This window comes from Nocardioides ganghwensis (assembly GCF_014779655.1).
Classification (GTDB): domain Bacteria; phylum Actinomycetota; class Actinomycetes; order Propionibacteriales; family Nocardioidaceae; genus Nocardioides; species Nocardioides ganghwensis.
Map to the genome: position 1 here is coordinate 55,786 of NZ_JACXYX010000007.1, position 183,417 is coordinate 239,202.

183 protein-coding genes, 2 tRNA genes and 1 pseudogene (1 of these 186 only partly in view) are annotated in these 183,417 nt (G+C 72.0%); 76 read left to right on the top strand and 110 right to left on the bottom strand.

Annotation, left to right across the window (positions count from 1 at the left end; genetic code table 11):
- The 4 genes from IEZ24_RS10010 to lepA all read right to left on the bottom strand — a co-directional run.
- On the bottom strand, positions 1-143 hold the 5' end (the start) of the coding sequence (locus IEZ24_RS10010; RefSeq protein WP_129453516.1) for an alpha/beta hydrolase fold domain-containing protein. The gene continues 712 nt to the left of window position 1, outside the view; only the first 143 of its 855 coding nucleotides appear in the window; the start codon lies at positions 141-143; its stop codon lies off the left edge, out of view.
- 58 nt (positions 144-201) lie between these two features.
- Positions 202-663 (bottom strand): hypothetical protein, encoded by a 462-nt coding sequence (locus IEZ24_RS10015; protein WP_129453517.1) that lies wholly within the window; start codon positions 661-663, stop codon positions 202-204.
- Between the two features lie 61 nt (positions 664-724).
- On the bottom strand, positions 725-1,228 hold the full coding sequence (locus IEZ24_RS10020) for a HutD/Ves family protein (RefSeq protein WP_129453518.1): 504 nt from the start codon (positions 1,226-1,228) through the stop codon (positions 725-727).
- Positions 1,225-3,099, bottom strand: a complete 1,875-nt coding sequence (lepA, locus tag IEZ24_RS10025) for a translation elongation factor 4 (RefSeq protein WP_129453519.1) — start codon at positions 3,097-3,099, stop codon at positions 1,225-1,227. The genes IEZ24_RS10020 and lepA overlap by 4 nt, the downstream gene beginning before the upstream one ends.
- A 92-nt stretch (positions 3,100-3,191) precedes the next feature.
- Between lepA and IEZ24_RS10030 the strand changes: the two genes are divergently transcribed.
- Positions 3,192-4,097: a DMT family transporter gene (locus tag IEZ24_RS10030; protein ID WP_129453520.1), complete on the top strand. Its 906-nt coding sequence runs from the start codon at positions 3,192-3,194 to the stop codon at positions 4,095-4,097.
- Here the strand turns inward: IEZ24_RS10030 and IEZ24_RS10035 are convergent, their stop codons facing one another.
- Positions 4,098-4,628 (bottom strand): GNAT family N-acetyltransferase, encoded by a 531-nt coding sequence (locus IEZ24_RS10035; RefSeq protein ID WP_129453521.1) that lies wholly within the window; start codon positions 4,626-4,628, stop codon positions 4,098-4,100.
- 140 nt (positions 4,629-4,768) lie between these two features.
- Here IEZ24_RS10035 and IEZ24_RS10040 point away from each other — a divergent pair, with 140 nt between their 5' ends.
- The 3 genes from IEZ24_RS10040 to rpsT all read left to right on the top strand — a co-directional run bounded on the left by IEZ24_RS10040 (position 4,769) and on the right by rpsT (position 7,101).
- Positions 4,769-5,728: a phosphotransferase family protein gene (locus tag IEZ24_RS10040; RefSeq protein WP_129453522.1), complete on the top strand. Its 960-nt coding sequence runs from the start codon at positions 4,769-4,771 to the stop codon at positions 5,726-5,728.
- Positions 5,725-6,678 carry an aminoglycoside phosphotransferase family protein gene (locus IEZ24_RS10045; protein ID WP_129453523.1) on the top strand — a complete coding sequence of 318 codons (954 nt, stop codon included), beginning with the start codon at positions 5,725-5,727 and terminating at the stop codon, positions 6,676-6,678. The genes IEZ24_RS10040 and IEZ24_RS10045 overlap by 4 nt, the downstream gene beginning before the upstream one ends.
- Before the next feature lie 162 nt (positions 6,679-6,840).
- On the top strand, positions 6,841-7,101 hold the full coding sequence (gene rpsT, locus IEZ24_RS10050; protein WP_129453524.1) for a 30S ribosomal protein S20: 261 nt from the start codon (positions 6,841-6,843) through the stop codon (positions 7,099-7,101).
- Between the two features lie 215 nt (positions 7,102-7,316).
- Here the strand turns inward: rpsT and holA are convergent, their stop codons facing one another.
- The 4 genes from holA to IEZ24_RS10070 all read right to left on the bottom strand — a co-directional run bounded on the left by holA (position 7,317) and on the right by IEZ24_RS10070 (position 12,388).
- Positions 7,317-8,303, bottom strand: a complete 987-nt coding sequence (gene holA, locus IEZ24_RS10055) for a DNA polymerase III subunit delta (RefSeq protein WP_129453525.1) — start codon at positions 8,301-8,303, stop codon at positions 7,317-7,319.
- A gap of 12 nt (positions 8,304-8,315) precedes the next feature.
- Positions 8,316-10,121, bottom strand: coding sequence for a ComEC/Rec2 family competence protein (locus tag IEZ24_RS10060; RefSeq protein ID WP_397190692.1), 1,806 nt, complete (start codon positions 10,119-10,121; stop codon positions 8,316-8,318).
- Between the two features lie 471 nt (positions 10,122-10,592).
- Positions 10,593-11,438: a ComEA family DNA-binding protein gene (locus IEZ24_RS10065; RefSeq protein ID WP_129453527.1), complete on the bottom strand. Its 846-nt coding sequence runs from the start codon at positions 11,436-11,438 to the stop codon at positions 10,593-10,595.
- A 92-nt stretch (positions 11,439-11,530) separates the two neighbouring features.
- Positions 11,531-12,388 carry a DegV family protein gene (locus tag IEZ24_RS10070; RefSeq protein WP_129453528.1) on the bottom strand — a complete coding sequence of 286 codons (858 nt, stop codon included), beginning with the start codon at positions 12,386-12,388 and terminating at the stop codon, positions 11,531-11,533.
- Between the two features lie 96 nt (positions 12,389-12,484).
- On the opposite strand from IEZ24_RS10070, the gene IEZ24_RS10075 reads away from it, so the two are divergent.
- Positions 12,485-13,354, top strand: coding sequence for a helix-turn-helix domain-containing protein (locus IEZ24_RS10075; RefSeq protein WP_129453529.1), 870 nt, complete (start codon positions 12,485-12,487; stop codon positions 13,352-13,354).
- Positions 13,355-13,440: 86 nt separating this feature from the next.
- Positions 13,441-15,018: a S8 family peptidase gene (locus tag IEZ24_RS10080; protein WP_129453530.1), complete on the top strand. Its 1,578-nt coding sequence runs from the start codon at positions 13,441-13,443 to the stop codon at positions 15,016-15,018.
- A 97-nt stretch (positions 15,019-15,115) separates the two neighbouring features.
- On the opposite strand, the gene leuS is transcribed toward IEZ24_RS10080, so the two are convergent.
- Positions 15,116-17,611, bottom strand: a complete 2,496-nt coding sequence (leuS, locus tag IEZ24_RS10085; protein WP_129453531.1) for a leucine--tRNA ligase — start codon at positions 17,609-17,611, stop codon at positions 15,116-15,118.
- Positions 17,612-17,799: 188 nt separating this feature from the next.
- Between leuS and IEZ24_RS10090 the strand changes: the two genes are divergently transcribed.
- Complete coding sequence (locus IEZ24_RS10090; RefSeq protein ID WP_129453532.1) at positions 17,800-18,603, top strand: nucleotidyltransferase family protein; 804 nt, start codon at positions 17,800-17,802, stop codon at positions 18,601-18,603.
- 3 nt (positions 18,604-18,606) lie between these two features.
- Here the strand turns inward: IEZ24_RS10090 and IEZ24_RS10095 are convergent, their stop codons facing one another.
- On the bottom strand, positions 18,607-19,095 hold the full coding sequence (locus tag IEZ24_RS10095; RefSeq protein ID WP_129453533.1) for a DUF4870 domain-containing protein: 489 nt from the start codon (positions 19,093-19,095) through the stop codon (positions 18,607-18,609).
- Positions 19,096-19,290: 195 nt separating this feature from the next.
- Here IEZ24_RS10095 and IEZ24_RS10100 point away from each other — a divergent pair, with 195 nt between their 5' ends.
- The 4 genes from IEZ24_RS10100 to IEZ24_RS10115 are packed head-to-tail and all read left to right on the top strand — an operon-like array spanning position 19,291 to position 22,159.
- Positions 19,291-19,860, top strand: a complete 570-nt coding sequence (locus tag IEZ24_RS10100; protein WP_129453534.1) for an ArsR/SmtB family transcription factor — start codon at positions 19,291-19,293, stop codon at positions 19,858-19,860.
- Positions 19,857-21,107 (top strand): MFS transporter, encoded by a 1,251-nt coding sequence (locus IEZ24_RS10105; RefSeq protein WP_129453535.1) that lies wholly within the window; start codon positions 19,857-19,859, stop codon positions 21,105-21,107. Before IEZ24_RS10100 ends, IEZ24_RS10105 begins: the two co-directional genes overlap by 4 nt.
- Positions 21,108-21,116: 9 nt before the next feature.
- Positions 21,117-21,878, top strand: coding sequence for an SDR family NAD(P)-dependent oxidoreductase (locus IEZ24_RS10110; RefSeq protein WP_129453536.1), 762 nt, complete (start codon positions 21,117-21,119; stop codon positions 21,876-21,878).
- Positions 21,878-22,159, top strand: coding sequence for an ankyrin repeat domain-containing protein (locus IEZ24_RS10115; RefSeq protein ID WP_129453537.1), 282 nt, complete (start codon positions 21,878-21,880; stop codon positions 22,157-22,159). Before IEZ24_RS10110 ends, IEZ24_RS10115 begins: the two co-directional genes overlap by 1 nt.
- Here IEZ24_RS10115 and IEZ24_RS10120 read toward each other — a convergent pair.
- From IEZ24_RS10120 to IEZ24_RS10180, 14 genes and pseudogenes are all read right to left on the bottom strand, one after another.
- Positions 22,152-22,541 (bottom strand): hypothetical protein, encoded by a 390-nt coding sequence (locus IEZ24_RS10120; RefSeq protein ID WP_129453538.1) that lies wholly within the window; start codon positions 22,539-22,541, stop codon positions 22,152-22,154. The two genes, IEZ24_RS10115 and IEZ24_RS10120, sit on opposite strands and share 8 nt — an antisense overlap.
- 49 nt (positions 22,542-22,590) lie before the next feature.
- Positions 22,591-22,662 (bottom strand): annotated as a pseudogene (locus IEZ24_RS22535) (hypothetical protein); the annotation flags it as partial.
- 62 nt (positions 22,663-22,724) lie between these two features.
- Positions 22,725-23,975: an ornithine--oxo-acid transaminase gene (rocD, locus tag IEZ24_RS10125; protein ID WP_129453539.1), complete on the bottom strand. Its 1,251-nt coding sequence runs from the start codon at positions 23,973-23,975 to the stop codon at positions 22,725-22,727.
- 91 nt (positions 23,976-24,066) lie between these two features.
- Positions 24,067-24,142: transfer RNA gene (locus tag IEZ24_RS10130), tRNA-Ala, on the bottom strand.
- Between the two features lie 64 nt (positions 24,143-24,206).
- Positions 24,207-24,689 (bottom strand): DUF4112 domain-containing protein, encoded by a 483-nt coding sequence (locus IEZ24_RS10135; RefSeq protein WP_207206692.1) that lies wholly within the window; start codon positions 24,687-24,689, stop codon positions 24,207-24,209.
- Positions 24,686-25,315, bottom strand: a complete 630-nt coding sequence (locus IEZ24_RS10140) for a histidine phosphatase family protein (protein WP_165355964.1) — start codon at positions 25,313-25,315, stop codon at positions 24,686-24,688. Before IEZ24_RS10140 ends, IEZ24_RS10135 begins: the two co-directional genes overlap by 4 nt.
- Positions 25,312-25,671: a ribosome silencing factor gene (rsfS, locus tag IEZ24_RS10145; RefSeq protein WP_129453541.1), complete on the bottom strand. Its 360-nt coding sequence runs from the start codon at positions 25,669-25,671 to the stop codon at positions 25,312-25,314. Before rsfS ends, IEZ24_RS10140 begins: the two co-directional genes overlap by 4 nt.
- Positions 25,668-26,312, bottom strand: coding sequence for a nicotinate-nucleotide adenylyltransferase (gene nadD / locus IEZ24_RS10150; protein ID WP_275938071.1), 645 nt, complete (start codon positions 26,310-26,312; stop codon positions 25,668-25,670). The genes rsfS and nadD overlap by 4 nt, the downstream gene beginning before the upstream one ends.
- A 4-nt stretch (positions 26,313-26,316) precedes the next feature.
- Entirely contained in the window at positions 26,317-26,463 is a 147-nt protein-coding gene (locus tag IEZ24_RS10155) for a hypothetical protein (RefSeq protein ID WP_165355965.1), read from the bottom strand.
- An 18-nt stretch (positions 26,464-26,481) separates the two neighbouring features.
- Entirely contained in the window at positions 26,482-27,732 is a 1,251-nt protein-coding gene (locus IEZ24_RS10160; protein ID WP_129453543.1) for a glutamate-5-semialdehyde dehydrogenase, read from the bottom strand.
- A gap of 127 nt (positions 27,733-27,859) precedes the next feature.
- A complete protein-coding gene (locus tag IEZ24_RS10165; protein WP_129453544.1) occupies positions 27,860-28,825 on the bottom strand; it encodes an electron transfer flavoprotein subunit alpha/FixB family protein in 966 nt (321 codons plus the stop codon).
- A gap of 13 nt (positions 28,826-28,838) precedes the next feature.
- Complete coding sequence (locus tag IEZ24_RS10170) at positions 28,839-29,621, bottom strand: electron transfer flavoprotein subunit beta/FixA family protein (RefSeq protein WP_242498377.1); 783 nt, start codon at positions 29,619-29,621, stop codon at positions 28,839-28,841.
- A 157-nt stretch (positions 29,622-29,778) separates the two neighbouring features.
- Entirely contained in the window at positions 29,779-30,081 is a 303-nt protein-coding gene (locus IEZ24_RS10175; RefSeq protein ID WP_242498378.1) for a hypothetical protein, read from the bottom strand.
- Positions 30,082-30,156: 75 nt separating this feature from the next.
- Positions 30,157-30,933 carry an enoyl-CoA hydratase/isomerase family protein gene (locus IEZ24_RS10180; RefSeq protein WP_129453547.1) on the bottom strand — a complete coding sequence of 259 codons (777 nt, stop codon included), beginning with the start codon at positions 30,931-30,933 and terminating at the stop codon, positions 30,157-30,159.
- A 79-nt stretch (positions 30,934-31,012) separates the two neighbouring features.
- Here IEZ24_RS10180 and glgX point away from each other — a divergent pair, with 79 nt between their 5' ends.
- Positions 31,013-33,190, top strand: coding sequence for a glycogen debranching protein GlgX (gene glgX, locus IEZ24_RS10185; RefSeq protein ID WP_242498379.1), 2,178 nt, complete (start codon positions 31,013-31,015; stop codon positions 33,188-33,190).
- An 8-nt stretch (positions 33,191-33,198) separates the two neighbouring features.
- Here the strand turns inward: glgX and IEZ24_RS10190 are convergent, their stop codons facing one another.
- Positions 33,199-33,576 carry a VOC family protein gene (locus IEZ24_RS10190; RefSeq protein ID WP_129453549.1) on the bottom strand — a complete coding sequence of 126 codons (378 nt, stop codon included), beginning with the start codon at positions 33,574-33,576 and terminating at the stop codon, positions 33,199-33,201.
- A 100-nt stretch (positions 33,577-33,676) separates the two neighbouring features.
- Between IEZ24_RS10190 and IEZ24_RS10195 the strand changes: the two genes are divergently transcribed.
- Together IEZ24_RS10195 and IEZ24_RS10200 are read left to right on the top strand one after the other, a co-directional pair.
- Entirely contained in the window at positions 33,677-34,042 is a 366-nt protein-coding gene (locus IEZ24_RS10195; RefSeq protein WP_129453550.1) for a hypothetical protein, read from the top strand.
- A 24-nt stretch (positions 34,043-34,066) separates the two neighbouring features.
- Positions 34,067-34,222 (top strand): hypothetical protein, encoded by a 156-nt coding sequence (locus tag IEZ24_RS10200; RefSeq protein WP_165355966.1) that lies wholly within the window; start codon positions 34,067-34,069, stop codon positions 34,220-34,222.
- Between the two features lie 117 nt (positions 34,223-34,339).
- Here the strand turns inward: IEZ24_RS10200 and glgP are convergent, their stop codons facing one another.
- Positions 34,340-36,922 (bottom strand): alpha-glucan family phosphorylase, encoded by a 2,583-nt coding sequence (gene glgP / locus IEZ24_RS10205; RefSeq protein WP_129453551.1) that lies wholly within the window; start codon positions 36,920-36,922, stop codon positions 34,340-34,342.
- A gap of 192 nt (positions 36,923-37,114) precedes the next feature.
- On the opposite strand from glgP, the gene IEZ24_RS10210 reads away from it, so the two are divergent.
- The 4 genes from IEZ24_RS10210 to glgB are packed head-to-tail and all read left to right on the top strand — an operon-like array spanning position 37,115 to position 44,134.
- Positions 37,115-39,094 (top strand): alpha-1,4-glucan--maltose-1-phosphate maltosyltransferase, encoded by a 1,980-nt coding sequence (locus IEZ24_RS10210; protein ID WP_129453552.1) that lies wholly within the window; start codon positions 37,115-37,117, stop codon positions 39,092-39,094.
- A gap of 23 nt (positions 39,095-39,117) precedes the next feature.
- Entirely contained in the window at positions 39,118-40,854 is a 1,737-nt protein-coding gene (treS, locus tag IEZ24_RS10215; protein WP_129453679.1) for a maltose alpha-D-glucosyltransferase, read from the top strand.
- Positions 40,851-42,257 (top strand): maltokinase N-terminal cap-like domain-containing protein, encoded by a 1,407-nt coding sequence (locus IEZ24_RS10220; RefSeq protein WP_129453553.1) that lies wholly within the window; start codon positions 40,851-40,853, stop codon positions 42,255-42,257. Before treS ends, IEZ24_RS10220 begins: the two co-directional genes overlap by 4 nt.
- Entirely contained in the window at positions 42,254-44,134 is a 1,881-nt protein-coding gene (gene glgB, locus IEZ24_RS10225) for a 1,4-alpha-glucan branching protein GlgB (RefSeq protein WP_224745145.1), read from the top strand. The genes IEZ24_RS10220 and glgB overlap by 4 nt, the downstream gene beginning before the upstream one ends.
- 61 nt (positions 44,135-44,195) lie before the next feature.
- Here glgB and IEZ24_RS10230 read toward each other — a convergent pair whose 3' ends face one another.
- The gene (locus tag IEZ24_RS10230; RefSeq protein ID WP_129453555.1) at positions 44,196-44,975 is read right to left on the bottom strand and encodes a cupredoxin domain-containing protein; all 780 of its coding nucleotides are present in this window, start codon (positions 44,973-44,975) and stop codon (positions 44,196-44,198) included.
- A 199-nt stretch (positions 44,976-45,174) separates the two neighbouring features.
- On the opposite strand from IEZ24_RS10230, the gene IEZ24_RS10235 reads away from it, so the two are divergent.
- The 3 genes from IEZ24_RS10235 to ppdK are packed head-to-tail and all read left to right on the top strand — an operon-like array spanning position 45,175 to position 50,772.
- Positions 45,175-47,013 (top strand): multicopper oxidase domain-containing protein, encoded by a 1,839-nt coding sequence (locus tag IEZ24_RS10235; RefSeq protein WP_129453556.1) that lies wholly within the window; start codon positions 45,175-45,177, stop codon positions 47,011-47,013.
- Between the two features lie 43 nt (positions 47,014-47,056).
- Positions 47,057-48,079: an NUDIX hydrolase gene (locus IEZ24_RS10240; RefSeq protein ID WP_129453557.1), complete on the top strand. Its 1,023-nt coding sequence runs from the start codon at positions 47,057-47,059 to the stop codon at positions 48,077-48,079.
- 14 nt (positions 48,080-48,093) lie between these two features.
- Positions 48,094-50,772, top strand: a complete 2,679-nt coding sequence (ppdK, locus tag IEZ24_RS10245) for a pyruvate, phosphate dikinase (RefSeq protein ID WP_129453558.1) — start codon at positions 48,094-48,096, stop codon at positions 50,770-50,772.
- Here the strand turns inward: ppdK and IEZ24_RS10250 are convergent, their stop codons facing one another.
- A complete protein-coding gene (locus IEZ24_RS10250) occupies positions 50,773-51,711 on the bottom strand; it encodes a co-chaperone YbbN (RefSeq protein ID WP_129453559.1) in 939 nt (312 codons plus the stop codon).
- A gap of 58 nt (positions 51,712-51,769) precedes the next feature.
- Here IEZ24_RS10250 and IEZ24_RS10255 point away from each other — a divergent pair, with 58 nt between their 5' ends.
- From IEZ24_RS10255 to IEZ24_RS10265, 3 genes are all read left to right on the top strand, one after another.
- Entirely contained in the window at positions 51,770-52,315 is a 546-nt protein-coding gene (locus IEZ24_RS10255) for a GtrA family protein (protein WP_129453560.1), read from the top strand.
- 135 nt (positions 52,316-52,450) lie between these two features.
- Complete coding sequence (locus IEZ24_RS10260) at positions 52,451-53,185, top strand: SDR family oxidoreductase (RefSeq protein ID WP_129453561.1); 735 nt, start codon at positions 52,451-52,453, stop codon at positions 53,183-53,185.
- Positions 53,186-53,343: 158 nt separating this feature from the next.
- A complete protein-coding gene (locus IEZ24_RS10265; protein ID WP_129453562.1) occupies positions 53,344-53,835 on the top strand; it encodes a hypothetical protein in 492 nt (163 codons plus the stop codon).
- On the opposite strand, the gene meaB is transcribed toward IEZ24_RS10265, so the two are convergent.
- Together meaB and IEZ24_RS10275 are read right to left on the bottom strand one after the other, a co-directional pair.
- Entirely contained in the window at positions 53,818-54,822 is a 1,005-nt protein-coding gene (gene meaB / locus IEZ24_RS10270) for a methylmalonyl Co-A mutase-associated GTPase MeaB (RefSeq protein WP_242498380.1), read from the bottom strand. The two genes, IEZ24_RS10265 and meaB, sit on opposite strands and share 18 nt — an antisense overlap.
- A 7-nt stretch (positions 54,823-54,829) precedes the next feature.
- Positions 54,830-56,014 carry an acetyl-CoA C-acetyltransferase gene (locus IEZ24_RS10275; RefSeq protein WP_129453563.1) on the bottom strand — a complete coding sequence of 395 codons (1,185 nt, stop codon included), beginning with the start codon at positions 56,012-56,014 and terminating at the stop codon, positions 54,830-54,832.
- Positions 56,015-56,164: 150 nt separating this feature from the next.
- On the opposite strand from IEZ24_RS10275, the gene mce reads away from it, so the two are divergent.
- The gene (gene mce / locus IEZ24_RS10280) at positions 56,165-56,620 is read left to right on the top strand and encodes a methylmalonyl-CoA epimerase (protein WP_129453564.1); all 456 of its coding nucleotides are present in this window, start codon (positions 56,165-56,167) and stop codon (positions 56,618-56,620) included.
- A gap of 19 nt (positions 56,621-56,639) precedes the next feature.
- On the opposite strand, the gene IEZ24_RS10285 is transcribed toward mce, so the two are convergent.
- From IEZ24_RS10285 to IEZ24_RS10305, 5 genes are read right to left on the bottom strand one after another with little or no spacing between them, the layout of a single operon-like run.
- Positions 56,640-57,449: a putative hydro-lyase gene (locus IEZ24_RS10285; protein WP_129453565.1), complete on the bottom strand. Its 810-nt coding sequence runs from the start codon at positions 57,447-57,449 to the stop codon at positions 56,640-56,642.
- On the bottom strand, positions 57,446-58,309 hold the full coding sequence (locus tag IEZ24_RS10290) for a 5-oxoprolinase subunit C family protein (RefSeq protein ID WP_129453566.1): 864 nt from the start codon (positions 58,307-58,309) through the stop codon (positions 57,446-57,448). The genes IEZ24_RS10285 and IEZ24_RS10290 overlap by 4 nt, the downstream gene beginning before the upstream one ends.
- Positions 58,306-58,938, bottom strand: coding sequence for a 5-oxoprolinase subunit B family protein (locus IEZ24_RS10295; RefSeq protein WP_129453567.1), 633 nt, complete (start codon positions 58,936-58,938; stop codon positions 58,306-58,308). Before IEZ24_RS10295 ends, IEZ24_RS10290 begins: the two co-directional genes overlap by 4 nt.
- Positions 58,935-59,699, bottom strand: a complete 765-nt coding sequence (locus IEZ24_RS10300; protein WP_129453568.1) for a LamB/YcsF family protein — start codon at positions 59,697-59,699, stop codon at positions 58,935-58,937. Before IEZ24_RS10300 ends, IEZ24_RS10295 begins: the two co-directional genes overlap by 4 nt.
- A complete protein-coding gene (locus IEZ24_RS10305; RefSeq protein WP_129453569.1) occupies positions 59,696-60,952 on the bottom strand; it encodes an NRAMP family divalent metal transporter in 1,257 nt (418 codons plus the stop codon). The genes IEZ24_RS10300 and IEZ24_RS10305 overlap by 4 nt, the downstream gene beginning before the upstream one ends.
- A 71-nt stretch (positions 60,953-61,023) precedes the next feature.
- On the opposite strand from IEZ24_RS10305, the gene IEZ24_RS10310 reads away from it, so the two are divergent.
- From IEZ24_RS10310 to IEZ24_RS10325, 4 genes are all read left to right on the top strand, one after another.
- A complete protein-coding gene (locus tag IEZ24_RS10310; RefSeq protein ID WP_165355967.1) occupies positions 61,024-61,764 on the top strand; it encodes a GntR family transcriptional regulator in 741 nt (246 codons plus the stop codon).
- Between the two features lie 170 nt (positions 61,765-61,934).
- Positions 61,935-63,275: a crotonyl-CoA carboxylase/reductase gene (ccrA, locus tag IEZ24_RS10315; protein WP_129453570.1), complete on the top strand. Its 1,341-nt coding sequence runs from the start codon at positions 61,935-61,937 to the stop codon at positions 63,273-63,275.
- Between the two features lie 149 nt (positions 63,276-63,424).
- Complete coding sequence (locus IEZ24_RS10320) at positions 63,425-64,738, top strand: coiled-coil domain-containing protein (RefSeq protein WP_129453571.1); 1,314 nt, start codon at positions 63,425-63,427, stop codon at positions 64,736-64,738.
- A 251-nt stretch (positions 64,739-64,989) separates the two neighbouring features.
- On the top strand, positions 64,990-66,078 hold the full coding sequence (locus IEZ24_RS10325; RefSeq protein ID WP_165355968.1) for an AI-2E family transporter: 1,089 nt from the start codon (positions 64,990-64,992) through the stop codon (positions 66,076-66,078).
- Here IEZ24_RS10325 and IEZ24_RS10330 read toward each other — a convergent pair.
- A complete protein-coding gene (locus tag IEZ24_RS10330; RefSeq protein WP_242498381.1) occupies positions 66,056-67,057 on the bottom strand; it encodes an EamA family transporter in 1,002 nt (333 codons plus the stop codon). The two genes, IEZ24_RS10325 and IEZ24_RS10330, sit on opposite strands and share 23 nt — an antisense overlap.
- Before the next feature lie 38 nt (positions 67,058-67,095).
- Between IEZ24_RS10330 and IEZ24_RS10335 the strand changes: the two genes are divergently transcribed.
- Positions 67,096-67,632: a CGNR zinc finger domain-containing protein gene (locus IEZ24_RS10335; RefSeq protein ID WP_129453573.1), complete on the top strand. Its 537-nt coding sequence runs from the start codon at positions 67,096-67,098 to the stop codon at positions 67,630-67,632.
- Between the two features lie 53 nt (positions 67,633-67,685).
- Here IEZ24_RS10335 and IEZ24_RS10340 read toward each other — a convergent pair whose 3' ends face one another.
- Both IEZ24_RS10340 and IEZ24_RS10345 read right to left on the bottom strand, forming a co-directional pair.
- Positions 67,686-68,453, bottom strand: a complete 768-nt coding sequence (locus IEZ24_RS10340; RefSeq protein ID WP_129453574.1) for an alpha/beta fold hydrolase — start codon at positions 68,451-68,453, stop codon at positions 67,686-67,688.
- 53 nt (positions 68,454-68,506) lie between these two features.
- Entirely contained in the window at positions 68,507-69,268 is a 762-nt protein-coding gene (locus IEZ24_RS10345; protein WP_129453575.1) for a hypothetical protein, read from the bottom strand.
- A 247-nt stretch (positions 69,269-69,515) separates the two neighbouring features.
- On the opposite strand from IEZ24_RS10345, the gene IEZ24_RS10350 reads away from it, so the two are divergent.
- Entirely contained in the window at positions 69,516-71,957 is a 2,442-nt protein-coding gene (locus IEZ24_RS10350; protein ID WP_129453576.1) for a LuxR C-terminal-related transcriptional regulator, read from the top strand.
- Positions 71,958-72,129: 172 nt separating this feature from the next.
- Positions 72,130-72,591, top strand: coding sequence for a VOC family protein (locus IEZ24_RS10355; RefSeq protein ID WP_129453577.1), 462 nt, complete (start codon positions 72,130-72,132; stop codon positions 72,589-72,591).
- Between the two features lie 230 nt (positions 72,592-72,821).
- Here the strand turns inward: IEZ24_RS10355 and IEZ24_RS10360 are convergent, their stop codons facing one another.
- Together IEZ24_RS10360 and IEZ24_RS21680 are read right to left on the bottom strand one after the other, a co-directional pair.
- Complete coding sequence (locus IEZ24_RS10360; protein ID WP_129453578.1) at positions 72,822-74,615, bottom strand: 3-hydroxyacyl-CoA dehydrogenase family protein; 1,794 nt, start codon at positions 74,613-74,615, stop codon at positions 72,822-72,824.
- A gap of 46 nt (positions 74,616-74,661) precedes the next feature.
- Positions 74,662-75,636, bottom strand: coding sequence for an MOSC domain-containing protein (locus IEZ24_RS21680; protein ID WP_207206693.1), 975 nt, complete (start codon positions 75,634-75,636; stop codon positions 74,662-74,664).
- Here IEZ24_RS21680 and nucS point away from each other — a divergent pair.
- Positions 75,625-76,347: an endonuclease NucS gene (nucS, locus tag IEZ24_RS10370; RefSeq protein WP_439116355.1), complete on the top strand. Its 723-nt coding sequence runs from the start codon at positions 75,625-75,627 to the stop codon at positions 76,345-76,347. The genes IEZ24_RS21680 and nucS overlap by 12 nt on opposite strands.
- A 46-nt stretch (positions 76,348-76,393) precedes the next feature.
- A complete protein-coding gene (locus tag IEZ24_RS10375; RefSeq protein WP_207206694.1) occupies positions 76,394-76,852 on the top strand; it encodes a DUF952 domain-containing protein in 459 nt (152 codons plus the stop codon).
- Between the two features lie 14 nt (positions 76,853-76,866).
- Here IEZ24_RS10375 and IEZ24_RS10380 read toward each other — a convergent pair whose 3' ends face one another.
- From IEZ24_RS10380 to IEZ24_RS10400, 5 genes are all read right to left on the bottom strand, one after another.
- On the bottom strand, positions 76,867-77,112 hold the full coding sequence (locus tag IEZ24_RS10380; RefSeq protein WP_129453580.1) for a hypothetical protein: 246 nt from the start codon (positions 77,110-77,112) through the stop codon (positions 76,867-76,869).
- A 43-nt stretch (positions 77,113-77,155) separates the two neighbouring features.
- Complete coding sequence (locus tag IEZ24_RS10385) at positions 77,156-77,767, bottom strand: histidine phosphatase family protein (protein ID WP_165355969.1); 612 nt, start codon at positions 77,765-77,767, stop codon at positions 77,156-77,158.
- Complete coding sequence (locus IEZ24_RS10390) at positions 77,760-78,677, bottom strand: FAD-dependent oxidoreductase (RefSeq protein ID WP_129453582.1); 918 nt, start codon at positions 78,675-78,677, stop codon at positions 77,760-77,762. Before IEZ24_RS10390 ends, IEZ24_RS10385 begins: the two co-directional genes overlap by 8 nt.
- Positions 78,678-78,767: 90 nt before the next feature.
- The gene (locus IEZ24_RS10395; RefSeq protein ID WP_129453583.1) at positions 78,768-80,780 is read right to left on the bottom strand and encodes a protein meaA; all 2,013 of its coding nucleotides are present in this window, start codon (positions 80,778-80,780) and stop codon (positions 78,768-78,770) included.
- 61 nt (positions 80,781-80,841) lie between these two features.
- Positions 80,842-81,150 carry an STAS domain-containing protein gene (locus IEZ24_RS10400; protein WP_129453685.1) on the bottom strand — a complete coding sequence of 103 codons (309 nt, stop codon included), beginning with the start codon at positions 81,148-81,150 and terminating at the stop codon, positions 80,842-80,844.
- 154 nt (positions 81,151-81,304) lie between these two features.
- Here IEZ24_RS10400 and IEZ24_RS10405 point away from each other — a divergent pair, with 154 nt between their 5' ends.
- Together IEZ24_RS10405 and IEZ24_RS10410 are read left to right on the top strand one after the other, a co-directional pair.
- A complete protein-coding gene (locus tag IEZ24_RS10405; RefSeq protein WP_129453584.1) occupies positions 81,305-81,877 on the top strand; it encodes a cob(I)yrinic acid a,c-diamide adenosyltransferase in 573 nt (190 codons plus the stop codon).
- Between the two features lie 79 nt (positions 81,878-81,956).
- On the top strand, positions 81,957-85,142 hold the full coding sequence (locus IEZ24_RS10410) for a DEAD/DEAH box helicase (protein WP_129453585.1): 3,186 nt from the start codon (positions 81,957-81,959) through the stop codon (positions 85,140-85,142).
- A 16-nt stretch (positions 85,143-85,158) separates the two neighbouring features.
- Here the strand turns inward: IEZ24_RS10410 and IEZ24_RS10415 are convergent, their stop codons facing one another.
- Positions 85,159-86,331, bottom strand: a complete 1,173-nt coding sequence (locus IEZ24_RS10415) for an MFS transporter (RefSeq protein ID WP_129453586.1) — start codon at positions 86,329-86,331, stop codon at positions 85,159-85,161.
- A gap of 70 nt (positions 86,332-86,401) precedes the next feature.
- Here IEZ24_RS10415 and IEZ24_RS10420 point away from each other — a divergent pair, with 70 nt between their 5' ends.
- Entirely contained in the window at positions 86,402-87,370 is a 969-nt protein-coding gene (locus IEZ24_RS10420) for a LacI family DNA-binding transcriptional regulator (protein ID WP_207206695.1), read from the top strand.
- Between the two features lie 21 nt (positions 87,371-87,391).
- Here the strand turns inward: IEZ24_RS10420 and IEZ24_RS10425 are convergent, their stop codons facing one another.
- The 22 genes from IEZ24_RS10425 to argS form a co-directional block, all read right to left on the bottom strand.
- Positions 87,392-87,835 (bottom strand): DUF2550 domain-containing protein, encoded by a 444-nt coding sequence (locus IEZ24_RS10425; protein ID WP_129453588.1) that lies wholly within the window; start codon positions 87,833-87,835, stop codon positions 87,392-87,394.
- A gap of 77 nt (positions 87,836-87,912) precedes the next feature.
- Entirely contained in the window at positions 87,913-88,320 is a 408-nt protein-coding gene (locus tag IEZ24_RS10430; protein WP_129453589.1) for a F0F1 ATP synthase subunit epsilon, read from the bottom strand.
- A complete protein-coding gene (gene atpD / locus IEZ24_RS10435) occupies positions 88,320-89,777 on the bottom strand; it encodes a F0F1 ATP synthase subunit beta (RefSeq protein WP_129453590.1) in 1,458 nt (485 codons plus the stop codon). The genes IEZ24_RS10430 and atpD overlap by 1 nt, the downstream gene beginning before the upstream one ends.
- A gap of 2 nt (positions 89,778-89,779) precedes the next feature.
- Positions 89,780-90,706 carry a F0F1 ATP synthase subunit gamma gene (locus IEZ24_RS10440; protein WP_129453591.1) on the bottom strand — a complete coding sequence of 309 codons (927 nt, stop codon included), beginning with the start codon at positions 90,704-90,706 and terminating at the stop codon, positions 89,780-89,782.
- 4 nt (positions 90,707-90,710) lie between these two features.
- Complete coding sequence (gene atpA / locus IEZ24_RS10445) at positions 90,711-92,354, bottom strand: F0F1 ATP synthase subunit alpha (protein ID WP_129453592.1); 1,644 nt, start codon at positions 92,352-92,354, stop codon at positions 90,711-90,713.
- 56 nt (positions 92,355-92,410) lie between these two features.
- Positions 92,411-93,205, bottom strand: coding sequence for a F0F1 ATP synthase subunit delta (locus IEZ24_RS10450; RefSeq protein ID WP_224745146.1), 795 nt, complete (start codon positions 93,203-93,205; stop codon positions 92,411-92,413).
- Complete coding sequence (locus IEZ24_RS10455; protein ID WP_129453594.1) at positions 93,205-93,771, bottom strand: F0F1 ATP synthase subunit B; 567 nt, start codon at positions 93,769-93,771, stop codon at positions 93,205-93,207. The genes IEZ24_RS10450 and IEZ24_RS10455 overlap by 1 nt, the downstream gene beginning before the upstream one ends.
- Before the next feature lie 41 nt (positions 93,772-93,812).
- Positions 93,813-94,022, bottom strand: coding sequence for an ATP synthase F0 subunit C (atpE, locus tag IEZ24_RS10460; RefSeq protein ID WP_030482691.1), 210 nt, complete (start codon positions 94,020-94,022; stop codon positions 93,813-93,815).
- 69 nt (positions 94,023-94,091) lie between these two features.
- Positions 94,092-94,880, bottom strand: a complete 789-nt coding sequence (gene atpB, locus IEZ24_RS10465) for a F0F1 ATP synthase subunit A (RefSeq protein ID WP_242498383.1) — start codon at positions 94,878-94,880, stop codon at positions 94,092-94,094.
- Positions 94,877-95,155, bottom strand: a complete 279-nt coding sequence (locus IEZ24_RS10470; protein WP_129453687.1) for an AtpZ/AtpI family protein — start codon at positions 95,153-95,155, stop codon at positions 94,877-94,879. The genes atpB and IEZ24_RS10470 overlap by 4 nt, the downstream gene beginning before the upstream one ends.
- Before the next feature lie 29 nt (positions 95,156-95,184).
- Entirely contained in the window at positions 95,185-95,643 is a 459-nt protein-coding gene (locus tag IEZ24_RS10475) for a hypothetical protein (protein WP_129453595.1), read from the bottom strand.
- 111 nt (positions 95,644-95,754) lie between these two features.
- The gene (locus IEZ24_RS10480; RefSeq protein WP_129453596.1) at positions 95,755-96,993 is read right to left on the bottom strand and encodes an MraY family glycosyltransferase; all 1,239 of its coding nucleotides are present in this window, start codon (positions 96,991-96,993) and stop codon (positions 95,755-95,757) included.
- A 6-nt stretch (positions 96,994-96,999) separates the two neighbouring features.
- Positions 97,000-97,665, bottom strand: a complete 666-nt coding sequence (locus IEZ24_RS10485) for an L-threonylcarbamoyladenylate synthase (RefSeq protein ID WP_129453597.1) — start codon at positions 97,663-97,665, stop codon at positions 97,000-97,002.
- The gene (gene prmC / locus IEZ24_RS10490) at positions 97,662-98,501 is read right to left on the bottom strand and encodes a peptide chain release factor N(5)-glutamine methyltransferase (protein ID WP_129453598.1); all 840 of its coding nucleotides are present in this window, start codon (positions 98,499-98,501) and stop codon (positions 97,662-97,664) included. Before prmC ends, IEZ24_RS10485 begins: the two co-directional genes overlap by 4 nt.
- 1 nt (position 98,502) lies before the next feature.
- The gene (gene prfA / locus IEZ24_RS10495) at positions 98,503-99,576 is read right to left on the bottom strand and encodes a peptide chain release factor 1 (protein WP_129453599.1); all 1,074 of its coding nucleotides are present in this window, start codon (positions 99,574-99,576) and stop codon (positions 98,503-98,505) included.
- Positions 99,577-99,701: 125 nt separating this feature from the next.
- Entirely contained in the window at positions 99,702-99,926 is a 225-nt protein-coding gene (gene rpmE / locus IEZ24_RS10500) for a 50S ribosomal protein L31 (RefSeq protein WP_129453600.1), read from the bottom strand.
- A gap of 154 nt (positions 99,927-100,080) precedes the next feature.
- The gene (gene rho / locus IEZ24_RS10505) at positions 100,081-101,940 is read right to left on the bottom strand and encodes a transcription termination factor Rho (RefSeq protein ID WP_165355970.1); all 1,860 of its coding nucleotides are present in this window, start codon (positions 101,938-101,940) and stop codon (positions 100,081-100,083) included.
- 222 nt (positions 101,941-102,162) lie between these two features.
- On the bottom strand, positions 102,163-103,059 hold the full coding sequence (gene thrB, locus IEZ24_RS10510) for a homoserine kinase (protein ID WP_129453602.1): 897 nt from the start codon (positions 103,057-103,059) through the stop codon (positions 102,163-102,165).
- A gap of 2 nt (positions 103,060-103,061) precedes the next feature.
- Positions 103,062-104,138 (bottom strand): threonine synthase, encoded by a 1,077-nt coding sequence (gene thrC, locus IEZ24_RS10515; protein WP_129453603.1) that lies wholly within the window; start codon positions 104,136-104,138, stop codon positions 103,062-103,064.
- Positions 104,135-105,439 carry a homoserine dehydrogenase gene (locus IEZ24_RS10520; protein ID WP_129453604.1) on the bottom strand — a complete coding sequence of 435 codons (1,305 nt, stop codon included), beginning with the start codon at positions 105,437-105,439 and terminating at the stop codon, positions 104,135-104,137. Before IEZ24_RS10520 ends, thrC begins: the two co-directional genes overlap by 4 nt.
- On the bottom strand, positions 105,439-106,857 hold the full coding sequence (gene lysA / locus IEZ24_RS10525; protein ID WP_129453605.1) for a diaminopimelate decarboxylase: 1,419 nt from the start codon (positions 106,855-106,857) through the stop codon (positions 105,439-105,441). The genes IEZ24_RS10520 and lysA overlap by 1 nt, the downstream gene beginning before the upstream one ends.
- Positions 106,858-106,863: 6 nt before the next feature.
- Positions 106,864-108,519: an arginine--tRNA ligase gene (gene argS / locus IEZ24_RS10530; RefSeq protein WP_129453606.1), complete on the bottom strand. Its 1,656-nt coding sequence runs from the start codon at positions 108,517-108,519 to the stop codon at positions 106,864-106,866.
- Between the two features lie 105 nt (positions 108,520-108,624).
- Here argS and IEZ24_RS10535 point away from each other — a divergent pair, with 105 nt between their 5' ends.
- The 3 genes from IEZ24_RS10535 to IEZ24_RS10545 all read left to right on the top strand — a co-directional run bounded on the left by IEZ24_RS10535 (position 108,625) and on the right by IEZ24_RS10545 (position 110,912).
- Positions 108,625-109,122 (top strand): thioesterase family protein, encoded by a 498-nt coding sequence (locus IEZ24_RS10535; RefSeq protein ID WP_129453607.1) that lies wholly within the window; start codon positions 108,625-108,627, stop codon positions 109,120-109,122.
- A gap of 66 nt (positions 109,123-109,188) precedes the next feature.
- Positions 109,189-109,261: transfer RNA gene (locus tag IEZ24_RS10540), tRNA-Arg, on the top strand.
- 223 nt (positions 109,262-109,484) lie between these two features.
- A complete protein-coding gene (locus IEZ24_RS10545; protein ID WP_129453608.1) occupies positions 109,485-110,912 on the top strand; it encodes a choice-of-anchor P family protein in 1,428 nt (475 codons plus the stop codon).
- Positions 110,913-110,969: 57 nt separating this feature from the next.
- Here IEZ24_RS10545 and IEZ24_RS10550 read toward each other — a convergent pair whose 3' ends face one another.
- Both IEZ24_RS10550 and IEZ24_RS10555 read right to left on the bottom strand, forming a co-directional pair.
- Positions 110,970-111,899: an LCP family protein gene (locus IEZ24_RS10550; RefSeq protein ID WP_129453609.1), complete on the bottom strand. Its 930-nt coding sequence runs from the start codon at positions 111,897-111,899 to the stop codon at positions 110,970-110,972.
- The gene (locus IEZ24_RS10555; protein WP_129453610.1) at positions 111,899-112,513 is read right to left on the bottom strand and encodes a hypothetical protein; all 615 of its coding nucleotides are present in this window, start codon (positions 112,511-112,513) and stop codon (positions 111,899-111,901) included. Before IEZ24_RS10555 ends, IEZ24_RS10550 begins: the two co-directional genes overlap by 1 nt.
- Positions 112,514-112,729: 216 nt before the next feature.
- On the opposite strand from IEZ24_RS10555, the gene IEZ24_RS10560 reads away from it, so the two are divergent.
- Both IEZ24_RS10560 and IEZ24_RS10565 read left to right on the top strand, forming a co-directional pair.
- Complete coding sequence (locus IEZ24_RS10560; protein WP_129453611.1) at positions 112,730-116,572, top strand: multifunctional oxoglutarate decarboxylase/oxoglutarate dehydrogenase thiamine pyrophosphate-binding subunit/dihydrolipoyllysine-residue succinyltransferase subunit; 3,843 nt, start codon at positions 112,730-112,732, stop codon at positions 116,570-116,572.
- Between the two features lie 15 nt (positions 116,573-116,587).
- On the top strand, positions 116,588-116,764 hold the full coding sequence (locus IEZ24_RS10565) for a DUF6104 family protein (RefSeq protein ID WP_129453612.1): 177 nt from the start codon (positions 116,588-116,590) through the stop codon (positions 116,762-116,764).
- A gap of 33 nt (positions 116,765-116,797) precedes the next feature.
- Here the strand turns inward: IEZ24_RS10565 and IEZ24_RS10570 are convergent, their stop codons facing one another.
- The gene (locus IEZ24_RS10570) at positions 116,798-117,889 is read right to left on the bottom strand and encodes a fatty acid desaturase family protein (protein WP_129453613.1); all 1,092 of its coding nucleotides are present in this window, start codon (positions 117,887-117,889) and stop codon (positions 116,798-116,800) included.
- Positions 117,890-117,903: 14 nt separating this feature from the next.
- Positions 117,904-118,992, bottom strand: a complete 1,089-nt coding sequence (locus tag IEZ24_RS10575; protein WP_129453614.1) for a flavin reductase family protein — start codon at positions 118,990-118,992, stop codon at positions 117,904-117,906.
- Between the two features lie 158 nt (positions 118,993-119,150).
- Here IEZ24_RS10575 and IEZ24_RS10580 point away from each other — a divergent pair, with 158 nt between their 5' ends.
- Together IEZ24_RS10580 and IEZ24_RS10585 are read left to right on the top strand one after the other, a co-directional pair.
- Positions 119,151-119,855, top strand: coding sequence for a TetR family transcriptional regulator (locus IEZ24_RS10580; protein WP_129453615.1), 705 nt, complete (start codon positions 119,151-119,153; stop codon positions 119,853-119,855).
- Positions 119,856-119,868: 13 nt separating this feature from the next.
- Positions 119,869-120,411, top strand: a complete 543-nt coding sequence (locus IEZ24_RS10585) for a nitroreductase family deazaflavin-dependent oxidoreductase (RefSeq protein WP_129453616.1) — start codon at positions 119,869-119,871, stop codon at positions 120,409-120,411.
- 27 nt (positions 120,412-120,438) lie between these two features.
- Here the strand turns inward: IEZ24_RS10585 and IEZ24_RS10590 are convergent, their stop codons facing one another.
- Together IEZ24_RS10590 and IEZ24_RS10595 are read right to left on the bottom strand one after the other, a co-directional pair.
- Complete coding sequence (locus IEZ24_RS10590) at positions 120,439-121,143, bottom strand: SDR family oxidoreductase (protein ID WP_129453617.1); 705 nt, start codon at positions 121,141-121,143, stop codon at positions 120,439-120,441.
- On the bottom strand, positions 121,140-122,108 hold the full coding sequence (locus tag IEZ24_RS10595) for a zinc-binding dehydrogenase (protein WP_129453618.1): 969 nt from the start codon (positions 122,106-122,108) through the stop codon (positions 121,140-121,142). The genes IEZ24_RS10590 and IEZ24_RS10595 overlap by 4 nt, the downstream gene beginning before the upstream one ends.
- 69 nt (positions 122,109-122,177) lie before the next feature.
- Between IEZ24_RS10595 and IEZ24_RS10600 the strand changes: the two genes are divergently transcribed.
- On the top strand, positions 122,178-123,419 hold the full coding sequence (locus IEZ24_RS10600; protein WP_165355971.1) for a GNAT family N-acetyltransferase: 1,242 nt from the start codon (positions 122,178-122,180) through the stop codon (positions 123,417-123,419).
- 53 nt (positions 123,420-123,472) lie between these two features.
- On the opposite strand, the gene IEZ24_RS10605 is transcribed toward IEZ24_RS10600, so the two are convergent.
- Genes IEZ24_RS10605 through IEZ24_RS10615 form a run of 3 tightly spaced genes read right to left on the bottom strand, consistent with a single transcriptional unit; the run spans position 123,473 to position 126,653 of the window.
- Positions 123,473-125,080 (bottom strand): alpha-amylase family glycosyl hydrolase, encoded by a 1,608-nt coding sequence (locus tag IEZ24_RS10605; protein ID WP_129453620.1) that lies wholly within the window; start codon positions 125,078-125,080, stop codon positions 123,473-123,475.
- Complete coding sequence (locus tag IEZ24_RS10610) at positions 125,080-126,252, bottom strand: NAD(P)-dependent malic enzyme (RefSeq protein WP_129453621.1); 1,173 nt, start codon at positions 126,250-126,252, stop codon at positions 125,080-125,082. The genes IEZ24_RS10605 and IEZ24_RS10610 overlap by 1 nt, the downstream gene beginning before the upstream one ends.
- A 20-nt stretch (positions 126,253-126,272) precedes the next feature.
- The gene (locus IEZ24_RS10615) at positions 126,273-126,653 is read right to left on the bottom strand and encodes a S24/S26 family peptidase (RefSeq protein ID WP_275938072.1); all 381 of its coding nucleotides are present in this window, start codon (positions 126,651-126,653) and stop codon (positions 126,273-126,275) included.
- A 50-nt stretch (positions 126,654-126,703) separates the two neighbouring features.
- Between IEZ24_RS10615 and sodN the strand changes: the two genes are divergently transcribed.
- The 4 genes from sodN (at position 126,704) to IEZ24_RS10635 (ending at position 129,302) form a co-directional block, all read left to right on the top strand.
- The gene (sodN, locus tag IEZ24_RS10620) at positions 126,704-127,105 is read left to right on the top strand and encodes a superoxide dismutase, Ni (protein ID WP_056601510.1); all 402 of its coding nucleotides are present in this window, start codon (positions 126,704-126,706) and stop codon (positions 127,103-127,105) included.
- 115 nt (positions 127,106-127,220) lie between these two features.
- Complete coding sequence (locus IEZ24_RS10625) at positions 127,221-127,856, top strand: GNAT family N-acetyltransferase (protein WP_129453623.1); 636 nt, start codon at positions 127,221-127,223, stop codon at positions 127,854-127,856.
- A gap of 179 nt (positions 127,857-128,035) precedes the next feature.
- Positions 128,036-128,452 (top strand): ATP-binding protein, encoded by a 417-nt coding sequence (locus IEZ24_RS10630; RefSeq protein ID WP_129453624.1) that lies wholly within the window; start codon positions 128,036-128,038, stop codon positions 128,450-128,452.
- A 1-nt stretch (position 128,453) separates the two neighbouring features.
- The gene (locus IEZ24_RS10635; protein ID WP_129453625.1) at positions 128,454-129,302 is read left to right on the top strand and encodes a SigB/SigF/SigG family RNA polymerase sigma factor; all 849 of its coding nucleotides are present in this window, start codon (positions 128,454-128,456) and stop codon (positions 129,300-129,302) included.
- Positions 129,303-129,312: 10 nt separating this feature from the next.
- Here the strand turns inward: IEZ24_RS10635 and IEZ24_RS10640 are convergent, their stop codons facing one another.
- Complete coding sequence (locus IEZ24_RS10640) at positions 129,313-129,669, bottom strand: hypothetical protein (RefSeq protein WP_129453626.1); 357 nt, start codon at positions 129,667-129,669, stop codon at positions 129,313-129,315.
- Between the two features lie 237 nt (positions 129,670-129,906).
- Here IEZ24_RS10640 and IEZ24_RS10645 point away from each other — a divergent pair, with 237 nt between their 5' ends.
- Positions 129,907-130,158: a WhiB family transcriptional regulator gene (locus IEZ24_RS10645; RefSeq protein ID WP_056601527.1), complete on the top strand. Its 252-nt coding sequence runs from the start codon at positions 129,907-129,909 to the stop codon at positions 130,156-130,158.
- 28 nt (positions 130,159-130,186) lie between these two features.
- Here IEZ24_RS10645 and IEZ24_RS10650 read toward each other — a convergent pair whose 3' ends face one another.
- Positions 130,187-131,656, bottom strand: coding sequence for a sensor histidine kinase (locus tag IEZ24_RS10650; protein WP_129453627.1), 1,470 nt, complete (start codon positions 131,654-131,656; stop codon positions 130,187-130,189).
- A gap of 68 nt (positions 131,657-131,724) precedes the next feature.
- On the opposite strand from IEZ24_RS10650, the gene IEZ24_RS10655 reads away from it, so the two are divergent.
- The 3 genes from IEZ24_RS10655 to IEZ24_RS10665 are packed head-to-tail and all read left to right on the top strand — an operon-like array spanning position 131,725 to position 134,766.
- Positions 131,725-132,579 (top strand): DUF2785 domain-containing protein, encoded by an 855-nt coding sequence (locus tag IEZ24_RS10655; protein WP_129453628.1) that lies wholly within the window; start codon positions 131,725-131,727, stop codon positions 132,577-132,579.
- A gap of 9 nt (positions 132,580-132,588) precedes the next feature.
- Entirely contained in the window at positions 132,589-134,268 is a 1,680-nt protein-coding gene (locus tag IEZ24_RS10660) for an acetolactate synthase (protein WP_129453629.1), read from the top strand.
- A 9-nt stretch (positions 134,269-134,277) separates the two neighbouring features.
- Positions 134,278-134,766: a GNAT family N-acetyltransferase gene (locus tag IEZ24_RS10665; protein WP_207206696.1), complete on the top strand. Its 489-nt coding sequence runs from the start codon at positions 134,278-134,280 to the stop codon at positions 134,764-134,766.
- Positions 134,767-134,775: 9 nt separating this feature from the next.
- On the opposite strand, the gene IEZ24_RS10670 is transcribed toward IEZ24_RS10665, so the two are convergent.
- Positions 134,776-136,194 (bottom strand): hypothetical protein, encoded by a 1,419-nt coding sequence (locus IEZ24_RS10670; protein WP_129453630.1) that lies wholly within the window; start codon positions 136,192-136,194, stop codon positions 134,776-134,778.
- Positions 136,191-136,706 carry a SigE family RNA polymerase sigma factor gene (locus IEZ24_RS10675; protein ID WP_207206697.1) on the bottom strand — a complete coding sequence of 172 codons (516 nt, stop codon included), beginning with the start codon at positions 136,704-136,706 and terminating at the stop codon, positions 136,191-136,193. Before IEZ24_RS10675 ends, IEZ24_RS10670 begins: the two co-directional genes overlap by 4 nt.
- Positions 136,707-136,806: 100 nt before the next feature.
- Here IEZ24_RS10675 and IEZ24_RS10680 point away from each other — a divergent pair, with 100 nt between their 5' ends.
- Positions 136,807-137,181 carry a thioesterase family protein gene (locus tag IEZ24_RS10680; RefSeq protein WP_129453632.1) on the top strand — a complete coding sequence of 125 codons (375 nt, stop codon included), beginning with the start codon at positions 136,807-136,809 and terminating at the stop codon, positions 137,179-137,181.
- Between the two features lie 160 nt (positions 137,182-137,341).
- On the opposite strand, the gene IEZ24_RS10685 is transcribed toward IEZ24_RS10680, so the two are convergent.
- From IEZ24_RS10685 to IEZ24_RS10715, 8 genes are all read right to left on the bottom strand, one after another.
- Complete coding sequence (locus IEZ24_RS10685) at positions 137,342-138,664, bottom strand: hypothetical protein (protein ID WP_129453633.1); 1,323 nt, start codon at positions 138,662-138,664, stop codon at positions 137,342-137,344.
- A gap of 216 nt (positions 138,665-138,880) precedes the next feature.
- Entirely contained in the window at positions 138,881-140,353 is a 1,473-nt protein-coding gene (locus IEZ24_RS10690) for an HNH endonuclease signature motif containing protein (protein ID WP_191192845.1), read from the bottom strand.
- A 268-nt stretch (positions 140,354-140,621) separates the two neighbouring features.
- Entirely contained in the window at positions 140,622-140,696 is a 75-nt protein-coding gene (locus IEZ24_RS22540) for a 50S ribosomal protein bL37 (RefSeq protein WP_369759046.1), read from the bottom strand.
- Between the two features lie 77 nt (positions 140,697-140,773).
- Complete coding sequence (rsrA, locus tag IEZ24_RS10695) at positions 140,774-141,046, bottom strand: mycothiol system anti-sigma-R factor (RefSeq protein ID WP_129453635.1); 273 nt, start codon at positions 141,044-141,046, stop codon at positions 140,774-140,776.
- A complete protein-coding gene (locus IEZ24_RS10700; RefSeq protein ID WP_397190695.1) occupies positions 141,043-141,675 on the bottom strand; it encodes a sigma-70 family RNA polymerase sigma factor in 633 nt (210 codons plus the stop codon). Before IEZ24_RS10700 ends, rsrA begins: the two co-directional genes overlap by 4 nt.
- 87 nt (positions 141,676-141,762) lie before the next feature.
- Positions 141,763-142,425, bottom strand: a complete 663-nt coding sequence (locus tag IEZ24_RS10705; RefSeq protein ID WP_129453637.1) for an alpha/beta hydrolase family protein — start codon at positions 142,423-142,425, stop codon at positions 141,763-141,765.
- Positions 142,422-143,177 carry an SOS response-associated peptidase gene (locus IEZ24_RS10710; protein WP_129453638.1) on the bottom strand — a complete coding sequence of 252 codons (756 nt, stop codon included), beginning with the start codon at positions 143,175-143,177 and terminating at the stop codon, positions 142,422-142,424. Before IEZ24_RS10710 ends, IEZ24_RS10705 begins: the two co-directional genes overlap by 4 nt.
- Before the next feature lie 36 nt (positions 143,178-143,213).
- Complete coding sequence (locus IEZ24_RS10715) at positions 143,214-143,963, bottom strand: hypothetical protein (RefSeq protein ID WP_129453639.1); 750 nt, start codon at positions 143,961-143,963, stop codon at positions 143,214-143,216.
- Positions 143,964-144,143: 180 nt separating this feature from the next.
- On the opposite strand from IEZ24_RS10715, the gene IEZ24_RS10720 reads away from it, so the two are divergent.
- The 4 genes from IEZ24_RS10720 to rsgA all read left to right on the top strand — a co-directional run bounded on the left by IEZ24_RS10720 (position 144,144) and on the right by rsgA (position 148,730).
- Positions 144,144-145,820 (top strand): sigma-70 family RNA polymerase sigma factor, encoded by a 1,677-nt coding sequence (locus IEZ24_RS10720; RefSeq protein ID WP_129453640.1) that lies wholly within the window; start codon positions 144,144-144,146, stop codon positions 145,818-145,820.
- A gap of 76 nt (positions 145,821-145,896) precedes the next feature.
- Positions 145,897-146,427 (top strand): DoxX family membrane protein, encoded by a 531-nt coding sequence (locus IEZ24_RS10725; protein ID WP_129453641.1) that lies wholly within the window; start codon positions 145,897-145,899, stop codon positions 146,425-146,427.
- An 18-nt stretch (positions 146,428-146,445) separates the two neighbouring features.
- The gene (aroA, locus tag IEZ24_RS10730; protein WP_129453642.1) at positions 146,446-147,726 is read left to right on the top strand and encodes a 3-phosphoshikimate 1-carboxyvinyltransferase; all 1,281 of its coding nucleotides are present in this window, start codon (positions 146,446-146,448) and stop codon (positions 147,724-147,726) included.
- On the top strand, positions 147,723-148,730 hold the full coding sequence (gene rsgA, locus IEZ24_RS10735) for a ribosome small subunit-dependent GTPase A (RefSeq protein WP_129453643.1): 1,008 nt from the start codon (positions 147,723-147,725) through the stop codon (positions 148,728-148,730). Before aroA ends, rsgA begins: the two co-directional genes overlap by 4 nt.
- 3 nt (positions 148,731-148,733) lie before the next feature.
- Here rsgA and IEZ24_RS10740 read toward each other — a convergent pair whose 3' ends face one another.
- Complete coding sequence (locus tag IEZ24_RS10740) at positions 148,734-149,195, bottom strand: DUF2231 domain-containing protein (protein WP_129453644.1); 462 nt, start codon at positions 149,193-149,195, stop codon at positions 148,734-148,736.
- Positions 149,196-149,236: 41 nt separating this feature from the next.
- On the opposite strand from IEZ24_RS10740, the gene IEZ24_RS10745 reads away from it, so the two are divergent.
- Complete coding sequence (locus IEZ24_RS10745; RefSeq protein WP_129453645.1) at positions 149,237-150,127, top strand: inositol monophosphatase family protein; 891 nt, start codon at positions 149,237-149,239, stop codon at positions 150,125-150,127.
- Positions 150,128-150,134: 7 nt separating this feature from the next.
- Here IEZ24_RS10745 and IEZ24_RS10750 read toward each other — a convergent pair whose 3' ends face one another.
- Positions 150,135-150,605 carry a hypothetical protein gene (locus tag IEZ24_RS10750; RefSeq protein WP_129453646.1) on the bottom strand — a complete coding sequence of 157 codons (471 nt, stop codon included), beginning with the start codon at positions 150,603-150,605 and terminating at the stop codon, positions 150,135-150,137.
- Between the two features lie 105 nt (positions 150,606-150,710).
- On the opposite strand from IEZ24_RS10750, the gene IEZ24_RS10755 reads away from it, so the two are divergent.
- On the top strand, positions 150,711-151,142 hold the full coding sequence (locus IEZ24_RS10755) for a CBS domain-containing protein (protein ID WP_129453647.1): 432 nt from the start codon (positions 150,711-150,713) through the stop codon (positions 151,140-151,142).
- Positions 151,143-151,194: 52 nt separating this feature from the next.
- Complete coding sequence (locus tag IEZ24_RS10760) at positions 151,195-151,536, top strand: FKBP-type peptidyl-prolyl cis-trans isomerase (RefSeq protein ID WP_129453689.1); 342 nt, start codon at positions 151,195-151,197, stop codon at positions 151,534-151,536.
- Positions 151,537-151,575: 39 nt separating this feature from the next.
- Here the strand turns inward: IEZ24_RS10760 and IEZ24_RS10765 are convergent, their stop codons facing one another.
- Entirely contained in the window at positions 151,576-152,268 is a 693-nt protein-coding gene (locus IEZ24_RS10765) for a response regulator (RefSeq protein ID WP_242498384.1), read from the bottom strand.
- The gene (locus IEZ24_RS10770) at positions 152,265-153,440 is read right to left on the bottom strand and encodes a sensor histidine kinase (protein WP_129453649.1); all 1,176 of its coding nucleotides are present in this window, start codon (positions 153,438-153,440) and stop codon (positions 152,265-152,267) included. The genes IEZ24_RS10765 and IEZ24_RS10770 overlap by 4 nt, the downstream gene beginning before the upstream one ends.
- A gap of 141 nt (positions 153,441-153,581) precedes the next feature.
- Here IEZ24_RS10770 and IEZ24_RS10775 point away from each other — a divergent pair, with 141 nt between their 5' ends.
- A complete protein-coding gene (locus tag IEZ24_RS10775) occupies positions 153,582-154,478 on the top strand; it encodes an ABC transporter ATP-binding protein (RefSeq protein ID WP_129453650.1) in 897 nt (298 codons plus the stop codon).
- Positions 154,475-155,296, top strand: coding sequence for an ABC transporter permease (locus IEZ24_RS10780; protein ID WP_191192846.1), 822 nt, complete (start codon positions 154,475-154,477; stop codon positions 155,294-155,296). Before IEZ24_RS10775 ends, IEZ24_RS10780 begins: the two co-directional genes overlap by 4 nt.
- 83 nt (positions 155,297-155,379) lie before the next feature.
- On the opposite strand, the gene IEZ24_RS10785 is transcribed toward IEZ24_RS10780, so the two are convergent.
- A complete protein-coding gene (locus IEZ24_RS10785) occupies positions 155,380-155,634 on the bottom strand; it encodes an RNA-binding S4 domain-containing protein (RefSeq protein WP_397190678.1) in 255 nt (84 codons plus the stop codon).
- Positions 155,635-155,653: 19 nt separating this feature from the next.
- Between IEZ24_RS10785 and IEZ24_RS10790 the strand changes: the two genes are divergently transcribed.
- Positions 155,654-156,856 (top strand): phospholipase D-like domain-containing protein, encoded by a 1,203-nt coding sequence (locus tag IEZ24_RS10790; protein ID WP_129453651.1) that lies wholly within the window; start codon positions 155,654-155,656, stop codon positions 156,854-156,856.
- Between the two features lie 25 nt (positions 156,857-156,881).
- Here the strand turns inward: IEZ24_RS10790 and IEZ24_RS10795 are convergent, their stop codons facing one another.
- Positions 156,882-158,180 (bottom strand): DUF445 domain-containing protein, encoded by a 1,299-nt coding sequence (locus IEZ24_RS10795; RefSeq protein ID WP_224745149.1) that lies wholly within the window; start codon positions 158,178-158,180, stop codon positions 156,882-156,884.
- A gap of 53 nt (positions 158,181-158,233) precedes the next feature.
- Between IEZ24_RS10795 and IEZ24_RS10800 the strand changes: the two genes are divergently transcribed.
- Both IEZ24_RS10800 and IEZ24_RS10805 read left to right on the top strand, forming a co-directional pair.
- On the top strand, positions 158,234-158,629 hold the full coding sequence (locus IEZ24_RS10800) for an adenylyltransferase/cytidyltransferase family protein (RefSeq protein ID WP_129453653.1): 396 nt from the start codon (positions 158,234-158,236) through the stop codon (positions 158,627-158,629).
- A 92-nt stretch (positions 158,630-158,721) separates the two neighbouring features.
- Entirely contained in the window at positions 158,722-160,311 is a 1,590-nt protein-coding gene (locus IEZ24_RS10805; protein ID WP_129453654.1) for an MXAN_6640 family putative metalloprotease, read from the top strand.
- Positions 160,312-160,353: 42 nt separating this feature from the next.
- On the opposite strand, the gene IEZ24_RS10810 is transcribed toward IEZ24_RS10805, so the two are convergent.
- Positions 160,354-160,977 carry a TetR/AcrR family transcriptional regulator gene (locus IEZ24_RS10810; RefSeq protein WP_207206698.1) on the bottom strand — a complete coding sequence of 208 codons (624 nt, stop codon included), beginning with the start codon at positions 160,975-160,977 and terminating at the stop codon, positions 160,354-160,356.
- Positions 160,978-161,017: 40 nt separating this feature from the next.
- Between IEZ24_RS10810 and IEZ24_RS10815 the strand changes: the two genes are divergently transcribed.
- From IEZ24_RS10815 to IEZ24_RS10835, 5 genes are read left to right on the top strand one after another with little or no spacing between them, the layout of a single operon-like run.
- Positions 161,018-162,271, top strand: coding sequence for an acyl-CoA dehydrogenase family protein (locus IEZ24_RS10815; RefSeq protein WP_129453655.1), 1,254 nt, complete (start codon positions 161,018-161,020; stop codon positions 162,269-162,271).
- Complete coding sequence (locus IEZ24_RS10820; RefSeq protein WP_129453656.1) at positions 162,268-163,107, top strand: SDR family NAD(P)-dependent oxidoreductase; 840 nt, start codon at positions 162,268-162,270, stop codon at positions 163,105-163,107. The genes IEZ24_RS10815 and IEZ24_RS10820 overlap by 4 nt, the downstream gene beginning before the upstream one ends.
- A complete protein-coding gene (locus IEZ24_RS10825) occupies positions 163,104-164,186 on the top strand; it encodes a phosphotransferase family protein (protein WP_129453657.1) in 1,083 nt (360 codons plus the stop codon). The genes IEZ24_RS10820 and IEZ24_RS10825 overlap by 4 nt, the downstream gene beginning before the upstream one ends.
- Entirely contained in the window at positions 164,183-164,851 is a 669-nt protein-coding gene (locus IEZ24_RS10830; protein ID WP_129453658.1) for a histidine phosphatase family protein, read from the top strand. The genes IEZ24_RS10825 and IEZ24_RS10830 overlap by 4 nt, the downstream gene beginning before the upstream one ends.
- A gap of 8 nt (positions 164,852-164,859) precedes the next feature.
- Positions 164,860-165,603, top strand: a complete 744-nt coding sequence (locus IEZ24_RS10835) for an SDR family oxidoreductase (protein ID WP_129453659.1) — start codon at positions 164,860-164,862, stop codon at positions 165,601-165,603.
- A gap of 10 nt (positions 165,604-165,613) precedes the next feature.
- Here the strand turns inward: IEZ24_RS10835 and IEZ24_RS10840 are convergent, their stop codons facing one another.
- A complete protein-coding gene (locus IEZ24_RS10840; protein ID WP_318151918.1) occupies positions 165,614-167,305 on the bottom strand; it encodes a long-chain-fatty-acid--CoA ligase in 1,692 nt (563 codons plus the stop codon).
- A gap of 168 nt (positions 167,306-167,473) precedes the next feature.
- Here IEZ24_RS10840 and IEZ24_RS10845 point away from each other — a divergent pair, with 168 nt between their 5' ends.
- Positions 167,474-167,944: a CBS domain-containing protein gene (locus IEZ24_RS10845; RefSeq protein WP_165355972.1), complete on the top strand. Its 471-nt coding sequence runs from the start codon at positions 167,474-167,476 to the stop codon at positions 167,942-167,944.
- 94 nt (positions 167,945-168,038) lie between these two features.
- Here the strand turns inward: IEZ24_RS10845 and IEZ24_RS10850 are convergent, their stop codons facing one another.
- Positions 168,039-168,530 (bottom strand): hypothetical protein, encoded by a 492-nt coding sequence (locus IEZ24_RS10850; RefSeq protein ID WP_129453662.1) that lies wholly within the window; start codon positions 168,528-168,530, stop codon positions 168,039-168,041.
- Between the two features lie 298 nt (positions 168,531-168,828).
- Entirely contained in the window at positions 168,829-169,773 is a 945-nt protein-coding gene (locus tag IEZ24_RS10855) for a hypothetical protein (RefSeq protein ID WP_129453663.1), read from the bottom strand.
- 86 nt (positions 169,774-169,859) lie between these two features.
- On the opposite strand from IEZ24_RS10855, the gene IEZ24_RS10860 reads away from it, so the two are divergent.
- From IEZ24_RS10860 to IEZ24_RS10870, 3 genes are all read left to right on the top strand, one after another.
- A complete protein-coding gene (locus IEZ24_RS10860; RefSeq protein ID WP_129453664.1) occupies positions 169,860-170,690 on the top strand; it encodes an alpha/beta fold hydrolase in 831 nt (276 codons plus the stop codon).
- A gap of 98 nt (positions 170,691-170,788) precedes the next feature.
- The gene (locus IEZ24_RS10865; protein ID WP_224745151.1) at positions 170,789-172,333 is read left to right on the top strand and encodes a CocE/NonD family hydrolase; all 1,545 of its coding nucleotides are present in this window, start codon (positions 170,789-170,791) and stop codon (positions 172,331-172,333) included.
- Positions 172,334-172,903: 570 nt separating this feature from the next.
- Positions 172,904-173,356: a DUF6326 family protein gene (locus tag IEZ24_RS10870; RefSeq protein ID WP_242498386.1), complete on the top strand. Its 453-nt coding sequence runs from the start codon at positions 172,904-172,906 to the stop codon at positions 173,354-173,356.
- Positions 173,357-173,382: 26 nt separating this feature from the next.
- Here IEZ24_RS10870 and IEZ24_RS10875 read toward each other — a convergent pair whose 3' ends face one another.
- Positions 173,383-173,850, bottom strand: coding sequence for a hemerythrin domain-containing protein (locus tag IEZ24_RS10875; protein WP_129453666.1), 468 nt, complete (start codon positions 173,848-173,850; stop codon positions 173,383-173,385).
- Positions 173,851-173,979: 129 nt separating this feature from the next.
- Entirely contained in the window at positions 173,980-174,534 is a 555-nt protein-coding gene (locus tag IEZ24_RS10880) for a GrpB family protein (RefSeq protein ID WP_129453667.1), read from the bottom strand.
- A gap of 161 nt (positions 174,535-174,695) precedes the next feature.
- Between IEZ24_RS10880 and IEZ24_RS10885 the strand changes: the two genes are divergently transcribed.
- A complete protein-coding gene (locus IEZ24_RS10885; protein ID WP_129453668.1) occupies positions 174,696-175,184 on the top strand; it encodes a DUF6326 family protein in 489 nt (162 codons plus the stop codon).
- Between the two features lie 16 nt (positions 175,185-175,200).
- On the opposite strand, the gene IEZ24_RS10890 is transcribed toward IEZ24_RS10885, so the two are convergent.
- The 8 genes from IEZ24_RS10890 to IEZ24_RS10925 form a co-directional block, all read right to left on the bottom strand.
- Positions 175,201-176,085: a homocysteine S-methyltransferase family protein gene (locus tag IEZ24_RS10890; RefSeq protein WP_207206699.1), complete on the bottom strand. Its 885-nt coding sequence runs from the start codon at positions 176,083-176,085 to the stop codon at positions 175,201-175,203.
- Positions 176,082-176,375 (bottom strand): virulence factor, encoded by a 294-nt coding sequence (locus IEZ24_RS10895; RefSeq protein ID WP_129453669.1) that lies wholly within the window; start codon positions 176,373-176,375, stop codon positions 176,082-176,084. The genes IEZ24_RS10890 and IEZ24_RS10895 overlap by 4 nt, the downstream gene beginning before the upstream one ends.
- Positions 176,376-176,481: 106 nt before the next feature.
- A complete protein-coding gene (locus IEZ24_RS10900; RefSeq protein ID WP_129453670.1) occupies positions 176,482-178,122 on the bottom strand; it encodes a CHAP domain-containing protein in 1,641 nt (546 codons plus the stop codon).
- 284 nt (positions 178,123-178,406) lie between these two features.
- The gene (locus IEZ24_RS10905) at positions 178,407-179,501 is read right to left on the bottom strand and encodes a hypothetical protein (RefSeq protein ID WP_129453671.1); all 1,095 of its coding nucleotides are present in this window, start codon (positions 179,499-179,501) and stop codon (positions 178,407-178,409) included.
- Between the two features lie 266 nt (positions 179,502-179,767).
- Positions 179,768-181,213: a sulfatase family protein gene (locus IEZ24_RS10910; protein ID WP_129453672.1), complete on the bottom strand. Its 1,446-nt coding sequence runs from the start codon at positions 181,211-181,213 to the stop codon at positions 179,768-179,770.
- A 306-nt stretch (positions 181,214-181,519) separates the two neighbouring features.
- Positions 181,520-181,798, bottom strand: a complete 279-nt coding sequence (locus IEZ24_RS10915) for a hypothetical protein (protein ID WP_129453673.1) — start codon at positions 181,796-181,798, stop codon at positions 181,520-181,522.
- 432 nt (positions 181,799-182,230) lie between these two features.
- The gene (locus tag IEZ24_RS10920) at positions 182,231-182,770 is read right to left on the bottom strand and encodes a GNAT family N-acetyltransferase (protein WP_129453674.1); all 540 of its coding nucleotides are present in this window, start codon (positions 182,768-182,770) and stop codon (positions 182,231-182,233) included.
- A gap of 335 nt (positions 182,771-183,105) precedes the next feature.
- Positions 183,106-183,273: a hypothetical protein gene (locus IEZ24_RS10925; RefSeq protein ID WP_207206700.1), complete on the bottom strand. Its 168-nt coding sequence runs from the start codon at positions 183,271-183,273 to the stop codon at positions 183,106-183,108.
- Between the last annotated feature and the right edge of the window lie 144 nt (positions 183,274-183,417).

Here is a 183,417-nt window from a genome sequence, read left to right on the forward strand (position 1 = left end):
ACCCGTCCGTGCCGCGTCAGCACACGCGTACGGGTCGGCCGCGGCAGCTCGTTGCCGGCGAAGCGCAGGCCCTCGCCGTAGGAGACCGTGAGGCGCGCGCCGGCGCGGACCAGCTCGACGCGGATCCGGTCGGCGAGGAGCATGGAGGTCGTTCGCGGCGGCGGGCGGGCACGGATTGGTCCGCGCGGCCGGCAGACGGCCTCAGGGGGCGCCGTCGGCCGGCGCGAGCCGTAGCACGACCTCGGGCGCCCGGCCGACCGCGGGGCTGCACCCACCCGGGTCGAGCCGGGGCTCACCGTGGGCGTCGACCAGCGCGGTGCTCGCGGCAGGTCCGGTGACCCTGATCTGCCACCGACCGCCTGTTCCCGCGAGTCCGCAGGGCAGGTCGCAGACCAGACGACCACCGTCGAGGGAGAGGCCGTCGGACCGCGGCGAGGAGGCCAGGAGGCGTCGATCCACCGGCCGGCCGTCGAAGCGGACGCGGGACAGCTCGACGACGCGCACCGGCTCGCCGTCGGCCCCGGTCGCCGAGTCGAGGACGATCGACGGACCCACCTCCCGGACGACGTGCGGACCGGCCTCGCACTGCGGGTCACCGGCACACCCGACGAGGAGCGAGCCGACGACGAGCACCGTCGCTGCGCACGCCAGGCGGTCCGTCATGGCAGGTGTGACGACCAGCGTCGGGCTGCGGTTCCACCCGCCGGACGGACCGACGGACCGGTCAGCCGACCTGCTGCAGGGTGACGACAGCGACGGTGCACCGACCGGCGACCTCGCCCGGTCCGGCGACCAGCGTGCCCGTCCCGAGGTCGCCACCCCCCTTCACGACGTACGCCGCCTGGTCCGCCGCGAGCGGCAGGGTGGACGAACGGCCGAGCTCCAGCACCGTGACGTACGCCGCGACGCCGGGGTCGGCGATCGCGTTGAGCGCGCGCACCGGCCCCTCGGGCACGGAGGCGACGACCTCGGCGTCGCCCGGGAAGGCGAACGGCCGCTGCGGCTCCACGACGTGGGTCTCGCCGTCGACGTCGAGCGAGAGGACCGGGCCCTCGACCACGGTGAGCACCCGGTGCTGTCCCCCGAACACCGAGAACGGACCGTCTGAGACGATCTCGGCCAGGCTGATCCGCCACGAGCGGTCAGCCGCGCGGAGCAGCTCGCGGGTCGTGCCGCCGCCGTTGGGCCACGGTTGCGGGGCGACGTCCTCGGCCCGGACGACGGTCACTTCTTGCCGGACTTCTCCGTCGGCTGCGTGGTCGACAGCGCGGCGACGAAGGCCTCGGGCGGCACCTCGACCGACCCGATGTTCTTCATCCGCTTCTTGCCGGCCTTCTGCTTCTCCAGCAGCTTGCGCTTGCGGCTGATGTCGCCGCCGTAGCACTTGGCGAGCACGTCCTTGCGGATCGCGCGGATGGTCTCGCGGGCGATCACCCGGGCGCCGATGGCGGCCTGGATCGGTACCTCGAACTGCTGGCGCGGGATCAGGTCCTTGAGCTTGCCGGCCATCATCACGCCGTAGGAGTAGGCCGCCTCGCGGTGCACGATCGCGCTGAACGCGTCGACCGGCTCGCCCTGCAGCAGGATGTCGACCTTGACCAGGTCGGCGGCCTGCTCGCCGGAGCGCTCGTAGTCGAGCGAGGCGTAGCCCTTGGTGCGCGACTTCAGCTGGTCGAAGAAGTCGAAGACGATCTCGCCCATCGGCAGGGTGTAGCGCATCTCGACGCGATCCTCGGAGAGGTAGTCCATCCCCTGCAGGTTGCCGCGCTTGAGCTGGCACAGCTCCATGATCGTGCCGATGTAGTCGGACGGCGCCAGGATCGTCGCCTTGACGACGGGCTCGCGGACCTCGGCGACCTTGCCGTCGGGGTACTCGCTCGGATTGGTGACCTCGTGCTCGGTGCCGTCGTCCATCACGACCTGGTAGACCACGTTGGGCGCGGTCGAGATCAGGTCGAGGTTGAACTCGCGCTCGAGACGGTCGCGGGTGATCTCCATGTGGAGCAGGCCGAGGAAGCCGCACCTGAAGCCGAACCCGAGGGCGCCCGAGGTCTCGGGCTCGTAGGTCAGCGCCGCGTCGTTGAGCTGGAGCTTCTCCAGGGCGTCGCGCAGCGTCGGGTAGTCGTCGCCGTCGATCGGGTAGAGACCGGCGTAGACCATCGGGTTGGGGTGCTTGTAGCCGCCGAGCGACTCGGTCGCGCCGTGGTGCTGGGAGGTGACCGTGTCGCCCACCCGGGACTGGCGCACGTCCTTCACACCGGTGATCAGGTAGCCGACCTCGCCGACGCCGATCTCGCCGGCCTTCACGGGCTCCGGGCTGATCACGCCGACCTCGAGCATCTCGTGCACCGCGTTGGTCGACATCATCCTGATCCGGTCGCGGTGGCTGAGCTTGCCGTCGACGACCCGGACGTAGGTGACCACGCCGCGGTAGGTGTCGTAGACCGAGTCGAAGATCAGTGCGCGCGCCGGGGCGTCCGCGTCGCCCACTGGCGGCGGGGTCTGCTTCACGATCTCGTTGAGGAGCGCCTCGACGCCGACGCCGGTCTTGGCGCTGGTCAGCAGCACCTCCTCGGGCTCGCAACCGACCAGGCCGGCGAGCTCGGCGGCGTACTTCTCCACGTTGGCGCTGGGCAGGTCGATCTTGTTGAGCACGGGGATGATGTGGAGGTCGGCGCCCATCGCGAGGTAGAGGTTGGCGAGCGTCTGGGCCTCGATGCCCTGGGCGGCGTCGACCAGCAGGACCGCCGCCTCGCACGCCTCGAGGCTGCGCGAGACCTCGTAGGTGAAGTCGACGTGCCCGGGGGTGTCGATCATGTTGAGGACGTAGCTTCCCGGCTCGGCGTCCTCGGCGTTGCCGGCGGGGACGGTCCAGGGCATCCGGACGGCCTGCGACTTGATCGTGATGCCACGCTCGCGCTCGATGTCCATCCGGTCGAGGTACTGCGCACGCGACGCGCGCTCGTCGACGACCCCGGTGAGCTGCAGCATGCGGTCGGCCAGCGTCGACTTGCCGTGGTCGATGTGCGCGATGATGCAGAAGTTGCGGATGATCGACGGGTCGGTCGAGCCAGGCTGCGGCGCGTTCTTGAGGCTCACGGACTGCTTTCGGGAGTACGACGGCGGGGTCGGGTCATTCTTCCACGCGGTGCGTGGCGTGCCGAACCGACGACGATCGTTAGCGTGACCGGGTGACCCGGCCCCCGCGAGCAGCGCACCTGCCCCTCGTCCCCGCGGTGGCCTTCGTCCTGGTGTGGTCCTCGGGCTACATCTCCGGGCCCGCCGCCGTGCAGGCGGCGGCGCCCTTCACCGTGCTCGGCTGGCGCTTCGCGCTCGCAGCCGTGCTGGCCGTCGCGCTCTCGCTGGCGCTGCGCCGTCCCACCCGCATGGACCGGGCCACGGTGACCCGCGTCGCCGCGGTCGGCCTGATGATGAACGCGGTCCAGTTCGGCCTGATGTACGTCGCCTTCGACCTCGGGCTCGGCGCCACGCTGGCCTCGCTCTTCCACGCGCTGAGCCCGGTGCTGACCGCACTGCTGGCGGCCGCGATCCTCGGCGAGCGCGTCTCGTTGCTCCAGGTCGGCGGCTTCGTGGTGGGCGTCCTCGGCGTGCTCCTGGTGCTGGGGGGCGACCTGGGCCGCGCCGGGGGTCCGGCCGCCGTGCTGATCGGCTGCCTGAGCATGCTCACCCTCAGCCTCGGCACCCTGGGCCAGCGGTGGATCGGGGCCCAGCCGGACCTGCTCTGGTCGGCGGCAGTGCAGTTCGCCGTCTCGGCTCCCCCGCTGCTCGTCCTGGGGTGGACCACCGAGGGCGCCTGGCCGGTCACGGACGGCCGCCAGGCGCTGGTCGCCGTGCTCTTCCTCGCGATCGTCAACTCGATCGTCGGGCTCGTGCTGCTGTCCCTGCTGGTGCTGCGCGGGGGCTCTGGCGCCGCGGCCAGCCTGTTCTTCCTCAGCCCACCCGTGACGGCGGTCCTCGCCTGGGTGGTGCTCGACGAGACGCTGTCGGTGCTGCAGCTGGTCGGGCTGCTGGTGGCGGTCGTCGGCGTCGGCGCCGCGACGCGGACCCGGACGGCCGCGATCCCGCCCGCGGGATGACTACCGCCCCGTCGGCACCCAGTAGCGCCGCTTGTCCCTGCGGACGTCCTCCAGCACCCCGCCTGCGGTCTCGATGACCCGGATCGAGCCGACGTTGTCGTCGTCGCAGGTGACCAGGGCGGGGTCGATGCCCAGCGTGCGCGCCCACGGCAGCGCCTGGCGCAGCATCGCGGTGGCGTGGCCCTCGCGCCGGCGGGTGGGGCGTACGTCGTAGCCGATGTGCCCGCCGACGTCGAGCAGGAAGTCGTTGAGCCGGTGCCGGATCGCGAGCCGGCCGAGGTAGTCCTCACCGTCGACCCACCACAGGGTCGTGCACGGCACGTGCCGCTCGGGTCGCGGAGTCTCCTCGAGCGCGTCTGCCCTCACGGCCTCGACGAACACCTCGAACGCCGCCGGCTCCCGCCATCCCGGGGCGTTGTGCTCGATCCACGCGGCGGTCTGGCTGTGCTCGGCGCCCTCGGCGACGAACTCGTCCATCGCTTCCAGGAACGACGCGTGGACGGACGTGGTCGGCAGGACGAGCTCGGGCATGGCGCCAGTCTCTCCGGCCCACCTCGCAGGCTTCCACCCGATATCTGAGGACGTCGTGGACGATGCGGCCGTCCTCACCGTCCACGACGTCCTCAGGTATCGGGTCGAGCCCCGCCACGTCGGTGGTGAAGGATGCCGCCATGTCGCGCTCCCCCCTGGCCCCCTATCCCGCCCCGCACGGGAAGACCGCTCGGCGGCTGGAGTGGGCCTTCCTCCCGCCGAACCTGCGGGCGTACATCGAGCGCAAGTGCGGATCCCCCGTCGTCTCCGCCATCTCGCAGACGGGCGGGTTCACGCCCGGCTTCGCGTCGGTGCTGGTCTGCGAGGACGGCTCGCGCCACTTCGTGAAGGCGGCCTCGGTCAAGGCGCAGCGGACCTTCGCCGACTCCTACCGCGAGGAGGCCCGCAAGCTGGCGGCGCTGCCCGCCGCGGTCCCGGCGCCGAGGCTGCTGTGGCACCTCGACGACGACTGGGTGGTGCTGGGCATCGAGTACGTCGCGGCCCGCGCGCCCCACCGACCGTGGGTGCGCGAGGACCTCGACGCCCTCCTCGACTCGCTGGAGGACGTGGCCGACGCCGTGACGCCGCCGCCCGCCGGTCTCGCGCTCGATGCCGCCGCCGACGACTTCGCTCCCCTCCTCGAGGGGTGGGCCGAGCTGCGCGAGCGGCGTACGGACCTCGGCCCCGCGTACCTCGCGGAGGCCGAGGCGCTGGCCCGGCGCTTCGCCGAGGTCGTCGGCGGCGACACCCTCGTCCACACCGACATCCGCTCCGACAACGTGATCATCGACCCGGCCGGCCGTGCCCTGGTCTGCGACTGGAACTGGCCGGTGCGCGGCGCGGCGTGGTTCGACTCGTTCGCGGCGCTGATCGGACCGCGCGGTGAGGGCGCCGACGTCGACGCGGTGATCGGCGAGCGACGGCTGCTGCGCGACGTCGACCCGGAGGCGTACGACATCAACCTCGCGCTCTACGTCGGCTACTTCCTCACCCAGTGCGAGCTGCCGGTGCCGCCGACGTCGCCCCACATCCGCGACCACCAGCGGTGGCAGGGCGAGGTGTGCTGGGACTGGCTGGCGGAGCGCCGGGGCTGGTCGTGACGACGCCCCGCGCCGTCGGCGTACGCCTCACCTACGACGCGATCCCCGCTGCGGTCCGGGACTGGGTGGACGCCGAGCTCGGGTCACCCGTCGTCGCGACGGCCGAGCAGGTCGGGGGCATGTCGCCGGGGTGCGCGACCCGCCTGTCGTGCGCCGACGGGACGCGGGCCTTCGTCAAGGCGGTCGGCGCGGGACTCAACCCGGACACGCCCGGGTTGTTCCGCCGGGAGGTCGCGGTGCTCTCCCACCTCGGCGAGCACCCGCTGTGGGCGCGGCTGCTGGCGTCGTACGACGACGGCGAGTGGGTCGCACTGCTGATCGAGGACGTCGAGGGCCGTCACCCCGACTTCGCCGACCCCGCCGAGCTCGACGCGGTCCTCCACGGGGTCGACCGGCTCTCGGAGGTCCTGCAGGAGCGTGACCTGCCGGCCTCCGTGCCGCTGGTGGAGCTGTCCCAGCGCTTCCGGCTCTGGTCCGACACCCTCTCCGCGTTGCCGCAGGCGCCACGCGAGGCACCCGTGCCCGCGTGGGTGCACGCCCGAGCCCCGCACTGGGCCGCGGTGCTGCGGGACCTGGCCGAGCAGCCGGGGTCGCACGTCGCCCACTGGGACATCCGCGTCGACAACCTGCTGCGGCGACCAAGCGGTGAGCTGGTCTTCCTCGACTGGGGAATGGCCGCTCGTGGTCCGGCGTGGGCGGACCCGCTCCTCGCCCGCCTCGAACGCGTCGAGGACCCGTGGTTCGACGCCTCGATCCCCCTCTCGCCGGCCCTGTCGGAGGCCGGCGACGAGGTCGTCACCGCGTTCCTGGCGGGGTTCGGCACCCACCTCGCCGTACGCTCGGTGGTGGCCGTCGACGTCAACCTGCCGACGCTCAACGATTTCCGTCTGCGGGAGTCGCGCCGCATCCTGGAGGCAGTCGCCCGCCGCACCGGTCGACCTCGCGCCTGAGCGATTTGGGCGCGCACGAGCCGTGGCGGTAGTGTTCCTCCTTGCGTGTCCGGCACCCGACCCTCCCCGTGCCGATCTTGGGAGGGGTTGCCAGGCAGCCGACAAGCACAGACTTTCCCATTCCGGTCAAGCCCTTCCGGTCGAGCACTCAAGGATCCACACGTGGCGAACATCAAGTCCCAGATCAAGCGCAACAAGCAGAACGAGAAGGCGCGTCAGCGCAACCAGGCCGTCAAGTCGCGCCTGAAGACTGCTGTCCGCAAGTTCCGCGAGCTGTCCGACGCCGGCGACAAGGACGCCGCCGTGGCTGCCGGTCGCGACGCCATGAAGGCGCTCGACAAGGCCGCGTCGAAGGGCGTCATCCACGCCAACCAGGCCGCGAACCGCAAGTCGTCGATCGCCAAGAAGGCCGCGTCGCTCTGACCCGGACCCTCCCGCTGGACACCCGCCCCTGGTGGCGGGTGTTTCGCATTTCGGGGGGGCAGCGACCCGCCGCCGGCCGTCATGGCGCGGGGCTGTCCCGACGACCACGGCCCATGACGTACGGGCGCGGCGGCATGGCGCGCGGTTGCCCGGACGACCACCGCCCATGACGTACGCCGAGGAGGCGGGACGCGGGCGGGAAGCCCGCTCCCAGGTCAGCGGCTCTCGCGCAGTCCCGCCACCGTGAGCACGAGCCGCTCGAGCGTGTAGGACGCGTCGTGCGCCTGACCCTTGATGTCGGCGTCGGCGACCGCCACTGCCCGGACCGCGGCGGCGATGCCCTCGGGGTTCCACGAGCGGGACTGGTCGCGGACCGTGCGCACCTTCCACGGAGGCACGCCGAGGTCACGGGCGAGGTCGGCGTCGCGGGCTCCCCGCGGGGCGCCGAGGTAGCGCGCGAGGCTGCGGGCGGACGCCGCCATGGCCGAGGTGACGAGGACCGGGGACGTGCCGGAGTCGAGCGCCCAGCGCAGCTCCTCCAGCGCGACCGCGCGTCGGCCGGCGAACGCGGCGTCGGCGACGGTGAAGGACTTCGCCTCCGCGCGGCCGCCGAAGTAGCGCTGGACCTTGTCGACGGTGAGGTGCTCGCCGTGGAAGTCGTTGGTGAGCTGGTCGGCGGCGGCGGCCAGCGACCGGAGGTCGGTGCCGACCGCCTGGACGAGGAACGCGGCCGCGTCTGAGTCGATCCGGGCACCGTGCGAGGCCACCTCGGAGGACACGAAGGCCGGCATCTCGTTGGCCCTGACCTCCTCGGACTTGACCTCGGTCACCGGTCCGAGCTTGCGCAGCTTGGTGAGGACGCCGCTGCCCTTCTGCCCGCCGGAGTGCACCAGGACGAGGGCGACGTCGTCGGCCGGCGCCGCACAGTAGGCCAGCAGCCCGTCGACCGACTCGTCGGGCAGGTCCTCCAGCCCGCGCACGACCACGCACCGGATCGAGGAGAACAGCGACGGCGCCGACATCTCCCCGAGCGACGCGAGGGTGAGGTCGGACGCGGGCGACTCGGCCATCTCCGCCTCGGCGTCGTGGGCGCGCACGGCGTCGCGGACCGAGGCGACCGTGCGGGCGGAGAGGTATTCCTCCTTGCCCGTCACGAGGACGACGTGGCCGAGGACCTGCGCGGCGGAGGGGGTGCGTGCCATGGTGCGCCAACCCTATCCGCCGGTGGCGACACCGACCTCGCCGTCGGCGACCACCACGACGACGTCGCCGGCGAGGTCGGTGCGCCACACCTGCGCACCCGTGGCCGACAGTGCTGCCAGCAGGTCCGGTGCAGGGTGCCCGTAGTCGTTGCCCTCCCCCACCGACACCAGCGCGAGCCGGGCGCCGAGCGACGTCAGCCAGTCGACGTCCTGGTGCCGGCTGCCGTGGTGAGGCACCTTGAGCACGTCCACGCGGAGCCCACCGAGGTCACGCGCCAGCGCGGACTGGGCCGACGGCTCCACGTCGCCGGTCAGCAGGATCCGTACGCCGGCGACCTCGGCGAGCAGCACGACGCTGGCGTTGTTGGGTGCGCTCTCCCCCGCGTCGCCGGGCGCAGCGCCCGGGCGCGGCCACACCGACTGCAGCGTCACCTCGCCCACCCGCCGCGTGAGCCCGTACGCCGCGGGCTCGGGAGCGCTGCCCGCCGCCGCCTCGACGTCCCGCACGCCACCGACCGGCTCGAGCAGCGCCGTCGCCTCGACGGAGCCGACCTCGCGCCCGTCGAGGACCCCCGCGAGACCACCCACGTGGTCGGCGTGGAAGTGCGTCAGGACCACCAGGGGGACGCGCGTGACCTCGAGCCGGTCGAGGCAGGCCTCCATGGCCGCGGGGTCGGGGCCCGCGTCGACCACGACGGCGGAGCCGGGTCCGGCGCGCAGGACGAGCCCGTCACCCTGGCCGACGTCGCACATCGCCAGCACCCACCCCTCGGGCGGCCAGCCCGGCGTGGGCGGCCGGGCCGCCATCACCACCACGAGCAGGCCGGTGCAGGCCAGTGTCGAGCCCGGTCGGGCCAGCAGTCGCGGGGCGAGCGGCACCGACAGCAGGCACAGGACGGTGAGGGCGGCCAGCGGCAGCGGACCGGTGCCCCAGCCGATCGCCGCGGTCGGCACCGCCGCTCCCCAGCGGGCCACGGCGATGATCCATCCTGCGGACCACGCGGCGGGCGCGGCCACCACCACGCCGAGCGGCATCCACAGCAGCCCGAGGAGACCACCCGCGAGGCCGAGCACGGTGGCGGGCGCGACGGCGGGTGCGGCGAGGAGGTTGGCGCCGACGGCCACGAGGCTGACCTGCCCGGACAGCGCCGCCACCACGGGCGTGCAGGCCACCTGCGCCGCGAGCGGCACCGACACCGCCTCGGCCACCCAGCGCGGCGTCCACCGCATCAGGGCGTCGCGCCACACCGGGGCGAGGAGCAGGATGCCCGCGGTCGCCAGCGCCGACAGCGCGAACCCGGCCGTCACCGCCAGCTGGGGTCGAAGGAGGAGCAGGCCGAGGACCGCCACGCCGAGAGCTCGTACGCCTCGCGAGCGCCCGTTGCGCCCCATCCCGACGAGGGCCACCGCCCCCATCGCGGCGGCGCGCACGACGCTGGGCTCGGCTCGTGCGGTGAGCACGAACCCGACGATGCCGACCACGCCGAGCGCGTAGAGCCACGGGCCGCGCACGCCGGCCCACCGACCGAGGACCAGCAGGAAGCCGACCACCAGCGTGAGGTTGGTGCCGCTCACCGCCAGCAGGTGGGTCAACCCCGTGGTCCGGAAGTCCTCGGCGAGGTCGGGGTCCAGGCCGCCGTCGTCCCCGACCACCAGGGCGGGAACGAGCTCGCGGGCATCCGCGTCGCGACCGGAGACCGCCTCCCTCACCGCCCGGCGCACGGCCGCCGCGGCGTCCCACCAGACGTCGGGCCCGGACACCACCCTCGGCGCACCCGTGGGCCGGACCAGCGCAGCCACGTCGTCGTCGCCCGGCACCAGCCGGGCGGTCGTCTCGAGCCTGGTGCCCAACGGTTGGCGCGGCCAGTCCGCATCGGCCATCACGACGACCGGCGCGTCGAGGCGCCACGTCGTCCCCCGCCCCGCGAGGCGGGTCACGTCGGCCCGGAGGACCTGGAGCTCGCCGTACTGGCCGGGCACGACGCGCACGTCGGACGTCACCTCCAGGTGCACGGTGGCCACCGCGCGCTGCTGGGCCAGCGCGGTGAGCGGCGACGTGGCGACCAGCGCCTGGTGCAGGGCGGCGACCCCGGCCACGGCCACGAGTGCCGCCAGCGGTGCCAGCCACGCGGCCGTCCACCACCGGCGCAGCACGCCGGCGCCGACGAGCACCACCACGGCGCAGGTGCCGCACAGGGCGGCCCGGCCGGGAAGGAGGAGCACCAGCAGGGCGCCCACCCAGGCTCCCACGCCCAGGGCGATCGCGCGCAGGTCCGGCACGGGTCGCCGTCAGAGCGTGACGTGCGGCGCCAGGTCGGCGAGGGTGGCCTCCCCGATGCCGTCGACCTCCAGCAGCTCGTCGACCGAGGTGAAGCCCCCGTTGGCGTCGCGCCAGCCGAGGATCGCCTCCGCCGTCACCGGACCGACCCCCGGCAGGGTGTCGAGGGCCGCCAGGTCCGCGGTGTTGAGGTTGACCAGGGCCTCACCACCGGGGACCGACGTGCCGAGGGAGCCCGCCACCCCCGCCGCTGCCTCGACGCCGACCAGGATCTGCTCGCCGTCCACGACCGGCCGGGCGAGGTTGAGCGAGGTCAGGTCCACCCCGCGACGGGCCCCTCCCGCCGCCTCGAGGGCGTCGACGACGCGCGAGCCGGCTGGCAGCACGGCGATGCCCGGACGACGCACCTTGCCGGCGACGTCGACGACCAGCTCCTCGGTCGGCGGGGCAGCCTCCGACGCCCCGACGGGCGCGGTGCCGGCGGCGTCGACCGGGGCGAGCGGAGCGGGAGAGGCGGCCGCGTCCGCCGACGGCGCGACGGGCACCACCTCGGCCTGGTCGCGCACGGCCCACCAGGCCGCCAGGCCGACGGCGACAGCAGCCACGCAGCACACCACCGCGAGGTGCGCCGGACCGAGCTGGAGCCCGCCGATCCGGAGCCGACGGGACGCGTGCCGGCCCGGGACGGGCAGCACCACCGGAGCGGGCGGGTCGTCGGGACGCTCGCGGACCCGGGTGTGCGTGGGGTCGGGCGCCTCGTCGGACTCACCGCGGACGGCGGCGAGCTCGGCGCTCAGGGTCGCCAGCCGCCGCGACACCGCCTCGGCGTGCTCGGAGGACGACTGGGATCGGCGCATGGCTCCACGCTAGGAACGCCACCCGGCCCTCCGACAGGGGCGAGCGGCAATCTGTGGACAGGGCCGCGCAGGTCGCGCCCGGTCAGGGTGGATCAGTCCCGAGGTGCGACGCAGACCGCCACCATGCCGGGGCCGACGTGCGCGCCGAGCACGGCGCCGAGCTCCCCGCACATCACCTCGCGACCCTCCAGCCCCTCGGCCAGCCGATCGGTGAGCGTCGCCGCGAGCTCCTCGGCCCGGCCGGCGTTGGCGAGGTGGGAGACGCACACGTCGACCGGCCGGTCCCCTGCCGCCTCGACGGCGAGCTCGGCCAGCCGCGCCAGCGCCCGGGAGGCCGTACGGACGCGCTCGCGCGGCACGACCTTGCCGCCGGCGATCTCGAGCAGCGGCTTGACCGACAGCGCGCTGCCGAAGATCGCGGCTGCCGCACCGATCCGCCCGCCGCGGCGCAGGTACTCGAGGGTGTCGACGTAGAACAGCGAGGTGGCGGCCTCCCCGCGGGCCAGCGCGGCCTCCGCCGCCTGCTGCGCCGTACCTCCGGTCGCGAGCACGTCGGCCGCGGTCAGGGCGGCGTAGCCGGTCGCGATCCCGACCTGGCCGGAGTCGACGACGTGCACCGGCAGGTCGACCTCGAGCGCGGCGAGCTGGGCCGACTCGAAGGTCCCGCTCATCTCGCCGGAGAGGTGGATCGAGACGATCTCGTCGACCCCCTCCGCCTCCAGCGAGCGGTAGAGCTCGGCGAAGAGCGCGGGTGCCGGGCGGGACGTGCTGACGGGCACGAAGTCGCGCAGTGCCTGCGCCACCACCTCGGGGGTGGCCCCGTCGGGTCCCTCGTCGAGCACCCGCGCACCGATGACGACCTGCAGCGGCACCACCCGGATGCCGTGCGCCTGCGCCACCTCGGCGGGCAGGCTCGCGGTCGAGTCGGTGACGATCACGGTGCCGGACACACCCCGAAGGCTAGTGGCAGCCACCGGCTACGGGAGCAGCCGCTCACCACGCGGTGGCGTGTTGCAGCCCTCGGGGGCCTCCGCTTGGATGTCCGGATGCGTGACAGGCCCGGGACCTTCGCCGACGCACTCAGGTCTGCCATCGACGCGCGCGGACTCAGCCTGGACCGGATCACCGACCACCTCGCCCAGCGTGGCGTCTCGGTCAGCTCGGCGACCCTGAGCTACTGGCGCTCCGGGCGCAGCGAGCCCGGGCGGAGGTCGTCCCTGGCCGCCCTGCCGCACCTCGAGGAGGTCCTCGGACTGCCTGCCGGCAGCCTCACGGCCGCCCTCCCCAGCACCCGCGAGCGCACGCCGCGGCACGCCGTACGGGGACTCGACGTCCTGTGGCCCGAGGAGCCCCACACCGCCGTCCTCGGCCGGCTGGACACGAGCTGGGACACCGAGCTGGCGCGGGTCTCGGTCCACGACGTCCTGCACATCGGCCCCGACCGTCGCCAGGCCCGCCTCACCGTCCGGCAGGCGATGCGCGCCCGGGCAGACGGACCCGACCGCCGCGTCGTGATGCACGCCCAGGACGACCTGGACGCCGGGCTCCCCGAGATCCGTCCGCTGCGCGGGTGCGCCCTCGGACGGGTGGAGCGGGACCCCGAGGCGGGCGTCGTCGGCGCCGAGCTGGTCTTCTTCCGGCCGCTGCGCCGGGGCGAGACCGTGATCGTGACGTACGACGTCGTCTCCCCCACCCCGGGCCCACGCGAGCACGAGTACACCCGCCGCCTGCGCCTGCCGATGCGCGAGTACCTGCTCGAGGTCGCGTTCGACCCGCGCGCGCTCCCGGAGAGCGTGGTGGCCTTCACCGAGGACCGTGAGCAGCCGATCACCCTGGACCGCGACCGGCGGGCCCACCTGGTCCACACCGACACCGCCCCGGGGACGACGGGGATCCGCTGGAGCTGGCCGAGTTAAGTGTTAAGCGGCGCCTGCCCCTTGCCCGGGACCGCGTCGGAAGGTCAAGGTCAGCCTCGTCCATCTGTCTCGGGAAGGATCCATCGATGAACCATGCACGCCCCCGACTGGCGGCAGGCCTGATCGCCTCGCTCGCCGGTGCCGCACTCGCCGTCTCACCGACCGCCACCCACGCGGCCGGCACGGAGAAGCCACAGGAGGCCCCGCAGGCCTCCGTCGCCGACGACGGCCTCGCGCCCGTCCTCGGCTCCTCGGCCGACGACCGCTACATCGTGGTGCTCGACAAGGAGGCGCCCGGCAAGAGCCTCAGCGCCGCCAAGGCCGACGTCCGCGCCGAGGGCGCGAGCATCACCCACACCTACACCTCGGTGATCGACGGCTTCGCCGCCAAGCTCAACGGCCGGGCCCTCGCCGCGCTGCGCAAGAACCCCAACGTCGCCTACATCGAGGCCGACAAGCCGGTGCAGCTCGACGCGACCCAGTCCCCCGCCACCTGGGGCCTGGACCGGATCGACCAGCGCGACCTGCCGCTCAACAACTCCTACACCTACAACGCCACCGGCGCGGGGGTGACGGCCTACATCATCGACACGGGCGTGCTCAACACGCACACGCAGTTCGGCGGCCGTGCGGTCTCGGGCTACACCGCGATCAACGACGGCCGCGGCACCACCGACTGCAACGGCCACGGCACGCACGTCGCCGGCACGGTCGGCGGCTCGACCTACGGCGTCGCCAAGGGCGTACGCCTCGTCGCGGTCCGCGTCCTCGACTGCAACGGCAGCGGCTCCAACTCCGGCGTCATCGCCGGCGTGGACTGGGTCACCCAGAACCACACCGCCGGCTCGCCGGCCGTGGCCAACATGAGCCTGGGCGGCGGCATCTCCTCCGCCCTCGACACGGCCGTGGCCAACTCGATCGCCGACGGCGTCACCTACGCGCTCGCCGCCGGCAACGACTCGGGCGCCAACGCGTGCAACAGCTCGCCCGCCCGCGTCGCGGCCGGCCTCACCATCGGGTCCACCACCAACACCGACGCGCGCTCCAGCTTCAGCAACATCGGCTCGTGCCTCGACATGTTCGCCCCCGGCTCCAACATCACCTCCGCCTGGCACACGGGCACCTCGGCGACCAACACCATCAGCGGCACCTCGATGGCGACCCCGCACGTCGCGGGTGCGGCAGCGCTCTACCTGCAGTCCAACCCGTCGGCCTCGCCGGCGACGGTCAACAACGCGCTGATCTCCACCGCGACCACCAACAAGGTCACCAACCCCGGCACGGGCTCGCCCAACCGCCTGCTCTACGTCGGCACGGGTGGCACCACGCCGCCGCCGGACCCGACCCCCACCACCTGCAGCACCATGCCCGAGACGGAGACCGGCTCGCTGAGCTCCGGCGGCGTCTCGTACCACCCCGGCACGAGCGACTACTACAACTCGGGTGCCGGCACCCACGTGGGCTGCATCTCGGGCCCCTCGGGCGCCGACTTCGACCTCTACCTCGAGAAGTGGAACGGCTCGACCTGGGTCGTGGTCGCGCAGGGAATCAGCAGCACCTCGGAGGAGAAGATCACCTACACCGGCACCGCGGGCTACTACTCGTGGCGCGTGCAGTCCTACTCCGGGTCGGGCAGCTACACCTTCGGCCTCGACCGGCCGTGAGGGTCAGCACCTGACCAGCACTCCTGAGTGACGAACGGCCCCGCGGCAGTGCCGCGGGGCCGTTTCGCACGCCTGGGACGCCAGGGGGCGGAACAGGTCAGACGACGACGTTGACCAGCCTGGGCGCGCGCACGATCACCTTGCGCACGGTGGCGCCGTCGATCGCGCGCTGCACGCCCGCGTCGGCGAGGGCGGCCGCCTCCAGGTCGGCCTCGGAGATGTCGGGCGACACCTCCAGGCGCGCCTTGACCTTGCCCTTGACCTGCACGACCGCGGTGACGGTGTCCTCGACCAGCAGCGCCTCGTCGACGACCGGCCACCCGGCGCGGGCGACCGTGGGCTCGTGGCCCAGGCGCTCCCACATCTCCTCGGCCGTGTATGGCGCGACCAGCGACAGCAGGACCGCCACCGCCTCGGTCGCCTCGCGCACCGCCGGGTCCGCGGGACCGCAGCCGGAGTCGATCGCCTTGCGAGTGGCGTTGACCAGCTCCATGACGCGGGCCACCACCACGTTGAAGCGGTAGGTCTCGACCAGCTCGGCCGCGTCGTGGACGGTGCGCGCGGTCGTACGCCGCAGCGCGAGGTCGCCGCCCGACACGTCCGCACCCGGGGCCGAGGTGACGTCGCCGGACAGTCGCCAGGCGCGCTGCAGGAAGCGCAGCGACCCGTCGGGCGACATGTTGGCCCAGTCGATGTCGTCCTCCGGCGGACCGGCGAAGACCAGGGTCAGCCGCACCGCGTCGACACCGAACGCGGCCAGCTGGTCGCCCAGGTTGACGCCGTTGCCCAGGGACTTGCTCATCTTCTTGCCCTGGTTGATCACGAAGCCCTGGTTGAGCTGGGCCGACCACGGCTCGCGGAAGTCGACCAGGCCCATGTCGTTGAGCACCTTGGTGAAGAACCGGCCGTAGAGCAGGTGCAGCACCGCGTGCTCGACGCCGCCGACGTAGAGGTTGCACGGCATCCAGGCGTTGACCTTGGCGCTGTCGAAGGCCTGGGTCTCGTCGTGCGGCGAGCAGTAGCGGAACATGTACCAGGACGAGTCGACGAACGTGTCCATGGTGTCGGTGTCGCGGGTCGCCGGGCCACCGCAGGTCGGGCAGGTCGTGTTGACCCAGTCGGTCGCGCCGCCCAGCGGCGAGGTGCCCTTGGGCTTCAGGTCGGCACCGGTCAGCACCGGCAGCGTCACCGGCAGCTGGTCCTCCGGCACCGGGACCTCACCGTCGACGGGGCAGTGGATGATCGGGATGGGCGGGCCCCAGTAGCGCTGGCGGCTGATCAGCCAGTCGCGCAGGCGGAAGTTGACCGCGCCGGAGCCGCGTCCGTCGGCCTCCAGCCGCTCGATGATCGAGCGGATGCCCGAGGCCTTGTCGCCCAGCCCGTCCAGGGGCCCGCTGTTGACGTACGTCCCGTCACCCGACGTCGCGACCCCGGTCTCCTCGGGGTTGTCGTCTCCGGTGTCGATGACCCGTCGGACCGGCAGGCCCATCGTCCGGGCGAAGTCCAGGTCGCGCTGGTCGTGGGCGGGCACCGCCATGATCGCGCCGGTGCCGTAGTCGGCCAGCACGTAGTCGCTGGCCCACACCGGGATCTCCTCGCCGGAGACCGGGTTGGTGGCGGTGATGCCCAGGTCGACGCCGGTCTTGGGCCGGTCGGTGGACAGCCGGTCGATGTCGGAGGCCTTGCGGACCTCGACCAGGTAGTCCTCCAGCGCCTGCGCGCGGTCGGGGTGCACGATCTCGGCAGCCAGCGCGGCATCCGCGGCGACCACCATGAACGTGGCGCCGTACAAGGTGTCGGGACGGGTCGTGTAGACCTCGATGTCGCGCTCACCGTCAGCCGCGTGCAGCGTGAACGTGACGTGGGCGCCCTCGGACCGCCCGATCCAGTTGCGCTGCGCGGTGACCACACGGTCGGGCCAGGTCTTCTCCAGCTCGTCCAGGCCGTCCAGCAGCTCCTGGGCGTAGTCGGTGATCTTGAAGTACCACTGGGTCAGCTCCTTCTTGGTCACCTCCGCCCCGCAGCGGTCGCAGACGCCGCCGACGACCTGCTCGTTGGCCAGGACGGTCTGGTCGTTGGGGCACCAGTTGACCGGGCTGTTCTTGCGGTAGGCCAGGCCACGCTCGTGGAACTTCAGGAACAGCCACTGCGTCCACCGGTAGTAGTCGGGGTCGCTGGTGTTGAAGGTCCGCGACCAGTCGAACGACGCGGCGTACTTCCGGCACGACTCGATCGAACGCGCGATGTTGGCGCGCGTGTAGGTGTCGGGGTGCTCGTCGTTGCGGATCGCGGCGTTCTCCGCCGGCAGGCCGAAGGAGTCGAAGCCCATCGGGTTCAGCACCTCGTAGCCGCGCTGCCACCAGTAGCGCGCCACCACGTCGTGCAGCGCGAACACCTCGGCGTGACCCATGTGCAGGTCGCCGCTCGGGTAGGGGAACATCGTCAGCGCGTAGCGCTTCTCGCGCGGGCTGTCGTCGTCGGCGCGGAACGGCTGGAGGTCCTCCCAGACCCGCTGCCACTTCGTCTCGGTGGCCTCGATGTCGTACGTCGCACGCTCGGGGTTCGCGTCGGGGGCTCCGGTGTCCTGGCTCATGGCGTGTCCTCTTGTTGCGGTCTGCTCGTGTGTCGCTGGGATGGCATGAAAAAACCCCTCACATGGAGGGGTGGCCGCGTGTCGGGTCCTGGGGGACGCGATCAGCGCGGCTGTCGAAGAAGGAGCTGCTGGCGCACGACGTCATCCTAACCTGTCCCCGTCACCGGCCGCGAAGGGATACTGCGATCGTGGCCGCTGACCTGGACAGGTACTCCGACGTGCTCGACCTCCTGCGTGGGCTGCCGACGCACTGCCCCGACGTGCGGGTCGTCGTGGTGAGCGGGTCCGCGGTGACCGGGGGCTACGACGCGCACTCCGACCTCGACGTCCAGGTGTGGACCGACGGTCCCCCGTCGGCGACGTACGACGAGGCCCTGGCGCTCGTGCACGACCGCTTCGACGTCGACCACGTCTGGCGGGTGGCCGCCGACCGCTGGCCGACGGCGGCCCAGGGCTTCATCCACCTCCAGCCGGACGCCGCCGACCTGTCCCGCCCCACGCGGCTCGTCGACCTCTTCGTCGACCGGCTGCCCGAGCGGCTGACCATCGACGTCCGACGGCACGGCACTCCCGAGGTGCTGCACGACCCGGACGGCCTGATCCACCTCGAGCACGACGACGAAGAGGTGATGGAGTCGCAGCGCAGGCGCGCGGTCGACCAGGCGGCCGCCCGTCGTCAGACCGGGGCGTGGCTGGTCGAGCGCGCGCTGGCCAGGGGTGACGTCGCCGAGGCGGCCTGGTTCCACATGCGGTTCGCGGTCGAGCCACTGGTGACCCTCCTGCGGATCCGGCACTGCCCGGCGCGGCACGACTTCGGGCTGCGCTACCTCCGCACCGACCTGCCGGAGGGGATGGCCGAGCGGGTGGAAGCACTGCTGCCCGGACCGGCAGGCTCCACCGACTCACCGACGTCGTCCCCCGAGGAGCTGCTGGCGGACCGGGCCCGGGCGGCGTTCGCGTGGCAGGACGAGGTCCTGCGCGAGCTCACGTGAGGCTCAGCTGACGAACCGCGGCGTGAGCGGCGGGTTCCACCACTCGCCGTTGTAGGCCTTGACCGCCCCGACCACGTGGAGGATGCCGGCGATCACCGGCGGCACGAAGAACACCGGCAGGAAGACGAGGAAGCCGACGCCGAGGGTGACGATGCCGAGGACCACGTAGAGGACCGTGACGACCACCAGCCAGATGAACATCGAGATCTGGACGTTGAGCGAGTTGGCGGCGTGGGACCGGACGAAGGGACCGCGGTCCTTGTACATCACGTAGACCACGATCGAGGCCAGGAACCCGAGGAAGCCGGCGGAGAACACCATGGCCGCGACGGCTCCGGCGTGGCTGATGGCGCCCCACGTGCGCTCCTCCTGCGGCGAGATCGTCGGCGGCGCGGCACGGTAGGCGGTGTCGGGCTGCTGGCCGAACGACTGCTGGCCGTAGGGCCGCGTCGGGTCGGGTCCCTGCGAGTCGCTGGGGTACTGGTCGGACATCTCACTCACTCCTCGGCGGGCCGGGTGCCCTGCTGTCGAGGACAAGCCAACCACGCACCCCAGCCGTTTTCACCCCGTTCCGGGGTCGAGTCAGGGTGCGGTCAGGGTCGCACCCGGGACGACTGCCCAAGAAGTGTTTGACAGTCGGCTGCGTCCTGCCGCACACTCACTCCCCAAGAACTCTTGGAGGGTGATGTGGACGAGACCGATCCCGCGGCAGTGACCCGGCTGCGGGCGACCGCGCACCCCGTGCGGCTGCGCATCCTGTCGCTGCTGACCGCGGAGGCGATGAGCGCCGCCGAGGTGGCCCGCACGCTCGAGATCACCCACGCCAACGCGTCCTACCACCTGCGCCAGCTGCACGACGCCGGCGAGCTCGTCGTCGAGAGCGAGGAGAAGATCCGCGGGGGCGTGGCCAAGCGCTACCGGTACGACGCCTCCCGCGACCTGCGCACCCACCGGCCCGGCGTCGACGAGCGCGTCGCCTACGCCCGCGCCATCGCCCTGGAGGTCGAGCGGCGGCTGCGCGAGGTCGCTCCGGGCACGTCGACCTCCAGCGACCTGGAGACCTGGGTCGACGTCGGGACCTGGCACCGGGCGCTCGACCTCCTCCACGAGGCCTCGCACCTCCTCCATGCGGCCGCGAGGCCGGCGGGGACGCCCGACACCGTCCACGTCAGCGCGACGACGACCGCCTTCACGATGACTGGCGGCCTCACCGGCGAGGCGGTCCGGTGGGACCCGGCCCGCGAGGAGACCCGATGACGTGGTCCGCCGCGATCGCGCCGCTGCGCAACCGCAACTTCGCGTGGTACTTCGCGTCGCGGTTCGTCAACACGCTCGGCAACATGATGGCCAGCATCGCGCTCGCCTTCGCCGTGCTGGACATCACCGACTCCCCCACCGCCCTCGGTCAGGTGCTGGCCGCCCACACGATCCCGATGATCGCGCTGCTGCTCTACGGCGGGGTGATCGCCGACAGGTTCCCGCGCACCGTGGTGCTCCAGTCCTCCAACCTCGCCTCGGCCGTGAGCCAGGGCGCCATGGCGGCCCTCGTGCTGACCGGCGAGGCCGAGATCTGGATGCTGGTCGTGCTCGCGGGCGTGCACGGTGTCGTGTCCGGAGTCGGGTTCCCGGCGATGGCCAGCGTCCTGCCGCAGCTGGTCGAGCGCACCGACCTCCAACCGGCGAACGCACTCGTCTCCCTGACCCGCAACGGCATGATGGTGCTCGGTCCCACGATCGGCGCGCTCCTGGTGGTCACGGTCGGCTCGGGCTGGGCGCTCGCGGTGGACGCCGCCACCTGGCTGCTCGCCGCACTGCTCCTCGTGCCGGTGCGGCTACCCGCCCGCCAGCCGCGGGCAGAGGCTCCCGACACCCTCCGTGAGCTGCGCGAGGGCTGGTCGTTCTTCTGGGCCACCCCGTGGCTGTGGACGGTCGTCGTCGGCTTCGGCGTGCTCAACGCGATCCACACCGGCGCGTGGTTCACCCTCGGACCGGCGGTCGCCGACGACACCATCGGACGCCAGGGCTGGGGCTACGTGCTGTCCGCCGAGGCGGCCGGCCTGCTGCTCACGACCGTGGTCCTGCTGCGTGTACGGCTCGAGCGTCCCCTGCTGCTGGGGATGCTCGGCATCGCGCTGATCGCCCCGCCCATGCTGCTGCTCGGCGTGTCACCCCACCTCGTGGGGCTCGTGACCGCGGCCTTCCTCGCCGGCGCCGGCACCGAGGTCTTCGGCATGGGCTGGAACCTGGCCATGCAGGAGAACATCGAGGACGGCATGCTGTCGCGCGCCTACTCCTACGACGCACTCGGCTCCTTCATCGCGATGCCCGTCGGTCAGCTCGCCTGGGGGCCGCTCGCCGTGGCCTTCGGCTTCCAGCCGGTGCTGGTCGTCTCCGCGATCGCCTACGTCGGGGTGGTGGCGCTGGTGCTCTGCTCCCGCTCGGTGCGCGAGCTGCCGCGCGCACCGGTGACCCCTGCGTCCGCGGTGACGACCACCACGCCCTAGGGTCCCGCCATGGGAGTCATGGAGATGTTCCGCCTGGACGGCAAGGTCGTCATCGTCACCGGCGCCTCGAGCGGGCTGGGGGTCGCGTTCGCCCACTGCTTCGCCGAGGCGGGCGCCGACGTCGTGCTCGGCGCGCGCCGCGTCGACAAGCTCGAACGGGTCGCCGCCTCCGTACGCTCGACGGGCCGCCGGGTGCACACGGTCGCCACCGACGTGGCCGACCCCGAGCAGTGCCAGCGGCTCGTGGACGAGGCGATGGCGAAGTTCGGCCGGGTCGACGTGCTCGTCAACAACGCCGGCGTCGGCACGGCCGTCCCCGCCACCCGGGAGACGCCCGAGCAGTTCCGCTCGGTCATCGACGTCAACCTCAACGGCTGCTACTGGATGGCGCAGGCGTGCGGGCGCGTCATGGAGCCCGGGTCGAGCATCATCAACATCTCCTCGATCCTCGGCATCACCACCGGCGGCCTGCCGCAGGCGGCGTACTCCGCGTCGAAGGCGGGCCTCGGCGGGCTCACCCGCGACCTCGCCCAGCAGTGGACGGGCCGCAAGGGCATCCGGGTCAACGCCCTCGCCCCGGGCTTCTTCGCCTCCGAGATGACCGAGACCTACCCCGACGGCTACCTCGACCTCGCCCTCCAGCGCGTCCCGGCCGGGCGCAAGGGCGACCCGCACGAGCTCGCCGCCACCGCGGTGTGGCTGGCGTCCGACGCCGCCGGCTACGTCACCGGGCAGATGATCCCGGTCGACGGCGGCCTGACGATCGCCTGATGTCGCACGGCGACTACAAGGCGTTCTTCGCCGCGGCCTGCTCCGGCGACCTCGCGCTGGTCGAGCACCACCTCGACGCCGGGGTCGACGTCGACTTCGTCCACCCCGAGCTCCAGTCGACCGCGCTCGTGGCAGCGATCGAGGAGGGCCGCGAGGACGTCGCGCTGCTGCTCCTCGACAGCGGGGCCTCCCCGACGCTCCGCTCGCCGCTCGAGGGCATGACGCCGTTCGAGGCCGCACGCGCGGCGGGGCTCGACCGGGTGGTGGCGCGGCTCAGCTGAGCCAGGGCTCGCCCGCGACGACCCCGTCCGTACGCCGTCCCGCTGCCGCCTGCTCGAGCCACTGCACGGCCTCGCCGTCCGCGAAGCGACCGCTGCTCCCCCAGCCGTCGAGGGAGCGCGTGACCGAGCGTCGGCGTCCCCGCACCGCGTAGACGCCACCGCTCAGGGCCAGCACGAACGCGTCGTGTGCGTCGACCTGCTCGGCGGTCGGGGAATCGCCGATCGTGGGCTGTCTCTCGAGGACCTCGACCGGGTCGCCGACACCGACCACGACGACGTCGTGGCGGTCGAGCGGGTGCGACGAACCGGCGCCGGTCGGGCCGGGCGACGACGCCGACGCCGTCGAGGTCGAGGTGCGCGAGCTGGACGTTGGACTCGTCACTGCCGGGCGCGATCAGCTCGACGTACGCCGGCCCGGGCCCGCGCACGAGGGCGTTGACCGTTCCGACCGGGTGTGCTCCCCCGCGTGCGGCAGGCAGACCGGCGGCGGTCCACCGGGCCATGGCGTCGTCGAGGTCCTCGACGGCGACGACGAGGTGGTCGAACCGCGCGACCACGGCTCGGCTCAGGCGGCCGCGAGGATCTCGGTGACCGCAGTGACGAGCCCGGCGATGTCCTCGTCGCTGGCCACCAGCGGCGGGGCGAAGCGGACGGTCGACCCGTGGGTGTCCTTGGCGAGGATGCCGCGGGCCATCAGCGCCTCGGACATCTGCCGGCCGGACATCAGCGACGGATCGATGTCGATGCCGGCCCAGGCGCCGCGGACGCGTACGTCGGACAGGCCCTTGCCCACCAGCGGGCCGAAGCCGGCCTCGAGCTGGGCGCCGATCTCGGCGGAGCGGGCCTGGAAGGTGCCCTCCTCCAGCATCGCGACGACCTCGGTGCCGATGGCGGCGGCGAGCGGGTTGCCGCCGAAGGTCGATCCGTGGGAGCCGGGCGTGATGACGTCCATGACCTCGCGGTCGGCGGCGATCGCGGAGACCGGGTAGATGCCGCCGCCGAGCGCCTTGCCCATGATGTAGATGTCGGGGACGACGTCCTCGTGGTCGCACGCGAAGGTGCGGCCCGAGCGCGCCAGGCCCGACTGGATCTCGTCGGCGACCATCAGCACGTTGCGCTCGGTGCAGAGCGCGCGCAGGTCGCGCAGGAAGCCCTCGGGCGGCATGACGACCCCGCCCTCGCCCTGGATGGGCTCGAAGAGGACCGCGACGGTGGTCTCGTCGATGGCCGAGGCGATCGCCTCGATGTCGCCGTACTTCACGCCGCGGAAGCCGGTGGTGAACGGGGCGTAGCCGGAGGTCGCCACGTCGTCGTCGGAGAAGCTGACGATGGTGGTGGTGCGGCCGTGGAAGTTGCCCTCCATGGTGATGATCGTGGCCTGGCCGGCGGGCACGCCCTTGACCTCGTAGCCCCACTTGCGGCTGACCTTGATGGCGGTCTCGACGGCCTCGGCGCCGGAGTTCATCGGCAGGATCATGTCCTTGCCGGTGAGGCGGCACAGCGCCTCGGCGAAGCCGCTCAGCTTGTCGTTGAAGAACGCGCGACTGGTCAGCGTGAGCCGGCCGAGCTGCTCGCGCGCGACGGCGACGAGGCGCTCGTTGGAGTGACCGAAGTTGAGCGCCGAGTAGCCCGCGAGGCAGTCGAGGTAGCGCTTGCCGTCGACGTCGACGACCCACGCGCCGTCGCCCTCGGCGAGGACCACCGGGAGCGGGTGGTAGTTGTGCGCCGCGTAGCGCTCGGTGGCCTCGATGTGGGCGCTCGTGAGCTCGGAGAGCTGCGGCGACGTGGTGCTGGTGGAGAGGTCGGTCGCGGTCATGAGCACATGGTGCCACCGCCCCGATCCGTTCGCCGACTCGGCGACGTCCGGACGCGCGAAGAGGCCGGACCTCACGGTCCGGCCTCTTCGTTGGTGGAGCTGAGGGGACTCGAACCCCTGACCCTCTGCATGCCATGCAGATGCGCTACCAGCTGCGCCACAGCCCCAACAGCCGAGAACATTAGCGGACGGTTCCGCGAGGGTGAAATCGGGGTCCCCCTCCACGCGGGATCAGGTGATCCAGCGCCACAGGAGCCAGATCCCGAGCACCGTGGCGGCGACCCCGGCGAGGAGCGGGACCACCATGAGCGCCACCGCGCCGGCGACGTACGCCGGGCTCGGGGGCTCGCGCAACGGCTCGCGCTCGACCTCGCGGAGGAGCAGCCGGAGGTTCTTGCGGTTGGCGCGATGGGCGACGTCGAGGAGGTCCCCGACACCGGGCACGAGTCCCAGGACCGCGTCGAGGAGAAGGTTCAGCCCCATCCGGGCGAGCACGACCATCGGCACACGGGCGCGTACGGCGTCGCGGACGATCACGCTCGACAGGGCGCTGCCCACGAGGTCGCCGATGCCCGGGACCAGGCCGATCACGGCGTCGAGGCCGATCCCGATGCGGGTGCCGGGCACGGTCACCGCGTCGTCCATGACCCGGGCGACCTGCCGGCTCAGGGCGACGTCGACCTCACGCGCGCGCTCGCCCGCCGAGCGCCTCACGGGGTCGCGACCCGGTTCCAGGCCGTCAGCCGCCAGCGCTCGGTCCCACCTGTCCAGAAGGACGCGGAGTGCTCGAGCTCGACCCACCCGCAGTTGGCGAGGCCGCCGAGCGCCTCGCCCGGTCCGTCGCCCCAGCCGAGGAAGGCGGACACGGCGACGCGCAGCGCGGCACCGTGCGAGACCACCAGGCCGGTCTCACCGTCCCCGAGCGAGTCGGCGTACGTCGTGAGGGCCGGGAGGAACCGCGCGAGCACGTCCTCGTCGGTCTCGCGCCCGGGGATGCCGGCGATCTCGCCCGCCAGCAGGGCGGCGTACTCGTCGGGGAAGGCGGCGGCGTACTCGTCCGTGGTCAGGCCCGTGCGGTTCGCGCCCACGTCGAACTCCCGCAGGCGGGCGTCGAGGGCCGGCTCGAGTCCGCACTCGGCGGCGACGGCCTCGGCCGTGGCCGAGGCCCGCGCCAGGTCCGAGGACCAGACCGACACCGGCGCCATGGCGGCCAGGAGGGGCGCGACCTCCTTGGCCTGCGCCAGGCCGACGTCGTCCAGCGGCACGTCGGCGTGCCCCTGGGCGCGACCGGCGTCGTTCCAGGCGGTCCGCCCGTGACGGAGGAGGACCAGGCGCCTCACGTGAGGGTCAGCGGGATGAGCGGGCAGTCGCTCCAGAGGCGCTCGAGGGCGTAGAACGAGCGCTCCTCCTCGTGCTGGACGTGCACCACGATCTCGCCGTAGTCGAGGAGGACCCAGCGGCCCTCCTTGTGGCCCTCGCGCCGGATCGGCTTCGCGCCGGACTCGCGGAGCTTGTCCTCCACCTCGTCGACGATCGCGCCGACGGCCCGCTCGTTGCTCGCGCTGGCCAGCACGAACGCGTCGGTGATCGCTAGCTGGTCGCTCACGTCGAAGGCCAGGACCTGGTCAGCCTTCTTGTCGTGCGCGGCCTGGGCCGCGACGGCGACGAGCTCGAGGGCGTGGTCGGTGGCAGTCATGCGGTGTCCTTGCTGGTCGTGGTGCTGGTGGCGGGTGCCGTGTAGAGGCGGTGCTTGGCGATGTACTGCACCACACCGTCCGGCACGAGGTACCAGACGGGCTCCCCTCGACGCTTGCGCTCGCGGCAGTCGGTGGAGGAGATCGCGAGGGCCGGGATCTCGACCATGGTGACCCGGTCGGACGGGATCCGGGCGAGCGCCTCGGGGTCCATCTCGTAGCCCGGCCGGGTGCAGCCGACGAAGTTCGCGAGATCGAAGAGCTCCTCGGCGTCGCGCCACGTGAAGATGTCGGCCAGAGCGTCGGCGCCGGTGATGAAGAACAGGTCCGCGTCGGGCATCTCGGCCCTGAGGTCGCGCAGCGTGTCGATGGTGTAGGTCCTGCCCGCGCGGTCGATGTCGACCCGGGAGACGTTGAAGCGCGGGTTGGCGGCCGTGGCCACCACCGTCATCAGGTAGCGGTGCTCGGCCGGGGTGACCGTGCGGTCGCTCTTCTGCCAGGGGTCGCCGGTGGGCACGAAGACGACCTCGTCGAGGTCGAACCACGCCTGCACCTCGGACGCGGCGACGAGGTGGCCGTGGTGGATGGGGTCGAACGTGCCGCCCATCACCCCGACGCGACGCCGTGCCCCAGGAGTCGCCACCGGATCAGCTGTGTTCGCGACCGCCGCCGAAGGAGACCACGGCCAGGAGCAGCACCATGAGGAGGACCAGGGTCACGGCGCCGATGACGTAGGGGTGGACGGCGGGCTCGCTCTCGGCCTCGGCGGCAAGCGTGATGACGGTGCTCAGCATGGGCTCACCCTACCGGCATCACCGTACGTGGCCCTCGCCGACCACGACGTACTTGCTCGACGTCATCTCCGGGAGCCCCATCGGACCGCGGGCGTGCAGCTTCTGGGTGGAGATGCCGATCTCGGCCCCGAAGCCGAACTCAGCCCCGTCGGTGAAGCGCGTGGACGCGTTCACCATCACGGCGGCGGAGTCGACCGCGGCGACGAAGCGACGGATCGTGCCCTGGTCGCGGGCCACGATCGCCTCGGTGTGGCCCGAGGAGAACCGACGGATGTGCTCGATCGCGCCCTCGACGTCGGCGACGACCGCGGCGGAGATCTCCAGTCCGAGGAACTCCGCGGCGTGGTCGTCGTCGGTGACCGGGACGACGTCGTCGTACTCCGCGAACGCAGGGTCACCGTGCACGAGCACGCCGGCCTGCTGCAGCGCCTCCACCACGAGCGGCAGGAACTCGTCGGCGACGTCCTCGTGCACCAGCAGCGACTCGGCCGCGTTGCAGACGCTGGTGCGGTGGGTCTTGGAGTTCATCACGATGGCCAGCGCCTGCTCGAGGTCGGCCGAGGCGTCGACGTAGACGTGGCAGTTGCCGACGCCGGTCTCGATCACCGGCACGGTCGACTCCTCGACCACGCTGCGGATCAGCCCGGCACCGCCGCGCGGGATCAGCACGTCGACGAGCCCGCGCGCCCGCATCAGCGCCTTCACCGAGTCGTGGGTCTCGCCGGGCACCAGCTGGACGGCGTCCTCGGGCAGGCCGCTGCCGGCGAGCGCGCCGCGCATCGCCGCGACGATCGCCGCGTTGCTCGACCGGGCGCTCGACGAGCCGCGCAGCAGCACCGCGTTGCCGGACTTGAGGCAGATCCCGGCGGCGTCGGCGGTCACGTTGGGGCGGGCTTCGTAGATCATCCCGACCACCCCGAACGGCACACGCACCTGGCGCAGCTCGAGACCGTTGGCCAAGGTGCTGCCGCGCAGCACCTCGCCCACCGGGTCGGGCAGCGCGGCGACGTCGCGCAGCCCCTGGGCCATCGCCTCGAGCCGGCCCTGGTCCAGGCGCAGCCGGTCGACGATGTTGGCGGGGGTGCCGCCGGCCTCGGCCCGGGCGACGTCCTCGGCGTTGGCTGCCAGGACCTCCTCGGCGCTCGCCACGAGGGCCTCGGCCATCGCGTGGAGCGCAGCGTCCTTGGTCGCCCGGGTGGCCGTGGCCAGCTCGTGGCTGGCGGTGCGGGCGCGCAGGGCCACCTGCCGAACGGCTTCCTCGCTGCTCATGGGACCGAGCGTAGGCCGAGCCGACGCCTCCGCGGTCGCCGTCTCGTATCGCAGGGCGGCGCCGGTGGAGACGCACAGTGGCCCGGCAGGAAGACCTGCCGGGCCACTGGACGAGGAGCTGCGCTGGTCAGCCCTTGCGCTCGGTGATCTTCTCGGTGGCGGCGGGCAGGACGGTGTGGAGGTCGCCCACGACACCGAAGTCGACGAGCTCGAAGATCGGGGCCTCCGGGTCCTTGTTGACCGCGACGATCGTCTTCGAGGTCTGCATGCCGGCGCGGTGCTGGATCGCACCCGAGATGCCGTTGGCGACGTAGAGCTGCGGCGAGACCGTCTTGCCGGTCTGGCCGACCTGGAAGGCGTGCGGCATCCAGCCAGAGTCGACCGCGGCACGCGAGGCACCGACGGCCGCCCCGAGGGAGTCGGCGAAGCCCTCGACGGGCTCGAAGTTGCCGCCGGTGCCACGACCACCGGAGACCACGATCGCGGCCTCGGTCAGCTCGGGACGACCGGTGGACTGGCGCGGCTGGGTGGCCACGATCTGCGCGCCCTTGGCCGCATCCGACACGGTCACCGCGACCGCCTCGACCGCACCGGCACCCTCGGCCTCCTCGGGGGCGGCCGAGTTGGGCTTGACCGTGATGATCGGCGTCCCGGTGGTGACCTTGGCCTGCACGGTGTAGTTGCCGGCGAACACGCTCTGCGTGGTCACGGCGCCCCCGTCGGGCCCAGCGGCGACGTCGACGGCGTCGGTGATCAGGCCCGAGCCCAGCTTGATCGCCAGGCGACCGGCGACCTCCTTGTTCTCGAACGTCGACGGCAGCAGGATCGCAGCCGGGCTGCTCTTCTCGGCCAGCTGCTGCAGGGCCTCGGCCTTCGGCGCGACGAGGAAGCCCTTGATCTGGGCGTCGTCGACGACGTAGACCTTCGCCGCGCCGTACTTCTTGACCTTCTCGGCCACGGCGTCGCCCTGGTCGGGCGAACCGAAGAACACCGCGGACGGCTCGCCGAGGCGACGCGCGAGGGTCAGCAGCTCGTAGGTCGGCTTCTTGACCTCGCCGTCGGCGTGGTCGATGACAACAAGAACCTCAGACATCTCTGGCTGCTCCTCAGATGAACTTCTTGGACGCGAGGAACTCGACCAGCGCGCCAGCGCCCGAGCCGTCCTCGTCGGTGACGACCTCGCCGGCCGTACGGGGCGGGCGGGCCGTGGTGTCCTCGACCTGCGTGTAGGCCACCGACAGGCCGACCTGGTCGGCGTCGAGGCCGAGGTCGGTCAGCGACCACGTCTCCAGCGGCTTCTTCTTCGCCGCCATGATGCCCTTGAAGGACGGGTAGCGGGCCTCGCCGGACTGGTCGGTCACGCTGAGCACGATCGGCAGCGTCGCGCCGATGACCTCGGTCGAGCCCTCGTTGTCGCGCTTGATGCGGACCTGGTCGCCCTGGGACTCCACGACCGACGCGAGCGTCACCTGTGGCATGCCGAGGCGCTCGGCCAGCATCGCGGGGACCACGGAGCCGGAGGCGTCGGTCGAGGCCATGCCGCAGACCACGAGGTCGGCACCGGTGTCGGCCTTGATCTTCTCGATCGCCTTGGCCAGCACCAGCGAGGTGCCGAGGTAGTCGGAACCCGCGATGGCGTCGTCGACGACGTGCACACCGGAGTCGGCGCCCATCTGCAGCGCCTTGCGCACCGCGTCGACCGCCTTCTCCGGGCCCACGGTCAGAGCGGTGACGGTGATCTCCTCACCCTCGCGCTTCTCACGGAACTGCAGGGCCTGCTCCACGGCGTACTCGTCGAGCTCGGACAGCAGGCCGTCGACGCCAACGCGGTCGACGGTGAAGTCGTCCTCGAACTTGCGGTCGGCCGTGGCGTCCGGCACGTACTTCACACAGACAACAATGTTCATGGTGTGTGGCCTCGCGGCCCCTCCTGTGCAATCGGATGTGCTCGTGAGGTTACTAGCCGGTCATCGCCGATCGGAATGGCGATCCGGGTGTGGTCGCTCACAGTGACACTGTCACGGTCAGGTCACGGTCGGCGTCCGGTCAGGGCTTGACGATGCGGTCCAGGACCCGGCCCACGACGAGCCACGCGATGGCCCCGAGGCCCCAGTTGAACAGCGCGTTCTTGACCTGGGCCCCGTCACCGCGGAACTGCTTGATGCCGTCCTGGCGGGAGAAGACCCCGACGTCGACGTAGTCGGCGGCCCGCAGGACGAAGTCGACCAGCGCGTTGGACGTGTTGGCGTCCAGGGCGATCAGCAGCGCGCCGACCGCCAGCACCAGCGCGCAGAGCGCGCACACCAGCCAGATCAGCTGCGCCAGCCTCGCCCGGATCTTCGTTGCCACAGTCGTCGTCTCCCTCTGTCGTGTCAGGCTCGTCGTGTCAGGCTCGTTGTGTCGGCGCTCGTCCCGTGGTGTCGCTCATCGACCCACGAAGGTCGCCTTGCCCGGTCCGTTCTCAACGAACGAGGTGATGCCGCGGGTACGGTCCTCCGTCGCGAAGACACCGGCGAACTGCTGCCGCTCGATCTCCAAGCCCGTGTCGAGGTCGACCTCGCTGCCCCGGTCGATGCACTCCTTGGCGGCCCGGACCGCGAGGGCGGCGGCCCCGCTGAACTGCGCGGCCCACGCCACGGACTCCTCCAGGACCTTGTCGGCCGGGACGACCCGGTCCACCAGGCCGATGCGCAGGGCCTCGTCGGCCTTGACGAAGCGGCCGGTGAAGATGATGTCCTTCGCCCGGGAGGCGCCGACCAGGCGCGCGAGGCGCTGGGTGCCGCCGGCCCCGGGGATGATGCCGAGGAGCACCTCGGGCTGGCCGAGGACGGCGTCCTCGGCGGCGAAGCGCAGGTCGGCGGCCAGGGCGAGCTCGCAGCCGCCGCCCAGGGCGTACCCGTTGACGGCGGCGACCACCGGCTTCGGGATGCGCGCGACCGCGGTGGTGGCGGAGCTGACCGACGCGGAGACCTTCACCATGTCGGAGTAGCTCAGGTCCGCCATCTCCTTGACGTCGTTGCCGGCCGCGAAGACCCGCTCGCCGCCCCACAGGACCACGGCGCGGACGTCGTCGCGCTCGGTGAGCTCGGCGGCCGCCTCGCGCAGGTCGGCCTGGACCTGCACGCTGATCGCGTTCATCTTCGGGCGGTCCAGCCGCAGGACGGCGACGCCGTCGGTCACGTCGATCGAGACGAACTCCATGGTGGCTCCTCATCGTGGTGCGGTCGCGGGTGCGAGCCGCATTGTGCCGTGCGTGGACGATGCCACCACAATGGCTCGCGTGACACCGCCCCCCGAGACGACGACGGTCTGGAACCACGACGGCGAGACGATGACCGTCTGGCCGGGACGCAACTACCCCCTGGGCGCCACGTGGTCCTCCGAGTCGACCAACTTCGCCGTCTACGCTCCCGCCGCCTCCGCGATGTGGGTGTGCCTCTTCGAGGACGACGGCACCGAGGTCCGCCACCGGCTCACCGAGCACTCGCTCGGCGTGTGGCACGGCGCCCTTCCGGGCGTCGCCCCCGGCACCCGCTACGGCTACCGGGCCGACGGTCCGTGGGACCCGGAGGCGGGCCTGCGGTTCAACCCGGCGAAGCTGCTGCTCGACCCCTACGGCAAGGCGGTCTCGGGCGACCTCGTCGTCGACGACGCGATCTTCGGCTACACCAAGGACGACCCCGAGACGATCAGCGACCTCGACTCCGCGCCGTACGTGCCGCGCAGCGTCGTGGTCTACGACGACTTCCAGTGGGGGCCGGACACCTCGCCGCGCCGCCGGTGGCGCGACACGGTCATCTACGAGATGCACGTCAAGGGCATGACGATGCTGCACGACCGGGTGCCGGAGGACCTGCGGGGCACGTACGCCGGGCTCGCGACGCCCGCGGTGACCGACTACCTCAAGGACCTCGGCGTGACGGCGGTCGAGCTGCTGCCGGTGCACCAGTTCTTCTCCGAGCCGGCGCTCGCCGAGCGGGGCCTGGTCAACTACTGGGGCTACAACTCGCTGTGCTTCTTCGCCCCGCACAACGCCTACGCCGCCTCCGGCGACCGCGGGCAGCAGGTGACCGAGTTCAAGCAGATGGTCAAGGACTTCCACGCCGCCGGCCTCGAGGTGATCCTCGACGTCGTCTACAACCACACCGCCGAGGCGGGCCCGCTCGGGCCGACGCTGAGCTTCCGCGGGCTCGACGACCGCGGCTACTACCAGCGCGTGGCTGCCCCGGCGCCCGAGGCGGGCGACGAGCCCGGACCGGTGCGCTACTGGGACGTCACCGGTTGCGGGAACACCGTCGACTCCACCCACACCCAGAGCCTGCGGATGATCCTCGACTCGCTGCGCTACTGGGTCAGCGAGATGCACGTCGACGGCTTCCGCTTCGACCTGATGAGCGCGATCACCCGGACGAACCAGGTCGTCGACATGGGCTCGCACCTGCTCACCGCGATCGGGCAGGACCCCGTGCTGCGCCACGTGAAGCTCATCGCCGAGCCGTGGGACGCCTCGATGGACGGCTACCGGGTGGGCCAGTTCCCGCCGCCCTGGATCGAGTGGAACGACCAGTTCCGCGACACCGTCCGCGACTTCTGGCGCGGCCACTCCGGCGGCGTGCGCACCGTCGCGACCCGGTTGGCCGGCTCGAGCGACCTGTACGCCGACGACGGCCGCTCGCCCTACGCGTCGGTCAACTTCATCACCGCCCACGACGGGTTCACCGTGCGCGACCTGGTGTCCTACAACGAGAAGCACAACGAGGCCAACGGCGAGGACAACCGCGACGGCACCGACAACAACCGGTCCTGGAACTGCGGCGTCGAGGGCGAGACCGACGACCCGGAGATCATCGCGCTGCGACGCCGCCAGGCCGCCAACCTGATGGCCACGCTGTGCTTCTCCAGCGGCGTGCCGATGCTGACGGCCGGCGACGAGCGCGGCCGTACGCAGGGCGGCAACAACAACGCCTACGGCCAGGACAACGAGACCTCGTGGATCGACTGGCGCCCCGACGACGCGTGGCTCGACGTCTACGAGATCACCAAGACGGCCCTGCGCCTGCGCCGCGAGCACCCCGTGCTGCGGCAGCGGCACTGGTTCGAGGGCCGTCCCACCATCAAGGGCGGGATCAAGGACCTGGTGTGGGTGCACCCCAGCGGCCGCGAGATGACCGTCGAGGACTGGAACGACGACGCCATCCGCACGATCGGCATGTTCCTCAACGGGGCTCCGCTGCGCTCCCCCGGGCCGCGCGGCGAGCAGGTCCGCGACCAGTCGTTCATGATCTGGCTCAACTCCGGTGCGGACGACGTGGAGCTGGTGCTGCCCGCCAACCAGTGGGTCCACCACGGCGAGGTCGTGCTCTCGACGAACGCCGAGCTCGCGGTCGGCACGCCGGTCGTCGCCGGCGGGACGCTGGACCTCCAGGCCCGGTCGGTGCTCGTCCTGCGCCAGACCTGAGCCAGGACTCAGGAGGCCGGCTCGAACACCTCGACGGGGTTGCCCGCCGGGTCGGCGACGAGGAACTGGCGCCCGCCCGGTCCGGCGACGACGTCGCCGAGCGGCTCCACCCCCGCCTCCCGCAGACGCGCGAGCTCGGCGTCGAGGTCGCCCACCACCAGGTGGATCCGGTTGCGCCCCGGTCCGGCCAGCTCGTCCGGCGTCGCACGCGCCCCGGAGGTCTGCGGTCCCGAGAGCAGCAGGCGCAGAGGTCCCCGTACGACGTCGGCGAACGGCGGCGCCGGGCGGCTGAGCAGCGTGAACCCGAGGACGTCGGTGTAGAACGCGACCGCGGCGTCGACGTCGTCGACGAGGTAGCGGACGCTGGCGTACTGGTCGTCCGGCATGGCGGACCTCCTTGCTGACCGCGCTGTCCTCCCACCCTCGACCCGGGTCCAGCGGTGGTCAAGGGGGCTGGGTCGTCGGCCCGTCTGCGAGGATGTCCCCATGGCCAGCAGCGTTCCCGCGCGACGTACGGAGAAGGGCCGCAGCCACCTCCTCGACCTCGACGCGCCCCGTCAGGTGATCAAGGACCCCGAGAAGGACGCGCGCGACCTCGCGCGGGTGCAGCGCTGGGTGATGTCGACGCTGGCCGTGACCACGATCCTTCACCTCGTCGTGGGCCTGGTGGTGGCGGGCGTGATGCTCGACGGTCCGATGTCGTCGCGGCTCGGGCTCCACGTCATCGCCGGTGTCTTCGGCGCGATCGCCGTCGCAGCCGGACGTGCGATCCACGGCAAGTCGATCCTGTCGCCCTGGCTCCTGCTCGGGGCGGTCCCGACCGCGGTCGGGCTGTGGCTGACCCTCGTCTGATCCTCCGGGCGCTACCCTCGCGACATGGGAGCCCCTGAGGACCGCGCCGACTCGCGCTTCACCACCCTGCCCGACGGCGTACGCCTCGAGGACACCGTCGCGGGCGTCGACACCGGGCGTACGCCCGAGCCCGACGACGTCCGCAACTTCGAGCAGCACGCCGCGACGCGAGACGACTGACGGCGTCGGACGCGTAGACGCGCGGACTGAACCTCGAGGCCGCCGGGCCGCCCACGCTCAGGTGGGCGAACCGGCGGCACTTCGGTCCGCGTGTCTACGCCGACCTGAGGGCCGACCTCAGGCGGGCTCGGCCACCAGCCCCAGCTCGGCCACCGATGCGAGCGCGTCGTTCTTGGGCAGCGCGCGCACGGTGTAGCCGAAGGCACCGGAGTGGTCGAGCAGGACGGTCGCGTCGAAGCGGTGCCGGTTGCCGTCGTAGGACTCCCCCACCGCCATCGGCGTGACGGAGGTGGCGGTCAGCTCGTCGTCCGAGCCGATCTTGCCGTGCACCACCTGGATCTCGACGTCCGACGGCGACAGCGACCCGAGCGCGACCCAGGCGCGTACGGCGAGGGTGGCGCCGACCTCGGCCTGGTCGCCGACGCCCTCGGAGTCGACGTGCTCGACCCGGACGCCGTGCCAGGCCGCGCGGACCGACTGCTTCCAGGCGGACAGCTCGTGGGCACCGGCGTAGTCGGAGTTGAGCGACCGCGCGGTGTGCGCCGCGGGGGCGTAGAGCTCGCGGACGTAGTCGCGCACCTGACGGGTCGCCAGCACCTTGGGGCCGAGCGACTTCAGGGTGTGGCGCACCATCTCCAGCCAGCGCGGCGGCACACCCTCGTCGTTGGTCTCGTAGAACCGCGGGACGACCTCGGTCTCGAGGAGGTCGTAGAGCGCGTGCGCCTCGAGGTCGTCACGACGGTCGGGGTCGTCGATGCCGTCGGCCGACGGGATCGCCCAGCCGTTGTTGCCGTCGTACCACTCGTCCCACCAGCCGTCGAGGATCGACAGGTTGAGGCCGCCGTTGAGCGCGGCCTTCATGCCGGACGTGCCGCACGCCTCGTAGGGGCGCAGCGGGTTGTTGAGCCACACGTCGCAGCCGGGGTAGAGCGGCTGCGCCATCGCGATGTCGTAGTTGGGCAGGAACGCGATGCGGTGCCGGATCTCCGGGTCGTCGGCGAAGCGCACCATCTCCTGGATGAGCCGCTTGCCGGTCTCGTCGGCCGGGTGCGCCTTGCCGGCGATGACCAGCTGGATCGGACGCTCGGGGTCGAGCAGGAGCTTCCTGAGCCGGGCGGGGTCGCGCAGCATCAGGGTGAGGCGCTTGTACGTCGGCACGCGCCGCGCGAAGCCGATGGTCAGCACGTCGGGGTCGAGGGCGGTGTCGATCCACGTGGTCTCCGCCGGGGCGAAGCCGCGCTTGGCCGCCGAGCGGCGCATCCGGTCGCGAGCGTCGTCGACGAAGCGGGTGCGCAGCGTGCGCTTGAGGTCCCAGATCTCGCGGTCGCCGATCTGGTCGACCATCGGCCAGAGCGCGTCGGTGTCGTCACCGTCGATGTCGGCACCACGGCTCGCGGCGAGCTCGATGACCTCGCGGGCGATCCAGGTCGGGCCGTGCACGCCGTTGGTGATCGAGGTGATCGGGACCTCGGCCTCGTCGAAGGCGGGCCAGAGGCCGTTGAACATGCCGCGTGACACGTGGCCGTGCAGCTGGGACACGCCGTTGGCGCGCTGGGCGAGCCGGAAGCCCATGACCGCCATGTTGAAGACGCCGGCGTCGCCGCCGTCGTAGTCCTCCGCGCCCAGCGCGAGCACGCGCTCCACGGGGACGCCCGGGGTGGGGCTGTTGCCGCCGAAGTACTGGGAGACCAGCTCGCGCGGGAAGCGGTCGATGCCGGCCGGCACGGGCGTGTGGGTCGTGAAGACGGTCCCGGCGCGGGAGACCTCGAGCGCGGTGTCGAAGTCGAGGTGCGGACCGTCCTCGCCGACGGTCAGCTCGCGGATCCGCTCGATGCCGAGGAAGCCGGCGTGCCCCTCGTTGGTGTGGAAGACCTCCGGGGCCGGGGCCCCGGTGATGCGTGACCACACCCGCAGGGCGCGTACGCCGCCGACGCCGAGGAGCAGCTCCTGGCGGAGCCGGTGCTCGGAGTTGCCGCCGTAGAGGCGGTCGGTCACGTCGCGGTAGTGGGAGCTGTTGTCCTCGATGTCGGTGTCGAGCAGCAGCAGCGGCACGCGGCCGACCTGGGCCACGAGGATCCGGGCCACGAGGTCGGGCCCGTCGGGCAGCGCGATCGAGACGGTCGCCCGGCTGCCGTCCGCCTCGCGCAGCTGGGTGAGCGGCAGCTCGTCGGGGTCGAGGACCGGGTAGCTCTCCTGCTGCCAGCCGTCGCGGTCCAGGGCCTGCTTGAAGTAGCCGTGGCGGTAGAACAGCCCGACGCCGATCAGCGGGATGCCGAGGTCGGAGGACGCCTTGAGGTGGTCGCCGGCGAGGATGCCGAGACCGCCGGAGTACTGGGGCAGCACCGAGCTGATGCCGTACTCCGGGGAGAAGTACGCGATGGAGCGGGGCGCGTCCGCGCCGGCCTTCCGGGCGTACCAGCGGTCCCCGGTGAGGTAGCGCTGGAGGTCGGCGTGGGCCGCGTCGAGGCGCGCCCGGAACTCGTGGTCGCCGGCCAGCTCCTCGAGGCGCTCACGGCCCACCGCACCGAGGAGGCGCACCGGGTCGCACTTGACCTGGCGCCACAGCCCGGGGTCGATCGAGGAGAACACGTCTTGCGTCGGAGGATGCCACGACCAGCGGAGGTTGCCGGCCAGGACCGACAGCGCCCCCAGGGGCTCGGGCAGGACAGGACGGACGGTGAATCGTCGGAACGCTCGCACGATCCTGCACGCTAGGGCATTTCTTGGAACGATCCAAGTGATCGGGCCGACCCATCGCCAACCTCTCGGTGCGTCGCGCCGTCGTCGCGGCACGACGTGGCCCGCCGCCGATCGGACCGTCCCGTGTCAAAGGGGTGAGACCGGGACCCGCCCGGCTTGCGTCGCGACCCCGACCTTCGCAAGTGTGGGGTCATGGTTGGACGGATACCCGTGATGGATGTCTCTCCCGTGGTCGACCTGGGTCGCCAGTCGGCCAAGGCCACCGTGGGCGAACCGATGCCCGTGCGCGCGGCGGTGTTCCGCGAGGGCCACGACCAGCTGGCCGCCGAGGTGGTGGCCACCGACCCGACGGGGCGCACCCGCGACCCGGTGCGGATGCGTCCCGACGGCGACGCCCCGAACCGCTACGTCGCCCACGTCACCCCCGACGTCCCCGGCGAGTGGACCTTCGAGATCCACTCCTGGTCCGACCCGGTCGCGACCTGGCAGCACGACGCGGGCATCAAGATCCCGGCCGGGGTCGACGTCGAGCTGATGTTCACCGAGGCCCGGCTGCTGCTCGAGCGGGTGGCAGCCGGCACCGGACCGCAGCGGCTCGACAAGGCGTCGGCGACCGTCGTCTCCGGTGCGCTCGCCGCCGCGTCCGACACCGAGCGACCCGTCGGCGCGCGCCTCGCCGCGCTGCAGGACCCCGACCTCGACGAGGTGCTGCTCGCCCACCCGCTGCGTGAGCTGCTCACGGTGACCGGGCCGTTCCGGTTCCGCGCCGATCGCACCCGCGCCCTCTTCGGCAGCTGGTACGAGTTCTTCCCGCGCTCCGAGGGTGCGACGCGCGACGAGAAGACCGGCAAGGTCACCACCGGCACGTTCCGCACGGCCATGGAGCGGCTCGACCGGGTCGCCGAGATGGGCTTCGACGTCATCTACCTCCCGCCGGTCCACCCCATCGGCGAGGTCAACCGCAAGGGCCCCAACAACACCCTCACCCCCGGCCCCGACGACCCCGGCTCGCCCTGGGCGATCGGCAGCAAGGACGGCGGCCACGACGCCATCCACCCCGACCTCGGCACGTTCGCCGACTTCGACGCCTTCGTCGCCCGGGCCCGCGAGCTCGACCTCGAGGTCGCCCTCGACCTCGCCCTCCAGGCCGCGCCCGACCACCCGTGGGTGACCACCCACCCGCAGTTCTTCACCACGCGCGCCGACGGCACCATCGCGTACGCCGAGAACCCGCCGAAGAAGTACCAGGACATCTACCCGATCAACTTCGACAACGACCCGTCCGGCATCTGCCGCGAGGTGCTGCGGATCGTGAGGCTCTGGATGTCGCACGGCGTGCGGATCTTCCGCGTCGACAACCCGCACACCAAGCCGCTCGCGTTCTGGGAGTGGCTGCTGGCGGAGGTGCGGCGCACCGACCCCGACGTGATCTTCCTGTCCGAGGCGTTCACCAAGCCGGCGATGATGCACGGCCTCGGTGCCGTGGGCTACCACCAGAGCTACACCTACTTCACGTGGCGCACCGGCAAGCGCGAGATCGAGGACTACCTCGTCGAGGTCTCGTCCGAGTCCGACCACCTGATGCGGCCGAACTTCTTCGTCAACACCCCCGACATCCTCCACGCCTACCTGCAGTACGGCGGGCCGGCCGCGTTCAAGGTGCGCGCCGCACTCGCCGCCACCGGGTCTCCGAGCTGGGGCGTGTACGCCGGCTACGAGCTGTTCGAGCACGTGGCGGTGAAGCCGGGCTCGGAGGAGTACCTCGACTCGGAGAAGTACCAGATCCGGATCCGCGACTGGAAGAAGCACGACGCGGAGGGCACCACCCTCGCGCCCTACCTCACCCGCCTCAACGAGATCCGCCGCCACCACCCGGCGCTGCAGCTGCTGCGCAACGTCACCATCCACCACAGCGACGACGACCAGGTGCTGGTCTTCTCCAAGAGGCACGGGGACGACGTCGTCGTCAGCGTCATCAACCTCGACCCCCACGGCACCCGGGAGACCATGGTCCACCTCGACATGCCGGCGCTCGGCCTCGACTGGCACGACTCCTTCGTCGCGCACGACGAGATCACCGGCGCCGACTGGAGCTGGAGCGCGCACAACTACGTACGTCTCGACCCCGGGTGGGAACCCGCCCACATCATCAGCGTCAGGAGGACCCGTTGACCGACCACCCCACGTCAGCCGACATGCCGACGGACGCAGGTGCGGCCACGGCTGTCCTCAACGCGGAGCCGGAGTGGTTCAAGACGGCGGTCTTCTACGAGGTCCTGGTGCGGTCGTTCCGCGACTCCAACGGGGACGGGACCGGCGACTTCAAGGGACTCATCGAGAAGCTCGACTACCTCGAGTGGCTGGGCGTCGACTGCCTCTGGGTGCCGCCGTTCTTCACCTCGCCGCTGCGCGACGGCGGCTACGACGTCGCCGACTACAACAACATCCTCCCCGAGTGCGGCACCGTCGAGGACTTCCACGAGTTCCTCGACGCCTGCCACCAGCGGGGCATCCGCGTGATCATCGACTTCGTCATGAACCACACGAGTGACGCGCACCCGTGGTTCCAGGCCAGCCGCAGCGACCCGGACGGGCCCTACGGCGACTTCTACGTGTGGTCCGACACCGACGAGCTCTACCAGGACGCGCGAGTCATCTTCGTCGACACCGAGCCGTCCAACTGGACGTGGGACCCGGTCCGCCAGCAGTACTTCTGGCACCGGTTCTTCCACCACCAGCCCGACCTCAACTTCGACAACCCCAAGGTCCACGACGCGATGCTGGACGCCATGGCGTTCTGGCTCGACATGGGCCTCGACGGCTTCCGCCTCGACGCCGTGCCCTACCTCTACGAGCGGCCGGGCACCAACGGCGAGAACCTCCCGGAGACGCACGACTTCCTCAAGAAGTGCCGCCGCTTCGTCGACGAGCACTACCCCGGTCGCGTGCTGCTCTGCGAGGCCAACCAGTGGCCGGCCGACGTCGTGGAGTACTTCGGCCCCGAGAAGACCGAGGACGGTCGCTGGATCGGCACCGAGTGCCACATGGCGTTCCACTTCCCGGTGATGCCGCGCATCTTCATGGCCGTGCGACGCGAGTCCCGCTTCCCGATCTCGGAGATCCTCGAGCAGACGCCGTCGATCCCCGACGGCTGCCAGTGGGGCATCTTCCTGCGCAACCACGACGAGCTCACCCTCGAGATGGTCACCGACGAGGACCGCGACTACATGTGGTCCGAGTACGCCCACGACCCGCGGATGAAGGCCAACATCGGCATCCGCCGGCGCCTCGCCCCGCTCCTCGACAACGACGTCAACCGGATGGAGCTGTTCACGGCGCTCCTGCTGTCGCTGCCCGGCTCCCCCGTCCTCTACTACGGCGACGAGATCGGGATGGGCGACAACATCTGGCTCGGCGACCGCGACGGCGTGCGTACACCCATGCAGTGGACCCCCGACCGCAACGCGGGCTTCTCCTCCGCCACGCCGGGCAAGCTCCACCTGCCTGCGATCCAGGACCCGGTCTACGGCTACCAGTCGGTCAACGTCGAGGCGCAGCTGGAGAACACCTCCTCGCTGCTGCACTGGACCCGCCGCCTCGTGCACGCCCGGCGCCGCCACCCGGCGTTCGGGCTGGGCGACTTCACCGACCTCGGCGGCTCCAACCCGAGCGTGCTGTCCTACGTCCGCGAGCACAGCTCCGACCAGGGCCGCGACGTGATCCTGTGCGTCAACAACCTGTCGAGGTTCCCGCAGCCGGTGGAGCTCGACCTGCGCCACTGGGAGGGCATGGTCCCGGTCGAGCTGCTCGGCGGGGTGCCGTTCCCGGCCATCGGCGAGCTGCCCTACCTGCTGACGCTGGGAGGGTACGGCTTCCTGTGGCTGCGCCTGACCGATCCGGATGCGGGGACGGGAATGGGGGTGGAGCAGTGAACGACGAGCTGAGGAGCTATGTCGCTGAGGCCCGCTGGTTCGGCGGCAAGGGACGTGACTGGGAGCTCACGTCCGTACGCCGCGTGGGCGAGCTGCCGGGCGCCCCGGACGGCCTGCGCGTCACCATCGAGCTCGCGGAGGTGGTCTACGGCGGCGACGCCGACACCGAGCTCTACCAGCTGCCGCTCGCCTACTACCAGCAGCCGCAGGACCGGATCGGCCACGCGCTGATCGGCGAGTGGCACGACGACGAGCTCGGCCAGGCGTACGTCTACGACGCCGTGCACGACCGCGAGTCGATGGCGCTGTGGCTGAGGGCGTTCGCGGCGGCCGACCCGGTCGCGGGCGGCGCAGGCCCTGGCGAGCTCATGTTCCACCGCCTCCCCGGCCACGAGTTCGACCTCGAGGCACACTCGACGCTGTTCTCGGGCGAGCAGTCCAACTCCTCGGTGGCCTTCGGGGAGGACTCGTTGATGAAGGTGTTCCGCAAGGTCACCCCGGGGGTGAACCCCGACGTCGCGATCCACCAGGTGCTCACCGAGGCCGGCTCGACCCACGTCGCCGCCCTCTACGGCTGGCTCGACCTCGTCGACGACGAGGCCGAGGGGACGTACTCGACCATCCAGCTCGCGATGCTCCAGCAGTTCCTCCGCACCGCCAGTGACGGCTGGGACCTCGCCCTGGCGAGCGTCCGCAACCTGTTCGCCGAGGCCGACCTCCACGCCGACGAGGTCGGCGGCGACTTCGCCGGCGAGGCCGCCCGGCTCGGGGTCGCGCTGGCGGAGGTGCACGACGACCTCGCCGAGCACTTCCCGCTCGAGCAGCGCGACGCCGCCGTCGTCGACGACCTCGCCACCGCGATGGAGCAGCGGCTCACCGCCGCGATCGACGTGGTGCCCGACCTCGCGGTCCACGAGGCCTCGCTGCGCGCGACGTACGCCGCGCTGCGCGAGCTGGACCACATCGACGTGCAGCAGGTCCACGGCGACCTGCACCTCGGCCAGACGCTCCGCACCTCCAAGGGGTGGAAGATCGTCGACTTCGAGGGCGAGCCGGCCAAGCCGCTCGCCGAGCGGCTCAAGCCCGACTCCGCGTGGCGCGACGTCGCCGGGATGATGCGGTCCTTCGACTACGCCCCGCGCGTGGTCGCGCTCACCAGCGGCGGCTACGACGCCGAGGAGTCCGACCAGCGGGCCTACCGCGCCGCGGAGTGGTCGGCGCGCAACCGCACCGCCTTCCTCGACGCCTACACCAACCGGCGCGGGGTGGAGGCCGACCGGACCGCCCGGGTCCTGCTCGACGCCTACCTCGCCGACAAGGTCGTCTACGAGGCGGTCTACGAAGCACGCAACCGACCGGGATGGCTGTCCATCCCGCTGGCAGCGTTGGGAGAGACGCGATGACCGAGACGACACATGCCCCCGGTGAGCTCGACCTGCACCTCATCAACGAGGGGCGTCACGAGGAGCTCTGGAAGGTCCTCGGCGCCCAGGTGGGCGACGACGGCACCTCGTTCCGCGTCTGGGCGCCCAACGCGATGGAGGTCCAGGTCGCCGGCGAGTGGGCCGGCTGGGACGGCTCCGCGCACCCGATGACCAGGCTGGCCGACTCCGGCGTGTGGCACGTGCACGTCGCGGACGTCGGCGTCGGCGCCCAGTACAAGTACCGCCTGCGCGGCGCCGACGGCCAGTGGGGCGACCGCGCCGACCCGCTCGCCCAGTACGCCGAGAAGCCGCCGAGCTCGGCCTCGCGCGTCTGGCGCTCCGAGCACGAGTGGGGCGACGACGCCTGGCTCGAGGCGCGACGCACCAGGCAGCCGGCGGACGAGGCCATGTCGACCTACGAGGTGCACCTCGCGTCGTGGCGCAAGCACTACTCCGGCGAGCTCTACTCGTGGGACGAGATCGCCGACGCGCTCGTGCCGTACGTCTCCGACCTGGGGTTCACCCACGTCGAGCTCATGCCGGTCATGCAGCACCCGTTCGGCGGCTCGTGGGGCTACCACGTCACCTCCTACTTCGCGCCCGACTCGCGCTTCGGCGACCCCGACGGGCTCAAGCGCCTCATCGACCGGCTCCACCAGGCCGGAGTCGGCGTGATCCTCGACTGGGTCCCGGGCCACTTCGCGACCGACGAGTGGGCACTCGCCCGGTTCGACGGCACGCCGCTCTACGAGGACCCCAACCCGCAGCGCGGCTGGCACAAGGAGTGGGGCTCCCACATCTTCAACTTCGGCCGCCACGAGGTGCGCAACTTCCTCTACGCCAACGCGGTCTACTGGCTCGAGGAGTACCACGCCGACGGCCTGCGCGTGGACGGCGTGGCGTCGATGCTCTACCTCGACTACGCCCGCGAGCACGGCGAGTGGTCGCCCAACGTCCACGGCGGGCGGGAGAACCTCGAGGCCGTGCAGTTCCTCCAGGAGATGAACGCCACCGTCTACAAGCGGGTCCCCGGCATCGTCACGATCGCCGAGGAGTCCACCGCGTGGCCCGGCGTCACCGGTCCCACCAGCGACGGCGGCCTCGGGTTCGGCTTCAAGTGGAACATGGGCTGGATGCACGACTCGCTCAACTACGTCTCCAAGGACCCGCTCTACCGCAGCCACCACCACGGGCAGATGACCTTCTCGCTCGTCTACGCCTTCGCCGAGAACTACGTCCTGCCGATCAGCCACGACGAGGTCGTCCACGGCAAGGGCTCCCTGCTGCGCAAGATGCCCGGCGACCGCTGGCAGCAGCTGGCCAACCTGCGCGCCTACCTCGCCTACATGTGGGCCCACCCCGGCAAGCAGCTGCTCTTCATGGGCTGCGAGTTCGGCCAGGAGTCCGAGTGGGCGGAGAGCCGCGAGCTCGACTGGTGGCTCCTCGAGCACCCCGAGCACGCCGGCGTCCACGCCATGGTCCGCGACATGAACTCCACCTACAAGGCCACCGGCGCGCTGTGGGGCCGCGACAACGACCCGGCGGGCTTCCAGTGGCTCGACGCCAACGACGCGGGGCGCAACACCTTCTCGTTCGTACGCCGCTCCCCCGGCCACCCCGACCTCGTCTGCGTCGCGAACTTCGCCGGCAACCCGCACGAGGGCTACCGGCTCGGGCTCCCGTCGGCCGGCACGTGGACGGAGGTGCTGAACACCGACGCGGAGGCCTACCACGGCTCCGGCGTGGGCAACCTCGGCTCGATCACCGCGACCGAGGGCGACCACCACGGCCAGCCGGCGTACGCCGACATCGTCGTTCCCCCGCTCGCGACGATCTGGTTCCGCAGGGAGGACTGACAGGGCGGACCCGGAGGACGCAGGCGTCCTCCGGGTCCGGGACCGCCACGTGGCGAGGTCGTCACATGACGTGGATCATCTTGACCATGCCCATCATCGCGTGCGGCATGCCCTTCATCTTCGGGTCCGGGAAGAAGCACAGCAGGACGTACTGCCCGGCCGGCAGCTCGTAGTCCATCGTCATCTGGCGACCCGGGCTCAGCGTGTCGGTCTGGGCCCAGGCCGGCAGCAGCCACGCCGGCTCCTCCTCGCTCTGGAGGCCCTCCATGACCTGCTCCATCGTCGTCCCCTCCTGCACCTGCTGGAGCACTGCGAAGTGGGGCTGGTCGTCGGCGTTCTTGAACTTCAAGGTGCCCCGGGTCGGCAGGTGGCTCGCGCCGCCCCACTTCATGCCCTTGCGGGCCTTGATCGTGGCGTCGACGGACGGCGCCTTCGACGCCTTCACCGGGCCGACGCGGAAGGTCGTGGGCGCCATGATCCTGTTGGCCATGACCAGGGCGGTGTACGTGCCCGCCCGGGGCAGCACGATGGTGCCGGTGCTGCCGGTCATCAGGCCGCCGTGCCAGGTGGTGTTGGCGATCGCGCGCTTCAGGGCCTTCATGTCGCCCTTGTTGGACGCGGCGTAGTCCTTGGCCATGTCCCGCACGGTGTAGCCCCTGGCGAAGGACACGATGCTCACAGGAGCGGGCTTGCCCTTCACGGCGAGCTTGATGCGGCCGGCTCGGAGGCCGTTGACCCCCTGGAGCTTGAGTGACCCCTTGGCCACGGTGATGGTGAGCGACTGACCGGCCTGCTGCTCGGTCGTCATCGCGGACGATGACGAGGTGACCAGTGCCGGCACGGAGATCATGGTTCCGGCGCAGACCAGGGCCATCCCTGTTCGCAACTGAGTGAACATGCGGTGCTACCCCCGACGAGTGATGTGATGAGGCAGCCATGATGCGGCTGGTCCACCGGGCGGTCATCGGCAATTCTGGGGTGGTCCAGACATCACCGGAAGGTGGGTAGCAGGGGATGCAGATCGGCGGATAATCCCTCCGATGAGGGGGAGATCTCGCACGATCACGGTGCTGGTGACGGCCGTCGCGCTCGCAGTCCTGGGACCGGCGCTCGGCACCGGCGGCGACACCGGGCTCTCCGCCCGGACGGGCGCCCAGGCGGCGGCACCGCGTTCGGCGACGCTCGTGATCGAGGCGCGCGGATCGACGTACGTGCCCGCGACGGTGACGGTCGGTGGCGGCGGCACGCTGACGGTGGTCAACCTCGACACCTACGACCACACGGTGACGTCCACGGCCGTCGACGAGCGCGGCGAGCCCCTCTTCGACGTGCGGGTCGCCGCCGGCACCACCGCTACGGTGACCGGGGTCGAGGCCCTGGCGAACGGTCGCTACGACTACTACTGCCGCTTCCACCCCTTCATGCGCGGCGTCCTGGTCGTGGAGGACTCGACGGGCGAGGTCGGAGCCGACCTGGTGGAGTTCGAGCAGCCGCTGGTGGTCCCGCGGGTGGTGCGCGGCGCCGACGTCCGCCTGCTGATGCGCCAGGCGAAGGTGCGCATGCTGCCCCGCGGCCCCCGTACGACCATGTGGACCTACGGAGGCAGCTATCCGGGCCCGACCATCGTGGGCCGCGCAGGTCGCGAGAGCCGGGTGACCTTCGTGCACCGCCTCCCGAGGAAGGCGGGGTCGTTGACGACCCACCTGCACGGGGACCACCACGCCTCCAGCGAGGACGGCCAGCCGACGACCCACCTGATCCGGCGAGGACGCTCCCGTACCTATCGCTACCCGCTGACCTACGGCGGTGATCCGGAGCCTGCGTCGTTCTTCTTCTACCACGACCACCGCATGGACCGGACCACCCGCAACAACTGGCGCGGGCTCCAGGGCATGTTCATCGTCGAGGACGCCACCTCGCGTCGGCTCCGGCTCCCGAGGGGACGCCGCGACCTCCCGCTGATGATCTCCGAGCGCTCGTTCACCCGGCGCAACCAGCTGACCGACCCGTTCGCCGAGGGGCCGACCATGCAGGGGCACCACGGGACGATGGCGTTCACCGGCCCCGGCAGCCCCCCGGACGACCACACCGTGGGCTCGCACGTGGTCGTCAACGGTCGCTACGCGCCGTTCCACCGGGTGACGGCCACCCGCTACCGGCTGCGCCTCGTCAACGCGGCGCCGTTCTCGGCGTACAACCTCTCGCTCTCCGACGGCCGCCCGTTCGTCCAGATCGGCACGGGCAACGGCTTCCTGCGGACGCCGGTCGTCCGGACCGAGCTCAGCCTCGGTCCGGCCCAGCGTGCCGACGTGATCGTCGACTTCTCCGGCGCGTCCGGGCAGGACGTCGTCCTGCAGTCCGTCCCCGGTGCCGAGGAGCGCGGCACCGGATCGCGTACGGCAGCGGTCATGCAGTTCCGCGTCGGCGACCACGCGCGCGACCGGTCGCGGCTCCCGGCCCGGCTCCCTTCCCCCGACCTGGTGACCGCTCCCGCCAAGGTCACCAAGACCTGGACCTTCGACCTCGGCGGCGACAAGCGTCACGGCACGTTCTGGGCGATCAACGGCAAGCCGTTCGACCCGGCCCGCAGCGACCACCGCGCCCGGCTGGGCAGCGTCGAGCGCTGGCGGCTGCGCAACACCAGCGACATGACGCACTACGTGCACATCCACGCCCAGCAGTGGCGCACCGTCTCGCGCAACGGCAAGCGGCCGCCGCCGTGGGAGCGCGGGCTGGAGGACACCTGGCGGCTGGACCCCGGCGAGTACGTCGACGTCGCGGCCCGGTTCGCCGACCACACCGGCCCCTTTATGATCCACTGCCACATGCTCGACCACGAGGACCACGGGATGATGGCGCGCTTCGACGTGGTGCGCTGACCGAGGTCGGCTGCCCCGACCGGGCTCTGGCTAGGGTGGCCGGGTGCCTGCCGAACAGCCGACGCTGACTGACGGGACCGTCACCCTGAGGCCGTGGCGCGACGACGACGTCGCCGAGGCCGTGGCCGGTCACGACGACGAGATGGCCCTCTGGTTCGGGTGGGACCCGGCCGACGTCACCGAGCAGTCGCACCTGGCGGCGATCACGCGCTGGCGCGAGCGCTACCGGGCCGGCGAGCAGGCGTCCTTCGTCATCGAGCACGACGACCGGCTGGTCGGCAGCGTCGAGCTGACCCGCGACGGCAGCGCGGGCGCCCGGCTGAGCTGGACCCTGTACGCCGGCCACCGGGGCCGCGGCCACGCCGCGCGGGCCGTACGGGTCCTCGTGGACTGGGCCTTCGCCGACCCCGAGCAGGGCGGGTGGGGCCTCCAGCGGGTCGAGGCCCGCATCGACCCCCGCAACGACCGCAGCCGTCGCGTCGCGACCCGCGCGGGCCTGCGGCTCGAGGGCGTGCAGCGGGTCAGCCCGGGCATGGGCGACCGCCCGGACGCCACCTCGTACGCCGTGTTCGCGCGCCTGGCCACCGACCCCCCGCTGAGCGACCCCGAGTCCTTCCGCTCCCTCCTCAACTCCTTCCTCCCCCGCAAGCGCGCCATCTCGCAGATGCTGGTGCGCGACCCCGAGGGCCGCGTGCTGCTGTGCCAGCTGACCTACAAGCGCGACTGGGACCTGCCCGGTGGCGTGGTCGAGGTAGGCGAGTCGCCCCAGGTGGCGGTGCAGCGCGAGGTGGAGGAGGAGCTCGGGCTCACGGTCGAGCCGCGCGGCCTGCTGCTCACCGACTGGCTGCCCGCGTGGGGTGGCTGGGACGACGCCGTCTGCCTGGTCTTCGACGGCGGCACGTTGCCGCACTCGGCGCTGGCGGACGTCGTGATGCAGGAGCGGGAGATCCGCGACGTGCGGTTCTGCACCCTCGAGGAGGTCGACGAGCTCGCCGCCGACTTCACCGCGCGCCGGGTCCGCGCCGCCGTCACCGGCGAAGGGACGTATACGGAGTCCGGCCGCTGAGGCAGGATGCCTCCATGACCTGGGTCTACGACTTCGCAGAGGGCAGCAAGGACCAGAAGGACCTCCTGGGCGGCAAGGGGGCCAACCTCGCCGAGATGACCAACCTCGGCCTGCCGGTGCCGCCGGGCTTCACGATCTCGACCGAGACCTGCCGGGCCTACCTGGCCCTGAAGGAGACGGGCGAGGGCGGTGAGCCCGACGGCCTCGCCGAGGAGGTCACCGAGCACCTCGCCTCGCTCGAGGAGGCGATGGGCAAGAAGCTCGGCGACGCCGACGACCCGCTCCTGGTGTCGGTGCGCTCGGGCGCGAAGTTCTCGATGCCGGGCATGATGGAGACCGTCCTCAACGTCGGCCTCAACGACACGTCCGTGGGCGGGCTCGCCGCCCGCAGCGAGTCAGACCGGTTCGCCCAGGACTCCTACCGGCGGCTGCTGCAGATGTTCGGCGGGACCGTGCTGCACGTCGACTCCGAGCTCTTCTCCGAGGCGCTCGACGAGGCGAAGCGGGCCAAGGGCACCGACAACGACCTCGACCTCGACGCCGACGACCTGCGCGGGGTCGTCGAGTCCTTCAAGGCGATCATCCGCGACGCGACCGGGCGCGACTTCCCGCAGGACCCCCGCGAGCAGATGGACCTCGCGATCCGGGCGGTCTTCGACTCCTGGAACACCGACCGGGCGCGCCTCTACCGCCGCCAGGAGCGGATCCCCGAGGACCTCGGCACGGCGGTCAACGTGCAGGCGATGGTCTTCGGCAACTTCGGCATGGACTCCGGCTCGGGCGTGGCCTTCACGCGCGACCCCGCGAGCGGCACCCAGGGCGAGTACGGCGACTACCTCCAGAACGCCCAGGGCGAGGACGTCGTCGCCGGCATCCGCAACACGGTGTCCCTCGCCGACATGGCCGAGATCGACCGGAAGTCCCACGACGACCTGATGGAGATCATGACGCGGCTCGAGCGCCACTACCGCGACATGTGCGACATCGAGTTCACCGTCGAGCGCGGCAAGCTGTGGATGCTCCAGACCCGCGTCGGCAAGCGCACGCCCGAGGCCGCGTTCCGGATCGCGGTCCACATGGTCGACGAGGGCATGATCCAGATGGACGAGGCGGTGCTGCGGGTCACCGGGGACCAGCTCGCCCAGCTGATGTTCCCCCGGTTCGACGCGACCTCCGAGCGCACCCTCCTCGCGACGGGGATGAACGCCTCCCCCGGCGCGGCCGTCGGCAAGGCGGTCTTCGACTCCGACACCGCCGTGGAGTGGGCGGACCGGGGCGAGGACGTGATCCTCGTGCGCAAGGAGACCAACCCCGACGACCTGCGCGGCATGGTCGCCGCACGCGGCATCCTCACCAGCCGCGGCGGCAAGACGTCGCACGCCGCCGTCGTGGCTCGTGGCATGGGCCGTACGTGCGTGTGCGGCGCGGAGTCCCTCGACGTGGACACCAAGGCCAAGGAGTTCCGCGTCCGCGACGGCGAGACCGTCCGCGAGGGCGACGTGATCTCCATCGACGGCACCACCGGCGAGGTGTTCGCCGGGGCGGTCCCGGTCGCCGACTCGGTCGTGGTGCGCCACTTCGAGGGCGAGAAGCTCGACGACGACCTCGCCCACGCGGTCGCACGGATCATGGCCCACGCCGACGGCGCCCGCCGGCTGCGGGTGCGCACCAACGCCGACACCCCGGAGGACGCCGCGCGCGCCCGCCGCTTCGGCGCCCAGGGCATCGGCCTGTGCCGCACCGAGCACATGTTCCTCGGCGAGCGGCGCGAGCTCGTCGAGAAGCTCATCGTCGCCGAGGACGAGGCCGGCCAGGACGAGGCGCTGGCCGCGCTGCTGCCGCTCCAGCGGCAGGACTTCACCGAGATCCTCGAGGCGATGGACGGCCTGCCGGTGACGATCCGGCTGCTCGACCCGCCGCTCCACGAGTTCCTCCCGGACCTCACCGACCTCAGCGTCGAGGCAGCCCTCGCCGAGGAGCGCGGTCAGGTCGACGAGCGCGCGGCGACACTGCTCACCCACGTACGCCGGCTCCACGAGCAGAACCCGATGCTCGGCCTGCGCGGCGTCCGCCTCGGCATCCAGATCCCCGGGCTGTTCCGCATGCAGGCGCGGGCGATCGCCGAGGCTGCCGCGGACCGCCTGGCGGTCCACGGGCGGCCGCAGGCCGAGATCATGGTCCCGCTGGTCGCGAGCGTGCGCGAGCTGCAGATCGTCCGGACGCAGCTCGAGCGCGAGATCGCCCAGGTGCAGGAGTCGCGCGGCGTCAGGCTGGACATCTCGATCGGCACGATGATCGAGCTGCCGCGCGCTGCCTTCCTCGCCGACCGGATCGCCACGGCCGCCGACTTCTTCTCCTTCGGCACCAACGACCTCACCCAGATGGCGTGGGGCTTCTCGCGCGACGACGTCGAGTCCTCGTTCTTCGCGACCTACTTCCAGCACGGCATCTTCGACGTGTCACCGTTCGAGTCGCTCGACCAGCTCGGCGTCGGCGGCATGGTCGAGATGGGCACCACCAAGGGACGCGAGACCAAGCCCGACCTCAAGGTCGGTGTCTGCGGCGAGCACGGCGGCGACCCGCTGTCGGTCCACTTCTTCGACCGCGTCGGCCTGGACTACGTCTCCTGCTCGCCCTTCCGGGTGCCGGTCGCCCGGCTCGAGGCCGGACGGTCGGTGCTGGAGAAGCGCTGATCAGAACAGGGCGGACGCCAGGTCGCGACGCCCGGCGAGCACGCGCGGATCGTCGTTGCCGACGGCGGCGAACAGGCCGAGCAGGTGGTCGCGCGCCTTCTCGCGGTCCTTGTCGCTCGTGCGGGCCACGAGGTTGATCAGGCGGGTGAAGGCGTCCTCGACGTGCCCGCCGAGCATGTCGAGGTCGGCGACCATCGTCTGGGCGTCCACGTCGTCGGGGTTCTCGGCGGCGGCCGCGCGGGCCGCGCCGAGGTCGACGCCCTGCGTGCGCTGCATGACCTTGGCGATCGCCAGGCCGCCGGCGGCCTCGACGTCGGCCGGGTTGGCGTCGACCAGCTTCTGGTACTCGGCGACGGCGCCCTCGATGTCCCCCGCGGCGAGCGCGTCCTGCGCGGGTGCGTAGCGCGGGTCGACGACCTCCTCCTCGCCGTCGGCAGCGGGCGCCCCGCTCGCGCGCGGCTGGTGGCGGCCGGTCACGCCCTGCGCGGTGAGCTGCTGGCCGACCTGGGTCAGTGCGGTGCGCAGCTCGTCGATCGGGAGCGGGTCCTGCAGCAGCGGCATCGGACGACCGTCGACGACGGCGACCACGAGCGGGATCGACGGGATCTGCATCGCCTGCGCGATCTGGGGTGCGGCGTCGATGTCGACGAGGCCGAGGAGGTAACGGCCCTCGTGCTCCTCCACCACCGTGGCGAGGTCGTCGGCGAGCTGCCCGCTCTCCGGCATCCGGGTGCGCGAGTAGAACACCAGGAGCACCGGTGCCGTCATCGACTGCTCCAGCAGGGCCTGGAAGCCCTGCTCGTCCACCGTCACGCTGTAGGAGGCCCCGCCGCCCGCCGGGGCAGCGGGCCGGCCGCTCGGGGCTCCCGCGTGCGGCGCGGGCTTCCCCAGCCCGGAGAGGTCGATGGCACCTGGGCGGCTGAAGGGCTGCTGCGTCATGGCTCAATCCTAGGGAGCCGCGCCACGGGACGGCTCCCGGGTCGGTAGCCTCGCGGCCATGGGATCCCGGGGTGCCGTGCTGTCGCCGCGCCACCGGCGCAACGTCGCCCTGCTCGTGCGCTTCGGCGCCGTCGGCGCGTCGGGAGTGGCGGTCAACCTGCTCACCCTGGTGCTCCTGCAGCGGCTCGGCCCGCACTTCGACGACGCCGTCGCCGCGCTCGGCGGCACCGACTACAACCTGCGCTGGTACCACGTCTACTCCACTGCGGCGTTCCTCGTCGCGAACCTGACCAACTTCCAGCTCAACCGCACGTGGACCTTCCGGAGCAGCGGGGCGGCGTCCTGGGCGCGCGAGTACTGGCCGTTCCTCGCGGTGGGCCTCGGCGTGCAGGTGATCGGCCTCGCGCTCCTCACCATGCTCATGCACCCGCACTCGCCCGTCAGCCTGCCGAGCGAGGTGTTCGACGACTCCTCCGGCCTGCGCAACCGCCTGTTCTGGTCGCAGCTGGTCGTGATCGCGCTGGTGACCCCGGCGTCGTTCGTGCTCAACAAGCTGTGGACCTTCGCCGCCGTGCGGTCGTGGCGGCTCGACCTCGGGCCGTGAGGCGGGAGGGGTGTCGGGTGAGCATGGGACCGGGCGCCGCGAAGTGTGTCCGAACTGGGCACCGCCTCGCCTGTCACCGCAGGTCTACCGCGTGGTAGAAAATGCCGCGGAGCTCGACGGGAGGGACGCCAGGGCATGACGACATCGGGGTCGTACGACTTCACCGGCTACCAGGTCCTGGTCATCGGTGGCACTCGCGGTGAGGGCCACACCATCGCCTCCTCCTTCGCCGCCTGCGGTGCCTCCGTGACGGTGACGGGCACGATGATGCTGCGCTCGCTCTACGACAGCGACCTCTCGGCCTTCGACTACGAGTCGGTCAACCTGGCGCGCCAGGAGTCGATCGACCACCTGGTCGGCACGATCAACCACATCGACGTCCTCGTGCTCGCCGCGTCGTGCAACCTCCCCTACGGCCTGCCGCCCGGTGAGCAGGCCTTCGTCGCCGAGGCGACGCGCTCCGGCCTGCTCGGCCCGACCTTCCTGACCACCCGCCTGCGCCTCAAGCTCGGCCAGAGCCCCGCCCTGGGCGGTGGGTGCGTGGTCAACACCGGGGCGGTGACGTCGTGGCTCCAGCTCGCGACGACGCCCGAGGCCGCGCAGCGCGAGCTCGTCGAGTCGACCGCACGGGCGGGCGACAACTGGGCCGGCCTGGGCGTGCGGGTCAACTCCGTGCTGCATGCCCAGCGGTCCGTCCTGCCGCGCCAGTACGCCCCGGACTCGCCCCCGTCCGGCGGCAGCCGGGTCGCGGGCGGCACGCTGGTGCGCACCGCCCAGACACGCGTGGGCGACGCCGTGGCCGACGCGACCCTGTTCCTGGCGAGCAGTGCCGCCGCGCGCATCACGGGGCAGACCCTGCGCATCAGCTGAGCCTCGGTTCGAGGCCGCATTTCCGCGAGTTCGACGAAATGCCGTGCAGGCCGGTCTGGTCCAGTTACATTTCCCCTACACGGAATCAACGAGAGATCCACAGGGTCTCGGCGCCGTCTCGGGTCGGTCGCTCCCTCGTCGCCAGGAAGGACGTCCCCTTGACCGCCGAACTCATCTCCCCGCCCTCCACCCGGAGTGGCGCATCCTGGTCCGCACGCGCCACCCGGCGGCGTCGCGAGCAGCTCCTCGGCCGCGCGCCGGCCACCGACTCGCCCGTGCACCACCTGTGGGCCTCCCTCGTCGAGGTCCTCGGCGCGATCGACGGTCCCTCGACGGCGCTCCTCGCCACCGCGGGCGGCGACCCGGTGGCGGTGCACGGCCTCGCCGGGTCCGACGTGGCACGCGTCGCCCGTCAGGACCGGGCGGTCTTCGGCGCACGCATCCCCGACACGGTGCCCGACGGTCCGGCGCCGGTGGAGACCGTCGAGCTGACCCTGGGCCTGCGGCACACCGTGATCGCATCGGTGCCCGCGGGCGGGGGGCACCTGCTGTCCGTGACCGCGCAGGGCGTCAGCATCCAGGTGCTCGAGGCGTGGACGCGCCGGCTCGCCGAGGACATCCGCGCCGCGCTCTCAGTCGCGACCCGGTAGCCCGTCCAGCAGCTCGTCGGCGGCGGCGTACGGGTCCACGTCCCCGCTGGCCACCCGCGCGGCGAGGGCGTCGAGGTCGACGCCGGAGCCCGCGGTCCCCCACCGCTCCTGCAGGGCGGCGAGCGCGACCGCCTCGACCTCCCCGCGCGCGCGGAGCGTACGCCGGCGCGCGAGCTCGCCCGACTCCTCGAGCCACGCGGCGTGCCTGTCCAGCTCCTCCAGCAGGCGGTCGATGCCCTCCCCCGCGCTGGCCACGGTCTGCAAAACGGGTGGTCGCCACGCCCCGTCGCGGCGCTCCCCCATGCCGAGCATCGTGCGCAGCTCACGCCGGGTCCGGTCCGCACCCTCGCGGTCGGACTTGTTGACGGCGTAGACGTCGCCGATCTCCAGGATCCCGGCCTTGGCGGCCTGGATGCCGTCGCCCATGCCGGGCGCGAGCAGCACCAGCGTCGTGTCGGCGAGGCCCGCGACCTCAACCTCGCTCTGTCCCACCCCGACGGTCTCCACGATCACCACGTCGCAGCCGGCGGCGTCGAGCACGCGCACCGCGTGCGGGGTCGACCAGGCCAGGCCCCCGAGGTGCCCGCGGGCCCCCATGGAGCGGATGAACACCTCGCGGTCGAGGGCGTGGTCGCCCATGCGTACGCGGTCGCCGAGCAACGCGCCTCCGGAGAACGGGGACGACGGGTCGATCGCCAGCACGCCGACACGCTTGCCCGCGCGGCGCATGCCGGTGACGAGGGCGCTCGTGGACGTCGACTTGCCGACGCCCGGGGCGCCGGTGATGCCGAGCACGTGCGCGCGGCCGGCGGTGCCCCGCAGGGCGGCCATCACCTCCCGAAGGAGCGGCGACGCGGTCTCGACGAGCGTGATCAGCCGGGCCACGGCCGCCGGGTCGCCCTCACGGGCGCGCGCGACGAGGTCGGGGACCGCGTCGGCACCCCGCCCGCGCACGCGCCTCGCCGCACCCGCAGCGCCGTGGCTCACGCCATCCTCACGCCGAGGGGACGCGGATGATCAGGGCGTCGCCCTGGCCTCCGCCGCCGCACAGGGCGGCCGCGCCGACGCCGCCGCCGCGCCGCTGGAGCTCCAGCGCGAGGTGCAGCACGATGCGGGCACCGGACATGCCGACCGGGTGGCCGAGCGCGATCGCCCCGCCGTTGACGTTGACCTTGTCCTCGCTGACGCCGAGCTGCCGGGCCGACTCGATGCCCACGGCGGCGAAGGCCTCGTTGAGCTCGAAGAGGTCGATGTCGGAGATCGCGATGCCCTCCTTCTCCGCGGCCTTGGCGATCGCGTTGGCGGGCTGGAGCTGCAGCGAGGAGTCGGGGCCGGCGACCTGGCCGGAGGCGCCGATCTCGGCGATCCAGCTCAGGCCGAGCTCCTCGGCCTTCGCCTTGCTCATCACGACCACGGCGCAGGCCCCGTCGGAGATCTGCGAGGCGGACCCGGCGGTGATGCTGCCGTCCTTGGCCACGGGTCGCAGGCCGGACAGGGACTCGGCGGTGGTGTCGCCGCGCACGCCCTCGTCCTCGGCGACGGTGATGTCGCCCTTGCGGCTGGGGATGGTCACCGGGACGACCTCGTCGTCGAAGACGCCGTTCTTCCAGGCCAGCGCCGCACGCTGGTGCGACTGCGCCGCGAACGCGTCCTGCTCCTCGCGGGTGAGGTTGGCGCCGGCGGCGTTGCAGCCGTCGGTCAGGTTGATCATCGCCTGGTGGGTGAACTGGTCGTAGAGCGCGTCGTAGGCCATCGAGTCGACGAGCGAGGTGTCGCCGTACTTGAAGCCCTCGCGGCTCTTCGGGAGCAGGTGGGGGGCCTGGGTCATCGACTCCATGCCGCCGGCGACGACGACCTCGTGCTCGCCCGCGCGGATCAGCTGGTCGGCCATCGCGATCGCGTTGATGCCCGAGAGGCACACCTTGTTGATCGTGATCGAGGGGACGCTCATCGGGATGCCGCCCTTGACCGCGGCCTGGCGGGCGGTGATCTGGCCGGCGCCGGCCTGGATGACCTGACCCATGATCACGTAGTCGACCTGGTCGCCGGTCACGCCGGCCTTCTCCAGGGCGCCCTTGATGGCGACGCCGCCGAGGTCGGCGGCCGACTGGTCCTTGAGGCCGCCGAGCAGGCGGCCGATCGGGGTGCGAGCCCCTGCGACGATGACGGAACCGGTCATGAGAGTCCTCCAGGCGTGCGGGTGTGGGTGCTGCTCCTTTGGACGATACCCATGCGGACGCCTCCACCGGCAGGGTGTGCGCCCCGGCCGTCGTGAGGCACACGTCACACCCCCTCGCGGCCCCCCGGCGCCGGAGTGCACGATGTGCCCATGAGCTCCCCCGACCTCCCGGACGACGTCCGGCACCTGTTCACCGCCATCGACCACGTCGGCATCGCCGTGCCCGACCTCGACGAGGCGATGGCGTTCTACCGCGACGCGTACGGCATGCAGGTCCTCCACGAGGAGGTCAACGAGGAGCAGGGCGTGCGAGAGGCGATGGTCGGGGTCGGCGACTCCGGCTCGTGCATCCAGCTCCTGGCACCCCTCACCCCGGAGTCCACGATCGCGAAGTTCCTCGACCGCAACGGCCAGGGCATCCAGCAGCTCGCCTTCCGCGTCGACGACGTGGAGCACGTCGCGGACGTCCTGCGCGAGCGCGGGCTGCGCCTGCTCTACGACGCCCCGAAGCGCGGCACGTCGGACAGCCGGGTCAACTTCATCCACCCCAAGGACGCCGGCGGCGTGCTGGTGGAGCTCGTCGAGCCCGCCGCAGCCACCCATTGAGCCGGTTGAGCCGGACGGGTCACGGCACGAGGTAGTCGCTGTCGCGCGCGTCGGTGACGAGCATGTGGCCCGGCGCGTGCGCGATGGCCAGCGGCGGGCGCGACTCCATGACCGCCGCCTGCGGGGTCACCCCGCACGCCCAGAAGACGGGCACCTCGCCGGGTCGTACGTCGACCGGGTCGCCGAAGTCGGGCCGGGAGAGGTCGGCGATGCCGAGCGCCGCCGGGTCGCCCACGTGCACGGGCGCCCCGTGCACGGCGGGATAGCGCGAGGTGATGCGTACGGCGTCGGCGACCTGCTCGGCCGGCACCGGCCGCATCGACACCACGAGAGGACCGGAGATCGCCCCCGCCGGTCGGCACCGCCGGCTGGTCATGTACATCGGGACGTTGACGCCCTGCTCCACGTGCCGCACCGGCACCCCGCCCTCGACCAGTGCGGACTCGAAGGTGAAGCTGCACCCGACGAGGAACGACACCAGGTCCTCGCGCCACCACCCCGAGACGTCGGTCGTCTCCTCGGCGAGCTCGCCGTCGACGTAGACGCGGTAGGCGGGCAGGTCGGTGCGGACGTCCCCGTCGAGCAGGGGGCCGGACACCTCGCCCGCCTCGAGGACGTCGAGCACGGGACACGGCTTGGGGTTGCGCTGGGCGAAGACCAGGAAGTCGAGGGCCAGGTCGCGCGGCAGCACCATCAGGTTGGCCTGGGTCCAGCCGCGGCTCCATCCGGCCGTCGGGGTCACCAGCCCCTCACGGAAGAGCTGCCTGGCCGCGCGGGGCGCGAGCCCGGCACGGTCCGGGGCGTGGTCGTCGGTCGGGTGGACGGTCATGGGGCCTCGATCCATCGGAAGCGCACGGGGTCCCCCGGGCGCAGCTGTGCGGCGCGGTCGACGTCGGCGTCGACGACGACCGCCACCACCGGATAGCCGCCGGTCACCGGGTGGTCGGCGAGGAACAGCACCGGCTCCCCGCTCGGCGGCACCTGCACGGCGCCCCGCCAGGCGCCCTCGCTGGGCAGCTCCTGGGGGCGGGCCGGACGCAGGGCGTGCCCGCCGAGGCGCATGCCGACCCGGTTGCTCCGCTCGGTCACCGCCCACGTGCTCGCCACGAGCGCGTCGACGTCGTCGACCCACCCGTCACGCGGGCCGCGCACGGCGCGCAGGACCGCCTCGCCGGCGAGATCGGGCGCGGCGACCGAGTCGACCTCGGGGAACCGGTCACCCGGGGTGCCGACCGGCAGCACGTCGCCGGCCGAGAGCGCCGCCGGCCCGAGGCCGGACAGCACGTCACTGGCGCGGGACCCGAGCACCTGCTCGGCTGCCACGCCACCGCGTACGCCGAGGTAGGACCGCAGGCCGGCGGCCGGGCGGTCCAGCACGACACGGGCGCCCGGCTCGGCGAAGAAGACCGCGTGCGAGCCGACGTCGCGTCCGTCGACGCGCACCGGGCAGGGCGCACCGGTGACGCAGCACCACAGGCCCTCGTCGAGCACCGCGACCTCCAGGCCGCCGTAGGTGACCTCGACCGCCGCGGCGTCGTCGGAGTTGGCCAGTGCGCGGTTGACCTGCCGCAGGGCACCCCGGTCGGCCGCACCCGAGCGGCCGACCCCCACGCCGGACAGCCCGCGCCGACCGAGGTCCTGCACCAGCGCCAGCGGTCCGGTCGCGTGCACGCGCAGCGCCCGGGTCACGACGTCACCTGCACGAACCGGACCCGTACGCCCGGTGAGAGCAGGGCGGCCGGGTCGCGCTCGAGGTCCCACAAGGTGACGTCGGTGCGCCCGATGAGCTGCCAGCCGCCGGGCGAGGGGCGCGGGTAGATGCCGGAGTACTCCCCCGCCAGCCCGACCGCTCCGGCCGGCACGCGCGTCCGGGCCTCCGCGCGCCGGGGCACGTGCAGGCGCTCGTCCTCGCCGAGCAGGTAGCCGAACCCGGGGGCGAAGCCGCCGAAGGCGACCCGCCACGTCTGGCCCGTGTGGGCGGCGACGACGTCGTCGACCGAGAGGCCCGTCAGCTCCGCGACGTCCGCGAGGTCGTCCCCGTCGTAGGTGACGGGGACCTCCACCAGCGGGCTGTCGTCCCGGGCCGCGGCGTCCGGCTCCGGTGAGACGTCCGCGAGCACCTGCCGGAGGTCCGCGACCGCGACGCCGTCGCTCGCCACCACGAGGACCGTGCGCGCGGCGGGGACGATCTCGCCGACCGCCGCCGATCGGCTGGCGCGCAGCGCGGACGCGTACGCCACGGCCTCCGCCGTCGAGCCGAGCTCGACCAGCACCGCCCGGTCGCCGTAGGGCAGCAGCTCGACCCGCGGAGTCGTCATGCGAACGCGCCCAGCTCGACGCCCTGCGCGGCGAGCGCGTCGCGGACCGCCGCGGCCATCGCCACGGCACCGGGGCTGTCGCCGTGGACGCAGACCGAGTCGGCCTCCACCCGCACGACCGAGCCGTCCGCCGCCACGAGGGTGCCCTCGGTCACCAGGCGCACCACCCGGGCCGCGACCTCGTCGGGGTCGGACAGCACCGACCACGGCTCCGTACGCGGCACGAGCGTCCCCTCGGAGGTGTAGGCCCGGTCGGCGAACGCCTCGCGGACCGTGCGCAGGCCCGCCTCCTCCGCCGCCGCCAGCAGCCGGGACCCGGGCAGCCCGAGGACGGGCAGCGACGGGTCGTACGCCCGCACCGCCGCGACGACCGCCCGCGCCTGCGCGTCGTGGTGCACGGTCGCGTTGTAGAGCGCACCGTGCGGCTTGACGTAGGCGACCCGGGTACCGGCCACGCGGGCGAGCGCCTCGAGCGCACCGATCTGGTAGGTCACGTCGTCCGCGAGCTCGACGGGGTCGTAGTCGACGAACCGTCGACCGAAGCCGGCGAGGTCCCGGTAGCCCACCTGAGCCCCGACGACCACCCCGTGTCGCGTCGCGGTCTCGCAGCACTGCCGCAGGGTCGAGGCGTCGCCGGCGTGGAACCCGCAGGCCACGTTGGCGCTGGTGACGACCTGCAGCACCCGCTCGTCGTCACCGAGCTCCCAGCGTCCGAACGACTCGCCGACGTCGCTGTTGAGGTCGATCCGCGGGGCGCTCACAGGTCACCCAGCAGCAGGAGCGCGTTGTAGCCGAGGTAGAGCGTGAGGAGCCAGGCGATCGCGCCGACGGCCAGGAGCCACCCCGGGTAGCGGTACCCGTGGAGCAGGTCGCGGCGGCGCCACGCCACCCACAGCAGCACCCCGAAACCGATCGGGAGGATCAGCCCGTTGAAGGTTCCGGCGAAGATCAGCAGCTGGGTGGGCGCCTGCTCGATGATCAGGTAGACCACCGCGCAGAAGGCGATGAAGGCGACCGTGATCAGGCTGCGGGTGCGCTCGGCCGTCGCCGACGTGGTCACGAACGACACGGACGTGTACGCCGCGCCGATGACCGACGTGAGCGCGGCCGACCAGAGGATGACACCGAACACGCGCAGGCCGGCCTCGCCCGCCGCGGCGCTGAAGGCGGCGCCTGCAGGCCCGCCGACCGCGTCCTGCGAGAGCACGGCGCCGCCGGCGACGACGCCCAGGATCGCGAGGAAGAGCAGGATCCGCATCAGGCCGGTCACGAGGATGGACACGACCGAGCTGCGGGTGATGTCGCCGACGTGCTCGGGCCCGGTCAACCCTGAGTCGAGCAGGCGGTGGGCGCCGGCGTAGGTGATGTAGCCGCCGACGGTGCCGCCGATGATCGTGGTGGTGGCCACGAAGTCGAAGGTGTCGGGGCGCACGACGCTCACCAGCGCCTCGCCGACCGGCGGCGAGGAGGTCACGGCGATCGCCAGGGTCGCCACGATCATCAGCAGGCCGAGGAGCACCACGATCCGGTCCAGCGCGACACCGGCGCGGCGGCTCAGGAAGATGCCCACCGCGAGGGCGGCCGACGCCGCGCCGCCGATGCGGGGGTCGAGGCCCAGCATGGCGTTCACGCCGAGACCGGCGCCCGCGATGTTGCCGATGTTGAAGACCACGCCGCCGAGGAACACCAGCCCGGCGAGCAGGAAGCCGACGCCCGGCAGCACGGCGTTGCCGAGCTGGTGGGCCCGCAGGCCGGAGACGCCGATGACCCGCCACACGTTCATCTGCACCGCGATGTCGACCACGATCGAGATGACGATCGCGCAGGCGAAGGCTGCGCCCAGGGTGATCGTGAAGTTCGCCGTCTGGGTGATGAAGCCGGGCCCGATGGCGCTCGTGGCCATCAGGAACACGGCGCCCATCACCGCCGTACGGCTGAACCCGGACGCCCCGGCGGGCTGGCTTCCGGCGGGCTGGCTTCCGGCGGGGGTGTCGGCTGGTGTGTGCTGGGTCATACCGGGACACTAAGGATTGTTGAACAATTCTTCAATACCCCCATCGGGACGGATCTACTACGCTGCGGCACATGGGCACCACTGACCCCGCGAGCCCCACGGGTGACGGACGAAGCGCACTCGACGCCGTGCTCGACGAGGTCCTCGCCGCGCGGCGGGCGGAGCGTACGGTCATGAGCACCTCCGCGGATCGCGCGGCCCGCGTGGTGCGCGAGCAGGTCGTGGAGGGCCACCTCCGCTCGGGCACCCGCCTCCCCGAGGAGCGCCTCGCCGGCGCCCTGGGCGTCTCCCGCAACACCCTGCGCGAGGCCCTGAGCCAGCTGGTCGCCGAGCGGATCCTGGTGCGCGAGCCCAACCGGGGCGTCGTCGTCGCGACGCCGGCGGTCGTGGACGTCGAGGACGTCTACCGCGTACGGCGCCTCGTCGAGCCCGCCGCCCTCGCACGCGGCACCGGCCACACCCCCGAGCGCATCGCGGCCGTGGCCGCGGCCGTGACCGAGGGTCGCGAGGCGGGCGAGCGCGGCGACTGGGACGGGGTCGCGTCGGCCAACCAGCACTTCCACCGCGCCGTCGTCTCGTTGGCGGGCAGCCCGCGCCTCGACGCCCAGATGGACCTGCTCCTCGCCGAGATGCGCCTGTTCTTCCACCAGATGGGCGCACCCGAGCGGTTCCACCGGCCCTACCTGGAGGAGAACGCCGCCATCGCGGGACTGCTCACCTCGGGAGACCGGCAGGGAGCCGCGGACCGGCTCGACGCCTACCTGGCCGCCGCCGAGGGCCAGCTCGTGGCCGCCTTCCGCGACCGCGACTGACCCCCTCGCCACCCCAGCAGCACCCGCTCCGGACCGGCTGGATCGATCCAACGAGCCCGTACGGACCATGGGGGCGCGGCATAGGTCACACTCGGGTGACACGGCATATACCCGTCGGTACCTTTCACGCACCCGAGCCCCGACGCCCCCGATGCCCCAGGAGCCAGCACGTGCAGAACATCCTCGAAGCGATCCAGTCCGGCAGCGCCACCTCGGAGGACTTCGCCAGCCTCGAGCTCCCCGAGTCCTACCGCGCGGCCTTCGTCAAGAAGGACGAGGTGGACATGTTCGAGGGGTTGGCCTCGAAGGACAAGGACCCCCGCAAGTCCCTCCACGTCGACGAGGTCGCCCTCCCCGAGCTCGGCCCCGGCGAGGCGTTCGTCGCCGTCATGGCCAGCGCGATCAACTACAACACGGTGTGGACCTCGATCTTCGAGCCGGTCTCCACCTTCGGCTTCCTCGAGCGCTACGGCCGCAACTCCGAGCTCACCAAGCGCCACGACCTGCCCTACCACGTCGTCGGCTCCGACCTGTCCGGCGTGGTGCTCAAGACCGGCCCCGGCGTCACCAACTGGAAGCCCGGCGACCGCGTCGTGGCCCACTGCCTCTCGGTCGAGCTCGAGGGTCCCGACGGCCACAACGACACGATGCTCGACACCGAGCAGCGGATCTGGGGCTTCGAGACCAACTTCGGCGGCCTGGCCGACGTCGCGATGGTCAAGGCCAACCAGCTGATGCCCAAGCCCGAGCACCTCACCTGGGAGGAGGCCGCCTCCCCCGGGCTCGTCAACTGCACGGCCTACCGCCAGCTCGTCTCCAAGAACGGCGGCGACATGAAGCAGGGCGACAACGTCCTCATCTGGGGCGCCTCGGGCGGCCTGGGCGGCTTCGCGACGCAGTACGCCCTCAACGGCGGCGCGACCCCGGTGTGCGTGGTCTCCAACGAGGAGAAGGCCGCGATCGCGCGCAGCATGGGAGCGGAGCTGATCATCAACCGCTCCGAGGAGGGCTACAAGTTCTGGAACGACGAGGGCACCCAGCAGGACCCCAAGGAGTGGAAGCGCTTCGGCGCCCGCATCCGCGAGCTCACGGGCGGCGAGGACATCGACATCGTCTTCGAGCACCCCGGCCGTGAGACCTTCGGCGCCTCGGTGTTCGTCACCCGCAAGGGCGGGACCATCACCACCTGCGCGTCGACCTCGGGCTACATGCACGAGTACGACAACCGCTACCTGTGGATGAACCTCAAGCGCATCATCTCCAGCCACTTCGCCAACTACCGCGAGTCGTGGGAGGCCAACCGCCTCATCGCCAAGGGCAAGATCCACCCCACCCTGTCGAGGACCTACACCCTCGAGGAGGTCGGCCAGGCCTCGCTCGACGTCCACCACAACGCCCACCAGGGCAAGGTCGGCGTCCTGTGCCTGGCCCCCGAGGAGGGCCTCGGCGTCCTCGACCACGAGATGCGCGCCCAGCACGAGGACGCCATCAACCGGTTCCGCGGCGTCTGAGCGAGGTTCCACCAGGGCCTGAGATCTTTCACACCCCGGTTCGCGCGACTCCGACGGGAGTCGTCCGCGAGCCGGGGTGTGTCAATTGCTCGGCATCGGACAGACTGGCACCGACGCAGTCCGTACGACGTGAGAGTGGGTGCCGCAGCATGGCTTCCGACCAGGGCCTGTCCATCTTCGACGAGCCGGAGTCCGGCGACGGCGCGAAGAGCGCCGACAACGCCGCGGAGGAGACGCAGGTGCTGCCCGTGACCCCGAAGGACGAACCACGCCCCGCCGGCGACAAGGCGGCGGCCCAGAAGCCGGTGGCCCAGAAGCCGGCGGCCGCGGAGCCCGAGCCGACCGTGAAGGCGCCGGTCATCCCGCCGCCGGCACAGCGCCCGGCCCCGACGCCGAGCCCGGTCGCCCAGCGCCCGGCCGCGCCTGCTTCGAGCCCCGCCACCCCGCCCGTGACGCCCTCCGCTCCTGCGGCGGCCCCACTGCCGGTCGTGCGTCGCGGCGGCTACGACAAGGCCGCCGTCGACCAGCGGGTCGGGCAGCTCCAGTCCGAGAAGTCCGGCCTGGCCAGCAGCCTCGCCAGCAGCGAGCAGCGCGTCATCGAGCTGGAGGACGAGCTCGAGCGGCTGCGTGCCGAGGCCGCCGAGAACGCCAACCCGACGTACGCCGGGCTGGGCGGTCGCGCGACGTCGATGCTCAAGCTGGCCGAGGACGAGGCCGCCGACGTGCGCACCGCCGCGCGACGGGAGGCCGACGAGATCCGCGCCCAGGCCGAGCGCGACGCCCACAGCATCCGCGCCGACGCCGCCCGCGAGGCCGACGACATGCGGATGGTGCAGCTCAAGGAGCTGGACGAGATGCGCGCGCGGATGACCGCCGACGCCGAGACCGAGCGCAGCCTGGCCAAGGCCGAGGCCGAGGACCTGCTCGCCGCCGCGCGTCGCGAGTCCGACCAGATCCGCCTGGCCGCGCAGCAGGAGACCAACGAGATGCGCGTGACGGCGACCCGCGAGGCCGAGCAGGCCCGCGCTGCCGCCGACCGCGAGGTGCAGGAGGCCAGGCGCACGCTCGCGGTGGAGAAGGAGCGCCTGACCCGCGAGGCCGCCGAGCACCACAGCAACGCCACCGCGGAGACCCAGCGGCTCGTCGCGGAGGCCGAGGCCCGTGCCACCGCCGCCGAGCAGCGGGCACGCGAGGCGACCACCCAGGCCAACACCCACCGCCAGCAGGCGCAGTCGGAGTCCGAGGGCCTGCTCGCCCGGGCCCGTCGCGAGGCCGAGCAGATCGTCGCGTCGGCGCGCACCCAGGCGGACTCGATCGGCGCGACCCGCGTCGCCGAGGCCGAGCGCGAGCTCGCCAACATCCAGGCCGAGGTCGACCGCGCCGCCCGGCGCCGCGACGCCATCACCGCCCAGCTCGGCGCACTGCGCGACGTCGTCGCCGGTTTCGACGAGGACGAGTCCTGAGCTGGCGCGACCGGCTCCGCGGGGTCCTTGCCCCCGGTGACGCCGGTTCCGGTGACACCGGTCCCCCGGACGCGACCGCGGCGCTGCGCCAGGCCGCCGACTCCCCCGCCGAGCTCCCCCAGGCGCTCGAGGAGGTCGTCGAGCAGGTCAACGGCGACGCCGACCGCGCCGAGGCCGCGGCCGACTCCGCGGAGGAGTCCGCGCGCTCGGCCGCCGACATCGCCGAGCGGATCGACGACGCCACCGACCTCGTGGTCGACGAGGCCACACCCGCGCCGTACGTCCCGGCCGCGTCAGCCCCCGCCCCCCTGCTGCTGCGCCACTCCCCCTTCAACATCGGGTTCTTCGGCGCCCTGGGCGCCCTCATCGCGATCTTCCTGAGCCAGCAGCTGCTGAGCATCTCCTCGGTGCTGATCCTGCTGGTGATGTCGATGTTCCTCGCGATCGGCCTCAACCCGGTCGTGGAGTCCTTCATGCGCCGCGGCATGCGCCGCGGGCTCGCCGTCCTCCTGGTCCTCGTCGTCGTGATCGGGGTGCTCGCGCTCTTCGTCGTCGCCATCGCCCCGGTGATCAGCGAGCAGATCACCGCCATCACCCGCAACGCCCCGGGCTGGCTCGACGACCTCCAGAGCAACTCGCAGGTGCAGAGGCTCGACGCCAAGTACGACGTCATCGCGAAGGCCCGCGACTACATCCAGAACGGCGACTTCGGCCAGCGGGTCTTCGGCGGGGCGCTCGGTGTCGGCCTCCGGGTGCTCTCCGCCCTGGCCAACAGCCTGATCGTGGTCGTGCTGATGATCTACTTCCTCGCCTCGCTGCCGAGCATCAAGCACGCCGCCTACTCCCTCGCCCCCGCCTCGAAGCGGCCCCGGGTCAGCGAGCTCGGCGACAAGATCATCCGCTCGACGGGCGCCTACGTCGCGGGTGCGTTCGTCGTCGCCCTGTTCGCGGGACTGAGCACGCTGGCGTTCTCGTTCATCGTCGGGCTCGGCGACTACGCCTTCGCCCTCGCCTTCGTCGTCGGCCTGTTCTCGCTGATCCCGGTCGTGGGTGCGTTCATCTCCGGGGCGCTGATGACGCTCCTCGGCCTCACGGTCTCGCCGACGGTCGCGTTGGTGGCGCTGGTCTACTACGTCGCCTACCAGCAGCTGGAGTCCTACCTCATCTACCCGCGCATCATGAAGAAGTCGGTGGACATCCCGGGGTCGGTCACCGTGGTCGCCGCGCTCGTCGGCGGCTCGCTGCTGGGCATCATCGGTGCCCTGCTCGCCGTGCCGGTCGCAGCAGCCCTGCTGCTGCTGCACCGCGAGGTGTTCCTCAAGCGGCAGGACGCCCGCTGAGCGACTCCGCGTCGGGCTCCGGCTCGGGCAGGGGCTCCACCACGAGCGGCACACGGCCCTCACCCAGCTTGACCACGACGACGCCCGCGAGCACGAGCAGGCCGCCAGCGAGCTGGACCGGGCGCGGCAGCTCCCCGAGGAGCGCCCACGTCCACAGCACGGCGGCGAGCACCTCACCGAGGGCGACGAACGACGCCAGCCGGCTGCCGAGCCGACGGCCGGCCGCGATGCCGGTGACATAGGCGAGGGCCGCGGTGACGAGTCCGAGCGCGACCACGGCGACCCACCAGGGCACCGCGAACCCGTCGTAGACGGCGTCGTCGGTGGACCAGTCGAAGGGCAGCAGGCCCGTGCCACCGGCCACCACCAGGACGGTGCCTCCCACCACCAGGCCGCCTGCGGCGAGGCTGATGCCCGGCAGGCCGTTGCCCTCGTCGGCGGAGATCACGAAGTAGGTGGCGGCGCCCACCATCGCGCCGAGCGCCCACAGCACGCCGGGCGTGCTGAGCTCGGCTCCCGAGACGACGTCGAGCACGAGCACGAGGCCGCCCAGGGCGATCAGCCCGCCCAGCACGGTGAGCCGTGACGGGCGGTGGCCGTGCCGCAGCCACAGCCAGACGACCACGGCGACGGGAGCGGTGTACTCGAGCAGCAGCGCGACGCTGACCTGCATGTAGGTGACCGCGTAGAAGTAGCACAGCTGCGCCCCCGCGACGGCAGCGATGCCGTAGACGGTGACGAGGCCCGCGTTGTCGCGCAGGAGGTGCCAGCGACCGCGCAGCGCCAGCGCGCCGGGCACGACGAGGACCGCTGCGGCGAGGAGCACCCGTACGGTCACTGCCGCGCCGGCGCTCCATCCCGTGTCGAGCAGGCCGCGGGCGAGGGCGCCGGACAGTCCGAACGAGGTCGCCGACGCCACCGCGAGCACCAGCCCCGCGGCCGTCCGCGAGGATCGGGTGTCATGAGTCAAAGCCGTCACGGTCATGACCGTAAGCGGGGCTGATGTAATGTGTCAACATGCTTTTCACGGATGACACGGACGCGGCGCTCCAGGCTGCGGTCGCCCTCGTCAACTCCACCGACGAGCCCGGCGACCCGCTCGGATCCGTCGACGACCTGTCAGCCTTCCTCACCTCCTGGTCCTACACCGGTCGCCACGACGCGACGCCGCAGGAGCTCGAGGCCGTACGCCGGCTGCGCCCGTCGCTGAAGGCGCTGCTGCTCGCCGACCGTGACGAGGCGGCCGGGCTGGTCAACGCGATGCTGGCGCAGGCCCAGGCGCTCCCCCAGCTCCAGCGCCACGACCAGTGGGACTGGCACCTGCACGCCGTCGACCCCGACCGTCCGCTCGACGAGCGCGTCGTGGTCGAGACGGCGATGGCGATGGTCGACGTCATCCGCGCCGACGAGATGTCGCGACTGGCACGCTGCGCGGCCGACGACTGCGACGACGTGGTGCTCGACCTGTCCCGCAACCGCTCGCGACGCTACTGCTCGACCACCTGCGGCAACCGCGAGGCCGTCGCCGCCTACCGGGCCCGCCAGCGGGCCTGAGCTGCGCCGGCCGGTTCGCCCGGGCCGCCCAGGTCGGCCAGGTCGCCAGGCGGTCAGGCGAGGAAGCGCCGCATCACCTCGAGGAAGACCTCCGGCTGCTCCGAGTGCACCCAGTGCCCGGCGTCCTTGATCAGGACCCGCCGGTTGCGCGGGAACCTGCGGTCCATCTCGGCCGCGTGCTCGTCGGAGATGTAGTCCGACCGGGCACCGCCGACCCAGAGCACCGGGCCGTCGTAGGTCGCGTCGCCGAGCTCGTCGCCGGGCCAGCCCACCAGCTCGGCCATGTGCTCGCCGAGCAGGTCGAGGTTGAGCTGCCAGTGCCAGCCGTCGTCCCCGCGCCGCAGGTTCTGCAGCAGGAAGCTGCGCACCACCCGGTTCGGCACCGCGTCGCGCAGCGCTGCCTCCGCCTGGTCGCGTCGCTCCAGGTTGGCGAGGTCGAGCGACCGCATCGTGTCGATGTAGCCGACGAACTCCCGCCCGCTCTCGTAGGTCACGGGCGCCACGTCGACGACGGCCAGCCGCTCGACGAGCTCGGGGTGCCGCAGGGCCAGGCACATCGCGATCTTGCCGCCCATCGAGTGCCCGACAAGGGCGACCGGCTCGTCGCCCAGCTCGGCGGCGACCAGGTCGGCCAGCTCGAGGTAGTCGAAGGTCTCGGTCCACGGTGAGCGGCCGTGGTTGGGCATGTCGAGGAGCAGCACGCGGTGGTCGGCGCTGAGCGCCTTGCCGGCCTGCGTCCAGTTCTTGCCCTGGCCGAAGAGTCCGTGGCAGAAGACGACGCGCTGCCCGGACTCGCCGAGCTCGGTGCGGTGCAGGCTCACGTCGTCATCCTGCCGCAGCACGACCGGGCGGCGCGCGCGGGGCCCGACGACGCTCAGAAGTCGAAGCCGTCGAACAGGTCGCCGATGCCGTCGCCGATACCGCCGAACATGTCACCGATGCCCTCGCCGATCGCCCCGATCCCCTCGCCGATGCCGTCGAAGCCACCACCGAAGAGCATGCCCATGAACATCCAGTCCATCGGACCGAAGCCACCGAAGTAGCCCTGGGCGTAGGGCTGGTAGGCGCGGCCGCCCTGCCAGTAGGGCACCCGCCGCGAGCCCACCATGACCTTGCGGATGTCGGGCTCGGCACCGGCCCGCACCCGCTCCACGTCGAGCGCGCACGCGGGCACGTCGCGCGGAGCACCGCCCGGCGGCGTCCACGGCACGTCGGCGACCGACAGGCCGTGGCGCGGGTCGAAGAAGCACGGCGGGCGTCGCTGCGGCAGGAGCTCGCCCGCCACCCGGGCGCGTACGCATGCCATCGCGTAACGGCCGTCCTCGAGGATCTCGGTGACGTGCCTGACCTCCTCCGGGCGCTTCAGCGCCGCAGCCGCGGTCTTGGCCGACTCGTAGGAGTCGAGAGCCCGCTGGTAGTCGGCGTTGGCGCCGGCGTCGAGGGGCTCGCCGGCCAGCTCGATGTCGAGGTCCTGCAGCTCGACGCCGAGGGCGGTGACGTCCTCCTCGGCGAGCTTCTTCACCGGGGCGACCTCGGCCTCGACGCGGGCGAGCTCGCGCTTCTTGCCCGACTTCCCGGCGGCTATCGCGACCGCCGTCAGCCCGCCGAGGACGACCAGCACGAGGACGAGTTCCATGGAGCCAGAGTACGCAGCGGCGGCAAGACGGAAGGGCCGCGGACAGCGGCTCCGAACCTGCGAGAGCAGGCCGCCCATCGACCCCCGACGATGTGCGGCCTGCTCCGACAGGCGGCCGGTCGGCTGCGAGACCATCCCCTCGTGCAGTCCCGTCGCCCCGGCGTACGAGAAGGATCCCGCGAGACGGTGCTGCCCAGCATCCGTAGTCCTACCTATCTCTCGGGCGCGGGAGCGATAGATTCGCTGCGTGCTGTCCCCCTGTCTCGGTCGTGACGACGTGCGGCGAGCGCTGCACGAGGTGCTCGGCGAGTCCCGCTGGGTGAGCGTGGTCGGCCCGCCCGGCAGCGGCAAGACCCTGCTGGTGCGCCACGTCGCAGCCGAGACGACCGACGGGGCCCTCGACGGACCGACCCTCGCGTGGGTCGACGCCCGCAACCTGCGCAGCCTCGACGACCTGCTCGTCGCCGCGCTGGAGAGCCTCGAGTCCGAGACGGCTCCCGGCGACTCCCTCGTCGGCGCCCTCGGCCGTGCGGTCGACGGCCGCTCGTGCCTGCTGGTCCTCGACGGCCTCGACCTCGACGCCACGGCGGCCGGACCGGTGCTCCAGGCGATGCTGGAGAGCACCACCGACGCCCGCGTGGTGGTCACCGCACTGACCACGGCCGGCGAGCCGCTCGAGTCGGTCGTGCGGGTCGGCCCGCTCCCCGTGCCCGCCCATCGGGCGCCGCTGGAGGGCCCGGCCGTCGAGCTGTTCCTGCGCCGCATCCGTGCCGCGGGCGGCCAGCAGGTCGACCTGGCCGCACAGGCTCACGAGGTACGCCGCCTGCTCGGCGCGACCGGTGGCCTGCCGCTGCTGATCGAGCAGGTCGCGGTGCAGTCCGCCCTGGTCGGGCTCGCCAACGCGATGTCCACGGTCAGCCTCGACCAGGCCGTCGACTCCGCGCACGACCTGCTCGACGACGCGAGCGCGACCGCCCTGCGCCGCATCGGGCTCCTGGACTTCCGCGTCGGCCTCGGCGTGCTCGCCCGGGTGCTGGACGTCGGTGTGCCCGAGGCCGCGGAGATCGCCGGCAACCTCGTGCGCCGCAGCCTGCTCGAGGTGGACGTCCAGGGCCAGTTCGACATGCTCTCCCCCATCCGCGGCCGGGCGCGCGCCCTGGCCGCGCCGGAGGACCACGAGGCCGTCGCCGCGGGCCTGCTGGCGTGGGCACAGGCCCACGCCCCGGCCCACGACAACTACGGCGCCGCCGACGCCGAGTGGCTGCGCGACCTGCCGGCGATGCGGCACGCGGTGCTGACCGCGTGCGCGGACCCCGCGACGCGGGCGGAGGGCTACTCGGTCGCCAACCGCATCTTCTCCTCCCTCTACACCTCGATGCGCACGCGTGAGGCCGTCGAGATCCTCGAGGGTGCGCTCGCCTTCGGCGACGGACCACCGACCCTCGGCGCCCAGATCGCACGACGCGCCGGGATCGCAGCGTCGGAGATGCGTGGCACCTACGAGGGGTTGTGGCTGCTCGACCGCGCCGACCAGCACGCCTCATCGGCGCCGCGCCCCGAGGAGCAGCTCGCCAAGACCGCCTCGATCCGTGCCGAGATGCACCTCGACGCGGGTGACCTCGCCAGTGCGGAGGCGGAGGCCAAGCGCGCGCTCAGCCTCGACCCACAGGGTTCGATCAGCCGGCAGGCCACGCGCACGCTCGCCGACGTGTACGCCTCGCAGGGTCGCTTCGCCGAGGCGACGCAGGCCGCCAGCGACGCCATGCCTGCCCGCACCACCGGTGACGAGCGCTGGATCGACCTCTCGCTCCGGACCGTCCTCGCGCGGATCGCGCTCGAGCAGGGCCGCATCGCCGAGGCGGTCGCCGGCACGCGGGCCGTGGTCCTGGAGGCGCGCGAGCTGGCCGAGGACCGCGTCGGCCTGCTCGCCGAGACGCTCCTGCGTGGCCTCGACCCGACGTGGGAGCCGACCGAGGTCGTGCGGGAGACCCTGCCGTGGGCCGTACGCCTCCCCGTGCTCGCCCAGGACGGTCGCGACCTGCTGGTGCGCGGCGAGTCCCGCAAGGCGGCCGGCCTGGCCGCCGACGTGGTGGCGCTCGCCGACTCCGCGAGGCTCGGCCGCGACGGCGTGGACGCGCGGCTGCTGCTCGGACGGGCGCTGGTGGACCTCGGCGACCTCGACCAGGCCACGACGACCTACCTCACCGCCCTCGAGCACTGCCGCTCGATGCGGCTCCCGCTCCGCGCCGCCGACGTCCTCGACGGCCTCGCCGCGGTGGCGCGCGCCCGCGAGATGTCGGAGGCAAGGTCGCTCGCCGCCGCCGCCTTCGCCCTCCGTACGCCCCGGCTGGCCGTGCGCTGGGGCTACTCCGCCGACTTCGACATCGTCCCCGCGAGCCGGCCGCCGGAGGGGTGGATCGACGGGGACGAGCTGTCCGCCGACGCCGTCACGCTCGTGACGGCCGTCTTCACCCGGCCCACGTCGGCGCAGCCCTCGGTGCTCGACGCCCTCACCGCGGCGGAGCGGCAGGTCGCGGACCGGGTGGCCCACGGGCTCACCAGCCGGCAGATCGCCGAGGAGCTGTTCGTCTCGCCGCGCACCGTGGACGCCCACCTCACCCACATCTACCGCAAGCTCGACATCAACACCCGCGCCCGGCTGGCCGCGCTGGTCGTCGACAACCGCTGAGGCCGCGGCCCGGCCGGTGGGTCCCCGGGCCGACGCCGACGTGCCAACTCACCGGTTGGCGGGCCAACTCGTCAGTTGGCGACTCGGGGGAGGTTCCGACGCCCTCCAGCCCACCCAAGTCGCCAACCGGCGAGTAGCGACGCTGTCGGTGGGAAGGGGCACGATGGGCTCCATGAGTCGGACGATCCAGGTCACCTTCGACGCCCACGACCCCGAGGCACTCTCCCGCTTCTGGGCCGACGCGATGGGTTACGTGATCCCGGGCCCACCGGGGCGCGAGCTCAGACCGGGACAGGACCCGTTCGAGGCGTGGCACACCTTCCTCGCCGAGGTGGGCGTGCCGGAGTCGGAGTGGAGCTCGGCGTCAGCCGCGCAGGACCCCGACGACGTCGGCCCGCGCCTGTTCTTCCAGCGGGTCCCCGAGGGCAAGACCGCGAAGAACCGGGTGCACCTCGACCTCCGCGCCGCCCCGGGCCTCGAGGGTGACGAGCGGATGGCCGCGCTCGAGGCAGAGGCCGTACGCCTCGTCGCCCTCGGTGCGACCCGGGTCGAGCGCCACGAGCCGGCCCCGCCCATGACCGCCGGTCACATCTGGATGACCGACCCCGAGGGCAACGAGTTCTGCCTCGACTGACCAGCGCCGACCGAGGAACGAGGTCCGCGCGCCCGGGTCGGCGACGCCGGCCCGCGCGCGCCGTACGCCTCTCCCGGGGCGCCAGCGTCACGCGAACCCGCACGTATCGGTCCGGTTGTGCATGACGCAGGCCCGGACGCGCCAGCAGCGTCATACGAACCCGCACCCATCCGTCCCGGTTCGTATGACGCAGGCAGGGGTGAGGGGTGGCTCCGCCGGGAGGACGACGGTCAGCGGGCGCTGTAGTCCCGGAAGCCGCGACCGGTCTTGCGGCCGAGGTAGCCAGCGGTCACCAGGTGCTCCAGCAGCGGTGCCGGGGCGAAGCCGGGCTCGCGGAACTCGAGGTAGAGCTCCTTCTGGATGGCCAGCGACACGTCGTTGCCGACGACGTCGAGCAGCTCGAACGGGCCCATCGGCAGCGCACAGCCCTGCTTCATCGCGGTGTCGATGTCGTCGGCGGTGGCGTAGTGCGCCTCGAGCATCTTGACCGCGTCGTTGAGGTAGGGGAACAGCAGCGCGTTGACGATGAAGCCGGAGCGGTCACCGCACTTCACCGCCACCTTGCCGACCCGGTCGCACAGCGCCAGCACGGTCTCGGTGACGGCCTCGTCGGTGGCGACCGTCGAGACGACCTCGACGAGCTTCATGATCGCGGCCGGGTTGAAGAAGTGCATGCCGATGACGTCCTGGGGACGCTTGGTCACCCTGGCCATCGAGATGATCGGCAGCGACGACGTCGTGGTGGCCAGGATCGCCCCCGGCTTGCAGATCTCGTCGAGGTTCTCGAAGAGCGTGGTCTTGATCGCGAGGTCCTCGGCGATCGCCTCGACCACGATGTCGACGTCCTTCAGGTCGTCGAGCGACGTGGTGCCGCGCACCCGGCCCAGCACCTCGGACTTCTGCTCCTCGGTCGCCCGACCGCGCTGGATCTGCTTGTCGAAGTTCTTGGTGATGGTCGCGACCACACCGTCGACCTTGTCCTGGCCGCGCCCGGTGAACAGCACGTCGTAGCCCGCCTTGGCGAAGACCTCGACGATGCCCGAGGCCATCGTGCCCGTGCCGACCACGCCGACCAGCTTGATGTCGTGGTGCAGCCGCGGCTTGTCGTCCGCGCTCGGCGTGTGCGCGTCCGCGACGACGACGGGGCTGTCGGGAGCCTCGTAGGTGTAGAACCCGCGGCCCGACTTGCGGCCGAGCAACCCCGCGGTGACGTACTGCTTGAGGATCGGCGCCGGCGCGTGCAGGCGGTCGCGGCCCTGCTTGTACATCGTGTCGAGGATCTCGTAGGCGGTGTCGAGGCCGATCAGGTCGAGCAGTGCCAGCGGCCCCATGGGATAGCCGCAGCCGAAGCGCATCGCGGCGTCGATGTCCTCGCGCGAGGCGTACTTGCCCTCGTACATCGCGACCGCGTGGTTGAGGTAGCCGAAGAGCAGCGTGTTGGCGATGAAGCCGGCCTTGTCGCCGCACACGACCGGGTTCTTGCCGAGGCTGCGCAGCAGCTCCTGCACGTCGGCGAGCACGTCGGGCTCGGTCACGACGGTGCGGATGATCTCCACGAGGTTCTGCACCGGCGCCGGGTTGAAGAAGTGGACGCCGACGACGCGACCGGGCTTGGCGTTCGCCGTCGAGATCTCGGTGACGCTCAGCGAGGAGGTGTTCGTGGCGAGCACCGCGTCGGGGCGGACGATGTCGTCCAGCGCCCGGAAGATCGACTTCTTGACCTCGAGGGACTCCACGACCGCCTCGACGACGAGGTCCGCGCCGGCCAGGTCCTGCATGTCGGTGGTGAGGGTGATCCGGCCGAGCAGCTCGTCGGCCTGCTCCTGCGTGAGCTTCTCGCGCTTCACCGCGCGGCCCGTCGAGTGCTCGAGGTGCTGGCGGCCGCGCTCGAGGCCCACGTCGTTCTGCTCGACACCCACGACGGTGAAGCCGTTGCGGGCGAAGACCTCGGCGATGCCGGCACCCATGGTGCCGAGGCCGATCACGCCGACGGTGGAGAACTCACGGGTAGCCGTCTCAGTCATGGACGCATGCTCCCATGCCGCCCCCGCATCACGGATGTGGGAAGCGTCACTCCACCGGAGCGGCCGGGGGCCGTACGACCCGGACCTCGTCACCGGGCCGGACCGGTCCCGGGCGGACCACCTTGGCGCACAACCCGCGCAACCGCCGGGGCTTGCCCTCCGGGCCGTTGACGAAGGCCATCGCGTCCTTGCCGAAGCGCGCGATGAACTTGCCGCACCCGTTGTGGGGCTGGTCGGTCACCACGATCACCGCGCCCTCGGGACCGCCGATGTGCAGCTCGCTCCACTCCGGCAGGTGCTCGTGGGACAGGTCGAGGTCGAGGAACATTTGGTCGCCGGCGAGCGGCTCGCGTGCCGGGTCCTGCGCGAGGAACTCGATCAGGCGGTGGTTCATCAGGTTCAGCTGCATGTCGGGGTGCGGCGATCCGTCCGGCGTACGCCTGCTCCGCCGCGCTGCCCACGTGTCCCCGACGAGGCCCTCGGTCACGTCGAGGTGGCCGACCTCGAGCACTTCGCGCTCACCCGGGGCCGGGCGGCGTACGACCGCGCGCAGCGTCCCGACCTCGCGCGGGGAGGCGTCGAGCTCGGGCAGCAGCGCCGCGAGCTCCGCGACGGTGCGGTGCGAGCGCAGCACCCGCCGCACCAGCACGCGGCCGGGCTCCTCGCCGCGCGACGCCAGGGGTCCCGGCAGCGGCTCGTCCGCCGGGACCTCGGTGAAGCCGAGCCCGGCGAGGGTCGATGCCTCCGGACCCGCGTAGGGATGGGCGGTGAGCTGCCCGTGCCCGCGCGCGGACAGGCGCTCGCAGACAGCCTCCACCAGCGCGCGGCGGGTGCTGCCGTGCAGGTCGACCCCGACGACGAGGTCCCCGAGGTGGGCGTGCCCGTCGAGCAGCTCCACCCGCGCGTGGCCGACCGGCGGGTCACCCGCGACCATGACGAACCCCGGCGTGCCGGGGTGGTCGGCGAGGTCGAGGTGCGCGAGGTCTCGCTGGCGCGGGGGACGTACTGCGTGGTCGGTCACGGGGTCACTGTAGATTCGCCCGTCGTGAGGATCGTCGTCGCACGCTGCCAGGTGGACTACGCCGGACGGCTCTCGGCCCACCTGCCGCTCGCCACCCGCGTCCTGATGCTGAAGTCGGACGGCTCGGTGCTGATCCACTCCGACGGCGGCTCATACAAGCCGCTCAACTGGATGTCGCCGCCGTGCACCGTGCGCGAGGGGACGTCCGAGGACGGGCGTCCCGAGTGGCTGGTGAGCGCGACCAAGACCGACGACACCCTGCGCATCCTCATCGACGAGGTGCTGCACGACTCCTCCCACGACCTCGGCGTCGACCCCGGGCTGCAGAAGGACGGCGTCGAGAAGCACCTCCAGGAGCTCCTCGCCGAGCACCCCGCGACCCTCGCCGAGGGGCTCACCCTCGTGCGCCGCGAGTTCATGACCGCCATCGGGCCGGTCGACCTGATGTGCCGCGACGCCGACGGGCTCTCCGTCGCGGTCGAGATCAAGCGCCGCGGAGAGATCGACGGGGTCGAGCAGCTCACCCGCTACCTCGACCTCCTCAACCGCGACCCCATGCTCACCAGCAAGGGCCCGGTCCGCGGCATCTACGCCGCGCAGGAGATCAAGCCCCAGGCCCGCGTGCTCGCGACCGACCGCGGCATCACCTGCGCCCTCGTCGACTACGACGCGCTGCGCGGGATGGACGACCCGGAGCACCGGCTCTTCTGAGGCGCGTGCGGGCCACCATGCCCCCAGCTGTCGCTACCCTCCCACGGTGACCGACGCCCACCCGGAGCTGCCCGAGCGCATCTTCCACATCGCCACCGCGGCCGACTGGCGCACGACGCTGGCGACGGGCACCTACACGACCTCGACGGTCGGCCGCAGCCTCGCGGAGGAGGGGTTCATCCACGCCAGCCGTCGCGACCAGGTGCAGGGGGTCTTCGACCGCTACTACCGCGGGCTCGGCGAAGACCTGGTGCTGCTGACGATCGATCCGGCGCGCCTCGAGTCGGAGGTCCGCGTCGACCCCGTCGGCTCGGACACCTACCCCCACGTCTACGGGCCGATCAACCGCACCGCGGTGGTGGACGTCGTGCCCCTGAACCGCCGGGGTGGCACCGAGACGCTGATGTCGCTGTGGATCAAGGGCATGGCCGTACGCATGGGGCTGGCGGTGCTGGCCATGGTGCTCGTCGCCGCGATCGTCCTCGGCATCCAGCGCTGGTCGTGAACCCGGGGCGGGGCTCAGGCGGCCCTCTTCGAGCCCTTCTTGTCGGCCTTGCCGGCCTTGCCGGGCTTGCCGCCCTTGACCGTGACGTCGACCTTGACCAGCTTGCGCTTCTTCACCGTGTAGCCCGGGGGCAGCGTGCCCTCCTTGAGCATCCGCAGCGGGCAGCGGTTGCACTTGGTGGTGGAGACGCAGCACTTCTTCTTGGGCAGCTTGGCGACCTTGGCCTTGCCCGCCTTCTTCGAAGCGCTCTTGGAACCCACGCCCACACGCTACAGCACATTAGGCAAGGCTTACCTATTTGTCTCAGGGGATGGCGGTCCCGGCCCACGACCGTGCGATCCACCCGTCGGCGTCGGCCTCGAGCGCGACCACGTCACAGTTCGCGAGCGGCCGGTCCCAGCCGTGGGCGGGTGCCAGGTTGGTCGCCAGCGCCGGCGCCGCGAGGGAGATCGCGCCGCCGTGGCTGACCACCAGCACGGCCTCCCCACGATGGGTGTCCGCGATCTCGGCCAGGACGTCGGAGAACCGGCCGACCACCTCCGCACCGCTCTCGGCCCCCGGGACACGGGTGTCGAGGTCGCCCGCCAGCCAGGCCGCGAACGTGTCGCGGAACGGGTCGGAGTCGTACGTCCCACCCGCGTGGTCACCGACGCCGAACTCGCGCAGCCCGTCCCGCACGACGACGTCGACCCCGAGCACCCCTGCGGCGAGCTCCGCGGTCTGCACGGCGCGCGCCATCGAGCTGCACCACACGGCCGCGATGCGCTCGGTCGCGAGGCGGGCGCCCAGGTCCCTCGACTGCCGGCGGCCCAGGGGGCTCAACCAGCCGCCCGAGTCGCTCAGCAGCTCGGACTCGTAGAGGGCCTCGCCGTGCCGGGCCACGAACACCCGGGCGGCGCACTGGAGGTCAGTCACCCGCCAACCCCACCACGTCGTCGGCGCAGCCCCACGACAGGGTGACCCCGGCGCCACCGTGGCCGTAGCAGTGGACCACGTCCTCGACCCGCTCCACGCGGACCTCGGGCCGCGCCGGCCGGAGCCCGACCTTGTGGCGCAGCACCCGGGCGCCCTCCAGCGCCGGGACGAGCGCGGCCGCCCGGTGCAGCACCTGCTCCGCGACGGCCGGGTCGGGCGTACGGCTCCACTCCCCCACCACGTCGGTCCCACCGACGACGATCTCGTGCGTGCGCGGCACCACGTAGGTGAGCCCCGCGCCGTCGAGCGTCCACCGGTCGAGGCCGACCTGCTCGACGACGACCACCTGTCCCCGCACGGGGTGCACGGAGGGGTCGGCGCCGAAGTGCCGGGCGCCGAGCCCGGTGGCGTTGACGACGAGGCTCCCGTCGCCCGGCAGCGCGGACAGGTTCATCCGGGTCAGGGTGCCGCCGAGCTCCTCGATCCTGGCGGTCAGCCACCGGAGGTGGACCGGCATGTCGACGACCGGTGCGACGAACGTCCAGCCGTCGGCGTACCCGGGCGGCAGCGCCGTCTCCCGGTCCAGCGCCGGCACCGCGCTGCGCCACCACGGCTCGGGCTGGTGCTCGCGCAGCACCTCGGTGCCGGTGAGCATCCGTACGCCGGTGCGCGCGTCGGCGGACAGGTCCTCGAGGACGCCGTACGTCGTCGCCGCCCACGCGGTCACCCGCTCCTGCGGCAGCGCGCGGTAGGGGTACCAGAGGGCAGCCGCCACGGCGGACGTGGTCTCGAGCGGCAGGTCCCGCGCCACGACGTTCACGCGGTGGCCGGCCTCGAGCAGGCGTACGGCGCAGGTCAGGCCCACGACGCCGGCCCCGACGACGATCACGCGACGCTCGGAGGAGGTCATGGAGGGAGTGTGCCAGTCCGCGGCGGATCGCCCGGGCGACCGGCCCGTCGCGACTTCGGTGGCCCCCCGGTCGAGGCGTCGGTATAGGCGTCAGTCGAGGCCGTTGGCCTCGCGGATCACGTCGACGATGCCGCCCATGATCTCGGTCAGGCCGTAGTCCTTGGGCGTGTAGACGGCTGCCACGCCGAGCTCGCGCAGGCGGCGGCCGTCGGAGTCGGGGATGATCCCGCCGACGATCACCGGGGTGTCGGCCAGGCCGGCCTCGCGCAGGCCGTCGAGGACGTCGGGCACGAGCTCCATGTGCGAGCCCGACAGGATCGACAGGCCGATGCAGTGCACGTCCTCGGCCACCGCGGCGGCGACGATCTGCTGCGGGGTGAGCCGGATGCCCTGGTAGACGACCTCGAAGCCGGCGTCGCGGGCGCGCACGGCGACCTGCTCGGCGCCGTTGGAGTGCCCGTCGAGCCCCGGCTTGCCGACCAGCAGCCGCAGCCGGCCGCCGAGCTCCTCACCCGTGGCGCGGACCCGCTCGCGTACGGCCGCCAGCTCGGCGCCCGCCTCGGCGACTGCCGCGCCGGTGACCCCGGTCGGGCCGCGGTACTCGCCGAAGACGTCGCGCAGGGTGGCGGCCCACTCCCCCGTCGTCGCGCCCGCGCGGACGGCGGCCAGGGTCGGCGCCATCAGGTTCGCGTCCGTACGGGCGGCGGCGGCGAGCGCGTCGAGCGCCTCCGCGACCTCGGCCTCGTCGCGCTCCGACTTCCACGCCTCGACGCTGGCCCGGGCGGTCTTCTCGGCCTCGGGGTCGGCGGCCATGATCGCGCCGTCGAGGTCGGCCGTCAGCGGCGACGGCTCGGTCGACTCGAACTTGTTGACGCCGACGATGACCTCCTCGCCCGACTCGATCCGGGCGCGGCGGGCGGCGTGGGAGGAGACCAGCTCGGACTTCATGTAGTCGACGGCCGCGATCGCGCCGCCCATCTCCTGCACGCGGTCGATCTCGGCCTTCGCCCCCTCGACCAGCTCGGCTACCTTGGCCGCGATCACGTGCGAGCCGTCGAAGATGTCGTCGTACTCCAGCAGGTCGGACTCGAAGGCCAGTACCTGCTGCAGTCGCAGCGACCACTGCTGGTCCCACGGGCGGGGCAGGCCGAGCGCCTCGTTCCACGCCGGGAGCTGGAGCGCGCGGGCGCGGGCGTTCTTGGACAGCGTGACGCCGAGCATCTCCAGCACGATGCGCTGGACGTTGTTCTCCGGCTGGGCCTCGGTGAGGCCGAGCGAGTTGACCTGCACGCCGTAGCGGAAGCGGCGCATCTTGGGGTCCTCGACGCCGTAGCGCTCGCGGGTGATCTCGTCCCAGAGCTGGACGAAGGCCCGCATCTTGCAGGTCTCCTCGACGAAGCGGACGCCGGCGTTGACGAAGAACGAGATCCGGCCGACGACCTTCTCGAAGTCGTCGTCGGAGACCTGGCCGGAGGCCTTCACCTCGTCGAGGACCGCGATCGCGGTGCTCAGGGCGTAGGCGAGCTCCTGCGTGGGCGTGGCACCGGCCTCCTGCAGGTGGTAGCTGCAGATGTTGATCGGGTTCCACTTCGGGATCTGGTGGACCGTGTAGGCGATCATGTCGGCGGTCAGCCGCATCGACGCCTCGGGCGGGAAGGCGTACGTCCCGCGGGAGAGGTACTCCTTGATGATGTCGTTCTGGGTGGTGCCGGCCAGCTGGGCGGCGACCTCCTCCGGCGACAGGTCGGGGTTCTGCTCCTCGGCGACCACCTGGTACATCGCGAGCATCCACATCGCGACCGCGTTGATGGTCATCGAGGTGTTCATCTCGGTCAGCGGGATCCCGGTGAAGAGCTTGCGCATCTCGCCCAGGTGCGGGACCGGTACGCCGACCTTGCCGACCTCGCCGCGGCTGAGCGGGCTGTCGGGGTCGTAGCCGGTCTGCGTGGGCAGGTCGAACGCGACGCTGAGGCCGGTCTGCCCCTTGGCCAGGTTCGTGCGGTAGAGCGCGTTGGACGCCTCGGCCGTGGAGTGGCCGGCGTAGGTGCGCATCACCCAGGGCCGGTCCTTCGCGGGGCGGTCCGTGTGGCCAGAGTCCGTCATAGCCGACAGGGTAGGGCGACGGTTACCCGGGAGTCACCGGGCTGGAGGTGTGACGGATGCCTCAGGCGGTGGCGGCGACCCGCTCGACCTCGATGGCGTGGGCCAGCCGGGCCAGGTGCGCCATCCGGCGGACCGCCGGCCCGGGGTTGCGCACGGTGAGGTGGTGACCGGAGAGCCAGGCGTGCCGCGTGGCGACCGCCAGCAGGCGGAGGGCGGTCAGGTCGATCGTGGACACGTCGGTCATGTCGATGACCACGTCGTCGTCGAAGGTGTCGATGCGCTCGTAGATGGCGTTGCGCACCTCCCACGTGCTGCGCACGTCGAAGTCGCCGTGCAGTACGAGCGTGTGACCCTGCGAGACGATGTCCATCCGGTGCTCCTGACCGGCGTCCCCCGACGCCATGCTGTGACTGCTGTCACTCCTACTGACGTAGTTGTACCCCTCCCGGTTGCATCCATGCTTCACCTTTTTCGGCGAGTCACCGCGAGGCCGGCCCCGAGGGGCCCGCCGATAGGCTCCGCACATGGTCAACCTGACGCGCATCTACACCCGCACCGGCGACGCCGGGCGCACCCGGCTCGGCGACATGAGCGAGACGTCGAAGACCGACCTGCGCCTCGAGGCGTACGCCTGCGTCGACGAGGGCAACGCCCACATCGGCGTCGCCCTCGCCCAGGGCGACCTCGCCGACGACGTGGTCGCCGTGCTCACCCGTGTGCAGAACGACCTCTTCGACGTCGGCGCCGACTTCTCCACGCCCGTCGTGGAGGACCCGAAGTACCCCCCGCTGCGGGTCGAGCAGGACTACGTCGACCGCCTCGAGGCGTGGTGCGACCACTACAACGAGGAGCTCCCGGCGCTCCGCTCGTTCATCCTCAACGGCGGCACGCTCGGCGCCGCGCACCTGCACGTCGCGCGCACGGTCGTACGCCGGGCCGAGCGCGCCGGCTGGGCCGCGTGGGCGGAGCACGAGGACACCATGAACGTCCTCGCCATCACCTACCTCAACCGGCTCTCCGACCTGCTGTTCATCCTCGCCCGCCACGCCAACCGCGAGAACGGCGACGTCCTGTGGGTGCCGGGCGGGGAGCGCTGACCCTCCCCCCTCCACCCGGACCGGAGCCTGTGGAGAGCGACCGCCCGGTGTCGCCGGGCGGTGACACGATGGGCGCGACATGGACATCCGCGACGCGCTCACCGACTCCTACCTCGCCGGGTTCTTCGACCTCGGCGCGCTGGGCCGCGCCCGGGGTTACGCCGACGCGGTCGAGGACCTCGAGGTCGTCCACGAGACCGACAGCAGCCTGACGGCGACCGCGTCCGTGTGGGGCACCGCCCCGCACCCCTACCGCGTGCAGCTCCACGCCGAGGTCGACGCCGCCGCCGACTGGGTCTTCAGCTCGTGCTCGTGCCCCGTGGGACGGATGTGCAAGCACGGGGCGGCGGTCGCGCTGCGCCTCCGCGCGCCCGCGCGGTTCCTCGAGGCCGCACCCGGACCCGCCCCGGACGGCGCGCGGGCCGAACCGCCGTGGCGACGCCAGCTCGCGCGGCTCACCGACGAGCTCGAGGCGCGGGCGAGGTCGACCCTCAGCGGCCAGGGGCTCGGCCTCGAGGTCGCCCGCCGGCCCCCGTCGCGCTGGTCGCGCAGCACGGCCGGCGAGCTGTCGATGCGACCCGTACGCCCCGGAGCCCGCCGCGGCTGGGCACGCAGCGGAGCCGAGTGGAGCGACCTCGCCGGTCCCGTCGCGAGGTCGCGCTACGTCCCTGCGCAGGTCGACGCCCTGCAGGCGCTGCACCGCGGCCTCGTGTCGCGGCACTCCTACCTCGTGGCCGGCGCGGCCCCCCTGCTCGACGACTACGGCGACCGGCTCGTGCCCGTGCTGCGCGAGGCGCTCGCCCGGGGCGTCACCCTCGTCGCCGGCGCCGGCCTGTCCTCGGTGACGGTCGCCGCGGAGCCGGCGGCGGTCGTCGCCGATCTCACGGAGGTCGACGGAAGGCCCACTCTGGAGGTGTCGGTCCGGACCGACGACCGGCGCTGGCGGGCGGGCGAGGTCGTGCCGATAGGCCGGCCGGCCACCTCGGTGGCGCTCGTCGACGGCGACGACGTCGTCCTCGCCGCCCTGTCCGAGCCCTGCCAGGACTCCGTGATGGACCTCGTGCTGGGGCGTCCGGTCGTCGCCGCACCCGACGAGCGGGCAGACTTCCTCGAGGCGCTCGCGCCCGTGGTCCGGGGGCTCCGGGTCGAGTCGTCCGACGGATCCGTGGAGGTCCCGGCCGCCCCGCGACCACGGCTCGCGCTGACGGTGACCTGGCAGTCCTCGACGCAGGCCGACCTCGACTGGTCCTGGGTCTACGGCGACCGGCGCTCGCCGCTGTCGAGCCCGGACGCGCTCGGCGGCGCACGCGACCCGGAGGCCGAGCGGTCGATCCTCGCCGACGTGCCGGACGGGCTCCTCGGCACCGCGACGGCCTCGGGTGGGGACGCCCTCGCCCTCGCCCTGCACGACCTGCCCCACCTGCGCATGCTCCCCGACCTCGAGGTCGAGGAGGTCGGTCCACCCGACTTCCGGGAGTCGACCGCGGCGCCCGAGATCTCCTTCGTCCTGGCCGAGGCACAGCCCGACCACACCGACTGGCTCGACCTCGAGGTGCTGGTCAGCATCGACGGGGAGCAGGTGCCGTTGCCCGACGTGCTGGCTGCGGTGACGCGCGACGAGGATTTCCTCGTCCTGCCGAGCGGCACCTACGTCTCCCTCGACCGCCCGGAGTTCTCCCGGCTCCACGAGGCGGTGGCGCTCGCGGCGCAGCTGCGCGAGTCCGAGCCGGGGCGGCTGAGCGTCGGCAGCGGCGACCTCGGAGCCTGGGCGGAGCTCGCGGAGATCGGCGCCGTGGACGCGCGGGCCGCGACGTGGGTGGAGCGCGCGACTGCCCTGCGCGACCTCGACGAGATGCCCCGCCCCGGCGTCCCGGCCGGCCTGACCACGACGCTGCGCCCCTACCAGCTCGAGGGCTTCTGGTGGCTGGCCTTCCTCCACGAGCACGGCCTCGGCGGGATCCTGGCCGACGACATGGGCCTGGGCAAGACGCTCCAGGTGCTCGCCCTCGTCCAGCACACCAGGTCCGCGCAGGGTGCCGCACCATTCCTCGTCGTCGCCCCCACCAGCGTGGTCTCCGCGTGGCGGCAGCAGGCGGCCACGCACGCGCCGGGGCTGCGCGTCGGGGTCGTACGCCGCCGCAGCGACGACGTCGCGGCCCTCGCCGCCGCCAGCGACGTCGTGGTCACCACCTACGCCGTGCTCCGCCTCGAGCGGGAGCAGTTCGCCGCCCGCCAGTGGGGCGGCCTCGTGCTCGACGAGGCGCAGCAGGTCAAGAACCACCAGGGCAAGACCTACGCCGCCGCGCGGGCGATCGACGCCGACTTCCGCCTCGCCGTCACCGGCACGCCCTTCGAGAACCGGCTGCTGGAGCTGTGGGCACTCCTCTCGCTCGCCGCCCCTGGCCTCTACCCCACCGCCCGCCGCTTCCGCGAGGTGGTCGTGGGGCCGGTGGAGAAGGACGGCGACGAGGCGGCTCTGCGGCGCTTCCGCACCCGCATCCGGCCCTTCGTGCTGCGACGCACCAAGGACCTGGTCGCGACCGAGCTGCCGCCCAAGCAGGAGCAGGTCCTCGACGTCGACCTGGGGCCGCGGCACCGCAGGATCTACGACACCCACCTGGCCAAGGAGCGCCAGAAGATCCTCGGCCTCGTGGAGGACTTCGAACGCAACCGGGTCGCCATCTTCTCTGCGCTCACCCGGCTGCGGCAGCTGGCCCTCGACCCGGCGCTGGTCGACGCCACCCACGAGCACGTCGGCTCGGCCAAGACCGACCTGCTGAGCGAGCACCTGGTCGAGATCACCGCCGAGGGCCACCGGTCCCTGGTGTTCAGCACGTTCACGACGTTCCTGCGCCGGGTGCGCGACCGGCTGACCGAGGAGGGCGTCGCCACCGTCTACCTCGACGGCACGACCCGCGACCGCGAGGCCGTGATCGACGCCTTCCGCGCCGGGGAGGCTCCTGTGTTCCTGATCAGCCTCAAGGCCGGTGGCACCGGCCTGACGCTCACCGAGGCCGACTACGTCTTCCTGCTCGACCCCTGGTGGAACCCTGCCGCCGAGGCGCAGGCCGTGGACCGCGCCCACCGGATCGGGCAGTCGCAGCACGTCCACGTCTACCGACTCGTCGCGACCGACACCATCGAGGAGAAGGTGATGGCCCTCAAGGCGCGCAAGGCCGAGCTCTTCGCCAAGGTGATCGACGGTGGCGGCGCGTCGACGACGGGGATCACGGCCGCGGACATCCGCGGCCTCTTCGACGACTGAGACGCCGCCGCACGCGTCAGGACCTGCCGGCCCCGACCGCGCTCTCGCGACGCTCGCGTGCCGCCGGGACGACGAGCGCCGCCGGCATCAGCAGGACGGCGACGACCAGCAGCGCCTTGAGGGTGCCGACCTCGTCACCGACGAACCCGAGGAACGGAGGCCCGGCGAGGAAGGCCGCGTACCCGATCGTGGAGACCACGCTCACCCGCGAGGCCGCCCGGGCCGGGTCGTCGGCAGCCGCGCTCATCCCGACCGGGAAGCCCAGCGAAGCCCCGACGCCCCAGAGGACGATGCCGGTCACGACGAGCGCCGGATGCTCGGCGAACACGATGAGCAGCACGCCGGCGCCGGCCACCGCCATCGTGCTCCAGAGGACGGCCACCCGTCCGAAGCGGTCGATGAGGCCTGTCCCGGCGAACCGTCCGGCCGTCATGGCGAGCACGAACACCGCGAACCCGGCGACGCCCACGGCGTGCGAGACGTCGTGGCCGTCGACCAGCGCCACGGCGAGCCAGTCGTTGGCCGTGCCCTCGGTCATCGCCAGCGCCAGCACCATGACCCCGATGAGCAGCGTGCGCGGCTCGAGCCACGCACGCGCAGCGGACACGGTGGTCTGCTCGTGCCTCTCCACGACCGGCAGGAAGCTCGGGGACGTACGCCACACGAGCACGATCGCGAGCAGCACGACGCCGGCGAGGTGCGCCACCGCGGGGACGCCGAGCTCGATGAGCAGCGCCCCCGCGAGGGCACCGACCACGGTTCCGCCACTGAAGCCGGCGTGGAAGCGCGGCATGATCGTGCGGCGCAGGCCGCGCTCGACCTCGGCGCCCTCCACGTTCATCGCCACGTCCCAGACGCCGATGCCCAGGCCGTAGACGAAGAGTCCCACCACGGTCAGGGGCAGGACGTGGCCCAGGCCGAGCGCCGCTGCCAGCATGCCGAGGGTCGCGGCGGCCGCGCCCAGGCGGACGATGCGGACCGTGCCCAGGGCGTTGATCGCCGCTCCTGTCGTCGGCAGGGCCAGCACCGAGCCGAGCGCGATCGCGAGGAGCACGAGGCCGAGCTGGCCGTTGGTGAGCTCGAAGCTCGACCGGACCTCGGGGATGCGTGACACCCAGCTGGCGAAGACCAGACCGTTGAGGAAGAAGGTGAGCCCGACGGCGTTGCGGGCGGCGGTCAGGGTGGGCACGGGACAGCTCCTGGGCGACGCGGGGGCGAAACGTTTCGATCGAAACGTTTCGATGCTATCGTCCGATCTCGTGTCCGGTCCAACCCGCGCCCCCACCCTGGCCGACGTCGCCACGGAGGCAGGGGTCTCCCTGTCCACCGCGTCGCACGCCTTCTCCGGCACCAAGCCCGTCTCCGCGGCCACCCGGGAGCGGGTGCTCGCGGCCGCGGCCTCCCTCGGCTGGACCGGCCCCAACCCCTTGGCACGCAACCTGCGCCGCGGGCGCAGCGGCGTGGTCGGCATCGCCGTCGGACGGCTGAGCACGGCGTTCCGTGACCCGGCGGCGCTCGCGATGCTCGACGCCGTCTCCGAGGTGCTGGACGCCGCCGGTCTCGGCCTGCTGCTGATGCCGGACGACGCCGAGGTCGGCCTGCCGCTGGACGCGGTGATCTACGACATCTGCGGCCGGGAGACCTGGGGGGCGTACGCCGACCTGGTCGCGAGGGACGTGCCGCTGGTCGTCGTGGAGGGACCGGCGTGGCCGGGCACCACCTTCATCGACATCGACCACCGGGCGGGGGCGGCGGCGCTGGGCCGGCACCTGCACGACCTCGGCCACCGCCGGGTCGCGACGCTCACGCTGGAGGCCTCCCACCCCCAGCGCGAGCGGGAGGCAGGACTGCGCGAGGTGTTCCCCGAGGTCGAGGTGATCGGCGCCTGCGCGAGCGACGTCGCAGCGGCGCAGGAGACGGTGGGCTCGTGGTGGGACGGCGGGTCGAGCGCGACGGCGGTGGTCTGCCAGAGCGACGTGCAGGCCGCCGGCGTCGTCGTCGAGGCACGTCGCCGGGGGCTCGACGTCCCGGGCGACCTCAGTGTCGCGGGGTTCGACGGCGTGGTCCTGCCCTGGCTCGACGTCGAGCTGACCACCGTGGTCCAGCCCCTGGCCGACAAGGGCCGCGCGACCGCGCGAGCCGTCCTCGCACGCATCGCGGGCGAGGACGTCGAGGACGTCGTGCTGCCGGTCCGGCTGCGCACCGGCGGGTCGACCGGCCCGGCATGAGGCGCGTGGCCGGAGGTCGGGCTAGCGCCTGTTCCAGTCGGTGCCCGGAGGGCCGGACTCCAACCAGGACTGGAAGCCGGTGAGCGAGGCCTCGCTCATCGCGATCTCCAGCGGTTCGCCGCCGTAGTGGCACGAAGCGACGACGTGGCCGTCGTAGAGCGACATCTCCTCGGTGCCGGCGGGCGCGCGGCGACCGGCGTACTCGAGCAGGTCACGCGCCCACACCCGCTTGGGGCGGGGCGAGAGCGAGAAGATGCGGAACCACTCCAGCGACTGGCCGGAGTAGCGGCCGATGCCGAGCAGCCACCCCCTGCCGGGGTGGTCGGTGCGCATCCGGTAGCTGAGCTCGAAGGTGCCGCCGTGCCGGGCGAGGAGCCTCCGGCGCACGATGAGGGCGATGCCGTAGAGCAGGGCGAGGAGCAGGCAGAGCCCGACGATGTCGAGCGCCCATTCCCAGACCGGCATCCACACCCTCCACACGCAGTGAGCGCACGAACCGACCGGTTCGTGCGCTCACCCTAGCGTCAGCTTCTGGACAGCTGTCAGGAGGCCCGCTCCACGGCACGGATCCGTGCCTCGGCGCGACGTACGGCCTCTTGGGCCGCGTCGTCGTTCTCGCCGGCCTCCTTGGCCCGCTCGAGGTCCTGGCGCGCCTTCTCGAGGTCGATCTCGTGCGACATCTCGGCCCGCTCGGAGAGGATGGAGACGCGGTTGTCGGCCACCGAGATGAAGCCGGCGTCGACAGCTGCGACCCAGGTCTCCCCCTCCGCCGTCTGCACGTCCACGACGCCCTCGATGATCGAGGACAGCAGCGGCGCGTGGTTGGGCAGGATGCCGACGTCGCCCTCGGTGGTGCGGGCGATGACCATCGTGGCCTGGCCCGACCAGACGAGCCGGTCGGCAGCGACCAGCTCGACCTGGAGGACCTTGTCGGTGGAGAGGCCAGCCATCAGAGGCTCTTCTGGATCTCGGCCCACTTCTGCTCGACGTCGTCCAGACCGCCGCACATGAAGAAGGCCTGCTCGGCCACGTGGTCGTACTCGCCGTCGGCGATCTTGTTGAACGCCTCGATCGTGTCGGCGACCGGCACGGTCGAGCCCTCGATGCCGGTGAACTGCTTGGCGACGTAGGTGTTCTGCGACAGGAACCGCTGGATGCGGCGCGCCCGCGAGACGATGATCTTGTCCTCCTCGGAGAGCTCGTCGACACCGAGGATCGCGATGATGTCCTGGAGCTCCTTGTTGCGCTGCAGGATCTGCTTGACCCGCACGGCGCAGCGGTAGTGGTCCTCGCCGATGTACTGCGGGTCCAGGATGCGCGAGGTCGAGGTCAGCGGGTCCACGGCCGGGTAGATGCCGAGCGAGGCGATCTCACGGGACAGCTCGGTGGTCGCGTCGAGGTGCGCGAACGTCGTGGCCGGTGCCGGGTCGGTGTAGTCGTCGGCGGGGACGTAGATCGCCTGCAGCGAGGTGATCGAGTGACCACGCGTCGAGGTGATGCGCTCCTGCAGCTGACCCATCTCGTCGGCCAGGTTGGGCTGGTAGCCCACGGCGGACGGCATGCGACCGAGCAGCGTGGAGACCTCGGACCCGGCCTGGGTGAAGCGGAAGATGTTGTCGATGAAGAGCAGCACGTCCTGCTTCTTCACGTCGCGGAAGTACTCCGCCATCGTCAGGGCCGACAGGGCGACGCGCAGGCGGGTGCCCGGCGGCTCGTCCATCTGGCCGAAGACGAGGGCGGTCTGGCCGAGGACGCCGGCCTCCTCCATCTCGACGATGAGGTCGTTGCCCTCGCGGGTGCGCTCGCCGACACCGGCGAACACCGACACACCACCGTGGTCCTTCGCGACGCGGGCGATCATCTCCTGGATGAGCACGGTCTTGCCGACGCCGGCGCCACCGAACAGCCCGATCTTGCCGCCCTGGACGTAGGGGGTGAGCAGGTCGATGACCTTGATGCCGGTCTCGAACATCTGGGTCTTGGACTCCAGCTGGTCGAAGGCGGGCGCCTTGCGGTGGATGCCCCAACGCTCGGCGGGCTCGAAGGTCTCGCCCTCCTCGAGGTTGAGCACGTCACCGGTGGTGTTGAACACCTTGCCCAGCGTCGCGTCACCCACGGGGACAGTGATCGACTCGCCGGTGTCGGTGACCTGGCCGCCTCGCACCAGGCCGTCGGTGGGCTTCATGGAGATGGCACGGACCATGCCGTCACCGATGTGCTGGGCGACCTCGAGGATGATCGACTTGGTCTCGCCGCTCAGCTCGAACTCGCAGGTCAGTGCGTTGTAGATGGCGGGCATCGAATCGGTCGGGAACTCGATGTCCACGACGGGGCCGATGACCCGGGCGATGCGGCCGACAGCGCCGCCCTTGCCCTCGGTGGTCGTCTCTTCAACAGTGGCAGTCATGTTCACTCACTCCCGGCTTGTGCGTCGGCAAGGGCGTTGACGCCACCGACGATCTCGCTGATCTCTTGGGTAATGCCAGCCTGGCGTGCCTGGTTGGCGATGCGCTTGTACTTCTTGATGAGCTCGTCGGCGTTGTCCGTCGCGGACTTCATCGCCTTCTGACGCGCGGCCAGCTCGGAGGCGGCCGCCTGCAGGAGGGCGAAGAAGATGCGGCTCTGGACGTAGCGCGGCAGCAGGGAGTCGAGCACCTCCGAGGGGGACGGCTCGAACTCGTAGAGCGGCAGCAGGTCGGCCTTGTCGGGGGCCTCGGTGCCCTCGACCACCTCCAGCGGCAGCAGGCGCACGGCGGTCGGCTCCTGGCTGAGCATCGACCGGAACCGCGTGTAGACCACATGGACCTCGTCGACGTCACGCACGTCGGAGTCGCTGTCCTCGCCGTCGGCGAGGAAGGCCGCGATCAGCGTGGCGCCGATATCGGCCGCGACGTCGTAGGTCGGCTGGTCGGAGAAACCCGTCCAGGCCTGCACGACCGCGCGCTGGCGGAACTTGAAGTAGGCCTCGCCCTTGCGACCGCTGGTGTAGAGGTCGACCTCCTTGCCCTCGCCCTTGAGCTTCTCTACGAGGCGCTCGGCCTCCTTGATGACGCTCGAGGAGTAGGCGCCGGCGAGTCCGCGGTCGGAGGTGACGATGAGGATCGCGGCCTTCTTCGGGTCCTCCGGCTCGGTGGTCAGCGCGTGGTCGACGTTGGAGAACGTCGCCACGGCCGACACCGCACGGGTCAGCTCGCGGGCGTACGGCGCTGCCGCCTGCGCCCGCTGCTGGGCCTTGATGATCCGCGAGGCAGCGATGAGCTCCATCGCGCGCGTGATCTTCTTCATCGACTCCGTCGACTTGATCCGCGCGCGGTACTCGCGTACGGAGAGAGCCATTGCGTCAGCTCCGCTTCTGCTTGACGATCTGCTCCTGCTCGACGTCCTCGTCCTCGAGGGCGACGTGCTCTTCCTTGCCGGCCTTGATGCTCTGGCCGTCGGAAGTCTCGAACTGGTCGAGGAAGGAGTCGTAGGCCGAGGCGAGCTGGTCCTCGGTGGAGTCCTCGAACTTCAGGCTCTCGCGGATGCCGGCGAGGATGCCCTCGTGGCTACGACGCAGGAAGTCGAGGAACTCGTTCTCGAACCGCAGCACGTCGTCGGTCGGGACCTTGTCGAGCCGACCCGAGGTGCCCGTCCACAGCGAGACCGTCATCTCCTCGACCGGGTAGGGCGAGTACTGCGGCTGCTTGAGCAGCGCCATCAGGCGCTGACCGCGGTCGAGCTGCTGGCGGGACGCGGCGTCGAGGTCGGAGGCGAACATCGCGAACGCCTCCATGGCGCGGAACTGCGCCAGGTCGACCTTGAGCGATCCGGTGACGGCCTTCATCGCCTTGGTCATGGCCGAGCCACCCACGCGCGAGACCGAGACGCCCACGTCGATGGCGGGGCGCTGGTTGGCGGCGAACAGGTCGGACTGCAGGAAGATCTGGCCGTCGGTGATGGAGATGACGTTGGTCGGGATGAACGCCGAGACGTCGTTGGCCTTGGTCTCGATGATGGGCAGACCCGTCATCGAGCCCTTGCCCATCTCGTCGGAGAGCTTGGCGCAACGCTCGAGCAGCCGGCTGTGCAGGTAGAACACGTCGCCGGGGTAGGCCTCGCGGCCCGGCGGACGACGCAGCAGCAGCGACACGGCGCGGTAGGCCTCGGCCTGCTTGGTCAGGTCGTCGAACACGATCAGGACGTGCTTGCCCTCGTACATCCAGTGCTGGCCGATGGCCGAGCCGGTGTAGGGGGCGAGGTACTTGAAGCCGGCGGAGTCGGACGCGGGCGAGGCCACGATCGTGGTGTACTCGAGCGCGCCGGCCTCCTCCAGGGCGCCACGCACAGCGGCGATGGTCGAGCCCTTCTGACCGATCGCGACATAGATGCAGCGCACCTGCTTGTCGGGGTCACCGGACTCCCAGTTAGCCTTCTGGTTGATGATCGTGTCGATGGCGATCGTGGTCTTGCCGGTCGAGCGGTCACCGATGATCAGCTGGCGCTGACCGCGGCCGATGGGCGTCAGGGCGTCGATCGCCTTGATACCGGTCGCGAGGGGCTCGTGCACCGACTTGCGCACCATGACGCCCGGAGCCTGCAGCTCGAGCGCGCGACGGCCCTCGAGCGGGGTGATCTCGCCGAGGCCGTCGATCGCGGTGCCGAGCGGGTCGACCACGCGGCCGAGGTAGCCGTCGCCGACGGGGACCGAGAGGATCTCGCCCGTGCGACGCACGACCTGACCCTCCTCGATCTTGTCGAAGTCGCCCAGGACGACGACGCCGACCTCGCGGGTGTCGAGGTTCAGCGCGATGCCGAGCGTGCCGTCCTCGAACTCCAGCAGCTCGTTGGCCATCACGGAGGGCAGGCCGCTGACACGGGCGATGCCGTCCGCGGCCTCGGCCACGGTGCCGACCTCTTCCTTGCTGGCCGACTCGGGCTTGTAGTCCGACACGAAGCGCTGAAGAGCGTCGCGGATCTCGTCCGGACGGATGGACAGCTCCGTCATTTCATCTCACCTGTTCTCTGGGTCTGCTCGAAAAGTTCTTGGATGTCGGTCACGGGTCAGCCGGCGAGCTTGCGCCCGGCCTCGTCGAGGCGGGTCGAGACGGTTCCGTCGATGACGTCGTCGCCGATCTCGACGCGGATGCCACCGATGACGTCGCGGTCCACGATGACGTTGAGGTGCACCTCGCGACCATAGGTGCCTGCGAGGGCCGCGGCCAGCCGGTCACGCTCGGCCTGGGCGAGCGGCTGCGCGACGCGGACCGTCGCCACGCCCTGCCCACGGACCTCGGCGGCCACCTTCTGGTAGCTGGCGAGGGCCACCGTAACCGTGCGGTGGCTGCCCGAGAGCGACTGCTGCACGAGGGCGATGGTCGCTGGAAGGACCTTGTCGCCCAGCAGGCCGCTGATCAGGGCGGACTTGTCGTCGCGGCTGCGAGCAGGGTCGGAGAGCGCGTCGCGCAGCTCCGGGTTGGCCTGCACGAGCCGACCCACGGCGAAGATCTCGTCCTCGAGTCGGGCCACGTCGCTGCCGGTCGAGCGAACCGCTGCCACGACGCCCAGCTCCTCCAGGGCATCGGGCAGGTCGCGCCCGGCGCTCCAGCGCTGGGAGACAGCCGCGCTCACCACGTCGAGGGCCTCGGTCGAGACCTTCCCGGTGAGCACGCTGCGAAGCAGCTCCGCCTTGGCCGCGCCGGGGACCGACGCGTCCGTGGCGACGCGCCGCAGACCCGGCTCGGAGCGGACGAGGTCCGAGACTCCGAACAGGTCCTGAGCCACCCGGCCGAGGTCGCCGGAGGCCGGAAGGGCCTCGGCGGCTGCGGCGTAGGCGTCGGCAGACGCTCCTCGCATCATCAGTTGACGCTCCCCGAGGTCGAGCCCGTGCCGTTGTGCGCCTCGAGCTCGGTGAGGAAGCGGTCGACCACGCGGCTCTGGCGAGCCTCGTCGTCGAGGCTCTCGCCCACGATGCGGCCGGCCAGGCTGGTCGCCAGGGCGCCCACCTCGGCACGCAGCGAGGTGACCGCCTGCTGGCGCTCCGCCTCGATCTGCGTCTTGCCGTGCTCGACGATGCGGGTGGACTCGGCCTGGGCCTGCTCCCGCATCTCGGCGATGATCGCGGCACCCTGCTCGCGAGCCTCCTCACGGATGCGCGCGGCCTCGTGCCGGGCGTCGGCGAGCTGCTTCTCGAGCTCGGCGAGCTTGGCGTCGGCCTCGGCCTGCTTGGACTCGGCCGCGCTGAGGCCTCCCTCGATCGCCTGAGTGCGCTCCGCGAAGGTCTTCTCGAAGTTCGGTACGACGAACTTGCGCATGAGGACGAAGAGGATCGCGAAGACGATCAGGGCGAGGATGACCTCTGACCAGACCGGCAGCACCGGACTGTGGGTCTCGCCCTCCGCCGCCGCCAGGACGATGTGGTCCATGAGTCGAACTCCTACGGTCTAGAGCTGGGGTGCGACGGTCGTCAGAGAGGCAGGACGAACGCGAGCGCGACGGTGATGATGAAGAGCGCCTCGGCAAGAACGAAGCCAAGAATGGCGATCGACTGCAGACGGCTCTGGGCCTCGGGCTGGCGCGCGACACCGGAGATGAACGCGGCGAAGATCAGGCCGATACCGACACCGGGACCGATGGCGGACAGGCCGAGACCGACCAGGTTGATGGAGCCTTCCACGGCTTTTCCTTTCGTCGGCGACGCGTCTCTCGCGCCGCTGTTTGGCGAAACTTGTGGGGTTGTTGCGGATCAGTGCTCGTCGGCGAGTGCCTCGCCGATGTACATCGAGCTCAGGAGCGTGAAGACGTAGGCCTGCAGGAACATCACCAGCATCTCCAGGAAGCTCACGCCGATGCCGAGCCCGAAGGACAGCACGCCGACGGCGCCGTAGAGGACGTTGCCGCTGGCCAGGAGGGCCGCGCCACCGGTGGCGAACAGGATGAGCAGCAGGTGGCCGGCGAACATGTTGCCGAACAGACGGAGGGTGAGCGTGACCGGCCGGATGATGATGTTGGAGAAGAACTCCAGCGGCACGAGCAGCAGCAGGATCGGGCCCTTCACGCCGCCCGGCATCGTGGCGTGCTTGAGGTAGCCGAGCGGGCCGTGCTTCCAGATGCCGGCGCCGACGTAGATGCCCCAGCTCAGCAGCGCGAGCGGGACGATGAAGCCGATGCGCGAGAAGCTCGGGAACTGCAGGAACGGGATCACGCCGTAGTAGTTGTTCACCAGGATGAAGGTGAAGAGCGTGAAGAGGTAGGGCACGAACTTCATGTAGTGCTCGCTGCCGATGTTGTCGCGCGCCATGTTGTTGCGCACGAAGCCGTAGACCATCTCGCCGGCGTACTGCAGGCGGCCCGGCACCAGCGAGGCGCTGCGCGACGCGGCGTAGAAGAAGCCGAACACCAGGACCGCGGAGAGCACCAGGAGCACCATCGGCTTGGTGACGTCACCGAAGATCGGCGGCAGCTCGAAGCTCCCGGGGCCGGGGGCCGTGAAGCCCGAACCGCCCTCTGCCGCCACAGGCTGGGTGATGCTCACTCCGACTCCTCGCTGCTCGTCGTGTTGCTCGTCGTGTTGCTCGTGCTGCCGTCGTGTCCCTGCGCGGCATCTGTCTGCCGGCGGAGCGCCACGACCATCATGTAGGTGCCCAGACCACCGCCCAGCAGGACCCCCGCCGCCACCAGGAAGCGGGTGCCGAGCCACTGGTCCAGCAGCCACCCGACGAAGCCGTAGAACAGCACGCCGGCCACCAGGTAGCTCGGGGCACTGCTGCTGCGCGGGGGTTCGGAGGAAGTGGCGCTGGACTCGGCCATGGCGCTGCGGACTTTAGCAGTCGCGGTGGTCATGACTCACCCCCGGTCGGGAGGTCGAAGTAGGGGACGCGCTCGCGGGCGGTGAGCACCAGGTGAGCGGTGGTCCACACGAGCGTGGCGACCACCATCGAGGCGGCCAGCCAGCCGCGCGCCAGGTCGCCGGAGAACGCTCCTCCACGCGTGATCGCGAGGAACACCAGGAGCACGATCGCCAGCTGCGTGGCGTAGGTGACCAGCGCGACGAGCAGCGACGCCGCCGGCATCGCGCTGGCGACCACGTGGAGCGAGAAGGTCCCGAAGGACACGACCAGGGCGACCAGTCCGGCTCCGACCGCCGCGGCGGCCGCCGGCTCGGCGCCGTGCGCGACAGCGGCGGCACCGGCGAGCAGCGCGCCCGCGAGCACCGTGAGACCAGCCGCCCGGACGACGACCCGTACGCCCGGCGCGAGGCTGCTGCGACGGGGGGTCGCACTGCTCTCGGTCGTCATGGCGGCGGCCGTTTCTGTCGGGGTCTGGCGGGCCTGTCCGGGCCTTCGGGAAGGCCTCCGGAACTGCTCGTGAAAACTATCACAAAGTCCCGGAGCGCCCGCAAATCGGGGTCAGGGGACGCTCTCCCCCGGCTGCCGGGACGGCTCAGCGACGCCCGGAGCGGGGGGCTCGGCCAGGTCCTCGTCGTCGAGGCGACCCTCGACGGCGTCGTTCTGCGGCAGCCCGGTGTCGCCCAGGCCCGTCTTGCGCGGTCGGTGCACCTGCGGCAGCACGAACGTCATGGCGACGGTGAGGGCCAGCATCGTGCCGAGGCTCCACCAGACCCACCAGCGGTCGACCAGGCTCACGATCACCGCTCCCGCGGCGATGGTGGCCGCCCACATCCACATGATCAGCACCGCCCGGCGCTGGGAGTGGCCGATCTCGAGCAGGCGGTGGTGCAGGTGCTGCTTGTCCGCGCTCATCGGCGAGCGACCCGCCCGCGTGCGGCGTACGACGGCGAGCACGAGGTCGACCATCGGCACCATCAGCAGGGAGATCGGCAGGAGCACGGGCAGCACCGTCACGAACAGGCTGTTGCCCGTGGTGACCGGCATGCCGACGAACTGCCCGGTCAGCGTCAGCGCGCTCGCCGAGAGCACCAGCCCGATCAGCATCGACCCGGAGTCGCCCATGAACAGGCGGGCGGGGTGGAAGTTGTGCGGCAGGAACCCGGCGCAGGCCCCCGCCAGGGCCGCGCTGAGCAGCGCGCCCGTGGTGGCGAGGGTGAGGTTGTTCTGGGCGGAGACGAAGTAGCAGTAGAGGAAGAACGCCGCGGCGCCGATGCCGACCACGCCCGCGGCCAGCCCGTCGAGGCCGTCGACGAAGTTGACGGCGTTCATCGTCCCGATGACCACCACGAGGGTGAGCACCGCCCCCTGGACGTCGTCGAGCGAGAACTGGGTGCCGTCCGCGCCCGGGAAGTAGTAGAACCGCACCCCCAGTGCGACCAGGAGCCCGGCAGCCAGCACCTGTCCGCCGAGCTTGGTCAGGGCGTCGAGCTCGAAGATGTCGTCGATCACCCCGACGGCGCACACCAGCGCGCCGGCCATGAGCACCACGCCGGCGTCCTTGAACACGAAGCCCTCGCTGCGCAGGCCGAGGAAGGGCAGCTCCCGCGCCACGACGTACGCCGCGCACAGGCCGCCGAGCATCGCCAGGCCGCCGAGGTAGGGGATCGGCTCGGCGTGCACGTCGCGGTCACGCACCTGGGCGACGGCGCCGGTGCGCAGCGCGATCTCGCGGGCGACGACCGTGAGCAGGTAGGTGACCGACAGGGCCACCAGGAAGACGAGGAGGTACTCCCGCATCGCCGCCTAGCCCTGGTCTTCGAGCACGATGCCGTGCTCGGCGATGGCGGCGTTGAGGGTCTCGAGGGAGAGCGCGCCGAGCCGCAGGACGCGGCCCTCGGGGACGGTGACGTCGACGATGGTGGAGGCCTCGCCGCCGGGGGACGTGCCGCCGTCGACGATCACCGCGACGGCGTCGCCGAGCATCTCCTCGGCCTGGTCGGCGTCGGTCGCGGCGGGGCGCCCCGTGAGGTTGGCCGAGCTGACGGCCAGCGGACCGGTGCGCTCGAGCACGGCGAGGGCAACCTCGTCGTCGGGCATCCGCACCGCGACCGTGCCGCGGGTCTCGCCCAGGTCCCACATGAGGGAGGCCTGCTGGCGGCACACGAGGGTCAGCGGGCCGGGCCAGAACTGCTCGACGAGCGTACGGGCCCACGCCGGGACGCCCTCGGCGAGCGCGTCGAGCGTGGTCGCCGCCGACACGAGCACCGGCGGCGGCATCTCGCGGCCGCGGCCCTTGGCGTCGAGCAGCCGGCGCACGGCATCGTGGGAGAAGGCGTCGGCCGCGACGCCGTAGACGGTGTCGGTGGGGATGACCACCAGCTCACCGCGTCGTACGGCGCCGGCGGCGGCGGTCACCGCCGCCTCCCGCTCCTCCTCGGTCGAGGTCGCAAGCCTGTCCACGCCGCTCATCGTGCCAGCCTGGCGGTCACGTAGCGCGCCCGACCCGCGAGGTCGCGGTGGTCGGCCACGTCGAGCCACCGGCCGGCGGCGGCGAACACGGCCGGGGCCGACTCGCCCTGCACGTCGGCGTGCTCGGCACCGACCACTCCCCCGGGCCGCAGCAGCTGCGCCGCGCGGCGCTCGAGGACCCGCATCGCGTCGAGGCCGTCCTGGCCCGAGAAGAGGGCCAGGTGCGGGTCGTGGTCGCGGGCCTCCGCGGCCACGGACTCCCACGCCTCCAGCGGGATGTAGGGCGGGTTGCACACGACCACGTCGACCGTGCCGAGCAGGTCGTCGAAGGCCGTGGCCATGTCGCCGTGGCGCAGGTCGACACCGGTGCCGGACAGGTTGCGCTCCGCCCAGGCGTACGCCTGCTCGTCGAGCTCGACGGCGTGGACCTCTGCGTCGGGGACCTCGTCCTTGACGGCCGCAGCGACCGCGCCCGAGCCGGTGCAGAGGTCGACCACGACCGGTGCGGCGACGGCCTGCGCCTGCTCGATCGCCCAGCCGGCGAGCAGCTCGGTCTCGGGCCGGGGCACGAAGACACCGGGCCCCACGGCCAGCTCGACGTGGCGGAAGGCGGCGGTGCCGGTCAGGTGCTGGAGGGGCTCGCGGGCCGCTCGCCGGACCACCAGCGCGTCGTACGCCTCCTGCTCCCGCGCCGCCAGCGCGTCCACCAGCGGCAGCCGCCCCAGGGGGATGCCGAGGACGTGCGCGAGGAGCAGGTCGGCATCGCGCTCCGGCGAGGCCACGCTGGCCTCGCGGAGCCGCTGGGCCGCCGCGCGCCGGGCCGCGGTGGCGCGCACCTCAGGACTCCAGCGCCGCGAGCCGGGCCGCCATGTCGGTCTCCACGCAAGAGTCGAGCACCGGCTGGAGGTCGCCGTCGAGGACCTGGTCGAGGTTGTAGGACTTGTAGCCCGTGCGGTGGTCGGAGATCCGGTTCTCGGGGAAGTTGTAGGTGCGGATCCGCTCCGAGCGGTCGACGGTGCGCACCTGCGAGCGCCGGGCGTCGCTGGCCTCCGCGTCCGCGGCGTCCTGGGCGGCCTGGAGCAGCCGCGAGCGCAGGATCCGCATCGCGGACTCCTTGTTCTGCAGCTGGCTCTTCTCGTTCTGGCAGCTCGCCACGATGCCGGTGGGCAGGTGGGTGATGCGGACGGCCGAGTCGGTGGTGTTGACGCTCTGCCCACCGGGCCCGCTGGAGCGGTAGACGTCGATGCGCAGGTCGTTGTCGTCGATGGTCACGTCGACCGGCTCCGCCTCGGGCGACACGAGCACCCCGGCGGCCGAGGTGTGGACGCGGCCCTGCGACTCGGTGACCGGGACGCGCTGGACGCGGTGCACGCCGCCCTCGAACTTGAGCAGGGCGTACGGCGCCTGCCCGGGCTCGACCGTGCCGCGCGCCTTGACCGCGGCCGTGACCGACTTGTAGCCGCCGAGGTCGGACTCGGTGGCGTCGAGCACCTCCACGCTCCAGCCGCGGGTCTCGGCGTAGCGGGAGTACATCCGGAGCAGGTCGCCGGCGAACAGGGCCGACTCCTCGCCGCCCTCCCCGGACTTGATCTCCAGCAGGGCGTCCTTGCCGTCGGCGGCGTCGCGGGGCACCAGGAGCCGGCGCAGCCGCTCCCCCACCGCCTCGCGCCGGGCCGCGAGCTCCTCGGCCTCCCGGGCGAACGCGGGGTCCTCGGGGGCGAGCTCGCGCGCCGCCTCGGCGTCGTCACCGAGCTGGCGCCACTCCTGCCAGGTCGACACGACGGCGCTCAGCTCGGCGTACCGCTGGTTGAGCTGCTTGGCCAGGCGCTGGTCAGCGTGGGTCTCGGGCAGTGCCAGGCGCTGCTCGAGCTCGGCGTGCTCCTCGCGCATGCCCTCGACGGCCTCGAACATCGTGCTCCTGCTCCCTCATCGACCGGCTCGTGTGCCGGCTTCCCGTACGGACCCGGACGTCAGCCCGGACAGACGACAAGGCGCCGGCCACCCGCGGTGAGCGGGCGACCGGCGCCTGACGTGGACTACTTGCTCTCGGCAGCAGCCTTCTTGCCGTAGCGGGACTCGAAGCGGGCGACGCGGCCGCCGGTGTCGAGGATCTTCTGCTTGCCGGTGTAGAACGGGTGGCACTGCGAGCAGACATCGGCGTGGATCGAGCCGGAGGTCGCGGTGCTGCGGGTGGTGAACGACGCGCCGCAGGTGCAGGTCACCTGGGTCTCGACGTACTCGGGGTGGGTGTCCTTCTTCATGGTGTCCTCTCGAATTGCTCCGGGTCGCCCGCGTGGATCGCGTAGTGACGTGAACCGGAACCGACGCACAAGTGTGCCACCGGTGTGAACAACGGCGCCAATCCGGGGATTCCCGCCGCGGACGGCGGGAACCCGACGGTGGCCGGGCCGGCGGTCAGCGACCGCCGACGACCTTCGCCACGGCCTGCTGGGAGTCCGCGGCGGCGAGCTGCTTGCGGATGTCGCCGACGACGGCTCCCTCGGCGGGGGCCAGCAGCCTCTCCTCGTGGCGGGTGCCCGAGGCGGCGACGTCGACGGCCGGGACGATGCCCTTGGCCGCGCGCTCCGCGCTGAGCGCCAGCTCCCAGTTCTCGGTGCCGGCGATCTCCTCGAGGAAGAACTCGTCGGTCGCCGAGCCGGTGCCCACCGCGACCGTGGCCAGGACCGTCAGCGACCCCGCGTCCTCGATCTTGCGGGCGGCACCGAAGAACTCCTTGGTCGGGTGGACCGCGGACGCGTCCACGATGCCAGCCAGCACGCGACCGTTGGCCGGTGCGGCGAGGTTGTAGGCGCGACCGAGGCGGGTCAGCGAGTCGAGCAGCACGACGACGTCGTGGCCGAGCTCGACCAGGCGCTTGGCGCGCTCGATCGCGAGCTCCGCGACGAGGGTGTGGTCGGCGGGCTGCCGGTCGAAGGTCGAGGCGACGACCTCGCCCTTGACGGCGCGCTGGAAGTCGGTGACCTCCTCCGGACGCGCGTCGACCAGCACCACCATCACGTGGCACTCCGGGTTGTTGGTCGTCACCGCCTGGGCGATCGACTGCAGCAGCGACGTCGCGCCCGTACGCGGCGGCGTGAGGATCAGGCCGCGCTGACCCTTGCCGACGGGCGAGGCGATGTCGACGACCTTGCCGGTCAGGTTCGCGTCGTCGGTGGCCAGGCGCAGCCGCTGGTGCGGGTGGACCGGCACCGCGTCGGAGAACTCGGGGCGCTCCTTGGCGCTGTCGGCCTCGGTGCCGTTCACGCTGTCGATGCGGACCATCGGGTTGAACTTCTCGCGACGCTCGCCCTCGCGCGGCTGTCGGACCTGGCCGACCACCGCGTCGCCCCGGCGCAGGTGGTACTTCCGCACCATCGACAGCGACAGGTAGACGTCCTCCGGGCCGGGCAGGTAGCCCGACGTCCGCACGAACGCGCAGTTGTCCAGCACGTCGAGGATGCCGGCGGCCGGCACCAGCACGTCGTCCTCGAGGATCGTGGTGTCGGGCTCGTTGCGACCCCCCTGCCGCACGGTGGTCCGGTCGCGCCCGCGGCGGCGACGGTTGCGACGGCTGCCGCCCTCGCCGTCCTCGTCGTCGTCGAGCTGGTTCTGCTGCTGGTTCTGCTGCTGGTTCTGCTGCTGGTTCTGCTGGGCCTGCTGCTGGTTCTGCTGGTTCTGGCGCCCCTGCTGCTTGTCCTGCTGCTTGTCCTGCTGCTGGGACTGCTGCTTGTCCTGCTTGCCGTCCTTCGCGGACTGCTGGCCCTTCTGACCCTTCTGGTTCTTCTGGCCCTTCTGGTCCTGCTTCTGGTCCTGCTTCTGGTCCTGCTTCTGCCGGTCACCGGACTGGTCAGCCTGCTGCTGGTCCTGCTGCTGGCGGTCGCCGGACTGCTGGTCCTGCTGCTCGGCCTGCTGCTGCTCGGCCTGCTTCTGCTCGGCCTGCTCGGCCTGCTCGGCCTGGCGCTGCTTGCGCGTACGGGTCCGCACGGTCGTCTGGGGCGCGGGCTCCTGCGCGGGAGCCTGGCCGCCTGGCGGGGCCTCGGCCGTCTCGCGCTCGGGGGCCGCAGCGGGCGTCGTCTCGGCGGGCGTCGCCTCGGCGGGCCGTGAACCCGACTGGGTCGCCTTGATGGCGTCGACCAGCTGGGCCTTCTTCATCGAGCCTGCACCGGAGATGCCGAGGCCGACGGCCATCGACTTCAGGTCCGCCAGCAGCATCGAGCTGAGGCCGGCCGACCGGGCGGGGGCCTTCTTGGCAGGCTTCGAGGGGGTCTCGGTCACGTGGATCCTTCGCACGTCGCGTCGCCTGCGAGGCGGAGAACGGCCCGCGAGGCGGATGGTGGTCGCCCGAGCACGCAGTCCTCGCGGATGCCGGAGGACCGGGACGGGCAGGTACGCCGAACGGCGCGCGGTCAGGTTAGCAGGCACGTCGCCCTGCGGCAGCCAGCAGTGCCCAGCAGCCGACGCCCACATCGTCGCGCCGGCTCGCGCGGCCCGACCGGGTCAGGTGAGGCGCGCGCCCTCGACGTCCACGGACAGCTCGTAAGGGGTCCACCCCTGCGGGCAGCGGGCGAGCAGGTCCGCGGTGTCAGCCGACCCGAACGCCAGCACGGTGGGGCCGGCGCCGGACACGACGGCCGGCACGCCGTCGGCGCGCAGCGCGCGTACGAGCTCCAGGGTCCGCGGCATCGCGGGCTCGCGCTGGTCCTGGTGGAGCCAGTCGCGGGTCGCGGCGAGCAGGTGCTCCGGCTGCCCCGTGATCGCGGCGACCAGCAGCGCGGCGCGACCGGCGTTGGCGGCCGCATCGGCGTGCGGGACGACGCCGGGCAGCAGGCCGCGGGCCACGGCGGTCTCGACGCCGTCGGGCGGGACGAACACGACCGCGGTGATCCGGGGGTCGACGCCCGCGCGCACGGCGTACCAGCGGTCCGCCTCGCGACCGGAGATCACGAATCCGCCGTAGAACGCGGGAGCGACGTTGTCGGGGTGCCCCTCCAGGTCGGCCGCGAGGTCGAACAGCGCCTCGTCGGACGCGAGCAGCTGGCCGCCGGCGACGAGCCCTCGGGCGAGCACGACACCCGCGACGATCGCCGCCGAGGACGACCCGAGGCCGCGCGCGTGCGGGATGACGTTGCGGCACGACAGCCGCAGGCCCGGCGGCTGCTCCCCCATGAGGTCGAAGGCCGCGCGCATGGCGCGGACGACGAGGTGGGACTCGTCGCGGGGCACGCCGTCGGCGCCGGCCCCCGCCACGTCGACCACCAGCCCGTCGGGCAGCACCTCGGCCTCGAGCTCGTCGCGCAGCGACAGCGCCAGGCCGAGGGAGTCGAACCCCGGGCCGAGGTTGGCGGACGTGGCCGGGACGCTGACCCGGACGGGGCCGTCGACGAAGGTCGCCATGCTCAGGCGAGACCGGCGGCCGCTGCCGCGGCCGCCACGTCGGCGTCCACGACCGTGTCGACGACGTCGCCGTACGACTCCAGCGCGGTGGCGGTGTCCTTGAGCCCGTGACCGGTCACCGTGATCGCGACCGTCGCACCGGCGTAGCTCTCCCCCGCCGCGAGCTCCGACAGGAGGCCGGCGATCCCGGCGGCGGAGGCAGGCTCGACGAAGACGCCGTCGTTCCGGGCCAGCTCGGCCTGGGCGGCGAGGATCTGCGCGTCGCTCACCGCAGCGAACCGGCCGCCGGACTCGTGGGCGGCGGCCTCGGCGAGCTTCCACGAGGCGGGGTTGCCGATGCGGATGGCGGTCGCCTTGGTCTCGGGGTCCGGGAACGGCTCGCCGGTGACCAGTGGCGAGGCGCCCTCGGCCTGGAAGCCGCGCATGACGGGACGCTTGCTCGCCCGGCCGAGGTCGGCGTACTGCTCGTAGCCCATCCAGTAGGCCGAGATGTTGCCGGCGTTGCCCACCGGGAGCAGGTGGTAGTCGGGCGCGTCGCCGAGGAAGTCGCAGATCTCGAAGGCAGCGGTCTTCTGGCCCTGGAGGCGGACCGGGTTGACCGAGTTGACCAGCGCCACGGGGTAGTCCCAGGCCAGGCCCTTGGCCATCTGCAGGCAGTGGTCGAAGTTGCCGCGCACCATGATGATCTGGGCGCCGTGCACCACGGCCTGCGCCATCTTGCCGGCGGCGATCTTGCCCTCCGGCACGAGCACCAGCGGCTTGAGGCCAGCCTTCGCGGCGTACGCCGCCATCGACGCCGACGTGTTGCCGGTCGAGGCGCAGACGACGGCCTGCGCGCCCTCGTGCCTGGCGACCGAGATCGCGGTGGTCATGCCGCGGTCCTTGAAGGACCCGGTGGGGTTGTCGCCCTCGACCTTGAGCCACACCTGCCCGCCGGTGAGGGACGAGAGCCACTCCGAGTGGACGAGCGGCGTGCCGCCCTCGCGGAGCGTGACGGCCTCGAGGCCCTCGGGCAGGAGGTCGATGAGGTCGCGGTACTCCTCGATGAGGCCGCGCCACTGGTGGGTGGGGCTGCTCATTCGTCGCCACCCTCCACCCGCATCACCGAGGTGACCTCGCGGACGATGTCCATGCTGCGCAGCTGGTCGACCGTGGCGCTGAGCGCGGCGTCGGGGGCGGCGTGGGAGACGACGACGAGCTGGGCGTCGGCGCCGCGTCCCTCCTGGCGGACCGTCTGGATGGAGACGTCGTGGTCGGCGAACGCGTTGGCGACCGCCGCGAGCACGCCCGCCCGGTCGTCGACGTCGATCGCGACGTGGTAGCGGGTGCGGGTCTCCCCCATCGGCAGCACCGCGCGGTCGGCGTAGGCCGACTCACCCGCGCCGCGGGTGTCCGCCAGCCGGTTGCGGGCGACGGTCACGAGGTCGCCGAGCACGGCGCTCGCGGTCGGCGAGCCGCCGGCGCCCGGGCCGTAGAACATCAGCTGCCCGGCGGCCTCGGACTCGACGAACACGGCGTTGTAGGCCTCGCGCACGCTGGCGAGCGGGTGCGACCGCGGGATCATCGCGGGGTGCACCCGGGCGGCCACCTGGTCGCCCCGCAGCTCGCAGATCGCGAGCAGCTTGACGACCGAGCCCATGTCGCGGGCGCTCGCGACGTCGGCGGCCGTGACCTCGGAGATCCCCTCGCGGTAGACGTCGGAGGCGGTGACCCGCGAGTGGAAGGCCAGGCTGGCCAGGATCGCGGCCTTCGCCGCGGCGTCGAAGCCCTCGACGTCGGCGGTCGGGTCGGCCTCGGCGTAGCCGAGCTCCTGGGCCTCCTCGAGGGCCTCGGAGAAGCCCGCGCCCGAGGTGTCCATCTTGTCGAGGATGAAGTTGGTGGTGCCGTTGACGATGCCGAGCACCCGGGTGACCTTGTCGCCGGCGAGCGACTCGCGCAGCGGACGCAGGATCGGGATCGCACCGGCCACGGCCGCCTCGTAGTAGAGGTCGCGCTCAGCCTTGGCGGCCGCCTCGAAGAGCGTCGGTCCGTCCTCGGCGAGCAGGGCCTTGTTGGCCGTGACGACGCTCGCGCCGTTCTCCAGCGCGGAAAGGATCAGCGAGCGGGCCGGCTCGATGCCCCCGATCACCTCGACGACGAGGTCGACGTCGTCGCGGGCGACGAGCCCGTGGGCGTCGGTGGTGAGCAGTCCCTCGGGGACCTCGACGTCACGCGGGGCGTCGAGCCGGCGTACGGCGACCCCCACCAGCTCGACCGGCGCCCCGACACGGGCGGCGAGGTCGTCGCGCTGCTCGCCCAGCAGGCGCACGACCTGGGACCCGACGGCCCCGCAGCCGAGCACGGCCACGCCCAGTGGGCGCTGCTTGTCACCCGTAGTCATCAGAGAACACCCACATCGGTCGCGAACAGGTCGGCCTCAGTCTCTCGTCGCAGCACGGTGAAAGTCTTACCGTCCCGAACTCCGATCACCGGAGGACGCAGCGCGTGGTTGTAGTTGGAGGCCATGGATCTGCAGTAGGCGCCGGTGCCGGGCACGGCGACCAGGTCGCCGGGGCGTACGTCGCCGGGCAGGAACTCGTCCTTGACGACGATGTCCCCGGCCTCGCAGTGCTTGCCGACGACGCGGGCCAGCGCGGGCGCGGAGCCTGAGCGGCGGGAGGCGATCGTCGCGGAGTAGTCGGCGTCGTAGAGGGCGGTGCGGATGTTGTCGCTCATGCCGCCGTCGACCGAGACGTAGGTGCGGCGGGCGCCGCCGTCGAGCGCGACCTCCTTGACCGTGCCGACCTCGTAGACGGTGCACATCGACGGGCCGACGATCGCGCGGCCCGGCTCGATCGAGAGCCGCGGCTCGGCGACCCCGAGGGCACGGCACTCGTGCTCGACGATCTTGGTGATCTCGGTCGCGAGCTGCGCGGGGTCGGACGGGTCGTCCTGGGTGGTGTAGGCGATGCCGAACCCGCCGCCGAGGTCCATCTCGGGCATCTCGACGCCGACCTCCTCGCTCACGGTGGCGTGCAGCGCGAGCACCCGGCGGGCAGCGACCTCGAAGCCGGAGGTGTCGAAGATCTGGCTGCCGATGTGGGAGTGCAGACCGAGCAGGCGCAGCCCCGGCGCCTCGTGCACGCGGCGTACGGCGTCGAGCGCGTCGCCGCTGGCGATGGAGAAGCCGAACTTCTGGTCCTCGTGGGCGGTGGCGATGTACTCGTGGGTGTGCGCCTCGACGCCGGCGGTCACACGCACCATGACTCCGACCGTGCGACCCCGCTCGCTCGTGACCGACGCCAGCCGCTCGATCTCGTGGAAGGAGTCGACGATGACCCGGCCCACGCCCAGCTCGACGGCCCGCTCGAGCTCGGCGAGCGTCTTGTTGTTGCCGTGGAAGCCCACCCGCTCCATCGGGAAGCCGGCGCGCTCGGCGACGGCCAGCTCGCCGCCGGAGCACACGTCGAGCGAGAGGCCCTCCTCCGCCAGCCACCTCACGACGGTGGTGCAGAGGAACGCCTTGCCGGCGTAGTAGACGTCGTAGGCGGCGAAGGCGTCGCGGAAGGCGCGGGCGCGGCTGCGGAAGTCGGCCTCGTCGAGGACGTACGCCGGGGAGCCGTGCTCGCTCACCAGCTCGGGCAGCGGCACTCCCCCGACGCTCAGCACGCCGTCGGCCTTGGTGGCGGTCTGCGACCAGAGCGACGGCACCAGCGCGTCGGGGTCGCTCGGCTCACGCAGCCAGTGGGGACCACCGGGCCGGTTCGCCCGGAGCGCGCCGTCGGCGTGCGCCCAGCCGGAGGGGTGGGCGGTCGGCACGACCGATCACATCCTCTCGGGGGCGGAGACACCGAGCAGGTCGAGGCCGTTGGCGAGCACGACGCGCGTCGCGTCGACGAGCATGAGCCGGGCCCGGTGGAGGTCACCGGTCTCCTCGTCACCGCGCGGCAGCACCCGACAGCTGTCGTAGAACCGGTGGTAGGTGCCCGCGAGCTCCTCGAGGTAGCGCGCCACCCGGTGCGGCTCGCGGAGCTCGGCCGCGGCCTTGACGACGCGCGGGAACTCCGCCAACGCGCGCAGCAGCTCGCCCTCCTTCTCGTGGCTGAGCAGCTCGGGGTGCGACTGCGCCTCGACCCCGAGGTCGGCGGCGTTGCGCATCAGGCTCGCCACCCGCGCGTGGGCGTACTGCACGGTGAAGACCGGGTTGTCGTTGGTCGCCTTCGCCCAGAGGTCGAGATCGATGTCGATGGGCGAGTCCGAGTGGTAGCGGGCGAGGGCGTAGCGGCTGGCGTCCACGCCGATCGCGTCCACCAGGTCGTCGATGGTGACGACCGTGCCGGCGCGCTTGGACATCCGCATCGGCTCGCCGTCGCGGAGCAGGTTGACCATCTGCCCGATGAGGATCTCGAGGTTCTTCCCGGGCTCGTCGCCGAAGGCCGCGCACATGGCGTTCATCCGGCCGACGTAGCCGTGGTGGTCCGCCCCCAGCATGATGAAGCAGCGGTCGAAGCCGCGCTCGCGCTTGTCGAGGTAGTAGCCGAGGTCGCCGGAGATGTAGGCCGGGGTGCCGTTGGACCGGACGATCACGCGGTCCTTGTCGTCGCCGTACTGCTCGGTGCGCAGCCACAGGGCGCCGTCGGCCTCGTAGGTGTTGCCCATCTCGGTGAGGCGCTCGATGGCGCGACCGACCGCGCCGGAGTCGTGCAGGGACTTCTCGTGGAAGTAGACGTCGAAGTCGACCCCGAAGTCGTGCAGCGACTTCTTGATCTCGGCGAACATCATGTCCACGCCGACCTCGCGGAAGACCTCCTGGGCCTGCGCGTCGTCGAGGTCCTTGACGTCGGGGCGCTGCTCGACGACGGCCGCGGCGATGTCGTGGATGTACTGGCCGCCGTAGCCGTCCTCCGGTGCGGGCTCGCCCTTGGCGCTGGCGAGCAGCGAGGAGCTGAAGCGGTCGATCTGGGCGCCGTGGTCGTTGAAGTAGTACTCGCGCGTGACGTCGGCACCGGTCTTCTCGAAGATCCGGCCCAGCGCATCGCCCACCGCCGCCCAGCGCACCCCGCCGAGGTGGAGCGGCCCGGTCGGGTTGGCGGAGACGAACTCGAGGTTGATCTTCTCCCCCGCGAAGGCGTCGGAGGAGCCGTACGCCTCGCCCGCCGCGACGACGTCGGCCGCCACCTGGCCCTGGGCGCCGGCCTCGACCGTCACGTTGAGGAACCCGGGTCCGGCGACCTCGACCTCGGCGATGCCGTCGGCGGCGCGGAGCCGTTCGGCGACGAGGTCCGCGAAGGCGCGCGGGTTCGTGCCAGCCTTCTTGGCGAGCTGGAGCGCCACGTTGGTGGCGTAGTCGCCGTGCCCCTTCTGCCGGGGTCGCTCCACCGTGACCTGGGTCGGCACGCCGTCTGGCAGCGTGATCGCGCCGTCGGCCACGAGGGACGACAGCGCATCGACGATGGTCTCGGAGAGCTGCTCGGGGTTCACCGGGCAAGCCTATCGGCGGCGCCTGCCACCGACCGAACCGGTTTCACGCCCTGACCACCGCCCGGGCGCCGCCACGCCGGCGCGACCTGCCCTAGGGTCCTGCCTGTGACGACGCACCCGACCTACGACCAGCTCATCGACCTCCCGGCCTACGTCGAGCAGCCCGTGCCGATGCCCTTCGAGGACATTAACGGCCACCTCAACGTCCGCCACTACATCGGCATCGCGAGCGAGGGCCTCGACGAGTCCCTGGTCGAGGTGGGCATCCCGCAGATGTGGCCGCTCACCCACGGCCACGCCTGCTTCACCGCCGAGCACCACGTCACCTACCTCGCCGAGCTGCGCACCGGCGACACGATGTCGGCGCGCGTACGCCTCCTCGGCCGCTCCGAGCGCGCCGCGCACGTCCTCGTCTACCTGCTCGACGAGACCCACGAGCGGGTCGCGTGCGTGGTCGAGGAGATCTTCCTCCACATCGACCTCGAGACCCGCTTGACGGCCCCGTGGCCGGAGGAGGTGGCGAGCGCGCTCGACGCGCGGATCGCCGAGCACGACGCCCTGCCCTTCCCGGCCACGACCTCCGGCTCCCTCGCACTCCGCTAGGCGGTTTCACCGCCACGCAGCGGGGCGGGTAGTCTTCACCGCGCACCGGCCCCCGGGCCGGTGCGGGCCTCCGTAGCTCAGGGGATAGAGCACTGGTTTCCGGTACCAGGTGCCGCAGGTTCGAATCCTGCCGGAGGCGCCCACCAGCAAGGCCCGGACCCGCCCAGGTCCGGGCCTTCGTCGTCCCACCGTTCTCGTCGCGGTGGCGACTCCCGGGACGTCCTCCGGTGACCACCGTCACCAATCCGTGCCCCCCTCGTTGACGGGTCGAGGGAGTTACTGGTCGGTCACCTGGGCCCGGCCCAGTCGTGGGCTCCCCGAGACCCTGGGAGGGAAACGTGCAAGGACGGGTTGGAGATCGGGTGGAGGACCAGGTGCGCACCGGGTGGGCGCGCCGGCTCGTGGGCGCGGCCGGCGTCGGCCTGGCGGCCACGCTCGTGCTGTCCGCGGGGTCGGCGGCACCGGCGCGGGCGGGCGACGGCGCCGACGCCCGGGCCGGCGCGGCGGACGGGCTCACGAAGTTCGGCTACCGCGGCGACGTCTACGGCGTGAAGCTGGTGACCGACAGCGTCGAGGCGCTCAACCTCAAGGACGCCCACGCCCAGCAGCTCTGCACCCGCACGGCCGGCAAGGTCGTGCAGCAGCGGAGCGCGGTGTCGGTCCCGGACAACCCGCTGATCCGCGTCTCGGCCAGCACCAGCCGCACCGAGACGTACGTCGACGGCGCCACGCACGGCGTACGCGGGACCAACACGATCGGCGACATCAGCATCGGCGGCACCGTGGGATCCCTGACCACGCCGCGGCTGGTGATCACGGGCCTGCAGACCACCGCGCACGCGTTCAACACACCGCAGGGCTACGGCCACGACGAGAGCTTCACCTTCGCGAGCATCTCCCTCGAGCTGCTCGACAACACGGTCGTGCAGCAGCTGCCGCCCGAGCTCCAGCAGCTCCTGGCGCCGCTCGACCAGGTCAGCGACACGGTGTTCACGGGCACCCAGGAAGCCGCCCAGCAGGTCTTCCAGGTGCTGAGCGACGTGACGAAGCCGATCGTGATCCCGGGGCTCGGCTCGATCGCGCTCGGCTACGAGAACGGCCGGGCCAACAGCCACAACGCCCAGTCCCAGGCCTCGGCGCTGCGGATCGAGGTGACCGCGGGCGACCGTCGCCAGCTGGTCGAGCTCGGCACCGCCCGCGTCCGGATGGGCGGACCGGCCCCCGTCGGCGTGTTCCGGTCCGGTGGCACCGCCATGGACTACCAGGCGCTCCAGGGTGCGCTGAAGTTCGGCAACGTCCAGCACAAGGCACTCCCCTGCCAGGGCACGCGCGGGCGCACCCAGACCTACCAGGTCCCGCACGCCAGCCAGCTGGTGCCGGTGCCCGTGGTCCTCGACGGCGTGACCTACCAGGTCAACGGCGACCAGTTCCGCAGGAAGAAGGTCGCCAAGGGCTGGTCCCGCACCGCGATCCGGTCGGTGTCCATCCCCACTGCCCAGCTCGTCATCACCGACGTCAGCTCGCGCGCGGCGATGCGCCAGAAGACCGGCAAGGGGGTCCGGTCGAAGGTCTCGACCGCGATCGGCTCGATCACCGTCGGCGGGCAGCCGGTGGAGGTCCCTGTCCCCGGCGGCGTGGTGGAGCTGCCCAACGGCGTCGGTGAGATCCAGCGCCAGCTCGTCGACACCGGCTACCGCGGCTCGCAGGTGATCGGACTGCGGATCAAGCTCTACTCCGACGCGGTCGTGATCGACCTGGCCCGGACGGCCGGACGCATCTACCCGCACTGACCCGCACCCCGACCCGCACCCCGACCGACGGCGGGACGTCCACTCTCCTCAGCGGCCTCAGCAGCCGCGGAGGGTGGCGTCCTGCCGTGCCTCGCGGCCCAGTCGACGGGCCTGCGCGACGTCGGGGAACACCACGCTCGCCGCGCCCACGAAGCCGATCCGGCCCTGCACCACGCAGGTGGTGATGCGACGCGGGTCGACCTGGGCGACGGCCTGCGCGATCTCGAACAGCTCGGCCGGCGAGGCGTTGGTGTCGGTGTGCGCCATCACGGACATCACGCCGCGCTCGATGAAGCCGGGGCGGTCCGCCTGGCTGCGGATCCGGGCGTGGATGCCGCGCAGCGTGCGCTGCTGGTTGGCCGAGCGGGCGAAGTCGCCGCCGACGAGGCTCTTGCGGATCCGGGAGAAGGCCATGGCGTTGTAGCCGTCGAGGTGGATCCGTCCCTGGCGGAAGCCCTCCTTCTTGAGGTTCGGGTCCCAGAACCGGCGCGGGTTGGTGACGGTGATGCCGCCGATGTCGTCGACCATGTCCTCGAAGAACGGGAAGCGGGTCACCATGACGTAGTCGGGCTCGATGCCGACGAGGTTGCGCATGGCGCCGGCCATGCCGCGCGGGCCGGCGAAGTAGAGGGCGGAGTTGATCTTCTCCCGGCCGTGACCGGGGATGGCGACCCACGAGTCGCGGGGCACGCCGATCGCCGTGGCCGCGCCGGTCCGGGTGTTGATCCCGACCAGCTGGAGCGCGTCACCCCGGGCCCGGGTCATCGCCTGGCCCGGTCGCGCGTCCGAGCCGACCGCCAGGATCCACACGACGTCCTCGCCGCCGGTGGCCACCCCCTGGGCGTGCCGGATCTTCACCAGGGCGACGTCGGTCGGCTGGACCGCCGACTGCGGCACGACGAGGGCGGTCACGCCGAGGACGGTGGCGAGCACGGTCGCCCTGCCCCAGCGGCGGGCGCGGCGTACGCGGCCTGCGAGACGGTGCATCACCGGGCTCCCTTCGCGAGGTCGTAGCCGAAGATCCGCCACGCTCCGCGCTTGCGGGTCAGGAAGAGCCGCCCGCGTACGGTCGTGGTGCCGGTCTTCGAGCCGGTCGTGTCGAACCTGAGCAGGACGTGGGCGGTCACCGTCCGGGCCTGCCCGCCCGTCGCGATGATGTCGACCACGACCGAGCGCTTGCGCGCCGTGACCGAGTCGATGCGGGGGCCGCCGGTCCGGTTGGTGAGCAGCGCCTTGTCGCCGCGCGCCCTCGCCTCCGCCGCGTCGGTGAAGCCCGGGAAGGCGGACGGGAAGCTGCTGCGCGGGTACGCCCCGCCGAGGTAGGCCGCCTCCCACCACCGGTCCACGACGGCGCCGACCTGCTTGCGCACGGCCTTGCGGCGGGCGTCGGGCAGCCGGCCGAAGACGCGGTGGATCGTGGTCCTCGTCGGCACCGGGTGCGAGGCCAGCGTCACCCGCGCGTCGTCCCGGCTGAGCCGCTCCGGCGACGCGGACGGCTCCGCGGTGGACTGGCACGCGGTCGAGAACGAGACGAGCAGGACGAGCAGGGGGGCGACGACGCGGCGGGCCCACGGGGTGCGGCCCGGTGAGGGGCTTGGCATGACGACTCCAGGCAGTGCAGGTGGCCGGGGGCGGCCGGGGAATGGCTCTCGGGTGGCACGGGGGCCGAGGTGAGGTGACGGTGTGGGCCACACCATGCCTCAAAGGACGAGCCCGCCCCTGCATTTGCGTGCGTGTGGGACTAGCCTTGTGGGCGCCCTTGACTGGGCACAGTTGTCAAAACCTTGCGCGATGATCCTGGAAGAGGCGAAACAAGCGTGGCGCAGTCCCCGAACGGGCAGTCCGGCAACCAGTCCTCGGTTGCACCGTCATCTGATCTGGGAGCCAACGAGTGGCTCGTGGAGGAGATGAAGGAGCAGTACGACAAGGACCCCGCGAGCGTGGGTCCGGAGTGGGCGAAGTACTTCGGCAACGGGAGCGGCGCGACGGCCGCGAGCGCCCCCGCGAAGCAGCAGGCCGCCCAGCAGTCGACCCAGCAGGCGACCCAGCAGTCGACCCAGCAGGCGAAGGAGCCCGCCAGGGCCGCCGCCCCGGCCGCCAAGGCCGCCGAGAAGCCCGCCGCCGAGAAGCCCGCGTCGGAGAAGCCCGCCGCTGAGAAGCCCGCCTCCACGTCCGCCCCGAAGTCGACGCCCCGCCCCGCGGCCGCCGCCGACGAGCCCGCCAAGGGCACCAGCACGCCGGTCGCCAAGGACCCCAAGCCCGCAGCCCCGACCCCCGCGAGCGACGAGCCGACCTACACCGTCCTGCGCGGCGCCCCGGCGCGTACGGCCGCCAACATGGACGCCTCTCTCTCCGTGCCCACCGCGACCTCGGTCCGCTCGGTGCCGGTCAAGCTGCTGTGGGACAACCGCACCGTCATCAACAACCACCTCGCCCGCGCCCGCGGCGGCAAGGTCTCCTTCACCCACCTGATCGGCTACGCGCTGGTCAAGGCGCTGCGCTCGATGCCGGAGATGAACGTCGGCTACGAGGTCGTCGACGGCAAGCCCAACCTGATCACGCCGTCGCACATCAACCTCGGCCTCGCGATCGACATGCAGAAGCCCGACGGCACCCGCCAGCTGCTCGTCCCGAGCATCAAGGGCGCCGAGGCGATGGACTTCGCCGCCTTCTGGACGGCCTACGAGGACATGGTGCGCAAGGCGCGCGACGGCAAGCTCACCGTCGCCGACTTCCAGGGCACGACGATCTCGCTGACCAACCCCGGCGGCATCGGCACCGTGCACTCCGTGCCGCGGCTGATGGCCGGACAGGGCGCCATCATCGGCGTGGGCGCGATGGAGTACCCCCCGGAGTGGCAGGGCGCCTCCGAGGAGGCGATCAACCGCAACGCCATCAGCAAGGCGATGACGCTCACCTCGACCTACGACCACCGCGTCATCCAGGGCGCGCAGTCGGGCGAGTTCCTCAAGCGCGTGCACGGCCTGCTGCTCGGCGAGAACGACTTCTACGACGAGATCTTCCGCTCGCTGCGCATCCCCTACGAGCCGATCCGCTGGGCGCGCGACGTGGTCGCCAGCCACGACGACGACATCGTCAAGCAGGCCCGGATCCTCGAGCTGATCCACGCCTACCGGGTCCGCGGCCACCTGATGGCCGACACCGACCCCCTCGAGTACCGCCAGCGCAGCCACCCCGACCTCGAGGTGGAGTCGCACGGGCTGACCCTGTGGGACCTCGACCGCGAGTTCGCGACCGGGTCGTTCGGGGGCGAGGGACGCCGCTTCATGAAGCTGCGCAACATCCTCGGCATCCTGCGTGACTCCTACTGCCGCACCACGGGCATCGAGTACATGCACATCATGGATCCCGAGCAGCGCAAGTGGATCCAGGAGCGCGTCGAGCAGCCGCACGTCAAGCCGCCCCGCGAGGAGCAGCTGCGCATCCTGCTCAAGCTCAACCAGGCCGAGGCGTTCGAGACGTTCCTCCAGACGAAGTTCGTCGGGCAGAAGCGCTTCAGCCTCGAGGGCGGCGAGACGACGATCCCGCTGATCGACGAGATCTGCGAGGCCGCCGCCGAGGCCGGGCTCGACGAGGTCACCATGGGCATGGCCCACCGGGGCCGCCTCAACGTGCTGGCCAACATCGTCGGCAAGAAGTACAGCCAGATCTTCCGCGAGTTCGAGGGCAACATCGACCCGCGCACGGTCCAGGGCTCCGGCGACGTGAAGTACCACCTCGGCGCCGAGGGCGAGTTCATCGCCGGCTCGGGCGACCGGATCAAGGTCTCTGTCGCGGCCAACCCCTCGCACCTCGAGGCGGTCAACCCGGTCCTCGAGGGCATCGCCCGCGCCAAGCAGGACATCCTCGACCAGGGCGAGAAGTTCCCGGTCCTGCCGCTGCTGGTGCACGGCGACGCCGCGTTCGCCGGCCAGGGAGTGGTCGCCGAGACGCTGAACCTGTCCCAGCTGCGCGGCTACCGCACCGGCGGCACCGTGCACCTGGTCATCAACAACCAGGTCGGCTTCACCACCGCCCCCGGCTCGTCGCGCTCCTCCCTCTACGCCACCGACGTGGCGCGGATGGTGCAGGCGCCGATCTTCCACGTCAACGGCGACGACCCGGAGGCCTGCATCCGGGTGGCGCGGCTGGCGTTCGACTACCGCCAGGCGTTCAACAAGGACGTCGTCATCGACCTCGTCTGCTACCGCCGACGGGGCCACAACGAGGGCGACGACCCGTCCTACACGCAGCCGCTGATGTACGACCTGATCGAGCAGAAGCGCTCGGTGCGCAAGCTCTACACCGAGTCCCTCATCGGCCGTGGCGACATCACGGTCGAGGAGGCCGAGCAGGTCCTCAAGGACTACCAGCAGCAGCTCGAGCGGGTCTTCACCGAGGTCCGCGAGGCCAGCTCGGAGGCGCCCACGGAGTGGACGACCGTCCCGGACTACCCGGACAAGCCGGCCGGCGAGTTCTCGACCGCGGTGAGCCCCGAGGTGCTGAAGCGGATCGCCGACAGCTACGTCACGCCGCCGGAGGACTTCACGGTCCACCCCAAGGTCATGCCGCAGCTGCAGCGCCGGTCCGCCGCGATCACCGAGGGACCGATCGACTGGGGCACCGGCGAGATCCTCGCCTTCGGCTCGTTGCTGATGGACGGGCGCCCGGTGCGCCTGGCCGGCCAGGACTCGCGGCGCGGCACCTTCGTGCAGCGGTTCGCCACGATCATCGACCGCACCAACGCCGACGAGTGGACCCCGCTGACCAACCTCACCGAGGACCAGGCGAAGTTCCACGTCTACGACTCGCTGCTCTCCGAGTACGCCGCGCTGGGCTTCGAGTACGGCTACTCCGTCGCGCGACCGGAGGCCCTGGTCCTCTGGGAGGCCCAGTTCGGTGACTTCGTCAACGGCGCGCAGACCGTCATCGACGAGTTCATCTCCGCCGGCGAGACCAAGTGGCGCCAGCAGTCCGGCGTCGTCCTGCTGCTCCCCCACGGCTACGAGGGCCAGGGCCCCGACCACTCGTCGGCGCGCATCGAGCGCTTCCTGACGATGTGCGCCGAGAACGCCATGGTGGTCGCGCAGCCCTCGACGCCCGCGTCCTACTTCCACCTGCTGCGGCGCCACTCGCTCGGCGAGGAGCACCGTCCGCTGATCGTCTTCACCCCGAAGTCGATGCTCAAGCGCAAGGAGGCCGCCTCGCAGCCGGCCGACTTCGTCGGCGACACCACCTTCCGTCCGTTCATCGGCGACGACGCGGCCGACCGCGACAAGGTGGAGACGCTGATCATGTGCTCGGGCCGGGTCACGTGGGACCTCATGGTCGAGCGCGGCAAGCGCGAGAACGGCGACGCCTTCGCGATCGGTCGCGTGGAGCGCCTCTACCCGAACCCGGTCGAGGAGATCAAGGCCGAGGTCGCCAAGTACCCCAACCTCAAGGCGATCCGCTGGGTGCAGGACGAGCCCCGCAACATGGGCCCGTGGCCGCACTACCAGCTCAACGTGTGGCCGCAGCTCGACCTGGTGGTCGAGCCGATCACCCGCACCGCCTCGGCCTCGCCGTCGGTCGGCACGATCAAGCGCCACGTCGAGGAGCAGAAGGCCCTGCTCGACGCGGCCTTCGAGTCGCCCCGCGGCCGCGGCACCGACTACTGATACGGAGCCGGGGCGTTGTACTTCACCGACCGCGGGATCGAGGAGCTCGAGAAGCGCCGGGGTGACGAGGAGGTCACCCTGGCGTGGCTCGCCGAACAGCTGCAGGCCTTCGTCGACGCCCACCCCGACTTCGAGGTGCCGATCGAGCGGCTGGCCACCTGGCTGGCCCGTCTCGACGACCCGGAGGACTGAGCCACCCGGCGCCGACCCGGCGTACGCCGCGGCTCAGGCCGCCAGCGGGCGTACGGCCTCCTGACCGCCGGACGGCTTCGGCGAGCGGTCCGGGAGCGCGAGGCGGCAGATCTTGCGTGCCACGCTCGCCAGCTGCCTGCGCAGCGGCCCCGTCGTGTACTCGATCCCGTAGCGCTCGCAGATCTCGCGCACCTCGGGAGCGATCTCGGGGTAGCGCTTCGCCGGCAGGTCGGGGAACAGGTGGTGCTCGATCTGGTGGCTCAGGTTGCCCGACATGACGTGGAACAGCGGCCCGCCGGAGATGTTGGCCGAGCCGAGGACCTGCCGGTAGTACCAGTGGCCGCGCGACTCGTCCTCGCACTCCTCCTCGCTGAACGTCTCGGCGCCGGCCGGGAAGTGGCCGCAGAAGATGATGTTGAACGCCCAGACGTTGCGGACAAGGTTGGCCGTCGCGTTGCCGACGAGGGTGAGCGGGAAGAGCGGGCCGGTGAGCGCCGGGAACAGCAGGTAGTCCTTGAGGGCCTGCCGCCTCACCTTGCGCATGATCCCGGCGTGCAGCGCCTTGTTGTCCTCCATCGTCCGCGTGCCCCTGACGATGTTCTCCACCTCGAGGTCGTGCATGGCCACGCCCCACTCGAAGAACACCATCAGCAGCAGGGCGTACACCGGGTTGCCCAGGTAGTAGGGGTGCCACTCCTGGTCCTCGTCCATCCGCAGGATGCCGTAGCCGATGTCGCGGTCCTTGCCGAGGACGTTGGTGAACGTGTGGTGGATGTAGTTGTGGGAGTACTTCCACTGCTCGCCCGGGCAGACGTTGTCCCACTCGTAGATGCGTGAGTTGAGGTGCGGGTCGCCCATCCAGTCGTACTGGCCGTGCATCACGTTGTGGCCGATCTCCATGTTCTCGAGGATCTTGGAGGCCGAGAGCGCGGCGACGGCGAGCGGCCAGGCCGGCGGGAGGTAGAATAGCGCGCGGCCGAGCACCTCGAGCTGCTGCTGGCGCCTGACGATGCCGCGGATGTACGCCGCGTCGTCCTCGCCGAGGTCGTCGAGGACGCGACGGCGCAGCGCGTCCATCTCCGCGCCGAACGCGTCGAGCTGGTCGGGGGTCAGGTGGGGCTTCATGGTGGTCCTTCCGGTCACAGGTCGACGACGCAGTCGCCGGCGGGGGCGGAGACGCAGATCTGGATGTCCTCGTCGGGCAGCGAGGACTCCGCGCCGGAGAGCACGTTGCGCACGGTGCCCTCGGCCTTGCGGGTGGTGCAGGAGAAGCAGATGCCCATCCGGCAGCCGAAGACCGGGCTCAGGCCGGCGTCCTCGGCCTGCTCGAAGATCGAGGCGCCGGAGTTGGCGACCCGGCGGTCCGAGCGGGCGAACCTGAGGTCGCCCTCGGCGCTGCCGGTCGCCGTCGCCGGCGGCTTGAAGTGCTCCAGCCGCAGCCGCGGGCTGTCGCCGTACGCCGCGCGCACCAGTTCCATCATCCCGGCGGGGCCGCAGGCCCAGGTGTCGGTGTCGCGGAAGCCGGGTGCGAGTCGACGCAGCTCGAGCTCGCTGAAGCGCGCGTCGCCGTGGCGCAGGTGCACGGTCACGTCGTTGTCGTCCTCGGCGATCCGGGCGAGCTCGGCGGCGTAGATCTGGTCCTCCGGCGAGCGGGCGTGGTGAAGGAACGTCACGGGTCGTCCGGCGCGACCGTCGTAGCCGTCGCGCAGCAGGGTGCGCAACATCGACATCGCCGGCGTGATGCCGGAGCCACCGGTGATGAAGAGCAGCGGGTCGATGCCGGGCGTGGCAGGGCTGACCGGGAGCGTGAAGCTCCCCTCGGCCTGGGAGAGGTGGAGCAGCAGGCCGGGTGCGGCGTCGACGAGGTGCTTGCTCACCTGCCCGTCCGCGTGGGCGCGGACCGTCAGGGCGATCTCCTCCCCCGCTCCCGAGGCGGGTGAGGAGATCGAGAAGCACCTGGTCATGCGTCGCGCCGAGCCCGGCAGGTCGAGGCCGACCTGGACGTACTGGCCGGCGCGGTGCCCGCGCCACGTGGCAGTGGGCCGGAGCGTGAGGGTGGCGACGGGGGCGCCGGGCGTGTCGGTCTCGCGGCGTACGTCGACGACGCGGGCCCGCACCTCGTGCGCCGCCCACATCGGGTTGATGCGCGAGAGGTAGTGGTCGACCCCGTGCGGCGAGGTGAGCGCGGCCGCGGTGCGCGAGCGGACGAGCCGGTCCAGCACGACCATCTCGGCCTCCTTGACAGTGAACGTATGTTCACTCAAATATGACCGACGTCCCCACGGCTGTCAACGCAGCCCCGCGTGATCCACCCCACGGTGCGTGCACACGCGTGCACCGCGATCCCGCGCCGCACTCCCCCGTACGGGTGCCCTACGATCGCCGCATGCCTCGCGTCGAGCCCACCGACCCTGCGCGGCCGGAGCCCGAGTCCGAGCCCGCATCCGAGTCCGGTTCGGAGTCCGGGTCACGCGCCGAGCGCAAGGAGCGCACCCGCCGGGCGATCCTCGACGCGGCGCTCGCGCTGGCCGCCGACTCCAACCTCGCGGCGATCTCGCTGCGGCAGGTCGCCAAGCAGGTGGGGGTGGTGCCGACGGCGTTCTACCGCCACTTCGGCTCGCTCGAGCTGCTCGGGCTCGCACTGGTCGACGAGAGCTTCCGGTCGCTGCGGCTCATGCTCCTCGACGTCTGGCGGCACGCCCCGGAGTACCGCGACTTCATCGACGGCTCGCTGCCGATCGTCGCGCAGCACGTGCGCGAGAACCGCTCCCACTACGCCTTCATCGCGCGCGAGCGCACGGCCGGACCGCCGCGCGTGCGGGAGGCGATCAGGCACGAGATCGACCTGATCACCCGCGAGCTCGCCACCGACATCGCGCGCAGCGGGGCGGCCGAGCAGTACTCCAGCGCCGACATCGGGCTGCTGGCCGACCTCATCGTGTCCTTCGTGGTGACGATGGCCGAGCGGCTCGTCGACGACCCCGAGGCCGAGGAGCGCACGTTGGCGCAGGCGCGCACCCAGCTGCGGATGCTCCTCGTCGGGGCGCTCAACTGGCGCTCGCGCGAGCCCGCCGACGGCGGGAGCCGCTGACGTGGGAGACGAGATGGGAGACGGGACGGCTGCTCACCCGGGCCTCGCTGCCGAGCTCGGCTACGCGCACTCCTCCGGCAACCCGCTGCACCGGCTGGTCAGGTGGGGCGCCGGCACGCGCGCCGGCGGCTGGGTGTTCTCGCGCACGCTGCGGCACCTCGACGACGCCGTCGGCCGGCTGACCGGAGGCCGCCACAGTGCGCCCGGCCTGCTCGCCGGCCTCGCGGTCCTGGACGTGACGACGACGGGGCGCAGGTCCGGCCGGAGCCGGACGAGCCACCTGATCGCGACGCCGTACGCCGGCGGGCTCGCGCTGCTCGGCACCAACTTCGGGCAGGCCGCTACCCCGGCGTGGGTGCACAACCTCGAGGCAGACCCGCGCGCGAGCGTGACCTACCGCGGCACGACGCGGGACGTCGTCGCGCGTGCGGCCACCGCCACCGAGGCCGCCGAGGTCTTCGAGCTGGCCGGCCGCTTCTACCCCGGCTACGCCCACTACCGCAGGCGGGTCGGCGAGTCCCGGCGGATCCGGGTGCTCGTGCTCGAGCGGGCCTGACCGCGCGGCCGGGTCAGGAGCGAGCGCTCAGGTGCCCGGACGGGGGACCACCGGACGTACGGTCACGTCCGGGATGGTGGCGTCGGCCGGCAGGTCGATCACGTGCAGCAGGGTGTCGGCGACCGTGTCGGCGCTGATCCAGCGGGAGGCGTCGTAGGTGCGCCCCTCCTGCTCGTGCACCTTCTCCTGCATCGGGGTCGCGGTGCGACTGGGATAGACCGTGCTCACCCGTACGCCGTGCTCGACCTCCTCGGCCCGCAGCGAGTCGGCGAAGGCGCGCAGGCCGAACTTCGAGGCGGCGTAGGCCGACCACTCGGCACTGGCGGTGAGGCCGGCCGAGGAGTTCACGAACACCACGGTGCCGCGACCCGCGCGCACGTGCGGCAGCAGCTCGCGGGTCAGCACGGCGGGAGCGGTGAGGTTGACCGTGACCTGTTCCTCCCAGGCGGCCAGCCGCAGCCGCTCGACCGGGGCGAGGTCCACGACCCCGGCGACGTGCACCAGCGAGTCGACGGGCCCGTCGACCTGACGGCCGAGGCCGTTGAGGGTCCCCGGGTCGGCGAGGTCGGCGACGAGGAGGTGGGCGTGGGGGAAGGTGCTCGCCAGCTCGCCGGCGCGCGCCTCGCTGCGGGCGAGCAGCACGAGGTCGTCGCCGCGGTCGGCGAGCCGGCGGGCCAGCGCCGCGCCGATGCCGGAGCCGGCCCCGGTCAGGACGTGCCGCCGGACGGTCATCGGGTGAAGACGATCTTGCCGAACACGTCGCCCCCGGCCATCGCCGCGAAGCCATCGCGTGCCTGGTCCATCGGGAGCGCACGGTCGACGAGCGGGCGCGTGCCGGTCGCGTCGAGGAACCGCACCAGCCGGTCGAGCTCGGCGCGGGTGCCCATCGTGGAGCCGATGACCGAGAGCTGCTTGAAGAAGATGTGCGTCAGGCCGGCGTCCCCGACGTCGGGACCGGAGGTCGTGCCGCTGATCACGATGCGGCCCCCCGGGCGCAGCGAGCGGATCGAATGGGTCCAGGTGGCCTTCCCGACGGTCTCCATGACGGCGTCGACCTTGACCGGCAGGCGGGCGCCGGACTCGAAGACCTCGTGCGCGCCGAGCTCCAGCGCCCGCTGTCGCTTGGACTCGTCACGGCTGGTGGCGAGGACCGTGAGGCCGGCCGCGCGGCCCAGCGTGATCAGCGCCGTGGCGACGCCGCCGCCGGCACCCTGCACCAGCACGGTCTCGCCCGGCTGGCACGCGCCCTGCACGAAGAGCATCCGGTAGGCCGTCAGCCACGCGGTCGGCAGGCACGCGGCCTCCTCGAACGACAGCGACGCCGGCTTGGGCACGAGGTTGCGGCGCGGCACGACCACCTGGTCGGCGAAGGTGCCCTGGTGGCGCTCCGAGAGCAGCGACCGGCCGGGGTCGTCCGCCTCGTCACCGGTCCAGCGCGGGTCGCCGATGACGCCGTGCACCACGACCTCGTTGCCGTCCTCGTCGATGCCTGCCGCGTCGCAGCCGAGGATCATCGGCAGCGACTCCTGGCGCAGGCCCACCCCGCGCAGCGACCACAGGTCGTGGTGGTTGAGGCTGGCCGCCTTCACGGTGACCGTGGCCCACCCGTCGGGCGCCTCGGGTGCGGGACGCTCCCCCACCACCAGGCCGCTCAGCGGGTCGTCGGAGGAGAAGGACTCGGCATAGACGGCGAACATTCCTCGACCCTAGCGAGTGCTGGTCGTTATCCGGTTGCGGGTCCTCAGCCCGGACTGTTGGGTTGCCGGGTGAGCATCGACGTACGTCCCTCGGAGGACGCCGAGAAGTACCTGGCCACCGACCAGCTGGTCTGGTTCGGCGAGGTCACCGACGCCGACGCCGATCACCTGCGGCTCGGGCTGCCCACCGACCAGCGGTTCGCGGTGGACCTCCCCGACGGGCCGTCGGACCTGCACGCCGGCATCTACGGCGTGCGCCCGATGGAGATGTCGCTGCCCGGCGACGCCCTGGTCCCGATCGCCGGGCTCACCTGGGTCGGCGTACATCCCGACGCCCGGCGCCGCGGGGTCCTCACCGCGATGATGACCGACCACCTCGCCCGCAGCCGCGACGCCGGGACCGCGATCTCGGCCCTGCACGCGAGCGAGGCCGCGATCTACGGTCGCTACGGCTACGGACTCGCGGTGCTGACCCACCAGGTCGACCTCGGCCGCGGGACGACGTTCACCGCGCCGCACCTCGAGGACGAGGTCGCCGGCATCACCACGCAGCTCGTGACCATGTCCGACGACGGCGTGGCCGAGCGGATGCGTGCCTGCCAGCTGGCCGCGGCGCCGGACTTCCCCGGCACGATCGTCGGCTCCCCCGGGTTCTTCACGCTGATGACGTCCGAGACGCCCGAGCAGCTGCGCGACAAGGAGCGGCGCCGCGTCCTGTTCGCCCGCCGCCACGGCTCGGACGTCGGCTTCGCCGGGCTGCGCCGCGAGCACAAGTGGGCCGACGCACGGCCGTCCGGGACGGTCACCGTCGGCACCTTCACCGGCGGTCCGGCAGCGCGGCTCGCCCTCGCCCGCCGGGTGGTCGACCTCGACCTGATGGGCACCACGAAGCTGGAGAACATCGGCGTCGACGACCCGGTCCTCGGCTGGGTCGGCGGACCGCGCGGCACCGGCGACCTCAAGACCTGGGACAGCACGTGGGTACGCCTCGTCGACCTCGAGGCAGCCTGGGCGCTGCGGTCGTACGAGTCCGACTGCGACGTCGTCGTCGAGGTCGCCGACCGCTACGCCCCCTGGAACGCCGGGCGCTGGCGCCTGCTGGCCTCCGACGGAGTCGGCTCGGCCTCGCGCTCCGACTCCCCCGCCGACGTCACGCTCGACGTCGCCGTCCTCGGCGCGGGCTACCTGGGGCACGGCATCGCCGGCCTCCTGCGCGCCGGGGTGGTCACCGAGCACCGGCCGGGGGCGTACGCCGGGCTGGCCCGCGCGATGCGGACCTCGCTGGCCCCGGAGCCGTCGATCGGGTTCTAGCGGCTCGCGCCCCCGGCGCGCCGGGGGGCCGGATCCGCCGCACGTGCGGCGGATCAGGCGAGCTCGAGGACTCCGTAGCCGAAGCCGTCCACGCGAAGCCCGCTCGGCAGCACGTCGACGCCCTGCCCCAGGAGCAGCCGCGCGCCCTCGAGCCCGTCGACCGCGACCTCGGCCGGCTCGCGGCGCGGGTTGACCACCACGACGTGAGAGTCGCCGCGGCGCCAGGTGAAGGGGTAGCCCTCGTGCAGGACGGTCGTCGGGGCGCGGCCGCCGAGGGCCGGGGTGGCACGACGCAGCGCGATGAGCCGGCGCACCAGGTGCAGCGTCGAGCCGGGGTCCTGCTCCTGCGCACTGACGGTCGGCCGGTCATCGGACGGGTCGATGGGGAGGTAGAGGTCCTCCGGGGCGGCGGTGGAGAAGCCGGCGTTCGGCGAGTCGTCCCACTGCATCGGCGTACGGCAGCCGGACCGGTTGTAACCGGGGTTGCAGATCGAGCCCTCCACGTCGGGCAGGCCGGGCACGTAGCGCATGCCGATCTCGTCGCCGTAGTAGAGCGAGGGGACGGTGCCCCAGGTGAACAGGAACGTCAGCGCGGCGCCGAGCTGCTCGGGCGTACGGGGGGCGGTGCGCAGCCGGCTGAAGTCGTGGTCGGCGGTCCCCATCAGCACGGGCCGGGTCGGGTCGTCCGCCCGTGCCGCGGCCCACCCGTCGAGGAAGGTGCGGGTCGTGCCCCTGCCGTCCTCGTGGAAGAACGCGTCGCCCGTCCGGTGGAAGGGCAGGACTCCTGCACCCTTGTTGTCGAAGAGGCTGGCGTGCTCGGCGTGGATCACGAGGAAGAAGTCGGCGTCGAACCCCATGCCCTGGCCCGTGCGCGGCTCCACGCCCTCCGGGACCAGCACCGCGTCGGGATGGGCCGAGGCCAGCCAGGCCTGGAGGTCCCGCCAGACCTGCGTCGCCGCCCCCCGACCGGCGTTCTTGCCGCGGTGGTCCTTCACCAGGGAGAACGCCATGTCGACGCGGAACCCGGCGACGCCCCTGCTCAGCCAGAAGTCGAGCACCTCGCGCAGCATCTCCTTGTTGCGCGTCGGGCCCGGGTCGTCGACGGCGTCGCGCCACGGCTCCGCCTCCGGCGTCTCGGTCCACCCGAAGTTCAGCGCGGGCTGCTCGTCGTAGAAGTTCTTGAGGTACCAGCCCCGGCGCGGCCCCGGCGACGGCACCCACGCCGGTGTACCGGGGACGCCGGGCTCCCACGCCCACTCCGGGAGCTCCTCGCACCAGACGTAGCGGTCGCCCTCCGGACTCGGGCCGTCCGCGTGGAGCTCGGCCTGGAACCACGGGTGCTCGATCGAGGTGTGGCCGGCGACCAGGTCGAGCAGCACCCGGATCCCGCGTCGTCCCGCCTTGTCGACCAGCTCGACCAGGTCCTCGTTGGTGCCGTAGCGCGGCGCCACCTGCAGGTAGTCCGAGACGTCGTAGCCCGCGTCGACGAACGGCGAGGCGAAGCAGGGGTTGAACCAGATGGTGTCGACACCCAGCGACTCGACGTGGTCGAGACGCTCGATCACCCCGCGGAGGTCGCCGATCCCATCGCCGTCGGAGTCCGCGAAGGACTGCGGGTAGATCTCGTAGACGACGGCGTCGCGCAGCCAGTCGCCGGCCATCAGCGGCGCGCGACCCCGTCGGCACGGGCCGCGGCGGCGACGGCGTCACGTACGGCTCCCGGCACCCGCGGGTCGAAGGGCGAGGGGATGATCATCTCCTCGCTCAGGGCGTCCCCGACGAGCTCGGCGAGCGCGGTGGCGGCGGCGACCTTCATGCCCTCGGTGATCGCGGTGGCGTGCACGTCGAAGGCGCCGCGGAAGATGCCCGGGAAGGCCAGCACGTTGTTGATCTGGTTGGGGAAGTCCGAGCGGCCGGTGGCCACGACCCGGGCGTACTTGTGGGCCAGGTCGGGGTGCACCTCGGGCGTCGGGTTGGCGAGACCGAAGATGATCGCGTCGGCGGCCATCGAGGCCACGATCTCCTCGGGCACCTGCCCGCCCGAGACGCCGATGTAGACGTCGGCGCCGGCCATCACGTCGGCGAGGGTGCCGCGGCGGCCGAAGTGGTCGGCGGTGTCGCGGGCGAGAGCGGCCTTGACCTCGGTGAGGTCCGAGCGCTCGGAGTTGAGCACGCCCTGCCGGTCGAGGACCGCGATGTCCTTGATGCCGGCCTCCAGCAGGATCCGGGCGACGGCGACGCCGGCGGCACCGGCGCCCTGCACCACGACGCGTACGGTCGCGGCGTCGCGGCCGGTCAGCCGCAGCGCGTTGGTCAGCGCCGCGAGGGCCACCACCGCGGTGCCGTGCTGGTCGTCGTGGAAGACCGGGATGTCGAGCCGCTCCTTGAGCCGCGCCTCGATCTCGAAGCAGCGTGGGGCGGAGATGTCCTCGAGGTTGATGCCGCCGAAGCTCGGTGCCAGCCGTACGACCGTCTCGATGATCTCCTCGACGTCGGTGGTGTCGAGGCAGATGGGGACCGCGTCGACGCCGCCGAACTGCTTGAACAGCACCGCCTTGCCCTCCATCACCGGCATCGCCGCCGCGGGGCCGATGTCACCGAGGCCGAGCACCGCGGTGCCGTCGGTGACGACCGCGACGGTGTTGGGGACCCAGGTGTAGTGCTGCGTCATCGACGGGTCCGCGGCGATGGCCTCGCACACCCGCGCCACACCCGGGGTGTAGGCGAGCGACAGCTCCTCGGGCCCGGTCAGGGCGGCCGTCGACAGGATCTCCATCTTGCCGCCGACGTGCAGGTCGAACACGGGGTCGCCGGCGTGCGGGTGCGAAGCCATGCCGGCGATACTCGCACAGCTCAGCCGCCCCGGAGCCGGCGTCCCATGCGTGGCGATGGCCACACCCGCAGCCGTACGACGCCGAGGACGTCGCTCTCGGCCACGGGGCCGCGGTGGCGGGAGTCGACGCCCTCGTCGGGGTTGTCGCTGAGCAGCCACCAGCCGGCTGCGCCGGAGCGCGTACGCCGCGGCTCGCCCGCGCGCTTGACCGTCAGGGTGCCGTCGGCGAACCGGGCGACGACGAGGTCCCCCGCACGCGGGCGTACGCCGTGGCGCACGAGCAGGAGGTCGCCCTCGCGGAGCGTGGGGAGCATCGAGCGACCCCGCACGACGGCGGTCCCGAAGGGGGGCCGGACGTCTCCACCCCTCGGGGCGAGACCCCGCTGCTGACGCCTCTCCACGCGGAGTAGTGTCGCAGCAGTTGCACACCTTCCCGATCGAGAGGAACCCGATGCTTCGTCACCTGCTCGCCCCCACTGTCGAGGTCTCCGCGCACTGCGACCTTCCGTGCGGCGTCTACGACCCCGCCCAGGCCCGCATCGAGGCCGAGTCGATCAAGGCGATCATCGCCAAGGTCGCCGACAACGACGACCCCGACTTCCGCACCCGCGCGATCCTCATCAAGGAGCAGCGCTCCGAGCTCGTCAAGCACCACCTCTGGGTGCTGTGGACCGACTACTTCAAGCCCCCGCACTTCGAGAAGTACCCGCAGCTGCACACGCTGGTCAACGAGGCCACCAAGCTCGCCGGCGCGTCCGGCACCAAGGGCGAGCTCGACGCCGCGAAGGCCGACGAGCTGCTCGCCAAGATCGACGAGATCGCCGAGATCTTCTGGGAGACGAAGAAGGCCTGAGCGGCTTGCCGCTACGCCTCTCCCACCACGCCGCCCCGGTCCACGGACCGGGGCGGCGTTCGTGCACCCGGAGGCGCCGGGCTGGCTAGGCTCTGGGCCACCGACAGGAGGCGCGATGATCGAGCAGGTCACCCTGCGCGACGGCACCGACGCGTTCGTCGTGCCGCTGGAGCGGACCGACCGCGCGCAGCTCGCGGCGGAGTTCGAGACCCTGTCGCCGGAGTCGCGGCGCCGCAGGTTCCTGGCGCCCGTACGCCACCTCTCCGACGCGATGCTGGAGCACCTCGTCGACGACGTCGACGGGATCGACCACGTCGCGCTCGTGCTCTGCGCCGAGACGACGCCCGACGTCTACGACCCGGTCGCCCTGGCGCGGATCGTGCGCTACGCCGACGTCACCGACGCCGCCGACCTCGCCGTGACCGTGAAGGACGAGTGGCAGGGTCGCGGCGTGGCCTCGGCGCTGCTCGACGTGCTGGTGCGCGCGCGTCCCGCCGGGGTGACCCGCATCGTCACCGAGGTGCTCAAGGACAACCCCGCCTCGCTCGCGATGCTCCGCCGCCTCGGCGAGGTCTCCCTGGAGGACGAGGGGAACGGCGTGTACGGCGTCGTGGTCGCGCTCGCCGACGGCGCAGCGGCCTCGCCGCCTGTGGACGTGCCCCCGGGCGAGAGGCAGGCGCCGCTGCTGAGCGACCGCCGCCACCGCCATGCGCTGCGCACCCGGGACCAGGTGTGTCCCTGGTTCCACTGACCTGTGACGGCGCCGCCCGTCAGGCCATGGCGCCGGCGGCCTCAACGGGGGCCGAGAGCGGACTGGACCACCCCGGAGGTCGGCGACGCCTCCGTGCGGCCCGCTCCCGCCCCCCCGGCTGGCAGGCCCGGTTAGTGTGTGGCGAGCACATCGGCTCCGACGACGGGACACTGACGCAGATGGCAGATCACACGGGGGGCGCTCGCGCCGACGTCGAGCTGCGGCTGCCTGCCCAGGGCGCCTACGCGACGATCGTCCGCACCACCGCGGCCGGCCTCGCCGCGAGGCTGGACTTCACCATCGACGACATCGAGGACCTGCGCATCGCCATCGGCGAGGCCAGCGCGCTCGTCATCCCCGAGGCCGACCCCGGCACCGACCTCGTGGCGTGCTTCTGGATCGGCCGTGGCTCGATGACCGTCGAGCTCGAGGCCGAGGCCGCGGACGACCCCCCGCTCGACACCGAGAGCTTTGCCTGGCAGGTGCTCGACACGATGGCGCAGGACGCGTCGGCAGGATCGGAGGGTGGACGCTTCCGCGTCCGCTTCACGGTCACGTCGGCGATCGCTGCGGGAATGACAGGTGCCGAGCTCTGACATGAGCGCAGACACGGGGGACACGGGGGACGACACCGCGGTACACGCCGCGGTCGACCGCGAGCTCGACGAGGACGTCGTGCCCAGCGGTCTCGAGCACGTACGTGCGCGCAGCGCCGAGCTGTTCTCGCTCCTGCGCGACGAGGGCGTGAGTCCGGCTGCCCGGTCGGTGGCGCGCGACGACCTGGTGCACCTCCACCTGTCACTGGTGGAGCACTGCGCGCGGCGCTTCCGCAACCGCGGGGAGCCGTTCGAGGACCTCGTGCAGGTCGGCACGATCGGCCTGATCAAGGCGGTCGACCGGTTCGAGACCGACCGCGGCGTCGAGTTCTCCACCTACGCGACCCCGACGGTGATCGGCGAGATCAAGCGCCACTTCCGTGACAAGGGGTGGGCGATCCGGGTCCCGCGACGCCTGCAGGAGCTGCGGATGCAGATCGGCGGGGCCACCGGCGAGCTGACCCAGAAGCTGGGCCGCTCCCCCACCCCCCGCGAGCTGGCCGGGGCGATCGGCTGCACGGTCGAGGAGATCATGGAGGGCATCGAGTCCTCCCACGCCTACGCCACGCTCTCCCTCGACGCCTCCGACGACAGTGACGACGGCCCGCCGGCGATCCTGGCCGGGCTCGGGGTCGAGGACGCCAACATCGAGCACGTCGAGGTGCGCGAGTCGATCAAGCCGCTGCTCGAGGGCCTCGGCGAGCGCGAGAAGCGGATCCTGCTGCTGCGCTTCTTCAAGAACATGACGCAGTCGCAGATCGCCGAGGAGATCGGGGTCTCCCAGATGCACGTCTCCCGGCTGCTCACTCGCACGCTCGCGCAGCTGCGCACGTCGCTCGAGGCCGACTGACCCCACCGGGTCAGGGGTCCAGCCGGGCGTCCGCCTCCAGCACCTCGGTGGTCGCCGGGTGCAGGAGTCCGGCGACGACGACCAGGGCACAGGCGGCGAGCCCGATCGCGATGAGGGTCGTCGGGTCGTCGCGGAAGTTCCAGGCCAGGCCGAGCTGGATCAGCTGCGCCATCACCACGGGCCCGCGCGCCCACCGGCGCACCTTCCACAGCGACCACGCGCACCACGCCAGGCCGGTGGCGGCGACGAGGAAGAAGGCGGACGTCGTCAGCCCCATGGTGAGCCGGATCGCCCTGAGGTTGGCCAGCTCCAGGACGCCGAGCGCGGCGAGCACGAACGCCTCCAGGGCGACGAGCGAGGCGGCCACCACGAGTGGGGGCGGCGGGGTAGGGTCTGGCGTAGGGGGATGAGCCTGAGGCGTAACGGGCACTGGACAACAGTAGTTGTGACGGACACGACCAGCGTTGGGGGTTGTGTGAACGTTCAAGTCTTGCCAGTCTGGTCGCTGCCCACTTCGGTGATCGCACCGTCTGGCGCCCGGGCTCCGCTGAATGTCCGACAACAGCACTTGCCCTGTGACTTAGAAAGAGGGATTCCCCCACTCATGGATTGGCGCAGTCGCTCTGCATGCCTCGACGAGGACCCTGAGCTGTTCTTCCCGATCGGCAACACCGGGCCGGCGATCCTCCAGATCGAGGAGGCCAAGCAGGTGTGCCGGCGCTGCGAGGTGCGCGAGCAGTGCCTCGCCTGGGCCCTCGAGGCCGGGCAGGACCACGGCGTGTGGGGTGGCCTCAGCGAGGACGAGCGTCGCGCGCTGAAGCGCCGCAACGCCCGCGCGCGCATCCGCACGGCCTGACGCCCGAAGCCCTCCCCCGGACCTGGGCTCAGTCGATCGGCAGGTCGGCCTGCACACGGGTCCCGCGGGTCCCGGGTCCGATCTCGAGGACACCCCCGAGCTCGGACTCCACGAGCGTGCGCACGATCGACAGCCCGAGCTGCGTCGACCCGTCGAGGTCGAAGTCGTCGGGCAGGCCGCGCCCGTCGTCCTCCACGACGACGTGCAGCCGTCCCACGATCCGGCGCGCGGTGACCACGACCCGGCCGTCGGTCGCGGCGGGCACGCCGGCGTAGCCGTGCTCGACGGCGTTCTGGAGCAGCTCGGTGAGCACCATCGCGAGCGGTGTCGCCGCCTCGGAGGCCAGCTTGCCGAACGAGCCCTCGCGGACGACGCGTACGGGCACCTCGACGCCGCTGACGTCGACGACCATGGCGCCGAGCCGGTCGGCGATCTCGTCGAAGTCGACCGTCTCCTCGACCGCGTGGCTCAACGTCTCGTGCACGATCGCGATGGAGCCGACCCGGCGTACGGCCTCCTCGAGCGCCGCCTTGGCGTCCTCCGCGCGCGTGCGCCGGGCCTGCAGCCGGAGCAGCGCGGCCACCGTCTGGAGGTTGTTCTTCACCCGGTGGTGGATCTCGCGGATCGTCACGTCCTTGGTCACCAGCTCGCGGTCACGGCTGCGGAGCTCGGTGACGTCGCGCACCAGGAGCAGCGCGCCGCTGCGCTCCCCCTCGGGACGCAGGGGGATGCTGCGCACGATCAGGGTGACCTCGTCGGTGCCGACCTCGGTGGCGCGGCCGTCGCGGCCGCCGAGCACCGCGCTGAGGGTCTCCTCGTCGGGACGCTTGCGGGCCGGCACCAGGTCGCGCGTGAGGTCGGCGAGGACGTGACCGGCGAGGTCGCCCTGGAGGCCGAGGCGCCGGTAGGCCGAGAGACCGTTGGGGCTGGCATAGACCACCCGCCCCGCCGGGTCGAGGCGCACGAAGCCGTCGCCGACCCGCGGCGAGTCGGCGTGGTCGCTGCGCTGCCCCGGGAGCGGGAAGTGGCCCCCGGCGATCATCTGGGTCAGCTCGGCTGCGGTCTGGAGATAGCTGAGCTCGAGCCGGCTCGGCGTGCGGACGCCCAGGAGGTTGGTGTTGCGCGCGATGGTGGCGATCACGCGGCCGGCGCGGCGTACGGGGATCACCTCGACCCGTACGGGCACGTCGTCGCGCCACTCGGGGTCGCCCTCGCGCACCAGCCGGCCCGTCGTGAAGGCCTCGTCGAGCATCCGGCGCCGTCCGGTGGGGATGAACGTGCCGAGGACGTCGTCGACGAGCGCGGTCGGGCCGGTGGTGGGCCGCATCTGGCCGCCCGCCCAGTAGCCCTTGCCCTCGCGGTCGGGCAACCACAGCACCAGGTCGGCGAAGGACAGGTCGGCGAGGATCTGCCAGTCCGCCATGAGCAGCTGGAGCCAGGCGACGTCCTCCTCGACGAGGTCGGTGTGGGCTCGCACGAGCTCATGGAGGGACGGCACGTCGCCAGCCTAGGGCCACCCGTGGACCGGACTGGGCGGTGACGGAGGCGGCTGGCAGGATGGGGGTCATGTCGATCGGGTACTGGGACCAGGTGCAAGCAGCCGGGTTCGAGGTCCCGTCGGACCGGCCCCTCGACGACCTCACCGCCGAGCTCACCACGATGCTCGGCTCCACGCGGCCCGAGGTGCGTGACGGCACCGCCTATCCCGCCCTGGCGACCTGGATCGACAACGGCGTCTACGACGACCTGCTGCTCGGTCTCGGCGACGGGATGGTCACCGGGTTGTCGGTCGGGCTGGGCGAGTCGGGCACCGACACGGTGTTCCGCCGCAGCTTCAGCGCGCTGATCGTGGCCGAGTGCCTCGAGCGCGACAACGACCAGCACCTGCTGCCCGGTGGCAAGGTGATGGAGTGGGGCGACCGGCTCGCGACGTGGTTCCTCGCCGAGCAGGACACCCGCGGCTTCGTGCCGGAGAAGGGGTGGGCCCACGCGGTCGCCCACGGCGCCGACGCCCTCGGCGCGCTCGGGGAGTCCCCCCACCTGGCCGGCCCGGAGCTCGCAGTCCTGCTCGATGTCCTGGCCGAGCGCCTGCTGCAGCAGCCGCCCGACTCCCCGCTGGCCTCGGGCGAGCCGGACCGGATGGTCCACGCCGCGATGCGCATCCTGCGTCGCAACGCCCTCGGCCTCGACGTGCTCGAGCCGTGGGTGCACCGCATCGGCGCCGCTGGCAACCCCTTCGTCGGCCCGGTCGACCACGACCCCTTCGCGCCCACGGCCGCCCCACAAGCCTTCCTCCGGGCCCTCTTCGTGCAGCTCTCCCTCGCCCCCGAACCGCCGACCGTCCGCCCCGACCTGCTGCTCGTGGTGATCGAGGCGCTCCGGCTGACCAACGCTCCCTACCTGCGAGTAGACACCCGCTAGCCTGCGGGCATGAGCGAGAGCAGCGAGATCTCCGGGCACAGCGGCGAGCTGGCCGTCCACGTCGCCCGGGCCCACGGCGTGGAGACGATGTTCACCCTGTCCGGCGCCCACGTCTTCCCGATGTACGACGGCGCGGTGAAGACGCAGGAGGAGGGCAAGGGCCCGCAGGTGCGGCTGCTGGACGTACGCCACGAGCAGACGGCCGCGTTCGCCGCCGAGGCCACCGGCAAGCTCACCCGCGTCCCGGGCCTGGCCGTCCTCACCGCCGGCCCCGGTGTCACCAACGGCATCAGTGCGATCGCGCAGGCGCAGTTCGCCGGCTCGCCGATGGTGGTCGTCGGCGGCCGTGCTCCCCAGAACCGTTGGGGCACCGGGTCGCTGCAGGAGCTCGACCAGCCCCCGATCATCGCGCCCGTCGCCAAGGCGGCGAAGACCCTCATGACCGCCGGTGACGTCGCCGCCGGGATGGACGAGGCCTTCACGCTCGCGCGCTCCAGCCACCGCGGCCCGGTGTTCGTCGACGTGCCGATGGACGAGTTCTTCAACTCCGCCTCGGGCACCGTCGGCTCGGGCGAGGGCACCCGCGTCGATCCCGACCCCGACGCCATCGCATCCGTCGCACGGCTGCTCGCGCAGGCCGAGCGCCCCGTGCTGATCCTCGGGACCGACGTCTGGGCCGACCACGCCGAGGCGGCCGCGCTGCGCTTCGTCGAGGACCTCGGCATCCCGACCCTCACCAACGGCATGGGTCGCGGCGTCATCCCCGGCGGCCACCGGTCGCTCGTCACCAAGGCTCGCGGAGCCGCCCTGTCCGGCGCGGACCTCGTCGTGGTGGTCGGCACGCCGCTGGACTTCCGCCTCGGCTACGGCTCCTTCGGCGGTCCGGACAAGAACCCGGCCGGCGAGTTCGCGAAGGTAGTCCACATCGCCGACTCCCCCGGCCAGGTCGCCGGGCACGCCGAGCTCGCCGGCTCCGTCGCGGGCGACCTCACCACCGTCCTCGACGGCCTGCAGGCCGCGCTCGAGCGCGGCGACAAGCCCGACTGGCAGGCGTGGTCCGACCAGCTCGCCGACCAGGTCAGGGCCGCCGCGGCCCGCGACGCCGCGCTCCTCACCGCGGAGGCCGATCCGATCCACCCGGCGCGCATCTACGGCGAGCTGGTCCCCCGGCTCGCCGACGACTCCGTGGTCATCGGCGACGGCGGCGACTTCGTGTCCTTCGCCGGCAAGTACGTCGAGCCCCAGCGCCCCGGCGGCTGGCTCGACCCGGGCCCGTACGGCTGCCTCGGCGCCGGCCTCGGTGCCGCGATCGCCGCCCGCATCGCCCGGCCGAGCGCCCAGGTCACCCTGCTGCTCGGCGACGGGGCCGCGGGCTTCTCGCTGATGGACGTCGACACCCTCGTACGCCACGACCTGCCGGTCGTGATGGTGATGGGCAACAACTCCGCCTGGGGCCTCGAGAAGGGCCCGATGCAGATGCTCTACGGCTACGACGTGGTGGCCGACCTCGGCCAGCGCACGCCCTACGACGAGGTCGTCCGGGCGCTCGGCGGCGCCGGCGAGACCGTGACCGACCCGAAGCAGATCGGCCCGGCGCTCGACCGGGCGTACGCGGCGGGTGTCCCCTACCTCGTCAACGTGATCACCGACGTCGAGGCTGCCTACCCGCGCAGCACGTTCGGCATCTGAGGCGGCCGGGTGACGGGGGTGGAGCTGCGCCGCGTCCGGCCCGAGGAGCTCGCGGCAGCAGGCGACGTCTGCGTGGCGGCGTACGAGCCCTTCCTCACCGGAGCCGAGGACGACTACCGCGAGCGGCTGCGCGACGTCGCGACCCGCGACTCGCAGGCGGAGGTGTGGGTGGCCCTCCTCGACGGCCGGGTCGCCGGGGTCGTGACCTGGTGCCCGCCCGGCTCCCCCTGGCGGGAGATCGGTCGCGACGACGAGGGCGAGTTCCGGATGTTGGCGGTCGACCCGAGCGCCCAGGGTGCGGGCGTCGGCACCGCGCTGGCGATGCTGTGCGAGGAGCACTCCCGCGCCAGCGGCGCGACGGGGATGGCGCTGTCGTCCCTGGCGACGATGACGGCCGCGCACCGGATGTACGCCCGGCTCGGCTACGAGCGCGACCCCGGGCGGGACTGGTCGCCGCTTCCGGGCGTGGACCTGCTCGCCTTCCGCAAGTCCTTCTGAGCGGCCGTCTCAGCAGCGGCGCACCGTGGCGGGGTCGTCGACGTCGTCGAAGCACACGACTCGCGATGGCAGTGCGGCCATCTCCGATCGGGAGACCATCGTCCAGACCCAGGCCTGCCAGGTGCCGTCGTCGCCCTCGACCACCGTGACCACGCCGCCGTTCCGGGTCAGCCACGTCCGCACGTCGTCCCGGTCGAGGAGCTCGATCTCCCCGACCGCCTCCAACGCGCGCAGCCCGTCGCCGTCCTGCACCAGCACCTTGACGTACGACGGGTCCCACGCCGAGGTCACGAACAACGAGACGCCGTCGGCGGTGACCGCCATGGGCTGCACCGTGGAGACCCGCGGGTCGGCGACCTGGAAGTCGTCGTAGCGCATCACACGGCCGTCATCTCCCTCCACCACGAGGCTCGGGTCGGAGGCGGCCTCGAGCCGGGCGGTGAACCGGTAGCCCTCGGCGAAGGTGGCGCCCTCGCCGATCCCGAAGGTGTCGGTGGCGACCGGCGTGATGTAGGGCAGCTCTTCCTCCTCGTCACCCTCGCACGGTGCGAGTGACTCGGGGCCGCTGCGCAGGCACCCGACCGACTCGGGCCGGAGCACCCCGTGGGCGTCGAGGCGCCACTCCCATGCGTCGACGACGATGGTCTCGGTCCGGACGAGGCTCATGTTGCCCCGGGCGAATGAGCTGCGGGACCTGCTGGAGTAGAGCCGCCCGTCCTCGATCCAGTAGTCGTGGAGCCGCACGAGGTCGTAGTGTTCCGTCTCGCTGCCGGCCACCGGTTCCTGGCCGCGCACGAGCAGCTCGGGATCGTCGACCCCCGCCTGCACCAGCAGCCCGTGGCGGAGGTCGAAGACGAGGGGATGGCCGCCACCACCGACCGTGGAGGCGTCGTCGTAGTAGAGGACGAGCTCCTCGTCGCCGTCCCGGTCCGCGTCGATCGGCGCGAGGACGTTGGTGTCGATCGTCGTGCCCACCTCGGCGATGCCGTACGCCTCCGCGCCGGTGCTGCTGAGCGTGGTCTGCATCCGGAAACGACCGTCGAACTTCTTCGTGGGCTCGCCGAGGAAGGTGACCTTCTCCCGGGTCCCGTCGCCGTCGAGGTCGAGCCTCGGCGGGCGCGACAGCGTGTGGGGCTCCCAGTCCCGGCCGACGTCGGCCGGCAGCTGCAGCTCGACCTCGTCGTCGGGCCGCGGCGCGATGTCGTCGGAGCGCGGGTCGCGGGCCAGGCCCTGGAAGACGGCGCCGAGGACCAGCAGGACGACCGCAGCGGTGGCGAGCAGCACCCAGGGCGACTGCCAGCGGGCGCGCAGCGGGGTGGCCGTCGCCAGTGGGCTCAGGTGCTCGGGCTGCACGAGCTCGGCCCGCGCGGACAGGGCGGCGCGGAGCCGCTCCTCCATGTCGGCGTGGCTCTCAGGCGTGGTCGTCATCGCTCCTCCTTCCCCGAGCTCGTGGCCGTGGCCTGCATGGCCTTCTCCAGCGCCACCAGCGCGCGGCTGGCGGTCGACTTCACGGTGCCCTGGCTGATCCCGAGCGTCCCGGCGATCTCGGTCTCGGTCAGGTTCGACCAGTAGCGCAGCACCAGGACCTCCCGCTGCCGCGGAGCGAGCCGGTGCAGCGCCGCGATGACCTCCCGGTGCTCCTCCGCCAGCACCGCGCTGTCCTCGGGCGAGGGTGGGGACAGGTCATGGGGTGGTGAGTACGCTCGGGCCGTACGCCGCCTGCGCAGCGCGGAGCGGGCCGTGTTGACGACCGAGACCCGCAGGTACGCCAGGGCCTTCGACGGGTCCCGGACCGCGTCGGGGCGACGGGCGAGGGCGGCGAACGCGTCCTGGACGACGTCCTCGGCCGAGGCGAGGTCGTCGACCAGCAGGACCGCCAGCCGCACCAGCGACAGCCGGTGGGCAGCGTAGAGCTCGGTGATGTCCACTGCAGGCTCCATCGCCACCCCCGACCCCGCGGTCCTCACGCCCATGTCTGGTAGACGTGTGTCAGCTCCTCAGGTTGCCCCACTCCCCCGACATTTCCCGGAAGGCCTGCCCATGCCGCAGCTCGCGCCCGCCACGCTGACCTTCACCGTCACCCACGACGACACGGCCGCCGCGGTCGGCAGCGGTTCGCTGCCGGTGCTCGGCACCCCGCGGCTGCTCGCGTGGCTGGAGGCCGCGACGTGCGCCGCCCTCGAGCAGGCGCTGCCCGAGGGCTCGACGAGCGTCGGCACCCGGGTGCAGGTCGAGCACCTCGCCGCAAGTCCGGTCGGCGCCGAGGTGGAGGTGAGCGCCTCCAGCGCGTACGAGGACGGCCGGCTGCACCGCTTCACGGTCAGCGCCCGCGACACCTCGAGCGGGAAGGTCCTCGCCGCGGGCGAGATCACCCGGGTCGTGGTCGACGCGAAGCGGTTCATGTCCCGGGTGTGATGCGCGAGCGCCCGATGTCACCAGTCCTCCGTCTTCTATCGAGGTCGCTGCTTGCTCCGCGCGGTCAGACCGCGGACGGGCCGCCGGGCCGCCCCGGGGAGGGACGGCCCGGCTGCTACCTAACCCACTGCGGGGCATACAAGACGCGCCTATCGCTGGGTCAGATGCGCTTCTCGCAGTTCCGAAACTTCTCGCCCTGACAGACGTCGCGCTGGAGTCCACCGCTGACGCGGTCCTTTCCGGGGCCGCCGATGAGGCGGTCCTTTCCGGGGCCGCCCGCGATGGTGTCGCGGCCACGGCCGCCAACAAGGCGGTCATCGCCGCTGCTCCCTTCGATGAAGTCAATGCTAGGGCCGCCGTCGATCGTGGCAGCGTAGTTGGAGCACCGAGGCCTGACCCAAGGGTCTGCGAGATCTCTGTACCTGGCCTCAGCGGAGAGGAGGTCCCGGCCCTTCATCCCCTTGATTGTCGTCCGGCACGCGGCGACGGTGATGTGGTTCGCGCGGTCGGTGCCGATGACGTCGGCGCGCTTCGCGGCCACGGTGAGGTCAGGGAAGCCGCGGACGCGGACCGATTCCTCCACGCCCACCTTGGTGGCCGTCACCCGGGAACCGCTCAGGTCGACGCGCACCCGGTCGTGGTTATGGAGGTCGAGCAGCAGTCTGTTGCGCCCGTCGCCGCCCTTGATCCGCGTCGCCTTTCCGCCCAGGCTGTTCGACTCGTAGGAGTCGTGCCCGCCGCCGAGCGCGATGTCGCGGTCATACGTCATCGGCGCGTTGACCTTGACGCGCTCGGTGCCGTCGGTGCCGCGGAACGTGAACCGTCCGTACTTGGCCGACGTAGTGAAAACGAGCCGGAGTAACCGGCCCGTCCAGGTGAGCGCCGTGTCGGCGCCGGTCACCGTGCCGCTGGCGTCCACCGTGCCGCTGGCGTCCACGGTGACGTCGCCGTTGGCGGATCGCACGCCCAAGATGCCGTTCCTGCCAAGGGACACCGCGCCCGGGGCGGTTTGGATGCCGCTCCAACTGACTTCGCCGGCGGCGACGACGAGGTCGATGATGTCGGCGTTCGGCTGGCCTGCCATGCCGGAGATGACGAGGCCTTCACCGCTGACGCGGATGACGTCGGCATCGGTGTCGGTGCCGTCGACGGTGCCCGCGTAGATCGTGGAATTGTCGCGCTCGGAGGGGATGAACGTGTCGGCCCCCGCGCCGAGGACGACGATGACGCCGATAGCGTAGGTCACGCCGCCGTTCTCGCCGGTCGAGCACACCAGGTCATCGCCGCCGAGCGCGTCGACACGTATCGCGCCATTCGTGACGATGACGTCCGCGCCCTCCGTTCCGGTGATCTGACCCCCGGGCGTCCCGACGATGGTCGCCGCCTGCCCCTGACATGTCTCGCCCACTGCGGCGGCCGTGCCCACTGGCGCGAGCAACGCCGCGCCTAGAAGCGCGACGGCGGTCAGACTGATGGCCCTCATGATTCCCCTTGATCGTTGACGAATCCCAGTGTGACGAGGCATCGGACCAAAAGGTTGTCACGACCTGCTGACTGACGCCGACGTCCGCTCATCGCCATGTCCGGTCACTGGCGTCCTCAACAGGACACACCCGTTGAGAGGTCTCCCAAAGCGGCCGACCTGGCGCCTGGGCATGCCGCTGGCCCGATCACCGGTGGTGTCGGGCTGGCGGGGCGGTCAGGGTCTGGACGTGGGTTCTGGTCTGGGTCGTGGGCGTGGTGGGTCGGTGGTGATCCGCCTGCCCGTGGGCAGGGTCCACTCGTACGCGCCGTCGGGTCGTCGGTGGTAGGTGAAGGCGCCGAACGTCTTGGCCCGGTGGTGCCGCCGACACAGCGGCGCGAGGTTGACCGGGTGGGTCTGTCCGGGCGGTCCGCCGTCGTCGATGGGGACGTACGCGGTGATGTGGTCGAGGTCGGCCCGTTCGGAGGGGCGGGTGCAGCCGGGGAACACGCACGTGCCGTCGCGCAGCCGGACCGCGGCGGCCATCCGGGCGGGCGGGTCGTGCGCGTCCACCGCGGGCATCCGGTCTGCGTCGGTGACGGGCTGGATGACCACCTTCGCGGCGGTGAGCAGCCATGCCTGGAGCCGTCCCAGCAGCATCGGGCCGAGCTGGTCGCTGCGCGCGACGCCGCGGGGGTCGATGCCGTGCGGGTCGGTGAGGAGGTCGCGGTCGGTGAGGTGCAGCACCAGCCGTACTTCACCGTTCCGACCTGCCGTCCCGCTTTCCCGAGTGGGCCGCCGGAACGGGTCCGCGGACGCGTAGGTGGCCTCCTCGGCCACGCACACCGCCTCGTCCCGGTCGGGGTCGACCTCCCGGTCGGGGTCCGCGACATCCGCAGCGGCAAGGAGATCGAGAGCCTGCTGGGGGTCGGCGAGCAGCCCGACCGCATGAGCCCGTCGTACGCCGAGGTCGCCGTGGTGACCCAGCGCCTTCATCGTGGTGGCCATCGTCGACACCGTGTTGTCGAACGCAATCGCATCGGCGGTGTCGAGACTCATGAACACCTCGCTCACCCCAGGCGCACCCTGCTCGTGGCGGACCTCCACCCGCCGGGCGGCGAGGGCCTCGTCGTGGTCGGCGATCGCGCGGTCCGGGTCGGCGTACAACCGGGCCTCGTGGACCAGCACCCCCACCCGGTGCGGGTTGAGCCGCCGCGGCTGCCACACCAGCAGCCGGTCCGCGTGCCCGGCCGCGACCACGTCGAGGTCCCGCGACACCCGCGCCGCCTCCCGGGCCAGCCGCACCGGAACGGCCAGTGAACGCACCAGCACCCACAGGCGTGGCAGGCGGTGGGCCAGGTCGAGCACGTCACCCAACAACGCCAGCGTCGCCTCGTGGGACTGCTCCAACAGGCCCGCGAGCTCGATCACCGCGAACTCCGCCACCAGCGGGGTCCCGTCACCGGCGATCGGCAGCGGACGCTCCCCGAACAACGCCGCCGCCGACCCGGGCGTGTGGACCGTGTCCGAACGCCACCCCGCCGCGACCTCCTCGTCGGACACCACATGGGCCTCGGCCCACGCCAGCGCGGACTCGAGCACCTCGACCTCGACGCGGCGCTTCGCGCCCATCGCCGCGACCGCACGGTCCAGCACCACACGGCTCGAGAGCCGGGGGCTGGTGGCGGGTGCCGGAGCGGTGGTGGACATGGGTCCAGTCTCCCAGAGACCACCGACACTCCGACCTGCGAGAACAGGGCTGTGGAGAAGCGTTTTCGAACAGGTCCACTAGCGCGACGGAGCCGCCGCTCACCTACCGCGCAGAGGGCCTCGATTCGCCGGAGTCGTCCCTCACCCGGCTGCTCGACCACCGGAAAGGTGGCGGCTCATCCAGCGAGAAGGACCACCGAGGAGAACCGGACATGCAAAAGTCCCCGCCGGGGCGGGGACTTCTACGAGATGACGGCGCGGGTGCGCGTCAGGCGTTGGGGCGCTTGCCGTGGTTCGCGCCCTTCTTCTTGCGAGCGCGGCGCTTGCGTCCGGTCTTGCCCATGGTGGTCCTCCTGGAGTCGGTGCTCGGAGCAGTGTCTCAAATCCACCCGGGGGCGGCCAATCGGAGCGAACCGGGGCTCAGGAGCCACCCTCGGTGATCTGCACCTTCACCTCGCGCAGCTGGAGGCGTACGCGGTCGCGCAGGGACTCCGGGGCCGACTCGGAGCAGGACCGGGCGACGAGCTGCTTGACGGCCTTCTGGAGGTCGTGGCGCTCGAGGCAGGGCCCGCACTCGCGCAGGTGCATCTCGACGACGGCGCAGTCGGCCTGGTCGAGCTCGTTGTCGATGAAGTAGACGATGCGCTCGATGTAGTCGACGCAGTCGTCCTTGCCGTGCTCGTGGCTGCTCACGACGCTTCCCCCTCGTTGCCAGGGACGGTGGATGCGGGCAGGAGGTCGTTGGCACGGACGTAGTCGGCGAGCATGTCGCGGAGCTGGCGGCGACCGCGGTGCAGGCGCGACATCACGGTGCCGATCGGCGTGTCCATGATCTCGGCGATCTCCTTGTAGGGGAAACCCTCGACGTCGGCGAGGTAGACCGCGAGGCGGAACTCCTCGGGCAGGCGCTGCAGCGCGTCCTTGACCTCCGAGTCGGGCAGGTGCTCCAGCGCCTCCATCTCCGCGGACCGCAGGCCGGTCGAGGAGTGGGACTCCGCCCGGGCGAGCTGCCAGTCCTCGACGTCCTCGGACATCGACTGCTGCGGCTGGCGCTGCTTCTTGCGGTAGGAGTTGATGTAGGTGTTGGTGAGGATCCGGTAGAGCCAGGCCTTGAGGTTGGTGCCGGGCTTGAACTGGTGGAAGGCGCTGTAGGCCTTCGCGAAGGTCTCCTGCACCAGGTCCTCGGCGTCGGCGGGGTTGCGGGTCATCCGCATCGCCGCGCCGTAGAGCTGGTCGAGGTAGGGCAGCGCGTCGCGCTCGAAGCGCGCGGAGCGCTGGTCGGAGGTCTCGTCCTCGACGGAGATCTCGGTGGGCGTGGACATCTCGTCCCTGAGCGATTCGGTCATCGCCTCCCACAGTACCGCCGTGGGTCGATCGAGGGTCAGTGCGTTCACACCGCCCTCAACACCTCACCCTCGTCGGGGATTCCCGACGACCTCGCGCACGAGCCACTCCAGCGTCGACTCCACGACGATGCCCATCGCCTCGGCCTGCGTGACCTCGCCCCGCGCGGGGACCTTGAGCCCGTGGTCCCCGCCGGGGATCACCACGATGTCGAGCCCGACCTGGTCGACGGGGAACTCCTCGGGGCGCCCCATCGGGTCGCGCTCGCCCTGCACGAGCAGCGTCGGCAGCCCCACCGCCTGGAGCTCGTGGAGCCGTGTCGGCTCGGTCCTGCCGGGCTGGTGCAGGGGGAAGGACAGCGCGAGGCAGCCCGTGGCGCCCAGCGCACGCGCCGTACGGGCGGCCGAGCGGGCTCCCGCGGAACGCCCACCGACGACGAGGGGCGTGCGCACGCGCATCACGTCGGCGGCGCACCGCAGCGCCGCGTCGAGGGTCGGCGGCGCGGTCGCGACCTTGCGGCCGGCCACCCGCCACGGCTGCTCGAAGAGGACGACGGAGACGCCCTGGGCGGGAAGCGCGTCGGCGAGGGCCCACAGGTCGCGGGACTCCACGCCTCCCCCGGCCCCGTGGCTGAGCAGCAGCGTCGCGATCGGGCTCGTCGCGCGCCGGGTGTGCAGCCGCCCCTCGCCGTGGGGGGTGTCGACGGATCGGATGGTCGCCTTCTTCACGGCGTGCCCTCCTCCTGGGGCTCGAGGGGCAGCGGCTCGACGAGCTCGGGTCCGTTGTTGCGAACGTTGTTCACGAGGGTCGGCACGGCGTACGCCTCGAGCCGGCCGGGCGCGGCCGGCACCAGGAGCGAGGTGTCGCCCGGCGTGGTCGGGTCGAGCCACGCGTGCCAGCGCTCGCGCTCGACCATCAGCGGCATCCGGTCGTGGATGTGGCCGAGGGAGTCCTCGGCCTCGGTGGTGAGCACCGTGCAGGTCCAGCGGAAGCGGTCGGGGTCGTCCTCGGCCTTCGTGGGGTCCCGCCAGATCTCGTAGAGCCCTGCCATGGCCAGCACTCCCCCGTCCTTGGGACGGATGAAGAACGGCTGCTTGACCGGCTTGCCCTTGGCGTTGGTCCGCGAGGTGGGGTACCACTCGAAGTAGCCGTCCGCGGGCAGCAGCGCCCGCCTGGTCGCGAACGCCTTGCGGTAGGCGGGCTTCTCCGCCACCGTCTCCATCCGCGCGTTGATCATCCGGTTGCCGATGGACGGGTCCTTGGCCCACGACGGCACCAGTCCCCAGGTGAGGACGCGCAGCTGGCGCTGGGCGGGCTCACCGGACTCCCGCGACGGCGGGCGCTCGACGACCGCGTAGACCTCCTTGGTCGGCGCGACGTTGTAGTCGGCGGCCAGCGGCGCGGCGATGCGGCTCTCGACGACCTCGAACTCCTCGACGAGGTCTTCCGAGCTCCGGGACGACGCATAGCGACCACACACAGGAGCCACCCTAGGGGAGCCCGCCGACAGCTCGGCTCAGCCGCGGGCGAGCTCGTCGAGCATCATGCCGGCGACGGCGTCGGCGCCGGGCAGTCCCTCGATCCAGACGCGTACGACCGTGTCGGGCTCGGCGCGCGCGAGGAGCGTGCGCAGCACCTGCACCCGCCGACCCAGGCGGTCGTCGCGCCGGGTCAGGATCCCCACGCGGTGCAGGCCGAGCCGGGCGACGGTCTCGTCGCGTGCGAACGCGGTGCGAGCGAGCTCCCCCGCCCGTGCCAGCCGCATCGCCCGGGTGAAGTGGTCCCCGGGCTCGTCGGAGGGGTCGCCGGTCGGCATCGCGAACACGACCAGCGCGTAGTCGTCCACGCCACCGGGCACGCCGGCACCGCCGAGGCGGTAGAGCTCGGTGAGGCGGCTGCGCAGGTGCGCCTGGCTGGACAGCCCCGTCAGCGGGTCCTCGCAGGAGAGCTGGTGGAGGTAGCCGAGGGTGGTCTCGCTCCACGCGGTGAGCACCGCGGACACCACGTCGTACGTCGGGTCGGCGCCCGCGGCGGCCTGCCACGTCGCGCGCAGGCCGGCGAGGGTCTCCTCGACCGACGCTCCGTCGCGGGCGAGCTCCTCGCCCGCGACGGAGCACGCCCCCATGACGTCCGATCCTGAGATGAGCGCCTCCCCGACAGCTTCGAACCGGTGCGGCAACCCCGACCGCTCGACGGTTGACTGCGGCTCGCTCATCCCAGGATCGGCGACCGCGAGACGTCGCCCACGTGCGGCGAAGATCTTCACGGCTGCCCCCTCCGGTGTCGGTCGTGCTTCAGAGGTGTGACGGTCGGGTCCCGGGTCCATGACGCGGACCAGACCAGGATTTCCGGTTTCTTTGCTTCGGCGCCCGTTGACGTGCTCCGCGGGCTACAGTCAAGACGCCTGGCAACAGCGCCAGGAGGGGTTCCTGGGGAGCGTCTGACCATGAGCGTGGCGACCAGCGTCGAGGCGCCGAGCGACGCCGAGCTGATCTCGGCGGTGCGCGGCGGGGACCTCGACGCCTACGGCACGCTCTTCGAGCGCCACGTCGAGGCTGCTCGCAGGCTCGCCCGGCAGCTCGTGCCCGCCGGTGACGCGGAGGACCTCGTCTCCGAGGCGTTCGTCAAGGTGCTCGGGGTGGTCCAGCGCGGCGGCGGCCCGGACCTCGCCTTCCGCGCCTACCTGCTCACCGCCGTACGCCGGCTGCAGGTCGACCGCTTCCGCGCCGGGTCCAGGCTGCACACGACGGACGACATGGAGGCCTTCGACCCCGGCGTCCCGTTCCGCGACACGGCCGTCGAGGGGTTCGAGAGCGCCGCGGCCGCGCGCGCCTTCGCCAGCCTCCCCGAGCGCTGGCAGCTGGTCCTGTGGCACACCGAGGTCGAGGGCGACAAGCCCGCCGACATCGCGCCGATGCTCGGGATGAGCGCCAACTCCGTCTCCGCGCTGGCCTACCGCGCCCGCGAGGGCCTGCGCCAGGCGTTCCTGACCCAGCACGTCGCGGAGCTGGAGGAGGACGCGTGCCGCTGGACGCACGGCCAGCTCGGCGCCTACGTCCGTGAGGCCGTCTCACGGCGCGACGCCGCCAAGGTCGAGCACCACCTCGGCGAGTGCCGATCGTGCATGGCGATCTACCTCGAGCTCACCGAGGTCAACTCCAACCTCGGCGGCCTCCTCGCCCCCCTGCTGCTCGGGGGCGTCGCGTCCGCCTACCTCGGCACCGCGGCCGTCTCGGCCGGGGCGCCGGTGGGCGTCGGCGTGGTGCTCGGGCGGGTCCGCGACCTCGTGACGGCGAACGCCGCCACGGCCGCCGTCGCCGGCGTCACCGTCAGCGCCGTCGTCGTCGCCGGAGGGATCGCGCTGGGGATTCGCGAGCCGGACACGACGGCCTCCGGGACCGACCGGGCCCCCTTCTCGGCGGCGGCGAGCCCCTCCGACGACGCCCCGACGTCCGACGGCCCGGCGTCGCTGCGCTCCCCGCGTGACCGCAGCACCCCGCCCGCGGTCGTGCTGCCCCCGGGCGACACGGAGACGACCCCGGGCTCGACACCGACCACCGACCAGACGCAGCCGTCGGACGCGTCGGACGACCCGGCCGGCGACCCCACGGACGACCCGACCGGGGTCCCGACCGACGACCCCACGGACGACCCGACGGACGACCCGACGGACGACCCCGCCGACGACCCGACCCAGACCCCCACCGAGAACCCGACGCAGACCCCCACGCCGACCCCCACCCCGACGCCCACACCGACGCCCACCCCGACCCCGACTCCGACCCCGACGCCCACCCCGACCCCGGTCCCGCCCGACGCCTCGGTCACCGGCGGCGTCGCCGGCGCACGCCCGACGTACGACGTGGTGGTCCGGGTGGCCGGCCTCACCGGCGCCACGACCGCGCAGCTGCGCATCGAGGCCGACGGCGACAGCGTCGTCCTCCGCAGCGGTGACGCCCGCTGCACCGTGGTCAGGACCGTCGCCACCTGCCAGGTCTCGGGGGACACGACGGTGGCGGTCGAGGTGGTGGCCCCGCAGGGCGGCAACGTCGCGGCGACCCTCGCGCCGTCGGGCAGCGACGCCGACGCCGGCAACAACACCTGGCGCGCGGTCCTGGGCTGACCGGCCCTCCTCCACGCGTGCGGACGCACCCCTGCGGACGGAGCAGGGTCCCCGCGCATCGTGTAGACAGGGACGCATGACGATCACCCGCTTGCTCGCCCGTCCGATGCTGGCCACGATCTTCGTCGCCGGCGGCGTCAACGCCCTGCGCAACACCGAGGTCCACGCGGCCAGGGCGAAGAAGGTGACCGACAGGTTCGTCCCCGCCGCCCAGCAGGCCGCCCCGAAGGCGCCGATCCCGACCGACCCCGCCACGCTCGTCCGGATCAACGCCGGGGCCCAGCTCCTGGCCGCCGCGGCCCTCGCCACCGGACGCGCCCCGCGCCTCAGCGCGACGGTGCTGGCGGCGTCCCTGGTGCCCACGACGCTGGCCGGCCACGCGTTCTGGGACGAGGCCGACGCCGACGCCAGGGCCGCGCAGAAGCTCCAGTTCTTCAAGAACACCTCGATCATGGGCGGGCTGCTCCTCGCCGCGGTCGACACCGAGGGCCGCCCCGGCCTGGCCTGGCGCGCCCGCCGCGCGGCCGCCGACGTGCGCCGCGAGGCACGCCAGGTCGCCAAGGACGCACGGCGCGAGGCCAAGTTGGCCAAGGCCCAGCTGACCTGATCTCGATAGGGTGCGCGGGTGAGTGAGCTCTGGCCGGCACCGCGCCCGCACGACCCCGTCGACCGGCGCGTGTCGCTACCCGGCAGCAAGTCGCTGACCAACCGCGCGCTGGTCCTCGCCGCGATCGCCGACGGCCCCAGCGTCGTACGCCGTCCGCTGCGCTCGCGCGACACGCTGCTCATGGCTGCCGCGCTGACCTCGCTGGGGACCGGGATCGAGGACACCGGTGACGGCGACTGGGCCGTCACCCCCGGGGCCTGGGACCGCGACGCCGACGTCGACTGCGGACTCGCCGGCACGGTGATGCGCTTCGTCCCGCCCGTGGTCGGCCTCGCCCGCGGGACGGTGCGGTTCGACGGCGACCCCCACATGCGGCTGCGGCCCGTCCGCCAGATGCTGGCGGCGCTGGGTGCCCTGGGCGTACGCATCGACGACGGCGGTCGGGGCGCGCTGCCCTTCGCCGTGCACGGCACCGGGACGGTCCCCGGCGGCACCGTCACGATCGACGCCAGCGCCTCGTCGCAGTTCGTCTCGGCGCTGCTGCTCGCCGGCGCCCGCTACGAGCACGGCGTCGACGTGCGCCACGTCGGCAAGCCGGTGCCGTCCCTGCCCCACATCGAGATGACGGTCCAGATGCTGCGCCAGCACGGCGTGGAGGTCGACGACGCCGACGCCAACCGGTGGGCGGTCGCGTCCGGCACCGTGAAGGCCGTCGACCACGACATCGAGCCCGACCTGTCCAACGCGGCGCCCTTCCTCGCGCTCGGCGCCGCCACCGGAGGCCGGGTCACCGTGACCGACTGGCCCGCGTCGACCACCCAGCCCGGCGACGAGCTGCGCGAGATCCTCACCCTGATGGGGTGCGAGGTCACCCTCGCCGACGGCGACCTCACCGTGGTCGGGCCCGATCGCCTCCACGGGGTCGACCTCGACCTGCACGACGTGGGCGAGCTGACGCCGGCCGTCGCCGCGCTCTGCGCACTGGCCGACTCCCCCTCCCACCTGCGCGGGGTGGCGCACATCCGCGGGCACGAGACCGACCGGATCACGGCTCTCGCCGCCGAGCTCGGTCGCCTCGGGGCCGACGTCACCGAGCGCGAGGACGGCCTCGACATCCGGCCCGCGACCCTGCACGGCGGCACCTTCCACACCTACGCCGACCACCGCATGGCCCACGCGGGGGTCATCCTCGGCCTCGCCGTGGACGACGTGCTCGTCGAGGACATCGCCACCACCTCCAAGACCTTCCCCGACTTCGCGACCGCGTGGAGCACCGCGGTGCACGGAGCCTCCTCGTGACGACCGGGCGCTACTCCGACCACGACCACGAGCACTACGAGCGACCCCGCCGCCGCACCCGCCCCCGCACCAAGGACCGGCCGTCCTACGACGACGCGGTCGACGCCCGCGTCGTGACCGTCGACCGCGGCCGCTTCACGCTCCTGCTCGACGGGCGTCGGGTGATGGCGATGAAGTCGCGCCCCCTCGGGCGCAAGGGCGTCGTGGTCGGTGACCACGTGCGCGTGGTGGGCGACACCAGCGGGGCCGACGGCTCGCTGGCCCGGATCGTCGAGGTGGTCCCGCGCACCACGACCCTGCGCCGCACGGCCGACGACGACGACCCGGTCGAGCGCGTCATCGTCTCCAACGCCGACCAGCTCGTCGTGGTGACCGCCCTGGCCGACCCCGAGCCGCGCCCGCGCCTCATCGACCGCGCCCTCGTGGCGGCGTACGACGCGGGCATGGCGCCGCTGCTGTGCCTCACCAAGGCCGACCTGGCCGACCCCGAGACGCTGCTGTCGACCTACCGCTCGCTCGGCGTCCCGTGGGTGGTCACGCAGCTCAAGGGCGAGGGGGCCGGCGACCTGACCGAGCTGCTCGACCGGCTGCGCGGTCGCACCAGCGTGCTCGTCGGCCACAGCGGCGTCGGCAAGTCCACCCTGGTCAACGCGCTCGTCCCCGGCGCGCACCGCGAGGTCGGGATCGTCAACGCGGTCACCGGTCGCGGGCGGCACACCTCGACCAGCGCGTACCTCCTCGAGCTCCCCGACGGCGACGGCTGGATCATCGACACCCCCGGCATCCGCTCCTTCGGGCTCGCGCACGTGCAGCCGGGGAACCTGATCGAGGCGTTCCCCGACCTCGACGAGATGACCGAGACGTGCCCGCGCGGGTGCACCCACGGCACGGACGAGCCGGAGTGCGGCCTCGACGAGGCGATCGAGGCCGGCGAGGCCGACGTCGACCGGGTGGAGTCGTTCCGGCGGCTGCTGGCCGCCCGCGAGGCCTCCTCCGACTGGTAGTCGTCAGCCCCAGACGGCGCGGGCTCCGGAGTCGCCGGCCAGGTAGACGGTGACCAGCAGGGCCACGGCGCCCGCCGCGAGCAGCAGCGCCACCGGGATGCCGAACCGCGTCTCCCTCGCGCCCCGTCCGGAGGCCAGCGCCGACGCACCGCCCAGCGCCCAGGCTGCGAGCCCGGAGAGCAGGACGTAGCCCAGCGCGACGTTGCGCAGCAGCTCGCCCGCCTCCTGGTGGTCCTCGACGATCGGCGCGAGCTCGGGCCGCGAGGCCAGCAGGTCCTCGCCCGCCGCGACGGCTCCGAGCGCGGTCACGGCGGTGACGACGGCGAGCACCACGAGCGGCCACCGCAGCAGCCAGCGCCACCTCGGCACGGCGGCGTACGCGAGACCGGTCAGCGCCGCCAGCGGCCCCAGCACGACGACCGCATGCACGATGAGCGGGTGGAGCGGCACACCGTTGAGTTCCATGCGTGCAGGGTAGGACGCGAGGCTGGGAATAGCCTGTGAACATGCCCATCACCGGCTCCAACGACCACACCGACGACCTGCGGCTGGCGCACGTCCTCGCCGACGACGCGGACTCGCTCACCCAGGCCCGCTTCAAGTCCCTCGACCTGCACGTCATGAGCAAGCCCGACCTGACCCCGGTCACCGACGCCGACAAGGCCGTCGAGGAGGGCATCCGCCGGACCCTCTCCCGGGTCCGCTCGCGCGACGCCGTGGTCGGCGAGGAGCAGGGCACGACCGGGCACAGCCAGCGGCGGTGGATCGTGGACCCGATCGACGGCACCAAGAACTTCGTGCGCGGCGTGCCGGTGTGGGCCACGCTCATCGCCCTCGCTATCGACGACGAGGTCGTCCTCGGCGTCGTGTCGGCCCCGCAGCTGCAGCGCCGCTGGTGGGCCTCGGCGGGCAACGGCGCCTGGACCGGCCGGTCGCTGCTCAAGGCGACCAAGTGCGAGGTGTCCGACGTACGCCGCCTCGAGGACGCGTCGCTGAGCTACTCCTCGCTGTCCGGCTGGGACGAGCGCGGTCGCCTCGACGACTTCGTCTCGCTGTCGCGGCGCTGCTGGCGCACCCGCGCGTACGGCGACTTCTGGTCCTACATGCTGCTCGCCGAGGGGGCCGTCGACCTCGCGGCCGAGCCCGAGCTCGAGCTCTACGACATGGCGGCCCTCGACGTGATCGTGCGCGAGGCGGGCGGCAGGTTCACCTCCCTCGACGGCACGGACGGGCCGTGGGGCGGCAACGCGCTGGCCTCCAACGGCCACCTGCACGACGCCGCGCTGTCCTTCCTCGGAGCGCTCGACGACGACGGCTCCGACCCCGACGTGCCGCGGCGCGGCCCCGGTTCGGTGAGCAACCTGCGCGAGCGCCAGGCACCGCCGGTCCTGGACTGACCACCTCTCACCACGGCCAGCCGTCCCACTCCCGCAGGACGGCGAACGGAGCCGACGGCGCGGGCCACACGACGAGCGCGAGGTGCTCGTCGCTGACGCCCTGCCTCTCCATGCCCTCCGGCAGCCCGGACACGAGCCCGCCCCAGTGGACGCGCAGGCGCACCGGTCCGGCCGGGAGCTCGTGGCGCGACCGCGGCCCCGCGTCGTCCCAGCTCAGGACCTCCAGCGGCCCGTCCCCGTCGAGGCTGACCTCGGCGACGTGCTGCCAGTGCTCGGCCGGCGTCCCGGGCTCGTTGCCGACGACGTCGACGCTCACCGGCGTCGTGCCGAACTTGCGGAAGGTGCTGACGACGACGAACCCGCCGTCCGACCACAGACGCCGCTCGTAGGTCTCCAGCGAGACGTCCGGCATCGACGCCTCCCCGCGCCTCGCGTAGAGCTGGAAGTAGTCCGGCTCGACGACCCCGTGCCACGTCATGCCGCGAGTCTGGCAGCCCGTGTCGCCGTTCGCCCCTGTCCCTCGCGCCGCGGCTTGGCTACGGTGACTCATCAGTAGTTCCGTGCCGGACGAGAGGCGGAGACCATGAGGATCAAGGACGTCATCCGGGCCAAGGCGAGCCAGGAGGTGGTGACCATCGGCCCCGACGCCACCGTGCGCGAGCTCGTGGCGCTGCTCGCCGAGCACAACGTCGGCGCGCTGGTGGTGAGCGAGGACGGCGAGCGCGTCACCGGGATCGTGAGCGAGCGCGACGTCGTACGCCGGCTGCATGCCGACACCGGCGTCCTCGACAGCCCGGTCCGCTCGATCATGACCGCCGACGTGCGCACCTGCGCGGGTGAGGACGCGCTGACCGACCTCATGCAGACGATGACCGAGCACCGCATCCGGCACGTCCCGGTGGTGGCCGACGGGCGGCTGACCGGCATCATCTCCATCGGTGACGTGGTCAAGAACCGGATCGGCGAGCTCGAGTTCGAGCGCGACCAGCTCGACCACTACGTGCACCAGACCTGACACACCATCGATTGGAGTACCTGTGAGCGAGAAGCCCGACGTCGACCCCCACATGGGCGAGGCGCCCGCGGACCTGGAGGTCACCGACCTCGTCGAGGGCGAGGGCACCGAGGCCACGTCCGGCTCGACGGTCTCGGTCCACTACGTCGGCGTCGCCCACTCCACGGGCGAGGAGTTCGACGCGTCCTACAACCGCGGCACGCCGCTGCAGTTCCGCCTCGGCATCGGCCAGGTCATCTCCGGCTGGGACACCGGCGTGCAGGGCATGAAGGTCGGCGGTCGTCGTCGCCTCGTCATCCCGCCGCACCTCGGCTACGGCGACCGCGGGGCCGGTGGCGTGATCAAGCCCGGCGAGACGCTGATCTTCGTGGTGGACCTGCTCGAGGTCCGCTGACCGCACGCCCCTGCACGAACGCCACGTCGGGCGGCTCCTTCACCCCTGGGCGTCGTGGACCAGGATCGCGACCTGCACCCGGTTCTCGACGCCCAGCTTGGTGAAGAGCCGCCCGACGTGCGTCTTGACCGTGGGCACCCCCATGTAGAGCTCCGCGGCGATGTCGGCGTTGCTCAGGCCGCGGGCGACACCGTCCGCCACGTCGCGCTCGCGCTCGGTGAGGGAGGCGAGGGCAGCGCGCGCCGAGTGCACCCGGGCCTCGGCCCCGGGCGACCCGGCGGACGCGTCGGTGCGGGTGACGGCAGCGATCAGCTGGGCCGTGACGCTCGGCGAGAGCATCGGCTCCCCGGACGCCACCGCCCGGATCGCCTGCACGAGCCGAGCCGGAGGGGTGTCCTTGAGCAGGAAGCCCGCCGCGCCGGTCCGCAGCGCGCGCAGCACCATGTCGTCGGTGTCGAAGGTCGTCAGCACGATGACCTTGAGGTCCGGGTCCGTCCCCAGCAGCGCCTCGGTCGCGCTGAGGCCGTCGCGCACCGGCATCCGGATGTCCATCAGCACGACGTCCGCGTCCGCGGCGGGCACCACCCGCAACGCCTCCTCGCCGTCACCGGCCTCGGCGACCACGGTGATGCCCGAGTCGCCGCCCAGCATCATGGCGAGCGCCGCGCGCACCATCGGGTCGTCATCGACGACCGCGAGGCGTACGGGCGCGTCGTTGCTCCCTCCCGTCACGAGTCCCACGGTATCCATGCCCTGACGGCGTACCCGCCGGTGGCGTCGCTGCCGTGGCTGATCCGCCCGCCCGCGAGGGCCGCCCGCTCCGCGAGGCCGAGCAGGCCGAGTCCCGAGACCGGCAGTGCCGACGTCTCGCGCGGACCGACCGGCGCTGCGTTGCGCACCCCGATCACGAGCCCGTCGTGGGGGGTGCCCGCGATGTCGACGGTGACGGCCGTGCCGGGGGCGTGCTTGCGCACGTTGGTCAGCGCCTCCTGCACGATCCGGAAGGCCGTGCGCCCGGTGGCCGCCGGCACGTCGCCCTCGACGCGGTTCGACAGCCGTACGCGCATGCCGCCCGCGGACTCCTCGGCGACGAGGCCGGACACGTCGTCGATGCCCGGCTGGGGCCGCTCGGGGGCGGCGTCGGCGGGCTGCAGCGGGTCGCGCAACACCCCCAGCACGGCGCGGAGGTCCGACAGGGCCCGGTGGGCGTTCTCCTCGATCGACTTCGCGGCGCCGGCCTGCTCCTGCGCGGTGAGGTCCGTGCGGTAGCCGAGCGCCCCCGCGTGCATGGCGACCAGCGAGATCCGGTGGGCGAGCACGTCGTGCATCTCGCGGGCGATCCGGGTGCGCTCGGCGGCCTGCGCCTGCGCCACCCGTGCCAGCTGCTCGCGCTCGGCGGTGAGGGCACGCTCGCGGTAGGAGTCGACCAGCTGGCGCTGGGATCCCATCGCGTAGCCCGTGGCGACGAGGGTCCCCGTCACCAGCGCGCCGAAGGCCATCGAGACCCACAGCGGCAGCGCGTCCTCGGAGATCCCCACTCGCTCCTGCACGACGCCGGACAGGACGCTCAGCGGTCCCACCACCGCAAGCAGCCGCCACCGTCGGTGCGACGCGAGGGACCCGACCACCCAGGAGGCCGGCCCGGCGCTGGAGGCGGACACGCAGCCGAACGCGGTCAGCACGAGCGCGACGGCAGCGGGATGGCGGTGTCGCCACCGGACGAGCACGAACGACAGCAGGCCGAGCACGGGGTCGCCGTAGAGGAACCACGTGAGCGCCGCGTCGGAGGGTCGCTCTCCCGCGCTCACGAGGGGCACACCCCACACGAAGGCGCTGATGGCGACCGCGAGCGCGTAGCGCCAGGCCGATGCCAACCGGCCCGTCCTCCCACGCGTCTCCGGCATGGTGCCGAGACTAGGGGGCCGGTCGGCCGCATCGCGTCCGACCAAGGTGTCGTCCTGACTGTCGAGGTCGATACCGCGGTCGGACCCCGCGGACCCCTGCGCCCGATGCGGGACGGTCCTCCCGCCGCGGAGGGTGGAGCCATGATCACAGTCGAGAACCTCACCAAGCGCTACGGCGGTTTCACCGCCGTGGACGACATCTCGTTCCAGGTCCGTCCGGGGAGCGTCGTCGGCTTCCTCGGCCCGAACGGTGCCGGCAAGTCCACGGCCATGCGGATGATGACGGGCCTCACGCCCGCCACCTCCGGTCGGGCCACGATCCTGGGCCGGACCTACCGCGAGCTGCACAACCCCGGCCGCCAGGTCGGAGTGATGCTCGATGCTTCCGCCCAGCACCCCGGACGTACGGGGCGGGAGGTCCTGCGCGTCGCCGCGGTGTCCGTCGGTGTCGGCAAGGCGCGCGTCGAGGAGGTCCTCACGCTCGTCGGGCTGACCGACAAGGAGGCCGGGCGTCGGGTCCGCAACTACTCCCTCGGCATGCGCCAGCGCCTCGGCATCGCCGCCGCACTCCTCGGCGAGCCGCAGGTCCTGGTCCTCGACGAGCCGGCCAACGGCCTCGACCCGCAGGGCATCCACTGGATGCGCGGGCTGCTGCGCCGCTTCGCCGACGGCGGCGGCACTGTGCTGCTCTCCAGCCACCTGCTCCACGAGGTGCAGATCGTCGCCGACGACCTCGTCATGATCGGCCGCGGACGCATCGTGGCGATGGGCTCCAAGGAGGAGCTGCTCGCCCGTGGCGGCACGACCGTCCAGTCCACCGACGACGCCCGCCTGACCCGCCTGCTGGAGGCGGCCGGCGTGCCGGTGTCCCGCACCGGGTCCGGGCTGGTGGTGGACGGCGAGGCGCGCGTGGTCGGCGAGATCGCCGCCCGCGAGTCCGTCGTGCTCCTCGAGCTGCGCTCCGGCGGCTCGGAGGGCCTCGAAGAGATGTTCCTCGGCCTCACGGCCGCCACGTCCCGCGAAGGAGACGCAGCATGAGCACCCACACGAGCACCGGCACCACGCACTCCCCCGCACCCGCCGTCGGCCGAGGCGCCGCCGACGCACCCACCGCGACCGCCCTCCCCGGGCGCCCGGGCGTGCCGTTCGGACGGACGTTCCGGGCCGAGCTGCGCAAGATGGTCGACACCCGCGCGGGCCGCTGGATGATCATCGTGATGGCCGCCGTCGCGGTGCTGGTCCTGGCCGGCTTCGTGATCTGGGGGCCGGCCGAGGACGCGTCGTTCCGGGGGCTCCTCGAGCTCGCGACGCTGCCGCTGGCGATGCTGCTGCCGATCATCGGCATCATGGCAGCCACGGCCGAGTGGTCGCAGCGCACCGGCCTGGTCACCTTCGTCCTCGAGCCCCGACGCGGGCGCGTCGTGCTGGCCAAGGGGCTGGCCGCCCTCGTCCTCGCGGCAGTGGTCCTCGCGGCGGCCGTCGCCGCGTCGGCCGTCGCGAACCTCGTCGGCGGAACCGGCGAGTGGGACCTCACGGCCGCGATGGGCGGCGGCGTGCTGCTCGCCCTGCTGGTCTACGTCCTGCAGGGCGTGGCCTTCGGCCTGCTGTTCCTCAACACCCCCGTCGCCATCGTCTCGGTGCTGGTCCTGCCGACCGTCTGGTCGATCGCCACGATGGCCGTCTCCTCGCTCGAGGAGGCCGGACGGTGGCTCAACCTCGACCTGGTCACGCAGCCGCTCTTCGCCGGCGAGATGGCCGGTCGCGACTGGGCCCAGCTCGCGACCGCGGGCGCCGTCTGGGTGCTGCTGCCGCTGACGGTCGGGACCTACCGGGTCCTCCACCGTGAGGTGAAGTAGCCGGGAACCTCCACCTCAACCCCGTCGCCACCGACTCACCACCTGGATCACCACCTGGATCACCACCTGGATCACCACCTGGATCACCACGGGACGTCGATCTCGACCTCCCCGGTGGCGACCCGGGCCGCCAGCCCGCCCAGCGTGACCACGTCACCGGGGACGAGCTGGCGGCCCCTTCGTGTCTCGACCTCGTCGTTGACCCGTACGGCGCCGTCGGCGATCACCGGCTTGGCCTCGGCGCCGGACTCGACGAGGTTGGCGAGCTTGAGGAACTGGCCCAGCCGGATCGACTCGTCGCGGATCGGGACGTCGATGGGTTCACTGGTCTGCGGCACTTCTCTAGGGTAGGCGTCCGTGCGCCTCTCACGTTGGTCCCGGTCCGTCGCGACGCTCTGCCTGCTGGTGCCGCTGCTCGCCCTCGGCACGCCGGCGGGGGCGGAGCGCGACCTGCGGAAGCCGGCCCCCAGGTCCGGCTGCTGGGCGGAGGCGGGGACCGAGGTGTGCTTCACCTCGCCCCTGGCCCGACCCGGCGACCCGACCGTGCTCGACCGTCCCAGCCGGCTCTTCGACTCCGCCGGCCCCGGTGACACGATCCGGATCGCGATGTTCCGGTGGGACATCAAGCCCCCGACCGACGCCATCCTCGCCGCGCAGCGACGCGGCGCGACGGTGCTGCTCGTGGGCGACGACGACCTGCGGCTCAACCGGCAGGGCCGCCAGCTGATCCGGACCCTCGAGGAGCAGGACCCGACCCGCACCAACGTCACGATCTGCAAGGGCGCGTGCCTGCCGTGGCGCGCGCCCGGGCCGTACCCGGACAGCCAGGACGTGCAGCACCTGAAGTTCTACGTCACCGACATCGGCGGCGTGCAGTCCTTCATCACCTCCTCGGCCAACCTCGAGGACCGCCAGTACCGGCAGTACAACTCGCTCCTGAAGATCGACGACCCCGGCCTCCACCAGTTCGGCGTCGACTACTTCAACCGCCTCGAGGCGCAGAGCCTCCGGGTCGACGGGCAGCGCTGGGACGACCGGCGCAAGACGTGGAGCAGCGGCGGCACCACTGCGGCCGTCTACCCCAACCGCAGCGACCTGCTCCTGTCGACGCTGCGCGACCTGAGCTGCCGTCGCGGCGCCCGCGACGTCTCGGCGATGTTCGCGGTGATCCAGCGCGCCGACGTGCGCGACCAACTCGCCCGGCTGTCCCGCTCGGGCTGCCGGGTGCGGATCGTGACCTCGCGCGACACCGTGGAGAACTGGCTCCAGCGCTCGCTGCCGGCCGGCGACATCCCCGACCGGATGGTCCGCACCGTGCTGACCCACGACAAGATGCTCGTGGCCGACGCTCGGTTCCGCGGGCGCGCGACCCAGCTGGTCGTGACGGGCACGTCCAACACCACGTGCGGCGGTCTGCTCTACAACGACGAGGTGATGCTGCGCATCGTCGGCAACCGGTGGCTGCACGACCAGTACCTCGCGCACTTCGACGACGCGTACGCCCGCGCGCGACAGAGCACGTCGCGGATCATGCCGGTGATGAAGCCCTGTCGCCGCTGAGCGGCCGGATGCCTCGGAGCCGGGGTCAGTGCACGGCCACGCTGACCGCGTGGATGACCACGCCCACCAGCCCGCCGACGATGGTGCCGTTGATCCGGATGAACTGGAGGTCGCGGCCCACGTGCAGCTCGATGCGCCGTGCCGCCTCCTTGCCGTCCCAGCGCTCGATGGTGTGGGTGATCACGGTCGTGAGCTCGGCGCCGTAGCGCTCGACGGCGAAGACCGTGAGGTCGGCGGCGACCCGGTCCAGGCGCTCCCGCAGCGCGGCGTCGTCGCGGAGCCGGCCGGCGAACGTGCCCAGCTCGTCGAGCAGCCGCCGGCGCACCGCGCCCTTCGGGTCACGGATCGAGCCGAGCAGGGCCGTGCGCATGGCCTTCCAGAGCGAGATCGCGGTCGTCACCACCTGCGGGTGGTCGAGCAGGCGCTCCTTGAGGCCCTCGGTGCGCCGCTGCGTCTCCGGGTCGTTGAGGAGGTCGTGGGCCAGCTGGCCCAGCATCGAGTCGAGCGCCTCACGGGCCCGGTGGTGCGGGTCGTCGCGGATGTCCTCCAGCCACGCGAGCGCCTGGACGTGCAGCCGCGAGGTGACCGCGTCGTTGAGCTTGGGCGGCGCCCACCACGGCGCCCGCTCCTCGAGCACCCGGGAGAAGGTCTCCGGGTTGTCCACCAGCCAGCTGTGCAGCTCGTCGACGGCGAGGTCGACCAGCCCGTGGTGGAGGTCGTCGCGCAGCACCTCCATCAGCGTCGTGCCCAGCAGGGGTGAGATCGGCTCCTCGCGGAAGCGGGGCACGAGCGCCTGCGTCACGAGGTCGGCGACGTGGTCGTCGCGCACCTTGCCCAGCGCGATCACCGCCACCTCAGCGACCTCGTCGACCACGCGGCGGGCGTGGGCCGGGTCGGCCAGCCAGTCCCCGACCCGGGCCGAGATCGTCGCGGCCGCGACCCGCTCGCGGATGATGTCCTCCTGGAGGAAGTTCTCCCCGACGAACTCCTCGAGCCCCTTGCCGAGCTCGTCCTTGCGCTTCGGCACGAGTGCGGTGTGCGGGATCGGCAGGCCCAACGGGTGCTTGAAGAGCGCCGTCACGGCGAACCAGTCCGCGATCGCACCGACCATCGAGGCCTCGGCGCCCGCGTTGACGAAGCCCCAGAAGCCGTCGCGCCCCAGCGTGGCGACGTACACGCAGGCGGCGAACAGCAGCAGGCCGACGGCGACCGTACGCATCTGCCGCAGGCCGCGCCGACGCGCCTCGTCGGCGTCGGGGTCCGGGGTGATGAGCGAGATGGTGGGCTTCTTCCCCGGGTGGGAGGCAGCTGCCGTGGTGGACATGTCGGCCATCCTCCCCCACTGCCCCTCGGAGCCCGCGTGCCAGAATGCCGCGCATGTCTCGCACCGTCATCACCTTCGGCACGTTCGACGTGTTCCATGTCGGACACCTGCGCGTCCTCGAGCGCGCCGCCGAGCTGGGTGACCGGCTGGTCGTCGGCGTCTCGGCCGACGCCCTCAACGAGCGCAAGAAGGGCCGGGCGCCGATCTTCAGCCAGCGCGAGCGGCTCGCCATCGTCGGCGCCCTCAAGGTCGTCGACGCGGTCTTCGTCGAGGAGAGCCTGGAGCAGAAGCGCGACTACATCGTCGAGCACGGCGCCGACGTCCTCGTGATGGGCGACGACTGGGCGGGCAAGTTCGACGAGTTCGCCGACGTCTGCGAGGTCGTCTACCTCGAGCGCACGCCCGCGATCTCCACCACCGCGATCATCGAGCACATCGCCGACCTGTGACCGCCGTGCCGTCCGGTCACGGCGCTGGGACCGCGGGGTTGTCACCCCGCCGGGTTAGGGTCGGCACGGACATGACAGACACGAGGGGAACCATGCGCAGATTCGTCACCACCGCCATGACCATCGCACTGGTGGGCGGGGCGGCGCTCGCCGCGCCGGCCGTCGCTGCCGACAACGAAAGTCCGGGCCTGCCGGGCTCGGCCGGGGTCGTCGACCCGGGCGACCTGCTCGAGCTCACCCCCGAGGCGCCGCTGCCGGTGCTCGAGGAGGAGCTCGAGCCGACGGCGTCGGAGACGCTGACGACGGCTCGTCGGGTGCTCGCCGGCAACGCCCGCCCGAGCGACCCGTCCGCGACCCTCGTGCTGCGAGACCTCTGGATGCAGAAGGCACAGCTGCGCGGCGCCGAGCGCCGCCAGGCCGACGCGCTGCTGGCCCGACCGACCGACGGGATCACCGACCCCCAGGGGTTCGGCTACTCGGTCGCCGAGGCCCCGCCGGTGTGCAACACCCGCCTGTGCATCCACTACGTCGCGACCGGCACCGACGCGCCGCCGTCGCCCGACTGGCCCGCGCAGAACCTCGCCGTCATGGACTCGGTGTGGACCACCATCGTCGACGGCATGGGCTACCGCGCTCCCGTGCGTGACGGCTCGCGGGGCGGCAGCCCGCAGTTCGACGTCTACCTCAAGGACCTCGGCGGCTCCCTCTACGGGTTCTGCGCCGGCGAGCGCCGCGCCAAGAAGCGCACCGCCTCGGGCTACTGCGTCCTCGACAACGACTTCGCGACCAGCCAGTTCCCCAACAACACGCCCGCGGACAACCTGGCGGTGACCGCCGGCCACGAGTTCTTCCACGCCGTCCAGTACGCCTACGACTACGCCGAGGACCCGTGGATGATGGAGTCGACGGCGACGTGGATGGAGGAGCGGATCGCGACCCACGTCAACGACAACCGTCAGTACCTCCCGGTCAGCCAGATCTACGCCCCCCAGGTCCCGCTCGACGCGTTCAGCCGCACCAACGGCTTCCAGTACGGCAACTGGGTCTTCTGGGAGTACCTCACCTCGCGCTACGGCAACGGGCTGGTGCTCAAGGCCTGGAAGCAGGCCGGCACGCTCAGGCGCGACGGCGACAAGTACAGCCTCACGGCCCTGCAGAAGGTGCTGCGCAAGAAGGGCGGGTTCCACAAGAACTACGCCCGCTTCACCGCCGGCAACCTGACCCCGGCCGTCAACTTCCCCGAGGGCGCCGAGTACCCCGGCCCCAAGGTGCGCGGCGCCAAGGTCCTCAGCAAGCGCAAGCGGACCAAGCGCTTCGGCACCAGGATCAACCACCTCGCCTCGGCGTCCTACGTCTTCGGACCCCACGCGCGCCTGTCCGGCAAGAAGTGGAACCTGGCCCTCCAGGTCCGCGGCCCGGCCAAGCGCACGTCGCCGGCCGCCGTCGTGGTGGTCCACCTCCTCAACGGCAAGAAGCAGGTCAAGATGGTCCGGCTCAACCGCGCCGGCGACGGGCACAAGAAGGTGTCCTTCGACAGCCGGCGGGTGGGAGCCGTGTCCGTGACCCTCGTCAACGGCTCGACGCGCTACCGCTGCAACCGCGACACCGTGCTCGCCTGCGGCGGCAAGTCGCTCGACGACCGCGCGCGCTTCTCCGTGAAGGCCCGCGTCACGCGGGGTTGATCACCCGGGGTTGATCACCCGGGGTTGATCACCCGGGGTTGATCACCCGGCGCTGATCCGCAGCAGGGCGTGGAGCGCGGCGACGCACTCCTCGACCAGCACCGACACCGGGACCGGGCGTTCACCGGTCGGCACTGCCGACCAGGTGAGCGCCCGGTCCTCTGTGTAGGCCCACCACGCACGTACGACGGGCCGCTGCGACTCCGGCACGCCGAGCGCCGCCACCACGCGCTCGGTGCTGCCCTCGCGCACCGAGTCCATCACCTCGGCGACCCGCGGGTCGGCCACCCCGTGGCCGTGCACGAGCGCGAGGTAGAAGCCGCGGCGTCGCTCGATCTGCTCGACCATCAGCCGGGTCGTCATCTCGACCTGCTCCTCCCCCGCCAGGTCCGGGTCCGGAGCGGTGGTGCGGAGCATTCGCCGGCCGGCCGCCGCGATGCAGGCGAGGTAGAAGTCGGTCTTCGTCGGGAAGTAGTGGAACAGCAGGCCCCGCGAGATCCCGGCCTCGGCCGCGACGTCGTCCATCGAGAGGTCCTGGATCGGGGTCTCGACGATCTTGGCGAGGCCGATGGCGACGAGCTGCCGGCGCCGGTCCTCCGCGCTCAGCCGACGGCGTACGGGCGGTGCCGCGCCGGGCTGCGGGGAGGGTGCGGGGTGATCGGCCACACTATTGAGCATTGCTCAACAGTGTGCGAAGGTCAACGACATGGACTTCTCCCTCTCCCCGCGAGCCGCCGACCTCCAGAGGAGGGTGCGCGCCTTCGTCGCCGACGAGATCGAGCCGATCGAGGCCGAGGTGAACTCCCGCATCACCCGGGCCCGGGAGTCCGGCGGCGACAGCTGGACGCCCGACCCGGTGATCCCCGAGCTCCAGGCGAAGGCGCGCGCGCAGGGCCTGTGGAACCTCTTCCTGCCCGCCGCCCACGCCGGCCGCTACGCCGCCGACTTCGGCACCGACGGCGGCGAGGGCCTCTCCAACGTCGACTACGCGCCGGTGGCCGAGGCGATGGGCCGCTCGTTCCTCGCGCCCATCGTCTTCAACTCCAACGCCCCGGACACCGGCAACATGGAGGTGCTGCTCAAGTACGGCACCGACGAGCAGAAGGAGCAGTGGCTCGAGCCGCTGCTGCGCGCGGAGATCCGCAGCGCCTTCTGCATGACCGAGCCCGAGGTGGCGTCCTCCGACGCGACCAACATGGCGGCCACCGCGACGGTCGACGGCGACGAGGTCGTCCTCAACGGCCGCAAGTGGTGGTCCACCGGCGTCGGCAACCCGGACTGCAAGGTCTTCGTCTTCATGGGCCTCTCCGACCCCGACGCCGACCGGCACTCGCGCCACACGATGGTGCTGGTCCCCCGCGACGCCGAGGGCGTCAAGGTCGAGCGGATGCTCACCACGATGGGCTACTACGACGAGCCGCTCGGTCACGGCGAGGTGTCCTTCGACGACGTACGGGTACCGGCCTCCAACGTGCTGCTCGGCCCGGGTCGCGCCTTCGAGATCGCCCAGGGCCGCCTCGGTCCCGGGCGCGTGCACCACTGCATGCGGGCGATCGGCCTCGCCGAGCGGGCCCTCGAGCTGGCGTGCGCCCGCGCGGTGTCGCGCACCGCCTTCGGCAAGCCGATCGCCAACCTCGGCGGCAACCGCGAGCGGATCGCCGACGCCCGCATCGCCATCAACCGCTCCCGCCTGCTGGTCATGCACGCCGCGTGGCTGCTCGACCAGGGCATGAGCCGCGGGGCCTACTCCGCCGTCAGCGAGATCAAGGTCGAGGTGCCCAACATGGCGCTCGACGTCATCGACATGGCGATCCAGCTGCACGGTGGCGCCGGCATGTCCGACGACTTCCCCCTCGCCGCCGCCTGGGTCGGCGCGCGCACCCTTCGGCTGGCCGACGGCCCCGACGAGGTGCACCGCAACGTGATCGCCAAGATCGAGCTCGGGAAGCACACCTCGTGACCGGCGCCGAGCACAGGCGGGTCCTGGTCACCGGCGCCGCCTCGGGCCTCGGCGCCGCCCTCGTGTCGGCGTTCCGCGCGCGTGGCGACGAGGTGCTCGCCACCGATCGCGTCGCCGCCTCGTCCGTCGAGGGTGGCGTCGACCTGGTCCTCGACATCACCTCCGACGACGACTGGGCCGCCGCGGTCGAGGCCGTACGCGAGCGCTGGGGCGGGCTCGACGTGCTGGTCAACAACGCCGGGGTCGCCGGCGGGGGCCGGGTCGACGTCTGCACGCTCGAGGAGTGGCAGTGGATCACCGACATCAACCTCTTCGGCATGGTGCGCGGCACCCGGGCCTTCGTCCCGATGCTCAAGGAGCAGGGCTCCGGACACCTCGTCAACGTCGCCTCGCTCGCCGGTCTGGTGCACCCGGCCGGCATGGCCTCCTACAACGCCGTGAAGGCCGCCGCGGTGGCCTTCACCGAGACCTGCGGCCACGAGCTCGCGGCACACGGCATCCGCGCGAGCGTGGTGTGCCCGTCCTACTTCCGCACCAACCTGATGGACTCCATGCAGGGCAGCGACGAGACGGTCGGGCAGGTCGTCGCCGGGCTGGTCGAGCGCTCGAGGATCACCGCCGAGGAGATCGCGGCCGCCGTGCTCGCCGGCATGGACGCCGGTGACGACGTGATCGTGCCGGACGAGCCGGCCCGGCAGGCGTACTTCCTCAAGTGGGCCGACCGTGCCGCCTACGACGCCGTGATGCGCGACCAGGCGGCGAAGCTCCTCCTTCGAGACGCCTCGTCCCTCGGCTCCTCAGGAACCGGGACGCCTGCGGGAGAGGCCGGCTCGTGAGCGCCGTCCCGGGCGCGCGCGAGGTGCGCGAGGAGGACGCCTTCGACGTGTCGGCCGCGGCCGCGTGGCTGCGCGCCAACGCCGAGGACCCCACCGGCCTCGAGGAGGACCCGGAGGTCCGCCAGTTCTCCGGCGGCGCGTCCAACCTCACCTACCTCCTGCGCTACCCCTCGGGCCGCGACCTGATCCTGCGCCGCGCGCCCGGCGGCACCAAGGCCAAGGGGGCGCACGACATGCGCCGCGAGTTCGAGATCCAGTCGGCGCTCGCCCCCGTGTTCCCGTACGTCGCGCCGATGGTCGCCTTCTGCGACGACCCGTCGGTGCTGGGCGGGGACTTCTACGCGATGGGCCGCATCGACGGGGTCATCCCGCGCAGCACCTGGCCCGCGGACGTACCCCTCTCGCCCGGGCAGGCGCGACAGCTGTGCCTCAACGTCGTGGAGGTCTACGCCGAGCTGCACAGCGTGGACGCCGAGGCGGCCGGGCTCGGCCACTTCGGCCGCGGCCCGGGCTACGTCCGGCGCCAGGTCGAGGGCTGGTCGACGCGCTACCGCAACGCCTACACGCCGGACAACCCCGACTTCGTCGAGGTGATGGCGTGGCTCGACGCGCACCAGCCCGACGACGTGGCGACCTGCGTGATCCACAACGACTTCAAGATCGACAACCTGGTCCTCTCCCCCGACGACCCGACGCAGGTCGTCGGCGTCCTCGACTGGGAGATGGCGACGCTGGGCGACCCGCTGATGGACGTCGGCGGCGCTCTGGCCTTCTGGGTCCAGGCCGACGACTCCGACGAGCTCCAGCTGACCAAGCGGGTGCCGACGGACCTGCCGGGGATGATCACCCGCGAGGAGTTCGTGCAGGCCTACTGCGAGCGCATGGGCTTCGACATGACGCCCGAGCGGTGGCGCTTCTACGAGGTCTTCGGGCTGTTCCGCAACGCGGTCATCGCCCAGCAGATCTACTACCGCTACTTCCACGGGCAGACCACCAACGAGATGTTCGCCCTGTTCGGGCCCGGTGTGCAGATCCTCGACCGGCGGATCGCGGAGCTGCTGAAGCCGGACGCGCCGTGAGCAGCATTCTCCTGGTGCGGCACGGGCAGGCCTCGTTCGGCGCCGCCGACTACGACAACCTGTCCGACCTCGGCCACGAGCAGTCCCGCGTCCTCGGTGCCGCACTGGCCGCGCGCGGCGTCACCGCCGACGTCGTCGTCGCGGGCGAGATGCGCCGCCACGCCCAGACCGCCGCGGGCGTGCTCGAGGGGTCCGGCTGGACGGCAGACGTCGACGTCGACGCCGGCTGGAACGAGTTCGACCACCTCCAGGTGCTGGCCGTGCACGACCAGCCGACGACCGCGGAGGGCGAGTCGGAGAAGGCCGCCTTCCAGCGCTGGTTCGAGGAGGCGACGCTGCGCTGGACGTCGGGCGACCACGACGAGGCGTACGACGAGTCCTTCGCCGCCTTCACCTCCCGCGTCGAGGCCGCGATGGGTCGGCTGGCGGACGCGCTGCCGAGCCGGGGCACGGCCGTCGTGCTGACCAGCGGCGGGCCCGTCGCGTGGGCCTGCGCCACCCTGCTCGCCGACGCCGCGCCCGCGCGTACGGACCTGTGGCTTCGGCTCAACCCGGTGTCGGTCAACACCGGCACCTCGACCGTCGTCCGCGGTTCGCGCGGCACGACGCTCGTGTCCTTCAACGCCCACGACCACCTCTCCCCCGACCTGATCACGTACCGCTAGGAGTCCTCGTGACCACCATCCTCATCACCGGCGCGAGCAGCGGCCTCGGCGCCGAGATGGCCCGCCAGTTCGCCGCGCTGGGACACGACCTCGCGCTCTGCGCACGGCGTACGGAGCGCCTCGACGACCTGCGAGCCGAGATCGTCGCCGCGCACCCGGGCGTACGCGTCGCCGTGAAGGCGCTCGACGTCAACGACCACGACGCGGTCTTCCGCGTCTTCGAGGAGTTCGCCGAGGAGCTCGGAGGTCTCGACCGGGTCGTCGTCAACGCCGGACTCGGCAAGGGCCAGCCCCTCGGCACCGGGCGCTTCGACGCGAACAAGGCGACCGCCGAGACCAACTTCATCGGCGCCCTCGCCCAGACCGAGGCCGCCGCGGCGATCTTCCGCCGCCAGGGCCGCGGCCACCTCGTCATGGTCTCCAGCTTCTCCGCGCTGCGCGGGATGCCGAAGAACATCACGACGTACGCCGCCACCAAGGCCGCCGTCGCCCACCTCGCCGAGGGCTTCCGCGCCGACGTCCACGGCACCCCGATCAAGGTGACGGTGCTCTACCCGGGCTACATCGTCTCGGAGATGTCCGGCACCTCCGCGAGGACGCCCCTCATGGCCTCGACAGAGAAGGGCGTGCGCGCCATGGTCGAGGCCATCGAGAAGGAGAAGAAGTCGGCCCGGGTGCCGGCCTGGCCCTGGGCGCCGCTGGGCTTCGTGGTCAAGCACGTGCCGGTCGGGGTGCTGCGGAGGATGAGCTGAGGGGCGCGACTCAGGACTTCCGGAGCCGGGTCACCACTTCCCGGCGCAGGACCTTGCCCATCGGGTTGGTCGGCAGCTCGTCCACGAAGACGACGCGGCGCGGCACCTTGTAGGGCGTCAGCTCCTGCCGGGTGTGCGCCCGCAGCTCCTCCGGCTGCACCGGGACCCCCTCGACCAGCACCACCGCGGCGACCACCTCCTCGCCACCGTCCTCGTGCGGGAGGCCCACCACCGCCACGTCCACGACCCCCGCGTGGGTGCGGAGCACAGCCTCCACCTCGGACGGATAGACGTTGAACCCGCCGGTGATGATGATCTCCTTGATCCGGTCCACGATCGTCAGGAACCCGTCGGGTGCCATCGTCACCACGTCCCCGGTGCGGAACCACCCGTCGTGGAAGGCGGCAGCCGTCTCCTCCGGCAGGCCGCGGTAGCCGGAGAAGACCTGTGGGCCGCGCACCAGCAGCTCGCCGCGCTCGCCCAGGGGCACGTCGCGGTCGAGGTCCTCGGGGTCGGCGATGCGGATCTCCACGTCGGGGAAGGGCACGCCGATCGAGCCCGGCCGGCGCGCGTCGGACATCGGGTTGCCGACGATGACCGGTGACGTCTCGGTCAGGCCGTAGCCCTCGACGAGCAGCCCGCCCGTGGCGGACTCCCAGCGCTCCACGAGCGGTGCGGGCAGCGGCATCGCGCCGGAGAGGGCATAGCGGATGCCCTTGATCGAGACCTTGCGCCGCTCCGCCTCGTCGACGATGCGCTGGTAGAGCGGCGGCACCGCGGGCACGAAGCTCGGCACCTCGCGCGCGATCGCGTCCATGATCAGGCCGATCTCGGGCTTGGGCAGCAGCACCAGCCTGGCGGCCAGTGCGACGCCCAGCAGCACGCTGACCGTCACACCGTAGGCGTGGAACAGCGGGAGTGCGACCAGGAAGGACTCCCTGCCCTCCTGGAGGCCCGACACCCAGGCGCGGCCCTGGACCACGTTGGCGACGAGGTTGCGGTGCAGCAGCGGCACGCCCTTCGGCACACCGGTCGTGCCGGAGGTGTAGAGCAGCAGCGCGACGTCGTCCTTGTCCGGGCGGGGGTGCGACTCGGCCAGCGGTGCCGCGGAGGCGAGCTCGGCCCACTGCATGACCTGCGGGGCCGGGGAGGTCAGCTGGTCGCGGGCCGCCCGCGCCTTGGGGATCGGCAGGCGGAGCGCGAGTCGCTTGCTCCACGGCAGCCGGGTGGTCATGTCGACGGCGACCACGTGCTCGAGCGCGGAGCCCGCTGTCAGCCCCTCGACGACAGGCACCACCTTGTCCCACACGATCGCCACCCGGGCGCCGTGGTCGACGAACGGGTGACGCAGCTCGGCCGCGGTGTAGAGCGGGTTGTGCTCCACCACGGTGGCACCGAGCCGCAGGACCGCGAAGAAGGCGATCACGTTCTGCGGGCAGTTGGGCATGACCAGGGCGACGTTGTCGCCGGGACGTACGCCGAGCGCGTGCAGGCCGCCCGCGACACGGCGCACCTCGTCATCGACCTCGGCGTAGGTCGAGGCACGGCCCAGGAAGTCCAGCGCGGGACGGTCGGGGTGGTGCTGCGCCGCGTGCTCCCACAGGTCGAGCACCGTGGTGTCGCCGTAGTCGAGGTGCAGCGGCACCCCTGGCGCGTACGAGTCTGCCCACAGAGGCTCTTGAGCCGGCACCGCGTTCCTCACGTTCTGTGTCGCGGGACGAGGGACGCGACTACGTCGAACCTATCGCCCCGGGGACCTCGGGGCATGAGCAGTTCGGTCCGCCCACGGGGGACCAAGGCCCCTGACCTCGGCGCCTTCCGCGGCGGAGGCTGGGTGCCAGGAACAGAGCGCCGAGCAACGGAGGCCACCATGTACGCCAGCAGCAGACGCAGCACGCACCCCACCGACCCGATCGCCCGGATCATGGTGTGGCCGGTGGCGACCATGCCCGGCGAGGCCTCCCTGCTGGAGGTCGCGGAGTCGCTGGCGTCGGACGGCATCGGTGCCGTCGGCGTCGTGGAGAACGGGCGCCTCGCCGGCGTCGTGTCCGAGCGCGACGTCGTGACCCACCTCGCGCAGGGGGCGAACCCGGAGCACGTGACGGCTGCGGACGTGATGACCACCGACCTGGTCGTCGCCCGCCCGGACGACCTGGTCCTCGATGCGGGCCGGCGGATGCTCGAGGCGGAGATCCGGCACCTGCCCGTCATCGACGATGACAAGATCGCCGGCTTCGTGTCGATGCGTGACGTCTTCGAGGTGCTCATCGACGCCGCGTCGCACGAGGAGGACGTGGTGGTCGTCCCGAGCGGCACGCGGGTCGTGGTGCGGCAGGACTAGAGGAGTCAGCCCGGATCGAAGACGTCGGCGACCCCCTGGACGCGCGGGAGGGCTGACCTGCGACGTGTGCGTCGCAGCCCAGCCCGAACCCCGCTCAGAACGTGCAGTAGCTGGTCCCGTACCAGAGGCCGTTGCGGTACTGCTGGTGCTCCCCGATGCCGTATGCGTAGCTCGATCCATGGTGAGCGTCTGCGTGCCACCACACCTCCGCTCCGAACTGGTAGTACTTCGCGCGACTGGGGTCGATGGTGAAGCTGTAGCTCCACAGGCCCCCGTTCTGGTTCCACGTCGTGTACATCGCGCTGGTGGTCCCGGTGAACGTGGGGCCGTACCTGTCGATGACCCAGGCGGTCCCCGTCCAGCGTCGAAGGTAGGGGCGATAGGTCACGGCCTGGCTGTTGTCGCCGATGACGTGCACGTTGGGTGATGTGTTGATGTAGGGCATCGGCCTCGGAGCGGGTGCTGCGACCTGGGCCCGGCCGACCCCGAGGGTCGTGTAACAGGCGGTCAGCTGGGACACGGTGACGCCGGGGTTGGCGGCATTCGCGGCTGGGGCGCCGGCCAACGACAGTCCGACGGCGAGCACGCAAGCGAGCAGCGCTCTGTACGGCCGACGCAGAGAGGTACGAGGGGTGTGCTTCATGACGGTCTTCCCTTCGGGTGACCCCGACCGGTGCCGGAGTGATGGGAAGACAGTGCGATGAGGCGTTGAGGTGACACCTAGGGAGCGCTGAGGGAGCGCTGAGGGACCCAGCGGTCTGACCGGCCCGGGCGGGGACAAGCCTGTAGCCGACGTGAGGGGCCCGGATGCGAGATCCGTAGCGTGAACGCCCCGGCGGTGTGGAGCGACGGTCCGCGAGCAACGCCAGGGTTTCGACGGGGCTTCAGAGTCCGGGGAGCCCGGGAACGAACTGGAGCGCAACGCTCGGCTCGTTGCCCTCGATCTCGTCGTCCGGGTAAACGGCAGTGGCCCGGTAGGTGCGCCCGTCCAGTGTGAGCGTCACGGTGGTCGTGAACGGGAAGTCGCCGAGGCCGGCGGCCTTCCTCGCGGGGCCGTCGGGACGGTCGAAGTAGAGGTCCCCGGCGCTGCGGCACCTGTCCACGGACTCCTCGGCCGCGAACGTCATCGACCTCCCGTTGGCGGCCGTCACCTCGATCTCGGCGCTGACGTCCGTCGGGGTCTCGGCGAGGTCCTCGACGGCGAGCTCGAGGCCGTAGCTGTCGGGCTCGCCGTCGTGGTCCGCGATCAGCGCCAGCCGCGCCGACGGGTCCGGCATCCATCCGGCGCTCGGCGTACGCCAGCGCAGGCTCCCGATCATGTCGCCGCCCCCCTGGGCGAACAGCTGGATGTCGTAGTGCGCCGCGGGCCCGGCGGCCCGGACGGAGTACCACCCGTCGCCGAGGTCCTCGACCGGCACCTCGAGGCTGCGGCCCCCGCACGTGGCGTCGAAGGAGGGTTGGTCCGGCTGCGGCGGGCGGATCAGCTCCCGGGCGTGGACCGACAGCGCGAACTCCTCCACCGGCACGTACACCTGGATCTCGGCCGGTGACCCGATGTCGGGCGGGTTCGCGTCGACCCCGTCGACGCACCCGGTGTCGTAGCAGTAGGTGTGCGGGTGGAGCACGAGCTCCTGTCCGTCGTACCGGACGCGGAACGGGGGCGGGCCGTCAGGCCCGGTCTCGTCGTGTCGCACCCCGGCCGTGGTCGTGGCCGTCGGGGCCGGCCCGTTCGGTGTCGCGGTCGGAGGATCCACGGCCGTCAGTCCCTCCTCGCCGCAGGCGACGACGAGCAGCAGGGTCGACACGGCCAGGAGGATCCTCACGTCCATGTGACGGAGGGGTGCCGGGAGACGTTCCGCACCGAGCGCGGGGCCGGACGGAACGCCTACTCTGGAGACCTCCGGAGGAGGTGCTCGTGCACGCGACCACGATGGTTCCAGCCGGCGACGGTCGGGTGCTGGCGGTCTGCCAGTGGGGGCCGCCCGACGGCAGTCCGGTGTTCTGGCTGCACGGCACGCCGGGCAGCCGCTACCTGCGCCACCCGGGCGATCAGTACGAGCGCGCCGGGGTGCGCGTGCTCACCTACGACCGGCCGGGCTACGGGGAGTCGAGCCGTGCGGGCGGTCGTACGGTGTCCGACTCCGCGGCGGACGTGACGGCGATCGCGGACTTCTTCGGACTGGAGCGTTTCGGCGTGGCGGGAGTGTCCGGCGGCGGACCACCCGCGTTCGCGGTCGCCGCGCTGGCCCCGGAGCGGGTGACCCGCTGCGCGGCGATCGTGTGCGGTCCGCCGCTCGATGCCGTCGGTCTCGACTTCTTCGCCGATCTCGAGGACGAGGATCGCGTCTTCTGGCGACAGGCCCGCGACCTCGGCGAGGAGTACCTGCTCGGCGAGCTGGAGGAGGGGGTTGCCTGGCTCAGGTCCGGGATGCCCGGTCTGGAGTCCCTGCCGGAGGACGACCGACGGATGCTGCACGAGGCCTTCAGCGAGGCGGTCCGACCAGGCCCGTGGGGCTACGTCGACGACTTCCTGGCAGTGGTCGCTGGATGGGGCTTCGCCATCAGCGACGTCGTCGTGCCCACCAGGGTGATGTTGGCTCGCGAGGACGCCTCGGTCCCGCCGAGTCATGCGGCGTGGTGGTCGCAGCACCTGGTCGACGGAGAGGTGGTCTGGGTGGACGGGGGCCACTTCGGTCCTCGGGACGAGGAAGAGATGGAGCTGCTGGCGTGGGTCGGCGGCGCATGAGGTCCGGGGGGCGGCATCCGCTCGGGGCCGCGCTCGCTCGCGTGCTGCGGATGCCACCGGGGCGACACGACTGCACGGTGGGCCGGGAGCGAGTCCCCATGCGTGACGGCGTGGAGCTCCTGACCGACGTCTACCTCCCGGCCGCCGGGTCGTCGGGCACGGTGCTCATCCGCACGCCGTACGGCCTCGACGGGGTGATCGCCCGGCTCACGGCGGGCTTCTTCGCAGGCCACGGCTACCAGGTGGTGAACCAGGCATGCCGCGGGACGTCCGGCTCCGGAGGGGACTTCGACCCGTTCAGCCAGGAGACAGCCGACGGAGCCGACGCGGTCGCGTGGCTGCGGAAGCAGCCCTGGTTCGACGGCCGCCTCGCGCTCTGGGGAGCCTCCTACCTGGGGAACACGGCATGGGCTGTGATGGTGGATCCTCCCCCGGAGCTGGTCACGGCGGTGGTCGCCGTCGCTGGGCACGACGCCCACTGGGTGGCACACGGAGCCGGAGCCTTCTCCCTCGAAGAGGTCGTGGGTCTCATGGACGCCCTGGGGCACCTGGAGGTCAGGCCGATCAGGGGAGTCGCGCGCGCGGCGACGTCGAGCCGACGGCTGGGACCAGCGTTCCGGGACCTCCCTCTCGTCAGGGCACAGGACAGCCTCTTCGCGGGCAGCGGCATGCCGTACCGGGACTGGCTCCTGGCGACGGACCCCGAGAACCCAGTGTGGCGCCGCATGCGCCTGGGTCAGGCTCTCGAGCGGGTCACCGTGCCGGTGCTGCTCCAGGCAGGCTGGCAGGACCGGTTCGTCGCCCAGATGATCGAGCAGCACGACCGGTTGCAGCAGCGCGACGTCGAGGTCGGACTCACCATCGGACCCTGGACCCACGTCGAGACGGCCACCAAGGGCGCTGCAACCATCATGACGGAGGCGCTGGACTGGCTGGCCGAGCACCTCGCCGGCGCCGGCGGGCGGTCGCGGCCGGGTCCGGTGCGCATCTACGTGCCCGGCGCCGAGGAGTGGCGGGACCTGCAGACGTGGCCGCCACCGACCGACGACCGGGTGTTCTACCTCCACCCCGGGGGTGGGCTCGGCGAGGCCCCGCCGTCCTCCGTCGCCGGCCCGACGACCTTCACGTACGACCCGGCCGATCCCACCCCGGCGGTCGGTGGCCGCGTGGTCAACCCGGCGATCGGCGGTCGTCGCGACAACCGGAAGCTCGAAGGACGCGCGGACGTGGTGACGTTCACCAGTCCACCACTGTCCGCACCCCTGGAAGTGCTGGGGAACCCGGTCGTCGAAGTCGTCCACGAGACCGACAACCCGTACGCCGACCTCTTCGTACGCCTGTGCGAGGTGCGGCAGGACGGTCGGTCCATCAACGTGAGCGACGGATTCCGTAGGCTGGGACCGGCCGACGCGAACGGGACCATCATGCTCCGGCTCGACGCCCTGGCGCATCGCTTCACGCCCGGAAGTCGCCTCCGCCTGCAGGTCTCCGGAGGGGCCCACCCCCGCTACGCCAGGAACCTCGGCACGGACCGGGATCCGGCGACGAGCACCGACCTCGCGGCGTCAGCGCGCAAGGTCTTCCACGGACACGGGGGTTTCTCCCGAGTCCACCTGCCCTGCTCGAGCCCGCGCAACCGCTAGAACACGAAGATCAGCAGCAGGAGCGCGGTGATGGCCAGCGAGACGAGCAGCGAGCCGGCACAGCCGAGTCGGTTGCTGAAGAAGAGGAACATCGGAGACTCCTTGGGGGTCTGGTGGTGGGGGGCGCGGCCGCGTCCGCTCCGACCTCGTGCGAGGGCGAGGGCGCATGCCCTCAGCGCTGTGTGCTGCGGCCTGTCGGGAGCAGCGTCGTGGCCGCGTGGACCACGGCCGCGCTGAGCATGCCCACCACCTGGCCGATCGAGCGGACGTACATGATCGACATCGATGTCTCCTGGTGACGCGTGAACCTGGCGTGCCCATGGTCTTGAGCCCCTGCACGGCGAGGTGCAGTTGCACGCCTGTACCCCGTCCGGCGGGGCGCATGTCGTGAGGAGGTGTGGGCTGCGCCTCAGGTGATGAGCCGGCCCCGCGCCCCGGGCGGTCGCGGATCAGCCGAACGGTCAGGGGTCCCTCGTACCAGAGGCCGGCAGGAGCGAGCCAGCAGACCGATGGAGCCGAGCAGACATCCGGTCATCGTTGGAGCGACACCCCGAGGAGAAGGAAGAGACCGTGAGCACCACGACCAGGACCACGACCGACAGCCCGACCACGACCGCCCTGCACGACCCGCCCGCGCCGGTCAGGGCGAGGCTCGCCGCAGCGTGGGCAAGCTTCATGTTCTTCTACATCTACGTCGACTACCTGCACCTCTACAAGCCCGGCGCAGTCGACGACATCCTGGCCGGCGTCGTCTTCGAGTTCGACATCAGCCAGACCTTCGTCGTCACGTCACTCGCGCTCGTGGGGATCCCGAGCCTGATGATCCTGCTGTCCACGGCCCTGCCGGCGCGCGCGACCCGCACGCTCAACCTCGTCGTGGCCGCGCTCTACGTCCCCGTCTCCGCGTTCAACGTGGTCGGCGAGTGGTGGATCTACTTCTACGGCCTCGGCGCCCTGGTCGAGGTGATCCTCCTCGCCTACATCCTCCGCTCCGCCTGGACCTGGCCCCGCACGGCGTCGTAGGAGGGAGCCGCGGCTCGCGGCTTCGGTCAGGTCTCGCCCCCGATGTCGAACTCGTACGCCTCGAAGACGAGGTCGGCGCCTCGTTGACGGTGTCGGACGAGCCTCCCCAGGAGCGCGGTACCGAGATCGCGGACCTTGTCGGCGTCAGTGCTGACGTCCGACGCAGCGACCCGCGTCAGGAGGCTGTCGACCTGGCCGCGGATCAGCGCGTGCTCGTGCGTGAGGATGCTGACGGCCCCGGACAGCCGTGGCGAGGTCGTGAGGACCTCGCGGTACAGCCCGTCAGGACCCTCGGTGATGTCGACGTGCTCGCGGAAGTCGCCGGCGAGCTCCACGGCGGCCACGTGCACCCGTTGGGCCCAGCGCGCCCTGTCCCCGGCGGCCGGCGCGGCCAACGCCGCCTCCAGCGCGCCCATCGACTCGCGCAGCTCGGCGCGGTGCCGCCGCAGCCCCTCCAGGAGGTCAGCGTCCGGCGTCATCGAGATCGGTTCCATCGACACCTCCGTCCCCGGATCGCGTTATCCCCCCAGTGTCGCTCGTTTTCCGTCCCCCGGCGATGCTCCCCTCGCACCGGATCGTCAGACGGATCCTCATCTGGTGACATCGGGCGGCCGGGTCTCTGATCAGTACCCAGGCGCCCCCCCGCCGGCCCGCGCGATGATCTCCTCCACCACGTCGGACTTGGCGTCGGCGTAGTCCTGGATCCGCGCCCAGCTCCTGGCCGCGAGCTGCCGCTTCGTCTCCTCGTACAGCTTCCTGTCATCCGGGTTCGCCCGGAGCCGGTCCCGGAACAGCAGCATCCGCTGCGCCTCCGCGGAGCCCACGGCGAAGACATGGACCTGGACCTCAGGGTCATGCGCCCTGAAGAAGCGGTGCTGGTGCCAGTCCGGCTCCCGAACGTGCAGCAGGAAGCCGGCTGCCTCGAGCCCGGGCACGTACGCCGCCTCGTCGCTCGGGTCCGCGACCAGCAGGCGGACGTCGATGAACGGCTTGGTCGCCAGTCCCGGCACCGACGTGGAGCCGACGTGCTCCACGACCACCGCGAACGACCCCAACGCCTCCCTGATCCGAGCCGCTACCTCGGCGTACTGCCTCGCCCACGTGGCATCCGGCGCCGCCAGGTGGATGGGGCCCTGGTGAGCGCGCGGCGGTCTGACGAACTCCGGTCCGGCAGGCATGCTCCGATGTTCGCACGAGTGACGAGGCGATCCGGCGCGGATCAGCCGAACGGTCGGACGTCCCTCGTACCAGAGGTCAGGAAGCGCAGGCCGGCAGACCGATGGCCCCGGTCCCGCATCCGGTCATCGTTGGATCGACACCCACGAAGAGAGAAGCGACCATGAGCACCCCGACCCACACCACGACCCACACCACGACCGACACCAGGACCGACACCCCGACCACGACAGTCCTGCACGACCCGCCCGCGCCGGTCAGGGCGAGGCTCGCCGCTGCCTGGACCAGCTTCATGTTCTTCTACATCTACGTCGACTACCTGCACCTGTACAAGCCCGGCGCAGTCGACGACATCCTGGCCGGCGTCGCCTTCGAGTTCGACACCAGCCAGACCTTCGTCGTCACCGCGCTCACGATCGTGGGGGTCCCGGCGCTCATGATCCTGCTCTCCATGGCACTGCCCGCCCGCGCGAACCGCACGCTCAACCTCGTCGTGGCATCGGTCTGCATCCCGATCGCGGTGTTCAACGTGGTCGGCCAGGCCTTCGTGCCCGACCCGTGGCTGTACTTCTACGGCCTCGGCGTCGCGGTCGAGGTGGTAATCCTCGCCTACATCCTCCGCTCCGCCTGGGCCTGGCCCAGGCACTCCTGATCGGTGGGACAGAGGCTCAGCCCGGGACCAGGGCGGCGCCCATGGCGGCGATGTGCGCCGGCGTCGAGCCGCAGCATCCGCCGACCAGGTCGATCCCGAGCCGGGCCAACCGGGTGGCGTGCGAAGCCATGTCGCCAGCGGTGGCGTCGTACTCGAAGTGGTCGCCCACCACCTGCGGAAGGCCGGCGTTGGACTGGGCGACCAGGAGGATGTCGTCGGTGCGGGCCTGCGCCATCTCCGCGGCGATGATCTCCATCTCCTCGGGACCGCGACCGCAGTTGGCCCCCGCGGCGTCGGCACCTGCCGCGGCAAGGTGCGCCACCGCGTCGCCCGGGCGTACGCCCATCATGGTGCGCAGGTTGGTGTCGAAGCTCATCGTCACCGCGACCGGAAGGCCGGGCGCGACCTCTCGCGCCGCGGCGAGGGCGGCGTCGGCCTCACCGAGGTCGCTCAGCGTCTCGACCAGCACCAGGTCGATCCCGCCCTCGACCAGCGCAGTGAGCTGTTCGGCGAACAGCGCCTGGGCGTCCTCGCGGGTCAGGGTCCCGAGCGGCGCCAGCAGCTCGCCGGTCGGGCCGAGGTCGCCGGCGACGAGCAGCCCGTGCTCGTCCGCCACCGATCGTGCGAGCTGCGCCGCCGTCCGGTTCACCTCGCCGACGCGGTCGCCGAGCCCGTGCAGGTCCAGGCGCGGCCGGGTGCCCCCGAAGGTGTTGGTCGTCAGCAGCCGCGCCCCCGCGTCGGCGTACGCCGCGTGCGCCGCGCGCACCGCGTCGGGGTTCTCGAGGTTCCAGAGCTCTCCCGGTACGCCGGCCTCGAGGCCGCTGTCCTGGAGCAGCGTGCCCATGCCGCCGTCGAGCAGGACCGGACGGTCCGCGGGCAGCAGCGCCCCGAGCCGGTTCACGTGCCCAGCTCGTCGAGATAGCCGGCGATCCGGTCGGCCGGCCACGCCGCGTCGAGCTCGGCGACGACCCGGTCGAGCACCTCGCTCGGCGTACCGTCGGCCTCGGTCCACGGGGACCGTTCCCAGCCCGCCAGGTAGTCGTCGGCCCCCGTGTCACCGAGCCGCATCGCGGCCTCGTCGATCGCCTCCTGGAACCGGGGTGCGAGCTCGGACTTCACGGTCTCGTCGTCCGCCCGGGCCGCGACCATCGACGGAAGGTCGCGCCACCGGGTCACCTGGTACTCCGCCATCTGCCGGAGCCTAGTTCCGGCGCCGCGTCGCGACCGAGGTGTCCGGCGAGTGAGCGCCACCGGGCCTGCGAGAGAGCCTCCTGCCGGTCGACCGACCTGCCGGGCATCACCGCTTCGCGCGCTGCGGCACCTCGACGCTCGTACGAGCGACTGCAGGTCGCACGACCTCGGTCCCCGCGTAGCGCACAACCACCGGCTTGGTGCCCGGACGGACGCCCCGCACGACGGCCCGCGCCCTGCCCCTGACGAGCTGGACCTCGACCGTGCGTCCTCCGACGCTGACGGTGACCGCCCCGTCCGGCCGCGACGCTCCGGGAGCGCGTACGCGAACGTCCACGGCGACGCGCTTCCGCGTGGCGTCGGGGCGCACCTTGAGCGTGGGCGTGGTCGTCACCATCGGCACGGCGACCGCCTCCGTGGTGCTGCGGAAGTGTCGTCGCGACAGGGTGATCTCGACCGACAGGCTACGGCCGACGTCGCCCTTGCGGACCGTGTAGGTGGGGTTCGTGGCCTTGGCGATGCGCTTGCCGTCCCGGAGCCAGGCGTAGGTGGCCGTCGCGTCGGAGGGCTTGACGCTCCCGGCACGGGCAACGAGCTTGCTGCCCACCTCGGGCGTGCCCTTCACGCGCGACGGGCTGGTGATGGCGACCGGCTTGGCGAGCACCGGCCCGGTCTCGACCGCGGTCGACCTCGACTTCCGGTAGCCGGTCGCGCTCGCGATGGTGCGCGCACTGATGCGCGTGTCGATGTGGTCGCGGGTGAGGACGAGCGAGGCCCCGGTGGCACCGTCGAGGGCCACCCCGTCGGCGTACCACTGCGTCGTGACCTTCGCGGGTTGCGGCGACCACGACGAGGCCGTGAGGGTCAACGTCTGACCGACCTCCGCAACACCCTGGATCGTCGGCTGCGCCGTGGGCTGGAACGTCCCGGGCGCGACGGGAGCGGTGGCGAGCACTGCCCGCCCGGCGGTGTAGCCGCTCAGCTCTGCCGTCACCTCCGCGGTGAGGGCCTTGCCCTTCACGTCGGGCGTGGGGACATAGCTGGGAGCGGTGGCGCCGGGGATGGCAGCACCGTCGGCAAGCCAACGGACGGTGACGCTGGAGGGCGTGGGCGTCCACGCGCCGGCGGCGACCTCCAGGGGTGCTCCGACCGCAGGAGACCCGACGATGGCAGGAGCCGTCGTGGGCGCGACCACGCGGTCGTTGAAGTGGATGAACCCCGTGGGCCAGCCCCCGCCGGACTTGGTGACGCGCCGCCAGTGGAAGTCACCGCCCCAGTAGTCCTCCGAGACGATGATCTCGGTGTCGGAGATGACCTGTTCCACGATGGCGACGTGGCCGTTGGACCCTGCCGGCGTCACGTGCGGCTTGTACCAGGCGACGGACCCGACCGTGGGGGTCTGGTCGGTGATGGAGGCCATCGCGACGCCCCAGTTGGAGGCGTTGCCGCTGCCGTCCCAGGGCCGGACGTTCGGCATGCCGGACTGGACCAGCCGGTAGGCGACGTAGTTGGTGCAGTTGTGCCCGGTGTACATGCGCCAGTACATCGTGGAGGACGCCTGGCGGTAGCCGTAGTTGCCGTAGCCGGCGGCCTGGCAGCCTGCATACCCCGAGCACAGGTAGGTCGACGTCGTCAGGCTGATCCTGTCGACGGTGGTCGGCATGGCCAGCGCGAGGAGCGCCAGCACGCCGGCGACCAGCTTGGTCGCCCGTCCCACCCGCCGTACGACGCGCTGCAACGCGGGCACCGCTGACTGCGCTGGCAGTGCTGCGCGGGCGCGCTGTGACGTCTGTGACCAATGAGGCTGTTGTTGCACGTGAGGGATCGTATGGTCCCTGAGTCAAGCCCGCCACGCCGATGAGTGAAGATCAATCGTGTAATTCATCGGCCGACTACGCGCCTCCCGGCACGCAGTGGGCAGATTCCAACACACAGAGCCACAGCTACGGGCAAGAACCGGGTGCGGATCACCTGCGCGGAAGTGCACCGGTGCGTTCGCCAACGCAGGCATCATGCGAATCGAACGGGCCCCTACGAGCCCGGAGTGACCTCGGTCCAGCGATACCCGTCCGTGGAGACGGCTATCGTCCGCATTCCGGTGCGAGCGACGATGACCCCTCCGGAGGTACTGATCCCCACGGCCCAGAAGGGCCCGAGCAATCTCGGTGCACCGCTGAGAAGCTCTGGCTCGGTGCTCCCGGGTGCGAATCGCCACATCCTGCCGTGTCGCGTACACGTGCCGCTGACGCCGGCCCCGCACCACGTGTCGGCGCCTTGCACCTCAGCCAGGAGTAGCGCGCCGTCCGACGCGTACGCGATGCCGCCGAACAGTGGCCGGTCCCGTGGCAAGGCGATCCGACGGAACGTCTCCTCGTCCTCGGTCTGCCACAGCGCGTCGAGGTACAACGGCATGTCCTCGAGATAGGTCGTCGAGACAGTCGCCTGCAGCCGGCCCGGGCCAACGGCAATGTGCGAGATCGTGCTCGAGACGAGGTCCGATCCGCCAGCAGACCTGCCGGCCGGCAGAGGAACCTCCGCGGTGGTCCAGGTGTGGCCCTGGTCAGCGCTGGTCTCGAAGGTCCACTTCTGGTCGCGGCGCTTGAAGCCCTGGATGCTCATGATCGTGCCGTCGCGGCCTGGCACGCGCTGCCAGACGCCTCCGAACCGCGAGCCCTCGACCGGGTAGATCTCAGCGGCATCGATGTCAGCCGCCCACAGGCGGCGGGTGTCGACCCGGCCGATCGAGTACAGGATGCTGCCCCAGCGGTCGAGGTCCAGGAGCCTGTCTCCGCTCTCACGCGGCTGCGGCTCCAGGACCCGCAGCGGCTTCGTCGTGCCGTTCGGGTAGAGGACGAAGCCCGGGTAGTTCTTGCGGGGCGACTGGCGCTCGGCCTTGACGGCCACCGCGCCGCCACCCAGCGGGGCGTAGGCGACGAGGTCCGCGAGATCGTGCGCGATGAAGAGACGTGAGGCGTGCGCCCAGCTGTCGTCCGTCGTGGCGATCACCGTGCCCGCGTTGTCCCAGCTCGGACGATCCCAGAGAAGCTCGGCCACCGCGTCGGTGCGTGAGGTGTACTCCACCTCGCGCAGCTCGAGCTCAGGGCCGACGCGGTCCAGGAACTGCACCCTGCTCAGGAACGCGTCAAGCTTCTCGCGCCTCGCCTGCGAGATCGGGCCCTTGGAGCTGCGAGCAGGGGCGTCAGTCGACGCCAAGCCCGTGGATGGGGCCTCTGAGGACGAGCCCGGCGGGCGCGGCTCGCTGCTCGGCCGGCGCTCCGCGCTGCACCCAGCCGCCATGGAGACCAGCACCAACGCCACTGCGCAGGACCTGACTCCTCGCATGCGCCCTCCCGACCCGCGCTGCGCCACGAGGCGCTCGGCCGACACCGCGCTCAGCCGACCCGGCACTCTGCCGCGCCGACACACCCTGTGAGCCGCGCGAGGGCGGCCCGGGCATCGTCCAGCGCCTGCCGCTGCTCCGGGGTCCGCTCCTCGATCGGCACCGCGAGGACGTTGTCCAGCTGGTACGGGTCGATGGCGCCGTCGTACAGCTCCTCCTCACCCGAGCCCCACCTGACGTACTGCCAGCGTTGGCTGACGACGCCACGCCAACCTCCTCCCAGCACCGCGGCGCGACGTTCCTCCGGACGTGCCGGCTCTGCTGCCGGACGGCCGGGCACGTCCCCGACGGCCCCTCTCTGGATCAGGAAGAAACGTCGCCACGCCTCGGCTTGCGTGCCCTTCGCCAGCGGCAGCACGGACTCACCGTCGTGGACCCAGGCGAGCTCGATGCCCGCCATGTCGGCGAACGTGGGCGCCACGTCGATGGTGCCGGTGACGTCGCGAACGATCGTGCCGGGCGCGATGCCGGGGCCGCGGATCCCCATCGGCACCCGTACGTCGGTCAGGTAAGGCAGGTTCTTGCCGATCGGCAGACGGTGGTGGCCCATGTGGTAGCCGTTGTCACTGCTGAAGACGAGGTAGGTGTTGTCGAGCTGCCCGGTCCGCCTCAGCGCTGACACCACCTCGCCGACGTAGCGGTCGAGGCTCGCCAGCGACAACAACTGACGGCGGAAGATGCGGTCGATGCGTGCCTCGCGCGTGGCGGAGATCCGGTCCAAGCGCCGGAGGCGGCGCGGCTTGTCCCCGACGTCGGCTTCATCGAAGTCGGGCGTCCTCGGCAGCGACTGGCGCGCGATCCGGGCGGCCAGGACCGGGTCGCCCTTCTCCCTGGGCGACGCGGGCTCGGGCATGTGCGGGCCGTAGGAAGCGAACACCAGCGCCAGGCCGCCTCCGTCCTCGTTCTTCTCGATCTTGCGCAAGGCACGTCTCGCGAGCAGGTCCCCGAGATAGTCGCGCGGGCCGCGCTTGCGCAGGATGCGGCCGTTGCGGTTGAGCAGGTAGTCCACTCCGTAGTACTGGCCACTGATGGGGACCGCCCAGTCCGACCAGCCCGGTGGCACGAAGGTGCGCGGGACCGCGTTGCGGGGCGCCGACTCCACGAACGGGTACTCGTTGAGGTACTTGCCCAGCAGGCCGGTGGTGTAACCGGCACGCCGGCGCAGCGCGACCGCGAAGGTCCGCTTCGACTCGTCACCGACGTGGAAGCCGTGGAAGCCGTCCGGGAACGCGTTGCCACCGATACCGGTGTTGTGTGCGTACTTCCCCGTCAGGAGCGACGCGCGCGAGGGACAGCACAGGCTGACGTTGGCGTAGAAGTTGGTGAACCGGGCGCCCCTCGCGAACACGTGACGTCGCGTGTTGGGCATGTGGCGAAGGTGGTAGGTCGCCATGTCGTCGGCGAGGAAGAAGATGATGTTGGGCTTCGCCGCTGCCACGGCCCCGTGTGACGTCGAGGCTGTACGGCGCGCCGACGCCTCTCCAGGGGCCGCGCTGGGAGTCGCGGCCAAGGACGCGGTGACGACGAGCGCCACCAGGCCGCTGATGCGAGCTCGACCGAACACAGTTGCCCCCTGCGGAGGTGGTCGGACGCCGGAGACGGCGCCACGCGTGGCTGGAGTGGCCCGGCACGGACGCTGCCGGTGTACCCAATGGGACCCCAACCGCGGGATCGATCGACGCTTGGTCTAGTCCACTGATCCGGCCGTGCAGGCGGGTACGCCACCCGGCTCGGCACTGGTCGCTCAGGCGGAGCGCAGTGCAGCGACACTCTTCACGAGCCGACGCAGCGGCGTATCGCGCTGCACGCTGATGCGGCCACCATCCTGCGTCAAGCCGAAGTGCGACAGCAGGTCCTGGCGCCCCTCTCGCTCGGCCATCAGCAAGATCGCGTCCCGGTCGTAGGAGTCAGCGAGCTCGGCGGCGAGGGCCAGGTCGTCGGCCGCGACAGCATCGTTGATGGACTCGACGTAGCTGGCGTAGAGAGCGTTGAGCTCGTCAGTGAGGCGGATCTGGTTGGTCATGGACAATCCCTTGGAGTCGCGATGTGGCGTAGCGATGACCCTCAGTCTCGGGCACGACTTGGATCGATCAAATAGCGCGACGCCATGATCTTGGGCACGCCCAGCACCCGCGCGACCCGAGAGGGCGTGACTGTCGAGATGCGGATCGTCAACAGCGCCAGGGTGGCGCAGCCCTGGAGGCCCCCGCGCCGCACAAGAACTCAGGGGGTCGCGTTGGCGCCGAGGGTTGCGCACCGCGTGCCTATCACCGTCGTTGCTCGAGCCCGCGTGGTGGCTGAGCGCCCGGGCCAGCTCGACAGGTCACCGCTTACGGCACATGCGGATGTCGCTGGCAGGCGGCGGAGTGACACTCCTCGGGCTTGTGCCGGCGTCCGCTCGTAGCCATGGCGTCGTGGCCACGAGACCCTCGGAAAGACATCGCCCAGTAGGGGCTCAACCCTGCTGCGAGGGAGACCAGACCATGGTCTGCTGATGCACAGGCTTTCCCCGGAATCGAACACCCGGCACCAAGGGCGTCGAACCGTGCGGGACGAATCCGCACTTCTCGAAGAACCGCGTGGCCCGCGAGTTCTCGACCAAGGTCTGCAGGTGGCAGCCAGGACTCCCGACGTGTGTGAGCCAGCTCTGCCAAGCGGTCATCAGCTCGTTCGCGGCGCCGGTCCCGCGCGCCTCAGGCACGAGGTTGATGTGCAGGTGAGCGGGCCAGCGTTGATCCACACCCTCACCCGACGCCACCTCCACGCTTCGCACCTTTGCTCGGACGACGTCGAACAGGCTCCTGGCGAAGAACGGCACCGAACGCGGTCTGAGCATCACCTTGTGCCGGATGATCGCCTGGGTCATGCGATCGTCCTCTCCGGGCAAGAGCGCACCGTCCGGACAGCCAGTGAGGTAGCCGACCAGGCGACCATCGGCTTCAGCGAGGAAGAGAGTGTCGGGGCAGCGCTCGATGTAGGGGTCGAGATACACCATTCGCTCGGACGGCAGGTGCCTCCACAGGTCGCCAGTCGGCGAGTCTGCGCCCACTCGGGCAAACAGGTCGACGAGCGCGTCCTAGTCAGCGGGCGTGTAGGTCCTGACCTCGCCACTCCTCGATCCGAATGCTTGCTGGGACTCGACACCCGGCCGCGGGCGAAGGTCTGCTGCGAACCCAACCGGCGGTCATCGGAGGGCTGAAGGGTACGGCGATCGGTCCAGTCCCTGGCTCCCGTGCCCCGAACGACGCGCCGCGCGGAATCCCGAACAGCACAGAGCGTCGCGCAGGGGCCCGGCCACGGAGCGGATGCGGCGGAACGACGCTGGTCTCGTCAACCGCGCTTGACGCGGGACGGCGTGCTGTCGGCGACGACCGCGCCCCGCTGGCCCATCGGGCGCTCAGGGCCTGTCGTGGAGTCGTGACGGGTCTGCCTCTCCGACTCGCCGTTGACAGCTGCTCCGAACACGACGAGCAGGACGGTGAGCCAGAGCCACAGCATGCTGATCGCGACTCCGGCTAGCTGTACTGATCGGGCACGTTGGTCGAGATCGTGTGACGACACGGTCTGAATGAGCTTGGTAGGCGAAGACCTCCGGGCGTGGAGTGGAGCTGTCTAAGGAACCGCTCCGACACCCTGGAGGTC

Bases quoted from the DNA above. Each gene is read 5' to 3' on its own strand.
- IEZ24_RS10110 (WP_129453536.1), top strand. From the start codon at position 21,117: ATGGGAGTCATGGAGATGTTCCGCCTGGACGGCAAGGTCGTCATCGTC.
- IEZ24_RS10895 (WP_129453669.1), bottom strand. From the start codon at position 176,375: ATGGCGGAGTACCAGGTGACCCGGTGGCGCGACCTTCCGTCGATGGTC.
- IEZ24_RS10805 (WP_129453654.1), top strand. From the start codon at position 158,722: ATGCGCAGATTCGTCACCACCGCCATGACCATCGCACTGGTGGGCGGG.
- IEZ24_RS10605 (WP_129453620.1), bottom strand. From the start codon at position 125,080: ATGGCCGGCGACTGGCTGCGCGACGCCGTCGTCTACGAGATCTACCCG.
- IEZ24_RS10800 (WP_129453653.1), top strand. From the start codon at position 158,234: ATGTCTCGCACCGTCATCACCTTCGGCACGTTCGACGTGTTCCATGTC.
- IEZ24_RS10335 (WP_129453573.1), top strand. From the start codon at position 67,096: ATGCTTTTCACGGATGACACGGACGCGGCGCTCCAGGCTGCGGTCGCC.
- thrB (WP_129453602.1), bottom strand. From the start codon at position 103,059: ATGGCGACCTTCGTCGACGGCCCCGTCCGGGTCAGCGTCCCGGCCACG.
- IEZ24_RS10520 (WP_129453604.1), bottom strand. From the start codon at position 105,439: ATGACTACGGGTGACAAGCAGCGCCCACTGGGCGTGGCCGTGCTCGGC.
- IEZ24_RS10555 (WP_129453610.1), bottom strand. From the start codon at position 112,513: ATGCCAAGCCCCTCACCGGGCCGCACCCCGTGGGCCCGCCGCGTCGTC.
- IEZ24_RS10585 (WP_129453616.1), top strand. From the start codon at position 119,869: ATGGGAGACGGGACGGCTGCTCACCCGGGCCTCGCTGCCGAGCTCGGC.
- IEZ24_RS10035 (WP_129453521.1), bottom strand. From the start codon at position 4,628: ATGCCCGAGCTCGTCCTGCCGACCACGTCCGTCCACGCGTCGTTCCTG.
- ppdK (WP_129453558.1), top strand. From the start codon at position 48,094: ATGACCTGGGTCTACGACTTCGCAGAGGGCAGCAAGGACCAGAAGGAC.
- IEZ24_RS10275 (WP_129453563.1), bottom strand. From the start codon at position 56,014: ATGACCGGTTCCGTCATCGTCGCAGGGGCTCGCACCCCGATCGGCCGC.
- IEZ24_RS10675 (WP_207206697.1), bottom strand. From the start codon at position 136,706: ATGGAGCCTGCAGTGGACATCACCGAGCTCTACGCTGCCCACCGGCTG.
- IEZ24_RS10645 (WP_056601527.1), top strand. From the start codon at position 129,907: ATGGATTGGCGCAGTCGCTCTGCATGCCTCGACGAGGACCCTGAGCTG.
- rsfS (WP_129453541.1), bottom strand. From the start codon at position 25,671: ATGACTGCCACCGACCACGCCCTCGAGCTCGTCGCCGTCGCGGCCCAG.
- IEZ24_RS10440 (WP_129453591.1), bottom strand. From the start codon at position 90,706: ATGGCTCTCTCCGTACGCGAGTACCGCGCGCGGATCAAGTCGACGGAG.
- IEZ24_RS10400 (WP_129453685.1), bottom strand. From the start codon at position 81,150: ATGGACATCGTCTCGCAGGGTCACACGCTCGTACTGCACGGCGACTTC.
- rpmE (WP_129453600.1), bottom strand. From the start codon at position 99,926: ATGAAGAAGGACACCCACCCCGAGTACGTCGAGACCCAGGTGACCTGC.
- IEZ24_RS10485 (WP_129453597.1), bottom strand. From the start codon at position 97,665: ATGAGCGGCGTGGACAGGCTTGCGACCTCGACCGAGGAGGAGCGGGAG.
- IEZ24_RS10925 (WP_207206700.1), bottom strand. From the start codon at position 183,273: ATGCTGTGGCTCTGGCTCACCGTCCTGCTCGTCGTGTTCGGAGCAGCT.
- IEZ24_RS10015 (WP_129453517.1), bottom strand. From the start codon at position 663: ATGACGGACCGCCTGGCGTGCGCAGCGACGGTGCTCGTCGTCGGCTCG.
- IEZ24_RS10260 (WP_129453561.1), top strand. From the start codon at position 52,451: ATGACGACATCGGGGTCGTACGACTTCACCGGCTACCAGGTCCTGGTC.
- IEZ24_RS10755 (WP_129453647.1), top strand. From the start codon at position 150,711: ATGAGGATCAAGGACGTCATCCGGGCCAAGGCGAGCCAGGAGGTGGTG.
- IEZ24_RS10235 (WP_129453556.1), top strand. From the start codon at position 45,175: ATGAGGGGGAGATCTCGCACGATCACGGTGCTGGTGACGGCCGTCGCG.
- prfA (WP_129453599.1), bottom strand. From the start codon at position 99,576: ATGTTCGAGGCCGTCGAGGGCATGCGCGAGGAGCACGCCGAGCTCGAG.
- IEZ24_RS10635 (WP_129453625.1), top strand. From the start codon at position 128,454: ATGAGCGCAGACACGGGGGACACGGGGGACGACACCGCGGTACACGCC.
- IEZ24_RS10795 (WP_224745149.1), bottom strand. From the start codon at position 158,180: ATGTCCACCACGGCAGCTGCCTCCCACCCGGGGAAGAAGCCCACCATC.
- IEZ24_RS10355 (WP_129453577.1), top strand. From the start codon at position 72,130: ATGAGTCGGACGATCCAGGTCACCTTCGACGCCCACGACCCCGAGGCA.
- IEZ24_RS10255 (WP_129453560.1), top strand. From the start codon at position 51,770: ATGGGATCCCGGGGTGCCGTGCTGTCGCCGCGCCACCGGCGCAACGTC.
- IEZ24_RS10880 (WP_129453667.1), bottom strand. From the start codon at position 174,534: ATGCCTGCCGGACCGGAGTTCGTCAGACCGCCGCGCGCTCACCAGGGC.
- IEZ24_RS10065 (WP_129453527.1), bottom strand. From the start codon at position 11,438: ATGCGCCGATCCCAGTCGTCCTCCGAGCACGCCGAGGCGGTGTCGCGG.
- IEZ24_RS10425 (WP_129453588.1), bottom strand. From the start codon at position 87,835: ATGCCGGTCTGGGAATGGGCGCTCGACATCGTCGGGCTCTGCCTGCTC.
- IEZ24_RS10760 (WP_129453689.1), top strand. From the start codon at position 151,195: ATGGGCGAGGCGCCCGCGGACCTGGAGGTCACCGACCTCGTCGAGGGC.
- IEZ24_RS10470 (WP_129453687.1), bottom strand. From the start codon at position 95,155: ATGGCCGAGTCCAGCGCCACTTCCTCCGAACCCCCGCGCAGCAGCAGT.
- IEZ24_RS10165 (WP_129453544.1), bottom strand. From the start codon at position 28,825: ATGTCTGAGGTTCTTGTTGTCATCGACCACGCCGACGGCGAGGTCAAG.
- IEZ24_RS10750 (WP_129453646.1), bottom strand. From the start codon at position 150,605: ATGACGTGGCACGGGGTCGTCGAGCCGGACTACTTCCAGCTCTACGCG.
- IEZ24_RS10670 (WP_129453630.1), bottom strand. From the start codon at position 136,194: ATGACGACCACGCCTGAGAGCCACGCCGACATGGAGGAGCGGCTCCGC.
- IEZ24_RS10590 (WP_129453617.1), bottom strand. From the start codon at position 121,143: ATGACCGTCCGGCGGCACGTCCTGACCGGGGCCGGCTCCGGCATCGGC.
- IEZ24_RS10250 (WP_129453559.1), bottom strand. From the start codon at position 51,711: ATGACGCAGCAGCCCTTCAGCCGCCCAGGTGCCATCGACCTCTCCGGG.
- IEZ24_RS10095 (WP_129453533.1), bottom strand. From the start codon at position 19,095: ATGTCCGACCAGTACCCCAGCGACTCGCAGGGACCCGACCCGACGCGG.
- IEZ24_RS10720 (WP_129453640.1), top strand. From the start codon at position 144,144: ATGAGCGTGGCGACCAGCGTCGAGGCGCCGAGCGACGCCGAGCTGATC.
- IEZ24_RS10570 (WP_129453613.1), bottom strand. From the start codon at position 117,889: ATGAAGCCCCACCTGACCCCCGACCAGCTCGACGCGTTCGGCGCGGAG.
- thrC (WP_129453603.1), bottom strand. From the start codon at position 104,138: ATGAGCAGCCCCACCCACCAGTGGCGCGGCCTCATCGAGGAGTACCGC.
- holA (WP_129453525.1), bottom strand. From the start codon at position 8,303: ATGGCACGCACCCCCTCCGCCGCGCAGGTCCTCGGCCACGTCGTCCTC.
- IEZ24_RS10320 (WP_129453571.1), top strand. From the start codon at position 63,425: ATGGCTTCCGACCAGGGCCTGTCCATCTTCGACGAGCCGGAGTCCGGC.
- IEZ24_RS10040 (WP_129453522.1), top strand. From the start codon at position 4,769: ATGTCGCGCTCCCCCCTGGCCCCCTATCCCGCCCCGCACGGGAAGACC.
- IEZ24_RS10915 (WP_129453673.1), bottom strand. From the start codon at position 181,798: ATGACCAACCAGATCCGCCTCACTGACGAGCTCAACGCTCTCTACGCC.
- IEZ24_RS10845 (WP_165355972.1), top strand. From the start codon at position 167,474: ATGTACGCCAGCAGCAGACGCAGCACGCACCCCACCGACCCGATCGCC.
- IEZ24_RS10660 (WP_129453629.1), top strand. From the start codon at position 132,589: ATGAGCGAGAGCAGCGAGATCTCCGGGCACAGCGGCGAGCTGGCCGTC.
- IEZ24_RS10690 (WP_191192845.1), bottom strand. From the start codon at position 140,353: ATGTCCACCACCGCTCCGGCACCCGCCACCAGCCCCCGGCTCTCGAGC.
- IEZ24_RS10295 (WP_129453567.1), bottom strand. From the start codon at position 58,938: ATGACGACTCCGCGGGTCGAGCTGCTGCCCTACGGCGACCGGGCGGTG.
- IEZ24_RS10155 (WP_165355965.1), bottom strand. From the start codon at position 26,463: ATGCTGAGCACCGTCATCACGCTTGCCGCCGAGGCCGAGAGCGAGCCC.
- IEZ24_RS10410 (WP_129453585.1), top strand. From the start codon at position 81,957: ATGGACATCCGCGACGCGCTCACCGACTCCTACCTCGCCGGGTTCTTC.
- IEZ24_RS10595 (WP_129453618.1), bottom strand. From the start codon at position 122,108: ATGTTCGCCGTCTATGCCGAGTCCTTCTCCTCCGACGACCCGCTGAGC.
- IEZ24_RS10475 (WP_129453595.1), bottom strand. From the start codon at position 95,643: ATGACGACCGAGAGCAGTGCGACCCCCCGTCGCAGCAGCCTCGCGCCG.
- IEZ24_RS10855 (WP_129453663.1), bottom strand. From the start codon at position 169,773: ATGGACGTGAGGATCCTCCTGGCCGTGTCGACCCTGCTGCTCGTCGTC.
- IEZ24_RS10625 (WP_129453623.1), top strand. From the start codon at position 127,221: ATGATCGAGCAGGTCACCCTGCGCGACGGCACCGACGCGTTCGTCGTG.
- IEZ24_RS10305 (WP_129453569.1), bottom strand. From the start codon at position 60,952: ATGACCCAGCACACACCAGCCGACACCCCCGCCGGAAGCCAGCCCGCC.
- IEZ24_RS10190 (WP_129453549.1), bottom strand. From the start codon at position 33,576: ATGCCGGACGACCAGTACGCCAGCGTCCGCTACCTCGTCGACGACGTC.
- IEZ24_RS10195 (WP_129453550.1), top strand. From the start codon at position 33,677: ATGGCCAGCAGCGTTCCCGCGCGACGTACGGAGAAGGGCCGCAGCCAC.
- IEZ24_RS10105 (WP_129453535.1), top strand. From the start codon at position 19,857: ATGACGTGGTCCGCCGCGATCGCGCCGCTGCGCAACCGCAACTTCGCG.
- IEZ24_RS10655 (WP_129453628.1), top strand. From the start codon at position 131,725: ATGTCGATCGGGTACTGGGACCAGGTGCAAGCAGCCGGGTTCGAGGTC.
- IEZ24_RS10395 (WP_129453583.1), bottom strand. From the start codon at position 80,780: ATGACGGACTCTGGCCACACGGACCGCCCCGCGAAGGACCGGCCCTGG.
- IEZ24_RS10685 (WP_129453633.1), bottom strand. From the start codon at position 138,664: ATGAGGGCCATCAGTCTGACCGCCGTCGCGCTTCTAGGCGCGGCGTTG.
- atpD (WP_129453590.1), bottom strand. From the start codon at position 89,777: ATGACTGCCACTGTTGAAGAGACGACCACCGAGGGCAAGGGCGGCGCT.
- sodN (WP_056601510.1), top strand. From the start codon at position 126,704: ATGCTTCGTCACCTGCTCGCCCCCACTGTCGAGGTCTCCGCGCACTGC.
- IEZ24_RS10575 (WP_129453614.1), bottom strand. From the start codon at position 118,992: ATGGTCGTGCTGGACCGGCTCGTCCGCTCGCGCACCGCGGCCGCGCTC.
- IEZ24_RS10455 (WP_129453594.1), bottom strand. From the start codon at position 93,771: ATGGACCACATCGTCCTGGCGGCGGCGGAGGGCGAGACCCACAGTCCG.
- IEZ24_RS10115 (WP_129453537.1), top strand. From the start codon at position 21,878: ATGTCGCACGGCGACTACAAGGCGTTCTTCGCCGCGGCCTGCTCCGGC.
- glgB (WP_224745145.1), top strand. From the start codon at position 42,254: ATGACCGAGACGACACATGCCCCCGGTGAGCTCGACCTGCACCTCATC.
- IEZ24_RS10580 (WP_129453615.1), top strand. From the start codon at position 119,151: ATGCCTCGCGTCGAGCCCACCGACCCTGCGCGGCCGGAGCCCGAGTCC.
- IEZ24_RS10550 (WP_129453609.1), bottom strand. From the start codon at position 111,899: ATGCACCGTCTCGCAGGCCGCGTACGCCGCGCCCGCCGCTGGGGCAGG.
- IEZ24_RS10875 (WP_129453666.1), bottom strand. From the start codon at position 173,850: ATGGAACCGATCTCGATGACGCCGGACGCTGACCTCCTGGAGGGGCTG.
- IEZ24_RS10390 (WP_129453582.1), bottom strand. From the start codon at position 78,677: ATGACCTCCTCCGAGCGTCGCGTGATCGTCGTCGGGGCCGGCGTCGTG.
- IEZ24_RS10815 (WP_129453655.1), top strand. From the start codon at position 161,018: ATGGACTTCTCCCTCTCCCCGCGAGCCGCCGACCTCCAGAGGAGGGTG.
- IEZ24_RS10480 (WP_129453596.1), bottom strand. From the start codon at position 96,993: ATGCGGGAGTACCTCCTCGTCTTCCTGGTGGCCCTGTCGGTCACCTAC.
- IEZ24_RS10430 (WP_129453589.1), bottom strand. From the start codon at position 88,320: ATGGCTGGCCTCTCCACCGACAAGGTCCTCCAGGTCGAGCTGGTCGCT.
- leuS (WP_129453531.1), bottom strand. From the start codon at position 17,611: ATGAGCCAGGACACCGGAGCCCCCGACGCGAACCCCGAGCGTGCGACG.
- IEZ24_RS10920 (WP_129453674.1), bottom strand. From the start codon at position 182,770: ATGGTGTATCTCGACCCCTACATCGAGCGCTGCCCCGACACTCTCTTC.
- IEZ24_RS10450 (WP_224745146.1), bottom strand. From the start codon at position 93,205: ATGATGCGAGGAGCGTCTGCCGACGCCTACGCCGCAGCCGCCGAGGCC.
- IEZ24_RS10405 (WP_129453584.1), top strand. From the start codon at position 81,305: ATGGTCAACCTGACGCGCATCTACACCCGCACCGGCGACGCCGGGCGC.
- IEZ24_RS10285 (WP_129453565.1), bottom strand. From the start codon at position 57,449: ATGACCGTCCACCCGACCGACGACCACGCCCCGGACCGTGCCGGGCTC.
- IEZ24_RS10745 (WP_129453645.1), top strand. From the start codon at position 149,237: ATGCCCATCACCGGCTCCAACGACCACACCGACGACCTGCGGCTGGCG.
- IEZ24_RS10770 (WP_129453649.1), bottom strand. From the start codon at position 153,440: ATGCCGGAGACGCGTGGGAGGACGGGCCGGTTGGCATCGGCCTGGCGC.
- IEZ24_RS10075 (WP_129453529.1), top strand. From the start codon at position 12,485: ATGCGTGACAGGCCCGGGACCTTCGCCGACGCACTCAGGTCTGCCATC.
- rocD (WP_129453539.1), bottom strand. From the start codon at position 23,975: ATGACCGCGACCGACCTCTCCACCAGCACCACGTCGCCGCAGCTCTCC.
- IEZ24_RS10885 (WP_129453668.1), top strand. From the start codon at position 174,696: ATGAGCACCCCGACCCACACCACGACCCACACCACGACCGACACCAGG.
- IEZ24_RS10210 (WP_129453552.1), top strand. From the start codon at position 37,115: ATGGTTGGACGGATACCCGTGATGGATGTCTCTCCCGTGGTCGACCTG.
- IEZ24_RS10360 (WP_129453578.1), bottom strand. From the start codon at position 74,615: ATGACTGAGACGGCTACCCGTGAGTTCTCCACCGTCGGCGTGATCGGC.
- IEZ24_RS10780 (WP_191192846.1), top strand. From the start codon at position 154,475: ATGAGCACCCACACGAGCACCGGCACCACGCACTCCCCCGCACCCGCC.
- IEZ24_RS10740 (WP_129453644.1), bottom strand. From the start codon at position 149,195: ATGGAACTCAACGGTGTGCCGCTCCACCCGCTCATCGTGCATGCGGTC.
- IEZ24_RS10310 (WP_165355967.1), top strand. From the start codon at position 61,024: ATGGGCACCACTGACCCCGCGAGCCCCACGGGTGACGGACGAAGCGCA.
- IEZ24_RS10610 (WP_129453621.1), bottom strand. From the start codon at position 126,252: ATGGCTTCGCACCCGCACGCCGGCGACCCCGTGTTCGACCTGCACGTC.
- IEZ24_RS10725 (WP_129453641.1), top strand. From the start codon at position 145,897: ATGACGATCACCCGCTTGCTCGCCCGTCCGATGCTGGCCACGATCTTC.
- IEZ24_RS10700 (WP_397190695.1), bottom strand. From the start codon at position 141,675: ATGTCCACGCCCACCGAGATCTCCGTCGAGGACGAGACCTCCGACCAG.
- IEZ24_RS10865 (WP_224745151.1), top strand. From the start codon at position 170,789: ATGCGTGACGGCGTGGAGCTCCTGACCGACGTCTACCTCCCGGCCGCC.
- IEZ24_RS10080 (WP_129453530.1), top strand. From the start codon at position 13,441: ATGAACCATGCACGCCCCCGACTGGCGGCAGGCCTGATCGCCTCGCTC.
- treS (WP_129453679.1), top strand. From the start codon at position 39,118: ATGCCGACGGACGCAGGTGCGGCCACGGCTGTCCTCAACGCGGAGCCG.
- IEZ24_RS10630 (WP_129453624.1), top strand. From the start codon at position 128,036: ATGGCAGATCACACGGGGGGCGCTCGCGCCGACGTCGAGCTGCGGCTG.
- atpA (WP_129453592.1), bottom strand. From the start codon at position 92,354: ATGACGGAGCTGTCCATCCGTCCGGACGAGATCCGCGACGCTCTTCAG.
- IEZ24_RS10345 (WP_129453575.1), bottom strand. From the start codon at position 69,268: ATGGAACTCGTCCTCGTGCTGGTCGTCCTCGGCGGGCTGACGGCGGTC.
- IEZ24_RS10180 (WP_129453547.1), bottom strand. From the start codon at position 30,933: ATGGAGTTCGTCTCGATCGACGTGACCGACGGCGTCGCCGTCCTGCGG.
- IEZ24_RS10160 (WP_129453543.1), bottom strand. From the start codon at position 27,732: ATGAGCAGCGAGGAAGCCGTTCGGCAGGTGGCCCTGCGCGCCCGCACC.
- IEZ24_RS10775 (WP_129453650.1), top strand. From the start codon at position 153,582: ATGATCACAGTCGAGAACCTCACCAAGCGCTACGGCGGTTTCACCGCC.
- IEZ24_RS10680 (WP_129453632.1), top strand. From the start codon at position 136,807: ATGCCGCAGCTCGCGCCCGCCACGCTGACCTTCACCGTCACCCACGAC.
- IEZ24_RS10200 (WP_165355966.1), top strand. From the start codon at position 34,067: ATGGGAGCCCCTGAGGACCGCGCCGACTCGCGCTTCACCACCCTGCCC.
- mce (WP_129453564.1), top strand. From the start codon at position 56,165: ATGAGCTCCCCCGACCTCCCGGACGACGTCCGGCACCTGTTCACCGCC.